The sequence below is a fragment of the Acinetobacter calcoaceticus genome, from assembly GCF_016508255.1.
Taxonomy (GTDB): domain Bacteria; phylum Pseudomonadota; class Gammaproteobacteria; order Pseudomonadales; family Moraxellaceae; genus Acinetobacter; species Acinetobacter calcoaceticus_E.
On the sequence record NZ_JADVKT010000004.1, the window covers coordinates 1 to 230,686 of the forward strand.

The 230,686-nt window shown below is 39.2% G+C and carries 209 protein-coding genes, 8 tRNA genes, 4 pseudogenes and 1 riboswitch (1 of these 222 cut by a window edge); of the genes and pseudogenes, 90 read left to right on the forward strand and 131 right to left on the reverse strand.

Annotation, left to right across the window (positions count from 1 at the left end; all coding sequences use genetic code 11):
- The 4 genes from I5515_RS09385 to I5515_RS09400 all read right to left on the reverse strand — a co-directional run.
- Nucleotides 1-255: aminotransferase class III-fold pyridoxal phosphate-dependent enzyme (locus tag I5515_RS09385; protein WP_199966089.1), on the reverse strand; the 255-nt coding region annotated here is incomplete at its 3' end.
- A gap of 145 nt (nt 256-400) precedes the next feature.
- Entirely contained in the window at nt 401-1,675 is a 1,275-nt protein-coding gene (locus I5515_RS09390) for a Glu/Leu/Phe/Val family dehydrogenase (RefSeq protein ID WP_199966091.1), read from the reverse strand.
- A 1,031-nt stretch (nt 1,676-2,706) separates the two neighbouring features.
- Nucleotides 2,707-4,155, reverse strand: coding sequence for an amino acid permease (locus tag I5515_RS09395; RefSeq protein ID WP_199966093.1), 1,449 nt, complete (start codon nt 4,153-4,155; stop codon nt 2,707-2,709).
- Nucleotides 4,156-4,568: 413 nt separating this feature from the next.
- Complete coding sequence (locus tag I5515_RS09400; RefSeq protein ID WP_199966095.1) at nt 4,569-5,846, reverse strand: hypothetical protein; 1,278 nt, start codon at nt 5,844-5,846, stop codon at nt 4,569-4,571.
- Between the two features lie 126 nt (nt 5,847-5,972).
- On the opposite strand from I5515_RS09400, the gene I5515_RS09405 reads away from it, so the two are divergent.
- Complete coding sequence (locus I5515_RS09405) at nt 5,973-6,761, forward strand: class I SAM-dependent methyltransferase (protein WP_199966097.1); 789 nt, start codon at nt 5,973-5,975, stop codon at nt 6,759-6,761.
- Between the two features lie 27 nt (nt 6,762-6,788).
- Entirely contained in the window at nt 6,789-7,319 is a 531-nt protein-coding gene (locus tag I5515_RS09410; RefSeq protein WP_199966099.1) for a hypothetical protein, read from the forward strand.
- Between the two features lie 47 nt (nt 7,320-7,366).
- Here the strand turns inward: I5515_RS09410 and I5515_RS09415 are convergent, their stop codons facing one another.
- Nucleotides 7,367-7,939, reverse strand: coding sequence for a hypothetical protein (locus I5515_RS09415; protein WP_199966101.1), 573 nt, complete (start codon nt 7,937-7,939; stop codon nt 7,367-7,369).
- A gap of 137 nt (nt 7,940-8,076) precedes the next feature.
- Nucleotides 8,077-8,544 (reverse strand): Holliday junction resolvase-like protein, encoded by a 468-nt coding sequence (locus tag I5515_RS09420; RefSeq protein WP_199966103.1) that lies wholly within the window; start codon nt 8,542-8,544, stop codon nt 8,077-8,079.
- A 160-nt stretch (nt 8,545-8,704) separates the two neighbouring features.
- Here I5515_RS09420 and I5515_RS09425 point away from each other — a divergent pair, with 160 nt between their 5' ends.
- The 4 genes from I5515_RS09425 to yccS all read left to right on the forward strand — a co-directional run bounded on the left by I5515_RS09425 (nt 8,705) and on the right by yccS (nt 13,646).
- Nucleotides 8,705-9,349: a ParA family protein gene (locus tag I5515_RS09425; RefSeq protein WP_199966106.1), complete on the forward strand. Its 645-nt coding sequence runs from the start codon at nt 8,705-8,707 to the stop codon at nt 9,347-9,349.
- A 129-nt stretch (nt 9,350-9,478) separates the two neighbouring features.
- Complete coding sequence (locus I5515_RS09430) at nt 9,479-10,597, forward strand: AI-2E family transporter (protein ID WP_199966108.1); 1,119 nt, start codon at nt 9,479-9,481, stop codon at nt 10,595-10,597.
- Between the two features lie 125 nt (nt 10,598-10,722).
- Nucleotides 10,723-11,292 (forward strand): superoxide dismutase family protein, encoded by a 570-nt coding sequence (gene sodC / locus I5515_RS09435; protein WP_199966672.1) that lies wholly within the window; start codon nt 10,723-10,725, stop codon nt 11,290-11,292.
- Nucleotides 11,293-11,495: 203 nt separating this feature from the next.
- Nucleotides 11,496-13,646 carry a YccS family putative transporter gene (gene yccS / locus I5515_RS09440; RefSeq protein WP_199966110.1) on the forward strand — a complete coding sequence of 717 codons (2,151 nt, stop codon included), beginning with the start codon at nt 11,496-11,498 and terminating at the stop codon, nt 13,644-13,646.
- A gap of 41 nt (nt 13,647-13,687) precedes the next feature.
- Here the strand turns inward: yccS and I5515_RS09445 are convergent, their stop codons facing one another.
- Both I5515_RS09445 and I5515_RS09450 read right to left on the reverse strand, forming a co-directional pair.
- Nucleotides 13,688-14,917, reverse strand: a complete 1,230-nt coding sequence (locus I5515_RS09445; protein WP_199966112.1) for an MFS transporter — start codon at nt 14,915-14,917, stop codon at nt 13,688-13,690.
- Between the two features lie 356 nt (nt 14,918-15,273).
- Nucleotides 15,274-15,639, reverse strand: a complete 366-nt coding sequence (locus I5515_RS09450) for a hypothetical protein (RefSeq protein WP_199966115.1) — start codon at nt 15,637-15,639, stop codon at nt 15,274-15,276.
- Between the two features lie 242 nt (nt 15,640-15,881).
- On the opposite strand from I5515_RS09450, the gene I5515_RS09455 reads away from it, so the two are divergent.
- Together I5515_RS09455 and I5515_RS09460 are read left to right on the forward strand one after the other, a co-directional pair.
- On the forward strand, nt 15,882-16,469 hold the full coding sequence (locus I5515_RS09455) for an NAD(P)H-dependent oxidoreductase (protein ID WP_199966117.1): 588 nt from the start codon (nt 15,882-15,884) through the stop codon (nt 16,467-16,469).
- 13 nt (nt 16,470-16,482) lie between these two features.
- Nucleotides 16,483-16,797, forward strand: a complete 315-nt coding sequence (locus I5515_RS09460; protein ID WP_199966119.1) for a putative quinol monooxygenase — start codon at nt 16,483-16,485, stop codon at nt 16,795-16,797.
- Between the two features lie 46 nt (nt 16,798-16,843).
- Here I5515_RS09460 and I5515_RS09465 read toward each other — a convergent pair whose 3' ends face one another.
- Together I5515_RS09465 and I5515_RS09470 are read right to left on the reverse strand one after the other, a co-directional pair.
- On the reverse strand, nt 16,844-17,212 hold the full coding sequence (locus I5515_RS09465; protein ID WP_042895372.1) for a hypothetical protein: 369 nt from the start codon (nt 17,210-17,212) through the stop codon (nt 16,844-16,846).
- Between the two features lie 94 nt (nt 17,213-17,306).
- Entirely contained in the window at nt 17,307-18,716 is a 1,410-nt protein-coding gene (locus I5515_RS09470; RefSeq protein WP_199966121.1) for an FAD-binding oxidoreductase, read from the reverse strand.
- A 380-nt stretch (nt 18,717-19,096) separates the two neighbouring features.
- Here I5515_RS09470 and serA point away from each other — a divergent pair, with 380 nt between their 5' ends.
- The 3 genes from serA (at nt 19,097) to I5515_RS09485 (ending at nt 22,271) form a co-directional block, all read left to right on the forward strand.
- Entirely contained in the window at nt 19,097-20,329 is a 1,233-nt protein-coding gene (serA, locus tag I5515_RS09475) for a phosphoglycerate dehydrogenase (protein ID WP_199966123.1), read from the forward strand.
- Nucleotides 20,330-20,432: 103 nt separating this feature from the next.
- Nucleotides 20,433-21,317 (forward strand): EamA family transporter, encoded by an 885-nt coding sequence (locus tag I5515_RS09480; RefSeq protein WP_199966125.1) that lies wholly within the window; start codon nt 20,433-20,435, stop codon nt 21,315-21,317.
- A 90-nt stretch (nt 21,318-21,407) separates the two neighbouring features.
- Nucleotides 21,408-22,271 carry an EamA family transporter gene (locus I5515_RS09485; RefSeq protein ID WP_133971535.1) on the forward strand — a complete coding sequence of 288 codons (864 nt, stop codon included), beginning with the start codon at nt 21,408-21,410 and terminating at the stop codon, nt 22,269-22,271.
- A 7-nt stretch (nt 22,272-22,278) separates the two neighbouring features.
- On the opposite strand, the gene I5515_RS09490 is transcribed toward I5515_RS09485, so the two are convergent.
- The 3 genes from I5515_RS09490 to truB all read right to left on the reverse strand — a co-directional run bounded on the left by I5515_RS09490 (nt 22,279) and on the right by truB (nt 24,635).
- Complete coding sequence (locus I5515_RS09490) at nt 22,279-22,722, reverse strand: hemerythrin domain-containing protein (RefSeq protein ID WP_199966127.1); 444 nt, start codon at nt 22,720-22,722, stop codon at nt 22,279-22,281.
- A 211-nt stretch (nt 22,723-22,933) separates the two neighbouring features.
- The gene (locus I5515_RS09495) at nt 22,934-23,710 is read right to left on the reverse strand and encodes a sulfite exporter TauE/SafE family protein (RefSeq protein ID WP_199966129.1); all 777 of its coding nucleotides are present in this window, start codon (nt 23,708-23,710) and stop codon (nt 22,934-22,936) included.
- Nucleotides 23,711-23,729: 19 nt separating this feature from the next.
- The gene (gene truB, locus I5515_RS09500; RefSeq protein WP_199966131.1) at nt 23,730-24,635 is read right to left on the reverse strand and encodes a tRNA pseudouridine(55) synthase TruB; all 906 of its coding nucleotides are present in this window, start codon (nt 24,633-24,635) and stop codon (nt 23,730-23,732) included.
- A 153-nt stretch (nt 24,636-24,788) separates the two neighbouring features.
- Between truB and I5515_RS09505 the strand changes: the two genes are divergently transcribed.
- Both I5515_RS09505 and I5515_RS09510 read left to right on the forward strand, forming a co-directional pair.
- A complete protein-coding gene (locus tag I5515_RS09505) occupies nt 24,789-25,820 on the forward strand; it encodes a lipase secretion chaperone (RefSeq protein WP_199966133.1) in 1,032 nt (343 codons plus the stop codon).
- A 117-nt stretch (nt 25,821-25,937) separates the two neighbouring features.
- Nucleotides 25,938-26,879, forward strand: a complete 942-nt coding sequence (locus tag I5515_RS09510) for a lipase family alpha/beta hydrolase (RefSeq protein WP_199966674.1) — start codon at nt 25,938-25,940, stop codon at nt 26,877-26,879.
- Between the two features lie 52 nt (nt 26,880-26,931).
- Here I5515_RS09510 and rplS read toward each other — a convergent pair whose 3' ends face one another.
- From rplS to ispH, 12 genes and pseudogenes are all read right to left on the reverse strand, one after another.
- Complete coding sequence (rplS, locus tag I5515_RS09515) at nt 26,932-27,300, reverse strand: 50S ribosomal protein L19 (RefSeq protein WP_016140014.1); 369 nt, start codon at nt 27,298-27,300, stop codon at nt 26,932-26,934.
- 219 nt (nt 27,301-27,519) lie between these two features.
- The gene (trmD, locus tag I5515_RS09520; RefSeq protein ID WP_199966135.1) at nt 27,520-28,275 is read right to left on the reverse strand and encodes a tRNA (guanosine(37)-N1)-methyltransferase TrmD; all 756 of its coding nucleotides are present in this window, start codon (nt 28,273-28,275) and stop codon (nt 27,520-27,522) included.
- 42 nt (nt 28,276-28,317) lie between these two features.
- Nucleotides 28,318-28,866, reverse strand: coding sequence for a ribosome maturation factor RimM (gene rimM, locus I5515_RS09525; protein ID WP_009392005.1), 549 nt, complete (start codon nt 28,864-28,866; stop codon nt 28,318-28,320).
- A gap of 20 nt (nt 28,867-28,886) precedes the next feature.
- A complete protein-coding gene (gene rpsP / locus I5515_RS09530) occupies nt 28,887-29,138 on the reverse strand; it encodes a 30S ribosomal protein S16 (protein WP_000260334.1) in 252 nt (83 codons plus the stop codon).
- A gap of 146 nt (nt 29,139-29,284) precedes the next feature.
- On the reverse strand, nt 29,285-29,710 hold the full coding sequence (locus tag I5515_RS09535; protein ID WP_199966137.1) for a type IV pilin protein: 426 nt from the start codon (nt 29,708-29,710) through the stop codon (nt 29,285-29,287).
- The gene (locus I5515_RS09540; protein ID WP_199966139.1) at nt 29,710-30,189 is read right to left on the reverse strand and encodes a type IV pilin protein; all 480 of its coding nucleotides are present in this window, start codon (nt 30,187-30,189) and stop codon (nt 29,710-29,712) included. Before I5515_RS09540 ends, I5515_RS09535 begins: the two co-directional genes overlap by 1 nt.
- Nucleotides 30,190-30,201: 12 nt before the next feature.
- Nucleotides 30,202-33,174 (reverse strand): annotated as a pseudogene (locus tag I5515_RS09545) (PilC/PilY family type IV pilus protein); the annotation flags it as partial.
- 1,205 nt (nt 33,175-34,379) lie between these two features.
- The gene (locus tag I5515_RS09550; protein WP_199966143.1) at nt 34,380-35,195 is read right to left on the reverse strand and encodes a PilX N-terminal domain-containing pilus assembly protein; all 816 of its coding nucleotides are present in this window, start codon (nt 35,193-35,195) and stop codon (nt 34,380-34,382) included.
- Nucleotides 35,192-36,202: a PilW family protein gene (locus I5515_RS09555; protein WP_199966145.1), complete on the reverse strand. Its 1,011-nt coding sequence runs from the start codon at nt 36,200-36,202 to the stop codon at nt 35,192-35,194. Before I5515_RS09555 ends, I5515_RS09550 begins: the two co-directional genes overlap by 4 nt.
- Complete coding sequence (gene pilV, locus I5515_RS09560; protein WP_199966147.1) at nt 36,202-36,753, reverse strand: type IV pilus modification protein PilV; 552 nt, start codon at nt 36,751-36,753, stop codon at nt 36,202-36,204. Before pilV ends, I5515_RS09555 begins: the two co-directional genes overlap by 1 nt.
- Nucleotides 36,738-37,223, reverse strand: a complete 486-nt coding sequence (locus tag I5515_RS09565; protein WP_199966149.1) for a GspH/FimT family pseudopilin — start codon at nt 37,221-37,223, stop codon at nt 36,738-36,740. The genes pilV and I5515_RS09565 overlap by 16 nt, the downstream gene beginning before the upstream one ends.
- Nucleotides 37,224-37,394: 171 nt before the next feature.
- Complete coding sequence (gene ispH / locus I5515_RS09570) at nt 37,395-38,345, reverse strand: 4-hydroxy-3-methylbut-2-enyl diphosphate reductase (protein WP_199966151.1); 951 nt, start codon at nt 38,343-38,345, stop codon at nt 37,395-37,397.
- 122 nt (nt 38,346-38,467) lie between these two features.
- Between ispH and gmk the strand changes: the two genes are divergently transcribed.
- From gmk to bfr, 7 genes and pseudogenes are all read left to right on the forward strand, one after another.
- Nucleotides 38,468-39,097 (forward strand): guanylate kinase, encoded by a 630-nt coding sequence (gene gmk / locus I5515_RS09575; RefSeq protein WP_004789787.1) that lies wholly within the window; start codon nt 38,468-38,470, stop codon nt 39,095-39,097.
- Nucleotides 39,098-39,169: 72 nt separating this feature from the next.
- A complete protein-coding gene (rpoZ, locus tag I5515_RS09580; RefSeq protein WP_002116990.1) occupies nt 39,170-39,448 on the forward strand; it encodes a DNA-directed RNA polymerase subunit omega in 279 nt (92 codons plus the stop codon).
- An 80-nt stretch (nt 39,449-39,528) separates the two neighbouring features.
- Nucleotides 39,529-39,618, forward strand: a pseudogene (locus I5515_RS09585) (hypothetical protein); the annotation flags it as partial.
- Nucleotides 39,619-39,657: 39 nt separating this feature from the next.
- A complete protein-coding gene (locus I5515_RS09590; protein ID WP_199966153.1) occupies nt 39,658-41,763 on the forward strand; it encodes a RelA/SpoT family protein in 2,106 nt (701 codons plus the stop codon).
- Between the two features lie 144 nt (nt 41,764-41,907).
- Nucleotides 41,908-42,291, forward strand: a complete 384-nt coding sequence (locus I5515_RS09595) for a RidA family protein (protein WP_002116996.1) — start codon at nt 41,908-41,910, stop codon at nt 42,289-42,291.
- A 219-nt stretch (nt 42,292-42,510) separates the two neighbouring features.
- On the forward strand, nt 42,511-42,705 hold the full coding sequence (locus I5515_RS09600; RefSeq protein WP_009392016.1) for a bacterioferritin-associated ferredoxin: 195 nt from the start codon (nt 42,511-42,513) through the stop codon (nt 42,703-42,705).
- A gap of 245 nt (nt 42,706-42,950) precedes the next feature.
- Complete coding sequence (bfr, locus tag I5515_RS09605; RefSeq protein WP_199966155.1) at nt 42,951-43,415, forward strand: heteropolymeric bacterioferritin subunit Bfr; 465 nt, start codon at nt 42,951-42,953, stop codon at nt 43,413-43,415.
- 40 nt (nt 43,416-43,455) lie between these two features.
- On the opposite strand, the gene I5515_RS09610 is transcribed toward bfr, so the two are convergent.
- The 16 genes from I5515_RS09610 to I5515_RS09685 all read right to left on the reverse strand — a co-directional run bounded on the left by I5515_RS09610 (nt 43,456) and on the right by I5515_RS09685 (nt 63,721).
- Nucleotides 43,456-45,084, reverse strand: coding sequence for a PglL family O-oligosaccharyltransferase (locus I5515_RS09610; RefSeq protein WP_199966157.1), 1,629 nt, complete (start codon nt 45,082-45,084; stop codon nt 43,456-43,458).
- Between the two features lie 172 nt (nt 45,085-45,256).
- The gene (locus I5515_RS09615) at nt 45,257-45,700 is read right to left on the reverse strand and encodes a pilin (protein WP_199966159.1); all 444 of its coding nucleotides are present in this window, start codon (nt 45,698-45,700) and stop codon (nt 45,257-45,259) included.
- A 349-nt stretch (nt 45,701-46,049) separates the two neighbouring features.
- A complete protein-coding gene (locus I5515_RS09620; protein ID WP_199966161.1) occupies nt 46,050-46,610 on the reverse strand; it encodes a TPM domain-containing protein in 561 nt (186 codons plus the stop codon).
- Nucleotides 46,604-47,686 carry a TPM domain-containing protein gene (locus I5515_RS09625; RefSeq protein ID WP_199966163.1) on the reverse strand — a complete coding sequence of 361 codons (1,083 nt, stop codon included), beginning with the start codon at nt 47,684-47,686 and terminating at the stop codon, nt 46,604-46,606. The genes I5515_RS09620 and I5515_RS09625 overlap by 7 nt, the downstream gene beginning before the upstream one ends.
- A gap of 24 nt (nt 47,687-47,710) precedes the next feature.
- On the reverse strand, nt 47,711-48,301 hold the full coding sequence (locus I5515_RS09630) for a LemA family protein (RefSeq protein ID WP_199966165.1): 591 nt from the start codon (nt 48,299-48,301) through the stop codon (nt 47,711-47,713).
- Nucleotides 48,302-48,431: 130 nt separating this feature from the next.
- The gene (locus tag I5515_RS09635; protein WP_199966167.1) at nt 48,432-49,319 is read right to left on the reverse strand and encodes a metal-dependent hydrolase; all 888 of its coding nucleotides are present in this window, start codon (nt 49,317-49,319) and stop codon (nt 48,432-48,434) included.
- 172 nt (nt 49,320-49,491) lie between these two features.
- Nucleotides 49,492-50,913, reverse strand: a complete 1,422-nt coding sequence (locus tag I5515_RS09640) for a glutamate synthase subunit beta (protein ID WP_199966169.1) — start codon at nt 50,911-50,913, stop codon at nt 49,492-49,494.
- Nucleotides 50,914-50,982: 69 nt separating this feature from the next.
- Nucleotides 50,983-55,458, reverse strand: coding sequence for a glutamate synthase large subunit (gene gltB, locus I5515_RS09645; RefSeq protein ID WP_199966170.1), 4,476 nt, complete (start codon nt 55,456-55,458; stop codon nt 50,983-50,985).
- Nucleotides 55,459-55,919: 461 nt separating this feature from the next.
- On the reverse strand, nt 55,920-56,801 hold the full coding sequence (locus tag I5515_RS09650; RefSeq protein WP_199966172.1) for a hypothetical protein: 882 nt from the start codon (nt 56,799-56,801) through the stop codon (nt 55,920-55,922).
- 16 nt (nt 56,802-56,817) lie between these two features.
- Nucleotides 56,818-57,900, reverse strand: coding sequence for a 3-dehydroquinate synthase (aroB, locus tag I5515_RS09655; RefSeq protein ID WP_199966174.1), 1,083 nt, complete (start codon nt 57,898-57,900; stop codon nt 56,818-56,820).
- Between the two features lie 28 nt (nt 57,901-57,928).
- Nucleotides 57,929-58,498 (reverse strand): shikimate kinase AroK, encoded by a 570-nt coding sequence (gene aroK, locus I5515_RS09660; protein WP_199966176.1) that lies wholly within the window; start codon nt 58,496-58,498, stop codon nt 57,929-57,931.
- Between the two features lie 11 nt (nt 58,499-58,509).
- A complete protein-coding gene (pilQ, locus tag I5515_RS09665) occupies nt 58,510-60,675 on the reverse strand; it encodes a type IV pilus secretin PilQ family protein (RefSeq protein ID WP_199966179.1) in 2,166 nt (721 codons plus the stop codon).
- Between the two features lie 62 nt (nt 60,676-60,737).
- The gene (locus tag I5515_RS09670; protein ID WP_199966181.1) at nt 60,738-61,265 is read right to left on the reverse strand and encodes a pilus assembly protein PilP; all 528 of its coding nucleotides are present in this window, start codon (nt 61,263-61,265) and stop codon (nt 60,738-60,740) included.
- A 10-nt stretch (nt 61,266-61,275) separates the two neighbouring features.
- Nucleotides 61,276-62,025 (reverse strand): type 4a pilus biogenesis protein PilO, encoded by a 750-nt coding sequence (locus tag I5515_RS09675; RefSeq protein ID WP_199966183.1) that lies wholly within the window; start codon nt 62,023-62,025, stop codon nt 61,276-61,278.
- Nucleotides 62,022-62,663, reverse strand: coding sequence for a PilN domain-containing protein (locus I5515_RS09680; protein WP_199966185.1), 642 nt, complete (start codon nt 62,661-62,663; stop codon nt 62,022-62,024). The genes I5515_RS09675 and I5515_RS09680 overlap by 4 nt, the downstream gene beginning before the upstream one ends.
- Nucleotides 62,663-63,721, reverse strand: coding sequence for a pilus assembly protein PilM (locus tag I5515_RS09685; protein ID WP_199966188.1), 1,059 nt, complete (start codon nt 63,719-63,721; stop codon nt 62,663-62,665). The genes I5515_RS09680 and I5515_RS09685 overlap by 1 nt, the downstream gene beginning before the upstream one ends.
- Nucleotides 63,722-63,882: 161 nt before the next feature.
- Here I5515_RS09685 and ponA point away from each other — a divergent pair, with 161 nt between their 5' ends.
- On the forward strand, nt 63,883-66,441 hold the full coding sequence (gene ponA, locus I5515_RS09690; protein WP_199966190.1) for a penicillin-binding protein PBP1a: 2,559 nt from the start codon (nt 63,883-63,885) through the stop codon (nt 66,439-66,441).
- A 93-nt stretch (nt 66,442-66,534) separates the two neighbouring features.
- Here ponA and I5515_RS09695 read toward each other — a convergent pair whose 3' ends face one another.
- From I5515_RS09695 to I5515_RS09730, 8 genes are all read right to left on the reverse strand, one after another.
- Nucleotides 66,535-67,353, reverse strand: coding sequence for a putative RNA methyltransferase (locus I5515_RS09695; protein ID WP_199966192.1), 819 nt, complete (start codon nt 67,351-67,353; stop codon nt 66,535-66,537).
- 52 nt (nt 67,354-67,405) lie between these two features.
- The gene (gene mraY, locus I5515_RS09700) at nt 67,406-68,524 is read right to left on the reverse strand and encodes a phospho-N-acetylmuramoyl-pentapeptide-transferase (RefSeq protein ID WP_199966194.1); all 1,119 of its coding nucleotides are present in this window, start codon (nt 68,522-68,524) and stop codon (nt 67,406-67,408) included.
- A complete protein-coding gene (locus I5515_RS09705) occupies nt 68,525-69,925 on the reverse strand; it encodes a UDP-N-acetylmuramoyl-tripeptide--D-alanyl-D-alanine ligase (protein ID WP_199966196.1) in 1,401 nt (466 codons plus the stop codon). It lies immediately after the preceding gene.
- Nucleotides 69,926-69,933: 8 nt separating this feature from the next.
- A complete protein-coding gene (locus I5515_RS09710; protein WP_199966198.1) occupies nt 69,934-71,433 on the reverse strand; it encodes a UDP-N-acetylmuramoyl-L-alanyl-D-glutamate--2,6-diaminopimelate ligase in 1,500 nt (499 codons plus the stop codon).
- A gap of 3 nt (nt 71,434-71,436) precedes the next feature.
- A complete protein-coding gene (gene ftsI / locus I5515_RS09715; RefSeq protein ID WP_199966200.1) occupies nt 71,437-73,269 on the reverse strand; it encodes a penicillin-binding protein PBP3 in 1,833 nt (610 codons plus the stop codon).
- An 11-nt stretch (nt 73,270-73,280) separates the two neighbouring features.
- The gene (gene ftsL / locus I5515_RS09720) at nt 73,281-73,613 is read right to left on the reverse strand and encodes a cell division protein FtsL (RefSeq protein WP_199966202.1); all 333 of its coding nucleotides are present in this window, start codon (nt 73,611-73,613) and stop codon (nt 73,281-73,283) included.
- Nucleotides 73,613-74,536 carry a 16S rRNA (cytosine(1402)-N(4))-methyltransferase RsmH gene (rsmH, locus tag I5515_RS09725; protein WP_199966204.1) on the reverse strand — a complete coding sequence of 308 codons (924 nt, stop codon included), beginning with the start codon at nt 74,534-74,536 and terminating at the stop codon, nt 73,613-73,615. The genes ftsL and rsmH overlap by 1 nt, the downstream gene beginning before the upstream one ends.
- Nucleotides 74,537-74,767: 231 nt before the next feature.
- The gene (locus I5515_RS09730) at nt 74,768-75,769 is read right to left on the reverse strand and encodes a sulfate ABC transporter substrate-binding protein (protein ID WP_199966206.1); all 1,002 of its coding nucleotides are present in this window, start codon (nt 75,767-75,769) and stop codon (nt 74,768-74,770) included.
- Nucleotides 75,770-76,168: 399 nt separating this feature from the next.
- Between I5515_RS09730 and I5515_RS09735 the strand changes: the two genes are divergently transcribed.
- The 8 genes from I5515_RS09735 (at nt 76,169) to I5515_RS09770 (ending at nt 81,199) form a co-directional block, all read left to right on the forward strand.
- Nucleotides 76,169-76,468, forward strand: a complete 300-nt coding sequence (locus tag I5515_RS09735) for a DUF4179 domain-containing protein (protein ID WP_199966208.1) — start codon at nt 76,169-76,171, stop codon at nt 76,466-76,468.
- Nucleotides 76,469-76,584: 116 nt separating this feature from the next.
- Entirely contained in the window at nt 76,585-78,093 is a 1,509-nt protein-coding gene (gene gltX / locus I5515_RS09740; protein ID WP_199966210.1) for a glutamate--tRNA ligase, read from the forward strand.
- 57 nt (nt 78,094-78,150) lie between these two features.
- A tRNA-Ala gene (locus I5515_RS09745) sits at nt 78,151-78,226 on the forward strand.
- A 25-nt stretch (nt 78,227-78,251) separates the two neighbouring features.
- A tRNA-Glu gene (locus I5515_RS09750) sits at nt 78,252-78,327 on the forward strand.
- A 128-nt stretch (nt 78,328-78,455) separates the two neighbouring features.
- On the forward strand, nt 78,456-79,877 hold the full coding sequence (locus I5515_RS09755; RefSeq protein ID WP_199966212.1) for an amino acid permease: 1,422 nt from the start codon (nt 78,456-78,458) through the stop codon (nt 79,875-79,877).
- Between the two features lie 119 nt (nt 79,878-79,996).
- Nucleotides 79,997-80,896, forward strand: coding sequence for a hypothetical protein (locus I5515_RS09760; protein WP_199966214.1), 900 nt, complete (start codon nt 79,997-79,999; stop codon nt 80,894-80,896).
- A 121-nt stretch (nt 80,897-81,017) separates the two neighbouring features.
- Nucleotides 81,018-81,093, forward strand: a tRNA-Glu gene (locus I5515_RS09765).
- Between the two features lie 30 nt (nt 81,094-81,123).
- Nucleotides 81,124-81,199 (forward strand) — tRNA-Glu (locus I5515_RS09770).
- A gap of 90 nt (nt 81,200-81,289) precedes the next feature.
- On the opposite strand, the gene I5515_RS09775 is transcribed toward I5515_RS09770, so the two are convergent.
- Nucleotides 81,290-82,237: a hypothetical protein gene (locus I5515_RS09775; RefSeq protein ID WP_199966216.1), complete on the reverse strand. Its 948-nt coding sequence runs from the start codon at nt 82,235-82,237 to the stop codon at nt 81,290-81,292.
- A gap of 272 nt (nt 82,238-82,509) precedes the next feature.
- Between I5515_RS09775 and I5515_RS09780 the strand changes: the two genes are divergently transcribed.
- A complete protein-coding gene (locus I5515_RS09780; RefSeq protein WP_199966218.1) occupies nt 82,510-82,848 on the forward strand; it encodes a hypothetical protein in 339 nt (112 codons plus the stop codon).
- A gap of 18 nt (nt 82,849-82,866) precedes the next feature.
- On the opposite strand, the gene I5515_RS09785 is transcribed toward I5515_RS09780, so the two are convergent.
- The 5 genes from I5515_RS09785 to I5515_RS09805 form a co-directional block, all read right to left on the reverse strand.
- Complete coding sequence (locus I5515_RS09785) at nt 82,867-83,823, reverse strand: cation diffusion facilitator family transporter (RefSeq protein ID WP_199966220.1); 957 nt, start codon at nt 83,821-83,823, stop codon at nt 82,867-82,869.
- A gap of 132 nt (nt 83,824-83,955) precedes the next feature.
- Nucleotides 83,956-87,114 carry an efflux RND transporter permease subunit gene (locus I5515_RS09790; protein ID WP_199966222.1) on the reverse strand — a complete coding sequence of 1,053 codons (3,159 nt, stop codon included), beginning with the start codon at nt 87,112-87,114 and terminating at the stop codon, nt 83,956-83,958.
- The gene (locus tag I5515_RS09795) at nt 87,104-88,321 is read right to left on the reverse strand and encodes an efflux RND transporter periplasmic adaptor subunit (protein ID WP_199966224.1); all 1,218 of its coding nucleotides are present in this window, start codon (nt 88,319-88,321) and stop codon (nt 87,104-87,106) included. Before I5515_RS09795 ends, I5515_RS09790 begins: the two co-directional genes overlap by 11 nt.
- A 2-nt stretch (nt 88,322-88,323) precedes the next feature.
- Complete coding sequence (locus I5515_RS09800) at nt 88,324-89,739, reverse strand: TolC family protein (RefSeq protein ID WP_199966226.1); 1,416 nt, start codon at nt 89,737-89,739, stop codon at nt 88,324-88,326.
- Nucleotides 89,740-89,793: 54 nt separating this feature from the next.
- A complete protein-coding gene (locus tag I5515_RS09805) occupies nt 89,794-90,192 on the reverse strand; it encodes a cation efflux protein, CzcI-like (protein WP_199966228.1) in 399 nt (132 codons plus the stop codon).
- A 157-nt stretch (nt 90,193-90,349) separates the two neighbouring features.
- Here I5515_RS09805 and I5515_RS09810 point away from each other — a divergent pair, with 157 nt between their 5' ends.
- Both I5515_RS09810 and I5515_RS09815 read left to right on the forward strand, forming a co-directional pair.
- Nucleotides 90,350-91,042: a hypothetical protein gene (locus I5515_RS09810; RefSeq protein WP_199966230.1), complete on the forward strand. Its 693-nt coding sequence runs from the start codon at nt 90,350-90,352 to the stop codon at nt 91,040-91,042.
- Between the two features lie 340 nt (nt 91,043-91,382).
- Entirely contained in the window at nt 91,383-91,766 is a 384-nt protein-coding gene (locus I5515_RS09815) for a tetratricopeptide repeat protein (RefSeq protein WP_199966232.1), read from the forward strand.
- A gap of 45 nt (nt 91,767-91,811) precedes the next feature.
- Here I5515_RS09815 and ettA read toward each other — a convergent pair whose 3' ends face one another.
- On the reverse strand, nt 91,812-93,473 hold the full coding sequence (gene ettA / locus I5515_RS09820) for an energy-dependent translational throttle protein EttA (protein WP_199966234.1): 1,662 nt from the start codon (nt 93,471-93,473) through the stop codon (nt 91,812-91,814).
- 296 nt (nt 93,474-93,769) lie between these two features.
- Here ettA and I5515_RS09825 point away from each other — a divergent pair, with 296 nt between their 5' ends.
- Nucleotides 93,770-95,047: an O-acetylhomoserine aminocarboxypropyltransferase/cysteine synthase family protein gene (locus tag I5515_RS09825; protein WP_199966236.1), complete on the forward strand. Its 1,278-nt coding sequence runs from the start codon at nt 93,770-93,772 to the stop codon at nt 95,045-95,047.
- A gap of 273 nt (nt 95,048-95,320) precedes the next feature.
- Nucleotides 95,321-96,211 (forward strand): SDR family NAD(P)-dependent oxidoreductase, encoded by an 891-nt coding sequence (locus I5515_RS09830; protein ID WP_199966238.1) that lies wholly within the window; start codon nt 95,321-95,323, stop codon nt 96,209-96,211.
- 71 nt (nt 96,212-96,282) lie between these two features.
- Here the strand turns inward: I5515_RS09830 and I5515_RS09835 are convergent, their stop codons facing one another.
- Both I5515_RS09835 and I5515_RS09840 read right to left on the reverse strand, forming a co-directional pair.
- Complete coding sequence (locus I5515_RS09835) at nt 96,283-98,472, reverse strand: bifunctional SulP family inorganic anion transporter/carbonic anhydrase (RefSeq protein WP_199966241.1); 2,190 nt, start codon at nt 98,470-98,472, stop codon at nt 96,283-96,285.
- A 294-nt stretch (nt 98,473-98,766) separates the two neighbouring features.
- The gene (locus I5515_RS09840; protein WP_199966243.1) at nt 98,767-101,118 is read right to left on the reverse strand and encodes a Tex family protein; all 2,352 of its coding nucleotides are present in this window, start codon (nt 101,116-101,118) and stop codon (nt 98,767-98,769) included.
- Between the two features lie 662 nt (nt 101,119-101,780).
- On the opposite strand from I5515_RS09840, the gene ompR reads away from it, so the two are divergent.
- From ompR to I5515_RS09865, 5 genes and pseudogenes are all read left to right on the forward strand, one after another.
- Complete coding sequence (ompR, locus tag I5515_RS09845) at nt 101,781-102,545, forward strand: two-component system response regulator OmpR (protein WP_000060753.1); 765 nt, start codon at nt 101,781-101,783, stop codon at nt 102,543-102,545.
- A 17-nt stretch (nt 102,546-102,562) separates the two neighbouring features.
- Complete coding sequence (locus I5515_RS09850; protein WP_199966245.1) at nt 102,563-104,020, forward strand: ATP-binding protein; 1,458 nt, start codon at nt 102,563-102,565, stop codon at nt 104,018-104,020.
- A 27-nt stretch (nt 104,021-104,047) separates the two neighbouring features.
- A pseudogene (locus I5515_RS09855) lies at nt 104,048-104,176 on the forward strand (hypothetical protein).
- A 35-nt stretch (nt 104,177-104,211) separates the two neighbouring features.
- Nucleotides 104,212-105,726 (forward strand): acetyl-CoA hydrolase/transferase family protein, encoded by a 1,515-nt coding sequence (locus I5515_RS09860; RefSeq protein ID WP_003653872.1) that lies wholly within the window; start codon nt 104,212-104,214, stop codon nt 105,724-105,726.
- 129 nt (nt 105,727-105,855) lie between these two features.
- Nucleotides 105,856-106,287: a GNAT family acetyltransferase gene (locus I5515_RS09865; protein WP_199966247.1), complete on the forward strand. Its 432-nt coding sequence runs from the start codon at nt 105,856-105,858 to the stop codon at nt 106,285-106,287.
- A gap of 172 nt (nt 106,288-106,459) precedes the next feature.
- On the opposite strand, the gene I5515_RS09870 is transcribed toward I5515_RS09865, so the two are convergent.
- From I5515_RS09870 to I5515_RS09880, 3 genes are all read right to left on the reverse strand, one after another.
- Nucleotides 106,460-106,535: transfer RNA gene (locus I5515_RS09870), tRNA-Phe, on the reverse strand.
- 126 nt (nt 106,536-106,661) lie between these two features.
- Nucleotides 106,662-106,737, reverse strand: a tRNA-Phe gene (locus I5515_RS09875).
- 105 nt (nt 106,738-106,842) lie between these two features.
- Nucleotides 106,843-107,226, reverse strand: coding sequence for a GNAT family N-acetyltransferase (locus tag I5515_RS09880; protein WP_199966249.1), 384 nt, complete (start codon nt 107,224-107,226; stop codon nt 106,843-106,845).
- Nucleotides 107,227-107,328: 102 nt separating this feature from the next.
- Between I5515_RS09880 and hisB the strand changes: the two genes are divergently transcribed.
- The 5 genes from hisB to hisA all read left to right on the forward strand — a co-directional run bounded on the left by hisB (nt 107,329) and on the right by hisA (nt 110,794).
- Entirely contained in the window at nt 107,329-107,922 is a 594-nt protein-coding gene (gene hisB, locus I5515_RS09885) for an imidazoleglycerol-phosphate dehydratase HisB (RefSeq protein WP_002116767.1), read from the forward strand.
- The gene (gene hisH / locus I5515_RS09890) at nt 107,922-108,539 is read left to right on the forward strand and encodes an imidazole glycerol phosphate synthase subunit HisH (RefSeq protein WP_199966251.1); all 618 of its coding nucleotides are present in this window, start codon (nt 107,922-107,924) and stop codon (nt 108,537-108,539) included. Before hisB ends, hisH begins: the two co-directional genes overlap by 1 nt.
- Nucleotides 108,540-108,691: 152 nt before the next feature.
- Nucleotides 108,692-109,240, forward strand: coding sequence for a DUF805 domain-containing protein (locus tag I5515_RS09895; protein WP_199966253.1), 549 nt, complete (start codon nt 108,692-108,694; stop codon nt 109,238-109,240).
- Nucleotides 109,241-109,326: 86 nt separating this feature from the next.
- On the forward strand, nt 109,327-109,968 hold the full coding sequence (locus I5515_RS09900) for a 3'-5' exonuclease (RefSeq protein WP_199966255.1): 642 nt from the start codon (nt 109,327-109,329) through the stop codon (nt 109,966-109,968).
- Between the two features lie 94 nt (nt 109,969-110,062).
- A complete protein-coding gene (hisA, locus tag I5515_RS09905) occupies nt 110,063-110,794 on the forward strand; it encodes a 1-(5-phosphoribosyl)-5-[(5-phosphoribosylamino)methylideneamino]imidazole-4-carboxamide isomerase (RefSeq protein WP_199966257.1) in 732 nt (243 codons plus the stop codon).
- A 69-nt stretch (nt 110,795-110,863) separates the two neighbouring features.
- Here hisA and I5515_RS09910 read toward each other — a convergent pair whose 3' ends face one another.
- Nucleotides 110,864-111,415 carry a helix-turn-helix domain-containing protein gene (locus I5515_RS09910; RefSeq protein WP_199966259.1) on the reverse strand — a complete coding sequence of 184 codons (552 nt, stop codon included), beginning with the start codon at nt 111,413-111,415 and terminating at the stop codon, nt 110,864-110,866.
- A gap of 98 nt (nt 111,416-111,513) precedes the next feature.
- Here I5515_RS09910 and I5515_RS09915 point away from each other — a divergent pair, with 98 nt between their 5' ends.
- The gene (locus I5515_RS09915; protein WP_199966261.1) at nt 111,514-112,416 is read left to right on the forward strand and encodes a DMT family transporter; all 903 of its coding nucleotides are present in this window, start codon (nt 111,514-111,516) and stop codon (nt 112,414-112,416) included.
- Nucleotides 112,417-112,450: 34 nt separating this feature from the next.
- Here the strand turns inward: I5515_RS09915 and I5515_RS09920 are convergent, their stop codons facing one another.
- The 4 genes from I5515_RS09920 to I5515_RS09935 are packed head-to-tail and all read right to left on the reverse strand — an operon-like array spanning nt 112,451 to nt 114,780.
- Nucleotides 112,451-112,756, reverse strand: coding sequence for an antibiotic biosynthesis monooxygenase family protein (locus I5515_RS09920; RefSeq protein ID WP_199966263.1), 306 nt, complete (start codon nt 112,754-112,756; stop codon nt 112,451-112,453).
- Between the two features lie 3 nt (nt 112,757-112,759).
- Nucleotides 112,760-113,152 carry a DUF4870 family protein gene (locus tag I5515_RS09925; RefSeq protein WP_199966265.1) on the reverse strand — a complete coding sequence of 131 codons (393 nt, stop codon included), beginning with the start codon at nt 113,150-113,152 and terminating at the stop codon, nt 112,760-112,762.
- Nucleotides 113,153-113,188: 36 nt separating this feature from the next.
- A complete protein-coding gene (locus I5515_RS09930) occupies nt 113,189-113,818 on the reverse strand; it encodes a DUF1294 domain-containing protein (RefSeq protein WP_199966267.1) in 630 nt (209 codons plus the stop codon).
- Between the two features lie 11 nt (nt 113,819-113,829).
- Nucleotides 113,830-114,780 carry a homoserine kinase gene (locus I5515_RS09935; protein ID WP_199966269.1) on the reverse strand — a complete coding sequence of 317 codons (951 nt, stop codon included), beginning with the start codon at nt 114,778-114,780 and terminating at the stop codon, nt 113,830-113,832.
- 112 nt (nt 114,781-114,892) lie between these two features.
- Between I5515_RS09935 and hisF the strand changes: the two genes are divergently transcribed.
- Entirely contained in the window at nt 114,893-115,651 is a 759-nt protein-coding gene (hisF, locus tag I5515_RS09940; RefSeq protein ID WP_199966271.1) for an imidazole glycerol phosphate synthase subunit HisF, read from the forward strand.
- Between the two features lie 40 nt (nt 115,652-115,691).
- Here the strand turns inward: hisF and I5515_RS09945 are convergent, their stop codons facing one another.
- Nucleotides 115,692-116,330, reverse strand: a complete 639-nt coding sequence (locus tag I5515_RS09945) for a hypothetical protein (RefSeq protein ID WP_199966274.1) — start codon at nt 116,328-116,330, stop codon at nt 115,692-115,694.
- Nucleotides 116,331-116,439: 109 nt separating this feature from the next.
- Between I5515_RS09945 and I5515_RS09950 the strand changes: the two genes are divergently transcribed.
- Together I5515_RS09950 and aqpZ are read left to right on the forward strand one after the other, a co-directional pair.
- Nucleotides 116,440-117,444, forward strand: a complete 1,005-nt coding sequence (locus I5515_RS09950) for an AraC family transcriptional regulator (RefSeq protein ID WP_199966276.1) — start codon at nt 116,440-116,442, stop codon at nt 117,442-117,444.
- A gap of 132 nt (nt 117,445-117,576) precedes the next feature.
- A complete protein-coding gene (gene aqpZ / locus I5515_RS09955) occupies nt 117,577-118,266 on the forward strand; it encodes an aquaporin Z (protein ID WP_199966278.1) in 690 nt (229 codons plus the stop codon).
- 249 nt (nt 118,267-118,515) lie between these two features.
- Here aqpZ and I5515_RS09960 read toward each other — a convergent pair whose 3' ends face one another.
- The 3 genes from I5515_RS09960 to I5515_RS09970 all read right to left on the reverse strand — a co-directional run bounded on the left by I5515_RS09960 (nt 118,516) and on the right by I5515_RS09970 (nt 120,573).
- Nucleotides 118,516-118,758 (reverse strand): hypothetical protein, encoded by a 243-nt coding sequence (locus I5515_RS09960; RefSeq protein WP_003653912.1) that lies wholly within the window; start codon nt 118,756-118,758, stop codon nt 118,516-118,518.
- Nucleotides 118,759-118,803: 45 nt separating this feature from the next.
- A complete protein-coding gene (locus I5515_RS09965; RefSeq protein ID WP_199966280.1) occupies nt 118,804-119,403 on the reverse strand; it encodes a LysE family translocator in 600 nt (199 codons plus the stop codon).
- 87 nt (nt 119,404-119,490) lie between these two features.
- On the reverse strand, nt 119,491-120,573 hold the full coding sequence (locus tag I5515_RS09970) for a DNA/RNA non-specific endonuclease (protein ID WP_199966282.1): 1,083 nt from the start codon (nt 120,571-120,573) through the stop codon (nt 119,491-119,493).
- A gap of 255 nt (nt 120,574-120,828) precedes the next feature.
- On the opposite strand from I5515_RS09970, the gene I5515_RS09975 reads away from it, so the two are divergent.
- Nucleotides 120,829-121,260: a hypothetical protein gene (locus I5515_RS09975; RefSeq protein WP_199966284.1), complete on the forward strand. Its 432-nt coding sequence runs from the start codon at nt 120,829-120,831 to the stop codon at nt 121,258-121,260.
- A 53-nt stretch (nt 121,261-121,313) separates the two neighbouring features.
- Here I5515_RS09975 and I5515_RS09980 read toward each other — a convergent pair whose 3' ends face one another.
- Nucleotides 121,314-123,191 carry a potassium transporter Kup gene (locus tag I5515_RS09980; protein WP_199966286.1) on the reverse strand — a complete coding sequence of 626 codons (1,878 nt, stop codon included), beginning with the start codon at nt 123,189-123,191 and terminating at the stop codon, nt 121,314-121,316.
- A gap of 118 nt (nt 123,192-123,309) precedes the next feature.
- Here I5515_RS09980 and I5515_RS09985 point away from each other — a divergent pair.
- From I5515_RS09985 to elbB, 3 genes are all read left to right on the forward strand, one after another.
- Nucleotides 123,310-123,399 (forward strand) — tRNA-Ser (locus I5515_RS09985).
- A 136-nt stretch (nt 123,400-123,535) separates the two neighbouring features.
- Complete coding sequence (locus I5515_RS09990; RefSeq protein ID WP_199966288.1) at nt 123,536-124,351, forward strand: helix-turn-helix transcriptional regulator; 816 nt, start codon at nt 123,536-123,538, stop codon at nt 124,349-124,351.
- Between the two features lie 90 nt (nt 124,352-124,441).
- A complete protein-coding gene (elbB, locus tag I5515_RS09995; protein ID WP_199966290.1) occupies nt 124,442-125,104 on the forward strand; it encodes an isoprenoid biosynthesis glyoxalase ElbB in 663 nt (220 codons plus the stop codon).
- 46 nt (nt 125,105-125,150) lie between these two features.
- Here the strand turns inward: elbB and I5515_RS10000 are convergent, their stop codons facing one another.
- Together I5515_RS10000 and I5515_RS10005 are read right to left on the reverse strand one after the other, a co-directional pair.
- Entirely contained in the window at nt 125,151-125,492 is a 342-nt protein-coding gene (locus I5515_RS10000) for a DHCW motif cupin fold protein (protein WP_092708278.1), read from the reverse strand.
- A 153-nt stretch (nt 125,493-125,645) separates the two neighbouring features.
- Complete coding sequence (locus I5515_RS10005; protein WP_199966292.1) at nt 125,646-126,203, reverse strand: NAD(P)H-dependent oxidoreductase; 558 nt, start codon at nt 126,201-126,203, stop codon at nt 125,646-125,648.
- 116 nt (nt 126,204-126,319) lie between these two features.
- Here I5515_RS10005 and I5515_RS10010 point away from each other — a divergent pair, with 116 nt between their 5' ends.
- The 4 genes from I5515_RS10010 to I5515_RS10025 are packed head-to-tail and all read left to right on the forward strand — an operon-like array spanning nt 126,320 to nt 128,942.
- Nucleotides 126,320-126,655 (forward strand): winged helix-turn-helix transcriptional regulator, encoded by a 336-nt coding sequence (locus I5515_RS10010; RefSeq protein WP_199966295.1) that lies wholly within the window; start codon nt 126,320-126,322, stop codon nt 126,653-126,655.
- A 26-nt stretch (nt 126,656-126,681) separates the two neighbouring features.
- Nucleotides 126,682-126,900 carry a DUF6500 family protein gene (locus I5515_RS10015; RefSeq protein WP_107973515.1) on the forward strand — a complete coding sequence of 73 codons (219 nt, stop codon included), beginning with the start codon at nt 126,682-126,684 and terminating at the stop codon, nt 126,898-126,900.
- A 55-nt stretch (nt 126,901-126,955) separates the two neighbouring features.
- Nucleotides 126,956-128,203: an AAA family ATPase gene (locus I5515_RS10020; RefSeq protein ID WP_227562682.1), complete on the forward strand. Its 1,248-nt coding sequence runs from the start codon at nt 126,956-126,958 to the stop codon at nt 128,201-128,203.
- Nucleotides 128,196-128,942 (forward strand): hypothetical protein, encoded by a 747-nt coding sequence (locus I5515_RS10025; protein ID WP_199966297.1) that lies wholly within the window; start codon nt 128,196-128,198, stop codon nt 128,940-128,942. Before I5515_RS10020 ends, I5515_RS10025 begins: the two co-directional genes overlap by 8 nt.
- Before the next feature lie 74 nt (nt 128,943-129,016).
- On the opposite strand, the gene I5515_RS10030 is transcribed toward I5515_RS10025, so the two are convergent.
- Nucleotides 129,017-129,568: a TetR/AcrR family transcriptional regulator gene (locus tag I5515_RS10030; protein WP_199966299.1), complete on the reverse strand. Its 552-nt coding sequence runs from the start codon at nt 129,566-129,568 to the stop codon at nt 129,017-129,019.
- A 701-nt stretch (nt 129,569-130,269) separates the two neighbouring features.
- Here I5515_RS10030 and I5515_RS10035 point away from each other — a divergent pair.
- The 3 genes from I5515_RS10035 (at nt 130,270) to I5515_RS10045 (ending at nt 133,212) form a co-directional block, all read left to right on the forward strand.
- Nucleotides 130,270-131,073, forward strand: a complete 804-nt coding sequence (locus I5515_RS10035) for a GNAT family N-acetyltransferase (RefSeq protein ID WP_199966301.1) — start codon at nt 130,270-130,272, stop codon at nt 131,071-131,073.
- 123 nt (nt 131,074-131,196) lie between these two features.
- A complete protein-coding gene (locus tag I5515_RS10040) occupies nt 131,197-132,099 on the forward strand; it encodes a helix-turn-helix domain-containing protein (RefSeq protein WP_016142824.1) in 903 nt (300 codons plus the stop codon).
- A 111-nt stretch (nt 132,100-132,210) separates the two neighbouring features.
- Nucleotides 132,211-133,212: an aldo/keto reductase gene (locus I5515_RS10045; RefSeq protein ID WP_199966303.1), complete on the forward strand. Its 1,002-nt coding sequence runs from the start codon at nt 132,211-132,213 to the stop codon at nt 133,210-133,212.
- Between the two features lie 46 nt (nt 133,213-133,258).
- Here the strand turns inward: I5515_RS10045 and I5515_RS10050 are convergent, their stop codons facing one another.
- The 6 genes from I5515_RS10050 to I5515_RS10075 form a co-directional block, all read right to left on the reverse strand.
- A complete protein-coding gene (locus I5515_RS10050) occupies nt 133,259-133,651 on the reverse strand; it encodes a hypothetical protein (protein WP_199966678.1) in 393 nt (130 codons plus the stop codon).
- A gap of 22 nt (nt 133,652-133,673) precedes the next feature.
- Complete coding sequence (locus I5515_RS10055; protein ID WP_199966305.1) at nt 133,674-134,417, reverse strand: hypothetical protein; 744 nt, start codon at nt 134,415-134,417, stop codon at nt 133,674-133,676.
- Nucleotides 134,418-134,609: 192 nt separating this feature from the next.
- Complete coding sequence (locus tag I5515_RS10060) at nt 134,610-135,806, reverse strand: ATP-grasp domain-containing protein (RefSeq protein ID WP_199966307.1); 1,197 nt, start codon at nt 135,804-135,806, stop codon at nt 134,610-134,612.
- Nucleotides 135,803-137,014: an ATP-grasp domain-containing protein gene (locus I5515_RS10065; RefSeq protein WP_199966309.1), complete on the reverse strand. Its 1,212-nt coding sequence runs from the start codon at nt 137,012-137,014 to the stop codon at nt 135,803-135,805. Before I5515_RS10065 ends, I5515_RS10060 begins: the two co-directional genes overlap by 4 nt.
- Nucleotides 137,015-137,028: 14 nt before the next feature.
- Nucleotides 137,029-137,919, reverse strand: coding sequence for a 2Fe-2S iron-sulfur cluster binding domain-containing protein (locus I5515_RS10070; protein ID WP_199966311.1), 891 nt, complete (start codon nt 137,917-137,919; stop codon nt 137,029-137,031).
- A 15-nt stretch (nt 137,920-137,934) separates the two neighbouring features.
- A complete protein-coding gene (locus I5515_RS10075; protein ID WP_075431135.1) occupies nt 137,935-138,615 on the reverse strand; it encodes a hypothetical protein in 681 nt (226 codons plus the stop codon).
- A gap of 350 nt (nt 138,616-138,965) precedes the next feature.
- Between I5515_RS10075 and I5515_RS10080 the strand changes: the two genes are divergently transcribed.
- Nucleotides 138,966-139,850, forward strand: a complete 885-nt coding sequence (locus I5515_RS10080) for a DMT family transporter (RefSeq protein WP_199966314.1) — start codon at nt 138,966-138,968, stop codon at nt 139,848-139,850.
- Here the strand turns inward: I5515_RS10080 and sxtR are convergent.
- Nucleotides 139,824-140,769 (reverse strand): annotated as a pseudogene (gene sxtR, locus I5515_RS10085) (multidrug efflux pump transcriptional activator SxtR). The gene I5515_RS10080 and the pseudogene sxtR overlap by 27 nt on opposite strands.
- Nucleotides 140,770-140,908: 139 nt before the next feature.
- On the opposite strand from sxtR, the gene sxtP reads away from it, so the two are divergent.
- The 4 genes from sxtP (at nt 140,909) to I5515_RS10105 (ending at nt 143,551) form a co-directional block, all read left to right on the forward strand.
- Nucleotides 140,909-142,153, forward strand: coding sequence for a multidrug efflux MFS transporter SxtP (sxtP, locus tag I5515_RS10090; protein WP_199966318.1), 1,245 nt, complete (start codon nt 140,909-140,911; stop codon nt 142,151-142,153).
- Nucleotides 142,154-142,176: 23 nt separating this feature from the next.
- A complete protein-coding gene (locus I5515_RS10095) occupies nt 142,177-142,503 on the forward strand; it encodes a gamma-glutamylcyclotransferase (protein ID WP_199966320.1) in 327 nt (108 codons plus the stop codon).
- 111 nt (nt 142,504-142,614) lie between these two features.
- A tRNA-Thr gene (locus I5515_RS10100) sits at nt 142,615-142,690 on the forward strand.
- A 483-nt stretch (nt 142,691-143,173) separates the two neighbouring features.
- Complete coding sequence (locus I5515_RS10105) at nt 143,174-143,551, forward strand: hypothetical protein (protein WP_199966322.1); 378 nt, start codon at nt 143,174-143,176, stop codon at nt 143,549-143,551.
- A 229-nt stretch (nt 143,552-143,780) separates the two neighbouring features.
- On the opposite strand, the gene I5515_RS10110 is transcribed toward I5515_RS10105, so the two are convergent.
- The 4 genes from I5515_RS10110 to I5515_RS10125 all read right to left on the reverse strand — a co-directional run bounded on the left by I5515_RS10110 (nt 143,781) and on the right by I5515_RS10125 (nt 147,652).
- The gene (locus I5515_RS10110) at nt 143,781-144,206 is read right to left on the reverse strand and encodes a GFA family protein (RefSeq protein WP_199966324.1); all 426 of its coding nucleotides are present in this window, start codon (nt 144,204-144,206) and stop codon (nt 143,781-143,783) included.
- Nucleotides 144,207-144,214: 8 nt separating this feature from the next.
- On the reverse strand, nt 144,215-145,042 hold the full coding sequence (locus tag I5515_RS10115) for an SAM-dependent methyltransferase (RefSeq protein ID WP_199966326.1): 828 nt from the start codon (nt 145,040-145,042) through the stop codon (nt 144,215-144,217).
- 4 nt (nt 145,043-145,046) lie between these two features.
- Nucleotides 145,047-146,345, reverse strand: coding sequence for an FAD-dependent oxidoreductase (locus I5515_RS10120; protein ID WP_199966328.1), 1,299 nt, complete (start codon nt 146,343-146,345; stop codon nt 145,047-145,049).
- Nucleotides 146,346-146,779: 434 nt separating this feature from the next.
- Nucleotides 146,780-147,652 carry a pirin family protein gene (locus I5515_RS10125; protein ID WP_199966330.1) on the reverse strand — a complete coding sequence of 291 codons (873 nt, stop codon included), beginning with the start codon at nt 147,650-147,652 and terminating at the stop codon, nt 146,780-146,782.
- A gap of 277 nt (nt 147,653-147,929) precedes the next feature.
- On the opposite strand from I5515_RS10125, the gene ycaC reads away from it, so the two are divergent.
- Both ycaC and I5515_RS10135 read left to right on the forward strand, forming a co-directional pair.
- Nucleotides 147,930-148,556: an isochorismate family cysteine hydrolase YcaC gene (ycaC, locus tag I5515_RS10130; RefSeq protein WP_199966332.1), complete on the forward strand. Its 627-nt coding sequence runs from the start codon at nt 147,930-147,932 to the stop codon at nt 148,554-148,556.
- A gap of 20 nt (nt 148,557-148,576) precedes the next feature.
- Nucleotides 148,577-149,551, forward strand: a complete 975-nt coding sequence (locus I5515_RS10135; RefSeq protein ID WP_199966334.1) for a LysR substrate-binding domain-containing protein — start codon at nt 148,577-148,579, stop codon at nt 149,549-149,551.
- Nucleotides 149,552-149,655: 104 nt separating this feature from the next.
- Here I5515_RS10135 and I5515_RS10140 read toward each other — a convergent pair whose 3' ends face one another.
- Nucleotides 149,656-151,104: an NAD-dependent succinate-semialdehyde dehydrogenase gene (locus I5515_RS10140; protein WP_199966337.1), complete on the reverse strand. Its 1,449-nt coding sequence runs from the start codon at nt 151,102-151,104 to the stop codon at nt 149,656-149,658.
- Complete coding sequence (gene gabT / locus I5515_RS10145) at nt 151,101-152,393, reverse strand: 4-aminobutyrate--2-oxoglutarate transaminase (protein ID WP_199966339.1); 1,293 nt, start codon at nt 152,391-152,393, stop codon at nt 151,101-151,103. The genes I5515_RS10140 and gabT overlap by 4 nt, the downstream gene beginning before the upstream one ends.
- Before the next feature lie 155 nt (nt 152,394-152,548).
- Here gabT and I5515_RS10150 point away from each other — a divergent pair, with 155 nt between their 5' ends.
- A complete protein-coding gene (locus I5515_RS10150) occupies nt 152,549-154,048 on the forward strand; it encodes a PLP-dependent aminotransferase family protein (RefSeq protein WP_199966341.1) in 1,500 nt (499 codons plus the stop codon).
- A 69-nt stretch (nt 154,049-154,117) separates the two neighbouring features.
- Here I5515_RS10150 and I5515_RS10155 read toward each other — a convergent pair whose 3' ends face one another.
- Complete coding sequence (locus tag I5515_RS10155) at nt 154,118-155,560, reverse strand: amino acid permease (protein ID WP_199966343.1); 1,443 nt, start codon at nt 155,558-155,560, stop codon at nt 154,118-154,120.
- A 328-nt stretch (nt 155,561-155,888) separates the two neighbouring features.
- Nucleotides 155,889-156,437, reverse strand: a complete 549-nt coding sequence (locus tag I5515_RS10160) for a helix-turn-helix domain-containing protein (protein WP_199966346.1) — start codon at nt 156,435-156,437, stop codon at nt 155,889-155,891.
- Between the two features lie 68 nt (nt 156,438-156,505).
- On the opposite strand from I5515_RS10160, the gene I5515_RS10165 reads away from it, so the two are divergent.
- On the forward strand, nt 156,506-157,201 hold the full coding sequence (locus I5515_RS10165) for an AzlC family ABC transporter permease (RefSeq protein WP_199966349.1): 696 nt from the start codon (nt 156,506-156,508) through the stop codon (nt 157,199-157,201).
- Nucleotides 157,198-157,521: an AzlD domain-containing protein gene (locus I5515_RS10170; RefSeq protein ID WP_199966351.1), complete on the forward strand. Its 324-nt coding sequence runs from the start codon at nt 157,198-157,200 to the stop codon at nt 157,519-157,521. Before I5515_RS10165 ends, I5515_RS10170 begins: the two co-directional genes overlap by 4 nt.
- Before the next feature lie 40 nt (nt 157,522-157,561).
- Here the strand turns inward: I5515_RS10170 and ssb are convergent, their stop codons facing one another.
- The 3 genes from ssb to I5515_RS10185 all read right to left on the reverse strand — a co-directional run bounded on the left by ssb (nt 157,562) and on the right by I5515_RS10185 (nt 160,802).
- A complete protein-coding gene (gene ssb / locus I5515_RS10175; protein WP_004639902.1) occupies nt 157,562-158,155 on the reverse strand; it encodes a single-stranded DNA-binding protein in 594 nt (197 codons plus the stop codon).
- 51 nt (nt 158,156-158,206) lie between these two features.
- The gene (locus tag I5515_RS10180; RefSeq protein WP_199966353.1) at nt 158,207-159,571 is read right to left on the reverse strand and encodes an MFS transporter; all 1,365 of its coding nucleotides are present in this window, start codon (nt 159,569-159,571) and stop codon (nt 158,207-158,209) included.
- 148 nt (nt 159,572-159,719) lie between these two features.
- Entirely contained in the window at nt 159,720-160,802 is a 1,083-nt protein-coding gene (locus tag I5515_RS10185) for a DUF475 domain-containing protein (protein WP_199966355.1), read from the reverse strand.
- A 263-nt stretch (nt 160,803-161,065) separates the two neighbouring features.
- On the opposite strand from I5515_RS10185, the gene tenA reads away from it, so the two are divergent.
- The 3 genes from tenA (at nt 161,066) to I5515_RS10200 (ending at nt 163,088) form a co-directional block, all read left to right on the forward strand.
- Nucleotides 161,066-161,740, forward strand: a complete 675-nt coding sequence (gene tenA / locus I5515_RS10190; RefSeq protein WP_199966357.1) for a thiaminase II — start codon at nt 161,066-161,068, stop codon at nt 161,738-161,740.
- 66 nt (nt 161,741-161,806) lie between these two features.
- Nucleotides 161,807-162,178 (forward strand): MerR family transcriptional regulator, encoded by a 372-nt coding sequence (locus tag I5515_RS10195; protein ID WP_199966359.1) that lies wholly within the window; start codon nt 161,807-161,809, stop codon nt 162,176-162,178.
- 103 nt (nt 162,179-162,281) lie between these two features.
- Complete coding sequence (locus I5515_RS10200; protein WP_199966362.1) at nt 162,282-163,088, forward strand: SDR family NAD(P)-dependent oxidoreductase; 807 nt, start codon at nt 162,282-162,284, stop codon at nt 163,086-163,088.
- A gap of 42 nt (nt 163,089-163,130) precedes the next feature.
- Here I5515_RS10200 and I5515_RS10205 read toward each other — a convergent pair whose 3' ends face one another.
- The 4 genes from I5515_RS10205 to I5515_RS10220 all read right to left on the reverse strand — a co-directional run bounded on the left by I5515_RS10205 (nt 163,131) and on the right by I5515_RS10220 (nt 165,528).
- Entirely contained in the window at nt 163,131-163,472 is a 342-nt protein-coding gene (locus tag I5515_RS10205) for a GlpM family protein (RefSeq protein WP_199966364.1), read from the reverse strand.
- A gap of 52 nt (nt 163,473-163,524) precedes the next feature.
- On the reverse strand, nt 163,525-163,878 hold the full coding sequence (locus tag I5515_RS10210) for a DUF1304 domain-containing protein (protein ID WP_002053763.1): 354 nt from the start codon (nt 163,876-163,878) through the stop codon (nt 163,525-163,527).
- A 66-nt stretch (nt 163,879-163,944) separates the two neighbouring features.
- Nucleotides 163,945-164,922: a zinc-binding dehydrogenase gene (locus I5515_RS10215; RefSeq protein WP_199966366.1), complete on the reverse strand. Its 978-nt coding sequence runs from the start codon at nt 164,920-164,922 to the stop codon at nt 163,945-163,947.
- 3 nt (nt 164,923-164,925) lie between these two features.
- On the reverse strand, nt 164,926-165,528 hold the full coding sequence (locus I5515_RS10220) for a TetR/AcrR family transcriptional regulator (protein ID WP_199966368.1): 603 nt from the start codon (nt 165,526-165,528) through the stop codon (nt 164,926-164,928).
- A gap of 295 nt (nt 165,529-165,823) precedes the next feature.
- On the opposite strand from I5515_RS10220, the gene uvrA reads away from it, so the two are divergent.
- Nucleotides 165,824-168,655, forward strand: coding sequence for an excinuclease ABC subunit UvrA (gene uvrA, locus I5515_RS10225; protein ID WP_199966370.1), 2,832 nt, complete (start codon nt 165,824-165,826; stop codon nt 168,653-168,655).
- Nucleotides 168,656-168,703: 48 nt separating this feature from the next.
- On the opposite strand, the gene I5515_RS10230 is transcribed toward uvrA, so the two are convergent.
- Nucleotides 168,704-169,660, reverse strand: coding sequence for a helix-turn-helix domain-containing protein (locus I5515_RS10230; protein WP_199966373.1), 957 nt, complete (start codon nt 169,658-169,660; stop codon nt 168,704-168,706).
- 253 nt (nt 169,661-169,913) lie between these two features.
- Nucleotides 169,914-171,623, reverse strand: coding sequence for a GGDEF domain-containing protein (locus tag I5515_RS10235; RefSeq protein ID WP_199966375.1), 1,710 nt, complete (start codon nt 171,621-171,623; stop codon nt 169,914-169,916).
- 1,008 nt (nt 171,624-172,631) lie between these two features.
- Here I5515_RS10235 and omp33-36 point away from each other — a divergent pair.
- A complete protein-coding gene (gene omp33-36 / locus I5515_RS10240; RefSeq protein ID WP_199966378.1) occupies nt 172,632-173,534 on the forward strand; it encodes a porin Omp33-36 in 903 nt (300 codons plus the stop codon).
- 58 nt (nt 173,535-173,592) lie between these two features.
- Here omp33-36 and I5515_RS10245 read toward each other — a convergent pair whose 3' ends face one another.
- The 4 genes from I5515_RS10245 to I5515_RS10260 form a co-directional block, all read right to left on the reverse strand.
- A complete protein-coding gene (locus I5515_RS10245) occupies nt 173,593-175,560 on the reverse strand; it encodes a BCCT family transporter (protein WP_199966380.1) in 1,968 nt (655 codons plus the stop codon).
- Between the two features lie 167 nt (nt 175,561-175,727).
- On the reverse strand, nt 175,728-176,420 hold the full coding sequence (locus I5515_RS10250) for an ion channel (RefSeq protein ID WP_199966382.1): 693 nt from the start codon (nt 176,418-176,420) through the stop codon (nt 175,728-175,730).
- A 170-nt stretch (nt 176,421-176,590) separates the two neighbouring features.
- Entirely contained in the window at nt 176,591-178,306 is a 1,716-nt protein-coding gene (locus I5515_RS10255) for a cation acetate symporter (RefSeq protein ID WP_199966383.1), read from the reverse strand.
- Between the two features lies 1 nt (nt 178,307).
- Nucleotides 178,308-178,640 carry a DUF485 domain-containing protein gene (locus I5515_RS10260; RefSeq protein WP_199966384.1) on the reverse strand — a complete coding sequence of 111 codons (333 nt, stop codon included), beginning with the start codon at nt 178,638-178,640 and terminating at the stop codon, nt 178,308-178,310.
- Nucleotides 178,641-178,822: 182 nt separating this feature from the next.
- On the opposite strand from I5515_RS10260, the gene I5515_RS10265 reads away from it, so the two are divergent.
- Together I5515_RS10265 and I5515_RS10270 are read left to right on the forward strand one after the other, a co-directional pair.
- Nucleotides 178,823-182,320 carry a PAS domain-containing hybrid sensor histidine kinase/response regulator gene (locus tag I5515_RS10265; RefSeq protein ID WP_199966385.1) on the forward strand — a complete coding sequence of 1,166 codons (3,498 nt, stop codon included), beginning with the start codon at nt 178,823-178,825 and terminating at the stop codon, nt 182,318-182,320.
- A gap of 388 nt (nt 182,321-182,708) precedes the next feature.
- Nucleotides 182,709-183,476, forward strand: a complete 768-nt coding sequence (locus I5515_RS10270) for a hypothetical protein (RefSeq protein ID WP_013196612.1) — start codon at nt 182,709-182,711, stop codon at nt 183,474-183,476.
- Nucleotides 183,477-183,519: 43 nt separating this feature from the next.
- On the opposite strand, the gene I5515_RS10275 is transcribed toward I5515_RS10270, so the two are convergent.
- Nucleotides 183,520-184,170 (reverse strand): response regulator, encoded by a 651-nt coding sequence (locus I5515_RS10275; protein WP_013196611.1) that lies wholly within the window; start codon nt 184,168-184,170, stop codon nt 183,520-183,522.
- A gap of 376 nt (nt 184,171-184,546) precedes the next feature.
- Between I5515_RS10275 and msuE the strand changes: the two genes are divergently transcribed.
- The gene (gene msuE / locus I5515_RS10280) at nt 184,547-185,284 is read left to right on the forward strand and encodes an FMN reductase (RefSeq protein ID WP_199966387.1); all 738 of its coding nucleotides are present in this window, start codon (nt 184,547-184,549) and stop codon (nt 185,282-185,284) included.
- A 44-nt stretch (nt 185,285-185,328) separates the two neighbouring features.
- Nucleotides 185,329-186,441, forward strand: coding sequence for a dimethylsulfone monooxygenase SfnG (gene sfnG, locus I5515_RS10285; protein WP_199966389.1), 1,113 nt, complete (start codon nt 185,329-185,331; stop codon nt 186,439-186,441).
- 93 nt (nt 186,442-186,534) lie between these two features.
- Here the strand turns inward: sfnG and I5515_RS10290 are convergent, their stop codons facing one another.
- Nucleotides 186,535-186,948, reverse strand: coding sequence for an Lrp/AsnC family transcriptional regulator (locus I5515_RS10290; RefSeq protein ID WP_199966390.1), 414 nt, complete (start codon nt 186,946-186,948; stop codon nt 186,535-186,537).
- Nucleotides 186,949-187,053: 105 nt separating this feature from the next.
- Here I5515_RS10290 and I5515_RS10295 point away from each other — a divergent pair, with 105 nt between their 5' ends.
- The gene (locus I5515_RS10295) at nt 187,054-187,596 is read left to right on the forward strand and encodes a cysteine hydrolase family protein (protein WP_199966391.1); all 543 of its coding nucleotides are present in this window, start codon (nt 187,054-187,056) and stop codon (nt 187,594-187,596) included.
- 44 nt (nt 187,597-187,640) lie between these two features.
- Here I5515_RS10295 and acs read toward each other — a convergent pair whose 3' ends face one another.
- Nucleotides 187,641-189,590, reverse strand: coding sequence for an acetate--CoA ligase (acs, locus tag I5515_RS10300; protein ID WP_199966392.1), 1,950 nt, complete (start codon nt 189,588-189,590; stop codon nt 187,641-187,643).
- 293 nt (nt 189,591-189,883) lie between these two features.
- On the opposite strand from acs, the gene I5515_RS10305 reads away from it, so the two are divergent.
- Both I5515_RS10305 and I5515_RS10310 read left to right on the forward strand, forming a co-directional pair.
- On the forward strand, nt 189,884-190,459 hold the full coding sequence (locus tag I5515_RS10305; protein ID WP_199966393.1) for a DUF805 domain-containing protein: 576 nt from the start codon (nt 189,884-189,886) through the stop codon (nt 190,457-190,459).
- Between the two features lie 113 nt (nt 190,460-190,572).
- Nucleotides 190,573-191,544, forward strand: a complete 972-nt coding sequence (locus tag I5515_RS10310) for a mechanosensitive ion channel family protein (protein ID WP_199966394.1) — start codon at nt 190,573-190,575, stop codon at nt 191,542-191,544.
- Here I5515_RS10310 and I5515_RS10315 read toward each other — a convergent pair.
- The 5 genes from I5515_RS10315 to prfB all read right to left on the reverse strand — a co-directional run bounded on the left by I5515_RS10315 (nt 191,533) and on the right by prfB (nt 196,394).
- Nucleotides 191,533-192,240, reverse strand: a complete 708-nt coding sequence (locus I5515_RS10315) for a 16S rRNA (uracil(1498)-N(3))-methyltransferase (RefSeq protein ID WP_199966395.1) — start codon at nt 192,238-192,240, stop codon at nt 191,533-191,535. The genes I5515_RS10310 and I5515_RS10315 overlap by 12 nt on opposite strands.
- Nucleotides 192,237-193,529, reverse strand: coding sequence for a 3-deoxy-D-manno-octulosonic acid transferase (locus tag I5515_RS10320; RefSeq protein WP_199966396.1), 1,293 nt, complete (start codon nt 193,527-193,529; stop codon nt 192,237-192,239). Before I5515_RS10320 ends, I5515_RS10315 begins: the two co-directional genes overlap by 4 nt.
- Before the next feature lie 157 nt (nt 193,530-193,686).
- A complete protein-coding gene (locus tag I5515_RS10325) occupies nt 193,687-194,745 on the reverse strand; it encodes an alkene reductase (RefSeq protein ID WP_199966397.1) in 1,059 nt (352 codons plus the stop codon).
- Nucleotides 194,746-194,773: 28 nt separating this feature from the next.
- The gene (locus I5515_RS10330) at nt 194,774-195,076 is read right to left on the reverse strand and encodes an ArsR/SmtB family transcription factor (protein ID WP_016139876.1); all 303 of its coding nucleotides are present in this window, start codon (nt 195,074-195,076) and stop codon (nt 194,774-194,776) included.
- 222 nt (nt 195,077-195,298) lie between these two features.
- Nucleotides 195,299-196,394 (reverse strand): peptide chain release factor 2 gene (gene prfB / locus I5515_RS10335; protein ID WP_199966398.1). Its coding sequence is split into 2 segments (ribosomal slippage): nt 195,299-196,321 and nt 196,323-196,394, totalling 1,095 coding nucleotides; the frame shifts between segments, so codons are not numbered across the junction.
- A gap of 394 nt (nt 196,395-196,788) precedes the next feature.
- Between prfB and I5515_RS10340 the strand changes: the two genes are divergently transcribed.
- On the forward strand, nt 196,789-197,556 hold the full coding sequence (locus I5515_RS10340; RefSeq protein WP_199966399.1) for a putative porin: 768 nt from the start codon (nt 196,789-196,791) through the stop codon (nt 197,554-197,556).
- A 50-nt stretch (nt 197,557-197,606) separates the two neighbouring features.
- Here the strand turns inward: I5515_RS10340 and recJ are convergent, their stop codons facing one another.
- The 10 genes from recJ to I5515_RS10390 all read right to left on the reverse strand — a co-directional run bounded on the left by recJ (nt 197,607) and on the right by I5515_RS10390 (nt 211,083).
- Nucleotides 197,607-199,307 (reverse strand): single-stranded-DNA-specific exonuclease RecJ, encoded by a 1,701-nt coding sequence (recJ, locus tag I5515_RS10345; protein ID WP_199966400.1) that lies wholly within the window; start codon nt 199,305-199,307, stop codon nt 197,607-197,609.
- Nucleotides 199,308-199,964 carry a pyridoxamine 5'-phosphate oxidase gene (gene pdxH / locus I5515_RS10350; RefSeq protein WP_199966402.1) on the reverse strand — a complete coding sequence of 219 codons (657 nt, stop codon included), beginning with the start codon at nt 199,962-199,964 and terminating at the stop codon, nt 199,308-199,310.
- A 10-nt stretch (nt 199,965-199,974) separates the two neighbouring features.
- The gene (gene glmM, locus I5515_RS10355) at nt 199,975-201,312 is read right to left on the reverse strand and encodes a phosphoglucosamine mutase (RefSeq protein WP_199966404.1); all 1,338 of its coding nucleotides are present in this window, start codon (nt 201,310-201,312) and stop codon (nt 199,975-199,977) included.
- A 149-nt stretch (nt 201,313-201,461) separates the two neighbouring features.
- On the reverse strand, nt 201,462-202,928 hold the full coding sequence (gene guaB / locus I5515_RS10360) for an IMP dehydrogenase (RefSeq protein ID WP_127493522.1): 1,467 nt from the start codon (nt 202,926-202,928) through the stop codon (nt 201,462-201,464).
- Between the two features lie 203 nt (nt 202,929-203,131).
- Nucleotides 203,132-203,929 (reverse strand): MBL fold metallo-hydrolase, encoded by a 798-nt coding sequence (locus I5515_RS10365; protein WP_199966406.1) that lies wholly within the window; start codon nt 203,927-203,929, stop codon nt 203,132-203,134.
- 270 nt (nt 203,930-204,199) lie between these two features.
- The gene (locus tag I5515_RS10370; protein ID WP_013196598.1) at nt 204,200-204,775 is read right to left on the reverse strand and encodes a TMEM165/GDT1 family protein; all 576 of its coding nucleotides are present in this window, start codon (nt 204,773-204,775) and stop codon (nt 204,200-204,202) included.
- A gap of 15 nt (nt 204,776-204,790) precedes the next feature.
- Nucleotides 204,791-204,976: riboswitch (yybP-ykoY riboswitch) on the reverse strand.
- 36 nt (nt 204,977-205,012) lie between these two features.
- A complete protein-coding gene (locus tag I5515_RS10375) occupies nt 205,013-205,291 on the reverse strand; it encodes a hypothetical protein (protein WP_199966409.1) in 279 nt (92 codons plus the stop codon).
- A gap of 146 nt (nt 205,292-205,437) precedes the next feature.
- The gene (locus tag I5515_RS10380; RefSeq protein ID WP_199966411.1) at nt 205,438-207,420 is read right to left on the reverse strand and encodes a 2-oxo acid dehydrogenase subunit E2; all 1,983 of its coding nucleotides are present in this window, start codon (nt 207,418-207,420) and stop codon (nt 205,438-205,440) included.
- Between the two features lie 2 nt (nt 207,421-207,422).
- Complete coding sequence (gene aceE, locus I5515_RS10385) at nt 207,423-210,140, reverse strand: pyruvate dehydrogenase (acetyl-transferring), homodimeric type (protein WP_199966414.1); 2,718 nt, start codon at nt 210,138-210,140, stop codon at nt 207,423-207,425.
- A 250-nt stretch (nt 210,141-210,390) separates the two neighbouring features.
- The gene (locus tag I5515_RS10390; RefSeq protein ID WP_005300632.1) at nt 210,391-211,083 is read right to left on the reverse strand and encodes a M23 family metallopeptidase; all 693 of its coding nucleotides are present in this window, start codon (nt 211,081-211,083) and stop codon (nt 210,391-210,393) included.
- Between the two features lie 107 nt (nt 211,084-211,190).
- Here I5515_RS10390 and I5515_RS10395 point away from each other — a divergent pair, with 107 nt between their 5' ends.
- Nucleotides 211,191-211,634, forward strand: a complete 444-nt coding sequence (locus I5515_RS10395; protein WP_199966415.1) for a DciA family protein — start codon at nt 211,191-211,193, stop codon at nt 211,632-211,634.
- A 94-nt stretch (nt 211,635-211,728) separates the two neighbouring features.
- Here the strand turns inward: I5515_RS10395 and lpxC are convergent, their stop codons facing one another.
- The 8 genes from lpxC to gshB form a co-directional block, all read right to left on the reverse strand.
- The gene (lpxC, locus tag I5515_RS10400) at nt 211,729-212,631 is read right to left on the reverse strand and encodes a UDP-3-O-acyl-N-acetylglucosamine deacetylase (RefSeq protein WP_199966416.1); all 903 of its coding nucleotides are present in this window, start codon (nt 212,629-212,631) and stop codon (nt 211,729-211,731) included.
- Between the two features lie 109 nt (nt 212,632-212,740).
- Nucleotides 212,741-213,916, reverse strand: coding sequence for a cell division protein FtsZ (gene ftsZ / locus I5515_RS10405; protein WP_003654090.1), 1,176 nt, complete (start codon nt 213,914-213,916; stop codon nt 212,741-212,743).
- A gap of 164 nt (nt 213,917-214,080) precedes the next feature.
- The gene (gene ftsA, locus I5515_RS10410; protein WP_199966417.1) at nt 214,081-215,343 is read right to left on the reverse strand and encodes a cell division protein FtsA; all 1,263 of its coding nucleotides are present in this window, start codon (nt 215,341-215,343) and stop codon (nt 214,081-214,083) included.
- Between the two features lie 60 nt (nt 215,344-215,403).
- Nucleotides 215,404-216,258: a cell division protein FtsQ/DivIB gene (locus tag I5515_RS10415; protein WP_199966418.1), complete on the reverse strand. Its 855-nt coding sequence runs from the start codon at nt 216,256-216,258 to the stop codon at nt 215,404-215,406.
- A gap of 2 nt (nt 216,259-216,260) precedes the next feature.
- On the reverse strand, nt 216,261-217,187 hold the full coding sequence (locus I5515_RS10420; protein WP_005300616.1) for a D-alanine--D-alanine ligase: 927 nt from the start codon (nt 217,185-217,187) through the stop codon (nt 216,261-216,263).
- Nucleotides 217,188-217,225: 38 nt separating this feature from the next.
- A complete protein-coding gene (gene murC, locus I5515_RS10425; RefSeq protein ID WP_199966419.1) occupies nt 217,226-218,674 on the reverse strand; it encodes a UDP-N-acetylmuramate--L-alanine ligase in 1,449 nt (482 codons plus the stop codon).
- Between the two features lie 11 nt (nt 218,675-218,685).
- Nucleotides 218,686-219,783: an undecaprenyldiphospho-muramoylpentapeptide beta-N-acetylglucosaminyltransferase gene (gene murG / locus I5515_RS10430; RefSeq protein WP_199966420.1), complete on the reverse strand. Its 1,098-nt coding sequence runs from the start codon at nt 219,781-219,783 to the stop codon at nt 218,686-218,688.
- Nucleotides 219,784-220,020: 237 nt separating this feature from the next.
- Nucleotides 220,021-220,965 carry a glutathione synthase gene (gene gshB / locus I5515_RS10435; protein WP_199966422.1) on the reverse strand — a complete coding sequence of 315 codons (945 nt, stop codon included), beginning with the start codon at nt 220,963-220,965 and terminating at the stop codon, nt 220,021-220,023.
- Nucleotides 220,966-221,126: 161 nt separating this feature from the next.
- On the opposite strand from gshB, the gene I5515_RS10440 reads away from it, so the two are divergent.
- The 3 genes from I5515_RS10440 to I5515_RS10450 all read left to right on the forward strand — a co-directional run bounded on the left by I5515_RS10440 (nt 221,127) and on the right by I5515_RS10450 (nt 224,373).
- The gene (locus I5515_RS10440) at nt 221,127-221,339 is read left to right on the forward strand and encodes a DUF1737 domain-containing protein (RefSeq protein WP_199966424.1); all 213 of its coding nucleotides are present in this window, start codon (nt 221,127-221,129) and stop codon (nt 221,337-221,339) included.
- Nucleotides 221,340-221,567: 228 nt separating this feature from the next.
- Nucleotides 221,568-223,757: a TonB-dependent receptor gene (locus tag I5515_RS10445; RefSeq protein ID WP_199966427.1), complete on the forward strand. Its 2,190-nt coding sequence runs from the start codon at nt 221,568-221,570 to the stop codon at nt 223,755-223,757.
- 148 nt (nt 223,758-223,905) lie between these two features.
- Nucleotides 223,906-224,373, forward strand: a complete 468-nt coding sequence (locus I5515_RS10450; RefSeq protein ID WP_199966429.1) for a surface-adhesin E family protein — start codon at nt 223,906-223,908, stop codon at nt 224,371-224,373.
- 51 nt (nt 224,374-224,424) lie between these two features.
- Here I5515_RS10450 and pyrE read toward each other — a convergent pair whose 3' ends face one another.
- On the reverse strand, nt 224,425-225,075 hold the full coding sequence (pyrE, locus tag I5515_RS10455; RefSeq protein WP_199966431.1) for an orotate phosphoribosyltransferase: 651 nt from the start codon (nt 225,073-225,075) through the stop codon (nt 224,425-224,427).
- A gap of 38 nt (nt 225,076-225,113) precedes the next feature.
- Between pyrE and I5515_RS10460 the strand changes: the two genes are divergently transcribed.
- Both I5515_RS10460 and I5515_RS10465 read left to right on the forward strand, forming a co-directional pair.
- The gene (locus tag I5515_RS10460; protein WP_199966433.1) at nt 225,114-225,938 is read left to right on the forward strand and encodes an exodeoxyribonuclease III; all 825 of its coding nucleotides are present in this window, start codon (nt 225,114-225,116) and stop codon (nt 225,936-225,938) included.
- Nucleotides 225,939-226,392: 454 nt separating this feature from the next.
- A complete protein-coding gene (locus tag I5515_RS10465) occupies nt 226,393-226,743 on the forward strand; it encodes an arsenate reductase (RefSeq protein ID WP_199966435.1) in 351 nt (116 codons plus the stop codon).
- 38 nt (nt 226,744-226,781) lie between these two features.
- Here the strand turns inward: I5515_RS10465 and I5515_RS10470 are convergent, their stop codons facing one another.
- The gene (locus I5515_RS10470; RefSeq protein ID WP_199966437.1) at nt 226,782-227,219 is read right to left on the reverse strand and encodes a DUF2147 domain-containing protein; all 438 of its coding nucleotides are present in this window, start codon (nt 227,217-227,219) and stop codon (nt 226,782-226,784) included.
- Between the two features lie 152 nt (nt 227,220-227,371).
- On the opposite strand from I5515_RS10470, the gene I5515_RS10475 reads away from it, so the two are divergent.
- On the forward strand, nt 227,372-228,283 hold the full coding sequence (locus tag I5515_RS10475) for an alpha/beta hydrolase (protein WP_199966439.1): 912 nt from the start codon (nt 227,372-227,374) through the stop codon (nt 228,281-228,283).
- A gap of 174 nt (nt 228,284-228,457) precedes the next feature.
- Nucleotides 228,458-229,651 carry a GGDEF domain-containing protein gene (locus I5515_RS10480; RefSeq protein ID WP_199966441.1) on the forward strand — a complete coding sequence of 398 codons (1,194 nt, stop codon included), beginning with the start codon at nt 228,458-228,460 and terminating at the stop codon, nt 229,649-229,651.
- Here I5515_RS10480 and dsbD read toward each other — a convergent pair.
- Nucleotides 229,646-230,686, reverse strand: the 3' portion of a protein-coding gene (gene dsbD / locus I5515_RS10485) for a protein-disulfide reductase DsbD (protein WP_199966443.1). It continues 786 nt past the right edge of the window; the window shows 1,041 of its 1,827 coding nt (coding positions 787-1,827); its start codon lies off the right edge, out of view; the stop codon is at nt 229,646-229,648. The genes I5515_RS10480 and dsbD overlap by 6 nt on opposite strands.

The window sequence follows — 230,686 nt, forward strand, 5'->3', positions numbered from 1 at the left end:
GACTGGTTCATTGGTATAACCATTGCCTACATGCCAAAGTTTTGTTGCTTGTTCTGTTAAAGCATTCACTGCCACTGGATGCGCATGACCTAATGCGTTTACTGCAATCCCGCCTGCAAAATCGATATATTCTTTATTTTCTTGATCCCAAATACGTGAACCTTCGCCACGTACCGGAATGAAATTTGCCGGTGCAAAAACTGGAACCATCCAGTCATTAAAGTTGCTTCGAGTTACAGAAATTGGCTGTTCCATGCTTACCTCAGTATCTATTTAATTTATTTAATCTGTCTTACTGTCTTTAATTTAATTAACTCAGAAAAAGGGACTGAACAAATAAACCCTATAACATCCTTTATATTTGCTCAGACCACTTTTTCTAAAAGGTAATTTCCGCAGATTAGCCTGGGAAAATACCGCGTTCTTTACGAGCTTTTAAAATACGCTCACATGCCAAAATGTAAGCTGCTGTACGTAAAGTACAAGCATTGCTGTTCGCTGTATTCCAAACGTCATCCATAGCCTGAACCATCAATTTGTCTAAACGCTCATTGATTTCTTCTTCAGTCCAGAAGTAGCTCGCCATGTCTTGAACCCATTCGAAGTAACTTACAGTTACACCGCCTGCGTTACATACAACGTCAGGTACCACAACAATGCCACGCTCAACTAACACGTCTTCAGCTTTAGGATAAGTCGGGCCGTTTGCGCCTTCTAAAATCAACTTAGCTTTAAGTTTTTGAGCACGGTCAACAGTGATTTGACCTTCCAATGCAGCAGGAACAATAATGTCAACTTCTGCTGTCCAGAAATCTTCATCAGCAATTGATTGAGCGCCAGCGAAGCCACCAATACCGCCTTGATTTGCATTTACGTGATCACGTAATGCTTCAAGATCGATACCATCAGCATTGAAAATAGTGCCTGTATGGTCTTGAACATGCGTAACTTTCGCTTTTGATTCAACAAACAAGAAAGCAGCTTCACTACCTACGTTACCAAAACCTTGAATAGCGATTTTCGCGCCTTCAATTGGTAAATTGATTTTTGCAGCTACTTCACGACCTGTAACAAATACACCACGACCAGTCGCTTTTACACGACCTAAAGAACCGCCCAAGTGAACTGGTTTACCAGTTACAACACCAGTTACTGTGTAACCTTGGCTCGTAGAATAAGTATCCATCATCCAACCCATAATATTGGCATTTGTACCAACGTCTGGAGCAGGAATATCTTTTTGAGGCCCGATAATGTGACCAATTTCAGTCGTGTAACGACGAGTCAAACGCTCTAATTCACGATTTGACAATTTACGCGGATCAACACGGATACCACCTTTCGCACCGCCAAATGGCAAGTTTAAAACAGCAGTTTTAATTGTCATCCATGCAGACAACGCCATAACTTCGTTCAAATCAACATTTGGATGGTAACGAACACCGCCTTTACCAGGACCACGAGACAAGTTGTGTTGTACACGGTAGCCTTCAAAGTGCTGGATAGAACCGTCGTCCATTACAATTGGCACGTCTACAATAAGCGCACGTTTTGGACGTTTTAAAGTGTCGATAAACTCTGCCAAGTGGTCTAAGTACGGAGCAACACGGTCAATTTGTGCCAAGTAAGTTTGCCATGCATCGCTATGTTCATTAACGTATGAAAGATCTGCCATCTTTTTTCCTATATACCTTCATAGACTCAGAATTGATAAATCTGCAGTCTTTATTATTTAGCAACTAAGACATTGAAATAACAATGCTTTAGTTTATTTACTAAATCTTTTGCCCTTCTAAAGCATCAGACTTTTTAAATTCCATTTGTTGATACTAAAAGTATGATCTACTTTTAGATATCGATATCTTTTACAAGTTTTCTTTTGTCTAAATTGCTTTTATAAAGATAGCTTTATAAAAGCAAAAACTAACCGCAACCAACTAAAACCAGCCGGCTGAAATATGAATACAAAAGAAGTGACATAACCGTTTGGGAGTTAAAAAGAACTATGATTTACAAAAATCATGAGTCCATAAAATTATTTTTGACTAATCGATAGATCCCTCCATTAGTCTTTTTAAAAATAAACTTTGTTCAATAATCCTACAGATTAATTATTTCCACACATACCGCTTAAAATTAAGCCGAAACATAGATATAAAATCTTCCGACAAATATAGCATAGAGCACGCTCATTTAGAACATTTTAAAATAAATAAGCAGAGAAAAAATAATCAAATCGCGTCGTCTTTTATAATAAAAAAACAACAAATATTAAAAAACACTTAACTCTAATAAAAAAAAATTATAGAAAATAAACATTCATAAATATAAAAAATGTAAATATTTTTTGTTTTATATAACAGCAATTTAACAAATCTACTCTTTTAAAAAACTACCAAAAAAATATATCTTCTCCACAATAAATCCATATTATCACTATTCTAACTCCCCACTCTAAAAAACTAAAAACACCTGTTTATTAAATAACAAGGCTAAACATAGACTTAATCAAATATTTATAATAAATAAATATTAATAAAAAACCGACAAACGGTGAATTTTTAAAACAACATTTGTTTCCATGATTAAAAACAAAAAAACATTTTTAAAAAAAATATATATAATTCGTCCATTTTAACTTCCTACAGAGCATAAAAAAGGCCCCAAATGGGACCTTTAGACTGTGCTTGCTAAGATATACGATGCTTAACTCTGTACCACATCACTCTGTACTACATCTTTCTTATGATAAAAAATGAAGTAACTCGCATAACATAAAAGAATAAAAACAACACAACAGATAAAGCCGACTTGCATCGAAGGGTCAACCACCATACTAATACATGTAATAGTACAGAACAGACCGCCCACAATCGGAGTCAACGGAAACAAAGGAGCTGCGAAACGTAAATCTTTTGCTGTTTTACCAGATTTATACCACTGTCTACGGAAATTGAATTGAGATACGCAAATTGCAATCCACACAACCACCATGGTAAACGCGGCAACACCCAATAAATTTTTAAAGATTGTCTCAGGGGCAAACTGCTCTGAAAGCAACCCAGGTATTGCACCAAACATCGTCACAATAATAGCAACGATTGGCGTTCCTGAAGGAGTAAGCTTTGAAAATATTTTTGGTAACTGATTTTTTACTGAAAGTGACCACATCATACGTGAAGCGGCAAATAAACCAGAATTAGCAGCTGACAGTAAAGCCGTAATGATTACAAAGCGAATAATGTCTTCTGCATAAGGAATACCAATGTAATTAAACACAGTCACAAAGGGGCTATTACTTACTTCATTTGCATTCAAACCTGCAAGCTCGAATGGCAATAATGAAGTAATCACAACAATTGTACCAACAAAGAAAATTAATAGACGCCAAATGGCTGCATTAATCGCCTTTGGGACGGTCTTTTCAGGATTTTCAGTCTCACCAGCCGCCACCCCAATTAACTCTGTACCCGAAAATGCAAAATTAACGATCAGCATAGTTGCAAAAATTGGAAATAAACCGTGAGGAAACCAACCTTCTGCTGTCAAATTACTAAATAATGGTGCCGTCTCATGTCCGTGGTAAGGGATAAAACCAAAAATTGCCAACAAACCCAAACCAATAAAACAGATAATCGTAACAACTTTGACAAGTGCCAACCAAAATTCAGACTCAGCAAACAATCGTGTTGAACTAACATTCAAGAAAAAAACTAAGGCACCAAAACACAGAGTCCACGCCCAAACAGAGGTCGTTGGAAACCACTCACGAACCAATAAAGCCGCAGCTGTAAACTCTGTTCCTAGAGTCGCAGTCCAAGTTAGCCAATAGAGCCAAGTAATCATATAGCCTGTGCCTGGACCAATATAACGCCGAGCATACTCACCGAATGACCCTGATTCCGGTACATGTACCGCAAGCTCACCAAGACATAACATCACGGTATAGGCAATTAAACCGCCTAAAAAATAAGAAATAATCGCGCCAATCGGGCCAGCCTGGGAAATTACATCACCCGACCCTAAAAAAAGACCTGTTCCTATGGCACCGCCAAGGGAGATCATCACCAAATGCCGAGTACTCATTGCTCGTTTCAAAGGTGCAGAACTTCCATGTTGCGATGCATCATTATTCCGATAATTTAATGATTGCATATAAAAAACTGTAACGACAATTTAGTAAAAAATCATTTTAGGATAAAAAAATAAATATGCAATTATCTTTAGATAGTGTACTTATTTTAAGCACACCTTTTCTTTATAAATAAAATAATCAATAAAAACAAAATATTATAAAAAAACAGGGTTATGCATGTATTTTAATTAACCTTATAATATTTCTATAATTTATACATAAGTAAAACCCATTTATTTTTAAACATACTATTTATACTCGAAACTGGTTATATCAACTTTTAATACGCTAAATACCTACATAACAAACACACCATTTATTTAAATAATGATTTTTAATTTAATATATAAATAAATTTATGAAAAAATATTTTTTAAGCAAAAAATAAAGCTCAAACCTAAAGATTTGAGCTTTATTTAACCACTACAAAGTTTTAATAGCTGATTGAGATCAGTTGCTCAGTTGGCTGGATTGAACCTTCTATAAATTCACACGTCCCTTGTTCATCACAAGATAAATTTAATTGTTTATAGCTGATTGCAAAAAAGTCGGAATATTTTTTGATTACAAATGGACTCATATCAGAGGTTAAAGGATCTTCACGCTTGAACAATTTAATGACTTTGCGATCATTCATCCCTAACAAATAAGTTTCATTATTTAATTTAATGTGCACTACACCTGTGTGTTCAGCCACAATTGGAATTAAATAAGACTTACTTGCTAATAGAACATCTAGAGCGTAATTCTCAAACTTTGAATTAATGAGGTTGAATACCAAAATTAAGTCAAAGTTATTCTGCAAACCTAATTTATAGTGTGCATCTTGCTGAGTTTGCTGGACTTTGATACCTAGTTTTTGAAAATCCTGCTCAGTTGCTTGCTTTGTTTTGATAAGGCTACGGGTAATAGCTTGCTTGAGGGGGTTATCAAAATAACGCTCATCTAACTGAAAATCATTTTGACGCAATATTTTTAATAACATGCTGTCATGATGCAAAAGCACATGCGCCAGCACATTACGGAAATAAAACTTACTTTGTTTTTTAACCTTACGAACGTGTTGATAAAAATACGTTTCATCAAATTCATGTTCAATAAAATCATGTAAGAGACTAGAACTTGCCAATACAGATAAGGCTTCATGTCCAGTAAATGGCAAATGAATCGTATGTATATGAGGTACTAACTCTTTTATTTTTAAATAATGTTCCCGATCAATTGCAAAGTACGGATCATAGACAGCAATATATTCACGCTGTGAACTTACATCTTCTGGCTGTATATGCATATCCTGATTTGCGACTGCATCGAAAAATTCCGCATAACGACGGTCTTCAACCTGATCAGGATCAATTGAATATTGAGGCACAAATGCAATCACACGATTCATATTCAATAAATTGGAATATTTAATCGCCGCATAGCCGCCCATTGAACCACCATAACCGACAATATTCTTAAAACGCTGAAGAATAGGCGCAATAGCCTGTGCCAGCTCAACCATGCTAGCTTTAGGAAACCATGATTTTTGTTTTGGCATAATCCCAATAACATTGTATTGGTATTTAATTAGGGACTTTTCAGCATTGATAGATAAGCCACTCGCTCGGGTAATCAAATCGCCAAAAGAGAGAACCAATGTATTAGAATCGCCTGGTAAAAAAATGGCTCTAATGTGTTCGTCTTCAAAAATAATTTGCTTATCCATGCTCACACCGAAAGAAAATTTACTCCCACATACAATGTCAAAATGAAACAAAATAGGTGTTTTGCCAATTTATGATTGCGGAGTATCTTATTTTATAGATGCCAGTCAGATTAAAAAGCGCAAAATATGACACAATCCTTACATCCTGCCGCTCAAAAAGGCTTCAGTTCAGCTGCTGAACTTTATCAGCAAGTTAGACCTAATTATCCCGCAGAAATAGTGAGTTGGCTGCAAGATTCCCTCCAAATACAAGAAAACTCTACTGTTATTGATCTTGGCTCCGGTACTGGCAAATTCTTACCTTACCTAAAACAAACCCATGCAGACATTATCGCAGTCGAGCCAATTGGCGAGATGTTACAGCAGCTTCAACACGTTTATCCTGATATCAAAATATTACAGGCTTTTAGTGACTCAATTCCAATTAAGGATCATACAATTGATGCCATTGTCTGCGCGCAATCTTTTCACTGGTTTGACAACATGGCAACCCTAACAGAAATGTATAGAGTGTTAAAACCACAAGGGCATTTGGGACTAGTTTGGAACCAACGAGATGAGCGTACAGATTGGGTTAAGGCTTTAGCTGATTTCTTAGTTCCATTTGAAGGTGACACCCCCCGCTATCATAGTGGAAAGTGGAAGCGCGTTTTTGAGCAACAAGATTTGTTTGTATTTGATCGCCTGCAAACATTTACTCAATCACAACGTGGTAGTGTCGAACAAGTCGTGAGTAAACGATTACTTTCAACGAGTTTTATTGCAGCAATGCCTGAAAAAGATCAATTACAACTCAAAGCACAATTTGAAAAAATTGTTTATGATTTTACTGGGCTTAACCCTCAAGATCAGATTGATTTTCCATATATCACATTTGCATATCACTTTCAGAAAAGTACGTTATCCGTTAGATAATAGTGAAAATAGGTTTGGTTGAAAGTTATGAATAGAAAAACACCTCCAGTCATATTAATGACTTTACTTTGCTCTAGCCTGCTTCTTTCGGCTTGTAAAAAAGCAGATGAACCAGCAAAAACTCAGCAACAGGCGACAACTCCAACAGATCAAGTGTTAGAGAAACTCAATGAAAGACCAGTCAAAACATTTCCAGCCACTGCTGATGATGAACATGATATTTCTATATTAGAAGATTATGACCGTCGCTTTACAGAAATGAGTGATGAGATGGAAAATGAGTTAGCAAAAATGCATGAAGCTGGAACACTCACCACTGAGTTTGAGCAGCAGCGTACACTCGATAATGTTCGTTCTGCTTTAACCATGCTAAAAAATTTAGATTTAAAAACTGAACAAGGCCGCTATATTCAAGGTTTACTTTATCAATATTGGGAAAACCAAGAAAAACATTATTCTGATAAACAAGTGAATAAAGCTGACCGAGTCAATGAACTAGCAGACTATTTACAAGCACAAAATCAATTAAAGTACTGGAAAGCATCTCAGCCTCATTAATAATGCTCCATATAAAAAAGCCTTCATCTAAGTGAAGGCTTTTTTGATTATATATTTTGTTTTTCAACCCAATGAATAGCTTGCACACGGAACAATTCACATGCGCCATCGCCAGTATCAGTTCGAGTAAGCGAAGATTTCCAGACTAAGTTTTTATCTTTAATCTCGACGAGATCACCTTTTAGATAGACTAGATCCCCTCGTTTAACCTGTTTAATCTGCTGAGCAATTTCTGGATTTGCAGGAATGATATGCATATTTGATACCATCTGCATCGCTTGATCTGCCGGCACTGGAAGTTTGCTCATTTTCCAGTTCAAATAGCGATCATATTGTTTAACTGAGATCGTACGAGCAATATCTGGTTTTGCAAAGAGTCCCCAACTAACTGCATAATCAATCGGGGAAAATTTAGCTTGCTCATCATTTTGATAAGTTTTTGAACCTAAAATTCTAAAATTGCCTTGAAATGGCTGCAATACAGAAATCGACTGATCTTTCTCAATAGGTAACAAACCATTCGCAATATTATATTCACCAGAAGTAGATGCCGTCGAAGCAAAAGCTGAGCTGATACATAAAGAGGCCAACAAACCTATCATTACATGTTGTTTTTTCATCGCTTTATACCTCAAATATTGCTAGATCAAATCGAATAGATCCTCATTTTATCTTAGTATTAAGCCATGAAAAAAATATCGGATTTTAGTAACAATACAGATCAATTTCGTCTATTTTTGTGCACTCAAAATTAAAGCTAATCGTCAAAATTAATTCTTAAAGTTTCAAAACGAACCTTCCCCTGTTGAACAGCTTGTGCAATTGCTTGTTGCCCTTTCGTTAGTCTTGCGCCACCACTTTTTACATCTAATAAAATAATATTAATGTCTTCAGCCGTTCCATCGCCATCTCGAAAGTCGGTGTATCCATCAAAAATGACATAATCGACCGGATCACCTAAAAATTTTGCATCGCTAGGCAAGTACTGAAATTCAGGCAAAACTGGAGCAAATTGTTCGGCCATTTTTCCTTTTAATACCGCGCGACTCGTATTGACACTCCTCTTTTGTGCTTGGGTAAGCGCTTGTTGGTGCTCCAATTCAAGTTCAGTAATATATTGCTCGTATTCAGCCTTAATTCGACCGTTACGAGTATTTGATAAAATCAGGGTAGTGATAATAATTCCAATACCAGCACCAATAAGCATGGCAAGCCATACGGACATAAATTTTCCTTAACAAGTACAAATCAACATTACAGAGCTCTAATCATATCTAAAATGACGAAACAGCTTAAACTTTTGTCAAAGGTGATCATCTACTTCTCATAAAAAGATGCTAAGGTATAAAACATAAACAAATGTGCTGCTGAAAATAATTGGATTTATGAAAACGATACTTATTGCAAATCAGAAGGGCGGATGCGGAAAAACTATGACGGCCATTACGTTGGCAACGGCATTGGCACAAAAAGGATATAAAGTAGCTTTAGCAGATTCGGACAACCAAAAATCAGCTTTACAATGGTTAAAACAACGCCCTGATACAGTCGCTGCGATTCAAAGCCTAGACTGGCGCCAAGAAAAGTCGATTGGTGATGCGCCGAAACATCTGGATTATTTAATTATTGATGCTCCGGGTGCACTTTCAGGTGAGCATGCTGAACAACTCATTAGCGAAGCACATGCCATCATTACACCGCTTCAACCTTCATTTTTCGATATTGATAGCACTCGTCGCTTTTTAAAGCATTTACAAGATATTAAGCGTATTCGTAAAGGTAAAGTTCAGATTTTACTTTTGGCTAATCGTGTAAAACCTAATAGTGCTAGTTCAAAAGATATTCAACAATTTTTTGAAAAAATTGAACAAGAACCTGTGGCGTGGATTGCGGAACGTAGCGCTTACGGTAGCTTAGCTATGCAAGGTTTAAGCATTTTTGATAAACCACAAAAAAACTTTATTACTATTCAAAATCAATGGCAACCTGTACTCAATAAATTGGTTGAAGATAAGACCGAGTGGTTCTAATTTTATTTTGACCTATATAAATAAAAGTCGGGTGTAAACTTTTTTGCACTCCGGCCTTAAAATTTGCCTCAGATTATTTTTCAGTTAAGATGACTTTATTCTATTTAGAAAATTAGAGAAATATTTTTCGTGCATCCATACGCTCCTAATTTACAGCGCGTTTTACTTTTTGGGCTGTTTTTTATTTTGATCTTTTTAGGATTTGATATCCTAAAATATTTTATTGTACCTGTACTTTGGGCTGCCATCATTGCTTATATGACTTGGCCTATTTATTTAAGGATTCAACGTTTTGTTGGTGAAACCCGCCACACTTTAAACGCCACTCTCATGATTAGCCTAGTCATTTTAGTTGTTGGTGTGCCTTTTACATGTGCTATTTTTATTTTGCAACATGAAGGCCGTAATCTATATTTTGACTTACAACGACAGGTTTTTTCAGGGAATTTAAGTGTTCCTGACTTCATACGTGATCTTCCTTTTATTGGAAAAGAAATTTCCCGCACACTCAATGAAATAAATACCGACCCCAACAGCACCATTCAAAATATGGCAGCTTGGATTCAGAGCCATTTAAGTTATGGCCGAGTATTGCTCAATGAAATTAGTAAAAATATTGTCAAACTTGGCTTTGCTGTTTTCACCTTGTTTTTCTTCTATCGCGATGGGCAAATGATCTTAAATCAGGTCAGCAAAGCGTTAGAAATGGTTATAGGACCTCGAATTCACCATTACCTTGATACCATTTCTGAAACTACTCGTGCTGTAGTCTACGGAGTAGGTTTAACAGCAATTGCCCAAGCCGTCTTAGCTGGATTAAGTTATTTAGTGGCAGGCGTACCAAACCCAATGGTACTTACTATTGCTACGTTCTTATTAGCCCTCATCCCTTTTGGCACCCCAATTTCCTATTTAGGAGTTGGCTTATGGTTGTTCTCTCAAGGACAAACCATGGAAGCAATTGGTGTGAGTGTTTGGGGGGTAGCGATTGTTAGTAGCTCAGATAATGTGATTCGACCACTTGTGATTTCTGGTGCCACTAAAATTCCATTCTTATTAATTATGTTTGGTGTGTTAGGTGGTATTGCGAGCTTCGGATTGGTGGGCTTATTTATTGGACCTGTAATTCTGGCTATTTTACTAGCAATTTGGCGTGAATGGTTACATGAAACCATTGATCCTGAACCTATGCCAAAAACGACTATGATTTATGATTCTGAGAGTGAATCTTCAGATTATAAAGATTGATATATTTATTTAATTTAAAAATGTTTCTAGATACAAAGTAACTATTTAAATTAACTTGTAGGCTAGACCTTCGTTTGTTTGAATCAAACCATCATATATATTTATAAGGACATCCAATCATGCAGATGTTTAATAAAATTGGCGCAGTCTTTGCGCTTACAACTCTTTTTACGGTTGGCTGTAGTTCAGTCACAAAAACTGTATCTGATACAGCTCAAGCATTAACCACAACGCATACGAAAAAAGTGGTCGATGTAAATGAAGTAACAGCCACTGGTATTGGTAAAAAACTAGGTACGATTAGCTTTCAAGATAGTGACAAAGGCTTAATTATTACTCCAGCTTTAGCTGATTTACCAAGTGGTACGCGCGGTTTTCATATTCATGAAAATGCCTCTTGCGCACCTGCTGAGAAAGATGGAAAACCTGGTGCTGCTTTAGCTGCTGGTAATCACTACAATCCGAACAAAGCCCCTCATCATGGCACTCCAACAACTGGTCACTTAGGTGATTTACCTGCTTTAGTGGTCGATAATAATGGTGTTGCAACGACTTCCGTGATTGCACCTCGACTAAAACTTGCTGATATTCAAGGTCGAGCTATCATGATTCATGCAGGCGGCGATAATTATTCAGACTCGCCTCTTCCTCTCGGCGGTGGCGGAGCACGAATTGCATGTGGTGTGATTAAATAATTTATGTCTTTTTCAAATTGTGGGTATCTAAAAAGATATCCACAATTTTGTTAATTTATTGATCGTTACAACTTGATTTAAGCCTAATAAAATCTTAAAAAGTGACTGACTTTTGTAGATAAAAAGAATAATATTTTTGAAGTAATAAAAATTTAAAGTTACATACTGCTTTCTCACGTATTCTCTAATTTAGAACAAAAGCCGTGAACTATCTGACCCAAATATTTAATAGTTTTAAGACGAACTCAATTTTAATTTATTGCCTGCAAATTTTGATTGTACTCACAGGCACAACTTTAGGTTTACGTTGGCTAGGACATAACGAACTCATCGTTCCTGTGACTTTAGGAGCAATTGCAGCCGCGTTAACTGACTTTGATGATCGCTTAAGTATTCGATTACGTAACTTGGTTTACGTCTGTCTCCTTTTTTTTACAGTCAGCAGTATCCTTGGCTTTTTAGCTCCCTACAAAATTTTCTTTATTTTATATCTTTCTCTTTCTAGTGCTTTTTTCATTTTATTAGGGGCTCTAGGGCAACGTTATGCCACAATTTCATTTGGCACTATTTTGCTTTCCATTTATAGCATGTTCGGTTTAGGTGAATATGCTCATTGGTATCAACAACCTACCTATTTTGTTTACGGCGCTTTGTGGTACGGTTTCACTTCTATTTTATTTTTTATTATTAAACCGACACTTCCCTTACAAGATAAGCTCTCACAAATTTTTAAAGAAATCTCTGCTCTACTGCAAGCAAAGGCACGTTTGTTCGATCCCGATAATAAAGAGAACGTGGAACAGCTTTTATATGAATTGTCCTTACAAAACACGCAAGTTGCTCAAAGTCTTAATCAGATACGCAGTTCCCTGCTCACTCGACTCAAGGCTTCACGCGTCAGTAATAAAAGTATCTATTGGCTAAACCTGTATTTTTTTGCGCGGGACATTCACGAACAAGCAACTTCTAATTATTTACATTACGAACATATTCAACAGAACTTTAGCCGTAGTGATTTGATTTTCCGTTTCCAGAAAAATCTACGCCTACAGGCGCAAGCGTGCCAAGATCTGGCCCAGTGTATTTTACATAATCGACCATCTCAACCTTCGCAAGAAAGTCAGACCGTCTTAAACCATTTAGAAAGTTCTTTGAAGGACTGGATACAGCAGCATCCTCAAAATTTTGAAGTTAAAAATTTAAGACTTATTTTTGATAATTTAAAAGGAATGCATGAACAGTTTGAACAACTCCAATATTCACAGCCCTTCCCTGAAAATAATAACCAAACAAGACAAGAACACTTAAATTTACTTGATGATGACATTCAAGGGTTTTCAGATCTAATCTTGAAGCTTCGGCAACAGCTTACGCCACAATCAGCCTTGTTTAGACATGCCATACGAATTGCCGTCGTTTTTGCCGCAGGTTATGCCATTTCATTATTACCATTTGCTCAGCATGGCTATTGGATTTTACTGACCAGTTTATTTGTCTGTCAGATTACTTATTTTGCGACAAAAAGCCGCCTTAAACTAAGAACAATTGGCACCCTACTCGGTGTTTTATTAGGAATACCCATTTTATATTTTGTACCGAGTATTGAGGGTCAGCTCGTCATTACGATTATTTGCGGAGTCTGCTTTTTCTACTTACGGCAAAAGAAATATGCTTTGGCTACGCTCATGGCAACCTTAATGGTGCTATTAATTTTTAACTTAAAAGGTGCGGGCTATAGCATTATTTTACCCCGCCTGATAGATACGCTATTAGGCTGTTTTATTGCATGGCTTGCCGTAAATTTTATATGGCCAGATTGGAACTTCCGCAACATTCCCAACAATATTAAGAAAAGTAGCAAAGCGACTCTAGATTATTTCAATGTGATTGTTGAGCAATATCAATATGGCAAAAATCAGGATATAGAATATCGTCGTATTCGTCGTGCCGCCCATAATGCTCAAATCGAGCTATCTAATATGATCTCAAGCTTAAGTGCGGAACCCAACCCGAACCCCCAACTCATTCATTACGCTTTTCGTTATTTAGTTTATAGCCACAGCCAGCTGAGCTATGTGGCAGCCTTAGGTAGCCAACGGCAAAAAATTGATGAAGAGCAAGTTTTGCAATTATTACTACACTGCCAACAAATTCTGAGTCAGAGCGTACTTGAGCAAACCCTCCCCGATCACACACTTATTTCTGAAATATTAAAAAAAATTCAAGACTTAACCACTCAGGAACAACTATCCGAGAAATATACATTGGTCTTGAAACAAATCAGCTTATTATTAGAAACATTACCAGAGCTGCTAATGCTTAAAGACAAACTTTTAGAGCAAGAAATTACCTAATATTAAAAAAATACCGGAATATAAATTCCGGTATTTTTTATTTAGTTGCTACCTTGGTGCAGCCTCTCTTGCATTTCCTGCTTTAAAGCACTTCGTGGTTGACTAAACCAAAGAGCAATAAAGGTAAATGCAGATAATACAAAAGCCCACAAATGAAATTGTGTGTAGAGGTAACGCACCAGCTCAATCATTGCAAAAAAACTCATCATCAATAGCATTGAAACTGCTGCCGCAACAGTTCCTTTTGATACTTCAGATGACATGAGTGCAAAACGATACAAGACTGAAAAGCTAATTCCTTCACCAAAACAGATGAGTGTCATGCCTGTAAGTAAACAAGGAATTAAATAGGTTTGCCAAACTACACCTAATATTAAAATAAGTGTACCGATAAGCATAATCGGTAGACCAATCAGGATAGTTTTACCCAAAGCTAGACGGTCAATAATTTTAATTAAAACAATGTTTCCGACAATCAGACCTAAAAATACTGGAAATTGAGCCAAGCCATATTGCACACTCGTCAGCTTCAATTCATCTACCAAAATAATTGGAGATAGAGCAATCCAGAGCATTAAAGGCATGCCGACCAACGGTAAAGCAAGACTTAAGCCTAAAAAACGGCTGTTGGTGAACACCTTTTTAAAATCATCAAAAAGATAGCTAAAGGGTTGCCGAGTTACACTGGCCTGCTGACTTGGCATCTGTTTTTTCAAACCTATCCAACTCAGTAATGCCAATACAGCGATAGCTACAAAGCCCCAATGCCAAGACACATAATCAATTAGAAATGCTCCTAATACAGGTCCGAGCAAAGGTGCAAGCAACGAAATATTTGCCATGAGTGCCATGACTTTAATTGCATCACGCTCAGCAAAGCTCTCTTGAATGGCGGCATAACCCACTGCTGAAATTACAGTTAAGCCAATTCCCTGCAAAAATCTTAATGCCAGAAATTGTTCTATTTGCCGCGTTAGTAAAATTAAAAAGCAGCATAGAGCAAAGAATAAAACGCCTGCCAACAATACTTTTTTTCGACCTAAACGATCTGATAAAGGCCCCAGTAACCATGCAACCGAGGCGCCTCCTAATAAATAAAATGACATTGAAGATGGTGCCCAAGTCGCACTTACACCAAAATCCTCAGTAATTGCCAACATGGCTGGCTGAATTAAGTCATTACCAATATAAACCGCAAATTCAAATAGCACTAAGGCCAACGGAAACATCAACGTTGTACGGTTCAACGTTGCCGTCTGAATATTTTTCATGAGTTGTACACTTCAAAATAGCAGCCAATATGTCTTAGCAACCACACATTGATAAATGTAGTCCTGACATGACAGTATGGTCACTCAATCTTTAGTTAAGTTTTATATGCCGTGAGAGTGCATGTTTAGAATGTGAAACACCGTATTCACAAGGTGTCTAAGAAAAGAATATATATGACTTAAGATTCGGTAATTTTTACCATTTGGCATAACTACCGAGCGCAACAATATCACTTTTTAAATTGATCATCAATCGGACAATTTCAAGAAGTTTAAATCTTATATTTTTTATTCACACCCATTTTTTTATTGTGAATAACCTTGAAGTTATCCACATATATAATAAAAACGAGTCGTTATGGGCATGGATTAACTTGAAAGTCAGTTGTTTCTTGACCTTGGGCACATTGATAACTTTGCTTTTTATTTACGATTTTCCAGACTTGCTGGTCTCGCTTTAATAAATATTCTGTACGGACTTTTGTTATTGCATCTTCGCTAGGTTCTGTCTGTAAAATAGTGACCTGAGCATTAGAGGGATCATCAGCAGCATTCATTTGCTGTGAAATATCTAAATTGTTTGCATTATTTAAAAGATCTGGTTGATCAAGTAATACTGCTTGTATCGGGCTATCAGCAAGTTGAGCAGAAGAATTTTTAGCTGGTACACAAGCCGTAAGCGTTACTAGGCTAAAAGCAATCAGCAAACTCATTTTTCTCATACGCGATCTCTTAGATTTACTCAAATTTAATGCTAAAGACTACACATAATTTTGTCCGTTCAACATTGTAAATGTGCTTATAAATATAAAGCTTTTCTTCAGATCAAATAACTCAAAATGAGGTAGCAAATCAATATTATTGATTTTTAGTCAATAATATTTTTCAAATTAATGCATTTTTCTGTAAGAGTAAATTCCTTAGAGTACACACCAGATTTAGGAATTTAATTAGAGTGACTCCCATGAGTAATATTTTAGTGATTAATGGTGCCAAACAATTTGCCCATTCAAATGGTGAATTAAATGACACATTAACCACACTTGCAACGAACCACCTCAAAGAACTTGGACATGACGTCCAAGTGACCCGTGCCGATAGCGATTACGATGCAGAAAATGAAGTTGAAAAATTCTTATGGGCTGACGTAGTGATTTACCAAATGCCAGGTTGGTGGATGGGTGCACCTTGGACTGTAAAAAAATATATTGATGATGTATTTACTGTGGGCCATGGCTCACTTTATGCAAATGATGGTCGTAGTCGTTCAGATGCCTCAAAAAAATATGGTTCAGGTGGTCTAATTCATGACAAAAAATATATGCTGTCATTGACTTGGAATGCCCCGATGGAAGCATTTGATGATGCAGATCAATTTTTCCACGGCGTGGGTGTAGATGGTGTTTATTTACCCTTTCACAAAGCAAACCAATTTTTGGGCATGAGTACATTACCAACGTTTATTGTTAATGACGTGATTAAAATGCCTGACGTTAATAGTTATGTTGAAGAATATAAAGCACACTTAAATACTGTATTTGCAGCAGCCTAATAAGGAGAAATCCATGCTTACCATTATTGCGGAAATTCGAACCAAATCAGCTGGACAGCATCGTCAAAACGTACTGGATGCTTTTCAAAAAATTATTCCAACTGTTTTAGCAGAAGATGGTTGTGATGGTTATGAACCTTTAATTGATCATATATCGGATGCCAGCTTTCAAACTAAAGAGCCTGACACAATTGTGATGTTAGAAAAATGGGAAAGTGTTGCTCATCTTGAAGCGCACTTAGCTACACCTCATATGCAAGCGCATCATGAAGCCGTTAAAGATGATGTCATTGATGTCAAAATTAAAATTTTAGAAAGCGGCGTATAATTTAGCCCATAAAAAAAGACGATATATTTATCGTCTTTTTTTGTTTTTAAGAACAAAGCTGGGTTTGGAATCCTCTTGAACCTTTGCCTCTCGCACACTGATAGCTTTTTTGCTTATTCTGCAACTGCCACTTTTCATCCACTAATTTAAATGCATATTCTGTTCGAATGGCCGAGACAGAATCATCCATTAAACCGGTTTGAATGACAGTAATACGAGAAACGGTTGGAGACTCTACTCGGTTGAACACTTGCTGAACTGAGGTGTTATTGTGCTCTTTTGCAATCTCTGGTTGAGCTTTAAGTACTTGTTGCATCGGAGTTTCCGAACCTACAAAAGGAATTAACTTACTGGTCGTCGCACACCCAGTAAAAAGTCCAGCGCAGAGCGCTGAAATTAAAAATAAACGTTGCATTTTTATCACCAAAAACAAAAGGCATAGCTTTATGATGCTATGCCTTTGTTGGTTACTCTGTAGAAACTATGTAGTTCTACAAAAGAAGCCTTATTTAAAGATCAAATAATTTACCCGGGTTCATTAAACCATTCGGGTCAAATACTTTCTTCAAAGCTTTCATATATTCAATTTCTTCAGCTGAACGTGAATATTCCAAATATGGCTTTTTCGTCATGCCCACACCATGCTCAGCAGAGATAGAACCATCGTATTTTTTCACGGTATCAAACACATACTTATTGACGACCTGACACTTCGCAAAGAACTCATCTTTGGTTAAGTTTTCAGGTTTTAAAATATTTAAGTGCAAGTTACCGTCACCAATATGACCGAACCAGCAAATTTCAAAGTCAGGATAGTTTTCTTGAACAATCGCATCAATCTCACGAATAAATGCAGGTACGTGAGTAATTAATACTGAAATATCGTTTTTGTATGGAGTGAAAGGCGCGATTGATTCAGAAATATCTTCGCGTAAACGCCACAAGCTTTCTACTTGGTCAAGGCTTTGGCTCATTACGCCATCAAATACCCAACCTTGCTCCATACAATGTTCAAAAATTTCCATCGCTTTATCGATAATCGGCTCATATGGTGCTTCAAATTCAAGCAATACATAGAACGGACATTCAGTTTCAAATGGACGTTGTACATGACCATTATTTAAAACTTTTTGCATTGCAAGTTCACCGAAGAACTCAAATGCAGTTAAATCGATATCTTTTTGGAAAGCATGTAATACAGGCATTACTGCATCAAAATCAGGAACACCTAAAACTAAAACTTGTAAGTTTTGTGGTTGACGCTCAAGTTTAATTTCTGCTTCAGTCACTAAACCTAATGTACCTTCACCACCAATAAACAAATGCTGTAATGCATAACCAGTTGCATTTTTAACCATGCCTTTGTTTAAACGTAAAATATCACCTTTACCAGTCACTACGGTTAAACCAAGCACCCAGTTACGTGTCATGCCGTATTTAATTACTTTAATACCACCGGCATTGGTTCCGATATTTCCGCCAATCTGGCTAGAGCCCGCAGACGCGAAGTCAACCGGATAATACATACCTTGCTCGGTCGCGTAATTTTGCAATTGTTCAGTCACAACACCAGCTTGCACTCGAACCATACGATCTGCAGGGAAGAACTCAAGAATCTGGTTCATCTTGTCCATGCTAATGACAATTTCACCATTGGTTGCTACGGCACCAGCAGAGAGACCAGTACGGCCACCTGAAGGGGTGATAGCAATATTAAATTGATTCGCAAGCTTCACAACAGCTTGAACTTGCTCAGTAGTCGATGGAAAAACGATGACCGATGGGTTCGGATTAAAATGCTTAGTATGATCTTTACCCCAGTTTTCAAGACTGTCAGCATCGATTTTAATACGGTTTTCACCGACGATTGCTGTTAATTGGGTAAGTAACTCAGGTGTTAAAGCGACTGGAGCATTCATCGTTTGCAGACCTAGCAAGAAGTAAACTGTGGTGGGACTATGACCTCATATTTCTCAAGGTTTTCACCTGAGCAAAGTCATAATGTTCAAGGAACAGCTATATTCTACATGCAACAGCTCAAGCGATAAAGTTCAGAATAGAGATACTGTCACTACAAAACATGTTTAACCCGACTAAATAGAGATTTATAAAGGTTCAGAATCACAATCTCTCTTAAGTTAGCTAACAAACATATTTTTGAAGGATCGACAAGCTATAAACAGAAGTGATTAGACATAGATAAAATTGCCATAAAGCAATGGCACAAACGAAATATCTATAGCACCGCCCATTATGTTATTATAGCGCCACCAAATTTGGCCTTTGTAGCGGAGCCGTAATGAGCCAACATCTTTCACTACCTAAAGATAAAATCCGTTTCCTTTTGTTAGAAGGCGTTCACCAAAACGCAGTCGATACTTTAAACGCTGCGGGTTATACCAACATTGACTATCGTAAAACTGCTCTTGAAGGCGAAGCGCTAAAAGAGGCTGTTAAAGATGCTCACTTTATTGGTATTCGTTCGCGTACCCAATTGACTGAAGAAGTTTTCGAAGCTGCAAATAAATTGATCGCTGTAGGTTGTTTCTGTATTGGAACAAACCAAGTTGATCTTAAAGCAGCGATGGCACGTGGTATTCCTGTATTTAACGCACCGTATTCAAATACGCGTTCGGTTGCAGAGCTTGTACTTGCTGAAACGATTCTTCTTCTTCGCCGTGTTCCTGAAAAGTCAGCGGCTTGTCATCGTGGTGGTTGGGACAAATCTGCTAACGGTTCTTTTGAAACTCGTGGCAAAACTTTAGGTATTGTGGGTTACGGTTCCATCGGTTCTCAGCTTTCTGTACTTGCTGAAAGCTTAGGTATGCATGTGATTTATTACGATGCCGTAACTAAATTACCAATGGGCAATGCTCGCCAAGTTGGTTCGTTAGACGAACTCTTAGCGACTGCTGATGTAGTGACTTTACATGTGCCAGATGTTCCATCTACGCGTAACTTCTTCACTAAAGAACAATTTGCAAAAATGAAAGAAGGTGCAATCTTCTTAAATGCTGCACGTGGTACATGTGTAGTAATTGAAGATTTAGCTGATGCAATCAAATCTGGCCATATTGCTGGCGCAGCAGTTGACGTATTCCCGAAAGAACCAAAAGCAAATGGTGAAGAATTCCAGTCTCCACTTCGTGGTTTAGACAATGTGATTTTGACCCCGCATGTTGGTGGTTCAACCATGGAAGCGCAAGCAAACATCGGTTTAGAAGTTGCAGAGAAATTTGTTGCTTACTCTGACAAAGGTATGACGCTTTCTGCGGTGAACTTCCCAGAAATCGCATTACCATTGACTGCTGGTCAACACCGTTTATTGCACATTCACAAAAACGTGCCGGGTGTACTATCTAAAATTAACAACTTGTTCGCTGAACAAGGTATCAACATTTCTGGTCAATCACTTATGACTAAAGGTGACATCGGTTACCTCGTAATGGACGTTGATGCTTCTGCTTCTCACGAAGCTTTAGATATGTTGCATGAAGTTGAAGGTACAATTCGCGTGCGCGTATTGTTCTAATCTAATACGAACTGTAAATTTAAAAGCCACAGCATTGTCTGTGGCTTTTTTATGGGCATTTACATTATCATGTGAAAAGTATACCAATCGATCAAATAATAAAATGTCCAGTTCTAACCAGAAATCTCAGCTACATGCTTTGGGCTTTCTTATTCTCGCTATGCTGAGCGTACAAAGCAGTGCATCTTTAGCCAAAATTCTGTTTCAGAACTTTCCTGTCCTTACCGTTTCTGCAATGCGCTTATGCTTAGGTGCAATTATTCTTGCCTTTATTTTTAAAATTTGGCGGATCAATTATAGTCAGGTCCGCTGGAAAGCTATTTTAGCTTATGGTTTTGCTCTTGCAGGAATGAATGCACTTTTTTACCTATCAATTGAACGATTACCCATTGGGATTGCAGTTGCTTTTGAATTTATTGGCCCTTTAAGTGTAGCCCTATATCACGCACGTCAAAAATATGATTTTGTGTGGGTCAGTTTAGCGATTATTGGCCTCGTTTTACTTTTCCCTTTTAATCAGGCTCATAGTCTGGATTGGATCGGAGTATTATTTGCGGTTAGTGCTGGCGCATGTTGGGCACTTTATATTATTGCTGGTCAAAAACCTTCAGGTATCTCAGGCAATCACACTGTGTGTTTAGGAATGAGTGTGGGCGCATGCATATTATTACCCATTACTTTTTTCTCAGACTCAATAGGGCAAGTTATAGAGCTCCCCTATCTTTTCTATTTTATTGGCTTAGCAATTTTAGCCAGCGCATTACCCTTCTCTTTAGAAATGCTAGCCCTACGTAATTTAACACCCTTAAGTTTCGGAACGCTAATGAGCTTAGAACCCGCAGTTGCTGCACTTTCTGGTTTTATCTTTTTAGGTGAATATTTGTTATGGAATCAATGGCTGGCACTCGCAACAATTATTGTAGCTTCCGTCGGTTGTACCATAACCACCCAAAAAGCACGCAAGGAACGTGAAAAAGCAGTAGGTTGATGCAATTAAATTAGCAAGTAGAAACACGCTATTCGTTATAATTGAGCAATATATTTATTAAATATCAAATGAGGCCTTAGGGTATTGTCCATGCAGAATCTTCCCATCATTGCTGTGCTATATATGATTCTGTCGATGGTTTCATATCAAATCAGTGCTTCATTTGCTAAGCAGCTCATTGCAATATTAGACCCTCTTACCGTTACAGTTTTAAGGCTGAGTTTTGCAACGGTTATTGTCGCCATCATGTTCCGCTCGTGGAAAATCTGGTCGCGCTTACCCTATTTAAAATGGCGTGATTTGCTCATGTACTGCGCCTCTTTGGGCCTAATGAATATTTTATTTTATACGTCGCTCGGAAAGTTACCTCAAGGCATTGCAGTGGGCTTAGAATTTATTGGCCCATTAGGTCTTGCTCTACTTTCTATTAAACAAAAGAGTGACTATATTTGGGTAGCATTTGCGATGTTAGGTATTGCACTGATGGTGCCTTGGCAAGACCCAACGCAGCACCACTTTTCATATGTGGGTGCTGCATGTGCACTAGGTGCTGGATTTTGCTGGGCCTTCTACATTTATTTTGGTCAGAAAGTTGTGACCCAAAATATAGGTATGCATGCTTTAACCATCGGAATTGGATTATCTGCACTGACCTTACTACCGATTGGCATCTGGCATAATGCTCCTGCATTACTTGAGACACAGTACTGGGGTAAAGCATTGCTTATTGCTATTTTAGCAACCGCTATTCCATACGCACTTGATTTAATGGCACTCAAACAACTCAATAAATTAACTTACGGTACCCTAACGAGTTTAGCGCCAGCATTGGCAGCATTAACGGGTTTCTTATTACTTCACGAAGAAATCAGCATGCTGCAATGGGTGGCTTTAGCTTGTGTAATGCTAGCGTCGATTGGAGTTACTTTAAGAAGTACTAAAAAAGTAGCGTAGTTAAATACTATTGCTGCTTTTTATACTTTTTATATTCCTTTAAATATTTATTACCAAGCGTTTCTTTTTCACTGTCTTTAAGAATTTTTCCCGCTTGTTGGAAAAATTTATGCTCTTCTTCTTTTAAATGATGATGGACTTTTTCACTCAACTGTTTAGCAGTTGCTAACCAGCTCGGGCTACTCATATCCGTTTTCTCAAGTTGTTCAACCAACTCATCCATTTCATGATGTTCAGCTAAAGCATGTCTCGTAATATCTAAACCGACATCATCAAACATTAAAGGGATATATAAATAACGGTCTTCGGCAACCGAGTGGGCATAAAGTTCATTTTTCAATACATCAAATAATTCTTTTCGTTCTTCGGTTAAACCATGGGTTTGGACTAATTTTTCAGAAAGGTTGCGTTGATTTTCATGGCTTTCTCTTAATGCTTCGAAAATATTCATTCTCTTCCTCATTTTTAGCTAAAAAATCTTTTTTATTTCAAGGCTTATCATACGTTGAAATTTATGTTGTTTACGTAGCTTAAAATGAGACTATTTTTTACACAGTTTTCTTTCTAGTAAATTTCTGTAATGATTTTTATATTTCTAATTTTAAATGATACATAAAAGTATGAATTGCTATTTAACATCAATTCATACTTTCAATACTATTTTAGCCAGTAACAAACATCTGATAGCCCAAACGGCAAATCAAAATACTCACCAAAATTAAAAAGATAATACGGACAAAACCACTACCGTATTTTAGCGCAGTTCTTACACCCACAATAGAACCCAACACATTCGCAACAGCCATCATTAAACCAATATGCAAAATAGCGTGACCTGTCGGAATTAAAAAACTCAGAGCAGCTAAATTCGTCATAAAATTACCGATTTTTGACAAAGCTGAAGCATGTAAAAAATCGACTTGTAAAAAACGAATAAAGAAAAAGATAAAGAAACTACCCGTACCCGGGCCGAAAATACCGTCATAGAAACCGATTGCTAAACTACCAATGCCAGCTAAAACTAGCATTTTATTGGTAATTTTTTGCTCAGTATGGACTTGTCCAAAGTTCTTTTTTACTAAGGTATAGATGGCAATTACGATCAGCATTACGAATACGAAAGGACGTAATACAGATTGAGGAATAAGTGATAAACAAGCAGCACCAGCAAAAGAGCTAATTAGCGCACAAATAGCAATGACTGCTAAAAGTTTCCATTGCAACTTCACTCTTTTTGCAAATGTATAAGCCGCCGACGCCGTACCAAAAATGGATGAGACTTTATTGGTACCAATAACCGTAGCAGTCGACATGTTAGGAAAAGTGCTCATGATCCCCGGAATCTGGATGAGTCCACCGCCGCCCACAGCAGCATCAATTGCTCCCGCAGTAAACGCAAAAAAGATCAAACTAAGGATAACATCCCATTCCATGCCCATGCTCTATACTCTACATCTACTACAAATTTAAGATACGCTTAGGTACCAACCGTTTTTTATCGGTAATCTCGGCTAAGCCTAAACAGCGCTCACCCGAAAAAACCAAAACTTCTGCTTCTGCAGAATGCTCAATATTGCTTTCTAAACCGTTGCAAAAATACTTTTCGCGCCCTTCAGGCACCTGAATTTTTAAGAAATGATCAACTGGAGCATAAACTGGAAGTAGCAATGCTTCTCTTTGCTCTTCGGTTAAGCTTTCTAAATATTCAATGGTATAACTCGGAATAAGCTCAAAATGTCCTGTTTGAGTCCGATTTAGCATGGTTAAATGCCCACCACAGCCAAGTGCCTCACCAATATCTTCCCCCAATACACGAATATATGTTCCTTTAGAACACGTTACATCCAGAGTGAGACTATTTTCAGTAAACTCAATTAACTCTAAGGCATAAATCGTGATTGGACGCGCTTCACGCTCAATCTCGATACCTTTTCGGGCAAGCTCATATAACGGCCTACCTTCTTTTTTCAAAGCCGAATACATAGGTGGAATTTGTTGAATATCACCTCTAAATTTTTCTAAGCTTTGTTCAATCAGCTCTTGGCTCAGAACAGGAACAGGGCGTTCTTGTAAAATCTCCCCCTCCACATCACCTGTCGTGGTGGTTTGTCCTAATCGAACAGTGGTTTGGTAGCGCTTTGTTGAGTCAAGCAAATAATGTGAGAACTTGGTAGCCTCTCCTAAACAAATAGGAAGCAACCCAGTCGCCAATGGGTCTAAAGCTCCTGTATGACCTGCTTTTTGGGCGCGATATAACCAACGCACTTTTTGCAAAGCCGCATTTGAACTGAGCCCTAATGGTTTATTTAATAGAAATACACCACTAATATGGCGACGAGAAATTTTTTGATTTTTTGTCGTCATTTTTATTGGAACACAAAGCTAGAAAAAAGTGCCGACATGTTAGCAAATTCGGCATGATATTTTCATAATATTTAGATGCCTTTTCACTTATTTTATGGCACATTAATGATCGAGTAAAAAAACAACAAATTAAAACTTAAGGAAGATATCTTTATGCAAGGGATGCAGAAGAAGGTATTGTGGTGTGTGCTCGGATTTTTTATTTTGAGTCTCATTGCATGTGTATATTGGTTAAGTCCTGACTCAAAAAATACATCAGCTCAGATAAGTGAAAGTAAAACTCAAAACTTAGCATCAGCTCCTCATGCAGATCATTTACTGCTAAATGAAGATGCATACCATAGTAAAAGTCAGCAAGATACAGAAGTTAACTGCCAGCTAAAAATTGATGGTTCCCAACATTTGGTCGTGAATAGTCAAACTCGTGACTGCTTTGAATATTTTATTACCCAATATGGCGAAAATGATTTAGAACAAATCAAAAATCACTTTGGGAAATTTATTCAAGGACAATATTTAGAACCAGCTCGCTCGCAGATTCTGGACTTATGGAGCCGTTATTTAAAATATCGCGAACAGCTTGCTCAAATCCAAGCGCCTTCGGCTAAACAACAAGATAAAAACTATTTTCAAAAGATCTTTAATTCAATTCAAGATATAAGAAAACGTTTCTTTTCTACCACCGAAATTGAAGGACTCTTCTCGAGCGAAGACATCTATCAGAACTATACGCTAGATCGAATGCAGATACTTGAGAATTCCTCTTTAAGCGAAATTGAAAAAGCACGAAAGCTTAAAGAGCGTTTTGAAGAACTTCCAGCAGACTGGCAACAAAATCTACAAGAACTCTCCAAACTTGATGATTTACATACGCTCACCAAACAAATTAAAGCACGCAATGGTTCAGCAGAAGAACTTCGGCAAATGCGCACAGCACTTGTTGGAGCCGAGGCGACTCAAAGATTAGAAACTTTAGATACACAACGGAATGCTTGGCAGCAAAGAGTCACAAATTACCTCGATGGTCGAGATCAAATTATTAAAAGTAATATGACTGATAGCGCCAAAAATCAAGCTATTCAAGAGTTACGCCAACAACAATTCAATTCATCACAAGAACAACTAAGACTTCGAACTTTTGAAACGGTCCATGATCAGGGAGGTGCACTGCCATTTAATTATTAAGCCTTTCCTTTTTAGGGAAATGGCTAAACATTCACTAGCAGTAAGAAGCTGCTTTTCATACAAAATAAAAATAGTGAGTAAAAAATGAAAAGGAAGTTAATGTTTTTCTGCGCTGCAATGCTCTCAGGACTGAGTATTTCAGCAGCCCATGCAACAAATGCTGAACAAGTGAAAAGCTCGTTCGTATATTCATCTTACGCTCAAACAAAATACCCACTGGTTTTTAACCACGGTATGGCTGGCTTTAGCCGAGTTGGAACAGATACACTTGGTCTCGATTATTGGTACCAAATTCTTCCTGATCTTGCTCGTAATGGAGGAAATGTCTGGGCAACAAGAGTCTCACCATTTAATTCAACAGAAGTGCGTGGAGAACAACTTGCTCAGCAAGTAGAAGAAATTATTGCCATTACAGGTAAACCCAAAGTCAACTTAATCGGTCATAGCCATGGGGGCCCAACAATTCGCTATGTGGCCGGTATCATGCCAGAAAAAGTTGCCTCACTCACCACGATTGGTGCACCTCATAAGGGATCACCAATGGCAGATGTCATTCTGAATGTTGAGGGTACTCCTCTTTCAGGCTTGGCAACATTAGTAAACTGGTTTTCAGCAGCAATTACTTGGGCGGAACGTTTAGACCCCGCAAGCTATCCACATGACTCTTTAGCAGGCGCACATAGCTTATCGACGCAAGGTTCATCTCAATTTAATGCTCAATTCCCCATGGGCATACCAACGACTTCTTGTGGTGAGGGAGCATATCAAGAGAAAGGTATTTATATGTATTCTTTCTCTGGAAATAAAGCTCTGACTAATCCATTAGACCCATTTGATATTGCCCTTACAGGCAGTAGTTTAGTGGTAGATCCACTTGGTGATAATGATGGACTAGTTTCCCGATGCAGCGCCAAATTTGGTAAAACAATTCGTGATGATTACAACTGGAATCATTTAGATGAAGTGAACCAAGTACTCGGGATACGTTCTATTTTTGCTTCAGATCCTGTCTCGGTTTATCGTCAACATGCAAACCGTTTGAAACTACAAGGACTATAATTTTTAAACAAAAAAATGCGCCAAAAGGCGCATTTTTTTACTCGGTATAAGCTTACGCTTTACGAGCTGGTAATTTTTCACGAATACGTGCAGCTTTACCAGACAAGTCACGGAGGTAGTAAAGTTTAGCACGACGAACGTCACCACGACGTTTCACTTCGATTTTAGCAACAACTGGTGAGTGAGTTTGGAATACACGCTCAACACCAACACCGCTAGAAATTTTACGAACTGTAAATGCAGAGTTTAAACCACGATTTTTCTTCGCGATTACAACACCTTCAAATGCCTGAAGACGCTCACGCTCACCTTCTTTTACTTTAACTTGGACAATAACAGTGTCACCAGGAGCAAAAGCAGGGATATCAGTTTTTAACTGTGCATTTTCAATAATTTGAACTAAAGGATGTTTACCACTCATTGTGGGAATCTCCAATATGTGCGGAGTCAGAAGAGGTCTGAGGTTCCGCTGGGGATAGAGGCTAAAGCGCATATCAACCCGTTTATCTTTCCCTTTACGACAAAACGTCGATAAAGAGCCTTAGAATATACATAAAACTATTCATTAAATAGAATCATGCTTTAACTCGAAGCATTGCTTCTCGTCTTGTTGCAGAACTTTCGTTCCTGAGAATAGCGATTAAGAATTACCACCATGCCCTTGCGTATCTTTTAGCCATTTTTTCTGCTGCTTATTCAACTCTACTTTTTCAGCCAACTCTGGTCGACGTTCTAAAGTTCGTTGATACCGCTGCAAAAAGCGCCACTTTTCGATATTGCCATGATGTCCAGATTTTAAAACCTCTGGCACATCCAGCCCCTCAAAATGGTCTGGCTTTGTATATTGCGGACAATCTAAAAGACCATCAACAAAAGAATCTTGTACTGCTGACTGTTCATCTGACATTACATTCGGCAAACGACGAATAATACTGTCAAGTAACACCATAGCGGGCAGTTCACCACCTGATAAAACGTAATCACCAATTGACCATTCCTGATCAACATAATGCTGGATCAAACGTTCATCCACTCCCTCATAACGTCCACACAGTACAATTAAGCCGTCGTAATCAACAAACTGCTGTACTGCCTGTTCATTTAAAGTTTTGCCTTGTGGAGACATATACACCACAGGAACATGAACATGTCCTGCTTGTGAGGCAAGCTGTTTGGCATGCGCAATTGCTTTCGCCAAAGGCTCAGCCATCATTACCATCCCAGGGCCACCACCAAATGGACGTTCATCCACTCTTCTGTAGTTTCCCTCAGCAAAATCACGAGGATTAATACAAGTAACTTGTACAATATCTCGTTTTGCCGCACGTCCGCTGATGCCGTAGGCTGTAATCGCTTCAAACATTTCAGGAAAAAGCGTAATGACTGCAAAAAACATCACAGACTCCTCTATTTTCCTGCTGTATTAATCCTAAAAGGATTAATAATCTACGCCCCAATTGACGTAAATACGACCAGCTTCAAGATCAACACGTTGTACTACATCTTTATGCCAAGGAATCATGCGTTCTTCTGAATCAATGCTGTCAGGGGTAGCATGTACCACCATCACATCATTAGCTCCAGTTTCAAACAACTCATGAATTTTACCTAAGTTTACTTCCTGTTCTTCATCATCCAGACCAAACACTGTTAAGCCTTTTAAATCTGACCAGTAGTACTCATCTACATCTGCTTTTGGCAGTTGAGACTTAGCAATCCAGATATTAGCGCCAACCAAGTTTTCTGCCCCAGTGCGATCACTCACACCTTTCAAAGCAACAACTAGGCCTTTGCCATGTGGTTTCCAACGTTTTACATCTATTGTCTGCCAACCGGCCTTGGTCTCAATGTACCAAGGCAGGTAGTCAAACATATTGCTCATAGGTTCTGTATTTGAATACACCCAGAGCCACCCATTCAATCCATAAGCTGAACGTAACTGTCCAATCTGAATACGATCTTCGGGAACATTCTGTGTTGATGTCATGGGCTACCTACTACAAAAAATTATGCAGTAGCTTTTTTAGCTTGAGCAGCTAAAGAAGCAACACGTTCAGAAGGTTGAGCACCTTGAGAAACCCAGTGAGCAAAACGGTCTGCATCTAAACGAAGTTTTTCTGCTTGACCTTGTGCAGTCGGGTTAAAGAAACCGATACGCTCGATAAAACGACCATCACGTGCATTGCGGCTATCAGTCACAACGATTTGATAGAATGGACGTTTTTTTGCGCCGCCACGTGCTAAACGAATAACAACCATGATAAAAGCCTTATAATTCTTACGGATTATCCCTGCGCCGACCATCGGCAACACTTCAAACCCCTTTCATAGAGGGCAACATTCTACGTGATTTTTACCCTGAAAGAAAGATTAAATTTTGAGTTATCCGCAGTTTTGAATTTAAATTACTCTGTCCAACTTGATGAAGCAGATAACGCACAAACTGTAGCACCTTTTGCCCAAAACTTTTGCCCTTGATCATTTAAGCAAATAATGCCATCGCCCGATTGAGAGCTAGTAGAAATTGGGGTTGCAGTAAGCACCCAAGTTGAATCATTCAAAGTAGTAAAAGCCAAACTATATAAAGCTTGTCCTTGCATGGGACTCACATTAGAACCATATATCGTCTCTATGGTTGCACTCGAGGAATAACGGTTATCGACCATTCTTTGAGATTCTAAAGTTTGTGCAATATTCATCATTTCAGATTGAACAGCTGTACGATGCCCTTTACGTAAATATTGTAAATATGAAGGGGTAGCTATCGCTGCTAAAATTGCAACAATCGCTACCACAATCATTAATTCAATCAATGTAAAACCACTCTTCACTACCAACTCTCACTATTTGCTTCACATGTATTACATGTAGTTGTTCCACCACAATCATTATCTACAGCGCTAGCCGTTAAACTTTGGCAACGCAAACCTGAGTTTTTAGCAATAAAATTAAAATTTCTCGAATCTGTAGTCGTTGCCCTAATCACCCATGTCTGTCCATTTGCAGCAGAATCAGTTAATAGACTACCAGTAGTTGTATCATCAGTGATTTGAATCGTATAACCACCTCGGGCTAGCGTTACAGAGGTTGTAGTAAAACCTCTGTAAGTAAAATTTCTAGACTTATGTTGCTCCAATCGTTCAGCTAATTTCAAAATTTCACTCTTCGCAGCAGAGGCTGTAGCCCTCCGGGTATAGCTTTGATATGAAGGAATGGCAATAGAAGCAAAAATAGCTACGATAACAAGGACGACCATAAGTTCAATCAGAGTAACACCCTGATTGAATTTCGGATTATAGTATTTACTCATAAATCATCCTTTCTAGCGATAACGCTCATACCAACGCACAGGCACCAAATGACTTGTACATTGCCACTGCCCTGTTCCTTGTTGGTTACCGGATAACTTTAACTTTCCACAACTGTTCTGCGGCGCAGGATTATCATCAGTCGGTACAAATCCAATATTACGAATGCCTGAACCAATTAGATTCAAGTTCTTACCTGCTGCATCAATCTGAAAACCACTTGGATTTTCCTTAGTCTGATTAATCGATCCATCTGCATTAAGACATGCCCCAAATGGTAAACAGTAAGTTTGGCGATCTGTTTCACCCACTACACGTGGCAAACAAGGATCTGACGCAACAATACCTGTTCCTTGAGGATCATATACAGGAACAATTAAATTGCCCGTAATTGCCATTGGTTCTTCAAATGCTTTAAGTCCCCCTTTAACACGGAAACTATTATCTGCTTTTTCAGTACCATTGCTTGTACTTGAAAGCGATCGATACCAACCTCCCTGACCTGTGCCTGTACTTGGAAAGAAAATTTGCCCTACACTAGTTTCACCTGTTCTTAATATTTGTGGATTTTTTCGAAGATTTAAGCGAATAAGGTCCTTAGTTTCAAGCTGACTATCACTTAACGACATTAAATTCTTCTTGATAAAGTCTCTATCAATAATTCCATATACATTATTTACAGGCCGACCACTGAGTGCCGTACTAGGAGACATACCTTCCCGCCCAATAATTGGATAAACATCAAGCGGTGTACTCCGATCACCAGAAGACATCCCAACCGTAATAAATGAGCGACTGCCATAATCATGGATTGTTACTGTAGGCGGCTCATAAAAACGAGGGGCATTTCCACCTGTGTAATCATTTCCACTATCATTTGTTGTATCATTTGTTGCTAGATTTGCCAAGCGAACTACTCGTATGCCAAAACTACTATAAGTCGAATTAGTCTGTGTCTGATTATTATTCAGATCTACACGGAAGATTTGTCCACCTAAATCGCCAAAATACAAATGGTCTACTAAGCCATCCCCATCTCGGTCCAAAGTACTAATACGACTAACAATACTATGCTTCATATTAGCATTATCATTACTTGAGCCTGTATCACTGGTCCACCATAAACGCTCTCCAGTTTTGGCATCTATAATATAGACAGCATTACCTTTTGCTTTTCCATTGGTAAAGCATGAGTCGCTCAACGTAATATTTGGTTTTTCATAGCATTGATCATAACCACCACCAACAATCATGACGCGTCTAATAACACCGTTATAACGAATATTTGCAAGCACCGGCTTAGACCAACTTTGTCCCATACGGCTATAGTCAGCTTGGTCTGCACCTATTCTGAACATTAATTGTGGGGAAGTAGGATTTAATACATTTAATCCATAATAGCTGCTTCCACCCATCCGCATTCCGCCATAAATATTCATTTGCTTAGCGGTCACTTTAGATACTGCCGTGCTACCAGAACCTGTAGTGGTAATGTTGTATGCAGGATCTGACACCCATGCGCCATCCATACCTTGAGCAGGAGCTGTTGAATCACTTTGACCAACCACTAAAGCTTTAGAAGCTATTGAATCATTTAATATATCGGCTGGTATAAATACCATTTGCTCGACCCCAGAAGAGGCATCAACGATATGCAATCCTCCCTCCATACTTCCGTAAAGAATAGATTGATCACGTGTGGTAGTTAAATTCCCATTTTGATCTAAAGTTCCGCTATAAGTAAGTTGTACTGGAAAAGAATGAATACTTCCGCCCATCGATAAATAAGGAGCATTTGATGTAGTTAATGAACTTGGTAGAGCTGTCGCTGTAATATCTGTCGGATAACCCAAGTAATTTAATAATTTTAATTTCAAGCTCACAGGAAATGCCTTCAAAACATCCTGTCCCGTAGATGTATCAAATTTTCCTAGAACATAACTTGCAGTATTAACTGCTGTATCAAAAGGATTTGTATTTACAGTAGGTGCAGCAGGAATTTTCAATAAATTCGTATTTGTAGTAGATATTTTAGTTAGACTACCATCTGTGGCCACTGTAGAAACATCAGTAAATAGATTTCGGATTTTACTTTTTCCTGCATAATAATATTTAGTAATATTACCTTGAGCATTTACTTGTTCTGTCTGACCTAAAGCTGGTAAGGGTACATTGCTATAGGTACCTCCTAAGAAAACTTTTCCACCATCATTATAACTAGAGCTATTCCAATAATCTTTTGTGCCACTACGGAATGCTCCATTTGCATCATAGACCAGCCCGCCAGAGTTTGCTTCAAAAGCACCAGCATTTGAACCAGATAAAACCACATGATATTTTTTTAAGTTACCACGCCAAGTGAGGTAAGCATTAGCTGGATCTGGCTCAAAAGCCCGTAAATAACCATATTCCTGTAGATTTTTAGGATTTAATGCATCATAAGGTACAGAAATCGCGCCAGTAGTGAGCGGTTCTAAAGGAACCTTGCCTAAGTTATTAATAAATGCAATAACGCTATCGGTTACCCCTTGCGCACTTTGAGTAGGGAAAAAACCACCATTGCCATAACCTGGAGCAGATACTGCGTTCGCTCCCTGAGTCGGAGAGCATGCATCATCACCGTTTCTATCTATTTGAGTACGGGAACTCATCTTACATGCGTTCTTCGCATCTGTAGTGCTCAAGGCATTTAATGCTGAACCGAAACCAACAAAAGCAGTTTGTATAGATACATTGGCTGGGTTTGTAGCATTATTAGGATCACTTTGAATCACCCCGCCATTAAACAAGGCTTTAGCAAAGTTACTCATATAATCCCAGTTGGTCCCACCGCTCAGGCCACCACTATTACTAAACGAGCCAAGATTCAATGCAGAGGCTAGAACGGAAGAGTTCACATTATTCGTCGGCTCACCGTCAGAAAGAATATAAACCCCTTGACCATCACAACTTTGACGCTGACTAGCAAGAGGTAATGGCGACTTATAAGTAGTATAGTTAGTATTTGGATCTTTTGAGCTCTGCACAGAACTATTAAAACCACTATAACTATTTGTACCTAAAATTGTTTGTGTCTGATAAACACAACTACCTGTGACAGCATTAACTGTACATTGTGTATCATAGGTAGCCGTTGTTGGATTAGTAATTGAAGCAGCACTCCACGTGGTACAACCACTAGAGTTATATGCAGTACAACTTTGATAATTAGGTACTGTGCCTACTACGTTAGTTTGGGTATATGTAGATTTATAATAATAGGTAGTTGTCCACAAAAATGTTTTATAATAATAAGTCGTGTAAGTCGTTACATTTCCGTTTACCGAGCTTGTAACGTTAGTAGTATAACCGGATAAAGTAGATTGGCTTGGGATTGTTGTTGGGGTATATGTACACTTTGTATAATCTGTTGAACCAGCAGCCGAAGCATTACCACAACTATTATAAACAGTCTGTGAAGTCTGGGTGACAGTTGGATAATATTTAAAATACATCGCTACGTTTACTGTAGTCGAACTTAATGTTCGTGTACCCATTAAATAAGCTGCTGCCTCAGCAAAAGCATTCGCTGTAGGGGTACCACCACTTGCTTCTAATCCAGCTACAGCATTTTTTAATGCAACTCGTTGAGCAGATCCGACAATACCCAAATTTGCTGCTGGAACTAAAATTTCACCACTATTATTATCTCCAGTAGTTCCACTGCTATATGTAGAGAAATGTCCCAATCCAACACTTACATTATTAAATATAGGGTTATTATTTTCTAAAAAAGAAAACATACCATCTTTTAAACGCGTTAATCGTTCATAACAGCGATAACTGTTATCTGCTTGTTTCTCACATCCAGTTGTTGAATTAGTTACTTTGCTATTAGTAGTATTTGAGGAAACTCCACAATAATAACGTCGATAACTAGGCGTGGTTGTTGAATTCACATAAGTTGGTGAACAATTTGTAATCCCATAATCATCATAAATACCAAAACCAGACTGGATGATATGCCCCATTGATCCAGAAGTATCTAGCATCATGACAATCGTTTTTTTACCGGCTGTAGGAGAGGCATAAATTTGTAAATCACTTGCCAGCACTACAGAACTCGTCATGAGCCATGTAAATGTTATTAAACTTGAATAAATGGCATACCATAATTTATTTGGTTTAAAATCTAATTTCATGATATTCCCCATTATGAACCTGGCGCCATGGTTTCGGTAAGCTTATTGGTATAATTAAATTCTTGAACTTGAGTACTAAAAGGTACGTTATGGTTTGCTAAACAATCAGCTAACGTCTGCTTACTTACTAAGGCACTGTCAAAGTTATCACTGATTTTGGCACCGCTTGTGCTCAGACAATCTGCTTGTAAAGTTTGCATTGAAGTAGAAGCGTACGCAGGTAAAAAAGAAGTTGTAACAACTCTAATGCGCTGTGTAGAAAGCATACTCTTTGGTAATGCTGTACCCTCAGATGCGTTTGTTCCACGTGCTAAATTTGAACCTGGAATATCATTAATCGCATCTGTTGGAATACTTACAGCAATTTGAGTAACAATAGCTTGGCGATTACTTCCATAATCAGTAGTAAGATCACAAAAACCAGCTATTCCCCCATCCTCTACCACCGCATTATTAGCTGATCCAGCTCGTAATAAACTTGCATCTCGAGTTTGAGCAAAACTTACTGTAGTAGAAACTGGCTTATAGCAAAAATTATATTCCGACCCAGGATGGCTTTCATTTTCTTTGAGCGCAGCTCCCACTACATTAGTAATATTGGTGAGTGTTGATGGGTCCATCTGCGTAATAAGTTGTATGGGAGCATCAGACGATTGAAAGTTTAACTGACCAATTTGACTATTGGTTGCAACCTTCAAAGAAACAATAGCCACTCTTATGGCTAAGACCCCAACAGAAATAACAATTAATAAAATAATAAGCACAACAATAAGTGTTGCACCTCTTTCATGATGCTGAACTATATATTTTTTTCTCAAATGGGTCATAGTTTTTCCCCCATTGCATTACGTAGAGCAATTGTTGTGCTATAAACACGTCGCAAAAATCGCGTACTCGTATCTGTGGCATGCACTGTTTGATCTAACATTACAAATTTTTGGTTAGGATCAATGGCTTTGTTCTGGGCATTATTTGTAGAACGTGCCAACACAGAAAGTTGTATAGACAAAATACGTGGAGGCAATTGAGCTGGAGAAGCAGCACGTGCAGCTTGTGCAGCAACCCGATATTGAGGAATAGTGTAATAAGCAAAGTTACCAGCTGTGTCTTTTGCACCTAATAAAACATGAAAATAGTCAATACGAGGCAATATGATTTGACCCGCATCCCCAAACTTTTCAACCGATGTTGGTTGGGCTGTAGGTAGATCAGAAGGTTTATTTGCATCACATGCCAGTGCATAATCTTGTTGAGAACTACCATTATTATCAAGACGTAAAAAATAGCGTTCTACCACAAGATCTCCTGCCAAAACATTTACACCTTCGCAATTTGTCATATTAGAAGGTGCAATAAATTGAATAGTGAGCTGATCACTTTGTACAGTAGCATTTGAACTATTCTGTATATTTGAGAGACCTTTCCATTGATTATTAGCAGTACTTACCGTATCGCCTGCTCCACGACTTAACAAGGCATCTGCAATATACGTATTACTTCCTGTATCAGTTAATATAGTAGGCACAAAATTTATATTGTTATTGTTGGTGGCCGTAGAACCAGTTAATATCACGCCTCCCCAAGGAGTAGTATCATCTAACTGAGGGTTTACGACGTTTCCATAATTTACAAGTCTTATATCACGTGCAATATAATCCAAACCAAAAACACCACTATCTTGTATTTCAGCATTCGCTTTCTGCAACCGACTTGATAAAATCCCACCAATAAACAATTGGGTAGCGGCTGCAACTAAAATCAAACCTAAAGCCAAAGCCACCATAAGTTCGATTAAAGTAAAACCGTGCTGCTTTACTAAAAATGATCGAGCCATCAATATGCCTCCATCATTAAACATTTAGAATTAGAAACATAAATACCGCTACTAGATATGCAATTTGATACATCTACAGTTGATGCGCTCCCACTTGTACTCATTACAGGTAAAGTTTTTCCCCAAAAAGCGAAAAGGCACTGTCTCTGTAAAGTCATAGTTGAAGTAACCCCAGGACAACTTGTCATTGTAATTTTGATACCTAGTTGATCTGCAATTCTCGCTGTTTGGTATGCATCAAATTGAGCAAGTTGCGAAGGAGTACAAGCCGTGTTGAAGCAGGAAGCAGGAGCAACTGTCGTAGATGAAAAATTACTATAACTACGAACAAAAGCCGGATATTGGCCAGATTGAACACTATTTACACGAATATTTTCGGCTAACCCTCTCATGATTATCATCGCCTGAGATTTAGTTAATGCCTCTGAAGATGCATCCATAGCCTTAAGTTGAAGCGCTACGTAACCTAAAACTCCTATTGCAAGCAAAATCAAAGCGACTAAAACCTCTATTAGTCCAACCCCTGCTTGCGCTTTTAGTTTGGTGGGCATGGTGTCTCCTCAGCTTTAAAAATTAATGTGCCAAGCTTTGTTAGAATAAGAACCTTCTTTTTATTTATTTTTGAATTACAAATAGATATCAGTGTATCTTGGGTGATATTGCTTACCACTCCATTTAGATTAAACGTTAATGTAGTGGTAGCTAAAGAGCTTTGCGTACTATCAGCGGCTATATTTTTTAGTGTAAGAGTATTATTAGAAGTAGCTTGCCAATTTAATGCAGTGGTCGTGTTGGAAGCCGTTGAATTCAAATTAACTGAAACATTCTGACGATTAAGTATTGCTTGGCTTTTCGCTTCCGACAAAGTATTGATTAGGCCTCGTTGATTTTCATCTAGTCGTTTGCTTTCTAATAAATTCGACATAGACGGCGCAGCCATCATCGCAATAATCGCCATTACTGCAATCGTCACCATAAGTTCAACCAAGGTGAACCCTTCTTGCGGAATAACTCCCCTCATCCCCCGAACCCCAAATAAACTTAAGAATTTTTTATTTATTATTTAAATTTTACGGTTTAGATTTACAAAAAAAATACAAAGCAGATAAAGGGTATAAAAAAACAGATAATCGTCACATCAACAATTATCTGTTTTACTATTTTAAAATCAATATGTTAAATAAGTCACACTTTATGCTTGAGTCACATGAATACGTAATTCTTTAGGAAGACTAAAGGTTATGTTCTCTTCACGCCCATCTAATTCTTTAGGTGCTTGCGCGCCCCAGTCTTGTAAACGTTGAATCACTTGCTTAATTAGAATTTCTGGTGCTGAAGCACCCGCTGTCACACCAATTTTGCAAGTATCATTGAACCATGACTGCTCTAGCTGATCCGCATTATCTACAAGATAAGCTGCTTTACCCATACGTTCTGCAAGCTCGCGTAAACGATTTGAATTTGATGAGTTAGGTGAACCTACAACCAATACCACATCACATTTTTCAGCCAAGTCACGTACCGCATCTTGTCTATTTTGAGTTGCATAGCAAATATCATCTTTACGCGGCCCCTGAATATGAGGAAATTTCGCACGCAAGGCATCAATAACTTTAGCTGTATCATCAATAGATAAAGTTGTTTGAGTTACAAATGCAAGTTTTTCAGGATGCCTTACTGCAAGCGCAGCCACATCAGCTTCATCTTCAACCAGATAAATGTCACCACCTTTCAATTTGTCATATTGGCCCATTGTTCCTTCAACTTCAGGGTGTCCTTCATGACCAATTAAAATTGCTTCTGTTCCTTCGCGGGCATATTTGGTTACTTCAATATGAACTTTGGTAACCAAGGGACAAGTCGCATCAAAAACTTTTAAGCCACGACGCTCGGCTTCTTGCTGAACAGCTTTTGAAACACCGTGCGCACTAAAAATCACAATTGAGTCATCTGGAACCTGATCTAGTTCATCAACAAAAACCGCCCCTCTTTGACGCAAATCATCTACAACAAATTTATTGTGTACAACTTCATGACGCACATAAATAGGAGGATTAAAACATTCTAAAGCCCGATTGACGATTGCTATGGCTCGATCAACACCGGCACAAAAACCACGCGGATTAGCTAACACAATTTCCATAACAGCCTCAAAATTAATAGAACAGGGGAATTTCTCTTGAATATTTGCAATTAAAACTATTCAGTTTAAACGCACGGTACACTACAATAGCGAAGATATTTTATCATATCAGGAAAAATATCATGTCGGGTCTATTGTTTGTCGTTTCTGCTGCATCAGGAACGGGCAAAACATCTTTGGTGAAAGCCCTGCTTGACCGTGTGAGCAATTTACATGTTTCAGTCTCACATACCACCCGAGGTCAACGTCCCGGTGAGTTAGATGGTGTTCACTATCACTTCACTACAAAAGATGAATTTCTAGACCAAGTCAACCATGACGGTTTTATTGAATACGCTGAAGTATTTGGTAATTACTATGGCACTTCTCAAGCAACTGTAAAACAACAGTTAGCTCAAGGACACGATGTTCTACTTGAAATTGATTGGCAAGGTGCAGAGCAAGTACGCAAACTTTTTCCTGAATCCAAGCAAATATTTATTTTACCGCCAACACAGTTTGACCTTCGTCAGCGTTTATCTAACCGTGGTACAGACTCAGTTGAAGTCATTGAACATCGTTTAAGCTGTGCAGTTGAAGATATGCAGCATTACACGAACTTTGATTACATCATTATTAATGATGACTTTAATAAAGCCTTACATGAGATTGAAGCTGTGATTACAGCAAATCGTCTAGTGCTATCTCAGCAAGCGAAACGTTATCAAACATTAATTCAAGACTTGATTACTCCTCAACCAAAACAGGAATAACTTGAGTCTAGATCGAAAGCCTTTTATACTGTTTAGTCTGTTCAAATTCACCATTCCAAAACGAGAACTTTTATGGCACGCGTCACCGTTGAAGATTGTTTAGATCATGTAGACAACCGTTTTGAGCTTGTGCTCGTTGCAAGTAAACGTGCTCGTCAATTGGCACGTCAAGGCATGGAGCCAACTGTAGAATGGGATAACGACAAACCGACTGTAGTTTCTTTGCGCGAAATCGCGGCAGGGCACGTTACGAAAGAAATTCTTAAACAACGTGAACAAGATTATCAAACTTCTAGTCTTGATCTTGCTCTTTCTACAAACAGCTTGAATTTAGAAGGTTTTTCTTTCTAATTAATTCTGTTTCATAAAAAAACCATCGTTTTTCTGCGGTGGTTTTTTATTTGGCTTTGTCTTGTATTTAAAGATATTGAAAAAAGCAATTATTTTCATTGAAAAAAAAATACACTTTTTCAAATGAAAAAATTGACAAGTTCCGCAATATGCTTTTCATTAAGAAGTAGATAGATTTAGTTTTTCAGCATTAGGAAAAAGGGTGATTTATGCCAGGCGAAGAGGTCAGCCAAGCCAAGCAACAGCTTAAATTGATTATCGACCCTTACTTATCGGTAAGTGAGGTCGAGAAAGTGCTTGCTGCCTGTGATTTTGCCGATCTAGCGCATACTGGCATTACACGTAAAAGTGGTGAACCCTACATTCTGCATCCAATTGCTGTGAGCTGCATTCTTGCAAACATGCGTTTAGATGCTGAAACCTTAATGGCAGCACTTTTGCACGATGTTATTGAAGACACTCAATATACAAAAGAAGATATTACTGAAAAGTTCGGTCTGACAGTTGCCGAGCTGGTTGATGGTGTAACCAAACTTAGCCAATCAAGTGATAAAGAATATAACAAAGCCGCCTCATTCCGAAAAATCTTGCAAGCGACCCTACAGGACCCACGTGTCATTATTATTAAATTAGCCGATCGCTATCATAATATGACAACTCTAGGTGCTTTACGTCCAGATAAACGTGCCCGCATTGCTCAAGAAACTTTTGATATATTCGTGCCTATGGCAAGATTAGTCGGCATGAATGAAATGGGCGATAATCTAGAAAATCTTTGTTATCAAAACCTTGATCTTGATATGTTTGATAATGTGCAAAATGCACTACGTCTAACCAAACCAGAGCGATGTAAATACCAAAGTATCTGGGAACAAAACCTCGCTGAACTTCTTCATAATTATCACATTCAAGGCCGCATTAAAAAGAAAAATAATAATATCGAATTATTACGCCATTTCGTTAAAAATGAGATGGATTTACAAGAGCTTACCCATAGTCATGCTTTTGAAATCGTTTTACAAACAATTGCCGACTGTGACCGTCTAGTTGAAGCTTTAAGAGAAAACTTTCAGGTTATTCAATATCAGGACCATATCCGCCGTCCGTTACCTGGGGGCAACCAATCTTTACTGATTAAACTTAAAGGCGAGAAAACCACACTCTCTCTTACCATTCAAACCGAGCTTATGCGTAAAGCTGCCCGTTTTGGAGTGGTGCTTGGTGAAAATGCACCACAAACTTGTCGCTCAGCCATTCAGGCCTCTATGCAAAATCTGAATACGCTTATCGATGGAGAATGTGCAAAAACAACCTTTAATGATTTATTAGACTACTTACATCAAGAAAAAATCTGGGTTTACACACCCCATGGTCAACTCCATGAGTTACCACAAGGCGCTACCGTAGTTGATTTTGCTTATTCAGCCAGTTTATTTTTAGGTAACCATGCCGTTGGTGCAAAGGTAGATGGCGAGATTAAACCACTGTCGACACCATTAATCAGCGGTCAGGTGATCGAAGTTATTACAGATGTTTTAGCAACACCAAATCCAGACTGGTTAAGTTTTATTAATACCCAAAAAGCTCGCCGCGCATTACAGCATGTTCTTAAAGACCAAGATATTGAAGAACAGCGCTTAGTCGGTGCACAAGCACTTTCTCGAGCACTGAAACTCTTTAATCGTTCAATCAACGACCTTTCTGAAGCTGACTGGTTAGATTTACTTCAATGGCGCCATATCGATAATAAAAATACATTGTTTGAACAAATTGCGGTTGGTGACTTACTTCCTCAACTCGTAGCTAATCACCTATTTGCTCATGACAAATATCCACAAGTGGAAAATTCAGATCGACTCATTCAAAGTACTGAAGGTATCGATGTTAAATATGCGCATTGCTGTAATCCAGTTTTAGGTGACCCAATTCAAGGACATTTAACACGTCGTGGGCTAATTGTGCATCGCATACGCTGTCATAACTTGCTACATGAACAACATCTACATCCTGAAAATATTATGCCGCTTCAATGGAAAGCAGATGACGTAGATGATGTACGTTTTACCGCCTACCTCGCTATAGATATGGCAATGAATGATGAGCAGGTATCAGACCTGATCTATCAATGTCGTAAAAATAATGCAGGGGTAGAAATGGTTCACTCAAATGAGCAAAGAACTTTTGTTAATATTGTGGTGAACAACCGTAAACATATTGCAAAAGTCATCCGTGACTTACGTATGCATTATGGTTTCCCTCGTATTGAGCGTTTAGATGCGCCTAATCCACAAATGGAAATTTCAAAAGTAAGCTAAGTCTTTACAAGGACTATTGGTCAGATTTATGTTTCTTTAACAAAATCAAACTTTCCAAATCCACTTAATCACTTAAATCGATGATACTTTTGTCCAAAGCTATCATCGATTATGATGAAATGAGATTTAATCAAGGAGAACCAAATGTCCCGCCAAGTGATTCATACTGAAAATGCCCCTGCTGCTATCGGCACATACTCTCAAGCTATTTTAGTAGATAATACGTTATATCTTTCAGGACAAATTGGTTTAGATCCATACAGCATGGAGCTTGTAGAAGGTATCGAAGCTCAAATTCGCCGTGTATTTGATAATTTGAAAGCGGTTTGTGAAGCTGCTGGCGGATCACTCGCAGACATTGCCAAGCTCAATATTTTTCTAACTGATTTATCAAATTTCCAACTTGTAAACCAAATTATGGGTGAATATTTTGCTCAACCGTACCCTGCACGTGCAGCTCTTGGTGTAGCAAGCCTACCAAAAGGTGCATTAGTTGAAATGGATGGAATTGTAATTATTAATCAATAAGATACAAAATATCAAACACCAAAAATTAAAAAATATTTAGCTCTAAATTAGGCACCACCCTTGCATAAAATCTGAACATCACTCAGATTTCCGCTCAGGTGGTCTTTTTTTATCCAAAATCCCAATAATAATAAATGAGATTTTAAATGAATTTCATTGACAAACGATAATAATTATCAATAATATCAATTATCGCATTTATATTTGGGGATCACTCCCATGTACGTTTGCTTGTGTCGTGGCATTACCGATCAAGATATTAAAGACGCTGTTGAAAATGGCGCTGAAAGCTATCGCGAAATCCGTGATTTGCTTGATCTTGGTACTTGCTGCGGACGCTGTGCACCAGAAGCACGTGCTATTATTAGTGAAGAATTAGCAGAAATCGCTGCTCGTATTTCTGTAGCTGCGTAAAAGAATTATAAGCATTTAACAATATTTATTAGCTCCTCCACCGCTTTTTGCGGAACCTTAATAGTTCCCCATTCAAGCGGTTTTTTTTGGCTGGAAACTCTCCTTTACCAATATTGTGTTGTTTTTGATTGCGATTTTCATTTGCTGTTCTATAAATTACTCGCCATATCCATGATTGTTCACTAAAATGGTTTTATAGATTGTCTTAATTGAATTAAGGCAGAAATTGTTTTGGAGTAGTTACAATGAAAGGCAATCGTGATGTCATTAATCAGCTTAACCAAGTGCTGTATCATCATTTAACAGCAATTAATCAATACTTTTTACATTCACGCATGTTTAATGATTGGGGAATTGAGCAGCTTGGTTCTGCGGAATATAAAGAATCAATTCGTCAAATGAAGCATGCAGACAAAATTATTGAGCGTATTTTATTTTTGGAAGGCTTACCTAATCTTCAACACTTAGGCAAACTTTATATCGGCCAACACACAGAAGAAGTTCTTCACTGCGACATTCGTAAAGTGAAAGAAAATATCGAGGCAATTCAAAAAACAATTGCACTCGCTGAAACAGAACAAGACTATGTGACTCGTGATCTTGTTCAAGAGATTTTAGAAAAAGAAGAAGAATATTGGGACTGGTTAGATACTCAAATTGATCTTATAGGTAGCGTTGGTATTGAAAATTACATCCAGAGTCAAATGTAATTTCTCATAAAAAAATCCCCTTGAGTACAAGGGGATTTTTTTATTTATTTTTTAATAATTGCGGCAGTGTTATTTGCTGCCCATAAAGATGCTGCAAAATAAATATTTGCTGTTCTGCCTGCTCTACTTTTCCGTTATACGCAAGTAGTTGAGCATATTTACGTAAATTATATGGCGTCGCTTTGTTCTTCACAAAATTCCCCCATTGAGCTAATTCTGTTTCAGGCAAAGTTATTTCTGGACTAAGCTCAATCCACTTTAAACGCTGTTCAAACTGCGTTAAAACAAAAATCTGGTTACTTCCCATAAGCTCAGCATTTGGCTGCTTATTTTTAAATAGCAAGTTACTATTCATGACATAGAGATTGTAGTCGCGCCAAATCGCAACAATCAGAACTAAACTGATTCCCCAAATGAGGCGAAGAAGCTGTTTACTCAGTACAACGCCTTTTATCATTGGAGTTTGTGCTTGAATGACACCTAATAAAAAACCGCAGGTCAGCAAGAAATAAGCATAGCGCTCAGGAAACTCTAACATTGCATGAATAAGTACTGTACAGACCATCATTATTGCAATAATTGAAATCGTTTCTTTCGCTCGTTGATTTAACCAAAGCAACCAACATGTGAAATAAGCAATAATAAATAAACCAACTGGAATACCATTCCAAATAATAAGGTCTAATAACACATTATGAGCACTAGTCGTCCACTCTGTAGTGGGAAAAAGAGTATAAGCTGATATTTGAGCAACACTGGTTTGATTCCAGCCATACCCCAACCAAGGATGTTGCTGTACAGCAAGTAACATTTGTGTCCAGATATTAAAACGCAAATAACCTGAACTTGCCCGTTCAGCTAAGCTACTTGCCTGAGTTATATCGGTATTCGACCATGCTTCAATTAGGTTTGTTGCAAAGGGTAGAATCACACCTGCAATCACAAAAAAACCAATACACCATAAAAGACTTTGAATAAACCCAAAACGTTTTTGCTGTTTAAATTGCTTAACAACCCAATAAATAAATAAAAATGGGAAAACAATCCATGATGTACGTGATTGACTCAATGCAATCGTAAATAAAATAATTAGTGCCGAAGGCAAGAGTAACCAAACTGCAGCCTTATTCTTTTCATATAAATACAAACAACCTAACAATCCAACAATTAAGAAGGTTGCCATATTGTTGGGTTGACCGAAGTTACCGTATGGACGGTTACCAATCAAATGAAGCATATGAACAAAATGTGAGTCAACATTTAGCCACTGGCAAATTGCAATGAAGCTAGTGGCAACTGAGACAACAATGACTAGTAAGCTAAAACCAGAAAAGATTTGATCTCTCTTTTGTTGATCTAAAGACAAGTTATAACCAGCCAAGACCATAAACCAAAAACCTAACAAGTAAAATGAACTCAATAAGGCTGTGCTCAGATCAAAAACTAAACCCAAACCCCACTGTACTATTGGAATTAAAGTAAACGGTAGCAACAAGAGTTGTGCTCTAGGAATTTTAATATTTTGCTGAATTAGAGCAGCTAATACGCATAACCCTGCCCCAAAAGTACTCACTTCACTCGAGAACATGACCCAAGGGCTATAGTGAAATGGTGATAGCCACGCAAAACCTAACAGAATTGCTGCGAGGAATAGGAAGAATACTTGCATATTGACAGGTTACAGGCCAAAAACTTGAGGGAATTATACAGATAACTTAGTCAACTGAATCTAAAGTTCTAATTAATTATTGTTGATCACAATTGCTTTATACATAAAAAAACGCATCCCTAAAGATGCATTTTTTTAAAATAATTATAAATATTTTCAAATATTTATATTGTTATTTAAAAGACTGCGGTAAATAATCAGCTAGAGTAGTATCAGTTACTGTAACAGTTGATGGCTTAATTACACCATTTTCAGTTACAGACATACCAATTATTTTGGTTTTTAATTTATCTGATACATCAGTAGTCTTAAATGTATAACTAACACCACAACCACTACCACCCGCAGTTGCATCTGCTGTAATAGTTGCAGTTCCATACTTTCCAGTGATTGAATCAGCGGCAGCAGCAGCGGCGGCGCCAGAAGCAAAACAAGTGCCTGATTGCAAATTAGTAGCAATTGTTGTTTTTAAACCATCTGCTAATGTAAAGGCTTCAGAAGCTTGTGATTTAGCAATATAGCTTTGGTATGCAGGAATCGCAATTGCCGCCAAAATACCAATAATCGCAACCACGATCATGAGTTCAATTAATGTAAAACCTTTTTGTGCATTCATAGCCTTTTCCCCAAAGATTGTATGTATGTTTTTATATAAGCCTTTTCAGCTATCAACTATATAGCAGCAACCATGCCAACTTTTATTTTACTTATAAAACAAAAACTTATATTAATTTTTCAATTTAATAAATATAGAATCACTGTAAATAACTGACAAAAATTGTCACATAAATTTTCACTATAACGCATCACATATCAAAAAAAATAAACCAAACTTATCAAACTTTATATTTGTTTTTGTGAACAAATTCTCTTTAAAAATAAATAAATAGGTGACATTTTTTGTCAACCACCTTTAAAAATAAAAAGTTAAAAAACTATGAGATATAAATGTTTTAGAACACAACTCAATTAATGATAATCGGGGCATTTCCCAATTCATTGGATTGATCTGGCATGTTTTCGTCATAAAATCCTGACAACACCTCTCCAATTTGCTGCACACCAATCACTACAGCTTGCTGATATTGTTTTTGTTTAAGTTGTTGAACAATAGACTCACAAATCTGCTGCCAGACCTGATCATTGGTCGCATTTCTAATACCACGGTCAAATATAATTTCTACATTACGTTCACATAAATTTAGGTATAACAATACACCGCTATTTAATTCAGTATCCCAAACGCCTAACTCTGCAAATAACTGCTGTGCTCTTAAACGTGTGTTTTGTCTATAGGCTTGTGAACATGGAATATGGCCTTCAATTACAACCTGTATCTCGCCAACATGTCCATGTTCTGCTTGCTGTACAGCATCGGCAATAATTTGCTTATCTTGTTTTGAAAAATAACGACTACTGGCTGGGAAATAACATAAATGCTTAAACCAACGTTTTAGACTTGGCTCTACAGATTCCTCAATTTTTGGCTGAGTAATAATTTGTGTTGTTTCTGATGTTGTTACCATGAGCCTGAAGCACCTCCACCACCAAAACGACCTCCACCACCGCCATAGCCTCCGCCACCACTGCCGAAGCCTCCTCCACGTCCACCACCGCCAGAACCACTCAGAATGGCCTGTAAAATAAGTTGGGCAATAGAAGTAATGAGTAAAAAGAAGATTCCAAAACCAAGTAATAAGCTAGTCACTAGACCTGCGCCATTTACAAAACCTGCTACCGCAGCAGCAACACCAGCAGTAGATGCGCTAAGAGGTCGTCCCACAATAAATGAACCCACAATTCCAGCAACAAGAATAAATAGAGCCATTGTCAGGGTTGTCTGTTTAGCTTGTTGCTCTTCCGCAGCTTGATGTTGGCGTTCTTTTAAATCTTGAGCAGCTTGCTGAGCGACTTCTGGGTCAAGATTTAGAATCCTTCCAATTTCATCAAGACCTGCATTTAAACCTTGTGCATATTGGGCTTGTTTAAAATAAGGTGTAATTTGGTTTCGAATAATCCGACTTGCGACAATATCAGGCAATACGCCTTCTAAACCATATCCAGTTAAAATTTGTATACGGCGGTCATTTACCGCAACTGCAATGAGTAATCCGTTGTCACGTTTAGCTGAACCTAATTGCCACTGCTCACCCACTCGTAATGCATAATCAAAAATATCTTCTTGACCCGTAGTTGGGACAATAACGACACCAATTTGCGCTTTACCTTGTTGGTATAAACTTAGAATTTTTTGGTCGAGCTGCTGTTTCTCAGCCTCACTTAAAATGTTAGCTTGATCAATAACAGGCTGGTTTAAAGTCGGCAAACCACGAATTGATTCACCATCTGCCATATCGTTAGAGACTTTAGGCGAGGCTGCAACACTTGAAGCAGCTTGTTCACTCGATTTAGACGCAGTGGCTTGATTTTGCTGTTTTTGAATGATTTTGCCCGCTACTACTGCATCGGTCTCATCAGTAGCAGTTGCAATATTACTTTCACTCCATGCCGTATTCTGAAAAAGAACACCACAACAGAGCAAAATTAAGGTCGTAATAAAGACCTTAATTTGCTTAGACTGAAGCAATATAATATTTCTCATACAGCACTCCTTTGATTTATAAAATTAATCAAAAGAAACTTTTGGAGCCTGTTGTGCAGAAGCTTCTGCAGAGAAATTGGCTTTAGGATGCATACCAATTACTTTTGCGGTCACTGCTTGCGGGAACTGGCGTACATATCCGTTGTAATCTTGCACTGTTGTAATATAACGATTACGTGCAACTGCGATACGGTTTTCTGTACCCTCAAGCTGAACTTGTAATTCCTGGAATTGAGTATTGGCTTTCAAATCTGGGTAGTTTTCAGACACAGCAATAAGTCGAGATAATGCCCCTGTTAATTGACTTTGAGCCTGTTGATATTTCTCAAGTAAAGCTGGGTTTTCTAAAACTTCTTTATCAACTTTTAAACCTGCAACATTAGAGCGTGCCTGTGTTACTTCGGTTAATACTTGCTCTTCATGTTTAGCATAACCTTTTACTACATTGACAAGGTTTGGCACCAAATCTGAACGACGTTGATATTGGTTTTGTACTTCAGACCATGCTGCTGTTACAGCCTCATCTTTTACTTGTAGAGTGTTATAGCCACATCCCGAAAACAGTAAGGTGCTGGCAAGTGTTGTTGCGATCGCTAATTGTTTCAACGTTTTCATCGTCACATTATCCTCAAGTTTTTCTTTATATTTTTGACCTCTTTACTCGATTGTATGATGAATTTGGCATTATTGTGTTGGTTTTATTTTATTGATTTTTAAAAACCGGATTTTTAAATTCGGTTTTCTATTAACTTAATCTTTGATCTTTTTCTTGTTGAAAACTTGCCATTTGATATTCTTCTGCTAAAGAACTTTTCCAGTAATCGACCATCTTGTCGTAATCTTTTTGACTAGGATGAAAATCTTTTTTGTAATAGGTAAAGTATTCAGGAGCCAGCTGAATAAGCATTTTGGCAAGTAAATATACGCCAAAAATGTTTCCACCTATTTTAGGTAAGCTCTTCCATTTATCTTGCCAAAATAATCGTGTCGTCCCATAAAAAGCAAGGCTTGCAAAGCCTGTGGTAACACTACGCATGAGCAAACGGCGTATACGGTCATCGCCATATACGTGTTGATAGACATCAAATGCAACTGAACGATGTTCAATTTCTTCAATCGCGTGCCAGACCCAAAGTTTTAAAGCATCTTGATCCAAGGTCTTTAGTAATTCGGGATGCTGTAAAATATATCCTCCAAGTAAAGCTGTAAAATGCTCAAATGCGCAGGTCAGAGCTAGCTGTAACTTAGGAGAAATTGTTCTTAAATATTTATCACGCTCATCTAACCAGTCTTGAAAGCGATCCAGATTGTAATCATCACTACGCCAAGCTTCATTAAACTCACCATGCGCTTTCGAGTGCATTGCCTCTTGTCCAATAAAAGCTGCTATTTGTGCCTGTAATTGAGGGTCAGAAACTTTATCACGCACATTACGTACGCTATTTACAAAAAACTGCTCTCCTACAGGAAATGTTGAAGAAAGTGCAGTTAAAAAATGGGACATTAAAGGCGAATTCGCAAAATAGTACCGCTTAATCGCTGTTGGATTAAATTCAAGGCGGCGCACTGTGATACCCAACGCTTTTCGACGATTTAAATATGATTTTTCTGTCGTCATACCTGCGATGTTCATATTCAACACCTATTGTATTGAAGAAGGAAGCTTTGAGTATGTCGTGCACTTACACAGCTAAAAAGGGCAAAAAAGCTTATTGTATTTGCCAAAAACGTCAAAGTGACCAGCGGTAAAAAATAAAGCCTGCATATCGCAGGCTTTATCAAAAACTTAAGAAGTGATTTTTAGATTAAACACCGAGGTAATCTAAAATACCTTCAGCAGCTTGGCGACCTTCCCAAATCGCAGTTACGACAAGATCTGAACCCCGTACCATATCACCGCCAGCAAAGATTTTTGGGTTTGATGTCTGGAATTTAAATTCTTGCTGTTCAGCTGCTACAACACGGCCCGAACCATCAAGATTAATATTCACATTACCAAACCAGTCAGCCGGACTTGGGCGAAAACCGAATGCAAGTAAAACCGCATCGGCTGGTAGTACTTCTTCAGAACCCGGAACTGGTTCAGGACTACGACGGCCACGACTATCTGGCGCACCCATTTGTGTTGTTACCACTTTTACGCCTGTCACTTTGCCATTTTCGCCAACAATTTCGATCGGTTGACGATTGAACAAGAATTTCACACCTTCTTCATAGGCATTTTTTACTTCACGTGCAGATCCTGGCATGTTGCTTTCATCGCGGCGGTATGCACATGTTACATCATGAGCGCCTTGACGTAATGAAGTACGGTTACAGTCCATTGCGGTATCACCACCACCAAGTACAATCACCTTTTTGCCATCTAAGCTGATGTACTCACTTGGATCTTTTTCCCAACCTTGGCAACGGTTCACGTTAGAGATTAGGAAATCAAGAGCATCATAAACACCTGTAAGATCTTCACCTGGGAAACCACCCTTCATGTAGGTATAAGTTCCCATACCCATGAACACCGCATCATATTCTGCAAGTAATTCATCAATGGTTACATCGGTGCCAATTTCAGTATTTAAACGGAATTCGATGCCCATACCTGTGAAAATTTCACGGCGGCGTTTCATTACATCTTTTTCCATTTTAAATTCTGGAATACCGAATGTAAGTAAACCACCAATTTCAGGGCGCTTGTCAAATACAACTGGTTTAACACCACCGCGAGCTAAAATATCCGCACAACCTAAACCTGCTGGACCAGCACCGATAATTGCAACTTTTTTGCCAGTCCATTTTACGCCTGACATATCTGGACGCCAGCCTAAAGCAAAGGCCGTGTCGTTAATATATTTTTCAGCATTACCAATGGTCACTGCACCAAATCCATCGTTTAGGGTACATGCACCTTCACATAAACGGTCTTGCGGACATACGCGGCCACATACCTCAGGTAATGTATTCGTTTGATGACAAAGCTCAGCAGCTTGGAAAATTTGGCCTTCAGCGATGAGTTTTAGCCAGTTTGGAATGTAGTTATGTACAGGACACTTCCATTCGCAATATGGGTTACCACAACCTAAACAACGGTGAGTCTGATTAGTAACAGTTTCCGATGTAAAAGGCTTATAAATTTCCACAAATTCTGCTTTGCGGACAGTAATATCTTTTTTCTCTGGATCTTGGCGTGCTACATCCAGAAATTGAAAGTCATTATTTAGGCGTTCTGCCATGTCTCTCTCCGTGGGTAGGCGCGGTTTTTACTGTTGTCCGCACCTGCCTATGTCGTTGCAGTCGTGGAATTATTGTGGATCAGCTTGTGTTGTTTTCAAAAGCGTTTGTAAATTAGCAGCCTTTGGTTTCACAAGCCAGAATTTACGGCTGTAGAAATCGAACTCATTGCGGATCTTATAAGCCCAGGCACTACCTGTTTCTTTAATATGCTCATCGATAATACGCAACAAGAACTCTTTATGATCTTCCATAGATTCTGTTGAAATACGATTTAAATCAATCAATTCGTGGTTGTAGTAATCTACGAAGTCATTATCAAGGTCAAGTACATAAGCAAAACCACCGGTCATGCCCGCACCAAAGTTATGGCCTACTTTCCCAAGCACAGTCACAACACCACCTGTCATATATTCACAGCAGTGATCGCCAGCACCTTCAATTACAGCAAATGCACCAGAGTTACGAACTGCAAAACGCTCACCCGCTGTACCAGCTGCAAAAAGCTTACCGCCAGTTGCACCATACAAACAGGTATTACCAATAATTGCTGTATTTTGCGTTTGGAAAGGTGAACCTTTTGGTGGGAAAATCGAGATACGACCACCTGCCATACCTTTACCCACGTAGTCGTTTGCATCACCTTCAAGACGGATGTGCAAACCACCAGCATTCCATACACCAAGTGACTGACCCGCTGTACCCTTCAAGTTCATAACGACTGGGTGTACTTCCATACCTAAGTTGCCATAGCGGCGAGCAATTTCACCTGACACACGAGCACCGATCGAACGGTCACAGTTCACGACATTAAAGTTGAACTGACCACCTGCACTTGATTCAATTGCAGGAAGCATTTCGGCAACCATTTTCTCCGCCAATACACCTTTATCAAATGGTGCATTACCTTGTACTTCACAGTACTGCGCTTTACCGTCAGCAGATGGATGAGAAGTTAACAATGCACTTAAATCAAGATGAGCATGTTTTTCAGTTTCACCCGGTAATACTTCAAGTAAATCAACACGACCGATTAAGTCTTTCAATGAAGAGACACCTAATGCTGCTAACCATTCACGCGTTTCTTCCGCAATAAAGTGGAAGAAGTTGATGAGCATTTCTGGCTCGCCAATATAGTGCTCTTGACGTAAATGATCTTGTTGAGTTGCAACACCGGTTGCACAGTTGTTCAAGTGACAAATACGGAGGTATTTACAACCTAAAGCAATCATTGGTGTCGAACCGAAACCAAAGCTCTCAGCACCCAAAATTGCTGCCTTTATCACATCAAGACCAGTTTTTAAACCACCATCAGTTTGTACGCGTACTTTTCCACGTAAGTCATTTACGCGAAGTGCTTGATGCGCCTCACTTAAACCCAACTCCCATGGAGAACCCGCATGGTGAATTGATGAAAGTGGAGATGCCGCAGTACCACCGTCATAACCAGAAATGGTAATAAAGTCTGCATATGCCTTCGCAACACCAGCAGCAATCGTACCTACACCCGGCTCAGATACCAGTTTTACAGATACCATTGCTTGCGGATTAACTTGTTTCAAGTCAAAAATTAACTGAGATAAATCTTCAATTGAGTAAATATCGTGGTGCGGTGGAGGTGAAATTAGTGTTACGCCTGGTACTGAGTAACGTAAACGTGCAATTAAACCATTTACTTTACCGCCCGGTAATTGACCGCCTTCACCTGGTTTTGCACCCTGAGCAACTTTAATTTGCAATACTTCAGCAGAAGTTAAGTATGCAGGGGTTACACCAAAACGACCTGATGCGATCTGTTTGATTTTCGAGTTACGAATTGTGCCGTAACGAACAGGATCCTCACCACCCTCACCAGAGTTTGAGCGACCGCCAATCGTATTCATCGCAATTGCAATTGCTTCATGTGCTTCTGGAGAAAGTGCACCTAAAGACATGCCTGCCGAGTCAAAACGAGGCAAAATGTCTTCAACTGATTCAACTTGCTCAACTGGAATCGGATTCGTTGTTTTTAACTTAAATAAGTCACGAATAGTCGCCACTGGACGATTATTAACTAGTTCAGCATATTCTTTAAAGTGTTCGTATTTACCAGAGCGAACCGCTTTGTGTAATGAGTTAATCACATCTGGGTTGAACGCGTGATACTCTTTATCAAATACGAATTTAAGCAGGCCACCTTGATCAATTGGTTTACGATTTGACCACGCTGTAGCAGCTAATTTTTTCTGGTCTTTTTCAAGATCAGCAAATGTTGCACCCTGAATACGACTTGGAACACCCAAGAAGCACTGATCTACAACTTCAGATGATAAGCCCACTGCTTCAAAAAGCTGACCGCCACGATACGAAGCAACTGTAGAGATACCCATTTTTGAAAGAACTTTTAATAAGCCTTTCTCAATACCTTTACGGAAGTTCGCTTGAGCCTGAATTGGATCACCTAACAGCTCACCTTTAGCAATCAAATCATTAATCACGTCATATGCAAGGTATGGATAAATTGCTGTTGCACCAAAACCAAGTAATACCGCAAATTGGTGAGGATCACGTGCAAAACCAGTTTCAACCATGATGTTTGCATCAGTACGTAAACCAGTTTTAATGAGGAAATGGTGTACCGCCCCTGTTGCAAGTGCTGCATTTGCAGGTAAGAAACCTTGGCGAATATTTTTGTCAGTTAAAACAATTAGGGTTTTACCATCACGAACAGCTTGTGCCGCTTCTTCACAAATGCGTGTAATCGCAGCTTGCAAACCTTCTTCTTCGGCATAGTTCAAATTGATGTCAACAGACTCATAGCCAGCACGATCAATAGTACGAATTTGCTGTATTTTTGAGTTAGACAGAACAGGACTCGAAATAATGAGTCGATCTGCGTGCTCTGGCCCTTGCTCAAATACATTCTGCTCACGACCCAAACAGGTTTCGAGCGACATTACAATCGATTCACGTAACGGATCAATTGGAGGATTTGTTACTTGCGCAAATTGTTGACGGAAATAATCTGTCACATGGCGTACTTGACGAGACAATACAGCCATTGGCGTATCATCACCCATTGAACCTACAGCTTCCTGACCACTTTCAGCAATTGGACGCAACAACTGATCGCGCTCTTCAAATGTCACCATAAACATTTTTTGAGCTGCTTTTAAAGCATCGCCAGTTAAACCTTGATCAACTAATTGTTCTTCAAGCTCAGGATTAGCATTTAAGCGAATTGCATGGTCACGCAACCATTCACGGTACGGACGCATGTTTTTAAGATGTGTATTTACATCTTTTGTATCAAGTACTTTGCCAGTTAAAGTATCAACTACTAAAATTTGGCCAGGACCTACGCGACCTTTAGAAATCACATCTTCAGGTTCATAACCCCAAACACCAATTTCAGATGCCAAAGTAATGTAATCATTTTTAGTAATGACCCAACGTGCAGGACGTAAACCATTACGGTCAAGCATACAAATCGCATGACGACCATCTTGAATAACCAATCCCGCAGGACCATCCCAAGCTTCCATATGCTTAGAGTTAAACTCATAGAATGCACGTAAATCTGCATCTAAAGTTTCAACGTTCTGCCAAGCTGGCGGCACGAGCATACGCAATGCACGGAATAAATCCATACCACCACCGACCAAGATTTCAAGCATATTATCTAAACTTGAAGAGTCTGAACCGGTACGGTTCACAATCGGGTTAAGCTCAGTTAAGCCCGGTAACAATGGATTTTCAAATTTAGGCGTACGTGCTAATGACCAATTACGGTTTGCTGTAATGGTGTTAATTTCACCATTATGCGCAAGATAACGGAAAGGCTGAGCCAGAGGCCAACGCGGTAAAGTGTTGGTCGAGAAACGTTGATGGAACACGACAATATGTGATTTTAAACGTTCGTCTGCCAAGTCTGTATAGAACTCAGCAATCGCCGCAGGCATCATCAAGCCTTTATAGGTAATCACTGTAGAACAAAGCGTAGTCACATAGAATAACGGGTCTTTTTGTAATTGTTGTTCCGCACGGCGACGCGCCAAAAATAACTTACGGTTAAATTCAACTTCGGTTACACCCATTGGACAGTTCACAATGACCTGTTCAAAAGCAGGTAAAGATTGAAGTGCAATTTCACCTAGTGCATCGTTATTTGTAGGGACAACACGCCAAGCCAGTACGCGTAAGCCTTCTGCTTCAATTTCTTTATTTAAAATATTTTTAGAATGTTGCGCTAATGCCGGATCAATATTTAGAAATACAGTACCCACAGCAAAAACTTCACTAAGTGTAATATCACTTAGTTTTTTTGCTTCATCACGGAAAAATTGCTTTGGCATCGCCAATAATAAGCCGCAACCATCTCCCGTCTTGCCATCTGCGGCAATACCACCACGGTGCGTCATGCAACTTAAACTGTGAATCGCGGTTTCTACTAGATGATGACTTGATTCACCCTTCATATGGGCAATCAGTCCAAAACCACAGTTATCCTTAAACTCATCAGGTTGATATAAACCTTGAGCGGGAGCTACAGTATTAGGCGATGGCATGTGCATAGCGTACCCTTCTTTCAATAAGGCTCTTTCGAGCGTCAAACAAACAACTTATTTCTGCGATATTGCCTATAGACGATAGTTAGCTCAATGTTTCGCAAAAAAAAATTTTGGGCTGATAAGCCAATATACGCTGTTCCATAAATGCGTACACTGGTTTTTGCTAGAAAAATGTTTTGACTTATTTCGCACTCTTTTAAAGCAGTTTGACCCCACGACTCTGCATAGAATTTACTCTTTAGAGCGCCAAAATAGATAGCAGTACATTAATAAGCACAAGAATAAAGCAAAAACTATGCCAATATGATTTTAACAACTTAAGTGTCTATATTTATTAAAAATAAATCAGTTTTATTCAGGTTATCATTTTAATAAATGACCAAATATGCACCACACTTGGTCAAAAAGTATATATCTCTTTTATTGTTGCACTATATTTGTGCAAATTATTCTTATTGTTAATTTCCTTTTGTGCCCTCATTTGTTGCATTTTTTGAAGAGACTTCAGTTGCACGATTTTGTTGAGACTTTTTAGCAGGATCGACAGCAGAATTCGACTGATTTACATCTACAACATTCCCCTCAGCATCTCGGCGAATAATGGTTGTCCGAGTTGTAGAGTTCGTTGCTGGCGCAGCCACTTTAGGTTGCGTACTTACATCCCCATTCAGACCTCCACTCATGAGCAAAGACTCATCAATTTTAGGCAATGCCGCTGGGCGTAAACGCACTTCATAAGTTTGGCTAATCCCACCTTTCATTTCATCTGCACCCAAGTCGTTGACTAGTGGTACATACGTCGAAAATTGTTGGGGTTGCGGTTTAATAGATTCAGGCAAATCAAGATTCAGTTGTGTTAATTGCTGAATTACATCTTCAGAACGTTTGAATACACCGTATGTCAAAACATATTGTTCAGATTGCTTATCACCACTTAATCGGAAGTAAATAAATTTATTTCGGTCTGAACGACTTTTTAAAAAGTTTTTAACAATATCTTCATCAGATGCACGGAACAGTTCAAGCGTCCATTGTTTCTTATTTTCATTAATAAATTTTGTACCGCGGAACTCGGCCTCATGCTGACCCGATACAACAGTCCGGGTAGTTAAATCAAGAGGCCTAACTTCATCAGCTAAAGCCCCTAAGTTAGCTGTTGTTGCCACTTTTTCTGGCTGAATTTGCACTGGTGTTTCTGAATCGGCTGATTTTTCAACTTCGACAAGCTTCTTACTATCAGTTATTACCCAAAAAAGAAAAGCCAGAAACAAGCAGACGATACCACCCACCAACCAGATATATTGCTGAACATTCTGCCAAAGTGTACGTGATACAGTCATGTGTTACCTTAATTTATTATCCGTGTTGATTTGCCAAAATAGCTTTTTTCATGAGTTCAACATCAAAGTCTTTAGTAATTACCGCTTGCCCAAGTTGCTTTAACAACACTAAGCGTAATTGACCATTGAGAACTTTTTTATCATGTGCCATATATCCAAGGAATTCATCCAATGGAATTTTTGGACATGATATCGGCAAATTAGCGCGTTGAATAATTTTTTTTGTACGTTCTACATCATCGCTTGAAATCCAGCCTAAACGCTGTGATAAATCAGCTGCCATGACCATGCCAGTAGCTACTGCTTCGCCATGCAACCAAGTGCCATAACCCAGATAAGATTCAATAGCATGACCAAACGTATGACCTAGGTTGAGTAACGCTCTCTCGCCTTGCTCTTTTTCATCGCTTGCAACAATACGAGCTTTATGAGCGCATGAACGATAAACAGCTTCTGCTAAAAGATTAGCATCCCGTCCAATCAATCCATCCATATTTTGCTCTAACCAAACTAGAAAATCAGCATCACCCAACAAAGCATATTTAATAACTTCTGATAATCCAGCAGACAACTCTCGATCAGGCAAAGTATCGAGTTGAGCCATATCGGCCAAAACAACTTGAGGTTGTTGAAATGCGCCAAGCATGTTTTTACCCAGTGGATGATTAATTCCTGTTTTACCACCTACACTTGAATCTACCTGCGAAAGAAGTGTAGTAGGAACCTGAACAAAATATACACCACGTTGAAAACATGCTGAGGCAAAACCAGCCATATCACCAATAACACCACCGCCTAAAGCTAAAACCGTACAGTCTCGGTTAAAACCAGCTTCAAGTAATGCATCAAAAATTAAATTTAAATGTTGAATATCTTTATATTTTTCACCATCAGGCAAAATACAAGTAGCTATCGTTTTACCCAAACTTTTTAACGCGTCTTGATAGTTAGACAAATATAAAGGAGCAACCGTTTCGTTACTCACAATCATGACCTGTTGACCACGAAGATAAGGCTCAAGCAACTGCTTAGGATCAAGTTGACTGCCAATAAAAATAGGGTAACGGCGTTCGCCTAATTCAACATGTAAAGTTTGCATGAGTTTATTAAACCACGAGTAAGTTTGGCTATTTTAGCGTGTTAGACAAAATAAGTTGCAAAATCTTTTGAGCAAGATCGCGTGCAGCACCCTGATTCGTTTCAATCGTGTAATGAGCAACTTCACGATATAAAGGATCACGTATTTTTAACAAATCTCGTAATTTTTGTTCAGGATTTTCAACTTGCAATAGAGGTCTGTTTTTATCGCGATAAGTTCGTTGTAATTGTAGTTCCACGGGAGTGTAAAGATAAACAACAATACCGCGCTGCTTTAGAAACTCACGATTAGGTGCTTGAGTAATCGCACCGCCTCCTGTTGCTAAAACCAAAGCCTTACGAGAAGTCAACTCATTCAACACGATGGTTTCGCGAGTACGAAATCCGAATTCCCCTTCTTTTTCAAAAATCCAAGGAATAGTAGCGCCTGTTTTGCGTTCAATTTCGTGATCACTATCTAGAAATTCACGCCCTAATAGTTCGGCTAAATGACGTCCAACGGTTGTTTTTCCTGCCCCCATGGGCCCTACCAAATAAATATTTGGCAGGGTTTCAAACGCTTTGCTTGGCAAGGCGCCACCTATTTCAATTGCTTTCATTAAAAAATATATTAATGATTTCTCACCAAAGTGTCATTAACAATTCGTGGCGTAACGAAAATCAGTAACTCTTGTTTATCATCAGATTTCACATCTTTTCTGAATAAATGCCCAAGTACAGGAATATCACCAAAGAAAGGAACCTTGGTTTGTGAGTTAGATGTGGTCTGCTCAAATACCCCTCCTAAAATGACCGTTTCACCGTTATTAACCAATACATTGGTGTTAATCTGATTTTTATTTAAAATTAACTCACCATTAGGAGCAGCACCAGCAACGGAATCTTTTGAAATATCTAATTTCATTTGAATTTTACCGTCAGGTGTAATGCTTGGAGTAACATCCAGACTTAAAAGTGCATCTTTAAAAGAAGTTGTAGCAGTTGAACCAGCAGCAGAGTTCGTTGTGGATTGATATGGAACTTGTTGACCTGTTGCAACTTTCGCTGGTTGTTTATCTGCTGTCATCACCTTAGGCGTAGAAATAACCTCACCATAGCCATCGGCTTGTAATGCGGAAAGTTCAAGATCAAGCATAAAATCAGACATGCTAATTAAACCAAAGGCGATACTTCCAGCTGGATTGGTTACCCCTAAATCGACATTTAAGTTATCTGGACGTTCAATCGTATATTTATAACCACCCGTTGTACTGTCTTTTTCTGGCTTTCTTAAATTCCATAAGGTTGTTTCACTACCACCAACCAGCAAATTATTATTATTGGTAATCCCTTGGGATAATATCCCCCATTTAACACCAAGTTCTTTGGTGAAAGATGTAGATGCTCTAACAATACGCGCCTCAACCATGACCTGCTTAACTTGTACATCCAGTAAATCAATCATTTTACGAATTTGATCAATCGACTGAGCTGTATCATTAATAATTAAAGTATTGGTGCGATCATCTTGCGTAATAGTTCCACGTGGACTCAATAAACTTCCTACGTTATTTCCTAAACTATCAACACCCGTATTTAAATTAGTAGATGTAGAATTTCCACCATCAGATGTGCGCTGCACACCATTGCTGTTATTTGAACCCTTTGTAACCAAGCTCATAATATCTTGAGCTCGTGCATATTTAAGTTGAATATACTCAGTCTGTAGCGGGGCTAGCTTGACACTCTGTGCCACAGCTTTTGCTTCTTCTTCTTCAGCCTTGATCAACTCTGTAACAGGAGCAATCCAAATAACATTACCATTTCTGCGTTTATCCAGATTTTTGGTCTTTAAAATAATATCAAGTGCCTGATCCCACGGAACATCTTTTAAGCGTAAAGTGATATTACCCTGAACACTATCGGCAGCGACCATATTAATGCCAGTAAAATCTGCAAGTAACTGTAGAACTCTACGAACTTCAATATCCTGAAAATCGAGAGAAAGTTTATTACCAGAGTACTTAGGCGTCTTATATAAAGAAGTTACATTTTTGTCCTGAGGACGCTTTAAGCTAATGGTGAGTTTATTTTCCGCCTGATAGGCCATGTATTCATAGCTACCAGTGGATTGGATCGTAATGACACCATTGCCTTTTTCATTATAAGATTCGATGGTAGAAACAGGAGTCGCAAAGTCGTTCACATTTAAACGTTTAGCTAAATGTGTTGGAATTTTAGAACCAAGCGTTCTTACTACAACTTTACTGCCTTGCTGTTGAACATCAACAGGGGTATTACTTCCCAATAAATCAATAACAATTAGTCCTTCACCTTGACCACCACGCTGAAAGCCAATATTGGAAACACCTTGTGGTTGTATCGTACTTGCTGGCAAAGGTTTAATAGCAGCTTGAGCTGAATTAATCTTTAAAATAAAAGTATTGCCTTCAATGCGCGTTGTAAATGCACCTGCATCTTTTAAATTTACAGTTAAACGTGAACGCTGATCATCAGAACTTACATCGACCGAGGTCGCTTCATTTGTACCAATTGCTACTTTTGACTGTGTTAAAGTCTGCTGAGCTTTATTAAAATCTAAAATCAAACGTGAAGGATTTTCAAGTTGATATGCCTGTGGTTGCGGTGGCAAACCATTAAACATAACTCTAATTTCTGTACCCTGACCTGCAATTTGTGTCGGTACAATATTGGTCATGCTGACCTGTGCAGATGCAACCTGCATAAGTGCAATGGTTACAGCCCCCATAGAAAACTGACGGAATACGTGATTCATTGTCTAACCATCCCCAATTAAATAATCTTTAAAAATACTTTTTCTTTGTTATTCCCTAAATTTTAGGGTGCGGGCCCAATTAACACTAAGGTTCTTGGTCTCTCCACATAGCCTTCGCGTCCATCAGGGACAATTTCTACCAGATCAATCTGGGTTGGACCAATATGCGTAATACGCCCTTGATTCATCCCGATATAGTTGCCTACCTGTACTCGCTCAATTTGGTGATCAGGTGTCTGAATAAGAGCAAGCACTTGCCCACGGTTGTTACGTATGCTTCCTTTCATGTTTAAGGATTCTAATGCATAACTTTCTAGAGGCTGAGGCGCACGTGAGAAATTCGGATATACCCGTTTTCCTGCCATAATTTTGAGTTCAGCAGCTAGTGAGCTTGGTAAAAATGGACTCTTTAGCTGATGAGCCGCATAATTAAATTGTGGCACAGGTGTGAAAACAGGCGATGGATCTATCGACTGTGGCGGCTGATTACGTATATTTGCCATTTGCTGATTTACAGCGTCAATTCTCGAGTCGCATCCGACTAAAACTAAACATGCCAAAATAGAAAAAGAAATTTGCTTAAGTTTCATTGTAATGCTCCTATTTCGACTGTGTATTAGCAGTAGAAGAAACAGGTGCTACCGAAGCAGGAGCTTTTTTCTCTGGATGTTCAGCATTTTCTACGGCGCCCATATAACGATAAGTTTTTGCTTTAATAGAATAATTAAGCACAGGAATATCTGATTTACTATCTTTGACTGGTGCAGCTTCGACAACAAAGTCATGCATAGTCACAATACGTGGTAATGCTGCGATACTACTGACAAAAGCACCAAAAGCGTGATAATCACCAGTTGCTTCCATCGTAATCGGTTGTTCAATAAAAATTTCCTGCTTTACTTCATCTTCTAAACGGATATTTTTAAACTTCAGACCAGAATTTACCCCGGTTAAGTTGATATCTTCAACCAAGCTTGGAATTTCGGTTTCTTTTGGCAATTGCTCTAATTGTTGATTAAAGTTTGCTTGCATATCTTGAAGTTGAAGCTGATATTGCTGCAAATTACGTAATTTTGAATCTTTTTCTCGAAACTCATTCAACAAATTACTTTCTTGTGCCTGTGCATTATCAATTGCTTGTAGCTTTGGCTGAATAACAACAAAATATCCCAAAGCCAACACAGCAAAGAAAATGAAAATCCAGCAAGTAATTTTCACAGATAATGGCCAGCTACCATAACTGTTCATATCTAGTGTGTTAAATTGCTGAAGAAATTTCTCTAAAGTGATCTTTTTTTTCTTAGATGGAGCTTGTTCTAACGACAACTCATGAAGTTCTTCTGGACTCATTTAACCGCCCTCTTATTCGTACTTACAGACGTATTGGCGGTATCATCTGTTGTTGTCACCCCCACTTCGCCCAAATCAACAGTCACAACAAAACTGCCGTAGCTATCCTCCACTCTAGGGAGCAGCGAACTCGCAGTCTTATCTTTTTTCTCTTCGGTGACCAAGAAAGAGTTCATAAAAGCGTTGCGATACCATGGTGATGCTTCGAGCTTACGTAATAATTCTGCAACTGTATTTGGACTTTCCGCTTTACCTTCAATGGTAAATTTATCCCCAGTTCGACTAAATTTAGTCAAATACATCGCTGCAGGAGTTACACGTACCAATTCATCCACCAAACGCACGACAACTGGACGCTGGCTTTGTAAGCCCTGAATGAGCTTCATACGCTCGATAATGGCATCACGCTGTTCTTGCAAGCCATTTAAAGTTTTAAGTTGTTGATCTAGATTCTGATTTGTACTGCTGATGAGTTGATTCGCTTGTTCTTGATCATTTAATTTTTGATTCAAATAAAACCACCCGGAAAATACAGTGGTGATTCCAAGAACAACTACCCCAAAACATAAAATAATAAATTGTTTTTTACGTTGCTCCCTAAGCCCATCACGCCAAGGGAGTAAATTAATTGTTGCCATTAATCAAAACTCCTTAAAGCCAAGCCACATGCCACCATTAATGATGAAGCATCATTTTCAATTCTTTGAACATCGACTTGAGGAGAAAAACCCATTTGTAAAAATGGATTGGCAATGGTGACACGGTAACCAAGTTTTTGCTGCAATAACTTGGCAAGCCCAGGAATATTGGCATTCCCACCAGCGAGTAGAATGTGGTCTATTTCATTAAATTGTGATGAAGAGAAGAAAAATTGTAGAGATCTGGCCGCTTGCTGCACTACAGCATCTAAAAATGGCTCTAAGACTTCAATATCATAATCATCTGGCAAAGAGCGCTCTTTTTTAGCCCGCCCCGCTTCTTCTAAGGACAAGCCATAACGACTTTGAATTTCCAAAGTAAGTTGTTTACCACCAAAGACTTGTTCACGGGTATAAATGATTTTGCCATTTTGCATGACCGATAACGTCGTCATGGTATGGCCTATATCTAAAATACCAATGGTATTTGCACCCATTGGTAAGCTATCAGCAAACACACTAAAAGCGCGCTCAACAGCATAACTTTCCACATCAGCAAGCTTAGGTGTTAAGTCCACCAGCTCCAGCACTTCTACTCGTGTTTCAACATTTTCTGTTCTTGTTGCAACTAAAAGTACATTCACACGGTTTGGATTAGGCAGTCGATCTGGTAAAACCTCAAAATCGAGGCTCACTTCATCCAAAGGGAACGGTATGTACTGCTCCGCATCTAATCGAATCTGAACCTCTCGCTCATCATCATTCATATCTGCATCCATTTCGATGGTTTTATGAATAACCGTCGATGTTGGAACAGCAATTGCAGCGTTACTGGTTTGGGGATTTGCTAAATTCATCGCCCGCTCCAAAGCTTCTGCTACTGCTTCTGGATTTAAGATATTTTTTTCAACTACACTGTTTTCAGGTAAAGGCATCAAAGCATAGCTTTCTACCCAATATTTACCGTTCTTGACAGAGAGCTCCAACAACTTAACAGAAGTCGAACTAATATCGACGCCCATTAACCCCTTATTAGGTTTACGATATAACCTGAGCACACTATTGTCCTATTATTTTTTTATCCCCAAAAAAAATTACAAACCAATAATCTAGGTCTTTATTTTTACACGGATACAATATCTCATCTAACAATCCGCATGTCTAAAGGCTATACTGACCACAATTAGTTTGTATTCGATCTTATTAAAGCTTACTTATCATGAAAAAGCTATCCAGTTTGGGCTTCGTGCGTCCAATTTTTTTGATCATTATTATTATCTTAGTCTCACTTCCGATGGGCTTTTATGGCATGTATCTCTATATTGCCCCATCGCTCCCTGAAATGAGTTCACTAAAAAAAGCTCCGCTTTTAAAACCACTACAGGTCTACACATCAGATAATCAACTGATTGCCGAGTATGGTGGTAAGCTTTCTATTCCAGTTGAATACAAACAAATTCCACCTGCTTTTATTCATGCATTTTTAGCAGCAGAAGATTCTTCTTTCTTTGAACATAGCGGGATCAGCTTTAAAGGTTTAGGGCGTGCTTTAAGTGAAAGTGTCACCGGTTCTGATGTGCAAACTGGTGGTTCAACCATTACCATGCAGGTTGCCAAGAACTATTATTTGAGTCCAGAAAGAACGTTAAAACGTAAAATAACCGAGATCTTTTTGGCTCGAAAAATTGAGCAAAATTTATCTAAAGAAGAAATTCTCAGTCTTTATGTGAATAAAATTTTCTTAGGGAAAAATGCCTACGGTATCGCCGCGGCTTCAAAAATTTATTACAACAAAAGTATTAATGATCTAAGTATTGCTCAAATGGCAATGATCGCCGGCTTACCAAAAGCTCCATCTAAATACAATCCAGTAGTTAACCCTGAGCGTGCCCTTGAACGTCGTAACTGGATTTTAGGCCGCATGTTACAACTGGGCTATATTTCTCAAGCAGAATATCAAAAAGGTGTTGCAGAGCCGATCAATTTGAACATGCCCAATCGCGACCTAAATAACATTCATCCATATGCGGGTGAAATGGTTCGCTCGGAGCTTGTAAAACATTTTGGCGAACAAGCCATTGATTCTGGCTATAAAGTCTATACAACTATAAATGCTAAACGCCAAGCGATTGCAGAGAAATCTGTGCAAGATGGTCTTGAAGCTTATGACCGTCGTCATGGTTGGCGTGGTGCAGAAGCACACGATAAACCTTTAAGTGAATTTAGAGCATATGCCAACACCTACCCTGCACAAGTCAGTAAGGTAAATAGCAGCTCTTTTGAAGCTTTAATGCAAGATGGTACAACAGTTACTGTGCAGTGGTCTGGTATGTCATGGGCTCGCCCCTATCGCAATGCGAATAGTGTAGGTGGCGCTCCTTCCCGCGCATCTCAAATTGTTCAAGTTAAAGACATTGTCCGCTTACGCCCAAATGATGCTAAAACCGCATGGTCTTTAGTTCAGGTTCCCAAAGTTCAAGGTCAATTAATCGCAGTTAATCCTAATGATGGTTCAATTGAAGCAATTGTAGGTGGCTATAATTTCTATCAATCGAAATTTAACCGTGCTTTGCAAGGCTGGCGCCAACCTGGTTCCACGATTAAACCTTTTGTCTATGCATTGGCACTAGAACGCGGTATGACACCTTACAGCATGGTGAACGATAGTCCTATCACGATTGGCAAATGGACACCGAAGAACTCTGATGGCCGTTACTTAGGTATGATTCCATTGCGCCGTGCTTTGTATTTGTCTCGAAATACGGTATCAGTACGTCTTTTACAGACTGTGGGAATTGAACGTACTCGCCAATTATTCATGGATTTTGGTTTACAAGAAGATCAAATTCCGCGTAACTACACCATTGCATTAGGTACACCTCAAGTATTACCAATTCAAATGGCAACGGGTTATGCCACATTCGCAAATGGTGGTTACCGTGTTCAACCACATTTTATTCAGCGTATTGAAGATGCATATGGCAAAGTAATTTACGAAGCTAAACCAGAATATGCATGTATTCCATGTATTAATGCTCCTGAGACAACCCAAGATGCACAGGCAATTACACCAGATGATCAAGTTGTCGAAGTCACGAATAAAGAGTTAGAGCAGAAAGATAAGGCAGCCAAACAGCTTAACCTTAAACAGACAGATAAGAACAACAGTCAATATCGCCAAGCTCAGCGTATTTTAAAATCAAGCTCTGCTTATGATATGGCGAACATCTTACGTGATGTAATTGAGCATGGTACAGGTCGTGCTGCGCTTAAAATTGGCCGTAGTGATTTAGGTGGTAAAACAGGTACAACTAACGACGCAAAAGATGCATGGTTTGCAGGCTTCAATGGTAAGTTAGTTGCAATTACTTGGGTCGGTTTCGACCAACCAACTACATTGGGTCGCCGCGAGTATGGTGGTATTGCAGCATTACCAATCTGGATTAACTTTATGGATCAATCCCTTAAAGGTACTCCAGCTGCTTGGGTTAGCTTAGAAAAAGATGCACAAGCCCCTATTTCTCGTGACAAAAAAGCGGGCGTTACTGAAGTAGGCGATAAGAAAACATATCGTGCAGCTCCACCATTAGCGCGTCCACTATATCGTCCTGCACCGCCACAACCGAAAGCCAACACCAACAATGACTTTGCCGATTTACCGGGTGAAGAAATTGTTATTCCATCAAAAGCTACGCCTCCTGCGATGAAACCTTCACAGGGAGCAGCACCGAAGCGTGAGAAAGACGAATTAGAAAATCTGATTAATCAGATTGAATAGCAAAAAAGAAGCCATCATCAGATGGCTTCTTTTTTACGCTCTTAAAATAGATCGTTAGATGGCTTCTTTTTTTGCGCTTTTAAAAATAGACTATTAGCTAGCTTCTTTATTACGCTTCTGAAAGACATAGATTTGAAAAGATGCCGTTACTTCTAATTGCGACTGCTGCTCTAACTGTAAACGACGCTCGGGAGAAGCTTTATAAGCATAAGGCGTCATAGCAATCAGATTTTTTAAGGCCTGTTGATCAAGAACAAACGGCGCATCAATAATTTGCTCTTGCTTTAGCTCAAACAAATCTTGCAACTGCTCTACAAACTTTTCTGGTGTATGAGGGTTAACCTGCTCAAATAAAGCCTCACGCATTGCATATAAATGTTCAGATGCAGGTGTGACAACAATTAAATATCCATCATTTTTTAAAACACGTGCAATTTCTGATTGTGGAATTGGACTAAACAAACTGGTACATGCATCCATGCTTTGATTGAGCACAGGTAAAGTCGCCCCAGTTCCCACGACCCAAGTCACTTTGGCATTGAGCTTTGCGGCACGTTGCACCGCATTTTTTGCGATATCAACACCAACACATTGCTCCACCACTTGTTGCATGGCACTAGTGTAGTAGCCCTCACCACACCCAATATCAAGTACGGTTTTTACATCTAGTTGTTTTAATAAAGCGACGACAGCATGTTGTAAAGGTTGATAATACCCAGCTTGTAAAAAAGCTCGTCGTGCATCGACCGAATCTGGCGTATCTCCAGGGTTTTTACTATGCTTATGTTGCACAACATGTAAATTCACATAACCTTGTTTAGCGACATCATAACTATGCCCTTGTCCACATCGCCAAGTTCTTTGATTTAAATCCAAGGACTGATGACACACAGGACACATCAATACGCTCATGTTTTTCTCTCAATAAAAAAGCCGGCAATGCCGGCTCTTGTTAAAACCTTTCTTAACGCAATTTTAAAGTCATTAGACCTAAAACTACTAATATAATTGTAATAATCCAAAAACGAATCACAACTTGGGTTTCTTTCCAGCCCTGCTTTTCATAGTGATGGTGCAATGGCGCCATTAAGAACACGCGCTTATTACGCATCCTTAGCGATCCAATTTGCAAGAAGACAGATACTGCCTCCATTACAAACACCCCGCCCATAATCGCAAATACGATTTCTTGGCGTACCATGACAGCAATTGTTCCAAGCATAGCACCTAAAGCTAAAGCACCAACATCACCCATAAAGATTTGCGCTGGGTGTGCGTTATACCAAAGGAATGCCAAACCTGCACCAATCATGGCAGAACAGATTACAACAAGCTCAGAGGTATATTTCACATAGGGAATATGTAAATAGTTAGCAAAACGAATATCACCTGACAAATAAGCAAATACACCTAAGCCAGTAGCCACCATCACAACAGGCATGATTGCCAAACCATCTAAACCATCAGTTAAGTTAACTGCGTTAGAGGCACCATTAATCACCAGATAGGTAAATACAATAAATGCCAAGCCTAAAGGTACAATAGAAAGTGGAATTGAAAGATTCTTAAAGAAAGGAATCAATAAATCCAGCATATTTGCTGTGTGTTCTGCATTCGATTGATCACTTGCAATTAAATATAGCGCGATGCCAGCACCGAGTGATGCAATAGAAGTCCAAAAGAATTTCTTACGGGCAGGTAAACCAGCATTGTCTTTATAGCGAATTTTAATCCAGTCATCTGCCCAGCCAACTGCACCAAACACGACCATTACACCAAGCACAATCCAGACATAAGGGTTAGATAAATCAGCCCAGAGTAAAGTACTAATACCAATTGAAAGCAGAATTAAAATCCCGCCCATGGTTGGTGTACCCATCTTCTTAGCATGATTTTCAGGAGCAAATGAACTTACTGCCTGACCGTATTTTAACGCTTGTAATTTACGAATCATGATCGGTCCAAGGACCAAACCAATGGTCAGTGATGTTAATACACTGAGTAAAGAACGTAATGTTAAATAACGAACGACCTGAAACGAACTGTGATAGCCCGCAAGGTGTTCAAACAACCATAACAGCATTTAAAGTTTCTCCATCAAATCAGCCATCAACGTTTCCATATGAGTAAAGCGAGAACCTTTAAATAGGAAACTCATGGACTGGGGTTGATGTGTTTGGATTAGATTGATTAGAAATGGAAGCGCCTCAGCTTGTGTCTGAAATGCTTTCACTTTATTAGAATGAGAGTCTGCACCCTCGAGAGCGGCTGAAGCAAATTGTCCAACTGCAATAATATGATCTAGAGGAAGCTCGGCAAGATCATGGCCTAAATCATGATGTTCTTGCCAACTGCCATCTCCCAACTCACCAATATCACCCATTACCATCACTTTTATGCCTTGTTGCTGCAACAATACTTGTGCAGCAGCACGCATAGAATTCGGATTGGCGTTGTAAGTATCATCAATAAATAAGTAAGGAGATTTTTGAATAAAGTTCAAACGGCCTTTAGCACCCTGAGCTTGCTCCAAGCCTTGAACAATATCTTCAAGTCCAATACCAAGCGCCAAGGCAAAGGCTACAGCCGCAGTGGCATTTTGCACATTATGCTCACCTGCAAAAGGGAGTTTAACGGCACTAATTCCTTGCGGCGTATGTAGGGTAAAATTTGTGGATTGAGGCAATAACTCAATATCTGTTGCATAAATATCGCCCCCTAGACCAAATGTAGAAATGCGATGTGCTTGCGCAGCTTTATGAATTTCAGCAGTAAAGTCATCTTGTTGTGGAACGATTGCAACGCCATTTGGCAAAATATGACGATAAATTTCTGATTTAGCGCGGTAAATACCTTCACGTCCACCAAACTCGCCCAAATGAGCTGTCCCAATATTTAAAATGCCTGCAACATGCGGCTGAACTAATTTAGAAGTGTAATCAATTTCACCCTGATGACTTGCACCCAGCTCCATTACAGCAAACTGATGTTCTTTTCTCAGCTCAAGCAGCATCATGGGCACACCAAGGTCATTATTTAGATTGCCACGGGTGATTAATGTCGGCGCTAAGCGCGATAATATACTTCCCAACATTTCTTTAGTTGTGGTTTTACCACTACTGCCTGTTAAAGCAATTACTTTTAATTGCGTGTTTTGCTCACGACGATAAGCTCCAAGGTGCCCCAGAGCCAAGCGAGTGTCGGCAACAACCAATTGTGCAATATCTACATTTAAAGGGCGTTCAACAATTGCGATTTGACAACCATTCGCTGCAACCTGAGCTACAAAGTCGTGCGCATCAAAACGCTCACCCTTAAGTGCTAAAAAAACATCCCCAGTTTCTGCATGACGAGAGTCTGTCAAAATACGTTTAATTTCAGTTTGAGGTATCTGGTCTTTATGCCAGTAGCCTTGTGTTGCCTGTTGTAATTGTTGAGTTGTCCACGGTTCCAAAGGCACGGTACTGGTGGTTGAAGTATGCATAATTTGTCCTATTGTGCAGGGTAAGCAGCGTGTACAGTATGAGGTTGTGCAGCAATTGCTGATTGTACTTCAACAACATCATCAAACCAGTGACGCACACCATTAATTTCTTGATAGTTTTCATGGCCTTTACCAGCAATAACGACTATATCACCAGCTTGAGCTTGCTGTGCAACAAACTTAATTGCTTCACGGCGGTCATGAATTTCCTGCATGCGATGCCCAGAGAAATCAATTCCTTGCTTCATATCAGCAAAAATTTGTTCAGGGTCTTCTGTTCTTGGATTATCCGAAGTCAAAATAATCGGATTCGCCCCATCCAAAGCTGCTTGCGTCATCAAAGGACGTTTACCACGGTCGCGGTCCCCACCACATCCGAAAACGGCCCAAAGTTGATTCGAAACATGACGTTTTAATGTTTTAAGCACTTGAATTAAGGCATCTGGTGTATGTGCATAATCAACAACAAATAAACGTTCACCATCACGAATGACCTGCATTCGTCCTGGAGCCCCAATCAAGTGAGGGACAAAAGCGACTAATGCTTCTAAATCAAAACCTGCTTGCTCAGCAGCAATAAGTGCTGCAATCAGGTTTTCAACATTGAAATGTCCCAATAATGGACTTTGAACAGCAAAAGAACCTTGCTGGCAAACTAAATTAAAAGTCGCCCCTGCTAAACTGTAACTTAGGTCACTAATATAATAATCCGCTGTATTTTGAGTAAGCGAATACGTCAGAATCTTTGGCTGAGCAGGATTTTGCTTTGCTGCATTTATCATGAGAGCTGCATGCTCATCATCAAGATTAATAACAGCCACTTTTAAAGAATTGAAGCGAAATAAAAGAGCCTTTGCTTCTGCATAAGCTTCTAAAGTGCCATGATAATCCAGATGGTCACGACTCAAATTGCTATAAACGGCAATCTCAATAGCACAACCATTTAAACGCCCCTGCTCTAAACCATGTGAGCTTGCTTCCAAAGACGCAAAAGTTGCGCCTTGTTTAGCATAATCATGCAACGCATTTTGTAGTTGTAAAGCATCAAGCGTAGTATGAGTTGATGGCGTTAAGTCAGGCAAAATCCCATTGCCTGTTGTACCCATAACGGCGCAGCGCTGTTGTTGTGAACTAATTAATTCAGCAACCAAACGTGAAATTGTCGTTTTACCATTTGTACCAGTCACGGCAATAATACGTACTGGTGTAACAGGGTCTATATGCTGTAAATAACGTTCTTGCCATTCACCCATACGCTGACGTACATCAGGACATACCCACTCATTATGCACACCCAATTCAGTTTCACTAATAATAGCAAGTGCACCATTGGCTAAAGCTGACTCAGCAAATATACGCGTTTTTTCAGGTTGGCTATAACTGGTCAAAGCAATAAAGATTTGGCCTGACTCAACCTTACGACTGTCCAAACTAAAGCCATGAAAAGACTGCTTAGACCACTGTGCATCAATCTCGACTAGATTAATTTCTTGAAAAGAAACAGACATAGCTTACCTGCGAATAGGGTTTACTGAAGTATCAAGGGGTTTATCAAGCGGCACATTCATTAAACGCAATGATTCTTGCATAATACGTGCAAAAACAGGTGCCGCAACCAAACCACCGTAATAACGGCCTTGTGGATTTTCAACAACCACAATCACAGCTAAACGAGGATCACTAATTGGCGCTACACCGGCAAATAAAGCACGGTATTCATTATTAGAATAGCCTTTACGGTCCGCACGAAGTTTATGAGCTGTACCTGTTTTACCGCCAACACGATAACCTGGAATATTAGCTTGCTTCGCAGTACCACCAGGCATAGTCACCTGCTCTAGCATGAGCAAAACCTGATCTGCAATTTTCGGAGCAAGAACTGGTTCACCCTTAGGTGCCTGATCAAGCTTATGCAAGCTTAAAGGCATTTTCACCCCATGATTTGCAAGCATTGCATAGCCTTGCGCCAACTGAAGAATAGTCGCATTCAGACCATAACCATAGGCCATGGTTCCAATTTGGGAAGAGTTTAATTTACTTACTGGAAGCACTAAACCTGAGCTTTCACCAGGGAACTTCACCGCAGAACGCTTACCAAAACCAGCACGATTAAAGAAGCTTGGTAGTGTTTCTTTTGGAAGTGACAATGCAATTTTTGCAGAACCCACGTTTGAAGACTTGATAATCACGCCACTTACAGTTAAAGCACCATAATTATGCGTATCACGAATCGTATGCCAACCTAAACGCATTGAGCCTGGAGAGGTGTTTACAATAGTATTAGGCGTATATTGCCCAGTTTCTAAAGCAGAAGAAATTGTAAATGGTTTCATGGTTGAACCTGGTTCGAACATATCAATCGCACCGCGGTTACGCATGGCATCTTTATTAGATAGCCCATTTTTATCATTCGGGTTATATGACGGCCAACTGGTCATTGCCAGAATTTCACCAGTCTTAACATCTACAGCAATTGCTGTTGCCGAACGAGCATTATTTGCAACACCGGCTGCGGTCAACTCTCTATACATAATGTATTGCAAACGAGAGTCGATACTTAAAGTGATGTTTTCGCCCGGTTCACCCTCACGAATAACCTCGGAAACTTTCAAACGGTTTCCGCGCTTATCACGAATAACTTTTTGCTCACCATCCACACCGGATAGCTGTTTATTGAGCTGCATTTCCAAGCCTTCAATCCCTTGGCCTTCACTATTGGTTAAACCAATAATCTGGGCATTTGGCTGTGGCTGAGGATAATAACGCTTATACGTTTTCTCGGCATATACCCCTTGAAAGTTCCCCTTCGTAATGAGGTCTGCCTGTTGCGGTGGTATTTCTTTCTTCAAAACCAGATAACGAGAACGTGGTCGCGCATTCATCTGTTTTTTAAGATCGGCACGATCTAAGCCAACGACATCTGCCAACTCATCAAGATTCAAATTTTTATCAGGTAATTGTCGTTTTAATTTACGATTATTCGGATCTTTCTTTAATTCCGCTGTAATTTGGTCATATAAGTGCTTGGTATCGAAATAATCACGTGGATCCATGACGATTTTCATGATCGGTGTACTAATTGCCAAAGGCACTCCATGGCGATCACTAATCACACCACGCATGGCTTCCACACGCTCAGTACGCAAAATATTGGCATTAGCCTTGTTTTGTAAAAAATCCTTATTAATTACTTGTACATAAAATGCACGCGCAATTAATACAACAAAACAGAGTAGCACTACTGCCCAGAGCAGATAAAACCGCCACATATCAAAAGCAAGAGTTGGTTTTTCCGAAATAGACTGCTGTTTTTTCCGTGTTTGTTTTGTTCGCTTATCTACCATACAGCAAGGCCTTACTTATTTTGCTCTGAGGTCATTGGTAAAGAAATTACCACCGTTTCTGCAGCCGGTGGAGAAAACATCCGTAGCTGAGTTACAGCACGCGTACCAATCTGTGCCGTTGCACCAAAGGTTTGTTGCTCAATGAGCAAACGTCCCCATTCAGCATTGAGATCATCACGTTCACGCATATAAGAGCTAAGCTCTCTATAATCATGACGATATTCAAATACTTGAAATACCACCATCATGGCACTCATAAAAACGAGCGCCACTAAGACTGTATACACCACAACTTTTTTCACCACTTTGTTTTCTGTGGTTGCGATTTCATCACTGCTTTTCATTACGCGCCTTTTTCTTCCAAGCGTTCAGCAACCCGAAGCCATGCACTACGTGACCGAGGGTTCGCTTTTACTTCTTCTTCACTCGCACGAACCCGTGAAATTTTCTTTAATCTTCTTGTATCTACGCGCTGCTCAGGCATTCCCCAACCGAAATCTTCTGCCAACGTAGATTCTTTTTGAATAAACTGCTTAATCAGTCGGTCTTCAAGGGAATGGAAACTAATAACAGACAAACGTCCTTCCGGTTTTAGTAAGTCTACAGCTTGCGGCAAAAACACTTCAATATCTTCTAGCTCTTTATTAATAGCAATCCGAATTGCCTGAAATGTACGTGTCGCTGGATGTTTATGTTTTTCCCATTTTGGATGGGCGGTTTTAACAACTTCTGCCAATTGAGCGGTTGTATCTAGTTTTCCAGCTAGTTTAATGGCTTTAGCAATACGTCGACTATAACGCTCTTCACCATATTGATAAATAATATTTGCTAATTGTTCTTCTTCAATTTTAAGTAACCACTCAGCCGCAGTTAAACCTTTAGAATTATCCATTCGCATGTCCAACGGACCATCTTGCATGAAACTAAAACCACGCTCAGCCTGATCAAGTTGAGGAGATGAAACCCCTAGATCAGCCATAATACCATCAACGCTCATCACGCCAATTTCCTGCATCTTCTCTTTGATATCAGCAAAACTGGCATGAATGATGGTAAATCTTGGATCTTCTTGTGCCAAGGCAGCAGCAACTTCCAATGCTTGAGGGTCTTTATCAAATGCATAGACTCGTGCATTTTCATCAAGTTTAGAGAGCAAAAAACGTGTATGCCCACCTCTTCCGAAGGTTGCATCGATATACACCCCTGTTGTGCGATCTGCCAATAAGCTCTCAACGGTCTCAAAAAGTAAGACAGAAATATGCGACATAGGTGTTAAATCATTGCGTAAAAATGTAACTGCACATTATCACCTTGTTTACGACCAACGCCAAACGGCTTTTTGTAGGAAAATATTAATTTTTCATAGATAAAACCGTTTTGTTAGCATTTTTTAAGCAAAATAAGAAAGCAAGCCAACCTTTTCAAGTTAGCTTGCTTCTTTATTAAGATTTTTCTTTTAAGTTTTCTTTGCGAATTATTGTTTTCTAGGTAATTTTATTTATTGCTTTCCATCATAAATTTGATCAAAGATCGCCCCATTAGCAAAGTGAGTTTTTTGAGCTTTAGCCCAACCGCCAAAAACATCATTAATAGTAAATAATTTAATTTTTGGGAATTGCGCTGCATATTTAGCAGCCACTTGCGCATTACGCGGTCGGAAATAATGTTTAGCAGCCAACTCTTGACCTAAAGGTGAATATAAAAAGTTTAGATAGCCTTTTGCTAAAGTTCGGTTGCCATCTTTATCTACGGTTTTATCTACAATCGCGACAGACGGCTCTGCCAAAATTGAAATTGATGGGTAAACAATTTCATACTTATCTTTATCAGGTCCTTTAGTCGCCAATAAAGCTTCATTTTCCCAAGACAATAAAACGTCCCCAATTCCACGTTCTGCAAATGTTGTTAACGAACCACGTGCTCCCGAATCAAGTACTTTTACATTGTGATAAAGTTTTTTAACTAACTCACGTGCTTTAACATCATTTCCGCCTGGTTGTTTTAAGGCATAACCCCATGCAGACAAATAAATCCAACGAGGTGCACCACCTGTTTTAGGATTAGGCGTAATAATTTCAACACCTGGTTTTGTTAAATCATTCCAGTCGCGTATATTTTTCGGATTACCTTTTCTTACTAGAAATACAACAGTAGAAGTATAAGGCGCAGAATTATTCGGAAATTCTTTTTGCCAATTCGGTTTGATAAAACCCGCTTTCACGATCTCATCAATATCATTAGCTAATGCTAACGTTACAACATCAGCTTCTAGACCAGTGGCTACTGCCCGAGCTTGTTTACCTGATCCACCATGTGACTGTTTAAAGTCAACATCCTGTCCTGTACGCTGTTTCCAGAATTTACCAAAAGCCTGATTATATTCTTGATAAAATTCTCGGGTCGGATCATAAGAAACATTTAAAAAAGAGGTCGCGGCCTGAGCTGCTGTTACCGCCATGCCTAAATACACAGCTATGGCCATTATTGATATTTTTTTCATTTACAAAATCCATCATTAGTTTTAGTTTTACTATATTTTTAATTTTATAATTTACAATCAATTACTTATATTAATATATTTTTTATTAATCTCTTTAAAATATATAGATTAAGATGTCTAAATGATTTTATTTTTGAAAAATTTTGTAATTATTCTTACAACTTAATGAGGGCCTTCACTTTATCTACACATTAATTTGTTAAATAATGAAGCGTAAAGGATACATATGGTCTACATTTGAGTCGACCAGATTAAAATATAGGTAAATTTTGTAAAAAGTGTGACACAGTTCCACTTTTTTATTAAGATTTATGTTTAAATCGTAGCATTACCGTAATTTTACATTTTGTTAAACTCAAAAAATAGATGAAATGTAATGAACAGAGGGGATGATTAATAATGAAAATTCATTATGGAAAAGCGTTAAGCTTAAGTTTGGTGCTAGGTTTAGCATCACAGTTTTCTGCTGCTGCAGCACTAAAAGATACTCCAAACAAAAGTGGATCAGATAAGCAGACTTCACTTATTGAAAAAGCTTTAGACCAACAGAAACGTAATCTCGTTGTATTACCTTCTACAGATGATGAGCTTAAAGTACTCAATACTATTCGCGTTACACCGACTCAAAATTTTCTCGCTGCTCAGCATGAGCGTTTTTCACGTTTTGTTCAGGCAATCTTTCAGCCGCATACTTCTTAAAACCTGAAACACCCCCTCTTCGTTTCAGCTTTAGCCCAGTCTGATGTTAAATAAAACGTCAGAATACTGGGCTTTTTCGTTATAATAGTTTCAATTTTTATTTTGACCCATTACCTATGAAAGTTCGTACTCGTATTGCACCTTCCCCTACCGGTTTTCCTCATGTCGGCACTGCCTACATCGCCTTATTTAATATGTGTTTTGCGAAACAGCATGGCGGAGAATTTATTTTAAGGATTGAAGATACAGACCAGCTTCGCTCTACACCAGAGTCTGAAAAAATGATTTTAGATTCATTGCGTTGGTTAGGTCTAAATTGGTCTGAAGGTCCAGATGTAGGCGGTCCTCATGCACCATATCGCCAATCTGAACGTATGGGAATTTATAAGCAATATGCATTAGAACTTGTTGAAAAAGGTCATGCTTTTTATTGTTTTGCTACAGCAGAAGAACTAGACCAGATGCGTGCGGAACAACAAGCACGTGGTGAAACACCAAAATATGACGGTCGTGGGTTAAAACTTTCTCAAGAAGAAGTGACACGTCGCTTAGAAGCGGGTGAACCGCATGTTATCCGCATGAAAGTACCTGAAGAAGGTATTTGTAAATTTAATGACTTATTACGTGGGGAAGTTGAAATTCCTTGGGCACAAGTCGACATGCAAGTTCTTCTTAAAAATGATGGCCTACCAACTTATCATTTAGCCAATGTTGTCGATGACCATTTAATGGAAATCACTCATGTATTGCGCGGTGAAGAATGGCTTCCATCTGCACCAAAACATCAGTTGCTTTACCAATATTTCGGTTGGGAAATGCCAACGCTCTGCCATATGCCGTTATTACGTAATCCAGATAAATCGAAATTATCTAAACGTAAGAACCCAACATCAATTAACTATTACCGTGATATCGGCGTTTTACCAGAAGCCTTATTAAACTATTTAGGCCGTATGGGTTGGTCAATGCCGGACGAAAAAGAAGTGTTCACGCTACAAGACATGATGGATAACTTTGATATTCAACGTGTATCACTAGGCGGACCAATTTTTGATGTTGAAAAACTGAACTGGCTTAACGGTCAGTGGATCAAAGGTTTAACCCCAGGCCAATTGTTAGACCGTTTACTCACATGGAAAAGTGATCGAAGCACTTTAGAAGATATTGCAGCTGCCATTCAACCACGAATTAATTTACTCTCAGAAGCAGTGAATTGGGCTGGTTTCTATTTTAACCATATGCCACAAATTACCGCAGAAATGTTTGAAAGTAAAAAGTTGACCCAAGAACAAGTTCGTCAAAGTTTACAATTTGCAATTTGGCGTCTTGAAGGCCAATTCACTTGGAACAATGACACTGTTAGCCAAACTCTAATGGATCTTGCGAACCAGATGGAGATTAAATTACGCGATTTCATGCCAGCGTTCTTTATCGCAATTGCGGGTTCAACCAGCTCAACACCTGTAATGCAGTCAATGGTTACTCTTGGGCCTGATTTAACTTTCGCTCGTTTACGTCGCGCTCTAGAAGTGGTGGGTGGACCAAGCAAGAAAGAAGTTAAAATTTGGGAAAAACTCAATGAGAGCTTAAAATTGCCGAAAAATGAAGCAACTAGCGAAGCTTAATTCATTTTTTTATTGACGTGTGAGCGCATTAACCCTAATATTGCGCTCACACAAACTGGGGTCATAGCTCAGTTGGTAGAGCGCTACAATGGCATTGTAGAGGTCAGCGGTTCGATCCCGCTTGACTCCACCACGCTCCTTTGTGTTTGCCTCATCAAGTCCCTATCGTCTAGAGGCCTAGGACATCGCCCTTTCACGGCGGTAACCGGGGTTCGAATCCCCGTAGGGACGCCATATTCTGCTTTAAAAATTATAAAAAGACGCTATCGTCACCTTACTGTTTATTCTTTATCTCTTTCTAGATTGCACATTTGTCTATTTTATCTAAAATAGCGTCTTTCTTAATTCTCTCAATGTGTAATATGCAGCCATCTGACAATCAACTAGATGCTCATCAGCATCAGAACAGTACTGCACCTTTAAAAAGAGCCATGAGTACTCGCCATCTTGTTATGCTATCACTAGGCGGGGCAATCGGAACTGGTTTATTTTTAGGTTCAGGGGAAGTCATTTCACAAACTGGAGCTATTGGCGCAATTATTGCCTATATTCTTGGTGGCGCGATTGCGTATATGGTCATGCTCTGCCTAGGAGAGCTTGCTGTACACATGCCTGTTTCAGGTTCTTTTGGTGCCTATGCCAAAAAATATATTAGCCCTAGTACAGGCTATATGATTTCTTGGATGTACTGGCTGACTTGGACTGCAACGCTTGGAACTGAATTCACAGCTGCGGCATTACTCATGCAGGAATGGTTCCCACATATTTCAATGTGGATCTGGACAATTGTTTTTGCAATCACTATTTTTGGCTTAAATATTAGTTCAACTCGCATTTTTGCTGAGTCTGAGTTTTGGCTAGCTCTTATTAAAGTTATTACCGTTATTGCTTTTATTGTGCTCGGCCTATTAGCAATTTTTGGTTTAATTCCTTTTCATGGTAGCCAAACTGCACCGCTATTTAGCAATCTTACAGCTCAAGGCTGGTTTCCACACGGTTTAATTCCTATTTTTACCACCATGCTCATTGTTAACTTTGCTTTCTCAGGCACAGAATTAATTGGCGTAGCAGCAGGTGAAACCAAAGATCCAGCTCAAAATGTACCCAAAGCAATTAATGCGGCGATTTGGCGTCTTCTTATTTTCTTTGTCGGCACCATTATTGTTATTAGCGCTTTACTTCCCTTCCAGCTTGCAGGTTTAAGCAGTGAAAGCGTGAGTAGCAGTCCTTTCGTTACCGTATTTAATTATATTGGCATTCCGTATGCAGATGACATTATCCGGTTTGTAATTATTACAGCTTTGCTTTCAGCAGCAAACTCAGGACTTTACGCCGCTTCACGTATGATGTGGTCACTGTCAGAACAAAAATTATTACCTAGCGTATTTGCGACTCTTTCAAAAAGCGGAACACCTATTGTTGCCCTAGTTGTAACAATGTTTGGAGCAATTCCAGGTTTGTTATCCGAGCAATTTGCACCAGAGACTATTTTTAAAAATCTACTCGGTGTCGCTGCTTTTACCATGGTTATTGTCTGGATGAGCATCTGTTTAAGTCAATTTAATTTCCGTCGCCAATGGTACAAATCTGGTCATACAGTTAAAGACTTACAATACGCTGCTCCGTTATTCCCTATCGTCCCGATTTTAGGTTTTATTTTCTGCTTTATTACTTGTTTGAGTATGGCAGCAGACCCTGAAATGCGTGCTGGTTTTGTGGGCTGCCTTATTTTTACAGCTTTATGTTATATCAGCTATTTTATTTTTTACCGCAATAAAGCCTAAACCACTCTAATTGGATTAAAGTGTAGCAAAAAGCTACACTTTTTTTTGTCTACATACTGGTTTTATATATCGTGTCGTTGTAGATTAAAATTTATATTAAAAACAATTCCTTGTATAGAATGAAAATTATACTTATCCATGGGATGAATCAACAGAATTACACAGCACATAGCTTGAAAGAGCATTGGTTAAAAGTATTTAAACTTGGCCTAAAACAAATGCCTTGCAAAGTTAACGTGCGCGATCTTCATATTCATATGCCATTTTATGGCGATCTGATGACTAAATATCAGTTAAGCAATCAATTAAACCCCAACACTTTATTACCTAAATCATTTTTAAATAATTATTTACCTATTCACTTACATCACAATCATCCTCCAGCTAAAGAACACACGCCATTTGTCCCATTACTGCTACCAGCAACTGATCCCGCTGAGAAAAGTTTTTCAGAACGACTCTATCTGACTTCTCAGCTCGTAAAAGACCGAGTACTCAAAGAGTTGGTTGTTCTTTTAAATAACTTCCCTAAATTGCATGAAAGCTTGATACAACAGTTTCTGATTGAAACTTATATGTACTTATCTAATCCTGAATTTATGCAAGAAGTGAATGAGCGGATTTTAAAGAAAATGCGAGAAGAGGAAGAGTATATTGTCGTTGCACACTCTCTCGGCTCAGTTATTGCCTTTAACCTACTTTCAAACCCAGCACATCGATTTTCAGTTAAACGATTTATAACATTAGCTTCTCCTCTATCCTTTCGGGTTATTCAGACTAAGCTTCCGAGCCCAATTGTCAGGCCACCCTGTATTCACGGCGAATGGTTTAATTTTTATTCTCAAGATGATTTTCTGACCGCATTTCCATTATGTGAAGCTCCTTTTAACTTTGATCCACCTATTATTAATCAGAAAATTTTCACCTTCGCCAACCAGCCACATGAGATTTTAGGATATTTACAACATCCCTCCGTGATAAAGGCAATTATTGAACCTTTTCAAAAAAATGAGGGCTAAATGTATATATTTTCTACAATTTGAGTCATTTTTAATCACTTGATTGTTTTTTTTAATATTTATTCAGAAAACTATTTGACACTTTTATTAAATCGACCTAATATACGCCCACCTCTGAAACGTCCCTATCGTCTAGAGGCCTAGGACATCGCCCTTTCACGGCGGTAACCGGGGTTCGAATCCCCGTAGGGACGCCAGTAATTTTTTCAGATGTATGCCTCACATATGTCCCTATCGTCTAGAGGCCTAGGACATCGCCCTTTCACGGCGGTAACCGGGGTTCGAATCCCCGTAGGGACGCCAAATTCTAAAAAGCCACTGCATAATGTCAGTGGCTTTTTTCTTGCCTAAAAAAAGAAAAGCCAATCAATGACTAGCTCTTCCGATATTCTATTAGCTCGCAATTCCCACTTGTACTTCAAGACGACCAGACTGTACCCGTAATCCTCTAATTTCAAATTGATCTACCAATTGCTGGACCAGCTCTCGGCTTTCTCTCAAAATATTTAAACCCGGTAAAATACTGAAATCAGTCAAACTCAAAAGCTTTTCAACCATCCATGAACGGTTATTAATAAAGTCAATAAATCCTGCTTGCTCTAGGTCAATAAACCACATACGGTGGCCATCGCGTTGGATGCCCGGAATATCACCTATCAAGTGATTAATGAGTGATGGAATCGGCAACATATTCACCACTTCAAAACCAACACGACCAATACGGCGCACGGCCCAATTTGACAGCGTTCCTCCATGCCGAATCTGGACATCGAGACTTTCATCCATTTGACGTAGGCGTAAAAACTTTTCCTGCCCAATACGACATTCCAACACTTTAAAATCTAAACTTAAACGATACATGAAACGATGATAATGCCCATCGATCTCGACTTGAAAACTGTCATTACCACATTTAATTTTAATATCATCAATTTCAGAACGGTCTATGCGTTTACGAATTTGATTGTTTAATAGCATTTCCGGCAAATACAGCGTTAAAGTGCTCTTCCCCAAAAATGTACGCGCCATTATCAAGGCGACTTGACGAGCAGTTTCACTAGTTTCAGACACCATATCTCTTACAGTGCCTGCCGCCAGATTAGTCATTCCAATAACGCCACGTCTGGTGTGGGTAGTCACTTGGTCAAGCGCATCTAATGCAGCATCAGCGACCTCTGCAATATTACGTGTCGTATCACTGGCGAATCCAACCGCATCGTGGGCATGTTGCAATGTCTTATGCAGTAATCGACGAGATAATGACGGTTTTGCGGTATCTGGGGTGGCTACAACCGATGCTGTCGTTGTAGGCTTCGACTCATTGTCATCTTGTTGACCCAAGTCCCTCTCCTTTTTATATTTATTCCACGTCCTATTTACGAGTATTTAAGCTCATTTATAGTGCTAATTACACTTCATTTTTCTGTAGATTAGCATGCTCTACAATATTATTTTAATTTTTATGTGTACGAATAAATCATCTGTTTTTTGTATTTCCTTGTTTATTCAAAATTAATTTTTTGCTAGTCCAACGCACTTCATCGATATTTTACAAATTTTTTTCTTTTTCGACATTTCCGTTAGAATAGATTCAAACTGAATGTGGAGTTCCTATGCAATATCGTTGCCCTCAATGTCAAAGTGTTAAAATTATGCCTGTAAGCCAAGGCATTAACAGCGCAAAACCAGCAGTTCCTAAAAGTCTGGTTATCTTAATTCCTGCAATTTTTATACTTTTACTCTTAGTTGTTATTAGCATTTTTATGTGGATTTTTGGCAATGGTGCAGGTAGCTCTCTTCAAATTGCAACAGTAGTTGTTTTTGTTGTAACTGTAGGGGCCGGTTTTATGTTCTGGCGTGATTTGCCAGACTTTAAATTATCTATGCAAGCGTTTATGCAGTCACAAAAACATTGGAAATGTCGTGACTGCAATCATGAATGGGAAATTTAAAAAAGTATTCACATCAGCTTAATGCTGATGTGAATGTTCTTGATCATTATCGTTATGCTCATGTGAAGCATGTTGAGCAATATGCTTACAATTGATCTCTGCATCGTCTTCAATTTGTAATGTCACTTCGCCAATACCATGTTCATGAGAAAGCATTTCAACAGCATCTTGATAGAGCTTGGCACGATCCGCTTGCGGCGCAAATAAGTGCACTGTTAAATGGATGTTTTTAGAAGTAATTGCCCATACTTTGAGTTGGTGAATACTCTCTACACCATTTAAAGAAAGTAAATCTGCACGTAACTTCTCAATATCTACTTCTTCTGGCACACCTTCGAGCAAAATATTAATGCTCTGTTTAAGCAAAATCCATGTTCTTGGTAACACCCAAAAGCCAATCAGTACCGCAATAATCGTATCCACCCAGTACCAGTTGGTGAAGTAAATGATGAGTGCACCAATAATAACGCCTACCGAGCCTAAAGCATCACTCAATACTTCTAGATAAGCACCTTTCACATTTAGACTGTTATTGGCACTCGACATTAGAATTTTCATTGAAATGAGGTTAATCACCAAACCAATCGTCGCCACAATGAGCATTCCCATGCTTTGAATTTCAGGTGGCTTAGAGAAGCGGATATAGGCTTCATATAAAATATAAACTGCCACCACAAAAAGCATGAGTGCATTAAATAAAGCAGCCAGAATTTCAAAGCGCTGATAGCCAAAAGTACGTTTATTATCAGCGGGACGTTTGGAAATTTGGATGGCAACCAAAGCAATTGCCAAAGCAGCGGCATCTGTAAACATATGCGCAGCATCAGAGAGCAATGCCAAACTTTGCGTGATTAAACCTGCAATGACCTCAACAATTAAAAACGTTGCAGTAAGAAATAGGGCAATTGTTAATTTCTTAGCATTACCTTCAGTCACAACTGCATGACTATGATCATGACCATGTTGTCCACCCATTTTGCGGACTCCTTATTATTTATCTTTATGGTGAGGTAAAAGTAATGATAAAGACATTATTACTTTTACCTCTTTCAAACACTTTTTTGACTTAGATTCTGCAATCAAAAAAGATATCTCAAATCGATGACATTATGAATGCTCAACCCTTTGTGCTTTGCTTTCATTCATCCATCGATAAATAACAGGTAATAAAACCAGCGTTAATATTGTAGATGAAATAATGCCACCAATTACTACAGTTGCCAAAGGCCGCTGAACTTCTGCACCAGTTCCAGTTGCCAAAGCCATTGGAATAAACCCAAGTGAAGCGACACAAGCCGTCATTAATACAGGTCTTAAGCGCAAGATCGCCCCATTCCATGTTGCAGTTTGAATATCAAATTTTTCTCTAAGCTCTTTAATAAAGCTCAGCATCACCAGACCATTCAAAACAGCGACACCTGACAAGGCAATAAACCCGACACCCGCAGACATCGAAAGCGGAATATCTCTTAGCCAAAGTGCAATAAGGCCACCCGATAATGCAAACGGTACGCCGCTAAACACTAACAGACTTTCCTTAACATTATGGAATACAGCCATGAGTAAAATGAAAATCATAGCAAGCGCTAATGGAACAACAATTTTCATTCGTGCAGCAGCCGAAGCTAGATTTTCAAACTGACCGCCATATTCCAACCAATAACCTGCTGGTAGTTGTTCTTTTGCCAGAGTCGTTCTTAACTCTTGAACAAATGATCCTAAATCACGGCCTTCTACGTTAGCGGTAATAATGACACGGCGCTTACCATTTTCACGTCCAACCTGATTTAAGCCTGAAGTACGATCAACTTTAGCCACATCTTGAAGCTGGATAAGACCGCCATTAGGTAGCTGAATCGGAAGTTGGGCTAAGTTTTGGATGGTACGCTGCTGGTCTTCTAAACGAATTTCAAAATCGAATCGTCTATCGCCTTGTAAAATCTGCCCTACATTTTGTCCACCGACACTTGCCGCCACAATATCTTGAATGGCTTTGGCAGATAATCCATATTGTGCGGCCAAAGGACGATTAATTTCGACACTCAACACAGGTAACCCACTGGTTTGCTCCACCTTAACAGCGGTAGCACCAGAAATCGTTTGTATTTTTTTGGCAAATGCCTGAGCTTGTTCATTGAGTACTTGCATATCATCGCCAAAGATCTTGACACCAATATCACTACGAACACCTGAAATCAGCTCATTAAAACGTAGTTCAATCGGTTGAGAAAACTCACTATTATTGCCGGGTAATGTCGCCAAGAAAGCTTGCATACGCGAACGTAGCTCATCTAACGTTTCTTTAGAGTTTGGCCATTGATCATGCGGTTTAAGTAAAATGACCGCATCAGAGATATTAGGTGGCATAACATCAGTTGCAACCTCAGCAGTTCCTGTTCGTGCAAAAACGGCCTTCACCTCTGGAAAGTTTTTCAAAATGAGCTTTTCGGTATTTTCCTGCATTCGCAGTGATTGCTCGAGTCCTGTACTAGGTGAACGCATTTGCTGTAAGGCGAAATCCCCTTCACTTAACTGAGGAGCAAATTCACTGCCCATTTGGGTAGCCAACACACCTGTAAGTACTAAAATACTTAATGCAAAACTAACAATCACAATCTTAAGTTGATAAGCCTGATCAAGAATATCTTGATATTTCTGCTTTAAAAGCAACATCCAACGTGTTTCTTTTTCTTTCACTTCACCCGTAACAAAAAGAGCAACTGCCGCGGGTACAAATGTCACAGAAAGAATCATCGCACCCAATAACGCCATGACTACCGTCATTGCCATTGGATGGAACATTTTGGCTTCAACGCCAGATAAGGCAAAAATAGGTAAATAGACCACTAAAATAATCATTTGCCCAAAAATAAGCGGTCGACGAGCTTGTTTTGCTGCAAGAAAAACATCTTTGAATCGCTCAGCTCGTGTAAGGGGTCGATGTAAAGCATGCTGTGCTTCTGCTAGACGTCGAATACAGTTCTCTACAATAACAACTGCACCATCTACAATAATCCCGAAATCAAGCGCTCCTAGGCTCATTAGGTTGGCACTAATGTTTTGCTCAGCCATCCCTGTGAGGGTAAATAGCATTGAAAGTGGAATAACACAGGCTGTAATTAAAGCGGCTCGGAAATTTCCTAGAAATATAAACAAAATCACAATAACCAGAATTGCACCTTCAACAAGGTTCTTCTGTACTGTAGCAATTGCTTTATTCACTAGAATCGTTCGATCATAAACCGTTTCTATTTCTACGCCTTTAGGTAAAGTGGATTGAATTTCCTTAATTTTGGTATCGACCGCCTGAGCAACTGTACGGCTGTTTTCTCCCATCATCATCATGGCAATGCCAAGAACAGTTTCTTCACCATTGTAGGTTGCAGCACCTGTTCTTAAATCATGCCCAATAGAGACATTCGCAACATCTGCCACCCGAATTGGTAAACCATTTTTAGTGCTTACAGTAATGTTTTGAATATCCTCAACACTACTTAGCATGCCCGGAACACGAACGGTGAGTTGCTCTCCGTTTTCTTCAATAAAACCTGCACCACGATTTTCATTGTTTTCTTGCAGAGCAGTCTGGAATTCATTAATTGAAATTTGCAGCTGCTGCAAACGTTTTAAATCAGGCGATACAATATAAGTTTTATTGTAGCCACCAATACTGTTAATTTCGGCTACGCCTTTCACCCGCTGTAATTGAGGACGTACAATCCAGTCCTGAATTTCACGTAAATCCATGGCTGTATAGGCCGTACCATCTGCTTTTTTAGCATCTGATTTTGCTTTTACTACCCATTGGTAAATTTCACCTAATCCTGTTGAAACAGGCGACATGACTGGATCAACTGCTTGTGGTAGCTGACCATTCGCCTCTTGTAAACGCTGGTTAATGAGTTGTCTTGCCCAATAAATATCTGTTCCATCTTTAAAAATGATGGTGACTTGGGAAAGCCCATAACGGGAAATTGAGCGAGTCTGTTCCAGATTAGGAATTCCAGCCATCGCATTTTCAATAGGATAGGTAATCCGCTGTTCGACCTCTAAAGCGGTATATCCATTGGCTTGAGTATTAATCTGGACCTGAGCATTGGTAATATCTGGAACCGCATCAATAGGAAGCTTTTGATAACTCCAGATTCCGACTCCAATCCACGTCAGTACAAATAACATAACCCAAATGGCATTTTGAATAGCAAACTGAATAATTCGATCAAACAGTCCTTCTGGTTTGGGCAGCTCAGGTTTATTAATGTCCATGCTCCGCCTCTCCTTTTTCCAGTTCGGATTTCAGTAAGAAGCTACCTTCGGCAACATAGCGCTGGCTTGAATTAATCCCTTTCACAACTTCGACCCATTGACCATCTTTAGAACGTTGCCCCAACTGCACAGCGACAGGTTTAAACTCAAAGCCTGTTTTCACCATTTTTGGAGTAAAGATAACGTCTTTACCTTCGACTTGTTGAATCGCCCGAGCTTTTACACGTGTCACTTTTTGTGTTGAGCCTGAATTTAGCTCAACGTTAACCATTAAGTTTGGACGCAATTCACTGCTATTTGCCAAGACTTTCGCACGCACCTGTAAACGCCCTGTTTGAGCATCGGCCTCAGTTGTTAAACTTTGAACCTGAGCAGTAAATACATTTCCAGTTTGCAAAGATTTAAATTCAATTTGCTGATTTGGCTGTAAATTCATATTTGTGGTACTTGGTAAAATAAACTCAAGCCACAACTGATCAAGCTGATTAATAATAAAAAGCTGATCTGCTAACTGTACGTTTTCACCCACCACAATATCTTTATTACTCACCATGCCAGCAATTGGAGCTGTTAAGGTGTAGCGTCCTCCAGAGCCTGAACCCGCCCCAAATGCACTTAAACGCGAGCGAGCTGCCTTTACTTGAATTTGGGCTTGTTGATAGGCGTTATAAGCTTTTTGATAATCTTGTTTAGCAGAAATGCCTTGCGACCATAAGCTACGCTCGCGTTCATAGTCCTGACGCGCTAAATCAAGATTAGACTGGGCAATTTGCAAATTCGCTTGTTGATCGACTAGATCGGGAACCAATAAGCTTGCGAGAGCCTGACCTTTTTTAACCTGTTGTCCCAATTCAACATATACCGCTTCTACACGACCACTAAAACTTGGTGAGACATGAGCTTGACGGTCTGTATTTACAACGAGTTTCGCCGGATACGTTTGAAGTTGTGGAACTTCACCTAACTCAGCTTGTTCAATTTTTAAATTTTGTTCCTGCATTTGCTGAGCCGTGAGTAACAGTGGTTTTTCACCCTCATCATGACCCTTTTCGTCCTTTTCCTCTGCATGCTCGTGGCCTTCTGATGCTTCAGAAGAATTAGATTTACTTTTTGAATTTAAAACCAGCAGGCCAATTAATATTGCCGTGATTGCAGCAATTACTCCCACCCAAAGCCACTGAGAATTTTTCTTTAAATTTACCGACATTTTTATTCTCCTGCCTGAGTTGGGAATGCTTGGCTTTGTTGCCAAGCACGTTGATTGAGTTGCATTAAGGCATCTTTGGCTATGATCTGTTCTGGTTCTAACCCGAGACGCAAACTTTGAATTTCAATTGAATTTTGCCAAGCCTGTTTTAATAGCTCGACTTTACGTAAGCGCACGTCTTGCAATTGCATGGTGGCTTGCTGAACATCGGTAACGGCGAACTTACCTAAACGAAAACCTTGCAATGTTTTTTGCTGAACTTGAATAGCAAGAGGAACTTGCTGATCATTCAGTTGTTTAAACTGGATATGTAAACCTTTTAACTCAGACATTAATGTTTCAATATCAACCTGATTCTGCTGTCGATAGAAACTTTGCTGGCGTTGAGATAACTCTTGTTTGGCCTGAGCAATCTTGATTCCATATTGCTGGCGATTAAAAAGATTTAAAGGAATTTCTACGCCTAAACGAATTTGGTTATCTGTACTCTGTTCTGGCGAACGTTTATTATTAACACCCAAAGTTACAGTAGGTTGCGGTCTGGCTTTTGCTTTAAGCTGTTGAATAGTGGCTTGCTGCGCAAGAGCATCTAACTGGAAAGAACGCTCTAATAAATTATTTTGCGCATCTTGCCGTGGTTCTACATTCGCTGCCAACGCCCATAACTGATTTGGACTTTGGAATAGCTGAAACTGACTTGAACCACCACCCCATAAATTCACCAGTTGCTGTTTCGCAACTTGTAGTTTTAAATCGACTTGTTGATATAAACGCTGATTTTCCAAGTGAGACATCCGCACTCGATCTACATCGACTTGCGCAATACTGCCTGCTTGATAACGCTTTTCCGATGCCAATAAATTTTCTTGGCTGACGGATAGCTGCTCTCCAATAAGAGACTTTTCAAGCTCAAGTAATGCAACTTGTGACCAGAAATATTTAACAATTAATCCAAGCTCAGCTTGATAACGCTGCTCAGCCAAATCAATTTTTGATATCTCAACTTTTGCCAAGTTTTGTGCGGCTTTGCGCTGTCCAAAAATATCCAACGGCTGAGAAATGCCAATAGCGAGCTCTTTGTCTTGATCACTCTGGAAGCCTGTTTGCTCAATAGAAAGGCTTGGGTTAGCCCATAGACGACTTTGTTTTAAATTATTCTCAGCCATTTGCTGCTGTGCTTGCCAAACACCTTGCTGACTTTGATATTTTTGTACCTGCTCTAACGCTTGGACAAAAGTAAACGCTGCTTTTTGCCCATAACTCGCTTGAAAGTTATCGGATTGAGCCATCGCTTGTTGTTCAGTCAATAGCATCGCTACAGATAGGCTTGAGATCGTTACAATCTTTTTTAACGTTATCTTAACGTTACTCTCTAAATGAGATGTAGAACTCACTCGATTTGAAAAAATAGAAGACATGTTTTTGCCCCGCAATAGATAAGAGATGCGGTGGGCTTGTTTTGGCTACCCCACCTATAGCGGGGTTAAAACAGGAGGAGGTTTTAAAGCAGTAAGATGGGGCGACTGGTAAGAATTAGACCAATGATAAATTTGTGAGAGTTCCTGCACATGGACTACAGGCGCTTCAACTTGTTTTGCAACTTCATTCATCACGATATGAAAACATGTTGGTAAGTGGTCGTGATGATCTTGCAAACTTAAAGGCGCTTTATGAGAAGTGTTTCCGACATCGTTCTGATCAGTATGAGCTTCATGTGAAGATTGATAAACATTCAAAGCCGCATGATGCCCAAAATGATGCAATGCTTTTTCCTGATTTTCATGCGCGCAAAATGCTGCTGCCACATTCCATAAACTTTGGAAAATGAGCAAACTAAACAAGACGGACATAAAAATTGCGGAACGTGGCAAAAGCGCACCATTAAACTAAAAAGTTGAACAAAGCCACTATAACAGGCACTAGGCATGTAATAAAATTACAAAACCTCATTTCATAAATCCCCATCTTTTAATTTAGAACTTATCTCACGTTAGACGAGACAAAAATAATTTCTTTTGAGTAATCATTATGTACAAGCTTTTTTCTGCATCTATATTAACAATTTGTCTTGGCTTAACGGGCTGCGCAACCAATATGTTGTCTACCGCTTTACCAAATGAAACAACTGAAATTAAAACCACGGTTTTAAAAACCGATCAAATTATTGCCTTAGGTCAAGCAGTTAAAAATGAGCAAGAACAAGGTTTTGTATTTGTTGGTCAAGACTATAACTATTTGATGACAGACGGCAGCTCAAACCTTCTAAATATTATCAAAAGCATTCCAGCAGAACAGAGAACAATCAAGATACCATCACCTCTTATCCTTGAGATGGATGATTCCACTCATTTCCATGGAGAAATAACGATTCGTTATAATATCCCTACATCTAAAATAGATGAAAAGCAAAAGGAACTTTTAAAGACCTTAGGTTTTAAAAATCAATTCATGGCGATGGAAAATCAACAGCAAGTTTTTTATCCTTTCACCATAATCCGCTTTAAAGGAAAAATTTATCAAAAAGCAGATAATCAAAAAATTCAACAACAACTCCTCATTCCTTACTCGATCGCGTTACAACAAAAAGATGAAATAAAAAAGAAACATCCGTTTAAACGTGTAACACGTATGGCCTTATATCCTTTAGCAATGACTTTTGACATTATTATGGTAGCGCCATCATTAATATGGTCAGATTTGCATGGTGACTTTAATAAATAGAATCCTTTATTCTTAAAATGAAAAACCAGCCCTTAGGCTGGTTTTGTTTAAAAAAATTTCTTTTGTTTGATATTTATAAATTTTCTCAATTTCTTACTTTAAATAAAAACTATTTTCTAATTTTCAAAAACTCTCGTTTGACCAAGGAAAACCTCTATTTTTAGAGTAATTTCACTTAGCATAAAAACAGCTGTAACTTTTATGTAAGCTAAAACCTCATCTCTTTTCATCCAAATGCGCTATATCACAATTACAAAAAAAAACATAAGATTTCAATATAAGGGACTAGCTTTAAAGTGTGAGTCAATTCAATCAAATTGAGGAACAAGGGAGAACTATCATGAATATGAAATCAATCAAGCATGGGCTTAATCACTTGTTTGCTTTTGAACACTTACATGCCGATATGCATTCGCAAGCGGTGGATGAAATTGAACAAGGCATACGTTTTGAAGAGTTAGCCGTACAAGATCATGAACGTATGCAAAACTGGTTAGATGTAACCCCTAATGACCGCAATGCAATGTGGTGCTACCTCCGTGCGGCTCTAAGAGGTAATGCTAATGCTTCATTTAAACTCGGTATTGGATATCTAAATGGTCAATTTGGCCTAGATAAAAATTATAGTGAAGCTGAAAAATGGCTAAAAAAAGCAGCCAGTCAAGGCCACCCCGATGCAGAGCGTTGCCTACAAGAAGCTTTTAGTAAATTAGCTTTCTCATAAAACAAAAAAAACCAGCCCTTAGGCTGGTTTTTCAATTAACAGAGATTAACCGCTAATTTTTTTGTATTTCGTACGTTTTTGAACAGCGTCATCACCTAAACGCGACTGGCGATATGCTTCGTATTCTGCATAGTTACCTGCGTAGAATTCTGGCTGTTCATTTTCAAATGACAAGATATGTGTCGCAATACGGTCAAGGAACCAACGGTCATGCGATACCACCATTACAGTACCTGGGAATACAAGAATTGCATCCTCAAGCGCACGTAAAGTTTCAATATCCAAGTCGTTCGATGGCTCATCGAGTAAGATTACGTTTGCGCCTAACTGTAAGATCTTCGCTAGTTGTAAACGGTTACGCTCACCACCAGACAATTCACCTACACGTTTTTGCTGATCTTGACCTTTAAAGTTAAAACGGCCGATATAAGCACGTGACGCGATTTCGTAATCACCGATTTTTAAGATATCTAAACCGCCAGAAACTTCTTCCCAAACAGTTTTATTATTATCTAGAGTGTCACGAATCTGACCAACATAAGCAACTTTAACTGACTCACCTAAGGTCACAGTACCTGTATCAGGTTGCTGTTCGCCTGTCATCATACGGAATAAAGTCGTTTTACCTGCACCGTTTGGACCAACGATACCAACAATCGCTGTTGGCGGAACAGTAAAGCTTAAGTTTTCGTACAGTAAGCGGCCGTCAAATGATTTACTAATACCTTCCACTTCCACAACTTTGTTACCCAAACGTGGGCCAGGTGGAATATAGATTTCAGATGTTTCATTACGTTGCTGGAATTCTTTAGAGTTAAGCTCTTCAAAACGTTCCATACGCGCTTTATTTTTCTTTTGCTGACCTTTCGCATTTGAACGAACCCATTCAAGTTCTTTTTTCAATGCTTTAGCAAAAGATTCTTCTTGTTTATTTTCTTGCTCTAAACGCGCATTCTTTTGTTCTAACCAAGAAGAATAGTTACCTTGATAAGGAATACCCATTCCACGGTCAAGTTCAAGAATCCACTCAGCCACGTTATCTAAGAAATAACGGTCATGCGTAATCGCAACGATAGTGCCAGGGAAATCTTTCAAGAAACGTTCTAACCAAGTTACAGATTCTGCATCCAAATGGTTCGTCGGTTCGTCCAGAAGTAACATATCTGGTTTCGAGAGCAATAAACGGCAAAGTGCAACACGACGACGCTCACCACCAGAAAGTAATGTTACGTCTGCATCCCAAGCTGGAAGATTCAATGCATCCGCAGCAATTTCAAGCTGGTTGTTTAGGTTATGTGCATCCCAAGCATGGATAATTGATTCTAATTTTTCCTGCTCTTTTGCAAGTGCATCAAAATCTGCATCTGGATCTGCATATTCTGCAAAAACTTGATCAAGACGTTCTAATGCATCCAAAGCTTCACGCACGCCATCTTCAACGTTACCACGAACGTCTTTAGTCGGATCAAGCGGTGGTTCTTGCTCTAAATAGCCGATTTTAATTCCAGGTTGTGCACGAGCCTCACCAGAGAAATCTTTATCTACGCCAGCCATAATACGAAGCAAGGTAGATTTACCTGCACCGTTCAAACCGAGCACACCAATTTTGGCACCCGGGAAAAATGATAAAGAGATGTCTTTTAAGATTTCGCGCTTTGGCGGAACCATTTTAGACACTCGGTTCATCGTATAAATATATTGGGCCACGCAGGACTCCTCAATTGAAAAACCAGTACATCGCAATAAGCGATAAATAATCGCGCGTATTATACGCTGAAAACCTCATTGACTTGAAGTTATGATTTCCATCGTACGGATTTATCAAACAATTTTCTTTTTCAATAAGTTGCAAAATGTTTATGTATAAGATTTATACAGCATTTCAGCGTATATTTTTCTATCTTTATTCCTAAAATTGGAAAACAAACCAGAATTTCTGCAATTTTCTCTGTTAGTTTTAGGCTAGACTCGCTCAATATTTAACTCACGAAGATGAAGTAATCATGACTTATAAAGATGAAACCTTAGCAATTCACGCAGGCTATTCACCAGAGGCAACCACTAAAGCTGTTGCAGTTCCTATTTATCAAACCACTTCTTATGCATTTGATAATACACAACACGGTGCTGACCTCTTCGATTTAAAAGTTCAGGGTAATATCTATACCCGTATTATGAACCCGACCACTGCTGTACTTGAGCAACGCCTTGCCGCGCTAGAAGGCGGAATTGGCGCTTTAGCGTTGGCTTCTGGTATGGCTGCAATTACCTATGCCATTCAGACGATTACTGAAGCAGGAGACAATATTGCTTCTGTCTCAACTTTATATGGCGGAACATATAACTTATTTGCCCATACCTTGCCAAAACAAGGTATTGAGGTTCGATTTTTTGATTACCAAAAGCCTGAAAGCTTACGTAATTTAATTGATGATAAAACTAAGCTCGTTTTTGTTGAGTCGATTGGAAACCCACTTGGAAATATTATTGATCTAGAAGCAATTTCAAAAATTGCACATGAATATGGGGTTCCAGTAATTGTAGACAATACCGTTGCCACCCCTGCTTTATTAAAACCATTTGAATATGGTGCCGATATCGTCATTCATTCTCTTACAAAATATATCGGTGGTCATGGCAATAGTATTGGAGGGGCAATTGTAGATAGCGGTAAATTCCCTTGGGGTAAATATTCGGAGCGCTTTAAAGTTTTGAACACACCAGACCCAAGTTATCACGGGGTTAATTATGTCGAAGCTTTAGGTGAAGCTGCTTATATTGCCCGCGCACGCGTAGTTCCTTTACGTAATACAGGTGCGGCAATTAGCCCTTTAAGTGTTTTCTTGATTTTACAGGGTTTAGAAACTCTAAACCTCCGTATGGAACGCCATACTGAAAATGCCCAGAAAATTGCGGAATATTTGCAAAATCATCCGAAAGTAAAATGGGTCAACTACGCAGGTTTAAAAGATCATGTACAGCACCAACTTGCTCAAAAATATGTAAAAGGCAAACCTTCCGCAATTTTATCTTTTGGTGTGCAAGATGGTCTTGAAGGTGGTACTCGTTTCATCGATGCACTTCAGCTATTTACTCGCCTCGTAAATATTGGTGATGCAAAAAGTTTGGCTTGCCACCCTGCCACGACAACTCACCGCCAGCTCAATGAACAAGAACTTAAAGCTGCGGGTGTGAGTAAAGATATGGTTCGTCTTTCGATTGGAATTGAGCATATAGATGACTTAATTGCTGATTTAGAACAAGCTCTTTCAACTGTATAATTTTCAAACTATTTTACAAGCCTCTGGAAATAGAGGCTTTTTTATTTTTTACGCATTCTACAACTGAAAGCAATTAATGGATTAAGATACTATTTTAGAGTTTTTACTCTAAATAAATTGTTAAATTTCATATATTTACAGACTAGACAATTTTTAAACATCTATTAAGATAAGAGCAATATTTATGAGTTCATCCGGATGAACCTACGGTTGTAAAAAATAAAAATTACATACCGGAATAAATAGTCCCTGCCCCTACTTAGGTAAAATGCTGTGAATAAAAAATTAGAAGCTCTGTTCCAGGAAAAGGTACAAGATAAAGTCATTTTAGTGACAGGCGCCTCAAGCGGAATCGGTTTAACCATTTCAAACAAACTTGCTGATGCTGGTGCTCATGTCTTACTAGTTGCTCGTACTCAAGAAACTTTGGAAGAAGTAAAAGCAGATATTGAAAGTCGTGGCGGTAAGGCATCAATTTTCCCATGTGATCTCAATGACATGGACATGATTGATCAAGTATCTAAAGAAATTTTAGCTACTGTTGATCATATTGATATTTTAATTAATAACGCAGGTCGTTCTATTCGCCGTGCCGTAAATGAGTCTTATGATCGTTTCCATGACTTTGAACGCACGATGCAATTAAATTATTTTGGCGCTGTGCGCTTAGTTCTCAATATTTTACCTCATATGATTCAGCGTAAAGACGGGCAAATTATTAATATTAGCTCGATTGGTGTGTTAGCAAATGCGACTCGCTTTTCTGCCTATGTTGCGTCTAAAGCAGCTCTTGATGCATTTAGCCGCTGTTTATCTGCCGAAGTTCATGCCCACAAAATTGCAATTACTTCAATTTATATGCCATTGGTTCGTACCCCAATGATTGCACCCACTAAAATTTATAAATATGTACCAACCCTTTCACCTGAGCAGGCTGCTGACTTAATTGCTTATGCAATTGTAAAACGTCCAAAACGTATGGCAACCAACTTGGGACGTTTAGCTTCAATGACTTATTCGGTTGCACCAGGCATCAACAATATGTTTATGTCGATTGGTTTCCGTTTATTCCCAAGCTCTGATGCTGCAAAAGGTGAAAAAACTGAAAAACTAAACTGGGCACAAAAAGCATATGCACGAATCTTCCCAGGCGAACACTGGTAATTTTTGGTTAAAAACATAATTTAGAATTTAAAAAGCGCCTCAAGTAAGGCGCTTTTTTTTAACTGGAAATATTACCCATCAAGAAACTGAACGTGCCCTGTTTTTACATCGTAAATTGCACCTACAATTGTAATATCGCCTCGCTCAACCATATCTTTGAGCACATTGCTATTGTTAATAATGTATTGAATATTGTAGTGAACATTCATAGCCGTCACTTGATTAATAAAGGCTTTGCTTAGTTCACGCGGTTTCATAATGTCATACACACTATCAACCGAATGCATTAACGGACCAAGCACATATTGAATATGTGGCATTTCCTTCACATCAGATACTTGCTTTTGCTCTAGGCGCAACTGACATGCACTCGTCACCGCACCGCAATCGGTATGCCCTAAAACCACAATCACTTTAGAGCCTTTAGCCTGACAAGCAAACTCAAGAGAACCCAATACTTTTTGCCCAGCAATATTACCTGCAATTCGTAAGCTAAACAGATCACCAATACCGACATCAAAAATCATTTCTGTAGGTGCACGTGAGTCCATACAACCAAGGACTGCAGCTATCGGATGTTGTCCTTCATCTGCGGTAACTCGAATTTGTCGATAAATGTCTCGCTGTAAACGTTCATTTTTTACAAAGCGTTCATTCCCTTCTTTAAGTAAGTTTACGACCTGTTGAGGACTCAGCTTTTGTTGCAAATCATGTGTACTAATATCAATATCAAGTACTGCATCATCCACGTCTTGATAGTGCTGCTTAAACCCGACCAGTTTAAGGTTTACCTCGCGTTTAATGGCAGTTTCATTTTGATAATCTTGAATAACTTGATAGATATCAGGATCAATCGAATCACATTGAGTTGCATCAATAATGAGTTGCTGATGTTTGTGCACATGTTCCAACGCAGAAATAAGTGCAGAGCGGTTAAGAAAGGTGACTTGTGATGGGAGTTCAATACGAGTAACTATGCCGTGTAAGCGTTTCTCTCTATAAACACGAATACCTTTATTAAAGTTCCCATAGAGAATAAAAGCACTACTGGTGAAAAGACCAATTAAAATTCCCATTAGAAGATCGGTTAGCAAAATTGCAAACAGAGTAATAATAAAAGGTAAAAACTGCTTCCAACCCTTTTGATAAAGCTGCTTGAATAATTTTGGATGGGTAAGCTTAAAGCCTGTCACGATTAAGATTGCAGCCAATACAGATAAAGGAATCATGTTCATTAATGGTACAAAGAACAAAACCGCTAACAGCAACAATACGCCATGAAAAATGGTAGAGCATTTACTACGCGCACCTGTATTTGCATTCACCGAACTACGCACAATGACGGAAGTCACAGGCATTCCACCAATTAAGCCAGAAATGATGTTACCTGTACCTTGAGCCCAGAGTTCACGGTTAGGAGGAGAAGAGCGTTTTTGAGGATCGATTTTATCTGCCGCTTCCAGATTCAATAATGTTTCTAAAGATGCCACCACAGCAAGAGTAATTGCCCCTGTGTAAATCATAGGCTCAGCTAAATAGCTAAAATCAGGAAAAATTAATACTTCTTCGGGGGCTTTTAATATATTCGGCAATTGAATGAGGTTATCAATTTGCACTGCCCATGGAGAGCCCATACTCACCAGAACAAAATTTAAAACTGCTGCAAGCACAACTGCTATCAAAGCCGAAGGTAAAGCTAGTTTTTTGAGTGGACTGCTATCCCACGCTAAAATTAAGAATAAACTGAGCAAACCAATAAGTGCAGCTCCCCCATCAAATCGTTGAAGGAATGCATCGGGCGTTGAAGTCCAAACCTGTTTCCATGAAAAATCAGAAAGGCCGAACAGATAAGGTAATTGGGTCGCAATCAGAATGACACCAATAGCCGCCAATAATCCCAAAATGACATTATTTGGAATAAAGTTTGCAAAAAAACCTAATTTGAATAATCCAAATAGGATTTGTAGAACACCGGCAAAAATAATACATAATAAAAAGGCGGCATAATTGCCGCCTAGTTGTTCTAACTGCACAAGAATGACAGCAGTCAACCCTGCTGCTGGTCCTGCTACACTGATATGGGAACCACTCAGTAAGCCAACAATAATACCTCCAACAATACCAGCAATAATGCCAGAGATAATGGGAGCTCCTGAGGCTAAAGCGATACCCAAACATAGCGGTAATGCCACAAGAAATACGACAACACCAGACAGGAGGTCTTTTAAATAAAATCTATTTTTCAGGTTTAAAACCGACATAAAACAACCATTTATAATATAAAGAAATAAGCAAAGTTGTACTATTAATGCCTGAAAGTGATTAAATGCTTCAAGGCTGGATTGATGGTGTCGGACAACTGGATCTCATTAAAGTTGAGTTATGCTATAACGTTGTATAGTTGATTGTAGATTTAACAACGTTTTTGTTGATCTTAAGATTCACCTCATCTTTACCACTTCAATTTTTTATTATCTGCTTTATCTAACTGCTAAAAATAATACTTAACCAATAAAAAGGCCTCCGATTGGAGGCCTTTTTATCAATTAAAATTCTTATTTAGAACCTTTAATCCCTGCTTGTAGCAACAATGCACCAAAACCACCAATTTTTTGCTCTTGTGGTTTCTCTTGCTTGGTGCGCTGAGGACGTTCAGCTTGATCTTTACGTGGCTGTTGTGGACGCTTACCTTGTGGCTTACGTTCAGAACGTTGTTCGTTATTTTGCTCACGACGTGGTGGACGCTGCGCTTTAACAGGCGCAGAACCTTCAGCACGCATGCTTAAGTTCACACGGTTACGTTCAACATCAACCTGCATCACGCGTACTTGTACGATCTGGCCCGGTTTTACAACTTTATGCGGATCAGATACAAACTCATTTGCAAGTTCAGAAATATGAACTAAGCCATCCTGATGCACACCAATATCAACAAAGGCACCAAAGTTTGTGACATTAGTAATCACACCTTCAAGCTGCATACCTTCTGTCAATTGACCAACTTCAGTAATATCTTCACGGAATTTAGCAGTACGGAACTCTGGACGTGGATCACGACCCGGTTTTTCAAGTTCAGCTAAAACGTCTTGAATTGTTGGCAAACCAAATTTGTCATCAACAAATTCATCAGCTTTTACTTGACGAATGATTTCAGTATTACCGATGATGTCTTTAACAGTTGTTGCTTTTGCTGCAACAATTTTCTCAACAAGACCATAACTTTCAGGGTGAACTGAAGAAGCATCTAAAGGTTCAGAACCATTTTGAATACGTAAGAAACCAGCCGCTTGTTCAAAAGTACGATCACCTAAACGCGGTACGCTTTTCAACGCTTGACGGTTGTCAAAACGACCATGCTCTTTGCGGTATTCAACAATCTGTTGAGCAATTGCTTTGTTTAAACCTGCAATATAAGCCAAGATTGCTGGCGAAGCGGTATTTACATCAACGCCTACAGCATTCACACAGTCTTCTACCACTGCATCAAGTGTTTTTGCCAAACCAGTCTGGTTCACATCGTGTTGATATTGGCCCACACCAATTGATTTCGGATCAATCTTAACAAGTTCAGCAAGTGGATCTTGTAAACGGCGAGCAATAGATACTGCGCCACGAATTGAAACGTCAAGCTCTGGCAGTTCTGCCGACGCCAGTTCACTTGCAGAATAAACAGATGCACCCGCTTCACTTACAGTGATTCGTGTTAAATTCAGATCAGTATTCGCAGCCATCATTTCAGCTACAACAGCTTCTGTTTCACGGCTAGCTGTACCATTGCCAATTGCAATCAGCTCTACATTATATTCACGGCATAGACGTGCAAGTTCAGCAATTGAGCCTTCTTTATCTTCTTTTGGAGCAAATGGATAAATCGTGCTGTGAGCAAGTACATCACCTGCATCACTGATTACTGCTAATTTCACGCCAGTACGGATACCAGGGTCAACACCCAAAGTCGTACGACTACCAGCTGGCGCTGACAATAATAAATGACGAAGGTTTTCAGCAAATACCTGCATTGCTTCTGCTTCAGCAGTAAGACGTTTTTCAGTCAGCAATGAATGTTCGATTTGAGGACGAATCTTGCCTAACCAAAATAATTTTGCAGTTTGCTTTAAGAAATCCTGACGTGCTTGAGGTTGAACTTGCTCAAGGTTGTATTCAGTTTCGATACGCGCCAATGGTGCATCATCTTCACCATCTACTTTCAAACCCAGTACGTTTTCTTGACGACCACGTAACATCGCCAATAAACGATGAGAAGGTAGTTTGTTTAGACCTTCAGAGAATTCAAAGTAATCACGGAATTTTTTACCAACTTCTTTCTTTTCTTCAGATGCAACTGCACTTTTTAAAACCGCAGTTTTTGCAAAAGTTGTTTTTAATTCTGTAGTAAGTGAAATATTTTGTGCCCAGTCATCAATCAGAATATGCTGAATCGCATCTAATTGACTTTCAACATCTGGATAATCTTCATGACTGAAACCAGCCAATGCTTCCGTCGGGTCAACTTGTTCTGCAATAATTTTTTCAGCAATTGGTCCTAAACCTGCTTCTTTTGCTTTAAAAGATTTACTCGTACGCTTAGGGCGATACGGTGCATAAATTTCTTCTAAAGCATTTTTTGTTTCGGCTGCATTCACCCGCGCCAACAAGTCATCATTCAATTTATTCTGTTCTTGCAATGACTGAATGACTTTTTCACGGCGCTCATATAAATCACGTAAATACGCTAAACGAGTATCTAATTGGCGTAACTGCGTATCATCTAAACCTTGTGTTACTTCTTTACGGTAACGGGCAATAAATGGAACACTGGCACCTTCATCAATTAAGCGGATGGCAGCTTCTACTTGGTTTGGACGTACGGCAAGCTCACTTGCCAACTGCTGAACTAAGTCAGTCATCGTGTTTGATCCCACAAGGATAAAGTTTAAAAGCACTGATTATAAAGACCAAGCCCATAAAATCCACACTTGTTTGCGTATTCAAAACGTTTTTTTGTATTGACTCTGAATATTTATGCTTTTTAAGGCGAGCAGAGCACATAAAAACAAGCATTTAAGTCTAAAAAATTTTAAGCTAGCTCCTCTCGTTACTTTTTATTAAAGTGATAAATGCACCACTTATGTCATCAAGATGACAAAATTTTATTATAATTTATGAGAAAATGATCATATTGATACATGCCTCAAAAGATAAAAATATAGAGATTCAACAAAATTTTATTTGTCCAATCTTTTATCGAACCCGACTATCTGCTTACTGTAACAATTAAAAGCTTTATAATTACTCTTTCACACCCTCCCCAATAACCTATTTGAAACAATTAGTTATTACTATTTAAAAAGATATCAAAGATTTAAGTATTTGTTTTTTTAGATCAGTCTTTGCTAAATTATGGGCTTAAGATGTTGTTTTTTGGTTTCAAACTACCTTGAAAATTGTAATTTTGAGCAAATTGATACATAGTCTTAACAAGAACATCAGCATTATACTGAGGGCTTGTTGGCAATAAGCCTCACCGACCCAATAATATATAAATTATGACTTTAAAAGGGAGTACATCATGAGTTTAGTTGTACCTGCTGAACATCCTGAAACCGTACACAACGAAACGGATCGTGTCGAACGTATTTTAGTGGTCGATGACGATGTGCGTTTACGTACCCTCTTGCAACGTTTTTTGGAAGATAAAGGCTTTGTTGTAAAAACTGCCCACGATGCTTCGCAAATGGACCGTCTATTACAACGTGAGCTATTTTCACTTATCGTACTTGACTTTATGTTGCCAGTTGAAGATGGCTTGAGTATTTGCCGTCGTTTACGCCAATCAAATATTGATACGCCAATCATCATGTTAACAGCACGTGGTAGCGATTCAGACCGTATTGCAGGTCTTGAAGCTGGCGCTGATGATTACTTGCCAAAACCATTTAATCCGAATGAACTTTTAGCCCGTATCCGTGCTGTATTGCGTCGCCAAGTTCGTGAAGTTCCAGGTGCTCCAAGCCAACAAGTTGAAGTGGTTAGCTTTGGTCCATGGTCTTTAGACTTGTCTACCCGCACACTGACACGTGAAGGACAAATCGTTACCTTAACGACTGGCGAATTTGCGGTATTAAAAGCATTGGTACAACACCCACGTGAACCATTAACACGCGATAAACTCATGAATTTGGCTCGTGGTCGTGAATGGGGTGCAATGGAACGTTCAATTGACGTTCAAGTATCTCGCTTACGTCGTTTAATTGAAGATAATCCTGCACGCGCACGTTATATCCAAACTGTATGGGGCGTGGGTTATGTATTTGTTCCAGATGGTGCGGAATAAGCTTGAGATAAAATAGAGTGAGTTTAGAACCAATCGCGCCACAAAACTTTACTGATTACGTTACCTACTCTGAACGGAAACGAACTCGGTGGGAACGTTTTCTCGACAAAATTAAGCCACGCTCTGCTGCCATGCGTACCACCATTCTGGTACTGCTGGTAGTATTTTTTAGCTTATTTATGTCGTTATGGTTCTTTTGGCGCACTCTTTATTTACCTGAGATTCAACAACATGCCCGTTATCTTGCGGTTGAACTTGAACTCGTCAACAATCCAGACATACGGATTTTTCATCGAGACAGTCAAGTAGATGTAGATGAGTGGTTACGTAAGCGTGTAGGTATTGAATACATTACCAACCCGACAGAATATCCAAGTGTCCGCGATAAAGTTATTGCTGAGATTTTTACCAATCAGGTCGAACAAAAACTGGCTAATGAGATTGGCGCTAAGGATGTTACGGTTTACTTCCAGTTTAAACCTAGCCCACGTATCTGGATTCAAACCCCTGAAATGCACGGAAACTGGGTTCGTGAGCCTTTAAAAACTTATGCAAACTATAGCCCTGAGCTATTAATTGGCTGGGTCGTTGGTGTTCCATTAGTGTCGGCTATCATTATTTTGATTTTGGTCAGACAAATGAACCGCCCTCTGCGTCGTTTGCAAAATGCTGCCAATGAATATAGTAAGTCAGGAACAGCACCTTATTTAGATACCAATCACGGCCCTTTAGAAATTAGGCAAGTGAATCAAGCCTTTAACCGTATGGTCTATACGCTTGATCAAACTGAGCGTGAACGACGTATTATGTTGGCTGGCATTTCACATGATTTGCGAACTCCTCTAACACGCATTCGTTTAACAGCAGAAATGTTACCTGATGAGTTCTTACGTGAAGGTCTAGTCTATGACGTAGATGATATGGACGCAATTCTGAATCAGTTTATTTCATATATGCGTGATGGCTCAGATGAGGAACTGCGAGACACCAATATCAATATGCTTTTGCAAGAGCTCGTTGTCCAGTTTAAGCCACTTGACATTCACTTCGAGATGCAGGATGTGCCCATTATTCCGGCACGTAGCTTGTCTTTAAAAAGACTTATTGCCAACCTGATTAATAATGCAAAACGCTATGGTGCCGAACCCATAGAACTCAGTGCAAAAGTTGAAAATGAACATATTTTAATTACCGTTGCCGATCATGGTGAAGGTATTCCGCCAGATCAAATTGAAGAGTTAATGCAACCGTTTGTCCGCGGAGACTCAGCAAGAACGATTCAAGGTAGTGGACTTGGACTTGCCATTGTCAAACGTATTGTCGATATTCACCAAGGTGAAATCCAGATTCATAACCGTGAACAAGGCGGTTTAGAAGTTATTGTTTCTTTACCCCTCCCCAAACCAATTCCTGAAGAAAACAACTCGATCAATCCATTAGGAAAAATAAAACAAACTTTGAGTGAGCGCTTTTAATTTAACCAGTTAGTGATTAAAAGCCTCATTTTAAAGACAAATAAAATAATTAAAAATCAATAAAATAAAAACCATAAATATAATTTATACCACCATTTATTTACAAAATTAGACCTTAGCCTAACACCTATGCACTTTTCAATTTTTCATAGCTAAAATCCCCTATGTTTTGACAATTTTGAGGATGTCCAATGTCTTTAAGTCGTATTCGCCTAGCTTCTCTTCATGACAAGGTCATCAGTGCTGAACAGGCTGCGCAGTTCATCGAAGATGGAATGACCGTAGGTATGAGTGGTTTTACTCGTGCTGGTGAAGCTAAAGCCGTTCCACAAGCACTTGTAGAACTTGCAAAGAAAAATCCGTTAAAAATTACATTAATTACGGGTGCTAGCTTAGGTAATGACTTAGACAAACAACTCACGGAAGCAGGTGTTTTATCTCGTCGTATGCCATTCCAAGTGGACAACACTTTACGTCGTGCCATTAACAATGGCGAAGTTATGTTTATTGACCAGCATTTGTCTGAAACTGTTGAACAAATGCGTAATCAACAGCTTAAACGTCCAGATGTTGCAGTAATCGAAGCGATTGCGATTACTGAAGACGGCGGCATTATTCCAACCACCTCAGTTGGTAACTCTGCAAGCTTTGCTATTTTTGCCGAGAAAGTAATTGTTGAAATCAACACATCTTTAAGCGAAAGCTTTGAAGGTTTGCACGACATCTATATTCCAACCTATCGTCCAACACGTACTCCAATTCCATTAACTAAAGTGGATGAGCGTATTGGTACATCAGCTATTCAAATCGATCCAGCAAAGATTGTTGGCATTGTATTTAACGATACGCATGACTCACCATCAACAGTAACTCCGCCAGATGATGAAACTCAAGGTATTGCAAATCACCTGATCGCCTTCTTTAACAAAGAAGTTGCAGAAGGTCGTTTACCGAAAAGCCTTGGCCCATTACAAGCAGGTATCGGTTCTATTGCCAATGCTGTATTAACTGGCTTAAAAGATTCTGACTTTGAAGACCTCATCATGTACTCAGAAGTACTACAAGACTGTACTTTTGAATTAATTGATGCAGGCAAAATGAAATTTGCTTCTGGCAGCTCAATTACGCTTTCTGCAAAATGTGGAGAGAAAGTTTTTGGCAATATCGAAGCTTACAAAGACAAATTAGTGCTCCGTCCACAAGAAATTTCTAACCACCCTGAACTGGTTCGCCGTTTAGGTATTATCGGCATTAACACTGCGCTTGAGTTTGATATTTACGGTAACGTGAACTCGACTCATGTATGCGGTACTAAAATGATGAACGGTATTGGTGGTTCAGGTGACTTCGCTCGTAATGCTCACTTGGCTATCTTTGTGACTAAATCAATTGCTAAAGGCGGCGATATCTCTTCTATCGTGCCAATGGTGAGCCATGTTGACCACAGTGAACATGATGTTGATATTTTAGTGACAGAGCAAGGCTTAGCAGACCTACGCGGTTTAGCGCCTCGTGAACGCGCTCGCGTTGTTATCGACAATTGTGTACACCCACTTTACCGTGATGCATTAAATGACTACTTTGATCGCGCATGTGCTAAAGGTGGACATACCCCTCATTTACTTCGTGAGGCGTTGTCTTGGCATGCAAACTTCGAAGAAACAGGTCAAATGCTTCAAGCAGCACCAGTTGCAAAATCAGCTTAAATAACTGGTTTCATTCAAGCACTCCTACGGGGGTGCTTTTTTATTTGTTTAAATTATTAATAAATACTGCTCAAGCCCGAATTTTTATTTTATCTTTTGAGCACATCAAAACAAAAAGTAGAAATCTATATGTTTATTATTCGTCAATTTACAAATGCCGATCTGGAAGATGTCGTCATTTTATGGGAAAGCTGTGGCCTGACTCGCCCTTGGAATAATCCTGAAACTGATATTTTCAGAAAAGTCTCACAACAAGATGATTTATTTTTGGTTGCTATTAAAGATGAGCAACTCATTGGCACGCTTATGGGCGGCTATGACGGTCATAGAGGCTGGATTAATTATTTAGCTGTTCATCCTCACCAACAACGCTTAGGAATCGCTACAGCGCTCGTTCAGCAGCTAGAAAAGCGACTGATTGCTCGAGGCTGCCCAAAACTTCAATTATTGGTACGTAAAGATAATTTGAATGTACTCAATTTTTATGAACAGCTCGGCTATGACGAAGTCGAAGCGGTGTGCCTAGGGAAACGACTCATTCGTGATAACTCACCTGACTAGAATGCTCTTCTTAAGTTTGACCCTATTTAAAATAGTCATTTGAGCTTGGGGATAAATGACAGGCCTTGTGGATAAATCTCATTTTACCCACAAGCAGGAAAATTATGTATTTAGATAAAAACGATACGCATGAAAAAAGCCCCATACAAAATGTATGGGGCTTTTTCGAATATGGTGGCGAGACCCAGGATCGAACTGGGGACACACGGATTTTCAATCCGTTGCTCTACCTACTGAGCTATCACGCCAATGGCCTGTATTAAGCCGTATCTCAGAACAATAGTCAACAATTATCCTGAGTTTTTGATTTAAATGAGTATTTTTTATACTTAAAAAAAATCCCTGATGGGATCAGGGATTGAAAACACAAATAATGGTGGCGAGACCCAGGATCGAACTGGGGACACACGGATTTTCAATCCGTTGCTCTACCTACTGAGCTATCACGCCGAAGTGGGCGTATTAAACAATGTTTATATGATCACGTCAAGCAACTTCCGTGTTTTTTGTAACAAGTGATTATTTTTAAATCACCACCACATACAGACTGGACTTTTAATGCTGTAATTTACCAATATGCGCCAAACAGCGATGAATCGCACCACAGCCAGGTTCAAAAATTTTAACGCCCTTTGATTCTTCTAGACGACAAGCTTCTTCAACCAATCGCTCTGCTACCCCACGTCCACGGTTAGCAGGATGCACAACGATGTATTCAAGAACCTTGCTTTCACCTTGTCCTGAGGACCAGATTGCCCCTATAATTTTGGTGTTAAATTCGGCAGTGTATAGCGTGGTATACTGCTGTAAATCTTGTTCAAGTTGTTCAATCGCATCGTGCCCGTCACCAAATTCCGGACTTGTATCATACAGTCGCTCAAGCTGATCGCGAATCTCTGAATTATCTAGAGAACTATAAGCATGTACGGTAATAGGCATTGATTAACCCTCCTGAGCAAACTATGATGCTGTCACGAATTCGTCACAGCGAAATTATCGTTACATCCAATCATTTTTGACGTTTTTTTGAGGAACGTGTCCATGACGCAACGTATCAGTGAAGTGGTTAGAAATACCAATGAAACCAAAATTCGAGTTCGATTAAATCTCGACGGTACTGGTCAAGGCACACTAAACACTGGAGTTCCATTTTTAGACCATATGATTGATCAAATCAAGCGACATGGCTTATTTGATATCGATATTCATTGTGATGGAGACCTCGAGATTGATGATCACCACACCGTAGAAGACTGTGGAATCACACTTGGACAAGCTTTTGCACAAGCTTTAGGCGATAAAAAAGGTTTAAAACGCTATGGTCATTTTTATGCGCCATTAGACGAAGCTTTGTCTCGCGTTGTTGTAGATTTATCTGGTCGCCCAGGTTTATTTATGGATATTCCATTTACTCGTGCGCGCATCGGTACATTTGATGTCGATTTATTTTCTGAGTTTTTCCAAGGTTTCGTGAACCATGCGCTTATGACCTTACACATTGATAATTTGAAAGGCAAAAATAGCCACCATCAAATTGAAAGTGTATTTAAAGCGCTAGCTCGTGCTTTACGTATGGCATGTGAGGTTGATCCACGTGCAGAAAACACGATCGCATCGACAAAAGGTAGCCTCTAATGACACGTATTGCGTTGCTTGATTATGGCATGGGTAATCTACACTCAGCTGCTAAAGCACTTGAGCATGTAGGCGCAAAAGTCGATGTGACGAATGATCCAAAACTCATTGCACAAGCTGACAAAATTGTTTTTCCGGGCGTTGGTGCAATGCGTGACTGTATGCAAGGCATGCGTGAAGCAGGTATTGATGAAGTCGTACGCAAAGCTGCTTTTAATAAACCTGTTCTTGCGATTTGCGTAGGCATGCAGGCATTGCTACAAAGCTCTGAAGAAAATGGCGGTGTAGACGCATTAGGCATTTTTGAAGGAGTTGTCAAACACTTCCCTCAAATGGAAGGTTTGAAAGTGCCGCACATGGGCTGGAACCAAGTTCACCAAATGGACCCAAGTCATCCAATGTGGAACAACATTGAACAAGACGCTCGTTTTTACTTTGTGCATAGCTATTATGTCGAACCTAAAGATGAAAACCTTGTAGCTGCAACATGTGAATATGGTGTGAATTTCTGCACAGCCATTCACAAAGATAATTTATTCGCGACTCAATTCCACCCAGAGAAAAGTCATACTGCAGGTTTACAGTTACTTAAAAACTTTGTGGAATGGAATATTTAATTTCACTAAAGCTTTAAACAGATCAGGTCAATATAGCCTGATCTTTTTTTTTATTTATAATAACAACCAATCATTTATAGAATGATATTTTATTCAACAAAATATTGAATATTTATACTTTTAAATAAAACCAAATGATCAGGATAAACACAATGAATTCACCTTTTGAAAATCAACCTATTCAGCAGGATTCGCCCTTTAAAGCAAGTGGTCGTTTCGGACGACTCTCATATGCTGCTTGGACTTTCTTATTTACGTTAGTCCTCGTTATTGCCATTTTGCTTATTACTTTTACTTTTGGACTTACACAAAATGAGGGCACCCCAGGCTTTACTACGCCCGGCATAATCTCTCTCGTCATCATTTATATCGTCGGTATTTATATCAGCTTCGTTTTCGCCATTCGCCGTTTACATGACCGTAATAATACAGGATGGCTATCTTTACTCATGTTAGTACCAGTCGTAAATATTGGCTTTGCTATTTATTTATTCTGTGTAAAAGGTACTGAAGGTACTAATAATTATGGCCCAAAACGCCCAACCCTTGGCTGGGAGCGTGTTTTAGGCTGGATTTATATTGTGATTATTCCACTCGCATTTGTTTTCGGAGTTATTGTTGCAATGATGGTTCCGAGTTATCAAAGTTATATCGAAAGAAGTGAAAGTATTGAAATTGGCACACCGTCTCAGTCTCAATAATTATTAAAGACATTCATAAAGCCTAGTCCTCTAGGCTTTATTCATATATAAAGCTAATAGCTCAATTCATTTGTACGCTGTTAAACATGTCCGAAGCCTCTCCCCTCCTTGATAAAGCCTCTATTCAGCAGCTTCCTCTTTTTGAGAATCTTACACACCAAAATATTGTGGTGATTGAAAATAGCGAGCAATGTAAAAGTATTGAAGAAGAATTAAAAAATGCTGAAATTTTGGGCTTTGATTCCGAATCAAAACCCACTTTTCGGGTAGGCGAAGTCTCAACTGGTCCACATCTAATTCAGCTTGCTATGGAACACAAAGCATATTTATTTCATGTAAATTCATCGACTTTAAAATTTTTACAACCCATTTTGTCTAACCCTCAGCAAATTAAAGTCGGCTTTGGCCTTAAAAATGATAAGCATATTTTTCATAAAAAAGGCATTGAGCTAGAAAGTTGTGTCGACCTAGCCAAAGGCTTTAGTCACTTTGGTTTTACACAGCAAATGGGGATACAAAAAGCGGTTGCACTGTTATTTGGGCAATATCTTTCAAAATCAAAGAAAATTGGTACATCAAATTGGGCACGAAAACCGCTTACGTCACAGCAAATAAGTTACGCCGCTGCTGATGCTTATGCAGCCCTATTGGTATTTGAAGAGCTTAGAAAACAAAAATTATTACCGGCTCACATTTCACAAACGATTCAAACCGCACTTCAAGCGTAAAGTTATAAAAGTCTTTTCTAAGGCTTAGCGATTGATCAATACTTTGCTAAGATGTGCACAATTTCATAATCATGATGAAGCAAGGAGCGGAAGCATGCTAATCATTCCTGCAATTGACCTGAAAGATGGTAAATGTGTGCGTTTAAAACAAGGGCGTATGGAAGACGATACTGTTTTCTCTGACGATCCAGTTGCAACTGCCCAGCATTGGGTAAATGAAGGCGCACGACGTTTGCATTTGGTCGATTTGAATGGCGCTTTCGCAGGCACTCCAATTCATAAACCTGTTGTTGAAGCAATTGCTAAAGCTCAACCAGAGCTACCGATTCAAATTGGCGGTGGTATCCGCTCATTAGAAACAATCGAGCACTATTTAGAAGCTGGTGTGACTTTTGTCATTATCGGTACTAAAGCCGTTCAAGAGCCTGAATTTGTAGAAGAAGCATGCAAACGCTTTGCAGGTCATATCATTGTTGGTATTGATGCTATAAATGGTATGGTTGCAACTGATGGCTGGGCTAATGTTACTGACGTTAAAGCAACTGATTTAGCAAAACGCTTTGCAGATGCGGGCGTGTCTAGCATTGTTTATACAGACATTGCTCGTGATGGCATGATGCAAGGTGTAAATGTTGAGCAAACTGTAAACTTGGCTCAATACTCAGGCTTACCAGTGATTGCTTCTGGTGGTGTAACAAATCTTGATGATGTACGTAACTTAATAGGCAAACCAGGCATTTTAGGTGCAATCACAGGCCGTGCAATTTATGAAGGTACGCTTAATCTTCGTGAAGCTCAGCTTTTGTTAGATGAAAACCGTCTTTAATTTTTAAGATGTAAAAAAAGAGCCGCTTTAGGCTCTTTTTTATTGCTGATATGAAATATATATTCTAAATCAATACACCACATTACGAATAAATTTAAGCACCTGTTTACCACTATTAACATAAGTGTAAGTTACTGAACTGGCATATATAAATGAAGAACCAGCAGTAATAGTTTTTGAGCTATCTGCAAATTGGATGGTCAACTCACCTTCTAATACATAAATAAGCTCTTGCCATCCTTCTGGGTCTGCTTCAGCAATATAAGACTCCCCTACTGCCAATGACCATGTCCAAAGCTCAACTTGGCTATGGGATGGAACCGAAGCCAGTAAGGTTGCTTTGCTTTCTTCCTTTTCGCCTTGCCAAGCAAGTACATTCACCAAGGCTTGTTCTTTATGCTCAGGTGCACTCACAATCGTTCTAAAGTCTACTCCCAGCACGATCGCAATCGCATCGAGTTTAGCCAAGCTTATATTGACCTGCCCTGTTTCTAAAGCAGCAATGGTTCGTCTACTCACCCCTGCCTGATCGGCCAAGTCCTGTTGGCTTAAACCACGCTCATCTCTTAATGAACGGATATTTGTGCCGACATGCTGTAAAACGGTACTCGACTGGCTCATAAAATAGGTTAGTAAAGAAAATATGAGCAATATATTGCACAAAACAGAAGAATAGCGCAATATGTGCAGTATATTGCACAATTCCTAATGATTTGAGTATGTCACCAATTTCTCTGAGTTCAAGTAAAGCCCCACAGCTAGCACTCGTTTTGATTACGATGATTTGGGGTGGAACATTTCTTACAGTGCAATATGCACTGAACTTTTCTTCGCCTATGTTTTTTGTGGGTTGTCGCTTTGCCGTGGCGGCTTTAACCTTATTACTTGTTTCATTAAAAAGTATGAAGGGTGTTACTTTAAAAGATTTAGGTGCTGGCATCGCAATTGGCTTAGTTATTGTGGGAGGCTATGGAACTCAAACAGTTGGCCTGCAAACAATCCCAAGTAGTGAGTCGGCTTTTTTAACATCACTTTATGTCCCGCTTGTTCCTATTTTAATGTGGCTCATATTTAGAAAAGTTCCACACATTATGACTTGGGTTGGAGCCGCTCTTGCTTTTACTGGTCTTGTTTTATTAACAGGTAATGGTTTTGAAAAAATCTCTTTGAGTTTTGGACAGCTTGTAACCGTACTGGGATCATTGGCGATTGCTTTAGAAATTATTTTTATTAGTTACTTTGCTGGAAAAGTAAATTTACGTCGCGTCACAGTCATTCAACTCGGGGTAGCCTCTCTGGTTTCTTTTGCCATTATGCCTGTGGTGGGTGAACATACGATTCCAGCATTTTCATGGCCGCTTGCACTCCTTGCTGTTGCATTAGGTTTAGCCAGTGCGCTGATACAATTTGTGATGAACTGGGCTCAACGTATGGTTGACCCTTCGCGTGCTGCAATTATTTATGCAGGAGAACCTGTTTGGGCAGGCATTATTGGTCGAATTGCGGGTGAGCGTTTACCAGTTATTGCTCTTTTGGGTGGAGCATTAGTCGTATTAGGTGTTTTGGTCAGCGAGTTAAAACTTAAGTTGCCAGTTAAAAAAATTAAAAGAATTCCAGAATAAAAAAAGAGAGCTTAACGCTCTCTTTTTTTATTCATTATTTTTTCTTCAATAACATACAGGGCTCGTAGTACTCAACCATCGGCATTGGATCATAGAATGGATGGAGCAAAGTCTTCCATTCCTGATAAGCTTCAGACTTTCTAAATCCTTCTGTATGATTTTCAATCTTATCCCAGAAAATCATTAAAATATAACGATGAGGGTCAGTTACATGTCTAATGAGTTGGACAGCATTGAAACCTTCCATTGGATAAATAATATGTTTAGCTTGCTCGAAGGCCTCAAGAAATGCTTCACTTTGCCCAGACTTTACACTCAAATATACATGTTCAATAATCATGATTTATTGATACATCGGGCGGTTATCATTTAACGCAATCAAGCCACGAATTGCACGGTATACAATCCAGATCCATGCAGCTGTCACTACACCCACGCAGAATACAGTCGATGAGATTGCAACACCCGCAAATAGATCGGTATTCTCACCTGTAAAGAACAAGAAAATAAATGGCAGGAAGGCGATAATATTCCAAGCCAGATACCACCAAAATGTTCTGATCTGCCATGTAAAGTGGCTTGCAAAAATTGAGCCTTGTACATCAGAGCGCTTTACATAGTTGATAATCAAAGCAATAACTGCAAGTAAGCCGCCTGTAAAAATGGCAACAATATAAAGTATGTATAAAATCAGTGTTAAAGTACGATTTGGATCTTGGTCTATAGAACTATTCATTTTTATACCTCTTAGGTTTAATAAAACAATTTACTTTTATGAGCCACGCAATACATTTAAGGGAGAAATTAGCCACAAAATCAAAAGTAAATGAAGGAATATGGTACAAAAATAAATCTTCCGGAATGGTTGTTTTTGTGTTTTATGTCTCAATTTTTGTTGTGCCCACCATGCTGCAGGCCATCCCCCTAAAAAGCTGACAATATGCAAGGTTTGCTCAGGAACACGACGATTACCCAATTGTGCAGCTTCTTTATCTTGTGAATAAAGCCAGTAACTCAACACATTCATCATTAAAACAAACAACAAAGTATAGGCTGGTAAAGTATGGATAAAACTCATAATGCCCATTAAAACAAAATAAAATACGATCCCCATTTGCATTGCAGACCATGGACGGGCTTGAAAAGAAGATTGTATCTTTGCAGGCTTTAAAGATTTGCTGGTTTGAGATGCTTTTAGATAGGTCACCTGCTGGGCACGGAAACGACCTTGTTCATCAAGAATAATCAAATATTCCAGTGCACAACCAATAATGGGCCGAGGTCCGGGGCGTGCAAAATCTTTGATATGCAAAAAGACTCGTTCTTTTTCAGCATCATCTGGCTGAATAAAGCCATATCCTTTTTCGTCGAACCATTCGACTAGTCGCCCCTGATCTCGCATCTTAATTCCTTTTATCCTTTCACATGGCTCAAACGGTCTTGCATCATTGCTCGCATTTCTTGCGGGTCTTTTTGCAAGATGTCATCACCTGTACGTCCTTCTTCTTTATTTTTTTGAGCAACTTGCAAACGCATTGACCAAAAACGGCAAGCCGCCATTGCTAAGAATACATCCAAACATTCAAGTTCATCTGAAGTAAGCGCACGAACTTTTTGATAACTCTCTAAATAAGCTGCTACTTTATCTGAGTTTAAATGTGCTTCTGGATATTCGGTACAAAAATCATTGATGGTAATTGCAATATCAAACAACAATTCGTCTTGATTTAACTCGTAAAAATCTAAAATACCTTGTAATTGCTCACCATCAAACAAAGTATTGTCACGGAACAAATCTGAGTGAATAAAACCTGTTGGTCGATTTGAGTACTGCGCTGTTTTCGCATTAAATGCTTGATAGACCTGCTCAAGTAAATTTTGGTCATCTTGAGTCATGTTTGGTTTAAGCTGCTCTGCAACGCCTGTCCAGTACTGATGATCACGTCGATATTCACGCTCAAGCGGAAAATCTTGTAAAGCCACATGCAACTTCGCTTGTGCGTCTGCAATCGCAGCAACTTGAGCAACTGTTGTTTGCATGGGATGGTGCCCCATTAAACGTGGTGCAATCTGTGCAGGCTTTTCTGCAATAACGTGAACCGCTTGTCCGCTATGTTTTAGCGGTACAGCGACGGGTACGTCATGCGTCCCCAATTGTTCAAGAACAGGAATGAGTTCGCCTGCCCCTTTTGCATCTAACTCTTCAAATACAGTGAGTACATACTGCTTGCGGTTTACATCAACCAAAAAATAATTGGTGTTTTGAATACCTCCCTGAATTGGGTTCAGCTCCAACACCTCTAATCCATAAGGTGCAGCAAAGGCGCGAACTTCATCTAAACTCAACGGGGTATAAACCGACATGGAAAACCTGCAAAAAACATCTGTGAAGTTTGATAGAATACCTCTTCCCTCCATGAAGGTGTAGCGCCTGTGTAGGAACTTTCACCAACGGCGATTATTTTTGGAAAAAGCTATGCTTGCTAAACGTATTATTCCTTGCCTAGACGTTGATAACGGACGCGTAGTTAAAGGCGTTCAATTCCTCGATATTCGTGATGCTGGCGACCCTGTTGAAGTGGCACGTCGCTATAACGAACAAGGTGCAGATGAAATTACCTTTTTAGATATTACCGCTACACATCATGGACGCGATACCACTTACCGTACTGTTGAACGTATGGCCGAGACTGTATTTGTGCCATTAACTGTTGGTGGGGGCGTACGTAAAGTTGAAGATATTCGTGCCTTATTAAATGCAGGTGCAGATAAAGTCAGCATTAACTCAGCAGCCGTATTTAATCCTGAATTTGTTCAAGAAGCTTCACAGCACTTTGGCGCACAATGTATTGTGGTTGCAATTGATGCCAAAAAAACTGGCGAAAATAAATGGGAAATCTTTACTCACGGTGGCCGTAAACCAACGGGTATTGATGCCATTGAGTGGGCTGTAAAAATGGCTGACTTTGGCGCGGGTGAGTTACTCATTACCAGTATGGATGCCGATGGTACGAAAGCCGGTTACGATATTGCCTTAATGCGTGCTATTAATGACCGCGTTACCATTCCAACCATTGCCTCTGGTGGCGTAGGTAACTTACAACACCTAGCAGACGGAATTTTACAAGGCGGTGCCGATGCAGTATTGGCAGCAAGTATTTTCCACTTTGGCCAATATACAATTCCACAAGCTAAACAATATTTAGCTGAACAAGGCATCGAAATGCGCTTGTAAACTTATAAATATAATAAGGGGCTATATTGCCCCTTTATTTTTATGCTGCGCCATCTACTTCTTTCACATCACTGGTAAGTTCAGGTTTTTCTTTTTTCTCGACCCACTTTGCAGGAAAGATTTTTTCGACAGCTTGTGTTAACGATCGAGCAAGAACTACAGGTAACTTTATCCCTGAAGGGTTTTGTTCTTTTAAATCTACCGAAGAAACCACACGTGTTCCCATCACATAATCAAACCAAGGCTTAGTCACACACCAATTGGCATCTTGATTAGAATTCATGTGGTGGTCGTAATGCCACGGAATTTTACGCTTTGCCCAGTCAGGCTCTAAATGTGCACGGCGGTGAATATAGTAATAATTTCCTGCACTGTACCAAGCTGAAAGTGCCATGCCTTTTGAAAACGGATAAAAAATTGCGCTTGAAACAGTTGCCACGACTGCAAGTGAAATTAACTCATTTTTAGTCCGCCAGTTTCGAACACCTTCCACATAGCAATCATCATGAAATTGTTGTTTGCGTACTTCACGATGGTGTGCCCAATGTGACTCCATACTTCTAGGCACTGGGCTATAACGTGGTTGCCCCGAACGGTGTACACCATGCAAAATATATTTATGTGCCACCCATTCAAATGCATTCGCAACTGCAATTCCGACAATAAACCCTTTTAACATCACCTGACTCCTTTTTCTTTTTATTCAGAATATAAAATTCGCTATGCTATGTATTGACCAGAATTTATGGTTTCATTGACAAATTACGACAAGAAAGAGGTGGTCACGGATGCCACAACTAAAAAATTATACGGGTTCGGTGTATGGAGGGCTGGGACACCTATTAAAAGCTTACTGCGAAGCAAATGGGTTAGCTATTCCTGAACAATTAGAGCAAATTCAAAATCTGGAACGCTTTGACTATGTCATTTGGCGTGATTTATTAGAAGTTATTTATAAGCTAGACCCAAAGCCCGCGTTAGGGCTAGAAATTGCCAAATACGTACAGCCCAAACACTTAGGCATTATTGCCTACCTTGCTTTATCTTGCGATAACCTAGGCGAAGCCCTAATTCGCTATCATGATTTTCACCGTCTGATTTATGACGGAAGTCCTTTAGTGGTTGAACTACAAGGGAAATATGCTTCTATTCGCTGGGAAGCCACAGAGCTGCACCCGACACAGCTTACCGATGAAATCGCCATTGCGCTGGTTATTCAATTTTTACGACTTTTTATGTCTCATGAAGATGTGCATTTACATGAGGTACGTTTCTTAAATACCGCCTCTAAAAATATTAGAGTTTATGAGCAATACTTTCAGTGCCCTGTACGCTTTAGCCAGCCCCGTACAGAATTACTCATTCCAATTACTGAAATTAATAAACCCCTGAGCAGTGCTGACCACACTCTACAACAATTATTGGTGAAGCAAGCACAAGCACTTTTAGAACAATTACCAAATTCGACACAACTTGATCAGCGCTTACAGCACTCGATTTTAACCGGACTACAAAAGAATCACTATCAAATTGAATATATTGCCGCTCAGTTAGATCTTTCGGTTCGACAACTTCAGCGCCACTTACAACAACAAAATACCACCTTTCAGGAACGCGTCCAGCAAATCAGGTTTATGCTGGCAACTGAATATCTAAAAGACCCGCATTTGAGCCTACAAGAAATTGCGCTTTTACTCTGTTATTCAGAACAAAGTGCTTTTCAAAGAGCATTTAAGCATTGGACTGATCAAACGCCACAACAATGGAGAGAGCAATTTTTAAACAAAAAATAACCTACCAAAACTTACAATTCTTTTCTTGATTAAAACAACACTGAAAACAAAAATTTCATATAGTCACATGCTTAAAATTTATGTGATGTAATTCACATTAATTAAAATAGATTAAATAGATGAGTAATCATAATGAATAAATATTTTGCTGAATTTCTAGGTACGTTTTGGCTAGTCTTTGGTGGTTGTGGTAGCGCAGTATTAGCCGCAGCTTTCCCAGAACTTGGTATTGGCTTTGCAGGTGTAGCCCTTGCCTTTGGTTTAACCGTACTGACTGGTGCTTATGCTCTAGGGCATATCTCTGGTGGACATTTTAACCCCGCGGTAAGTGTCGGCCTTTGGGTCGGTGGCCGTTTTGATGTTAAAGATTTAATTCCTTATATTGTTGCACAGGTGGTCGGTGCAACTGCTGCTGCATTTGTTCTCTACATTATTGCTCAAGGCCAAGCTGGCTTTACTGGTGTTGGTGGCTTTGCTTCAAATGGTTTCGGTGATTTATCGCCAAACAAATTTGGCTTAGGTTCTGCTTTCATTATTGAAGTGGTACTTACTGCTTTCTTCTTAATCGTTATTCTAGGGGCGACTGACCGCCGTGCACCTGCTGGTTTTGCACCTATTGCGATTGGTCTTGCATTAACACTTATTCACTTAATCAGTATTCCAGTAACCAATACTTCTGTGAACCCTGCACGTAGTACAGGTGTAGCGTTCTTTGCTCAAACTGGTGCTTTAAGTCAGTTGTGGTTATTCTGGGTAGCTCCAATTTTAGGTGCTGTGATTGGTGCGATTGTTTATAAGGTAGTTGCTGGAGAGAAGGATTAACACGACGGAGTTCTACTTCGTAAAATCGAATGTAATCAGCTAATTCTCATTACTTTTGTTTCGGCAAAAGTAACCAAAACCATTGCCATTCACAAAACCTGTTCTCTGGGATCATTTAGCTGATCCCACACAGTAACAATCCTGATCTTAAAATGGGCAGGTTGTGAATGGCTTTATCACGAATCAAATTTCACGAATTATTCAATAACCATAGAACTTTGATCAAATCAGACTCTATTAATGAATCATTTACAAAAACGGATTATTAATTTCTTTTTCAGCTGGACGTTCAATTTTCTCAGGTAACTCTTCTTTTTCCAAAGCCGCAACCACATCGTTTAAAAAGCTCTGTAAAGCCTTTGCCTGTTCTAGTCCAACTTTATCTTTAGTGATTTGCAAATTGCCATAAATGCTCACGCAGTCAACATCATTTTCTAATGTTAAATCTTCAATTGAAGAAGACTCTGTACCCTTTTCAAATGGTTTAAACATAAGTGTGGTCTCGTTGTTATATCTACACAGTGTAATACGACCAATTTAAAGAAAATCGATCAAAATTAAAAGTGCCGATAAAATTAAAAAAGCACCCATCAAGATATTAAAATATTTCAATCGGTTACCTTGATTGAGGACTACTGAAAATTTATCGCCGCACAGCCCCCAAAAGAACAAACACGCATAGCAAGTGAAAAAATAAATAACGATAAAGATCGGCAAAGACTGAGGGTTTTCTATGCTTGTAAACATGGTAATGCCAGACACACAGGCCAACCACGCTTTCGGATTGAGCCACTGCAAGAAGAAACCATCTTTAAAATTTGGAATAAGAATATGGTCTACGGGAGCACTTGAAATAGAAATATTAGCGGCAGAAAGAATAATTTTTATACCGATATAACAAACAAATAGCGTTCCACAAATCGCAAGAATTTTTAAGACAACAGGAAACTGAGTTAATAAACTTTGCAGCCCAAATGCCATAAAAATCAAGAGTAAAGTAAAACCGATAGTCGCACCTGAAATGTAAGGAAGCGACCTTTTTAAACCGTGATTTAAGCTGGTCGATAAAATTACGGTATTTACTGGACCAGGGGTAATAGACATTGCAAATGAAAAAAGGAACATCGAAGCAAACATTGTTATTGTCCTTATTGAAATAAAACAGACAGATCTGTCTGTTTTATTGTATCTGTTTAGAACTTCATAACAATACCAACAAGCGCCTTATTTTATCATTTGCAAGAAATAGTTCACCAATGCCTCTATCAGTTGTTTGACAATGGCCTTTCTGGTTTCTTCATCAATGCTTGGAACTTTTGCTTCCATCGATTCAGAAGACGTACCTTTTTGCTTTTTAAACTGATCTTGTAACGCGTGGATCTGATCCGTACTTAAGTCTTTTTCACACTGGCTTTCTCCATCCCAATGCAAATAGTCTAGCTTCTGATTTGGTTTAACTTGGCTAGATGTTAACGGTAAGCGATAAACATTGCGTTTTTGTTGTTCGGTAAGTTGAGGAAATAAATTAATTCCTAGCTTTTCTTCAAGATAGCAAACACTCACCACTTTAACCTGCTGAGAGTTATTATTCGGCGCATAGTAAGCGCCAATTGCACCTGTTTTAGGATAGTAAACTGCCTTATACACTGCAGTTGGAATGATGACCCCGCTCCCAATAGTCTTGAGTCGTTGACCTTCAAATATTGGCCCCGTCACGATATAAGCATCTTGCTTTTGCTTAGTGACGACTGCACGCGTAGCATCTTCAAGCTTACGCCAAACTTCCTGATTATTTTTAGGTGCCTGTGGAACCATATTACTTAATGAGAAACTATCAAACTGAGAGTCCTTATTAGGCATGTCACCATTGGGTGACATATGTCCACGGTCATAACCTGATCCACGATAATCGCGTAAAAGTGACCGATGACGCTCAGGAACGCGAGTTTCTTCGTGGAAATTATCTTCACGTTTAATTTTAGTACTTAAACGTTCTGGACTTAGATGTTCAGCTGACCATAACGGCGTTTTAGACATACCTGAGTACAAAACATTGAAGCCATTAAAGCACAGCGGATAACTATCTTTTTTTAGACTGTCTTTATTTAAAGCTGGCGGAACTTCACGGTAAAACTGATTTAGACAAGTCGAGTTAGTACTTAAAGGCGAAAACCACTGTGAAATTTTTTCACCGCCAAACGCGAAGGCAAAACTTCCTGCTGCCACTCCGGCAAGTACAATCTTGCCCAAATGCTCACTTAAAGAAAAACCATCAAAGATGCCTGTACTACTTTTTTTACTTGCCATATTTCTATCAATACCACGATCCACACGCAGCTTAACAATCCTAATTTTTTAAGTATATCTCTTATCTTTCAAATGGTTAAAACATGGTCATCTTTTTTGTAACTCCATTTCCCGTTACGTAACAATCTGTTGGAATTATGAGAGGCTTTGGCTATTGAATTAGGCCAATTGCGTATCTTTCGTTGAAAAGCACTGATTGCCTATGACATGGTTAGCTCCACAAATTTGGATAAAAATATAATCGGAGTCCACTTAATGATCCATTCAAAGATTATTGGTATTGGCGTAATCACGGGATTGTGTAGCATGGCAGCTTTGGCTGAACCAGCAGTCCAACCAGGAGATACTTTAGAAAGTTTGTCTAAAGTGAAAGTTACTACAACGGTAAATGGCCAACCTGGTTCTATTAGCGATTTAGTCAATAGCGGACAAGTACAACAAGTTTCTGCTTCCCCGACAAATGCAGCGCCTACAGGTGCTCCTATTCCGGCAGACGTTCCACCAGCACCTCCAGCAGGCGGTGAAATGGCGCCACCAGCAGCCCCAATTGATGCGGTGCCACCTGCACATAATCAGGCATCTCCAGCGCCACAAGATCAAAATACTCCGGCAGATCCAAGTCAGTCGGCAGACCCAATGGCAAAAGATGGTGCATTGCCAGCCGATGCGCCTATGCAAGCTCAATAATTAGAGCAAAAAAAACCAAGACAAATGTCTTGGTTTTTTTATACATCAAATTTTTATATTTCGATTTGACTACCTAACTCAACCACACGGTTGGTTGGAATTTGGTAGAAGTCACTCACAGGGCTAGTATTACGCTGCATAGAGATAAATAATTTTTCTCTCCATGGCGACATACCATCACCCACCGAGTGAACAATACGGTCTCTGGAAATAAAGAAGCTGATATGCATTAAGTCATATTGAAGACCTAACTGCTCATAGGCCTGTATAAGCGCTTTTGGTACATTCATTTCATCTTTAAAGCCGTAGAAAATTTTAATGCGGTAGAAGTGTTCAGCTAACGCTTCTGTCGAAATACGTTCTTCTGCTGCAACAAATGGAACATCTTCAATAACTACAGTCACTAAAATATTACGCTGATGTAGTACTTTGTTGTGCTTGATGTTGTGCAGCATGGCATGTGGTACAACATTTGGTGTACCTGTCATAAAGACAGCGTCACCCGGTACCCAATGCACACTATTGCCAATACTTTTTACGAACAAATCTAACGATAACGTATCATGTTCAAGTTTAGCAAAGGTGAGTTCACGACCACGTTTCCATGTCATTAAGATAGTGACTGCAATACCACCAATTAATAATGGTACCCAACCACCCGATAACACTTTAAGCGAAGTCGCTGCAACTAAAACCGATTCTAAAATGAAGAATGGAATAATCAGTAACACCACTTTTGGCCAGCTCCATTTCCACGCCGAGTAGATAAAGATGGAAACCAAAATGGTGTCACAGAGCATGGTTAAGGTGACCGCGAGACCATACGCACTTGCCAAGTTTGAGCTGGTTTTGAAAATCAAAATTAAGATAATAATTGCGATTAAAAGTAGCCAGTTCAAGAAAGGAACATAAATCTGGCCTTCTTCTGACTCAGAGGTATGTTTAATACTTAAACGTGGTAAATAGCCCAATTGAATCGCTTGGCGCGCAAGCGAAAACACCCCAGAAATTACGGCTTGAGAGGCAATCACAGTTGCCATGGTCGCCATAATAATCATTGGGTAAAGTGCCCACTGTGGAACCAATAAATAGAACGGGTTTTGAATTGCAGCTGGGTCTCTTAACAGTAATGCACCCTGCCCTGCGTAGTTTAAAACCAAGCACGGTAACACCACACAGAACCATGCGAGACGAATTGGAACTGGTCCAAAATGCCCCATATCGGCATAAAGTGCTTCACCACCCGTCACTGTTAAAACGACAGCACCCATAACGAAAAAGGTCATTACAGGTTGGTGATAGATAAACTGAATCGCCCAATGCGGACTAAACATGCCCAATACCACAGGGGTTTGAATGACACTATGAAGACCTAATAATCCTAATGATATGAACCACACCATCGTAATCGGGCCAAAAAACTTACCTACAAAGGCTGTACCGTGTTTTTGTACCAAGAACAACGCGATGATAATGGTAATCGCAATTGGCATGATGAACGGGTCAAACACATTGGTTGCAATAGACAAGCCTTCGACTGCCGAAAGTACTGAAATGGCTGGGGTAATAATACCGTCACCAAAAAACAGCGATGCCCCAATAAAACCAATGGCAATCATGTAGATTTTTTTGTTGTCGGCAATTTTGGCTTTACGTAAGTTCAATGCGAGTAAGGCCATGATTCCGCCTTCGCCATTGTTGTCTGCACGCATCACGATTGCGACATACTTGATGCTAATAATCAGCATTAAGCACCAAAAAATAATGGATAAAATTCCTAATACGTTTTCAGGCTGAATTCCCAACCCGTGCGCGGCATGAAAGGACTCTTTCAAGGCATAAAGAGGACTTGTTCCGATATCCCCAAAGACCACTCCAAGAGCTGCCAATGCCGTGGCAGACAAAGTCGCTTTTTTAGCCGTATTTTGCATTGTGTAATTAAACCAACATGATTTTTAGCGCAATCTTATCACCTCTATTATTTTTTTTCTGTAATGCTCGTCTTAAATCTTGGCAGAACCTGATTTTTTAGTTACTATCGCACGCCTTGGTGAGGTGTCCGAGTGGCTTAAGGAGCACGCCTGGAAAGTGTGTATACGTTTGCGCGTATCGAGGGTTCGAATCCCTCTCTCACCGCCAGAATTCAAATTTAAAGAAGCTTAAACTTAATCGGTTTAGGCTTTTTTATTAGCCAAATATTAAAAAACAGCCTTGAAAAAACTGCTAACTTTCTCATCTTATTTAAGCCATAGATTAAATTAAAAATCTCAACTCAATGAAAAATATCATTTCTTTAGCTAAAAACAGCGTTCTCAACCATAGCAACTTAAACCTACCTTTCTCTATTTATTCAGCTTATAAAGAACAAAAAATTAGAAATGTTCCAATTACGAAACCGTTACTCATCACTATTTTAAGTGGCATTAAAGAGTTAGGAAGAACTGAAGAAAATGTTGTATGTGGAACTGGTTCTTTTATATTTTTATCAAATAACGCCAGCATTGATATGCGCAATATTCCAAATCAAGAAGAATATTTCGCGCTCCTTATCGAGTTTGACTTCGATGACTTTAAAGAGCTTCCTAATTCTTCAAGAACTCCTAAAAAATTTGTACAAGGCCACCTCACTCCTTTACTCGAAAATGCACTTTCTCAATTTATAGATTTATCTCTCATTGCCCCACCTTCTGTTTTTAAATTTAGAAGAAGAGAACTTTTAGAGCTTATTTACCATTCTGGTTACACCGACATCTCTAGTTTGAATATGACTCCAAGTTTGAGTGAAAAACTTCAGGCATTAATTTCTGATCATTTATCAGTGGAACTCACAGCTGAATTTATCGCTGCTCAACTTTTTATGAGTTCATCGACGCTAAGAAGAAAACTAAAAAGTGAGGGAAATAGCATTCAAGATATTCGTAATAGAGTACGACTAGGTCATGGACTGCATCTTATTCAAACCACTAACACCAGTATTGGAAATATTGCTTTTGAATGTGGCTATCAATCTCAATCAAGATTTACTGAACAATTTAAAAATTTGTTTGGAATTACGCCTCGTGAGCTACGCAAAACTAAAATGCTCAGTTAAGGCGAATTTATGGCAAATCTGCGTATAAAAATTTTTTAGAAGAAAACTTAAGATCTTTTACACATTTAAAAAAGGTTCTTAAGAAAGTAAATGAAAAAAGTAGCAGTAATTTTATCGGGTTGTGGTTACTTAGATGGTTCTGAAATTAGAGAATCCGTTTTAACCCTGTTAGCTCTAGATAAAGCAAATATTGAATATCAAATTTTTGCACCTGATGAGCCTTTGTTTCATGTCATCGACCATGTAAGCGGCGAAATAAACATGACTGAGCGGAGAAATATTTTACAAGAAGCAGGACGAATTGCCCGAGGTGAAATTTCCTCAATCGATCAACTTAATGAAAATGAATTTGATGGCCTTCTTCTTCCGGGTGGATTCGGAGTCGCCAAAAATTTATCAACTTTTGCCTTTAAAGGAGCAGAAGCAAGAGTACATTCTACAGTTGCCTCAATTCTAAAAACGTTTCATCAAAGTAAAAAACCGATCGGGGCAATTTGCATATCCCCTGCACTATTAGCACTTACTTTTGGAGACTTACACCCAACTATCACTTTGGGGGCTGACGTTAACACTGCTAAAGAAATTGAAAAAACGGGGTCGATTCACCATGTTTGTCAAACCTCAGACTGCGTGATAGATAAGCAAAACTTATTTGTTACCACACCTGCCTATATGGATGTTCAAGCCCATTTACAAGATATCTATGCAGGGATTACAAGCTTGGTTGATGCCATGACAGCTTTAGTAAATTAAGGTGTTTGATGGGGATAGAGATTGCTATCCCTCTATTTTATTGAATCTAATCAACGATAAGTAACTTCGCACCATTCAGGCTAAAAGATTGATGCGGCTCCGAATTATCGCCGACTTGATAACTCATGCCTGAAGTTAAAGTAAATGTTCGGCCATCCTTCAATCTACTTTCTAACTCACCTTCTAGGCAAAATAAGATATGTCCTTTTTCACACCAATGGTCTGCTAAATAATTGGCCGAGTACTCTACAAGTCTTACTCTAATTTTATTATTTTCTTCACCAAAAAATTGAGTTTTCCAATAAGCTTTTCCTGTTTCACCACTATATTCAGTAACTTCGATTTCTTCCCAATTTGTAATTTGAAATGGAAAAGGCGCGATATTCATTTTTTATTCCATAGAATGTGTGGTTGTATTCTCAAGTTATAGACAAAATTGATTTTTGCAAACTGTTTATTAAGACAATCATAAAGATAACAAAATTATTTTTCACTTTGAAAAGACCCAAACCTCAAGTTTAGGCCTTTCCCATCTTTAAACTCAGTTAGACAACGCTAATAATTTCTGAACATATTGAATCGCATTATTGTCTATGTCTTGATGAGTCGGAATAACATCGTCTTCTGAAGGGTTCGTGTCTAAACCATAAAATGCATGGAGTGGTTGATAAACTGCCCCAACATATAAAGCCGTTAGCTCAAATGGAACAAAAATCTTGTCTAAAGAAATTTGATATTCGCCACTTTCTGAATAAATTTTTTCTTCACCACCCGCAGACACAGCCAGCATAAACTTTTTATTTTTTAGCTTGTCGCCTGTCGAACCATAGGCCCAACCATAGGCCAAAACTTCATCTAGCCATTGTTTTAATAACGGCGGGCAGTTAAACCAATACACTGGAAATTGAAATATTAAATTTTCGTGTTCTTCTACAAGCGCTTGTTCTTTGGCGACATCAATCACCCCGTCTGGATAAGCTTGATAAATTTGATGAACCGTAAATTGATCTGGATGTTTTTCTAGTTCCTCAATCCATCTTTTATTTACAACAGATTGGTCTATGTGAGGATGGGTAACGATTACTAATGTCTTTTTCATTATGAGAACACTCTTATCGGAAAGTAGATAAATCGATTATAGAAGTGTGCTTTCCAAAATATAAGTACGGTAATTTATGTTATATACTATACCAAAAGATAGTGTAGATTTTAAAAATGGATGACTGCATTCCAACTTATACGCCATTAGAAGATACGGGTTTTGGGTACACCCTTTCTTTGATTAATGGCAAATATAAGATGATTATTATGTATTGGCTTTATGGAAAAACGGTCATGCGTTTTAACGAGCTTCAGCGCTGCATTGGAATTATTTCTTTTAGAACGCTTAGCAATACGCTTAAAGAATTGGAAAAAGACGGACTGATTATTCGTAAGGAATATCCTCAAATTCCGCCAAAAGTTGAATATCGCCTTTCAGAAAGAGGACAGTCTTTAATTCCTTTGTTAGATATGATGTGTGAATGGGGCGAGCGTAATAAGCCATCTTAGTTTTATGACTTGAAGTGATACTAAATATGAGAAATGAGTTAAGAGAAATTTTTATTAAGGGATGCGACGATAAGATTGAAAAAAAGGGAGACAATGTCGGTCTATCTTTCTACGCTTTTTTTAAAAATAAGAATGATAACCCTGAGTTACTGATGGAAGCAGCCCATTGGTGGATTATGGAGCATAAGCTAGATCACTTCGAGAAAGCCGTTAAGATTAAACAATTGGTTTTGAGTGAGCGATAGAAATTAAAAATTTATTTGATTAAAATATATTTTTCACTCAACAATCTTTAATATAATGTCAAATTACATTTCTTTATTTTATGCTGAGAATTTTAGACAGTTTTCAAAAGTAACCGTAAAATTCAAAAAAGGTTTTAATATCTTAACAGGACCCAATGGGTGTGGAAAAACATCTATTTTGATGGGTATAGCATATTGCTTTAACTCTAATGATTTTTCTCATACTCGCTTTAATAATGATAGTTGCTTTTGGGTTGATTGGAATCATGATGAATCAATTATTAGAACAGGCTTAGGAAAAAATAGTTTTCCAAATCAAGCAACATATCGAAATAGCCAACCTAATATGTATAATCCTCCAGCGAACGATTTATATTTAAATGAAAATCTAAATACATATCAGTTTAAAAATAAATATTTTTCGGATTTTCCACTTTATATTGGAATTTCAAGAGAAATAAAATACGTCCAGATAAATGGAATGCAAAGAGAAGGAGATCCTAGAGAACAGCAAGAATCCATTTCTAATTCAAACTTAAACTCAGGATACAATAAAGTTTCTATAAAACAATGGCTTATAAATAGATATTTTATAATAGAGAAAGACTGGGCCGCAGAGTACAAAGAAAACTGGCTTCATTTACAAGAATCTTTACCTTTAATTGCTCCATTCAATAGTGATTTTAAATATACAAATACAAAAGCCGATCTAGAACCTATGTTCTCTCTATATGGAAAAGAGTGCTACTTAGAAGAACTCTCAGCTGGATTTCAGGCTATTTTCTCTATCATTATTAATATTATTCAGTGGATTGAGGCTAAACAACCTGAAGGTCATAGAAGTATAAAAGAAGCTTCTGGTACAGTCTTAATAGATGAATTAGATTTACATCTCCATCCTGAATGGCAACTTTCTTTACGCAAAGGTCTTACTACAATTTTTCCAAATCTTCAGTTCATAGTAACAACTCATTCTCCTCATTTATTGGCATCTGCAGAAAGTAATGAAATAATTATCATGCAACGGATAGAAGAAATAGAAGAATATTATTTTGAGCCTACAAAGAAAAAATTTTCTGGTTGGAATACCGATCAGATTTTAGAAGATGTAATGGGGGTTGAGAGCTTACAGAATAAAGATTATGCTTCTCTTATCAATACTATACTGAATGCATATGATGAAAAAAATTTAGAGGCGTTCAAGTCAAACCTTAATTTATTAGAAGAAATATCACATAAAAATGATTCAATTTTACAAGTATTTAAAATCAAACTAGCTTCTTTGGAGTTAGAAAATGATTAAACTTAAAAGACCTATAGAAAAACCAGAAATATTAATTAGAAATGCTGATGCATGGACTAAAGGCTTAATGGATTTAATCATAAAATATGGTGAGTATGAGAAAATACCAGATAAGGAAAAAAAATCTGCTGTTTCTTTTTATCGGCATGACGATATAAAAAAGTCACTTTTTATAAGTTCTTCTCGAAAATGCGCCTTTTGTGAGACATTTCCAGAAGATTCAGGCTATATTGAAGTTGAACACTTTCATCCAAAAGCTAAATATCCTGATAAAACATTTGAATGGGAAAATTTCTTACCTTGTTGTCGGACTTGTAATGGTAATAAAGGAGATCATGATACTGTTTCGGAGCCAATATTAAATCCCTTTGACATTGAACCAGATCAATATTTAGAAGTAGATTTTTTGAAGTTAAAAGCTAAAGATGATAATAAAATTGCTAAATCTACTTTGAAAGTTTGTGGCCTTAATAGTACACGCTTATATCGACCTAGAAGTGAAATTTGTAAAACATTTTCTCAGTATGAAGATGAACTAGAAAACCATCTTGAGGAATATGAAGATTTAAAAACTTCTATAAAGAAACAGAATAAACTAAAGCGAATTCAAGAATCAATTGAAGTAATTGAAACGCTAAAACGCCCAGATTCTGCACATTCTTTTTTCTGTACATTTTTAATTGAACGAAGCAGTACTTTTAAGAAAGCAAAACAACTTACTAATACTTTAAGTGAATAATTATAATTAATAGATAGGTATCATAATGGCACCTATCTATTAGAAAGCCCAACTTCCGTCGAGCCTTCCCTCCATCAAACCCGACTTAAAAAGTAGTCGAGCAATACATCTCTTTCATCTGTGCTATCAGCCCCTAAAAGCTGAACCATCGCGCCATCAATCACAAATAAAAACATGTGCGCATCTTCAACTGTAGCAGTCTCTTTTACAGTTAAAAGTAGTTTATGAATTTCTTTAATAAACCAGTTTCGGTATTCAATAACGAGTTTATAAGCCGCAGGATAAAGTTTTTCAATTTCAAAAATGGCTTTAAATGGCAAACGATAAAAGCCCTCTAAATTTGCATGTAAAAGGTAAATTTTCTTGAGCTTATCGAATGCCATGAGTTCGCGGTACGAATGAATAATTGAAAACACCTCATGTTTTAAGGCATCTATTTGAAAAGTTAAGCTCATCTGAATGAGCCTTTCTTTAGAGTGAAAATAGTTATAAAAAGTGGCTTTGGGAATTTTGGCTTCCTCAATAATTCGGTCTACCCCGACTTTGTGAAACCCATATTGGGTAAATAAATCTTTTGCTGTGTGGAGCACGCGTAGTGCTCTAAATGAAGCTTCTAAATTTTTCATGTATTTCGCTTAAAATAATTTTTTGTTGTATGTGAATGAGATAGAAATGCTGTCGCTCTTAAATTGAGCGCTAAAAACAGGCATGCAAAAGCCGCACAAAAATGGCGTGCTCGCCTATCTCGGGTTTTATTGTTGCTATGATTTTTTAGTCGTAATGACCTATGGCTTAAAACCTAGAGTCGGTTAAACCGTTTTAAAGACCAGTTGGGTATAGATGTAAAGATTTTGGCAAAGGTTGCCAATGAGAGAGACGAAATAGTACGCATGTGCGAACTCCTATATGCATAAAATTTCTGCCAATCTCTGCTAAAAGATGGTGGCAGAACGAAAGGGGGTTAGCAGACTGGGCATATAGAACCAGCACACCCGAAGGTGTCCCCCTTCCGCCCTGCCATAACGTCGGGGGGGAACGGTGGTTTTAACACACAGATCTTCCCCTCAGAAGGAGCAAATCTGATGTGCTATATGCATCGGTCTGCTAAAACCGACTGGCAATGTGGCCAGCAGGCAAAGGATAATCCGCGAGTTTTTGAGTGTCAATGCAAGGTTGAATAGAAATTGGTTAAATAATTTTTGTTTTCATTCAATTAGATATTTAAGCTAAACAGTCATTCAACTTAAATTTAAAAATATCATGATAATAGTAAAAATGTAGGATAGTGAATTATGATTGAGTTCATGATTTGAATAGGTAATTAATAATGATAATAAAGGGACCTCCCACCAGTTCAGAAGAATATCAACTTATCTTTCAATGGCTTGATGAAAGATTTTATTATTCTATTGGGGCGATGGCCTTTCTTGCTCAAACACAAGCTATCGATGCCGACTGGCAACTCTTACGGTTATATCACCCACATAACGCCGAACAGCTATTAGGCGTCGCGGTCATCCTTGCTGGCGGCACCTGCTTCTGGGTTCCATCAGAGGCATCTTCATCTGGGACATTGCTCTGCACTTCAATTTTGCAGCTTCAACCGCGTCGGATTGTAACCACCGCAATCGGGCGTGATTTATTGCATGCTGAGATCAAGCAAAAAGGACGCATTTTACGAGAATATGATCAATGGATCATGGTTTGCTCACGCCAATTTTCTGAAGCTCAAGGCCGCTTGGCTGAACTCTCGGACATTGCCCGTCTTAATGAATATCAACATCAATACAATGAAGAGCGCTCTGTGAATGAAATTCCTGACTGGGAATCTCTGATTCAGCAAGAAAAAATTATTGTGCTTGAAGCAGGCGACCAAATCGTTTCAATTGTGCGTTTAGGGATAGAAACTGATCGGCTCGTTTCTATTGGCGGTACATACACTTTCCCTGCTTATCGTCGAAAAGGTTTTGCCGAGCGCGTCTTACAATTCGCGGTCAATCGAATCGTTGCAACTGGACGGATTGCCCACTTAATTGTCGACATTGATAACATCCCAGCGGTTCCCCTTTATCGGGAAATGGGCTTCGAATGCGTAGAGTCTTCTTACATTGCTTACCCAGAGTATTTATAAAAAATTATTCATTTTCAAAACTGCTTAAATGAACCGATTGATCCCGCTATAAATAAAAGCTACAGTAAATAAAGTTTGAATTTTATAACTTTAAATAAATTGATGGCTCACGCAGGCAAAGACATGGAAACCATACATGATTTTTATCGCCGCTTTTCTTTAACCAGAGATAGCGATTACTCGGTTCCATCGACTTCGTTTGGACATTTTAACGTGTTCCAACGCGATGCCTGCTCGTTTCTCACACCTTATAGCCGCCGCGATTATTATAAAATTTCACTGGTTTTAGGCACAGGTGATCTTCACTACGCCAACCGCTGGATTCGGGTAGATCGCCCTGCTTTGCTGTTTTCAAACCCAATGGTTCCCTATGCATGGGAAATTAATTCGCCCGAACAAGCAGGCTGGTTTTGTCTATTTACCGAAGAGTTTGTAAACCAAGAATCAAGACAAAGCTTTTTAAAAGACTCGCCACTGTTTAAAGTCGACGGCGACCCGTTATATTTTTTAAACGACCAACAAGTTGAAGAAATTTCATTTATTTTCAAAAAGATGATGAATGAAATAAATTCAGACTACATTCATAAATACAACGTTTTAAGAAACTATTTGCACCTGATTGTGCATGAAGCCATGAAGATGCAACCGACCCAACAGTTTGAAAAACATAGCAATGCTGCGGTTCGGATTTGCCATTTATTCTTTGAATTATTAGAGCGCCAGTTTCCAATCGACTCGCCCCATTTTCAGCTTAAACTCAAAACTGCAAATGACTATGCCTATGGTTTGTCGGTGCATGTGAACCATTTAAACCGAGCTGTAAAAGAAGCTACAGGCAAAACCACGTCTGAGCATATTAGCTCGCGCATTACGCAAGAAGCCAAAGCGCTGTTGCAACACACCAGTTGGAATATTTCCGAAATTGCCTATAGCTTAGGCTTTGAATATTCAGCGTATTTCACCAATTTCTTTAAGAAAAATACGGGATTCTCACCTAAAAAGTTCCGCGAAGACTGCGTGGCCTAAAAACAGATTGTTTGAATTTTATAATTATTGGTTTGAATGTTATACGTCAGTTTGAGCCAAAGCATTTTATAGTTTTTCTACTCAAGTGATTTTGCAAAAAGAGTGTGAAAAATGAAATATAGAACTTTAGGACAAACAGGCGAAAAAGTATCAGCACTTGGTTTAGGTTGCATGGGAATGAGCTTTGCCTATGGTGCCTCAGACGACACACAAAGCATTGCCACTCTAGAAAAGGCATTAGACCTCGGCATTAACTTTTGGGATACTGCCGACATGTACGGCAACGGCGCAAACGAAGTTTTGCTCTCAAAAGTTTTAGAAAAACACCGCGACAAAGTATTTTTGGCGACCAAATTTGGCTTTCGCTATAAAGAAGATAACCTCAACCCACAAAACTCTTTAGAGTCTTATATCGACGGTTCTCCAGAATGGATTAAAGTTGCGGTCGAAAACAGTTTAAAACGCTTAAATACAGACGTGATTGATTTGTATTATGCACACCGCATCGACCCAAACATTCCAGTTGAAGACACCATTGGTGCCATGGCTGACTTGGTCCAACAAGGTAAAGTTCGTTATTTAGGACTCAGTGAAGCTTCGGCTGAAACCATTCGTAAAGCACATGCAATTCACCCGATTGCAGCGGTTCAACATGAATATTCACTGTTAACTCGTGATTTTGAGCAAACTCATTTACAAACTATTCGTGAGTTAGGCATTAGCCTTGTGCCGTATTCACCGCTTTCGCGCGGTTTAATTACCAACACGCTTGATGTTAGCAACCTAGACGAAAATGATTTCCGTCGCCAGTTACCACGCTATCAAGGCGACAACTGGAAAAATAACCAAAGCTTGGCGCAAGCATTTAGCGAATTTGCCCAAAGCAAAAACGCGACAGCGGCTCAACTGGCTTTGGCTTGGATTTTGGCACAAGGTGAAGACATTATTCCAATTCCCGGTACGCGTAAAATCGAGCGACTTGTGGAAAATGCTGGCGCTGTAGACCTTGATTTAACAGCGGCAGATTTGGCAGAAATCGACGCAATTATTGCGAGATATCCAAACATGGGCGCACGCTATAACGCTGAGCAACTTGCTGCGGTAAACCATTAAAATATGAGCTATAAAAAAGTCCGACTTAGTGTCGGACTTTTTTTATTTAGTCTTTGCTATAACTGCCCTGCTGGCGTCCATCGTTCCAAGTTACGTCTAACGATTTTTCAGAAATAGTCAGGCTTTCAGGAAAAATACTTAAATCCTTTTTAAATTTAGAGTCAGGTTTTAAACCAATACAGTTTCCATTTTTCCACCATGTCCCTTCGGCATATTGGTCTAAAGCGCCATAAGCTAACATCCATTTAAACTTGCCGTCTGGCTGAAGTAAAAGTTCCGAACCGACTTCCATCACACCATTTAAATAATAGTGCCCACTCCAAGCCTGATCGACTTGCTGGAATTTCACCTCTTTACATGTGCTGGTTGGCTCTGCATAAATTTGAGAAGAAATCGCAATCGTCGAAAGTAATAGCAACCGTGCAAATGTATTCATTATTTAATTCCCTATATTTTTAGTGTTATTTTCCAGACTCAACTTTTAAATAAGTTCCGTCTGCATACACGTTGTGTCCAAAGCCACAACCCGAATCGCCACTGTCTTGTTTTGCCTGAATGTAGTTTCCTAATTTTGCATTGGTTTTAAAATCAAGCTGAATACGGCAGTCTTGATCTTTATAGACGATTTGCTTTTTATTGCTCGGCATTGTGGTGCCAAACTCACCCATGTTCGGACCGTAAATTAAGCTTCTAAGGCCCATATATAAGCCAGCATAGCTGATTGCATATTGCCCCTTCTCACGGCTTACCGTGATGTGATCCCATTCGCCAAAACCTGAGTAACGCACATATTCACCAGACAAGTCATTTGATGCTTTAGGTTTTGGTAATTGCTTAAGGTTAAATTGGCTAGATTTTGATTTTTCATCGAGCATAAACCACGATCTTGCCCAAAGTGGCTGACCCAGTTTTGCATAGGCTAGGCCCACATTATTGTTAGCAACTTCAACATCTCGGTCAGTAAATTTAACCGTGGTTTCATCTGCATTGGCTTTACAAAACGCTGTCCAAGAGGCTTGATTCTGGAAATTTTCTAGCGCTTTTTTATATTGTTTTTGGTCGTAGTTTTTCTTACCTAAACTCGCGTATTGCTTCACTTTATTACAGCTTTGCTGTAGCTCTTGTGCAAAAGAAAATTCTGCATGCGTAACCGACAACGCCGAAAGTGTGAGAACCGCGCAACCTGAAATAATAGATTTAATCATTTTTAAAATTCTTTAATAATTAACTAATTATATAATATGAGCTAGTTCTATAAATCACAATTCTCTGCAACAAAAGTCCATTAGAATGGCTTATTAAAATGTATGTCCATGATTCATTTATCAATGCATATAAAAAGGCCTGAACATTTAAGCTCAAGCCTTTTTGATTTTTAGAGTTTAGCCAAATCTCAACTAAGAAGACTCACTTAGACTCAAGTTAGAATGATGATTTTGACAAATTGCGCTTTGTAAAATCTTCATACTATTTTTAATCGCATCTTCGACCTGTATTTGACTCTCTCCCATGAAATGAATTTTTGCAGGGATATTTTCATAACTAAAATTGTTATGGTCGCCACTTTCCTGAATTAGTTGATAGGTAATTGTTTCATGATCTAATTCTTTAATCCCATTAAACACAAAGCCTGAACTATATGGGTTAGGCATCATCAAAAAGCCTGTAATTTTGGTGTTCACTGGTTCTAGTGGAAGCTTCATGGCCGCCTTAATCCACATTTCGTACAAGTCGACTGACTCATTGCGTAATGTAATGAACGGAATTTCCCCGCCACCGACTCGCCCACCAACCTCTAAAAAGACCAGCTCACCTTTAGACTCAATAAATTCGAGATGAATCGCCTGATCTTTTAATTTTAAGAATTTACATACGTCTAAAGTAAATCTTTCTACTTTTTGAATAAACTCTGAATTATCAATCGTGACTGAGCCTAATGGCGCACCGTTTCTAAAGTCTAAACAAGTATTAATGTATTTTGAGACTTTAAAGTAAGGCATTTTATTGTCAGAAATAATCGCATCAACGTGATAGATATCTCCCTCAATAAACTCCTCGACTTCGTAGCCCGCATATGAAGATAAACGAGGAATATCAGCCAGCTCACTCATTTTGATCACACCTTCAGAAGCTGCACCTACCTGAGGTTTCAAAATAATTGCTGAACCACTGTCTATCAGAAACTTTTCAATATCTTGGTATGAAGACACTTCTGCATATTTTGGATAACGGACAGTAGAATGCGCTAAAGCATCCTTCATTTTTTTCTTGTTACGACACAACAAATTGTCTTCAACCGTTGCACCCACAATATTCAATTCAGTTCGAATGCGAGCGGCAGCATCGAGGTCATATTCCGAGATGGCAATAACGTAATCAATTGGCTTTTTTTCATAGATTTTTACTGCTTCTTTTAAAACGTCTTCTTCATTTAAACGTTCTAAACCCGCTATGTAGTAACAGTTTGAAGAAGTGATATAGCGCATCGTCTCTGTTAATGAAATATAAGACACATGGACAGCGTCGTGATCTATATATTTATTATAATCAGATAGTTCATCGTCATATCTATTGATGATTAATACATGTTTCATATGACTTTCACCTGTTCATGTATATGTTTGACGAAACTACGGATTTTATTTTCGCTTTCAGAACGCAGGATGATGTAGCCTAATCTTGAGGTCCAATCATGATTACAAGCGAGTTCATCGTCTGCTTCATAATAGAAGTGATGATGCACACATTCAGGTGCTTCTAATACTTTATCTAAACCACTAAAACCTTTGAAAAGACGGTGGTTGCCTTGGGGAATAAAAGCGATTGCAGAGACCAGATTTGTTTCTATAGAAGGTAAATAAGGAAGATCGAGATATTCACTCAATACGGCTTGAGCAAGGTCAAAATTAGTCGCGATTTTAATTAACTCAACAATGTTATCACCCGGTAGCCGTGCTGCCAGCTCAATAGCGATTGGTTTTTCTTGAGGAGTCACTCTAAATTCTAAGTGGAAAGGACCAATATTTAACTCTAATGCTCTAATGACTTTTTCTGCATAGCCAAAAATATTTGCAGAAAATTGGTCGTCATATTTATTTCCCACAATATGTCCAATTTCGACAAAATAAGGTTCTGGCCCCAATAATTTTTCTGTAATTGAAGCAAAGGTTATCTTTCCATCTGTGTGAACAATTCCTTCAACACTGTATTCTTTACCTACAATATATTCTTCAACAATCAAATCACCACTGGCAAAGAAACCAATATCATTTGGTTTAGATGTCCAGATCTCTTCAACTGTTTTTAATAGCTCCTCAAGATCAGCGACTTTTTTAACAGACATACTGCCAGCCATATCGACTGGTTTAACTACGGCTGGAAATTTAAAGTCTTGAGGCAAACTCATCGGTTTACCATGTGAAATCAAAGCATATTTAATATCGCTTAAGCCCGACTTGGTGAGCTTGTCACGAAATTTAAATTTATTTCGAACAGTTTGAGCCGCCATATATTCAAGCGAATTTTTAGCATATGAATTACCAAGCTGTGCAGCCATAGGCACCGCATATTCAACACCCGGCAAGATGGCTTTTACTGTTTTTAATTCGACAATTTTAGATAGTTGACTATGAAAATCACTGGTATCTATTTTTATTATTTGTTTTGCTTTTTGACGCATTGTTCCATCAATGCTGCACTCTCCTTCGTCAGTAGAAAAAACATATAAATCTATACCTAGTTCTTGGGCTGCGTTTAAATAAGTGACACCTGAAGAAATAGGTTCTATAACTACTACAGTCATTGTTACAGTCTCCGTTAGGGACCAAAACTTTCTAACTCACAAAGAGGTTGATTTAAAATTTTATTAATTATCGATGTAGAACCGACACCCACAGTTAACTCATGAGCATCTAAATAATTTGAAAAATCAAATCCATTATTAATCCACGTACAAAACGGGATATTTATAATATTAACCTCAGCTTTAACTTGCTCTCGAAAAATATTTAAACAATATTTATGATAATCACTTAAATCGAATCGATTAATTGCATATATATTTACTTTAGAAACTGGATACTTTTTTATAATATCGAGTCCACGAGTAAGTGCAGCTCCCATACCGCTACCACCACTGACAATATTAATTTTAGACATTGTCTTGTCGTATTCGGGTTCTATATGATTAATCAAGTTGTATTCTAATTGATCACCAATAGCTAAGTTTTTAAATAAGTTAGAAAATATTCCATTTGGTCTTAATTTTATGTGCAAAACAAAAAAGTCATAATTTTTCACATCAAGTGAAACTACAGAATAGCTTCTGATGAAAGACTCTGAAGGATGTTTTATATTCACAATTGCTTTAGAACTAAAAAAGGTTTTCTTAATCTTAAATTTAAGTTCGACAATATTTTCAGAAAGAAAATTTCTACTGATGAGTTGAGCTAAACTAAAATTATTGACTAAAGGTATTAGCTCTACATCGCTATTGGCATAGCTAATACAAGGTAAAAACTCTTGCCCTATTGCAACTTGATTGCCGGATTCATATACGTTTCCCATTTTGAGCTTACATCGACAAACCCGGCACACACCTTTTAAACAGCCTTTTATCATTGTGCTATCAGGCACTGCATGAATAAGAGGCTGCTCAGAATCAGCAATGAAAATATGCTCTTTAATGCGAATATTCACCATTGGCATATTCTCATTCCATTGCTATGAAAGCGTTTCAGCACGTACAGCCTGAAAATATTCACCCACCATTGGAACAAAACTATTGATATGTTTGATGGCAAGATCAAAGTCTTCTTGTGTCTTAATTACAGAAGAAAGCATATCTGTCATCATGCCGCTATGGTCTTCAGCTTCATCAAATGCAACATGTGAAGCAGCGCCCGATACAGCCTGATTCCCCATATGAACACCCGCTTTTTGGGTAATAAAATTATTGAATTTGTCGCCATAATATTCAAGGAACCAGTCCCAAACGACTGCTGGCAATGCACCAAATTTCTCTACACAAAAGTTTAAATACCCCATCAGTTTCCATGTTTCAGGAAATGCATTTTTTGAAATAATCTGATCTGAAGAATAGCCGTATTTAGTCAAATCCTGACCAAACATTTCATCGTGTCCAAATTCATCATATAAATAATATGAAAGCTGTTTTGCAGCAGATATATTATTAATTGCCGCAACGCGCACAGCATTTGCATCTAACTCATTATTCATATGAATGCGAATAACACACTCTAAAATATGACGTTTATAATAATTTTCATCGAACCAGTCTTCATTATGAAATTTATGCATAATTTCATCTTTTTTAAACTCGCTATGCATAGCATGATCAACTGCACTTTCTAATTTTTTCAAACTTTCCTGTGAAAAAAACACGAGTTATCTCCATTATATTTAAATTATTATCTAAGCATTAAATACTTATTTAGTTAAAATTAAGATTGTTATTAATTAAACTTAAAACAATCAAATATTATGTTTAAATATATTTTATAAAATGTCAACAAAATCTTATTTATTAGAATTTCTAATTAAAATTAAATAAACAAAATTAATTAACAATCCAGCAACAAATATTTTTCAACAAATGGATTAATTCAAATTAATATCCATCACCAACAAAATATAGATAACTGATACTTCATGGAAAGAAGGAATCTAACAAGGTTATATTGCAAGAAACAATGTAGAATCCTTGTGGCTAAAAATTTGGAAGAATTATAAGAGTGAATAATTTAATTATCGGAACTTTATTTGCACTTTGTGCTGCTGCACTCAATGCATCTATTGGCGTGATTAGTAAATTGCTAATGCATAGTGGTTTAAGCCCACAAGACATTGCCTTTTTAAAAACAATTATCGCCTTTTTCTTTTTAAGTGTTCTTTTATTTAAAGTACCTGTCGGCCAAAAGATTGCTTTTATTAGCAGCACTCCGAGCAAACTCAGTGTTTTTACTCAAATTGCTATATGTGCCTTTTTAGGAATATTTTCGCTATTCTTTTTCGAAACGATTGCCTACAACCATGGTGCTGCGGCCAATGTAGTTGTGGTTTTGATGGCTTCGGCTGCCATTTCTGCACTGTTTTTTGGTAGATTCGTCTTAAAAGAAAGTGTCTATATACATTCTATTTTTGGAACGTTACTGGCCATTTTAGGAATTTCTGTTATTTCTTGGAAAGGCGAAAATAGTATATTAATGCTCATCAATGCTTCAATTGCGGGTATTGGATATGGCCTATTTTCAGTTTTAATTAAAAAATTCAAATTAAATGGCGGTTTATTCCTGACCAAGTATTTATTACTTTTTGGTAGCGTTTATCTTGCTGTTCCCTTCTTCATCAACTTTCATAGCATTACTTTTAATACCAATATTATTTTAGGTTTAATTGGCTTGGCAGTTCTGCCTACCATTTTGGGCTTTTACTGTACAACCAAAGCTTTAACATATTTACCTGCGGCAAAGGTCCAAGTGACCGAACTTTCTGAGCCAATTTTTGCAGCATTGATGGCTTGGGTTTTCATTCATGAACAACCGACCTTATCGTTTTTATATGGTGCGATTTTCATTATTGCAGGCATCGTTTTAATTAACAAAGCGCCTAAAGCATAAACCAATTTCATTGATATTCATCTGCATGGTGGCAAGCCACTTGCACCACACTTGCAAAATTAATCGCCATTTGTGAAGGGGCATGTTTTTTATAAGCAAGCCCTAAACCCACCGTAGGTACTGGTGCTTGCAAAGAGCGATAAGCCACGCCCTGTATTTGCAATTGTTTGGTTGACTCTGGAACCAGAGAGACCCCTAAATTTGCAGATACCAACGATAAAATTGACACAATTTGCGGGGCATTTTGTCCAATTTTAGGTTCAAAGCCACGCTCATGGCACGCTTGTTTAATCGCATCGAAAAGCCCTGCGCTAATGGAAGGTGGCGAAACAATAAAATCAAGCTCTCGTAGAGCAGCTAAATCAATTTCTTGTGATGAATCGTCTAGATTAAAAGACTCTGAAGGCAAAGCGGCAATGAGTGGCTCAGCTAATAATTCTTGAATAATTAAGCTATCTGGAACGTGGCGTGGGGAGCGAATAATCGCAACATCTAAACGGTCTTCAAGTAGTAAATCGATGAGGAGCAAGGTATTCGCTTCTTCAAGCTTAAGATTCACTTTAGGATATTGCTGCTGAAAATAGCGAACACATTTAGGAATTAAAGGGTTCAACATTGAAGTGCCTGTAAAACCTAAACGCAATTGGCCAACTTCGCCATTTGCCACTTGTTTAACGAGGTTCGCTGCATCTTCTACACGCTGCTGTACAGGCTGTATCGCATTTAAAAAGGCAAGCCCAGCTTCGGTCAGTTCCACCCCGTGCGGAGAACGAATAAATAAATCTGCACCTAGCTCTTCTTCTAAGTCCCGTATTTGCATGCTTAAAGGCGGCTGACTCATGTTTAAACGATGCGCAGCTCGAGTAAAGTTTTTCTCTTCGGCTACTGCTAAAAAGTAGCGTATATGTCTTAGTTCCATAGTTATATATAAAACATATCATGACCCATTGTTAAATATATTAGAAAAATACCTTCTAAATTGCTAATTTTAATTTATCGAATTTTCTCGATGCAGTATGCCCTAAGGCGCTGCACCCTCTTTCTGTCATGGTCATGATATGAGTTCTTCATCTACACCCAGTACCTTAAGCACTGAGGCGACTTCTGTTCTTTCCCGCGAGTGGATTCACAAAGGTACGAAAGCCTATAAACACGCAGGATTTGCTTTATTCTTGGTAGGCTTTGCCAGTTTCTCTCTGATTTATTGCGTACAGCCGCTGTTGCCCGCATTTAGCCAAAGCTTCCAAATTAGCCCCGCGAGCAGCTCTTTAGCTTTGTCGCTAACGACTGCCTTTTTAGCTATTTCGATTGTGCTATCAAGCGCATTTTCACAAGCGATTGGTCGCCGTGGTGTCATCTTCAGCTCAATGCTGTGTGCAGCTATTCTTAATATTGTCGCTATGTTTACGCCCAACTGGCACAGTTTACTCATAGCACGTGCACTAGAAGGTCTCTTGCTCGGTGGTGTACCGGCCGTAACGATGGCTTGGATTGCTGAAGAAATTGCACCCGAACACTTGGGTAAAACCATGGGTTTATATATTGCGGGTACAGCCTTTGGTGGAATGATGGGCCGTGTTGGCATGGGTATTTTGATTGAATATTTTTCTTGGCGCACAGCTTTAGGCTTACTCGGGGCAATCTGTTTTATTTGCTCGATTGCCTTTTTAAATCTACTTCCCGCTTCGCGTAATTTTGTACAAAAAAAAGGATTGAATTTAGGGTTTCACATGCAAATGTGGCGTGCTCATTTAAGTAATTTAAAATTGCTTCGCCTGTTTATTATTGGTTTCTTACTTACGAGTGTCTTTGTTACTCTATTTAACTACGCCACTTTCCGTTTAAGTGGGGCACCTTACTCACTGAGTCAAACTCAAATTAGCCTTATTTTCTTGTCGTATAGCTTCGGTATGGTGTCTTCATCGTTAGCAGGTACGCTAGCCGAACGCTTTGGTAAAAAAACAATGATGATGAGTGGTTTTGCCTTAATGATTATAGGCAGCCTCATGACACTGCTCACCTCTCTTTTCGGCATTATTATCGGTATTGCATTTATTACCACGGGTTTCTTTATTACACACTCGCTCACCAGTAGTTCAGTGGGTGCTGAAAGCAAACAAGCTAAAGCCCACGCCAGTTCGCTCTACTTACTCTTTTATTATATGGGCTCGAGCATTATTGGCTCGGCAGGCGGTTGGTTCTGGCTACACGGTGGATGGAATGCGATTGTAGGCTTAACTGTTGTACTGTCGTTACTTGGAATATTTTTAGTGGTGTATACCTCACACGCGAAAACTCATTAATTTGTAAGTTAAAGGAAAACTATATGTCGAGTTTATTTGTTTATGGCACTTTAGGGCCTGGCCGTCCTAATGCACATATACTTGAAAATATTGGCGGGCAATGGGCAGAAGGTTGGGTAAATGGAACCTTACATAATGAAGGTTGGGGAGCTGATTTAGGCTATCCGGCAATTGTGCTCGACAATAGTGCCAATCAAGTCCAAGGTTTTGTTTTTAGCTCGGAGCATTTAGACACAAACTGGAAATTACTTGATGATTTTGAAGGTGCTGAATATGAAAGAGTACCTGTTCAGGTCACTTTAAATAGTGGCGAACGTGTTGATTCTTATATTTATGTGTTGAAGGCTTAAGCCATTTCTAAAGCTCAAGCGCTTAAGCATTTAAAAATTGATAGAAAAAATTTAAGTGGTCATTTTTTGGCTTGTATTTTTTTTAAGAAACTGTAGAATTCATTCCACGTCGCCGACATAGCTCAGTTGGTAGAGCAACTGACTTGTAATCAGTAGGTCCACAGTTCGAATCCGTGTGTCGGCACCATCATTAAACCTCATGAATATTTGATTTATGGGGTTTTTTGTTGCCTGTAGGTTTTGCAATACTCAAAAATTTATAGTTATTACCAAAAGAATAAAGTGCAAATCTATTACTATTAGACTAAACATCTCAAATTATTTTTCATATTAATGTAATTCAGTAACCATTTTTTGACGCAGACATAAGTTTAGGCAAAATATATTAATCATATTTTTAAGAATAATACTTTCAACAAACGTCCCTTATCACAGACTTTGTTTTTGTAAAATTCGATAAAAATTTATTATAAACCTGAGCTTCAAAATAACTTTCTAAAACAAATTTATTCATTTAAAGCCAAAAAATTATGCTTCTAATTTATTAAAAAAATAGGTTTAAAAATAAAAAATATCAAAAAGATATGATTATAATGCGCCACCAAATAAGGTCATGTTAATAAGACCTATTTATAAACTTTAATTCATTATGATACCAACAAGGAAAAATATGAAACTTCGTTTTATTTTACCTACTTTATTTCTAGCTTTACCTTTAACCATACATGCTCAAGATACTGCATCTCAAATGCAAACCACTGCAAATCCTCCCATTTGCTTAATTGAGGGTACCCCTTCAGCAGAACACTATAAATTAATCAAACGTGTAAAAGTCGCAAAGGGAACCTATGGTGGTTTTGAAGAAATAAAACCTAAATTAGCGATTGTTGCCCGTAAATATGGGGCAGATGTGGTGATTAATTATCATCAAAGCCAAAGATTTGGATTCTGGCCATGGCGTATTGTTCGTCCGGTACTTACAGGAACTGCAGTGAAATGGAATACGCCTGTTGATTGTGCTGCCTTAGGTGGAAAACAAATTTATTAATACAAAATGAAAAAAGCCCAACATCCTGTTGGGCTTTTTTCGTATTTCGTTACTAGGTACACTTCCTGTAATACCTCACGTCCTGATGCTTAAACTTATTATTGTTGTTTTACGTTTCGGAACTTCCTGTTCCCTAATAAGTTCATCATAGGTAATTTTTGAAGTCATAAAAAGAAGTCATTTTCCCGAATGCATGTAAGAAAAGGCTTACGAGCTTGTCAGAATACTTCTACCCTTCTTTTTTCTTCTCTATCATTTTTTCAAAATGTCGAAGGTTTGGGTTTAGCGTATCCCAAGCATAGGCTTGGCTCACGAAAACTTCGGCTCTAGGCTGATATAAGCTCGGGTCATCAAGTGTGCCTGCACGTATTGAAATCATTTCAGGCGCTATTTCAGGCAAGCCAAAAAGCTGAGAACCGCAAGTTGGGCAAAAGGCCCTTTTAATAGATCGACCCGAAGACCCCAAAGTCTCAAAATATTTAAGCTCGCCACTTACTTTCAATTCAGACTGATGAAAAAAAGCAATTGGCGCATACGCCGAGCCCGTCGCCTTCTGGCAATCTCGACAGTGACAATTAAAACTGTAACGCGGGTCTGCTTCGCTTTGGTAGCTCACAGCTCCACACAAACATGATCCTTGATATTTGGCTGACATGGTTCATCCTATTTTTTTATTGCTGTTATTTGAATATAACGTACATATCCATTTTGATAGAGTTGTCGGCATAACTTTGCAGTCATTTGAATTTTAAAATTTGCCAACCCTCGGCTTTGATTTCGCTCTTGTTGATTTTGAATATACTGTGAAAAACCTAATAATACTTGTTCTGATAAATCTTCAATTTGAATATCAACAAAACCTTGTTGCTCTAATGTCTTTCTTAGCATTCTCTCATTGGGTACAGCATCCCAAGCAACGTCTGCCGCTTTAAGCAGATAACGATGTTTTTGTTCTTGTAACACGGTCATGTTTTGACATGTGTCAGCACGCATTAAGTAGTGAAAACCTAATCGTGCATTTGAATTTAAAACTGGAGTGACCGAATCAAGAAATGAATTTAAATGACTGTGATAAGCCGCATCGATACACAACACAACATCGAAGCATTTTTTAAATTCAAATTGTTTTAAATTTAAAAATGAACCCGCGTAAATCTGACTTATTTCTGGAATAAGTTTTTGAATTTTATTAACACAGTCTACTTGCAAGTCGACTGCACTAAGGCTTTTGGGCTGATAGTGTTGTAACCAGTGCAATAAACTTGCACCTTGCCCGCAGCCTAAATCTAATAGATGATCTTTTGAATTTAAATTGACGGCTTGTGCCAAATGGTCGGCCAATTGGCTACAAGCTTCACGGTAGTTTTGGGTATTTTTCCAAAACCCCAAATTTGTCCAAGCAAGCTCTCCATCATCCCCCAAATTTGATGCATCAATTGCATATTTATGAGGGATTAGACTCGAGAGTATTGCCCGAACTTTTTTTTTCACAATTTTAGTAGCCGAGTTCAGGGGCAACTTCAACCTGAGGTTTTAAACCTACAAATGGTAAAGGCGCACCTAAAATTTCAGCGATATGCATCGCAGAAGTGACTGCTGACTCTAAAATTGGCAAGCCATCACACGACCATGAACCACAGTAGAATACTTTACGGTTTAAATCTAAATGACGTTGTTGCAATTGTTTATTTAAAGCAATCGTTTTTGAGTCTACAACCGCACGCGTTAATGTCACTTTTGAAATGATTTTTTTAGGGTCAATGTCAGTCACTGGGCGCCAAGTCTGGAATACCGGATTTTTACCCACAAGTGTTGGTTCAACCGCATTCATCCACACTGTGAATTGTTGACGCGTAAATTTACGATCCATCATGTAGCTAAGCACTGACCAGTCTTTACGGCGTGGTGGCATGACTGTCGCATCTGTATGAATCACAAGATCGCCTTGCTCAAAGCGGAATTGCTTAAGCAAATTCATATCTTCTGCAAATTGTTCAGGGTTTAAAAACTCATCGATTTTAGATGTTGGCGTTGCAACAATCACACGGTCAAATAAGTTTTGTTCACCTTGGCTGTTTTCAACCAGTACTTTTTCGCCTTGTAATTCAACTTTCTTAATTGCCGATCCGCTATGGATATCGATATCTTTAATCAAGCTATCTACAAATGCTGGCGTTCCGCCTTTCATGCGTAACAACATGTCGCCATCGGTCAAATGACGTAAAAACTCGAGTAGGTTTTTCGCAGGCCAATCGCCAATTGTTTTTGGGTTACACGTACAAATGGTATATAAAACCGGCATTACTACACCATGCCAGAATACTTCTTCTATATCGTTCTGATTAATAAATTCAGCGAGAGTAATATCTTGATTTTTAGATTTAAAGAACTGATGAATCGCAGTTTTTAATTGCAACATCCCTTTCACAAGACGCCAGCCATATTGCTGGATGCCTTTACGGTTATTGATAATCGGGAAATTACCAATACGGCTACGAGATGTGGTTAACCATGTTTCAGTACGATCTTCAAATAACCAGCTACATGACATATAAGTACGAACTGGAAAGGTTTTAATACCTAAATGAGCAGCGAGGCTGAGTGTGTTTTTCCATAAATGAGGATTCATCACACGTAGCGGTGCATCAATAATTCCACCATCGAACTCAATGCTATGGCTATCCATTCCCCGGCCAGGAAGTGCTTCAAATATCGTGATCGTATGCCCTGCATCTTTCAGAATTCTTGCTGCCGCAAGACCTGCCATTCCACTGCCAATAATTGCGATATTCAAAATGATGTCCCATTCTTTGAGAGTTTTTTTGATTATCACTCATACCCTAAAAAAACACCGTATTAAAAACTACCAGATTTTTATTTTTTACATGAATTTATACACAAAATGTTTAACTGCCGAAAAGGCTAATTTTTTATATTTTTTTACAAAAATATACAACCATATAAAAATTCATATTTTTTATAAATTTAAAAAAAATCTTTTAAATAAAATAAGATAATTTAACTATATCTATATCATTTGTTTTACAACTATCTTTTTTTGAGATATCATTAGGCCACAATAATGAGAAGCAAATCACATAAAACAATGCAGCAACAACAATGCCAACCATCATAAAAACAGAACCTTTACAGCGAAAAAGCCCGCTATTCACACTTGATAGCGGGCTTTTTATTACTTCAAATGACGTAAAATAAGACGTAGAAGATCTATCCTTCTTGCATGATGGAACCGAATTTTCCACGATTAAAATCATCAATCGCTTCCATAATCTCAGCTTTGGTATTCATTACGAATGGACCATAGCCTTCAATCGGTTCATTAAGTGGCTGACCTGTTAGCACCAAGAATTTAGTGTCTTCTTCTGCATTCAGACTAAACTCAACACCCTCACGAGATAAAATCGCAACTGTTTTACCTTCAAGACGATTTGAGTCATTCACCACAACAGCACCATCTAACACCACAACCAATGTCGTATGACCTTCAGGCACATAAAGGGTATGTTTTTGGCCTTTAACCAATTTACCATCCCATACATTTAACGGACTAAATGTAGTTGCTGCGCCTTGTGAATCTGCATATTCACCAGCAATAACACGCAAATGGCTACCATGCTCGTCTAGTGCAATATCTGGAATATTTTTAGCTTCAATCGCTTGGTATTTTCCAGGTGTCATTTTTGAATGAGCAGGTAAATTTACCCACAATTGCACCATTTCAAAAAGGCCGCCATGCTCTGCAAATTCAGGAGAATGGAACTCTTCATGTAACACGCCTGCACCCGCAGTCATCCATTGTACATCACCTGTTTTAATGGTTCCTCCGCCACCGCTTGAGTCTTTATGAGTTACTTCACCTTCATAAGCAATCGTTACAGTTTCGAAGCCACGATGAGGATGTGAGCCTACACCTTGCTGTTCAGTGGTTGGTGAGAAAGTATAAGGCGCTGCATAATCGAGTAACAAAAATGGGCTTAGGGTTTGGCCTAAACGGTCATAAGAGAACAGGTTATATACAGGGAAACCATCACCCACCCAATGCATGTGGTTATTTTGATATGCACCAAGAAATTTCTTCATCTGATCTCTCCTATATATGTAGGATTTTCTTGAACTGAGATTGATTTTACGCCTCAATAATTGCAGTTTATAGATCAGGATTAGCAACACATTATTTCATCTATGAGACAATCCAACTTTTTTAGAACATGTCTCGGCTATCGTCCTATTTTTAAAATTCTTAATCCTATTTTTTAGACTTAAACACGACAACAAACTCAACTAGCATAATTTTAGGCAATGACAACCTACTTAATAATTTTTCATTATTCATTTTGATAACAGAGGAAATAAAAAAATGGCTCAAGATTACGTGCGCTTAGACAAGGATAATGCTGCGGTTCTTTTAGTTGACCATCAAGCAGGTTTACTTTCTTTAGTTCGAGATATCGATCCTGATAAATTTAAAAATAATGTATTGGCACTTGCAGATGCTGCGAAATATTTTAATTTGCCTACTATTCTTACCACGAGTTTCGAAAATGGCCCGAATGGTCCATTAATTCCTGAATTAAAAGAATTATTCCCAGAAGCGCCTTTTATTCCACGTCCTGGTCAAATTAACGCATGGGATAATGAAGACTTTGTAAAAGCGGTTAAGGCGACAGGTAAAAAACAATTGATTATTGCTGGTGTAGTCACTGAAGTTTGTGTGGCATTTCCTGCTTTATCTGCACTTGCAGAAGATTTTGAGGTGTTTGTGATTACCGATGCTTCTGGTACTTTCAATGAATTAACACGTGATGCTGCTTGGGACCGTATGTCGAGAGCAGGTGCTCAGCTTATGACTTGGTTCGGTATGGCATGTGAGTTACACCGCGACTGGCGTAATGATGTGGAAGGTCTAGGTGCACTCTTCTCAAATCATATTCCTGATTATCGCAACCTCATGACCAGCTACAGCTTTAATACATCACAGAAATAATTAGAGTTGCCAAGATTAGAGTGCTTAAGCGCTCTAATCTTAAATTTAAATGGATTGATCGGACATTGATAAGCTCTTTTGATGATTTTTATTATTTCTATTTGGTCGTAAAACACGGCGGCTTTAGTGCGGCCAGTGAAGCTGAGAATATTAGTAAATCTAAGCTCAGCCGACGCATTATTGACCTTGAAAATAAATTTAACGTTAGCCTAATTCAAAGAACAACCCGCCATTTTAAAGTGACCGATTTAGGCCAAGAGTTTTATGAGGAATGCTGCAAAGTCATTGCTCAAGTTGAATGTGCAGAAAACGTTTTGTTGAAGCAAAAAAGTGAACCCCAAGGGTTGGTGAAAATAAGCTGCCCACCACTCATGATGCATTTTCAAATTAGAAAAATTTTAAATCAGTTTTTAAAAACCTACCCTAAAGTTGAGATTGCGCTCGAGCTAACGAGCCGTCGAGTTGATATTTTGCATGATGATATCGACCTCGCGATTCGTACCAATTTCGAACCGAATGAAGACTCGAATTTAATTGTTCGTGATGTGATTAAAACCGATCATTGTCTGGTTGCCTCACCTGAATTGCTTCAAGGTCGCACTATTGAACATTATTCAGAGCTACAAGACTTTCCAAGTATTAGCTTAGGCACTCAAAAGCAAAATTATATTTGGCATTTATGCAATATTCGTAACGGCGAATCGGTTGATGTACCTTATCAACCACGAATCAAAAGCAATGACTTGGCAGGTGTCTACTATGCTGTGATGGATGGTTTAGGCATTGCCGATCTTCCCTTTTTAACTGTCGAATCTGAAATTCGTAAAGGCACTCTTATTCATATTCTTCCTGACTGGAAATCAAATATTGGCATGCTACAACTGGTTTATGTGTCTCGAAAAGGCCAACGTCTGGTGGTCGAAAAACTCATTGAAACCCTGATTGAAGAACTCAGGCGTTTACCAGAAAGCCATGAAGGATATCTGTCGACTTAAATAAAAAAACCGGTCATGAATGGGCATGACCGGTTTTTGTGAAACATCACATACAGCATAACTGCATGTTTTCGTTCAGAACAAAGCGAACTCGCTTTTATTCCTTACTCAGACAAGTCTACGCAGAGGTATTTCATTTCGACATATTCTTCGATGCCGAATTTTGAACCTTCACGGCCTAGACCTGATTGTTTTACGCCACCAAACGGAGCAACTTCATTTGAAATTGCGCCTGTGTTAATGCCGACCATACCGTACTCAAGTGCTTCACCCACTCGCCATTGACGCGCTGTGCTTTGAGTAAATAAATAAGCAGCTAAACCAAATTCGGTATCGTTCGCCATTGCCACTGCTTCATCTTCAGTTTTAAAGCGGAACAGTGGTGCAAGCGGACCAAAAGTTTCTTCTTTAGACACTTTCATGTCTTGCGTTACACCAGTCAAAACTGTCGGTTCAAAGAATGTACCGCCAAGTGCTGAGCGTTGACCACCAATACGAACGGTTGCACCTTTCTCTGTTGCATCTGCAATATGAGACTGAACTTTTGCAATCGCATCTTCATCAATTAAAGGCCCTTGAGTTGAACCTTCCTGACGACCATCACCAACTTTCAGTTTAGATACTGCTTCAACCAACCGGTCTGCCAATGCATCATAAATACCGTCTTGAACATAAATACGGTTAGCACAAACACAGGTTTGACCGCTGTTGCGATATTTACTTGCCATAATGCCCTGAACAGCTTGTTCAAGGTTGGCATCGTCAAACACCACAACTGGTGCATTACCACCGAGTTCAAGTGAAAGCTTTTTAATAGTTGGCGCACATTGTTGCATTAAGATACGGCCAACTTGGGTTGAACCTGTGAAGCTTAACTTACGAACAATATCGCTTTCGCATAGGGTTTTACCGACTTCAACCGCATCACCACTAATATTAATTAAAACATCGGCTGGTAAACCTGCCTGTAATGCCAATACTTCAAGTGCATAAGCTGTTAACGGCGTTTGCTCTGCTGGCTTAACCAACATTGAACAACCCGCAGCAATTGCAGGACCCGCTTTACGCGTGATCATCGCAGCTGGAAAGTTCCACGGTGTGATTGCAGCAGTTACACCAATCGCTTGTTTAATCACGAGCAAACGTTGGTTTGGCAAAGTAGGTGTTAAGACTTCACCATCAACACGGCGAGCTTGCTCAGCAAACCAGCGTATGAATGATGCTGCATAACCAATTTCACCACGTGCTTCTGCCAAGGGTTTACCTTGCTCAGCCGTTAAAATCTGTGCCAGGTTTTCTTTGTGCTCAAGCATGAGGTTGTACCATGCCAATAACACATCAGCACGAGCCAAGGCAGTTTGCTTTTTCCAAGCAGCCTGCGCTTTTGCCGAACGATTAATTGCAGCTTCAACCCCTGCGCGGTCATAGGTTTTTACCCATGCCAAAGCTTCGCCCGTAGCAGCATCATTAACCTCGATATAATCATTTGAAGCAGGTGCTTCTAACGCAATATCAGGATGTTTTAATAAATACTGCAAAGTATTTTGACTCATGCAGATTGCTCCGTTGCTTTTGCACTCCCTGCTTTGAGTGTTGCAAAACCTTGTTTCAAGATATCAAGACCTTGACAGAATTGTTCAGCAGGAATGGTTAATGGATATAAGAAACGAATTACATTACCGTATTTACCACAAGTAAGAAGTAACAGCCCATTTTCCATTGCATAGTTTTGTACAACTTTTGCTTGTTCAGCAGTTTCAAGTTCTACCGCAACCATTGAACCCAATGCACGAATATCAGTAACTACATCACCTGTTGCTTGTTGAATATCTTTAAGTGCAACAACCAACTCAGCACCTAGTTCATTTGCACGGTCGCATAGGTTTTCTTCTTCAATTACATCAATAACAGCGTGCGCAGCAGCAACAGCAATTGGGCTACCCGCGTAAGTACCGCCTAGTCCACCTGGGTTTGGTGCATCCATCACTTCTGCACGGCCAACAACACCTGAAATTGGGAAGCCGCCGCCCAAGCTTTTCGCCATCGTAATTAAGTCTGCTTTAGTCTCGTAATAATTCATTGCAAACAATTTACCAGTACGGGCAAAACCTGATTGCACTTCGTCAGCAACCAATAAAATACCGTGCTTGTCGCAAATTGCGCGTAAACGTTTTAAGAACTCAGCTGGCACAACATTGAAACCGCCTTCACCTTGTACTGGCTCAAGCACAATTGCTGCAACATCATGCGGTGCAATATCTTCACTGAAAATATCTTCAACACTTTCAATTGCTGCGTCTACTGAAATACCTTTAGCAGGCACAGGATAACGCGCGTGGAATACACCCGCTGGCATCACACCGAAATCACGTTTGTAAGGAGCGGTTTTACCTGTCATTGCCATGGTCATGAATGAACGACCGTGGAAACCATTACCAAAAGTGATAATGCCGTGACGACCTGTATAACAACGAGCAATCTTCACTGCATTTTCAACAGCTTCTGCACCTGTTGTGAAAAACGCTGATTTAGCAGGACCAGCAATTGGTGCGCGCTCATTAATACGCTCAGCTAAAGCTACATAGCTTTCATACGGTGTTACTTGATAGGCAGTATGCGTAAATTTAGTGAGTTGCTCAGTCACCGCTGCAATGACTTTAGGGTGGCGATGGCCTGTATTTAAAACCGCGATACCACCAGCAAAGTCGATAAATTGGTTGCCTTCCTTGTCCCAAAGCGTCGCGTTTTCAGCTTTTTCAGCATACCACTGGCACATCACGCCTACACCGCGTGGAGTTGCTTGCTGTTTACGTGCGTTAAGTGCAGAATGTTGATTATCCATTTGATTCCCTCATATTTTCATCATCAGTTGCAGCTTTGGTTTTTGCATCCCGTGCTTAATTTTCAGGGTGCTTTACAACGACTGCCTATGTATGTAATTTCGCTCGTCTGACGGCAACTGACGAGAGCCACTTTTTAACTGTAGGAGAGAGCCAATTGCGTAGTTTACTTGGAGATCATTTGCTGCAACGACTCCAACAGGATACTGAAGGGAAACTACATCAACGTTTGTTCCGTTGTCTGCGTGGTGCCATTATTGATGGCGTCGTTCAGCCTAAAACACGCTTGCCCGCTTCCCGTGACTTAGCCAGTGAAATTCATGTTTCGAGAAATACGGTGCTCACTGCCTACGAACAGCTACAGGCCGAAGGCTATTTAGAAGCCCGTACGGGACATGGCACATGGGTTGCCGAGAAACTACCAGAGAGTTTTTTAAATACACAAAATAAGAAAAAAGCAGTTTCAAGTCCGAAAGTTCAAAACTCTTATGCGCTCTCAAATCGTGGTTCAAACTTATTAGGCTATGCCGCAGCATCTCCGCATCAATGGGGAGCTTTCGTGCCGGGAGCGCCCGATGTGACTGAGTTTCCACATCATATTTTTAGCCGTATTCAAGCAAAATTAAGCCGTGAGCCTGACATTAACCGCCTGATCTATAGCAACGCGGGCGGATGTATTGAGCTTCGAAGTGCATTGGCAGATTACTTACGGGTTGCACGCTCAGTTCAATGTGATGCTGACCAGATAATTATTACCGAAGGTATTCATCAAGCGATTGATTTAGTCTCACGTGCGCTTAGTGATATTGGTGACCGGATCTGGATTGAAGATCCCGGCTATTGGGGAATGCGTAATACTTTACGTATTAATGGCGTTGATATTCAACCCATGCCAGTCGATGCAGAAGGCATTATTCCCGAAGAAAATCCGGTTAAACCACCTAAATTAATTTTTGTCACGCCTTCACACCAATATCCACTGGGTTCACATTTAAGCCTAGATCGCCGACGCAAATTGATTGAGATTGCCCGTCAGCACAATAGCTGGATTGTAGAAGATGATTACGACAGTGAGTTCCGTTTCTCAGGCCAACCGTATCCGTCTTTACAAGGTTTAGAAAATGATGCGCCTGTTTTATATATGGGCACGTTTAGTAAAACCATTTATCCGTCTTTAAGAATTGGTTATTTGGTGGTACCAAAACCGCTCTTTTCACCCCTACGCATTGTGGCAGCCGAACTCTATCGTGGCGGACATTTACTTGAGCAAAAAGCCCTAGCCGAATTTATTCGTGAAGGTCATTACGAAGCTCATATTCGTCGTATGCGTTTACTTTATGGCAAGAGACGCGATTACTTAGTCAGTCTGATTAAACGCTATCTTGGCCCTGAATTTATTCACGAATATGATGAAGCAGCTGGATTACACCTAGTTTTAAAATTACCGAACTCTTGCGATGATGTTGCGATTGCAGCAACCGCACTTGAACGTGGTGTTAAAGTTCGCCCGCTTTCACAGTACTACATGCAGTCGCATGCACATGCAGAGCGTGGCTTGCTTATGGGGTTTGCTTGTGTGAATGAAAAAGACATGGTGATGGCTTTTGGTGTCTTACTCCAATGCTTACGTGAAGCAGGCGTACAAACACTGAGTTGATTCTTTTTTCTGTCCTGAATGAATAAAAAAAGAGCCTCACAATGAGACTCTTTTTTTATTCTGAAAATACTAAACTAAATTTTCTTCTTGAGTATGAGTAAGATGGGTTGTTCTACGCTCTTTACCCCACCCCAGTTTTTCCGACAATAAGCCAAAGAATACAATAATGCCGAACAATGCTGTGGTGTAAATCACTTCTTTAAAGTATGTGCCTTCAATCAACATGGTAAGAATTGCACCAATAATTGCAAAGATCACCACATAAGTTAAGTAAGGGAACATCCACATTTTAAAGTCAATTTTCACACCTTCAGCTTCAAGCTTCTTGCGCATACGAAGCTGAGAATAAGCAATGGTTAAGTACACATACAGTGTTGCTGCACCCGTGGTTAGCATGAAAAAGTCATAAACATCCATGCTCTTTGTTGCAGTTAAAACGACAGCAATTACAGAGAAGAAGCATGACACAATCACGCCCACCCACGGGCTGCTTTTGCTGTTTACAGAGCCAAAGCTTTTCGGTGCATCACCGCGTTTAGCTAACGAAAATAACATACGTGAACACGTGTAAAGTGCTGAGTTAAAGCAACTACATACCGATGTTAATACCACAAAATTCACAATGTGACGTGCCCCCGGAATCCCGAGTGCCGACAGAGTCACGCTATAGGTTCCCCAAGTCGAATCTTTCAAAAGTTCATTGTTGTGAGGAATTAAACATACCGCGACAAACATTGAACCCACATAGAATAAAATAATTCGCCAAACAACCGAGTTCGATGCTTTACGAATTTCTTTAGATGGATTTGCCGATTCTGCCGCCGCTACAGTCACAATTTCAGCACCAATATAGGCAAACATTACCCCAAGTAAGGCGGTAATGACGGATGACCCTCCATTTGGCATAAAGCCTTGAGAGGTTAGATTACTAATACCAGAAGCAGCCGGATTTCCCCAAGGCCACAAATGCATAATTGCCAAACTACCAATCACAAGGAAAATAACAATCGCGATGACTTTAATGAGTGCAAACCAGAACTCAAATTCACCATAGTTTTTCACGTTCTGTAAATTGACTGTGACTAATGCGCCAATCACCACAACCATATAGGCCCAGATCGGTATGAAGGGAAACCAATTATTTAAAATTTTACCTGCCACATAGGCTTCCCAGCCCATGAGCATTGCCAGAGTACACCAGTACAACCAGCCAATTGAAAAACCGGCCCAACGACCAATCGCACGGTCAGCGTAAGTTGAGAAAGAGCCACTATCAGGATTTAAAACGGCCATCTCGCCTAACATACGCATGATGAACCAAACGAGTAGACCACCCAAAGCATAAGTTAGAAAAACTACAGGTCCTGTATTATAAATAATACTGCCCGAGCCTACGAATAAAGAGCCACCAATTACCCCTGCAATCGAGATCATCGTCAGGTGGCGTGATTTGAGTCCATGTTTTAAACTTTGGGAGTGATTGGCTTCAGAACCATTTTGATGAGCTGCCATATCATTTTCCTTAATATATGGAGGATATCGGCTAGTCTCGGAAAACCTCCGAAGCCAAAAAATATCCCCTAAAAATTTAGCCGTTCTGCCCAATTCCTAAAACAGAAAAATCACTGAGCTTATCCGGCGCTTCCGTATGCATACTTCCAATGGCTTTAATTTGTCGTTTCGGCACTCAAGAAACGAGAGCCATTTTTGTAATAAAGGAGAGAGCCAATTGCAAAATTTATACGCAAAATTGGCCCCAATGATTTTAGTTTTGATAGTTTTTAATGTAGGAAAAAGCGAGTAAATCTTAACCCGCAAAGAGATTATTCTTTTAGTCTGTTTAGTTTTGTTCAGAAATTAACAACGCCTTTGTCCCTTTTTCCAAGGCTCTAAATATATGTTTCTGATCGGCAGGATAGCAAATATAGTCTCCAGCACCGAGCTCAACTGCATCATCAATGAGTCCTACTAAAGCCTTACCTTCGACCACAATAATATGCTCAACAGAGCCAACTGGATGCGGTTCTGAAAGGCGATCTTCGCCCGGCTCAACAATCAGTAAATAAACATCACGGCGTGCATGGGGTGGACAAGTCGCCAATAAAATTGCTTTGTAGTTGGCAATCTCAGAACTCACTGTTGGCCCATCACCACAGCGAATGACTTGTACCTGATTGCTCGGTTCTTCCATTAAACGGGCAAATGGAATATTCAGCGCAACACAAAGTGCCCATAAAGTTTCAATGCTTGGGTTACCTTGCCCTGCCTCTAATTGTGAAAGTGTAGATTTGGCAACGCCTGCACGACGAGCAACCTCTGCCAAAGAAAGCCCTGCTCTTTGACGTTCACGATTTAAACCTTTGGCAATAATTTCAATTGGCTGAGACATTCACCGCATCCGTTCTATAAAAAAAACGATCGTTCGTTTTGACAAAACAATCAGACTTATTCATTATAATGGAAAATCGTTTGTTATATCATACTATGTCCACATACGCTCTCATTAAGAAACTTAGTAAAGACACCACCCGCTCGATTTTCTTTGTGTGTCTAGCAACCAGTGTTGTTGGTATGTCTTTAGGTTCACTCGCTGCAAGCTATGGCTTAGCACTGTGGATCCCGCTTTGTCTATCTGTATTTGTGCTCGCAGGAACTGCCGAATTTATTTTTATAGGTTTTTTAGCAGTTGGTGGTAGCCCAATTGCTGCTGCGATTGCAGGACTACTCGTCAACTTAAGACACTTACCTTTTGGGATTGCGGTCAATGAACTAATCAGAGGTAAATTCTCTCGATATTTCGGTGCTCATATCATGAACGATGAAAGCGTTTTGTTTGGTATGGCACAGCCCGATTTCGAGACAAAAAAAGCCGCTTACTGGCTATGTGGTATATGCATTATGCTGAGTTGGCCACTTGGTGTCACGGCTGGTTATTTTATTGGAAGTGCCATTCCAGACCCAAAAAAATTTGGTCTAGATGCCATTTTTCCTGCCATTTTAATTGCACTTACTTTTAATGCTTTAAAGAATAAATCTACTCGAAAAGCTGCATTTGCCGGATCAACTTTGGCACTGATTACCACACCCTTTTTGGCCTCAGGACTTCCAATTTTAATTTCTCTTTTTGGCTTAATATTTGGGAGAAAGAAATGAATCAACAATTGCTTATTATTTTGGGCATAGGCTTGCTAGCACTTGGAACATATGGGATTCGTTTTGCTGGTTTTCACTTAGGTGCCAAGTTTACTTTTTCTGAAAAATACCAAGTTTTACTGTCAAACGGCGCAACCGTTTTGCTGTGTGCTATTGCGGTCACGACGACCTTTTTTGAAGGCCAACATTTCGCAGGTTTCGCGCGTATATTCGGCGTTGGGTTGGCACTTTTATTAGTTTGGAAAAAAGTGCCTCTGTTGTTGGTGATTTGCTTAGCAGCCGCTGGTACGGCACTTGTACGTTTGCTTGGAATTGAGTAATAAAAAAGGCGAGATAAACTCGCCTTTTTTAAAATTTTGTTTAGAACGGTAAATCGTCGTCTAAATCTGCTGGTGCAGATGCAGGCTGTTGTGGTGCTTTAGGAGCAAAGCCACCACCTTGCGGGCTGTTACCACCATTACCAAAACCAGCTGGGTTGCTGCCATAGCCGCCACCACTATTTTGGTTATAACCACCGCCTTGGTTATTATTATTTTGATAACCATTACCACCTTGTTGAGGTGCGTTAAAACGTGGTTGATTAAAATCATTACCACCAGCGAACCCTTGTTCACCTTGTTGACGACCATCTAACATTTGCATCTGTTCGCCACGAATTTCTGTTGTATAGCGCTCTTGACCATTTTGATCAGTCCACTGACGCGTACGTAATGAACCTTCAATATAAACCTTAGAACCTTTACGTAAAAACTGCTGAGCAATTTCCCCTAAACGGTTATGCAAAACAATACGGTGCCATTCAGTTTGTTCTTTACGCTCACCTGAAGTTTTATCGGTCCAAGCTTCACTTGTCGCGATTGAAAACTGAGTCAGCGAGCCCCCATTTGGAAAAGTTTTTGTTTCAGGATCACGACCCAAAGTACCAACCAAAATAACCTTATTTACACCACGCATTAGCTGTCTTCATCCTATTCATTTCTATGTTTTACTTTATAAGAGTTATGCTTAAATGGCTACCTCTTTACCAAACAACTGCGTTAAATCACGTCGTGCAGTATCATCTAGAGACTGTTTATCGACTTTAATATAAGCAACTTGCTGGTCAGGCATCACCACAACTTCTTCAATACCACGAATTGCCAATAGCTGTGTGGTCCACTCATTCACCTGTTGCACTTGCGGTAATGGCAACACAATAGATGACAAATACCGCGGCTGAGCTAAACCAAAACTAATTAGCAACCATATTATAGCAATCCCTGTTAAGACACTCCATCCCATCGCAGTATTATGTAACATCAATAGTTGCCCACCAAGTGTGCCCCCAAAAAAAGCACCTAAAAACTGACTACTGGCATTTACACCCATCGCAGTCGCTTTTGACTGGATTGGCGCACATTTTGATAACCATGATGGCAATAAGGCCTCCATCACATTAAACGCAATGAAGAAAATCCCTAGGCCTGCGAGTAATACATATTTTGATTGATAACCAAATATGAGCAGCAATAAACCTGCAATAATGCCTGTAATTGCGGTTAAGAAAATGCCTCGCATTTTGCGATATTTTTCAGCAATGATAATGCTTGGAAATGCAAAAAACAGACTAATCACCAAGAGTGGCAAATACACCAGACCATGACTGGCTAAAGGAATATGCGCAAACTCGATGAGCTGTGAAGGCACATAAATAAACATGGCTGTCAGCAGTAAATGTAATGAAAACACCGAAACATGCAAACGGTTTAAGTCACCCATTTGAATAACTTGCTTAAGCTGTGCCATGTAACCTTGCTGATAATTACGATGATGGCGAGTCACTTTAGGAACAAGCAATAACATCAAAATCGCGATTAAGCCCATAATGGTCGTGACAAAGAATAAGCCAGAAATCCCAACAAGGCTTGTGAGCCAAGGCCCTAGACTAAAAGCCACGACAAAAGACAAACCAATACTCATACCCATCGCGGCCATGGCTTTAGTACGTTGTTCTTCGCGAGTGACATCGGCTAGAAGCGCCATAACAACTGCTGAAACAGCACCTGCACCCGCAATCGCACGACCAATAATCACACCATAAATCGTGTCAGATAAACCAGCAATTGCACCGCCAAGAGCAAAGAGTAATAAGCCAAGCACCACGAGAGGTTTACGGCTAAAGCGGTCAGCAAGCAGGCTAAATGGAATTTGTAAAATTGCCTGACTTAAGCCATAGACACCTACAGCCAAACCAATCAGTGCTGGAGTCGCATATTGATATGACTGTCCGACTACAGAAAAGACAGGAATAATCATGAACAGACCCAACATGCGTAGTGCAAAAATACTACTTAAGGCAAAAGTTGAGCGACGTTCCAAAGCATTCATCATATCAATACACGTTTATCAAACTAGGCAAATTATAAGCCGATTCGTTTCCAAAAATACGGGACACATTATTTAAATTAACGATTTCCAGCTTAAAAAAATAAAGAGGCATTTAGCCTCTTTATTTTAAATAACTTTACTGAAAATTAGCTTAAGGCGACTGTTGTTCGCGCTTCGTATATTGAATTGAAGCGATTACAGCCCAAACAATAAAGGCAACTCCAATTAAACCTGTTACCACTTCTGGTACATGAACACCCGTACCGCTTGCAATCATAATGAATGCTAAAGCACCAATAGCATAATGTGCGCCATGTTCTAAAAATATATAAGCGTCTAATGTGCCTTTTTCAACAAGATAAACAGTCATTGAACGGACAAAAATAGCACCAATTGCAAGACCCAACATAATCACAACAACGTCGCTGGTAATCGCAAATGCGCCAATCACACCGTCAAAACTAAAAGATGCATCTAATACTTCAAGATATAAGAAACCACCAATACCCGCTTTAACCACACCAGAAGCTGCGCCTGATGAGTCGTGCATTACAGCATTACCATTGTCATCAATTTCAGGCTCACCACCTAACAGGTGACTTAATACTTCAACCCCAATATAAACCACAATGCCCCAAATACCAGCCATGGTTACTGCTAAACGTTGGTGGTCATCTACATAAGCTGCCATCACAATTAAAGCAATTAAAGCAAGAAATACAGACATTGCCGGTACACTAGCTAAACTTGAAAGTTTAGATTCAAGCCATCTAAACCAATGGGTTTCTTTTTCATCATCAAAGAAGAAGTTTAAGAAAACCAATAATAGGAATGTTCCACCAAAAGCTGAAATTTCAGCATGGTGTGCCATTAAACGCTCAGAATAAGTTTTCGGATCATTGAGTGCCAATTTTGCCACTTCAATAACCCCCATATCGGCGGTCACTGCAACAATCACGACAGGGAAAATCAGACGCATACCAAAAACGGCGATTAAAATACCTACCGTTAAAAAGATCATTTTCCAGAACGGATCCCAATTACGTAGAACCGATGCATTCACGACAGCATTGTCAAAAGATAAAGAGACCTCCATTACAGCTAAAATGGCTGTAATTGTTAAAGCTTTAAGCATGGTAGACACGCCAGCTTCAGGTCCATGGGTAAAACCCCAATACGCAGATAGTGCTAAACACACCACCGTAAAAAATATCGAAAATCGGAAATGCTTCATGGATCTGACCTATACCAAGAATTAAATTTAATCTTTCTTTAAAAACGCGGTTATTATATCGATAATTAACCATAAAACGATGTTGTTTTGTGCTGTTATTCCCTTTACTTTATCTCTATGTTTAATAAAGAAATTTACAATATTTAATTAACTTGTTAATCACATTAAATATTTTCTTTCGATATATCTATCATTATTATTTTTGTATTTTAAAATTGATTTAAAATCTAGTTCAGCTGTCTTATTTTAAATGGAATGATTTTATGCTTTTTTCTCAAGAACTCTGGCAACGTAATTTAAATTTATATCAAAAAATTCTCGACCTGCCTTTTAATCAGGAACTTGCTAGTGGAACTTTAGATAAAGAAGCATTTTGTCATTATGTGATTCAGGATGCCCAATATTTAGTGGCCTATGGTCGTGTATTAGCAGTTGCAGCAGCAAAGGCTTTTGATGCTGACGATATTATGCAATTTTCAGATGCAGCTAAAATTGCAATTGTGGTTGAACGCAGCTTGCATGATGACTTCATGAAAAATTTTGGTGTCACCAAAGAAGAGTTTCAAAACACGCCATTAACTTTGGCTGGTCATCACTACACTTCATTTTTAACAGCAACGGCTTGGTCAGAAAGTTACCCTGTTGTGCTTGCAGCACTTTTACCGTGCTTCTGGATTTATGCCGAAGTTGGTAAAGATATTGTGAACAAATCTGTTCCCAATAACCCTTACCAAGCATGGGTGGACACCTATGCAGGCGAAGAGTTTCATACAGCCGTTCGTAATGTAATTGCGACCGTTGATAAAGTTGCCGCACGTTGTGATGCAGACACTTTAGAAAAAATGCATGCTGCTTACACCATGGGTGCAAAACTTGAGTGGTTATTTTGGGATAGCGCCTACCACCAAAGACAATGGCTAGGTTTAGACCATATTTAAAACTTCAAGAGAATCGGTCAGATGGTTCAATACGCTGATCGATTTTTCATAAAATGCGAGATAGATATGTATATTGGCGAATTAGCATCTTTAACTGGAGCCACTCCTAAAGCCATTCGGCATTATGAGAAATTAGGCTTGCTCCCCGTAGCAAAAAGAAAAGGAAATTATCGTATTTATGAAGCGATTGATGTTCAATCAGTCAAAATGATTCGCCTTGCGCAAGCTGTTGGGTTTAGCCTTTCCGAGCTTTATGACTTGTCAGCTTTAAAATATAAAAATAATCGCTTTCCTGTAGAAGTTGCACAGCAACTTATTCAAAAAAAGAATCAACAAATTATTGAGCAAAAGAAAGCGTTAAATCGTTTACAAGAAGATCTAAAGCAACTGGAAGATGAGATTACTCATACTTATATGACCAATAAGATTTCTGCCTAAAAAAACTGGTTAAAATCTGCAAATAGCTTTCAAAAAGAGTGCTTGACTCTGCCCTTAGGGTAAAGGTTTATCGTAATGACTTCTTTTATTACGGACCAATAAAATGAGCGCTCATCTTTCTTCATTTAAAAATTTAACGGCATTAATTACAGGTGCATCTTCTGGAATAGGCAAAGCCTATGCTCAAAAACTAGCATCTTTAGGAATTCATTTAATTTTAACAGCACGCTCTGAGCAGAAACTAAATGATTTAGCCGCTGAACTTAGAAAAAAATATAACGTGAATGTTGAGGTTATTGTTTTAGATTTAGCTCAACCCAATTCAGCTCAAAGCTTATTTGATGAAGTACAAGCTAGAAAATTATCAGTAGAGATTTTAATTAACAATGCAGGATTTGGAAAATGGACTAAATTTCTAGATCAATCTGTATCTACCTATCAAGAAATGATCACGCTTAATATCAGTAGCGTAACGTCTTTATGTTATTTATTTCTGCCACAGATGCTTGCGAACAAAAAAGGCATCATGATTAATATTTCATCTACAGGCGCCTTCCAACCCCTCCCTTATATTGCCGTATATGGCGCAAGTAAATCGTACGTATTGCAATTTACTGAAGCGCTTGCGGGAGAATATAGCTCTTCGGGTGTTAAATTTCTGGCAGTTTGTCCAGGCAATACGGAAACCAATTTTACCCAAGTTGCAAATGCCGACACCAGCGGTATGAAAAGCTCTACAGTTGATGACGTTGTATCTGCAACGGTTGCAGCATTAGATAAAAATAAACCAACGATTGTTGTAGGTTGTAGCAACTATTTAACGTCTCAATTGCCTCGAATTCTTTCCCGCAAAAAGATGATTAATCTAGTTGAAGGTATGCTCAAAACCCGTGTTTCTGAGCAGTCATAAATATAGCCCAATTTAAAAGATTAAGAGGTTTCTCTTAATCTTTTAATGCTGAAAGAATTGCCAGCCATAAATCAAACCTGCCGCGGCCACAACCCAACACAGTGTTGCCAGTCCTAGACATGACCACATCGACATACGCGTTGCCAGCACATAGACTGCAACTAAATAAATAGCATAGGGAATAAGTGACCATAGACCAAATAGAGCTGTTTTCTGTAAAGCCGCAGCACCTTTTTGCTGATAAACAATCACATGAGCAATCAAGGCGAATGTAGGAAAAAGCGGGACTAAACCTGCAATATAAAATGCCTTACTTTTCGATAAAATCGAAATGATGAGAACAACCCCAGCCCCCAACATACATTTTAAAAATAACGCCCACATACACTGATCCTATCTGCTTATTTCCATTTCAAAACGCTGTATTTTGCGCTTTTTAAAGAAAATTAACAGCGACTAAAGCAATCAATGCTGGAACTGCCTGAATATAAATAATCTTTTTGCTGGCAGTCAGACCACCATAAATACCTGCAATGAGTACACAGCCTAAAAAGAAATTGGCGATTGATGTCGCAAATGGAGCATCTGCCAATAAAGACCAGAATAACCCCGCCGCTAAAAAGCCATTATAAAGCCCCTGATTTTGTGCCATCACTTTGGTGAGTTTTGCTTTTTCTGCATTATTTCCAAAGGCTTTCATGCCATAAGGCTTGTCCCACAAAAACATCTCGAGCACTAAAATATAGACATGCAATATGGCGATAAGCGCAATGAAGATTTGTCCGATCATACGATTTTCCTTTTTATTTTAAAGATATAAAAAAAGATCAGTCTCTCGACTGATCTTGTTCTGTTTTTATGGCTTTAGCAATACTTTACCTTGGCGAGCACCTTGGGTTGCTCTTTGGGCAGCTGTTTTAATCTCATCAAAACTAAATACACCTTCTACAGGCAAGATTAATTTTTTCTGAGTCGCTAGCGTTAATAACTCAACAATCAGTTCTTTTTTACGTTCTGCTGGCATTTCTTTGTTGACCACACTTGCCCAGAAACCTTTTACCGTAGCTTGTTTGAAAATAAGATCGCCCGATGAAATCTGCATCGTTTCACCAGTCATACTGCCAAACGAAACAAGCAGGCTATTTTCACTAAGTAGATTCAGCATTTCACCACTTGCGCTGCCACCAATCGAGTCCACGCCAGCAATTAAAGGTTGGTCACCATGAATCTGCTTAACTTGCTCTTTCCAGTTAGGCTGATCAGTCGCAACAACATGTTGAATGCCCAATGCTTGCATTTCTGCAATTGCATCACTACGACGAACCAAGTTAATTACAGGTAGGCCACGTGCCTGCGCAATCATGGCAACCGTTTTACCTACTGCACCATTCGCTGTGTTTTGAATTAACCATTGACCCGGTTGAACATTTACAAAGTCCAATAGCATTAACGCACTAATTGGCATACCAATCAGCTGTGCTGCTGTTTCATCATCAATTTCATTATTTAAAGGAATAAGCCCCTGAGCTGGTGCAATAAAGTATTCAGCCCAACTACCATGCACAGCTGCAACTGCAATACGTTGCCCTAGTTGTACATGACTAACGCCTTCGCCCAACGCATCTACAATACCAACGCCTTCACTACCACCAATCGCAGGTAAAGTAGGCTTATAGCCATAACTTCCCCGCACCGTCCAAACATCATGATTATGAATTGGTGACATAATCATTTTAATACGCACTTCGCCCGCTTTTGGTTCTGGCTTTGGCATATCCGCCTGCTCTAAAACGTCTACAGGCTCACCAAAATTACGATGGATAATACTTCGCATGTTTTATTCCTCTGTCGGTTTTAACAGCTGTTGGGTAGTTTCTAAAGCTAAATGTAAAGGTGCTTTGTCTTGAGACAATTTTGTGAGTAAAGCCGCACCTAACCATAACTGATACATCACTTGTGCAGTTTTTAAAGGGTCAATATGTTTTGGAATTGATCCTTCTTGTTGCCCTTCTTTAAGCAACAAAGCTAAACGCTGCGTTAATTTGTGCACACCCTCATTGAGAATTTGGCGCATATCTTCCGATAGATCGGAAACCTCGGCTGCCAGTTTCACAATCAGGCAGTTTTCAGCCCAGCTACCATGCACAGGATCATCAATCCATGCCTGCCATAGGGCCATTAAACGGGCATGTGCACTTTGCTCGCTGTGCTGCCAGAGTTGTTCTACACGGACTTTATAATTAGCCATGTACTGTTCTAACAATGCACAGCCAAATGCCTCTTTCGAAGCAAAGTAGTGATAGAACGAACCTTTAGGTACGTCACAAGCCTTTAAAATTTCTTGTAAACCAACACCGACAAATCCTTTGTGTAATACCAGTTCAAAACTGGTATCCAAAATATGTTGTCGGGTAGTTTCACTTTTATTTAATCGTTTCATGCAATCACTATAAACAACTATTAGACCAGTCGTCTAGTAAAATTATGTTGCTAGTTAAATTTTGTTTAGAGTAGAAATCTAGAATGAGGAATGTTAAAAATACAACCTGCTTAATTAAACAAATTTTGTCGATTGTCGTTTAACCGTCACAATTTGTCGCTTTAAATCATTTTGTACCACTTGAACAATTTTAAATCGTTATCATATATAGGGTCTGTTGTTTATAACCAGTCACACTGCACGCGGCTGATCAATCAACACCTAAATTTTCATCAATATATAATTGAGATGTTTTATGAGCCAAAGTCATATCCGTATTCGAGGCGCACGTACCCATAATTTAAAAAATGTGTCTCTCGATATTCCACGCGATAAGTTTGTGGTAATTACGGGGTTATCAGGTTCAGGAAAATCTTCTCTTGCCTTCGATACCCTCTACGCCGAAGGACAACGCCGTTACGTAGAATCACTTTCGGCCTATGCCCGTCAGTTTTTATCGCAAATGGAAAAACCTGAAGTCGACTCGATCGAAGGTCTGTCTCCAGCCATTGCAATTGAACAAAAATCTACGAGTCATAACCCACGTTCAACAGTCGGTACCATTACCGAAATTTACGATTACCTGCGCTTACTCTATGCGCGTGTTGGTACGCCGTATTGTCCTGAACATGACTTACCCATGGTCGCACAAACGATTTCTGAAATGGTTGATGCGGTAAAAACACTTGAGGAAGGCACAGCACTCATGTTGCTTGCTCCAGTGGTTCGTGAGCGTAAAGGTGAATACACCAATCTGTTCGAACAATTACAAGGGCAAGGTTTTGTTCGTGCTCGTGTCGATGGCGAAATTATCGATATTGATACGCCACCAGAACTCGACAAAAAGAAAAAGCACACCATCGAAGTTGTCGTTGACCGCTTTAAAGTGCGTGAAGACTTAGGTAACCGTATTGCTGAATCATTTGAAACTGCTCTACGTTTAGGCGGTGATATTGCCGTTTTGTCATGGATGAATGGCGAACATCCAGACCGCGTTTTTTCTGCAAAGCACTCATGTCCTGAATGTGATCGTGCTGTAGCAGAACTTGAGCCACGTTTATTTTCATTTAACAACCCGTTCGGTGCCTGCCCTGTTTGTGATGGCTTAGGTACACGCAGTCACTTTAGTTCTGAAAAACTGATTCCAAACCCTGATCTTGCCATTAGTGAAGGCGCTATTCGTGGTTGGGATCGTCAGCGTCCATATTACTATTCAATGCTGCAAAAAGTTGCCGACCATTTTGGTTTCCAACTTGATACGCCTTGGAATCAGTTAGATAAAGATACTCAAAAGAAATTTTTACAAGGTACAGGCAAAGAAAAAGTCGATTTAAGCTATATCGATGAACGCGGTCGTAAACATACACGCGTGCAACCTTTTGAAGGAATTTTGCCGCACCTTGAACGTCGGTATCGTGAAACTGAAAGTAACTACGTGCGTGATGATTTAGCCCAATATCTATCTAATGCAGCGTGTGATGCATGTGATGGTTCACGTTTAAATGAAATTTCACGCAATGTTAAAATTTTAGATAAAACCATCGCCCAAATCACTAAAATGTCGATTGGTGATGCTGAACAGTATTATCAAAACGTACAACTTGAAGGTGCCAAAGGTGAAATTGCCGATAAAATCTTTAAAGAGATTCGTGAGCGTTTACATTTCTTGGTGAGTGTTGGTCTGAACTATTTGAGCCTAGCTCGTTCTGCCGAAACCTTATCGGGTGGTGAAGCACAACGTATCCGCTTGGCCTCACAAATTGGTGCAGGTTTAATGGGCGTAATGTATGTCCTTGATGAACCATCGATTGGTCTGCACCAACGCGATAATGATCGTCTACTGCAAACCCTGATTCGCTTACGTGATTTAGGCAACACGGTATTAGTCGTTGAACACGATGAAGATGCAATTCGTGCAGCCGACCATATTATTGATATTGGTCCGGGAGCTGGGATCCATGGTGGTGTGATTATTGCCGAAGGAACTTATGATGAATTAGCTAACCATGCTGACTCACTCACAGGCCAGTACCTTTCAGGCAAACGCAAAATTGAAATACCAAAACAACGGACTCAATCACCACGCCCAGATGAATTCATCAAACTATCTGGTGCAAGTGGTCATAACCTTAAAAACGTCGACTTAAAGATTCCGCTCGGCATTATGACCTGTGTAACTGGTGTTTCAGGTTCAGGTAAATCAACACTGATTAACCGTACTCTGCTTCCATTGGCAGCGACACAACTCAATGGCGCAACGACCTTAACAGCAGAAAAGTTTGACTCAATTGATGGTCTTCAACACCTTGATAAAGTCGTTGATATTGACCAAAGCCCAATTGGTCGTACGCCACGTTCTAACCCTGCAACTTACACAGGATTATTTACACCAATCCGTGAGTTATTTGCCCAAACACCTGAGGCGAAAGCTCGTGGCTATAGCGCAGGACGTTTCTCGTTTAACGTGAAAGGCGGACGCTGTGAAGCGTGTGAAGGCGACGGCATGATTAAAGTCGCTATGCACTTCTTGCCCGATATGTATGTGCCTTGCGATGCATGTCATGGCAAACGCTACAACCGTGAAACGCTTGAAGTTGGCTATAAAGGTAAAAATATTTCTGACGTTTTAGAAATGACTGTTGAAGATGCAGCCGAGTTCTTTAATGCAATTCCAGTGATTTTCCGCCGCCTAGAAACTTTAACGCAGGTTGGCTTAGGCTATATTCGTTTAGGTCAGGCAGCAACTACTCTCTCTGGGGGTGAAGCACAGCGTGTGAAACTCGCACGTGAGTTAGCGAAACGCGACACTGGTAAAACCTTATATATCTTGGATGAACCAACCACGGGTCTACATTTCCATGATATTGCTAAGTTACTCGACATTTTGCATGAGCTACGCAACAAGGGTAATACCATTGTGGTGATTGAGCACAACCTTGATGTGATTAAAACAGCCGACTGGGTTGTGGACTTAGGCCCTGAAGGTGGTTCAGGCGGTGGGATGATCATTGCCGAAGGCACACCTGAACAAGTGGCTGAAGTTGAGATTTCCCATACTGGTCGTTTCTTAAAACCGATGCTTAAATAAAGTTTAATTAAATTAGGCTAGAAGATTAAATGACCTCTAGCCTGATTATTATTCACCCAATTCTTCTTCTAAACTCTCTAAACGGCCATAATTAAATTTATGTGCGGGAATAAAAATATAATCTAATTCTGAAGTATTTATAAAAATTGACCTATGATACCCCTCTGTAGGTAAATAGATAATTTCGTCTGCATCTTCTGGATCTATTTCAAGACAGGAAAAAGCCTCATACAACTTTCGATCCTCAAACATCGGCTCTCTTCTTATTTTTCCATTAGCAAATTGCCATTGAATTTCTGTGGCTCTGGCATACAATTTTTTTAATTGTTTAGATGCATCTCTTTTAACCTTTTCCCTATCTTCCTTCTTTATATGATCTTGTTCAATTAATGCATCTAATTCCTCTTCGGTTAAAAGTATTTTCTTTACATAGTTTTTTACTTTTTCTTCACTTATTAGATCTGTTACATGCTCTAAACACTCTATATTCTCTATAACCAGCCACTCCTCATCTTCAATTCTATCCAATCCTAACCAATCTTTATATTTTTCAGGCCCAAAAGTATCAAATGCTTCACTTGAGAGATAAACATCTTGTATTGAAGCTCGACGAATAAAAGCGATTCTATTATCTAGAGATTCAACAGCTATAAAGTCGCCTTTACCATGTAATCGATAATGTAGTCTAGATCTTTCAGCCTCAGTAATTGGGAATAAAAGTCCTTTTCCAGATCTGAAATGAAATGCTATTTCTCCAAAATATGTATTTTCATCACTAATCTCATCATGAATTCCTAAATTATCAAAAGGTCGAGGATTACCAAGTATTTCATCTACAGTTGAATTTAGAATTTTCGCTAATTTTGCTTGCTTACTCTTAGGAATAGAGGCAGCTCCAGACTCCCAACGTTGATAATTAGGCTGGCTAATTCCCATAGCTTCTGCAACTGCATTTTGAGTCATCATTCTTGCCAATCGAACTTTTTTTAGAGCTGATAATTTCATTACTAAAATTTATACGTATAACTTATACAAAAAGGTATACTCTATTTAAAACCATGTCAACTCACAGAAAACCAAGTTAAAAATTCAACACTAAGAATAAATAGAATAGCCCATAAGACAAAATCAATAAAAAACAAAACAATTAATTGAAAATATTATTAAAAAAAGAGCACTTGGAACTTTAATGGTAAGGTAAAAAATCTGCATACAAAAAGAAGTTTTATGAATTCTTCTATGAAATAATATTAAAATCTTACCCCTCAACCACATTTCGGCCTCGCGCCTTAGCTCTTAATAAAAAGCGATCAGCTTTCTCTAATAGTTCCATCCAGCTTGCTGCTCCAATTGCAAAACCAATACTGACCGACACATGTAGCTTTTCAGTTGTATTAGGCAACTCAATTTGAGCACGTGAAATAGCGATGCGGATTTTCTCTGCGATTAAACGTGCATCTTCAAATTGAATCTGCTCAAGCAATATTAAAAATTCATCTCCGCCATAACGAACAATTAAATCTGAACTTCGGATATTTTGCTTCAATTGCTCGGCAATACTAACAATGACCTGATCACCTACAATATGCCCATATTGATCATTCACCTGTTTAAAGCGATCAATGTCGATAATCATTAAACATGTTTGCGTAAATTTTTGAGGGTAACTTTCAACAATTTTTAAATATTCAGATAAAGCTAGGCGGTTGGACACACCCGTTAAAGGGTCTGTATTGGCAATATTCTTTAATTGAAATTCAAAAGCATCACGTTGTTGCAACATACGCTGTAATCGATCAATGGCCTCAAATAGAGAGAAAAACTCACCTTTTTTTGTAATATTAACCTCATCAACACAATGATCGGAATGATGAGATAAGTCTAAAATTAAAGTCCTCGCTTTTATTAACGGGGAAAACACTCTTCTTTGCGCATAATTAAGCGTAAGTAACGCTGTAGCCAAAGAAATTAAAGAAATTAATAAAGTTAAAAGAAAACCATTTCGAGCAATTACATTTTCTTGAGTTGCAATCACCACACTTTCATTAAGGATATATGTTTGTAGATCGACTACAGTCGTAAATTTCCCCACAATTGCTTCGGTTAACTGAGTACCATTTAAAAAATATGGTTCACCTTTTTGGCTTTCGTCCAAAAGCCTTTCCACAATTGGAATGCCCTTGTCTATAAACTCTAATTTCACACGTGAATATAAGTGTTGGTATTCCGGAGTTTTAGCCTGTTCCGGCTGTAAGGTATCTACCAAAACCCATAAATATCTAGCTTGATGTTGAGTTTGCAGAGAACGTGCACGGTTATTACTTGGAATCTCTTCGTTAAAACTTACAGGAGCAATAATATTAGATGCCATCCGCCCTGCCTGATCTCGCATATCGGTCAGAACGATAATGAGCGTAAAGTAATTAGAAATACGGCTGTCTTTACTTTTTAATTGCAGCATAAGTTTTTGCAGTATTTCCCTACAATTATCCCATGCCCCAAACATCCCTAAAATAGCATTATCCATTTGGATAGAAGTTCTTGCTCCAGATGGAGTTTCACCATAATAATCAACTACATTACGGGCTTGTCTAAGATTTTCTTTCAAATTGTTTTGCAGATCATTTGCTAATGAAACATAACCTGCTTCTTTTAAGATAAGAATGCTTGTATCAATTTGCGTATCAACAATTAAACGAAATTTTTTTAATTCTTGCTGATTCTTTAATAAATCATCAGGACTACTCGACATCATTTTGTTGGCGGGAGCACGCTCCTTAGAAATTTTATAAGCAATATCAGCCACGGCTCTTAAACTTTTTATTTCGGCTAAGGCTTGTCTAGTTTTTATATAATCCTGATAGCTTCCCACAATAAGCGGTATTGCCATGAATAATAAGGACAAAATAATAACCAGCATAAAAAAGAACAGTCGATTACTAATATGCTCTGAACGTAATCCAGACATTTCTAGCTGATACTCCGTAAATGTCCTGCCATTTTTACTACTATATAAATTAGGCTTAAATCCATCCTAGCATTTTAATAACTAGAATTTCATCAATAAAACCTTCATTTCTCTTTTAATAATTATAGGGTTCCTACATTTTAGTAAGCTTAAATAATAAACGATATCGAAAAATTAAATGGCTTTTATAAAAAAACTCTGTTTTACAGATTAAAAAAATTTAGTAATGATAATAAAACGAATTTAGTTATCCTCTTGGATGCACTTCTCCCAGCATCCACTGCCCAGCTTTAAGCTGGGTTCTTTTTAATCTATTATTTTCCAGTAAATTTCATATAACTTTTCTTATAATTTTAAGATTTTCTTATAGATAAAAAAAAGCTCAACCTTGGGGAAAGCTGAGCTCGTAAAATCTGATGTGCTACACACATCGTATCTGGGCAAGCACTTTAAATCCTAAAAACGTTAGGTAGTGAACTTTGCAATTGAATTATGTGACTTATCTCTACTTTTGTAAAGTCGATTAAATTAATCAGAATTAAAAATTTAATCGATTTTTCAACTTAAAATAGAGATTTCTTTTATCTTATTCACTTATATAATAATTAAAAATAGTTAAATTTTTTAGCTAAACTAATCTAAATATTGTTAACTATTCCTCAAAATATTACAAATCCGACAAGAAAATGGTGTTTTTTTACTCACATTGTAAACAATATTATACTTTAATGAACGTTAAAAACGATTGTCATAATCATTTTTTCCAATTATAATTGTAATCACTTTTAAACATTTGCCTAGTAATTCCCTATGAAATATAATTATTAGCCTATTGTAAATGTTCATTTTTTTATCAGGTTGACAATTTATTTTTTATTTGATTACTTTTTAATCAATTTTAACATAAATGCCAAATATCTTTAACATTCCTTTTTTTCATTATTGACTTCATAAATTGTTACAATACAATGACCCCAGCTTTATCTCTTGTTATTGCTGGAAATGATTATGAAAAAACTTGGTTTAGCCACTGCTGTATTATTAGCCATGACCGGTGCTCATGCTTATCAATTTGAAGTTCAAGGTCAATCTGAATATGTTGACACAACTGCAAACGATAAAAACTACACTGGTGACGTTGCTGGTACATTCTATTTAAAAAATGTTGATACCGCTAAAGGTCCTTTAGCTGAAGCAGCTTTCTTAAACCAAGCATCTAGCGTGTCTTTAGGTTATAGCTATCAACAATATGACCAAAACAACGGTTTAAACTACCGTGTAGGTACATACGGCGTTAAAGGTGAGGCGTACATTCCAACTCCTTACGTTCCTGCATACGCTAGCGCAACTTATAACCACACTGACGTTGACGGTAAAAACGCAATTTCACGTGATGACCAAGGCGACCGTTATGCGCTAGAAGTTGGTGCAATGTTGTTACCTAACTTCTTGATGGCTGTTGGTTATACAAATGTTGCTAACCAATTCGCTTTAGATAACTTCGGTATCATCAGCAACGGTATCTACTCTGCTGTTAACCAAACTGCTGCGATCCAAAACGACCAAGATGCTGTTACAGCACGTGCTAAATATGTAGGTCCAATCGATGGAACTAACATGGCAATTGGTTTTGAAGCTGCTGGTGCTTTCGGTCAAGAAAACCAATACGGTTTAAAAACTGACCTTTACTTAACTCCTAAGTTAAGCGTTGGTGCTGCATTCATCGGTAACGACGGCGTAGCAAACATCAAAGGCAATGACCTTGGTGAATTCCGTCAAGCTTGGGGCGGTAACGTAAACTACTTCATTACTCCAGCTCTTGCTGTTGGTGCGTCTTACATGAAAGCTGACGTTAAAAAGTCTAGCTACGACACACAAACTATCGGCTTAAATGCTAAATTCCGTTTCTAATCTAATTTAGAAATTGAATTAAAAAAAAGGACTCAGTTGAGTCCTTTTTTTATAGCTATTAACTACGTACGACATTTAAGAAATATAAGTGACGTTCGTACTGATCAATAATGTCTTGAATTAAATCTTCTTGCGTCCAATCCATTACATCATAGTTCTGGCCGCCCTCTCTTAAGAAGACCTCAGCTTGAAAATATTGCCCATCTTCAGCTTCCATACGTCCAATTAAAAAACTTGGCGGCACTGTTTCACGTGGAACAACTTTATAAATAAAATTAATTTCATTGTGATGGTCTACTCTAAGCTGCATACCATCTTCAAGTTGGCTAATTGAAACTTCTAAATGACGCCGTCTCAATTCATGTTGAATATTTTCAAATGCACGACCCACTTGCTTTTCAATATATTCACGTACTTCTTCTTCATTATGAGGATAGTGCATGATTAATCCCAAACGCTGTTGCCAGCTTCGTGGATTATGAATGGCACGTGGTGTAATCCGTGCTTCCTGAATGGATGTCATTTTCGTAACATCAAGATGTAAGGCTTTTATTAGCCCCCAACTCATTAAGAGCATAACCACAGTAAACGGTAATGCACTCATAATGATAGAAGCTTGAAGTGCAGCCAAGCCGCCGACTAGCAATAAAATAATTGCGAGTACAGCCATGAGTACTGTCCAGAACAAACGCTGCCAAGTCGGTGAATTTTCAGTTTTCGCAGTTAAGTAGTCAGTCACTAAAGCACCTGAATCGGCAGAAGTCACAAAAAATAAAACCACTAAAACAGTTGCCAAGACATTCATAACCCCAGACCATGGTAAATGACCCAAAAATTCAAATAATGCAACTGATGAATCTTGCTGAACAGCCTGAATTAACGTCGTTTGATGTTCATGAATAATGCTAAATAACGCAGCATTTCCTAAAAAGCCCATCCAAATAATGGTAAAGCCTGTCGGTATGAGTAAAACCCCAACAATAAATTCTCGAATGGTACGGCCACGTGAAACTCTGGCAATAAACATTCCCACAAATGGCGACCAAGAAATCCACCAAGCCCAGTACAAAATTGTCCAACCACCAATCCATCCATTCGGCTGATAGGCATATAAATTGAATGTCATGGTAAAAAGGTTAGAGATATATTGCCCAGTGTTTTGAATAGTCGTTTGAAGTAAATAAATACTCGGACCAGCAATAAAAACAAATACTAATAATATTAAAGCTAAGACTAAGTTTAATTCCGATAAACGTTTTACCCCTTTATCAAGACCTAAAAATACGGATAAAGAAGCTAAAATGCTCACAAAAATAATGAGTAGAATTTGAATATGAGTACTTTGCTCTATACCAAATAAATAATGCAGACCGGAGTTGATCTGGGTTACCCCAAAGCCAAGTGATGTCGCGACACCAAATACAGTTCCAATCGTTGCGAAAATATCGATACTATCGCCCCATGGACCATAAATCTTTTTCCCGATAAGAGGATAAAGTGCAGAGCGAGTCTTCAAAGGTAAATTATGTCTATAGGCAAAGTAAGCCAAAGCCAACCCAACTACAGCGTAAATTGCCCAAGCATGTAACCCCCAATGGAAAAAGGTTACTCTTAGTGCTTGCTGTGCTGCATCAATGGTTTGGGCCTCACCACTTGGTGGGGTAACGTAATGCATGACAGGTTCTGCAACGCCGAAAAACATTAACCCAATCCCCATGCCTGCGGTAAACAGCATGGCAAACCAAGACCCATTATTATAATCAGGCTGACTATGATCAGGCCCTAATTTAATGCGTCCAATCGATGAACAGGCGATATAAATCAACAAGATCAGAAAGAAGGCAACAGATAAAACATAGAACCAGCTAAATGAATCAGTGATCCATTGTTTCAATTGTTGCGTTAAAAGTTCAAAAGAACTCGGAGCGATCACAACCACTGCTAAAAACAAAGCAATAATAATGACCGTACCAAAAAATACGTTAGGATTAACGTTTGCGAACCAACTAGATTGTTTGGAAGGCATAAATCCTCCATGTTATTTTAATGACGAGTGACAGGCTTAAATGCCAATAAGATATTCATAGAATGAACAAAGCTAGGGCTTTCAATAGAGAAAGCCGATAACACTCTAAATAAACTTAAAGAATATTGCAGTTACAAAGGTGTAAATAAATTAAAACACCTCCTACATTATTTATCTGAATTTTTTTTAGGGAGGTGGGTAATATATTGTAAAGCAATTAATCGGGTCACGATTAAAGCTAAGTACATGACTCCACAAAACATTTGAAGCATGGCCAAAACGCGCGCTGGTGGAGTGATAGGCATTAGATCGGATAGACCTGTAGCCGACTGCAAGCTAAAGCTTAGGAAGAGTAAATCTAGCCACGTTTGTAAGGGATGAGGATTATTTAGATTTTGAAAACTATAAGGGAAAATGAGCTGGCAAATGCTGTATAAAAAAGCAAAACCCCATGCAATAAGCGTAAAGACTGCCGCTGCTGCAAATAATTCATCTTTTGTTAAATATCGGTCAGCAAACATATAACAAAATAGACCATAAGCTGCCGAAAAATAGGCCAGAGCTTCACAGCTATAAGCAAATAGCTGAATATATAAATTGCTATAACCCAATACAATAAATACTGATGACAGAATTGCACCACTCACAAATGTTAAGCCTAAAAAAGTAAACATGGGAGTCTGGCGAATAACTTTTGCAATCAACAATAAAGCAAGGACACCTAGTACCCATGTTAATGTTCTATAAGCCTCATTATTAAAGGTAAGCATAGCCAGAATAAGTAAAATGAATTGCACAAACAGCAACCATGCTGAAGGCAACAATCGAAAGCTCGCCCAGAACTCGATAATAGATCGCATTTAATTATTTTCCATTTTTTCTTTATGTTTTGAATTATAGGAAATCATACTGTACAAAAAATAGGATAAACAAGTTGTTCTTTATTAAGGAGCTTCTTTTCAATAAGTCATACGAGAAAACAAAAAAAGCCCCGTAGGGCTTTTTAAAGAATTAGCTAACAATATTAGTCTTAGTGATCCGATGCACCAGATGCACCAATACCTGTCATTGAACGAACATATTGAGCATCGAAAGCAGCACGCTCTTTTTTAGCACGTGCAGAGTTATCAGTCACTGAGAATAACCAGCAGCAAAGGAACGACAATGGCATAGCAAATAATGCAGGACCGTTGAATGGATTAATTGGGGTATCAGAGATTTTTAAAGTATCGACCCAAACTGCTTTAGACAGAATAATGAGTACTACTGCTGTTACCAGACCAACTACCCCACCAATGACTGCACCGCGTGTTGTTAAACCTTTCCAGAACATTGAAAGAACAAGAACAGGGAAGTTTGCACAACAAGCTACAGAGAACGCTAAGCCCACCATGAATGCTACGTTTTGCTTTTCAAACAAAATACCCAAAATCATGGCAAAAACGGCTAAACCAAGTGTCGCAATTTTTGACATACGAAGCTCTGAAGCTGGCGTAGTTTGACCTTTCTTAAATACGTTAGCATATAAGTCGTGTGAGATTGCAGACGCGCCTGAAAGTGTTAAACCAGCAACCACAGCAAGAATCGTTGCGAATGCAACAGCCGAAATAAAGCCCATGAAGAGGTCACCGCCTAATGCATCACTTAAATGCACGGCTGCCATGTTGTTACCGCCAATAAGCTCAAGCTTGCCTGTGACAGCCATTTTTGCAACATCAAGGAATTGCGGGTTGTTTGATACGAAAAGAATCGCACCGAAACCAATAATGAAAGTTAAAAGGTAGAAGTAACCAATAAAACCTGTTGCAACCACAACCGATTTACGTGCTTCTTTTGCATCTTTTACAGTGAAGAAACGCATAAGAATGTGTGGCAGACCTGCTGTACCAAACATCAATGCCAAACCAAGAGACAAAGCATCAATTGGGTTTGCTGCAAGTTTACCTGGCCCCATAATTTTTGAAGCATCAGCCAAGCTTATATCATGCACTTTACTAAAAACTTCAATTGATTGGCTAAACATGTTGCTGAAGCTGAAACCAACTGCTTTCATCACCATGAATGCCATGAAGGTTGCCCCACTGAGCAACATGACCGCTTTAATAATTTGTACCCATGTCGTTGCCAACATGCCACCGAAAATGACGTAAGCCATCATCAATAGACCAACAATGACTACAGCAATATTGTAGTTCAAACCAAATAGTAATTTGATGAGCTGACCCGCACCTACCATTTGAGCAATCAAATAGAATGCCACAACAACAAGTGAACTGATCGCAGCTAAAGTACGTACCGGTTTTTCTTCAAGACGGAATGAAACTACATCTGAAAGGTTATATTTACCAAGGTTACGCAAACGTTCTGCTACTAAAAATAAAACGATTGGCCAACCTACCATGAACCCGAGAGAATATAACAAGCCGTCAAAACCCGAGCTAAACACCATTGCAGAAATACCGAGGAATGATGCTGCTGACATAAAGTCACCCGCAATTGCCAGACCATTCTGGAAACCGCTGATTCCACCACCTGCTGTATAGAAATCTTGTGTTGACTGGGTTTGCTTTGCAGCCCACTTCGTAATGAACAAAGTGAAACCAACAAAAATGACAAACATAATAATGGCATGCCAGTTGGTTGCTTGTTGTTGGGCTTCACCCAGATCTGGACTCGCCATAGCCACTGTTGAATATAGCGATGCTGCTGCCAATAAAGCTTTCGCCTTTAATGAATTCCATTTCATATTAGTGTAGTCCTTTCTCATGCGTGATGGCTTCAACTTCCTTCAACGCTTCTTCACTCAACTGGTCAAGGGTACTATTGGCGATAAAAGAATACACAGCACACAGTAGGAAAGATAAAACAATAATTCCTAAACCTAGCGGGATTCCCCATGTCGTTACGCCACCACTAAATGAACTCATCAAAAATTCTTTGTTGTAGCCTACAAGCAGCATAAAACCTACATAAAGAATTAACATAATGATTGTTAGCGTCCAACTTAATGCACTTTTTTTCTTGACCATCTTTTGAAACTTTGGATTGCGTAGAATCTGCTCTACTTGGTTCTGATCCATAACCAAACTCCTTACCCTGTGTCCAGCCTTGGCCACTTTTTTAATAGTAGTTTCTCACTGTTAAAGTTAGCAAAATTCTGTGTAATTCGTAACTTAGACTTTGGTCGTTAAAATTTAATCAATTTATAGCTTTGTTTCTGCTTGGGGTATGATAGGCATAAGGTTTTAATCATGTAGGTCATATGAACAGCTGGCTGATTATCGGGGTACTCACCCTCTATATCGCACTCTTATTTATTTGTGCTTTTTTTGGTGAAAAGCATGCCAGCCGTTTAAGTACACGTGGCCGCATGTTCTTGTTCAGTTTGACCTTGGGTGTTTATTGCTCATCTTGGACATTTTACGGTGCAACCGGAGCTGCCGTCCGAGAAGGTGTAATTTTCCTACCTATTTACTTAGGTCCCCTCTTATTTGTCTGGTTTGGCTATGACATCTGGCGGCGTTTAGGCAGAGTACGTCAACATCACGCAATCTCATCAATTGCTGACTTCGTTGCTGCTCGTTATGGTAAAAGCGGGGTGTTGGCTTCACTGGTTACCATTTTGGCAGTGATTGCGATTATCCCCTACCTCGCCCTACAGTTACGTGCAATTGCCTTAAGTACCTCAGTCATTTTAGAACAGAATGCTCATATCCATACCACTACCAATAGTGTTTTGCTTTTAACGAGTGTACTCGCAATTTTGGCCATGATTTTTGGTACAAGACAAATCGCAAATACCGAGCAACATGGCGGTCTGATGTTAGCCGTCGCATTTGAATCTTTTGTAAAATTATTCGCACTTATTTGTGTCGCTTTATTTTTTATTTTTGAAGCGCCTGCCAACTTAGTACAAGTCTCGGCCGATGTGAATCAAACTTTTCAGGAAGTTCAATTGTTTGGAGTACCTGAAACATTCTGGATTCAGACGCTGTTAGCAGGTTTAGCAATTATCTGCTTGCCACGTCAGTTTCATGTAGCGGTTGTCGAATTACGTGACGAAAAACATATTCGTGGAGCACGCAAATGGTTTGCGGCTTACCTCATTCTCACGATCTTAGCCATTATTCCAATCGCAAGCTGGGCTTTGCATGCTGCACCAAAGTTTCTGACTGTACCTGATGTTGCAGTACTCTCATTACCATTGAGTTATAACCAAGAGTGGCTTGCCTTACTGGCCTTTTTAGGCGGATTTTCAGCTTCGACAGGTATGTTACTGGTTTCGTCAGTTGCCCTGTCTATCATGCTGAGTAATGACTTGATTATGCCTGCCCTCTGGCGCTTTAAATTACTTTCACGACACGATAAACATCTGCCTAAAGTTCTTAAATTTAGCCGTCGTATCAGTATTGTCGCAGTCATGCTACTTGGTTTTTTATTCTTCCATTTCTTTAATGATATTAACCAACTTTCCGTATTTGGGTTATTGGCTTTTAGTGCTGTTGCTCAGTTTGCTCCTGCCCTCATTGGCGGATTGTATTGGCGTGGTGGAAGTCGCCAAGGTGTTTATGCAGGCCTCATCGTTGGATTTTTGATGTGGAGCTACACTTTACTCATCCCAACTATTTTACGGAGTTTGCCAGAGTCTTATCAGGAAACCGCTCAAAGTATTTTACTTTTCGGCCCTTTAGGAATAAATGCGCTGCGCCCAGAGTCATTATTTGGTTTTGAATCATTTGCTCCACTCACACACGGTGTAATCTGGTCACTTGGTTTAAATATTCTTTTGTATATCTGGATTTCTAAACTTTACCGTCCAAGTGTGGCAGAACAAATTCAGGCTGAAAGTTTCTTCTATTACGAAACAAAACCGCTACCTTCGCCGCATACATCTACCGATTTAACGTATTTACCCCATGACGCAGCACGTTTGAAAGTGGGTGATTTATTTGCTTTAGCTAAAAGAATTACTGGTGAACAGCCAACAACTCAAGCCTTCGAAAACTTTTGTGAACAAAACCATTTAACGCTTAATCAAAATAGCATTGCAAATGGCATGTGGTGGCGGTTCACCGAGCAATATCTCGCGGGCATTATTGGTGCAGCCTCTGCACGTACGTTGCTGACTACAGCTATGATCAATAATGGTCTGGCTTTAGGTCAAGTGGCCAATATTTTAGACCAAGCTTCACAATGGCAACGTTTCAATCAAAACTTGCTTATGACCATGATTGACCACATGACTCAAGGGGTGAGTGTAGTTGATAAAAACATGTGTCTGGTCGCTTGGAACAACCAATATTTAAAACTGTTTGGTTACCCCAAAGACTTGGTGTACGTCGGCTGTCCAATTGCAGACTTAATTCGTTATAACGCTGAACGCGGTGAATGTGGCCCTGGTTCAGTCGAAGAGCATGTACGCAAACGTTTGCACTGGATGAAAGTTGGAAGTGCTCATGAATTTGAACGAATCCGTAAAGATGGTCGGGTAATTCAAATGCGCGGTAATCCTATTTCAGGTGGAGGCTTTGTGACAACATTCGCCGACATTACTCCTTTCCGTACAAATGAGGCAATACTCGAAGCCCGTGTAAAAAACAGAACCCAGCAGCTTGCCGATGCATTAACCGAACAGCAACTTGCACGTGAACAAGCCGATATGGCGAATATGTCGAAAAGCCGCTTTATCGCTGCGGCAAGCCATGACTTATTACAACCAATGCATGCCGCTCGTCTCTTTAGTACTGTGCTTGAACAAAGCATTGCAACAGAAGAAGACCGTCAAACGTTACAACAACTTGACCGCGCTCTATATGGTGCAGAAAGTATGCTGTCTGCCCTACTCGATATTGCTCGCTTAGAAGGCGGTAGCATACAGCCAAAAAGACAGCCTTATCCTTTACACGATTTACTCAGCGATCTTGAACTACAATTTAAATCGATTGCCGCTCAGCGAAATATTTCACTCAAAGTTCACGATGTATCGTTCTGGATTGACACAGATCCACAGTGGATTCGACGTATTATTCAGAACTTTGTGAGTAATGCTTTGCGCTATACAGCGAAAGGTCGAGTGATTGTGGGTGTTCTACGCTCGGCGCAAAAGTCGGGCTACATCCGTATTGGCGTGTGGGATACAGGCCCCGGAATTGCAGAAGAACAGCGAATCAAACTATTCCAAGAGTTTGAACGCTGTGGACATTTATCACCTTGGGGTGAGCAAGGCTTAGGCTTGGGACTTGCTATTGTGCAGCGTATGACAAGTTTATTGAATTATCCGGTTCATGTCTACTCAGAACTCGGCAAAGGCTCTTGTTTCATGATTGAGGTTCCTGTGGTTGAGGCTCCCAAATTGATCACCCCAACCGTACAGACAGTACCGTTAAAAACTAAAGCCTATCGGATTTTATGTTTAGACAACGATGAAACTATTTTAGAGGGTATGAGTAGTTTACTCGGTCGATGGGGTTATCAGGTGTTTAAAGCCACTGAACCAGAACAAGCGCTTGAGATTATTCAAAAGGAAAATATTCAGGTCTGGCTCATCGACCAACACTTGAATAATAACCAAATCGGCGTCGATTTTATTTTGCAAAATCGACAACATGATGTTCCGGTTGCGCTCATTACAGCTGACTCTCATCCAGAGTTACCTCAACAATTGAAAGAACTGAATGTTGTTTTACTTAAAAAACCGCTTAAACCAGCTTCATTAAGAGCATGGTTATCGGGACTCAAAATTGCAAACACAGTTGACTAACTATTTTTCTTTCCCAAGCCATTTATAGGCTTGGGAGATATCTTTGGCAAAAGTTATAGGTTAAATTTAAGCTAATAGGCAGAACTGCTCAAAAAGTCTACTTTTGTTTATTAAATAATTGGCCAAACTTTCCAATAGCCCTTTTTCTATGGCAAAGCCCATCTTTTTTGTAAGTGAACACTTGTATACTTAGTTACAATTTAATAAATATTTGTTTTTTAAAATTATTATCTAATCAAAACCACCATATACGACTTTAGTCGTATTCTACTTGCATTCTTGATGACACATAACTATTCCAAACGCATTTGATAAATGTATAACCATTTTTTAACCAATTTCTATATTAAGCGCCCCTGCTCACGAATTAATGCAAAGGACAATTGCCATGAATATTTCTGATAATAGCCCACAAAACCAACTCTCATCTCAACAGTTTTATCGTCAATACAGTGCCAATGCTTTACTTCCTGAACTAGATTGGCAAAGTATTTTTCCCAACAGCAAACTGAATGAAGCCCATATCAAAGCGTTAAATACGATTTATCAAAGCGCAGTCCCTCTCGCACTTAATGTATTTCATGATCTAAATTTTGATGTGTTTGCACCTGCGGCTTATCATCCTCAAGGATTAGGCTTATTTGATAAATTGGCACAACAAGAAGAAAACTTCTTAAAAGTGCTTAGCGCTGAAAGTGAAAATCTTGATCACGATACACGTCATCAAATTTGGAGCATGTTGCTTCGCGGTGGAGCTGTACTGGTTTTCAAAGCTTGGCTTGGCCATGTCAAACTTGGCGAAAATCAGCTAGATATGACTCAGTTTGATGAGCTTTCTGACTTACTCTTTATTAAAACTCATCCAGATCAACTTGCTGAACGACTACATGTCGATGAAAAAGCAAAACTCGACCATATCTTCTTAATGTATGGCAATGATATTTTCCTTGATCGCTTCAATAGCCTAGAAACAGCTGCACTTTTTGTAGATTTAGGCGTTTATGATGCAGCGTTTTTAAGCTTGCGTGATGACCGCGTGGCTGAATATTTAAAAATGAAAGGTTATGTGACTCAAGATCAAATTGATGATTTGCAATGTGCACTCAATCCTTTGTACTGCGACAGCCTAACACCAAAGCAAGATTGCCTTGCTTAAGTGGAACACATAAAAAAGACCTCAACTGAGGTCTTTTTTATTTTTAGATCTTCTTATCTTCAATATTTAATGCGCTAATGGCCAATACGGCTTGTGTACGGTTTTGCACACCTAATTTTCTAAAGATAGCTGTCACATGTGCTTTAATCGTTGCTTCCGAAACATCGAGTTCGTAAGCAATCTGTTTATTTAGCAAACCTTCAGCAACCATCATCAAAACACGGAATTGCTGTGGTGTTAAAGATTGAATACGTTCAGCTAAAGCAGTTTCATCTGCCGCTCTCGGATCAAGATTAAGGTTAGGTGGCAAATTAGGTGGTAACCAGATTTCACCCTCTAAAACTTGACGAATCGCTTCACCAATATGGCTTGGATGAGCAGATTTAGGAATATAACCCATCGCGCCATGTGCAATCGCACGCTGAATAATTGAAGTTTCTTCATGTGCAGAAACCACAATAATTGGAATAGCTGGATACTGTGCTCGTACATAGACTAGAGCAGAAAAGCCTGAAGCACCCGGTAAATTTAAATCGAGTAATACTAGATCAGGTTCTGCCCCATTTTCCAAACGCTCATAAAACTCATCAACCGAAGCTGTTTCATGAATTTGTGCCTGTGGCAGGCTATAACGTACTGCTTGAATTAAAGCATGACGAAACAAAGGATGATCATCAACGATTAAAATATTCATAAGCGATTAAAGTAATCTTGAGCATAATTATGGCCTATTGTAACCCTACTATTTAGATGAAAGATACGTTCATCTTATCCATTTTTATGCAAAATGATGATAAATGCAGAACTTAGCTAAAATTTTCAGATGTTTTTTAACATTTAATCAAAATTAATCTGTTTTTTATATAAGCTTACTTTTTATTATAAAAAATATATCATCAATAATTATATAAAATAAAAACAGCAACTTAATAGATAAATAAAGTATAAAAATCCACTATTTATCTTTTATATTTAAAACTGATAAGGTTGACCAATTTCGTTATTTTACAGTTCGCCGTCGTTGTTGATTAATAAGTCCAATCCCTTGTTTTAGGCTTAGGAACCAAATTATGACTGGTATCACATCACCAAAACCTTTGAATATTGTTGCTGTTTCTGGTGGCTTAAATACCCCATCTAAAACGGAAAGTCTGGTTCAAGCCATTCTTGATGAGTTATCCGAAGCAACCGACATTAAAGTTCATTTTATTAAATTAAGCGAAATTGGGCCTTTATTAGGCGGTGCATTTTATCGCAACCAACTTCCACAGCGTGTACAAGATGATCTTGCAGCAGTTGAAGCAGCAGATGCCCTCATTGTAGGTACACCAGTTTACCGTGCATCTTTTACGGGTCTTTTCAAACATTTCTTCGATTTTGTTGAACAAACTGCATTGGTCGATGTGCCTGTACTTTTAGCAGCATCAGGCGGTAGTGATCGTCATGCACTGGTACTTGAACATCAACTTCGTCCATTGTTCAGCTTCTTCCAAGCACAAACTTTACCAATCGGCGTATATGCAACTGATCGTGACTTTACCCCTGAATATACGGTGAAAAGCGAGCAATTATCAGATCGTATTACATTAGCAGTAGCACGTGCATTGCCAATTTTAGAATGGGCACCAGCGAAAGGTGAACGTGCTGAAGTAATCAAATCTAAGACTCAGCAAGCAAATCAAGAACTAGGGATTAATAAACAGATTGAGCAAGAAGAAGTTTTACCTTCAGCAGCGGTACCCAATCTGGATGCAGCAGAATCTCGCTTGCATCATAAGACTGGCAAATCATTAACGCATGTTGCCTAACCGCAATATGCCTAAATAAAAATAACGAATTGGGAGAACGCACCATGACGCAATTACAACAACCGATTAAATTTGCTTATTGGGTACCAAATGTGAGCGGTGGCCTTGTTGTAAGTAACATCGAACAGCGTACAGACTGGAGTTATGACTACAACATTCGACTTGCACAAGCTGCCGAAAACAATGGTTTTGAATATGCGCTTACCCAAATTCGTTTTACGGCGGGCTATGGGGCAGAAAACCAGCATGAATCAGTAAGTTTCAGTCATGCATTACTTGCAAAGACTGAAAAACTTAAGGTCATTGCTGCTATTCTGCCCGGCCCATGGAAACCGGCACTCGCTGCTAAGCAACTTGCAACAATTGATTATTTAACTGAAGGCCGTATAGCCATTAATGTAGTCAGTGGTTGGTTTAGAGGAGAGTTTGATGCGATTGGTGAAGAGTGGCCAGAACATGATCAGCGCTACGTCCGCTCTGAAGAATTTATTCGTACGTTAAAAGGAATCTGGACCACCGATAACTATAGTTTCGATGGTAAATACTATCAATTCCAAAACTACACACTTAAGCCAAAACCTCTGCAAAAACCTTATATTGAAGTATTTCAAGGCGGAAGCTCACGTGCTGCACGTGACATGGCTTCTCGTGTTTCCGACTGGTATTTTACAAATGGTAATACTGTCGAAGAAATTCAAAAACAAGTCGAAGATGTCCGCACTAAAGCAAAAGCCAATAACCACCATGTCAAAATTGGGGTGAATGCCTTCATTATTGCCAGAGATACCGAAGAAGAAGCAAAAGCGGTACTCCAAGAAATTATTGATAAAGCCAACACGGAAGCAGTAAATGCATTTGGCGATGCAACACGTGAAGCAGGTGCAGCTTCACCAGAGCAACAAGGTAACTGGGCGAAATCAAGTTTTGAAGATCTAGTGCAATATAACGATGGTTTTAAAACTAATTTAATTGGTACACCCCAGCAAATTGCTGAACGTATTGTGGCGCTTAAAGATGTAGGCGTTGATTTGATTCTTTCTGGATTCTTACATTTCATTGAAGAGGTAGAATATTTTGGGGAAAAAGTTCTACCACTCGTTCGCCAATTAGAACTTCAACAAGAAAAGGAGATAGAAATTCAAGCCAAATCAGCCTAAAAAACTTCAGTTAAAGCAGCGCAAGACAATAAAAACAATAAATTAAAAATAAAGACTTATTGGCTCCAAGACTCGGCTTGGAGCCTTTATTTTTTAGGATTTCTCAACTTCTCGAATTACTGTTTCAACCGAATAGCGGCACCATTTTGAAAGTTTTTCGATAAATTCATTTAATGCTGTGGGTTCAAAATGGCTTACGATCATATAACACGCTTTTCCCATGACCTTAAAGCATTCATCAATTTGTTCATATTGCTTGACTAAATTTTCAATTTCTTCAAATGCGCGTTGTTCATTTAAATGCAAATGAATAAATTGTTTATGGCTGTATTGCACAGCAATCGTGTAATTTTTAATGACACCCGCATCCATTAACTGAGCAATTCGAGCGCCTACCGCCTGCCCTGTTCGATGAACACGCTGTCCAATTTCTTTATTTGTCAGACGGGAATCTTGCTTGAGTAATGCAATAATTTTTAGATCAATCGGGTCTAATTCAATATTCATTTTTCATGGCGAAAGAAAATGGGCGGTAATGCTTTCATCTGACTATAGCCGATTTTGCAAGCAGAGAATAATCTTGTTTCATCTCATATCAACAAGAGTGATCTCATGAAACAAGCACTATTAATTATCGATGTCCAAAATGATTATTTTAAAAATGGCAAAATGGAATTGGTTGGGCCAGATCAAGCGCTAGAAAAAATAAAACAGCTCGAACAATATTTTAGCGAGAAAAACTTGCCAATTATTTATGTACAACATATTAATCCACCGCAAGCCAGCTTCTTCCAAGAAAATACAGATGGGGTTTTGCTTCATCCTGAACTCAACGCTCATAATGAGTCATTGATCGTGACAAAGCATTATCCAAACAGTTTTTTAGAAACCAATTTAGATGAACTTTTAAAAACACATCAAATTGAGCAACTCGTGATTACAGGCATGATGACTCATATGTGTATTGATTCAGGCACACGTGCAGCCAAAGAGCTTGGCTATCAACCCATTTTAATTGCAGATGCTACTGCAACTCGTGATTTAAGCTATGGTGGAAAGACTGCAAAAGCTGAAGAAGTGCAAACTGCTTTTTTAACTGCGCTGAGTACGTTTGCAAATGTACAAAATACTGCTGACTTTTTAGAAAACTCTTAATAAGGTTCAATAAAAAAGCCCCGATTGGAGCTTTTTCTTAGATATTAGTTTTGCTTGTCGGGATAGACCGTGGCAATTAACTGATCTACTACAGCAGGTTCAGCCAAAGTAGATGTATCACCTAAACTATCAAGCTCGTTTGCCGCAATCTTTCTTAAAATACGGCGCATAATTTTACCCGAACGCGTTTTAGGTAGTGCTGGCGCCCAATGTAGTGCATCAGGTGAAGCCACTGGTCCAAGTACTTTACGTACCCAGTTAATTAACTCTTTACGCAGCTCTTCCGACTCTGGTACGCCCGCTTGTAAGGTCACAAAAGTACAAATACCCTGCCCTTTAATATCATGTGGCATTCCCACTACCGCAGCTTCTGCCACGGCTTCATGCGACACTAGTGCACTTTCAATTTCAGCAGTACCTAGACGGTGTCCAGAAACGTTTAATACATCGTCCACACGGCCTGTGATCCAGTAATAGCCATCTTCATCACGACGAACACCATCACCTGTAAAATATGTATTTTTAAAGGTCGAGAAATAGGCCTCAATAAAGCGCTCAGGGTCACCCCAAATGGTACGCATCTGACCTGGCCATGAATCTTTAATTACAAGGTTACCTTCAGCCGCACCTTCTAACTCATTGCCCTCACCATCTACAATAGCGGGTTGAATACCAAATAACGGACGTGTTGCCGAACCGGGTTTTAAAGCTGTTGCACCCGGCAATGGAGCAATCAAAATACCTCCTGTTTCGGTTTGCCACCACGTATCAACAATCGGGCAGCGACCTTCACCAACCACGTTGTAGTACCAGTTCCAAGCCTCAGGGTTAATAGGTTCACCAACTGAACCAAGTAAACGTAAGCTGCTACGGTTACTTTCACGTACATACGAATCGCCTTCTCGCATCATGGCGCGAATCGCAGTTGGAGCCGTATATAAAATAGAGACTTTGTGCTTATCGACCACATGACCAAGACGTGCCCATGTTGGGTATTGAGGCACGCCCTCAAACATTAAGGTCGTGGTTCCATTTGCGAGTGGTCCATAAATGAGATAACTATGTCCGGTAATCCAGCCTACATCAGCCGTACACCAATACACATCATCCTGTTTTAAATCAAAAACCTCTTTAAAGGTACTGGCCACATAAACCAGATAACCACCAGTAGTATGCAAGACACCTTTCGGTTTACCAGTCGATCCAGATGTATAGAGAATAAATAAAGGGTCTTCTGCCTTCATAGGCTCTGGAGGGCAGTTCGCATCAACCTCCATAATAATGAGGTGATACCACAAATCACGACCCGGCTTCATTTCAATCGGGTTCGCATTACGGTAAACCACGACTACATTTTCAACACACTCTGTACCTGGCAACTCTAGAGCCAAATCGACATTTTCTTTAAGTGGCAATAGTTTTCCAGCACGTAGACTTGAGTCTGCGGTAATCACAAGTTTTGCTTGGCTATCTTCAATACGGCTTGCTAAGGAGTCTGGTGAGAACCCACCAAATACCACACAGTGAACTGCACCAATCCGAGTACAGGCCAACATGGCAATTGCAGCCTCAGTCACCATTGGCATATACAGCACAACACGGTCACCTTTACCAATGCCATATTTCTTTAAAACATTGGCAAAGCGACAAACTTCATCGTGTAATTCTTTATAAGAAACGATTTTATGGCGAGAAGGATGGTCGCCTTCCCAAATAATTGCAGGTTTATGAGGATGTTCTTTAAGATGCCTATCTAGGCAGTTTGCTGATACGTTCAACTCACCATCAGCAAACCATTCAATTTTGAAATTGTCTTTGTCAAAACTGGTATTTTTAACTTGGGTAAATGGCTTTATCCAATCGACAATTTTAGCTTGCTCTGCCCAGAATTCATCTGGGTGCTCGATAGAGTGTTGATAACGTTTAAAGTAGTCTGCTTCAACAGTACGAGCTGTTTTTTTAAATTCCTCTGGTACTGGATAGATCTCATTCATACGCAACTTCCTTGATCTTGTGCATCCCATCTCGAGACTGTGGCTATTATTTTAGTGGATCTTATTTGCATGCCTTTGCAGTATGATGACTCTTTCAAAATCCAAACAATGCGACTTTGGTCATATATTAACCACTTACTCAAGCATACGAAATTGTGAATATTTTTATAAAATTAAGTTGATTTAAAACATTTGTCTATAGCTTTTACTTTTATAATTTTTTCAAGATTTGATGGTTTTGATCATCAACAAAGATTATTTTTCTCTCATACGCAACACAGGAATAAAATAATATGTTTGCCCAAACGACCTCCTCACGCCCACCACAGCTCCCTTTTAAAGATAGTCCTTTTTCAATTCATGGGCGCTTTAATCGCATGAGCTATTTAGGTGGATATGGACTGATTTATTTAGTCACCCTCGTGGGTTATCTTATTTTGGCCTCATTCCTTGGAAATTTTCAGCTTTCAAGTAATCTGTTCAATTTTGAATTTTATAGCTCTCTTTCTGGCCTCAGTGCCTTAGTGGTCTGGGCTTTTTCGCTGTTCTTAATTTATTTAAATATTGTTCTCGTTGTGCGACGTCTGCACGATTTAAATAAAAGTGGTTGGATGGGATTGTTACTTTTCATTCCAGTTGTTCAGTTCTTTTTTATGATTTATTTACTGCTTGCCTCAGGTACAGCAGGTCCAAATGAGTATGGTCCTGTTCGACCTTCAACGTTTATAGAAAAACTCATGGCTTGGCTGATCTTAGTGGCTATTTTAATTAGCCTCATTTCAACAGCAGGTATTTTTTATTACTTCTCAGGTACCGATAGCCTAGAAACACCGACACAAATCTTACAAAAAGGAACGGAATACTTTTAATTAAAAAACACTTTATTATTTAGATGAACTCATTATAGTAGGCGCACATTTTATCTCCTACTATGATGGAAGCTGAAAACAGCTTTCATGAATTTATTCAATCGAGACTTGTCGTGGCTGATGAACAAAAATCCTTAACGGATGTTGCAAAAAATACAGGCGAACTTTTGCAAGAAGCGGGTACTAAAACTACTCAAACAGTTTTAGCACATACCGAGAAATATCATGATGCCTATACCACTATCGACAAAATTGTAGATAGTTTCTGGGAACGTGTGCCTTATATCTGTATTGCGATCACTGTTTTTATTATTTTTTGGCTATTGACCAAATTATTTAAGTTCTTTGTTCGCAAGACTTTAGAAAATCGCTCGTATACTCGCCAAAATTTAGTGCTTGTTTTAAACCGTGTCGGTAGTACAACAATTTTATTCTTTGGTTTCTTAATTGCTTTAGTTATCTCGATTCCAGGGTTTACACCAGGGCAGTTAATGAGTGCACTGGGTATCGGTTCGGTCGCAATTGGTTTTGCATTTAAAGATATCTTTCAGAACTTACTGTCAGGCATCTTAATTTTATTAAGCGAACCTTTCCGTATTGGTGATTCGATTGTTGTTAATTCGCTTGAAGGAACTGTTGAAGACATTCAGATTCGTGCAACGTTCTTACGCTCACCAGATGGTCGCCGCATTGTTATTCCAAACGCGACTGTGTATACGAGTGCTTTAACGGTAAATACAGCGTACCAACAACGACGCTGCGAGTTTGTAGTCGGAATTGGTTATGATGACGATGAGCAAAAAGCAAAAAAAATCATTTTAGATATTCTCAATAATGACCGAAATGTCCTCAGTCAGCCTTCTTTCTCTGTCAATGTAACAGCTTTAGCAGATTTCTCGGTTAACCTTACCGTACGCTGGTGGATTGATACAACTGAAACTGATATTTCATCATCTACGAGCGCCATTCAAACGCAAGTAAAACAAGCTTTCAATACCAACGGTATTAATATTCCTTACCCAATTCAGGAATTAAAAATGGCTGTAAATCATTTACCCTTGAGTACAGACAACTCAAATAAATAAACGCCCTAAAATATAAGAAATTGACGTTTCTGTTCTTAAAATACGGTTGCCTAAGCTCACAGCTTGGCAGCCGTTTTTTGTGAGTAAATCAATTTCATAAGGAATAAATCCACCTTCGGGACCCACGATTACACTACAAGCATGGCCAATACTATTTGGCATACTCTGCTCAGCATAAGGATGAGCTACATAGGCAGGAGTTTCTTTTGAAATTAAGCTTGGCAAAACATCTTCAACAAAAGGTTTAAAACGTTTATACATTTGAATTTCAGGAACAACAGTGTCACCTGCTTGCTCAAGGCCTAAAGTCACATAATTGTCGATTTGTTGCAAAAATGGAGTTTGCCAATAGCTTTTATCTACGCGGTAACTATGAATCAGACTAATCTTTTGAACACCTAAAGTCACACTATCCATAATTAAGCGGCGTAAAACTTTTGGCCTTGGTAAAGCCACAATTAAATGAACTGGATTTTTTGCAGGTACAGCCTCTTCACTAATAGGACGTATACAAACTTCTTGTTCGTTAATCGAAATAATTTCAGTGGTATAACGTGCACCGTTGCGAATGCCAACTTTCAGATTTTGGCCGACCGTGACATCAAGATGATCACGTAAATGCTGTAATTGGCGCTTTGAACGAATTGACCATGTATCTGACTGGATATCTTCTGGTTCTAATAGAACGATATTCATGATTTGTCGGCCAAATACCGGTTAATTACTCCAATATGTTTTTGCAATGAACCTTGATTCCGCTGTAAGACTTTATGCGCTTGCTCTACCACCTGTTGGGTCTGTTCAGGCTCAGCTAAACAAGCCATCCAGATTGCTACAACCTGTTCTGCATTTTGAGCAATCAATACACCATTTTCATCAATGAACTCATCGACAATGGTTTGGAAGTTAAAGTAGCGGGGTCCAATCACTGTTGGAACATTTAAAACCATAGGCTCTAAAATATTATGCCCACCACCTGGCTCATTTAAAGAACCACCTACAAAACATACCTGACTCAAGGCGTACCACAACCAAAGCTCACCCATACTATCGGCTAGATAAACCTGTGTACTCGTATGAATACTTTGGTTCAAACTTCTACGATGAGTAATTAAATCTAGGTTTTGGCAAATTTCAAATACTTCATCAAAACGTTCAGGATGTCGAGGTACAACAATACAAACCAGCTCGGGGTTCGACTTTAAATAAGGTTGAAGTACCTGCAAAATTTGTTGTTCTTCAGGTGCATGTGTACTGGCAATTGTCAGGACTTTACGCTGCTCCAAATACCATAGCTGGTGTAACTTTGCAGCCTGATTTAAAAATGCTTCTGGTGCATGAATATCAAATTTAATATTTCCCACTACCTGACTTTTTTGCTGATCTAAGCCAAGTTCTACATAACGCTGACGGGTTGCATTATCTTGTGCCAAAACCCAATCGATTTTTCCCAGCATTCCTGCTGTTAATCCCGTAACCCGACCATAACCTTTAGCAGATTTTTCAGATAACCGGGCATTTAACAATAAGCACGGTACATGTTGTAGCTTGGCTTGATCGATTAAATTTGGCCAAAGTTCTGTTTCAACCAATGCTAAAAGTTTTGGCTGATACAACTCAAAAAATTGTTTTAAAAGATGCTTTTGGTCAACAGGCAAATAAACTGCTTGAAACAAGTCTAAATAAGGCGCTTTTAGAAATAATGATTTAGCGCGTGCCTGACCTGTTTTAGTCGTATTGGTAACCAAAACAGGTTGTCCGAGCTTAAGATAATGCTCGATTAAAGGCTGTGCGGCATTGGTTTCTCCAACCGAAACAGCATGGAACCAGATTACTCTCACATTTTTCGGAGATTCAAACGGTCCAAATCTTTCAAGACATTCCTGATTATATAATTCCTGGCTTTCTGCACGTTTTTTTATCCGCCAGTGGTAAAAAGGTTTTAATAAATGGAGTGCGGTGTTGTACCAAAATGGGGTCGCCAAGCGGGTTGCCTCAAATAGTCAAAATTTCAAACTGGGGGAAAATATAACATAGATAAAAAAAATGGCAGAGTTTCGATACCTAAACTCTACCATTACAAAAAAAGCGATCTACTGAGTCCATAAACAAACTAGATCAGTAAATAATCATTTAAAAAATTTACGAAGCTTCTAGCGTTGGATAGTCAGTATAACCTTCAGCACCTTTCGCATATAAAGTCGTTGGTTGAAGTTCATTTAAAGGTAAGTCTTGCTCTAAACGCTGTAACAGGTCCGGATTTGCAATATATGCCTTACCAAAAGATACTGCATCAGCTTCACCATCACGCAAGATACGTTTTGCTGACTCTGGTGTTAAATTCTCGTTGGCAATCCATACACCATTAAATTTTTCACGAAGTTTTGGACTAATGCTGTCAGCCGCTTCATATTCACGAGAGAAAATGAAAGCAACATTACGTTGGTTAAGTTCTTCAACCACATAACCAAAAGTTGCTAACGGGTTTTCATCTCCCATATCGTGCGAGTCGCCACGCGGTGCAATATGTACACCTACTCGGCCAGCGCCCCATACTTCAATAAAGGCATCAACAACTTCTAATAACAAGCGAGCACGGTTTTCAACAGGACCACCATATTGGTCATCACGCTGGTTAGTATTACTTTGAAGGAACTGGTCAATTAAATAACCATTTGCTGCATGTAATTCAACGCCATCAAAACCAGCTGCTTTAGCTAATTCTGCTGAATGTTTATATTGAGCTACAACCTCTTTAATTTCTTCTAGAGAAAGTGCACGCGGCTTCACATACGGACGCTTAGGACGCAATAGGCTCACTTCACCAGCTGGCTGAATCGCACTCGGTGCAACAGGAATATCGCCGTCTAAAAGCTCAGGATGCGAAATACGACCCACATGCCAGAGTTGAGCTACAATTTTTGAACCTTGAGCATGAACTGCCTCAATAATTTTATTCCAAGCTTGCGCCTGCTCTTGTGACCATAATCCCGGGGTTTCTGCATAACCCACAGTTTTTGAACCAATCACTGTTGCTTCAGTCAAAATAAGACCAGCATTTGCACGCTGTTGATAATATTCAACCATTAAATCATTCGGTACTCGGCTTTCACCACTACGCGCACGCGTTAATGGAGCCATCACCAATCGATTTTTAATTTCAAAATCACCAACCGTTAAAGGAGTATTGAGTTCAGCCATAATCGCCTCGACTTACACATTAAATAATTTAAAGTGTTTGTTTTAAATGTTCGATATATTGCTGAATCAAAGCTTCGTTACGTGAAAAATAAGACCATTGACCATATTTTTGGACCTGAATGAGGCCCGCCTGTTGTAACACAGACAAATGATTAGACATCGTAGACTGAGCTACTTTACCCAACCGTTCAATATGACCTGCACAAACACCCTTCTCAAAACTACCACCGCACTCTTCAACAGGTAAATAATGGTCAGGTTCTTTTAACCATTGCAAAATTTGCCGGCGCAGAGGATTGGAAAGGGCTTTGCTAATTGCATCAATATCCATAGGCTCAACACGTCTTTTTAAACGAACAAAGCTTTGTTCAGCATTTCAAAAACATCATATCGCATTTTTGCGATATTCATATCTATTTTTTCCGATATTCATATCGCATTTTTTCGATCAACATTTAAATACTGAACTGCTTTGCCGTTTTAATCACTAAGAATCCAAGAGTCCTACATATTCATAGAGGAATTGTATTTAAACTAAAAGTTCAACAGACTCTTATAAACCTTGTTTTAAACTCGCCTCAATAAAGCGATCAAGGTCACCATCAAGAACAGCACCTGTATTAGAGTTTTCAACACCCGTACGTAAATCTTTAATACGTGAATCATCTAATACATACGAACGAATTTGACTTCCCCAACCAATATCAGACTTCGAGTCTTCTAGCGCTTGAGCTGCTTCATTACGTTTTTGCATTTCCAATTCATACAATTTTGCACGTAACTGTTTCCATGCGTGGTCACGGTTAGCATGCTGCGAACGCTGGTTCTGACACGCCACCACAATACCTGTTGGAGTGTGCGTCAAACGAACTGCCGAATCGGTTTTGTTAATATGCTGACCACCTGCACCTGATGCACGGTAAGTATCAGTACGAACATCGGAAGGATTGATATCAATTTCAATATTGTCATCAACCTCTGGTGAAATAAATACTGCAGAGAATGAAGTATGACGACGGTTACCACTATCAAATGGTGATTTACGAACTAAACGGTGTACACCAGATTCCGTACGTAACCAACCATACGCATATTCACCTTCAACACGAATCGTTGCAGATTTAATGCCAGCCACATCACCGTCAGATACTTCCATGAGCTCGGCTTTAAAGCCATGACGTTCAATCCAGCGCATATACATACGTAATAGCATAGATGCCCAGTCTTGTGCTTCTGTACCACCCGAACCTGATTGAATCTCGACATAGCAAGGATTTGGGTCCATCGGATTGCTAAACATACGACGGAATTCAAGTTTCGCCAATTCATCTTCAGCTGAACCGAGTTCGGCTTGTACATCTTCAAGCAAGCTTTCATCATCAGCTTCTACAGCCAAATCCAACATTGCTTTTGCATCTTCAAGCTGTGTTGCCAAACCATCTAATACATTAATAACGTTCTCTAGTTCGCCCTTTTCTTTTGCCATTGCCTGAGCACGACTTTGATCACTCCAGATCGCAGGGTCTTCTAACTCACGTAAAACTTCTTCTAAACGTTCTTTCTTTAGATCGTAGTCAAAGATACCCCCGTAGTGTTTGGCTACGATCAGTTAAGTCTTTCAATTGGTTTAGATAAGGATTAATTTCCACGCGAGTGTTCCCATAAAAACAGATAAACAGTCAATTATTTTACCATAGCTATGGGTTATCTTCGAAGCAGCTTTCTATCTCTCGTTATATTTTAAATACGATAATTTTTAAGTTTTCTTCAGTTCATTTTAAGTTTAACCAGTAACATCCTCATACAAAATTGGGTATTTTTACAGCATTTCTTATGATCTACACAAAATATCCTTAATTTTAATAAAATAAAACATTCTATTTTTATATATTAAAATCAAATATTTAAGTTGAATACAATTACAAAAAAAGCACATAGTTACAGTATGGTTACTTGTGCAAGATTGACGCTATCTGATTTTCCTCTAGACTAAAAGTTGTAACAAAACATTTATAAAATCGCTTTTTAGAGGGGAGAGATTCCATGAAAAAACTAGCAATTGCATCAGCTCTTTTATCTACACTCGCAGTAAGTGGTGTAGCAAACGCTTACCAAGCTGAAGTTGGTGGTTCTTACAATTATCTTGATCCAGACAACGGCAGTAGCGTAAGTAAATTCGGTGTTGACGGGACTTATTACTTTAATCCTGTTCAAACTCGTAACGCTCCACTTGCTGAAGCGGCATTCTTGAGCCGTGCAAGTAATGTTAACGCCCTTATCAACTATGGCGATAACAGCGGTACCAAAGACACTCAGTATGGCGTAGGCGTAGAATACTATGTTCCTAACACTGATTTCTACCTTAGCGGTGATGTAGGTAGAAACGAGCGTAAAATTGACAACATAAATTACGACCAGAAAGTTACGACTTATGCTGCTGAAGTAGGTTATTTACCAGCTCCTGGTTTATTGCTTGCGCTAGGTGTTAAAGGCTACGACGAAAAAGACGGTAAAGACGGCGCTGATCCAACAGTTCGTGCTAAATACGTTACTCAAGTAGGCCAACATGACGTAAACCTTGAAGCATTCGGTGCGTTTGGTGATCTTGACGAATATAAAGTTCGTGGTGACTACTACATCGATAAAACTTTAAGTCTTGGTGTGGATTACTACAACAATGACTTAACTGATAAAGATGAATTTGGTATCAATGCTAAAAAATTCTTAAATCAACAAGTAAGCGTTGAAGGTCGTATTGGATTCGGTGACAACGACAACACTTATGGTGTTCGTGCAGCATACCGCTTCTAATCTCACCTAAAAGTTTATAAAAAAATCCGCTCAATTGAGCGGATTTTTTTTTATTGGTCTAAATGCACAATGCGTAATTGCAAATTTACATTGCCATTAAACGCATTACGATCAATCTCATAGACCAGATGAACCTCATCTCGCATAGGATTAAAGTCAAAGCGCCCCGCTGCATTAAAAGCAATCGCATCAAAAGTATATTGATCAAGGGCTAATCTAAGTTTTAGATGTGTTTCTTTCAGCCAGCGATAATCAACCACTTTAAAATACCCTTCAAACTGGGGAAAAGGGAATTTTTGTCCCCATGGTCCTAGCTGCTCTATCCAGTCCAATGTGTCTAGTTGCAAAGCCGAAGCTGGTAATTCTCCATCCGTCCATAGTGTCGCTTGAAACAGGGATTCTTCCATGGCTACAACACAGGCAGTAAAGATAGTTTTAAAAGCATCAAAATTTTCTTTACGTATCGTTAAACCTGCCGCTGCCGCATGTCCACCAAAATGGCTCACCAATTCGGGATGTTGTTCAGCAACCTGTTCAATCATATCTCGAATATGCACGCCATCAATTGAACGCGCAGACCCTTTAATATGAATACCATCTTCATCTGGTGCAAAAACTATTGTTGGTCGATGGAACTGTTCTTTTAAACGCCCTGCCACAATCCCAATCACGCCTTGATGCCAGCTCTCTTCAAAGAGTACAAGAGCTTGTGGAATATCTTCTTGTGAGAGTTGCAAGCTGTCTAAAGCAGATAAAGCTTGTTGCTTCATCTCCCCTTCAATTTGCCGCCGCTCTATATTTAACTGATTTAATTGTTGAGCAATCGGGTAAGCCGTTTCCATAGAGTCTGCTAATAAACATTCAATACCGATTCGCATGCTCTCCATACGCCCAGCAGCATTAATACGCGGACCTAAAACAAAACCTAGGTCTTGTGCACGCAAAGACGATGCTTCTCGACCAGCAATATCCAATAAAGCCAATATTCCAACACGACATTGATGTTGCTGAATGCGCTTCACGCCTGCATCCACTAAAATGCGGTTGTTATAATCCAATACAGCAACATCCGCATAAGTTCCCAAAGCGACTAAATCTAGATATTGAGTGACTTTACTTGTGCTTTTACCTTGTCTGCTACGTAAACTTGCCAAATTAGCCAGTACATAAAAAGCAACACCAACACCAGCCAGCGCTTTGCTTGGGAAATTACAACCTAACTGATTTGGGTTAACCACCGCTTCTGCTGGAGGTGTTTCTTTAGTTGTTAAATGATGATCTGTAATAATGACCTTCAGCCCCAAAGCATGGGCTGTATCAACCCCAGCATGGCTGGAAATTCCATTATCTACCGTAATTAATAGATCGGGTTGATAAGTTTGATGAGCAAGCTCTGCAATCGCAGGAGTAAGCCCATAACCGTATTTAAAACGATCTGGAACCAGATAGTCGACTTGTGCTCCCATATCCCTGAGTGCTAAAACCATTAAAGCTGTGCTGGTTGCACCATCTGCATCATAATCACCGACAATAACAATTTTTTTTTGCTCATCAATGGCTTGATCTATTAATGCTACAGCGGTTTCTATACCTTTTAGCTCTGGAGCAAGCAAATTTTTAAGTTTTAGCTCTAGTTCTTGTTCCGATTGCACTCCACGTCTTGCCAAAATTTCGGCAATAAACGGAGGCACGCCCTGAAACTGTTCAGGGCGTGTCAATAAAGGTCTTTGTTTGATTTGTATTTTTGTCATTTAAGGCATCAGCCGGTGCAACATCCATTGACCGTCGATTTTTTCATAACTCAAGCGGTCATGTAAACGATTTGGTCGCCCTTGCCAGAATTCATAATAATCTGGTTGCAGACGATAGCCTCCCCAGAACTCTGGTTTATCAAGCACTTCACGACTTTCGACTTGCTGTTGTAAATCTTGAAAACGTTGCTGCAATAGCTCTCGATTCTCAATTTTACCGCTTTGTGGTGTACTGATATGCGCTGCAATCTGGCTATCACGTGGACGCTTAAGATAGTAATCTGTAGATTCCTGTTCAGGAATTTTGACTACATGGCCACCAACTCTCACCTGACGCTCTAGACTTGGCCAGTAAAATAGTAATTCGGCATAAGGGTTTTCTGCTAAATCTATCCCTTTCTGACTGTCATAGTTAGTATAAAAATCATACCCAGCTTCTGTAGCACCACGTAACAAAACCGTTCGAACATGTGGGCGGCCACGAGCACTTGCTGTTGCTAATGACATTGCATAGGGTTCATGCAAATTGGCTGCTAAAGCATGGTTAAACCAACCGAGAAACTGCTGATGAGGGTTTAATTCAACCTGCCCCTCATGCAACTCCCCTTGCTCATAGCTTAAGCGTAATTCACTTAAATCTTTAATGACATCACTCATGTCATTCACCTTATGCGACTTGTGCTTGTGAGCGAACAGCATCAGCTAAATGCTGAGCTAAAGCATTCACTTCTTGCTCATCATCACCTTCAACCATGACACGAATCATAGGCTCTGTTCCTGACTTACGAATTAAGAGACGCCCTCGGCCTTTAAGCTGTGCTTCTGCTTTATCAAATTCAGTAACCAATGCCGGAATAGAATATGGGTCAATCATCTGTTCTAAACGCACATTTAAAAGAACTTGCGGGAATAATTTAAAGTCCTGAACTAATTCATGAAGCGCTTTATTTTGCTCAACCATTACCGTTAATACTTGCAATGCCGCAATAATGGCATCACCTGTCGTACTCTTGTCTAAAGTGAGAATATGACCAGAAGGTTCACCACCTGTCACCCAACCATTTTCCTCTAAAGCCTGTAATACATAGCGGTCACCGACTTTTGCACGAACAAAACCAACATTTGCTTTTTCAAGTGCAATTTCAAGTGCCATATTACTCATGACAGTGCCAACAACACCCACAGGTTTTTTCTGAGCTTGGGTCGCTAAAATATATAAGATATGGTCACCGTCAATTAAGTTACCAAACTTATCGACCATCACCACACGGTCAGCATCGCCATCAAAAGCAATCCCTAAGTCTGCCTTGTGCTCAACCACTGCTTTTTGTAAGTGCTCAGGATGAGTTGAACCACAGTTTTCATTAATATTTAAACCATCTGGCTCATTATATAAGGCAATCACTTTAGCGCCTAGTTCACGAAAAACTGAAGGCCCAACGCTATAGGCTGCACCATGAGCACAATCCACAACAATTTTTAAATTATTTAAATCAAAATGATATGGGAATGTAGATTTACAAAATTCGATATAGCGGCCGTTCGCATCATTTACACGAACACTTTTACCCAAGTTGGCGGTGTCTTCAATCAATAAATCTTTTTCTAGTTCTTGATTAATAGCTTCTTGTAAGGAATCTGGTAATTTTTTACCTTCACTTGAGAAGAATTTAATCCCATTATCAAAATATGGGTTATGTGATGCAGAAATAACGATGCCAGCATAGGCATGTAAAGCACGTGTAAGGTGTGCAATTGCTGGCGTAGGTAATGGACCAAGCAAGTGAACATATACGCCAGCAGCGTTCAATCCCGCCTGCAAAGCAGCCTCTAAAATATAGCCAGATAAACGAGTGTCTTTTCCTAATACAACAAGCGGTTTATTTTTTGGACTCGTTCGTTTTAATACCTTCCCTGCAGCAAAGCCTAATTTTAAAGCAAACTCTGGCGTAATAGGCGTTTGCCCAAATTTTCCACGAATACCATCTGTTCCAAAATAACTCATAACTTATCTCATTTTTACGCCACTCCAGCGGTGGCTCATTTCATATATGGCCATTCCGCCATATTTCTTTTCGTTAGATTTACTTTACACCAAAAACAAAAAGCCGTCAGTGTAATGACGGCTTTCTTCATTGTTTCGGTTACCAAAATCTAACCAACACGATAGTTTGGAGCTTCTTTAGTAATCGTTACATCATGAACATGCGACTCAGACATACCTGCTGAAGTAATTTTCACAAATTTCGCATTTTGACGAAGATCTTCAATCACCGATGAACCGGTATAACCCATCGATGAACGTAAACCACCCATCATTTGATGAACGATGTTACCCATTGGACCTTTATATGGAACACGGCCTTCGATTCCTTCTGGTACTAACTTTTCAGCACCTGCTTTCGAATCTTGGAAATAACGGTCTGCAGAACCTGTTGCTCCCGCCATTGCGCCTAATGAACCCATACCACGATATGCTTTGTAGTAACGACCTTGGAAAAATTCAACCTCGCCAGGCGCTTCTTCAGTACCAGCAAGTAATGAACCCACCATGATTGTACTTGCACCCGCACCGATCGCTTTTGCCATATCGCCAGAGAAACGAATACCGCCATCTGCAATTAAAGGAATTTGATCTTTCAATGCGTTAGCAACGCTGTCAATCGCAGAAATCTGTGGCATACCAATACCTGCCACAATACGAGTTGTACAGATAGAACCAGGACCAATACCGACTTTAACTGCATCAGCACCTGCGTCTAATAATGCTAATGCAGCATCACCAGTTGCGATGTTTCCGCCAATCACTTGTACTTGAGGGAAGTTTTGTTTCACCCAACGTACACGTTCAATTACACCAGCTGAATGACCATGTGCTGTATCAACAACAATTACGTCAACACCAGCTTCAACCAATGCTTCCACACGACTTGGTGTATCAGCACCTGTACCTACCGCAGCACCAACACGTAAACGACCAAGATCATCTTTACAACTGTTTGGATAACTCTCAGCTTTACGGAAGTCAGTCACTGTAATTAAGCCTTTAAGTTCGTTGTTTTCGCCAACGACCAAGACTTTTTCAATACGGTGTTTTTGTAATAATGCTTGAATATTTTCTTTAGACTCGCCTTCACGCACAGTCACCAAACGATCTTGGCCTGTCATGATGTTGCTAACTGGTTGCTCTAAATTGGTTTCAAAACGCGTATCACGGCCTGTTACAATACCAACAACCTTGCCGTCTTTAACAACAGGTACACCGCTAATGTTATTAGCCGTGGTAATTGCAATCAGTTCACGTACTGTAGTTTCAGGCGTTACAGTGATAGGGTCTTTCACCATACCCGCTTCGAATTTCTTCACACGGCGTACTTCTGCAGCTTGAGCAGCAATATCCATGTTTTTGTGCAAAATCCCGATACCACCATTTTGTGACATTGCAATCGCCATACGTGACTCAGTCACTGTATCCATTGCTGCTGAAACTAATGGGATATTTAAATGAATGCCGCGAGTTAAACGTGTCTTTAAAGAGACATCTTTTGGGAGAACAGTAGAGTAGGCAGGAAGTAATAAGACATCATCGAAGGTTAGCGCTTCTTGAACGATGGTCAGCATAACAATCTCACTGGTAAATTCCGTGAGCTATTATAAACAAATTTCAATGCAATTTTCATATTATCTTTGCCTTTTTCAGCAATACATATCGGCCTGTTCTAAATAATTTCCACTTAATTATACTTTTAGCTCTATTTTTTAGCTCTTATCTTTTTATAACCCAGAACTTCGTCTGGGTTAATTATTAGAAATAATATTTAGATTTATGCAGGACAACTAAAAATTTGTTCTGACATTAAATCGACACCGCAAGCTAAAGTTTCAATCCAGTCTAGAAACTGATTAATCATTTCTTTACCCATAAACGGACTGCCATGCTGCGGAACGATCATTTCAATATCCATCTGCCGGACCATATTAACCCATAAACGGATGACCTTATTGGAACACATATAGCGTTGGTGAAAAGCCTTCATTTTCATCACATGCGTATCGAAATCTTTTAGCGCCTCACTTGCATCTTCAACAATCGAAGCTCCCATATCACCAGAAAATAGAATTTTAGCGATGGGATCATAAAACTGAAAATTGCCCACAGAATGTAGAAAATGGGCTGGAATTACTACTAACTTCGATTCTCCAAGCTGAATCACTTGACCTTGGTCTGGCAGTTCAATCAGGCGATCTTCCCAATTGCCTTTCATGCGTTCACTCATGAATGATGAATTTAGGTGCGGTAAAAATCGTGCCCATAATTTTGAAGCGACGACTTTAGCATCGGTATAGACCAACCAGCGCGGCATTGAAGTAATAATATCTGGATCCTGATGAGAAGCCATCACGTAGTCCAGATTTTTCAAGCGCGTATATTTATTGAGTTCCATCGTCAGTGGAACATAGGTTAAATCACCACCTGGATCTATCACAGCAGCGCGTTCATGATCAATAATTAAAAACTGATTAGCTTGTATGCCTTCCCCTTTGACCAAACTCGTAAAACTAATACACTTATGAATACCATTATCAAATAATATCTGCGATGTTGTTTTTTCAAACCCCATACAATTCCCCAAAAAAACTTTAAATATTAGATATTTTTATATCCATAATAAAATAAAGGGATTCAACAATTCTTGCAATGAATTGCTTTATTTTCCTCATAATATTTTAAAATAACTTTGGCTTTTCTTATGTTAGAAATGAATCATTAATAAATTTGGTAGCTCTCAACAGCTCATACTCAATTAACTTTACCGTGAAATTTAACTATTAAAATAACCTACAAAAAACACACTCGAATTGAGTGCGTTTTGATACGAGTTTAAAATTATTTAGAAAAAATAATGCTGCACTAAAGTAGAAATACCAACAATTAAGAAAATAGCAGCACCAATTTTATGAATGAGTGAGATAGATAAACGTTCAGCTAATTTATTACCAATAAATACAGCTGGTGCATTAGCAATCATCATACCTAACGTTGTACCTAGCATAACCCAGAAAATACTGTCGTAACGTGCAGCCAAGGCTACTGTTGCGATTTGCGTTTTGTCACCAATTTCTGCTAAGAAAAACAAGATAAAGGTTGCACCAAAAACACCAAATTTTTGCCACCTGTTAATGCTATCAGTTTCATCATCTAACTTATCTGGAATAAGCATCCAGAACGCCATACCAATAAAACCACCTGCAAGTACCCAAACTAAGATTTCAGGACTCAAGACGGTTGTAATCCACTGTCCAAGCACAGCAGAGATACCATGGTTAATTAGAGTTGCTAAAAGAATTGCAATGAGAATAGGGATTGGCTTGCGGAAACGTGCAGACAGTAGAAGGGCCAACAATTGAGTTTTATCGCCCATTTCAGCTAGGGCAACGATCGAGGTAGAAATCAGAAATTCTTGCATGTCGTTTCTCTGGCTAGCATAAATGCCCATGACCTACCTCTCCTGCTAGCCAAATATCTGCAGAGTGGTAAATCAAAGGTCTTGCCAACTCGGAAACGATGAGACGTTTAAGCTATGATGACCACGTTCTGTTGAACAATTATGTTGATCATCACCTATTCATTCAGAAATGAATAGCGGCTACTCCCCAATGAAGTATGGGTTTATTATATTCAAGTAGTGCTATTTTTCAAACATTCAAATAAAAAAATTTATCCATACCCAGACTAACAATCGGCCTAAGCCCAATAGTATGGCTAAACAAATACTTAAGTTAATAAACCCAAAATTGTTAATGCCCGATACATGTTGTGATTGAAATTCAAATGGTAAAATAAGCGTTGCTACAAATACTTCTAAACCCATTGCAACGTAAGTCATCCACTCCCAAGGGAAATGTAAAATACTGACCCACAACCCTATCAATAAAAATGCAACCAACAGAATCGGCAACATGATTTTAAAAAAACCCACCATTTATTATTTCTCCCTTATCTCATAACGAGAAATTTCTCCTCTCTCGATTACTCCCTATTAATCTTTAGATTAACCTAAAACTAATTAAATGAAATATCAAAATAAAACCCCGCCGAAGCGAGGTTTTAATTATTCATTTCAAAATATTAGATTAATAAAGTACGAATATCTTTAAGAAGTTTCGTAAGTTTATTGGTAAAGCGAGCAGCGTCTGCACCATTAATTACACGGTGGTCATAAGACAATGACAACGGCAACATTAAGCGTGGGTCAAAGTCTTTACCATTCCAAACAGGCTGCATCGTTGCTGGTGAAATACCTAAAATTGCAACTTGCGGCCAGTTCACAAGTGGTGTAAATGCTGTACCACCTATTGCGCCTAAACTTGAAATGGTGAAATTCGCACCTTGCAAGTCTTTCGGTGTTAATTTCTTATCACGTGCTTTTTGACCTAACACGCCCAATTCAACTGCAATTTGCTTAATTGATTTTTGGTCTGGGTTACGAAGTACTGGTACTGTCAAACCATCTGGTGTTGCAACAGCAATACCCATATGGATTTCATTGCGCAAGAGCACTGATTTACCATCATCAGATAGATGACCTGCAAACTCACGCTCTTCTTTCAACAAATACGCAACCGCTTTAATAATGAATGCCATAATCGTCAGGCTGACACCTTCTTTTTTGAAGTTGCCTTTCAGCTCATTACGCCAATCTTCTAACTCAGTAATGTCAGCCAAATCAAACTGGGTGACTTGCGGAATAAAGTTGTTCAACGACAATTGCGGTACAGACACTTGCTGTAAGCGCGTCATTGGCTTCACTTCACCACCACCAAAAGCAGTAAAGTCAGGCAGTGAAGGCAATCCAGCAGGAGCCGCCGTAGCTTGAGCAACTGGTGCTGCTTGTGGTGCAGTTAAACGAGTCTTCACATAAGCAAAGATATCTTCTTTAATAACACGGCCATGCTCACCAGAAGTTTTAACTTGCGATAAAACCACACCAAGTTCACGAGCTAGCTTACGAACAGCTGGTCCTGCATAAACTTTAGCGTTTTCGGCTTCTTGCTCTTTGGTTAATTTATCATTACCAGAAACTGGAGCAGATACAGCCTGAGTCGGAGCAGGAGCTGCCGCTTTAGGTGCTGCTGCCTGTGGAGCTGGAGCTACCTCTGCTTTTGCCGCTGGCGCAGCAGCAGGTGCTTGGCCTTCAGCTTCAATTGTTGCAAGTAAAACACCTTGTGAAACCTGTTGGCCTGCTTGTAGGTGAATTGCTTTTACAACACCTGCAACAGTACTTGGAACTTCAACAGTTGCTTTATCAGACTCAACAACAACAAGACTTTGGTCAACATCAACTTTATCGCCAACTTGTACCAAGATTTCAGCAACAACTGCTTTATCTACGCCTAAATCAGGAACGTTAATATCAATTGGTCCAGATTGCATAGCAGCCGCAGCTACAGTTTCTTGTTGAACTGGTGCAGGTGCTGCAACCGGAGCTGCTGTAGAAGCTGGAGCTTCAACTGGCGCACTTGATGCAGATGTTGTTTTCACTTTAATGAGCACAACACCTTCTTTAACTGTATCGCCTTCTTTAACTTGAATGCTTTCTACAGTACCAGCAACACTGCTTGGTACTTCTACAGTTGCTTTGTCAGATTCAACCACAACGATGCTTTGTTCAACATCGATTTGCTCGCCAACTTTTACTAAAATTTCACCCACTAGTGCTTTTTCAACACCAATGTCAGGAACTTGAACTTCAACGATTTGGCTCGTGGTTGCCGCTGCTGGTTGCGCAGCAGTTGAAGCCTGTTGTACCGCTGCCGGCGCTGCTGATTGTTCAGCTGCTGGCGCAGGCTTTGCAACTTCTTCTGCTTGAGCTACAGGTGCAGCACCCTCAGCTTCAAGTTCAAACAATACCGTACCTTCAGTTACGCTATCGCCTTCTTTGATTAAGATGCTTTTTACTACACCTGCTGAAGTGCTAGGCACTTCAACAGAGGCTTTATCTGACTCAAGCAAAACAAGGCTGTCATTTTCAGCAATGCTATCACCAACTTTTACCAAAATTTCAGCAACAATTGCTTTATCTACGCCAATATCAGGGGTCTTAATTTGCATGCTTAGTTCCCCTCACCTGTTTGCGCTTCATGGTATTCAGCAACTGCTTGAACTTCTGGATGTGCTTGTGGAGCCCATGCCACTGGACGGTCAGTATCTAACTCAAAGTTAGAAATCGCATCTTTAACTAAACGCGCGTCTACTTCACCTTCGTCAGCTAATTTTTTCAAAGTAGCAACAACGATATGTGCAGCATCAACACCAAAGAAACTACGCAAGTTAGCACGTGTATCTGAGCGACCATAACCATCTGTACCCAACGCAACAAATGGACGACCATCTGGAAGATAAGCACGGATTTGTTCGCTATACGCACGCATATGGTCTGTTGCTGAAACAACAATACCTTCTGTACCGCGTAATTGTTTAGATACCCAAGACTCTTTCACTTCTTCAGTAAGCGGGTGTAAACGGTTGTATTCTTCACATGCCATACCATCACGCGACAACTCATTGAAGCTTGTTACACTCCAAACGTTTGAATGGATTTGGTATTCATCACGTAAGATTTTCGCAGCTTTGATCACTTCACGAAGAATTACACCTGAACCAAGTAACTGGACAGTTGCTTTTTCATCTTTTTCGAATAAGTACATACCACGTTTAATGCCTTCCTCAGCGCCTTCAGGCATTGCAGGATGCTCGTAGTTTTCGTTCATTACAGTTAAGTAATAGAATATACGCTCTTGGTTCACATACATACGTTGTAAACCGTCATGAACGATGACAGCTAATTCGTAACCGAAACATGGATCATAAGATACACAGTTTGGAATAGTGTTTGCCAAGATGTGCGAATGGCCGTCTTGGTGCTGTAAGCCTTCACCGTTCAATGTAGTACGACCAGCAGTAGCACCCAACAAGAAGCCTTGAGCTTGTGCATCACCCGCAGCCCACGCAATGTCACCAATACGTTGGAAACCAAACATTGAGTAGTACATGTACATTGGAATCATTGGCAAATTATTGGTTGAATAACTTGTTGCCAACGCAGCCCATGCGCTCATCGCACCAGCTTCGTTAATCCCTTCTTGAAGCATGTGACCGTCACTTGCTTCACGGTAATGCATTAACTGTTCTTGGTCTTCTGGGGTATATTTTTGACCGTGAGCGGCATAAATACCAAGCTGACGGAACATACCTTCTAGACCAAAAGTACGCGCTTCATCTGGAACGATTGGCACTACGCGGTCTTTAATTGCTTTTTCTTTAAGTAAGGCAGCAATTAAACGAACCATAACCATAGTCGTAGATTGTTCTTTACCACCTGAACCATTTAATACTGCATCAAATACAGATAATTCAGGAATCGCTAAAATTTCACTCTCTTTACGACGTGCAGGTAGGTAACCACCTAACGCTTCACGACGCGCCTTCATATACTTCATTTCTGGAGAGTTTTCACTTGGGCGATAGAATGGAAGCTCTTCTAACTTATCATCTGTAAATGGCAGGTTGAAACGGTCACGTACATATTTTAAAGAATCGATCTGCATTTTTTTGATTTGGTGAGTTTTATTCACCGCTTCAATTTCTTCAGACAAACCATAACCTTTAACAGTTTTCGCAAGAATAACTGTTGGTTGACCTTTGGCTGTCATTGCTTCTGCATAGGCAGCAAAAACTTTGTACGGATCATGACCACCACGGTTAAGATTATCGATGTCTTCATCGCTTAAATCTTTTACAAGCTCCGCAGCTTCTGGGTACTTGCCAAAGAATTTCTCACGTGTATATGCACCACCTTTCACTTGATAGCGCTGGTATTCGCCATCAACTGTTTCTTCCATTACCGCTTTTAAAGCGCCTGTGCTGTCTTTTGCAAGTAGTGGATCCCAATGACGACCCCATACTACTTTAATAACACGCCAGCCCGCACCACGGAATAAAGATTCTAATTCTTGAATGATTTTACCGTTACCACGTACAGGGCCATCTAGACGCTGTAAGTTACAGTTAACAACCCAAATGAGGTTATCAAGTTTTTCACGACCAGCAAGTGAAATTGCACCAGTACTTTCTGGCTCATCCATCTCGCCATCGCCAAGATATGCCCAGACTTTACGATTTTCTTCTTTGATCAAGCCACGATTCATCAAATATTTTTGAATGTGCGCTTGATAAATTGACATGATTGGACCAAGACCCATTGATACAGTTGGGAATTGCCAATAGTCCGGCATTAAATATGGATGTGGATAGCTTGGTAAACCGTTACCACCAACTTCACGGCGGAAATTACTTAACTGTTCTTCAGTCAAACGCCCTTCAAGGAATGAACGAGCATAAATACCAGGAGCACAGTGCCCTTGGTAATAAATCATATCGCCGCCAAAGTTATCGCTGTTTGCACGGAAGAAATGGTTAAAACCTACGTCATATAATGTTGCACTTGATGCGAAGCTCGCCAAGTGTCCACCTAAATCATCACCTGTTTTATTCGCACGAAGTACCATTGCTAAGGCATTCCAACGAATCAATGCACGAATACGGCGTTCCATATCTTGGTCGCCTGGCATTGCAGGTTGTTCTTCAACAGAAATTGTATTTAAGTAAGGTGTATTGAGACGTTGAATTGGAACATGCTTAGCAATTGCTTGTTGGTAAAGTTTTTCCAATAAGAATGCCGCGCGCTCAGTTCCCATATGTTGTAAAACTGAATCGAATGCATCTTGCCACTCTTGGGTTTCTTGTGCATCGGAGTCACCGTAAAACGCCATAATTCACCTGTTCCTTGTTCTTTAATCTACTTTGTATTTTTACCACGTTTTACCCCTCTCTAGTTATTGCCACGGGTGAATGTGAGGGGGGCCTATTATTTTCTGAATGAATAGTCATTGACCGAGCATTAAACAAAATAACAAAAAAACGCCAATAATGGCGTTTTTTTATACAATCTTTACGTTAAAAAAGGTTTAAGCTAATTTCAGATTCATAAATTTAATAACCCTCACCTTTTCCACTATGCTTTTAAGGAAGCATCGCCAAGTAAGTTGTTGGGTTCTTACGTTGACCATCTTTTACTACTTCATAGTGCAAATGTGGACCAGTACAGCGACCAGTACACCCTACATTGGCAATATGTTCACCTGCCGACACTTGATCGCCGACACGTACCATTAAACGCGAAGCATGAGCATAGCGTGTTAAGTAACCATTACCATGGTTAATTTCAACATATTGACCATAGCCCGTGCCCCAACCAGATTTAGTTACAATACCTGGGCCTGTCGCATAGATTGGTGTGCCACTTGGAGCAGCCATATCCAATCCACCATGATGTTCGGCACGACCACTCATTGTACGACCACCAAAGTTCGAAGAAACCCGTACAGTATCAGGAAGAGGATGGGAAACTAACCAAGAGTAAGCATTTGAAGAAGAGGCATTAAAAGAGTTCTTTGCGCTCGTATTGCCATATTTTTTTGCGAGCGACTCATTGTTGAGTTCAACCGTTTTTTGGCGTAAGGTCACTGAAACTTTCGCACTCGCCGGAAGATCTAAATCATCAGGATGGGTATATGAACCTTGCGATAATGTTTTTGATAGTTGTTCCAATCGATCTGAATCAGTAGATTGGTTAATTGTTTGATAATCTGCAAAAGCAACTGATGCTGCCGAAGCGGCAAGTGAAAACGCTAATAAAATACGACGCGTGTGCATAAAAACCTCTTGAAACTGTTCTTACTCAAGTTCCTTATGATCTCTTCCTTGATATCAATTGAAATGAACGCTTAAGATAAAGACAAGAATCTATCCGAGAATGACCCATGTCTAAACCCGATAACGTTTTTCAACAAACCGGAAAACACATAAAAACAGGAAACCTTACGTTTCTAACAACGCAAGTCGCGCAATGGCAAAGACTTACGAAAATTATCCAACCCTTATTGCCCCAACCGGAACAATGGCAAGTCGTGTGTTATCAAAATGGTTCTTTAATTATTACTGGTGAAAATCAGGCGATGATTAGTCAACTCAGTTATTTACAGAACCAATATGTATCTAAATTATCTCAACTTGAAGGATTAAAAGACTTACAGAGAATTCAGGTTCGCTTGAGAAATAAAAACATTCCAAATGCACCCTCATCTGAGCCATCTAAACCCATCCCCCCGGAAACACAAGAAATGTTACGTAGTGCAGCCGACTTTGTGAGCGACCCTAAGCTTAGCCAAGCTTTACTACGTTTGGCAAGCAATAAAAAATTATGAGCTATATCTTCACTAGAAAGTTTAGTCATATTTGTGTGACAAAATTCACACTTTAAAATGTTACACTATAACATGGTTAAATAAAGACAATGACTTATGTCACACTGACATATGGAATTGGACATTCGTTCTCGTCATTAAATGTTACAATTTCATAATTACTTGGATCGCTTTGAACATTGCGTAACAACTGATTATTTAAAGCATGTCCTGATTTATAGCCATCGAATTTGGCAATAATTTGATGACCAAGCAAATACAAATCACCTACTGCATCTAAAATCTTATGTCTCACAAATTCATCGGCGAAACGTAAGCCTTCTTCGTTAACCACGCCTGTATCATCAACACCAATCGCATTATCTAAACTTGCACCTAAAGCTAAGTTATTTGCTTTGAGATAATCCAAATCTTTCATAAAACCAAAAGTACGAGCTTCACTGACTTCATATACAAAAGTTTCAGTGGAAAAGTCGATAGTCGCAGATTGGTATTCTTTAGCAAATGCCGGGTGGTCAAAATCAATCGTAAAATTTAACTGAAAACCATTATGTGGATTAAAAATTGCCCGTTTATCATCTATTAATGCTTCAACTGGTTTTAATATTCTTATAAATTTTTTCGGTGCATCCTGTTCACGTAATCCACCTTGCATTAAGAGGTAAATAAATGGACCGGCACTTCCATCCATAATTGGAACTTCAGATGCAGATACCTCAACAATGAGATTATCGATTCCTAGACCCGCAATTGCACTCATTACATGCTCAATCGTTCCAACTTTTATCTCTCCAATGACTAAATTGGAGCACATAAAAGCTTCTTGAATTAACAAAGCATTTGCATGGATTTCCACAGGCGGGTTTAAATCGATACGACGAAATACAATACCCCCATCCACGGTATGTGGAATGAAATTGATCATCACTTTTTGACCGCTATGAAGACCTATTCCACTCGCTTTTACCACACGACTGAGAGTACGTTGTTTCACCATGCTTTGTAACTTCTTTTTTAAAACCGCTATACGTTAGCATATTTAGTCATTGATCAAAAACAAAAAAAGGCAGTGTTTAAACACTGCCTTTTTTAAATCTAATAACATTTTACTTACGTTGCTGATTTTTCAAGTAATCTTGAATACTCATTGGAGAAGAGCGCGGAGAAGAACTTGCTGTACTACTCACTTCATTGTCTGCATTTTGACGCTTATTAATTGCAGGAACGTCATCTTCATCAACAGATTGAGCTGATTGAGTCGATGCGTGGCTTACAGTATTACGTTTTCTCGGTTCTGCATCTGCTGCATTACGTGTTAAACCAGTTGCAATCACTGTTACACGTAATTCATCACGCGCATCTGGATCAAATACCGTACCGTAGAAGATTTCACCTTCATCAAGGTCAACAATCTGGTTCACAACATCAGTGATAATTTCAGTTTCGCGTAAAGTAATATCATCACCACCAGTAATGTTAATCAACACACCTTTAGCATTAATAATATTTACGTTATCAAGCAATGGACTGCGAATAGCCTGTTCAGCCGCTTGACGTGCACGGTCTTCACCACGACCTAAACCAGCACCCATCATTGCATAACCACGTGTACTCATTGCAGTTTTTAAATCGGCGAAGTCAAGGTTAATGTGACCACGATTTACAACAAGGTCAAAGATACTACGTACAGCATTTAACAATACATCATCAGCTTTTTTATAAGCATCTTTCATTGAAATATCGCCATATACGCTAAGTAAGCGTTGGTTAGGGATAATAATCAATGAATCAACATGTGCTTCAAGTGCTTCAATACCGCGTTCAGCAGACTTTAAACGGCGACGACCTTCAAAATTAAATGGGGTTGTCACAACACCAACAGTCAAAATACCCATTTCTTTGGCAACTTCAGCCACAACAGGTGCCGCACCAGTACCCGTACCACCACCCATACCAGCGGTAACGAACACCATATCCGTACCTTCAAGATGGTGACGAATAATTTCACGGCTTTCTTCTGCTGCTACTTGTCCTACTTCAGGGTTAGCACCAGCACCTAGACCACGTGTACTTTGCTCGCCTAACTGAATTTTGAAAGGTGCATTCATACAGTCAAGTGCTTGTTTGTCTGTATTGGCACAAACGAATTTAACACCTTGAATATCAGACTGCACCATATGTTGAACGGCATTACCGCCACCACCACCTACACCAAATACAGTGAAACGGGCTTGACCGTTGCCATCGTTTAGTTCATCTTCTATAAATTCAAATGAGGCCATGACCTTTAGGGTTCCTAATACATTATGGCAGTCACTTCAGCCCGTATACTGCCTTGATTTTCAAAAATAACTAATTTTAAGAATGCTGTGCAATACAAACCTTGTCAAGTACAGTGGTTTTCTCTTACAACTTCCTAACAATTCTACCAATAAATCCATACATCCTAAAAAATGGCTTTTAGCTTGCTATTAAATGCATTCCAGCCATTTACCATTCGCTCCCATACCGAACGGTCATTTGCCTCTTCAGGCTCTTCAACAGCTTCTTGCAACTCACTTTGGCTAAACATGAGCAAACCAGCTGCTGTTGCATACATCGAACGACGTAATGCTGCCTGATGCTGATCATCAGCATAAACCTGTAACGGAGGATTACCCAAATGTGCAGATACTCCCAGCATACGACGAGCCAAACTCACCATACCTTCGATTTGACAAGCATCCCCTGTCAACACTACACCATGGTATAAACCATGAATTGCACCACTATGTTCGAGTTCATCGCGAATCTGGCTAAAGATCTCTTCATAACGGGCAATAATAATTTCTGACAGCTCAATTCGACTAATGGTTTGAGGACCATCAATTCCTTCTACCTGAATCATGTGATCTGGCTTAACAGCACTTAAATCAACACAACCATGCAGAATTTTAATGCGTTCAGCTTCTTCTGTCGTAGTTTGCAATACAGCAGCAATATCACGCGTAACGTGTTCACCACCGCGCTGCAATGTACGCGCCAGAGCCAAACGTCCATCCAGATAAACTGCAAGATTAGTAATGCCTGCGCCTATATCAACCAGACAAACCCCATATTCTTTTTCATCTTTAAGCAAGCTTGCCTCGGCGGTTGCCAGACAAGATACCACCATTTTTTCAACCCCGATATTTGCACCTTTCATGGCGCGATCAAGGTTTTGCATAGTCGCTATAGGCATCATCATTAACTGATAATGTCCCGTCATACTATGGGCAGTCATGTTAATCGGATTCTGCACCCATTCAGCAGAATCACCCAATTCAAAGCCTAAAGGCACTGCACTTGCTAAATAGTAATCAGAAGTCACATGACTTGCTTTTGCCAATTCTAACGCGCGCACGACTTCATTTGTTGTAATAACATGTGCTGGATTACCTACTGGTGTGCGTCCAGAAGCATAAAAACTTTGCAACTCGGTACTCGGAATCGATACCCATGCGCTATGAATGCGACATTCGGCCATATTTTCCGCTTCAGCAACAGCATTTTTAATCGCAGCGATGACTTTATCGAGGCTTACGATTTTTCCTTTATTCATGCCTCGATTGCGAGCAGTTGCCATACCGATAACTTGAATGTTATCCGGCGCATGAATTTTTCCAATCAAAACTGAAACTTTATGTGTCCCAATGTCAATCGCAACAACTGAGGGAACAGCTTCACTCATCACTCATACCATTTCTTTGTTGTTTAATACCAGGCAAATTGCCTATTTTAAAGCCACGTATTATGGCTTTGCTTGTGTTCCACCTGCAATGCTTGTGTCATCAATCGTTACAACAAACTGACCATTCACAATTTTAGGTGGTGTTGCGTTCTTCCATTGAATAGATAATCCATTACGATATCGCAAATCAATGGCTGAGATTTTCGACCATACCGGTTTTAAGTCAGATTGTGCCAGATGACTTAAACGTTGCAACTTATTCATTGTTTGATCTTGGTCAACAATAATTCGCAAACCTGTATCAAACTGCATAAACCAAGTCATTCGCTCCGTCAGATATAACTCTTTTAAGCGCAAATTGACAGGATGGAATAATTGATTAATTTCATTATAGCGTCGCATCATCATTTTCGACTGGCTTACCGGACCATGGAGTAACGGAAGCTCAGGATGAATTGTCGGCTCTGCCTCACTAAATACATCGCCTCCATCGCTTAACAAGCGACCTGTTCCCCAACGGGCGATGGCATGTCGAGGCATGACACGAACACGAATACCATTGGGCCAAGCACGAGATACAACAACTCGGTCTACCCACGAAATTTCTAATGTTTTATCACGAATCTGTTCTAAATCAGATGTGAAATAATTTGCTTTTATAATTGGAGCAACATGCTGCATCACTTGTTGAGTTTCAACTGAAGACGTTGACCCCACAACCTCTAGCTTTGCAACTGTTGCATCTGTAATAACTTTATATAGCCCATAGATTCCGACTGCCAGCACTACAAAAGCAATAACCAACAGCACCCATCCACCAGCATTTGCAAGCTTCTGCTTACGTGTAGGCGGTTTATCATGAATAGAGGTGATGGCCGCACGTTTACGGCGCATGGAAGCCGGAAGTTGTGCCATATTTAAGCCGTACCTTCCAATGTTTGCTCAAGAATAGCAACACACAATTCATCAAAACTATAGCCAACAGCTTTAGCAGCTTTTGGAACTAAAGAGTGGCTGGTCATACCTGGCACAGTGTTTACTTCTAAAAGCCAGAAATTACCCTGCTCATCCTGCATTGCATCAATACGGCCCCAGCTTTCTGCACCAACTGCCTGAAAAGCACGCAAGCACAATGCTTGCAGGTTTTTCTCTTCTGTCTCACTTAGACCACAAGGAATACCATACTCTACATCATTACGTTGATATTTCGCTTCGTAATCATAAAAGGCAACATCAGCTGGTGGCTGTAAACGAATAACGGGTAAAGGCTGTCCATTCAAGAATGAAATTGTGAATTCACGGCCTGTAATCCACTTTTCTGCCATCACAACAGCATCGTGCTGAGTCGCCTTTTCAATTGCAGCAGCAAAGTCTTCTGCTTTCTCAACCTTACTCATGCCCACACTTGAGCCTTCATGTACAGGTTTGATAATCACAGGTAGGCCTAACTCAGCAATAACCGCATCTAAATCTGTCTCTTTAGTAATAATGCGATATGGCGCTGTAGGTAAATCACTACCTTGCCAGATTTGCTTGGTTTTGACTTTATCCATGCCAATAGCAGAACCTTGTACACCTGTTCCGGTATAAGGCAGATTTAACCATTCAAGTACACCTTGAATCTGGCCATCTTCACCACCACGACCATGCAATACAATAAATGCACGATCATAATTTACAAGTTCAGTCACACTGCGGTCTTGGGGATCAAATGCTTCAGCCTGAACACCCGAACGTAACAAAGCATCCAGAACTGCCTGACCACTATCTAAAGACACAGCACGCTCAGCCGATTTCCCACCAAACAACACAGCAACTTTGCCGAATTTTGTAGCATTTGACACGTTTAAATCCTTAACCCGATAATTTAATACTTTTTTGTTTATTTCACATACAAATGGTGTTGTGCAAGTTCTACTGAAATTGCTCCCACGTTACCCGCACCTTGCGTTAATAACAAGTCATTTGGTTGTAACACATTTTGCATGATGTTTTGCAAATTACCTTCAACCGGATCGATCAAAATCGGTTCCACCTGTCCACGTAAACGAATACTACGCGCCAAAGTACGGCTGTCTGCACCTACAATAGGCTTTTCACCGGCAGGATAAACTTCCAATAATAATAATTGATCAACTTGAGAGAGCACTTCAATAAAGTCATCAAAACAATCGCGGGTACGAGAGTAACGGTGTGGCTGGAAAAGCATAACCAAACGACGATCTGGATGACTCTGACGAGCAGCTTTAATGGTTGCTTCTACTTCTTTCGGATGGTGTCCATAGTCATCAACTAATTTAACGTTACCATCAGCAAGTTCAAATTCACCTTGTACTTGGAAGCGACGGCCAACACCACTAAATCCTGCCAAAGCACGGCTAATTGCATCATCAGAAACACCTTCATCAGTCGCAACACCAATAGCTGCCAAAGCATTCAAAATATTATGCATGCCCGGTTGATTAATCGTTAAACGCAGTGGTTCACGACCTTTACGTAATACGGTGAAGTGTGAACGCATACCATCTTGTTCAACATCAATTGCGCGAATGTCGTTGTCTTCATTAAAACCATAGGTAATGACTGGACGGCCTACACGTGGCAGAATTTCACGAATGTTCGCATCATCACCACAAACTACTGCCAAACCATAGAACGGTAAGTTATGAAGGAACTGTACAAACGTATCTTTTAATTTATCAAAGCTACCTTCATAGGTATCCATATGGTCAGCATCAATGTTCGTTACAATGGCTGCCATAGGTTGTAAATAAAGGAAAGATGCATCTGATTCATCGGCTTCAGCAACGATAAAACGACTTTCACCTAACGCAGCATTTACGCCTGTACTGTTAAGTAAACCACCGATTACATAAGTTGGATCAAGATTTTCTTCAGCCAACATGGTCGTTAATAGACTAGTAGTAGTCGTTTTACCATGTGTACCAGCCACAGCAATACCATGACGGTAACGCATCAGCTCACCTAGCATTTCTGCGCGGCGTACGATTGGAGTACGTTGTTCAATCGCTGCTTTAATTTCCGGATTTTCTGGATCAATGGCTGTAGAAACGACAAGCACATTGGCATTTTTAATATTTTCTGCTTGATGGCCGATATAAACCTTGATGCCATTTTGCTCTAATTGTTCTGTAGTTTTAGATGCTTTAATGTCTGAACCGGAAATTTTATAACCTTGGTTACCCAATACCTCTGCAATACCACACATCCCAGCACCACCGATCCCCACAAAATGGATGTGTTTGATACGGCGCATTTCAGGCACTTTAATCAGTTTTTTTGCTTGGTTTGCAGGTGTTGATGGAGACATAGTAAATCCGATTACATTTTTTGGATAAGATCAACCACATGCTGAGTCGCATCTGGTTGGGCATGTTGACGCGCTTTCACTGCCATTTCAGTAAGTAATTGGCGGTTCATCAGCGAAGTAAACAATTCATTTAAAACATCTGGTGTCATGGTCGATTGCTGACAAATTTTTGCAGCACCGACATCGGCCAGAAATTTGGCATTTGCAGTTTGATGGTCATCAACTGCTATAGGAAGTGGTACAAAAACCGCAGCCACACCTGCTGTTGCAACTTCTGTTACTGTTAGTGCCCCAGCTCGGCAAATAATTAAATCTGCCTCACTATAAGCCTTTGCCATATCTTCAATAAACGGCAAAACCTGCACAGTTAGATTGGCTGGTGCATCTGCATAAAGTGCTTGAGTTGCCTCAACTTGTTGCTGACCACACTGGTGAAAAATATTGAGTGGAATTTGTAATTGTTTTAATGCTGGAGGTAAACGTTCATTGAGTGCTTTAGCACCTAATGACCCTCCAACAATGAGAATATTTAAAGGTTGTTCCGCTTGTTCCCGCTCATCATAGCGCCACTTTGGGCTTAAAATATCTGTGATTTCACGACGTACAGGATTTCCTGTGGTCACTACTTTACCACCAGCAGGAAAAGTATTTGGAAATGCTTCACAGACTACTTTAGCAACACGAGACAACTGCGCATTGGTAAACCCGGCAACTGCATTTTGCTCATGAATAAGCACAGGAATGCCTAACAGTCGTGCTGCTAGACCACCTGGTCCCGCTACATAACCACCAAAGCCTGCAACTGCATCAACTTTAAGCTGTTTCATATAGCGCATAGCACTAAAAGTGGCTTTTAAAATTTTAAAAGGTGCGGCCAGTTTACGAATTACACCGTTTCCGCGAACACCTTGGATATCAATTTGATATATTGGAATATTTTGATTTTTTAATAATCGATTTTCCATACCTGTTGGCGTGGCTAACCATGAAACTTGGCAACCTTGTTGTTGAAGTTGTTTAGCTACGGCGAGGGCTGGAAAAACATGTCCACCTGTACCGGCAGCCATCATCATGACATGTTTAGGTTTGCTTTGCTGTGAATCGGTCACGGTCTAATTCTTCAACTTAAAAAACAATGGAAATTGTCATCTATTTTTGTAGCCGTTTATTTTAATCCTAAAGCTTCATTAACGAAAAGCTAATTTCACTCGTTTATAACAGAAAGATGTGCTTTTTTGAAAATATGCCTACAAAGCTGTGGTATATTTAGTATTGTTATTTTATTAATTCATATATTTTCAGGTGATTTCCTACATTTACTTTAGAAAACCACCCGAAATAAATAATTAAGCTGAACGTCCAGCTTCTAATACATCAAATAGATCGTCGGCAATTGAAGTACCAAATTGAGCATCAATTTCACGAATACAGGTTGGGCTGGTGACATTAATTTCAGTAACATAATTACCAATTACATCTAGGCCAACAAAAATCAATCCTTTCTCGCGCAAGAAAGGCCCAATTTTAGCCGCAATGAGCTTATCGTTTTCAGTTAATGGACGCGCTTGACCTAAACCACCCGCAGCCAAATTACCACGGACTTCACCGTTTTGTGGAATACGTGCCAGACAGTAAGGAATAGGCTCGCCATTCACCATTAAAATACGTTTATCCCCTTCTACAATTTCAGGAATATAACGCTGTGCCATAATTGGACGATTGCCTAATTCTGTGAGCATTTCTAGAGTAGAACCAATATTTACGCCATCTTGGTATAAACGAAAAATCCCCATGCCCCCCATGCCATCAAGCGGCTTAACAATGACATCACCATGTTCTTTAATAAATTCGCGAATTAAACTTTGCTGTGATGTCACAAGTGTAGGCACTTGTAGCTCTGGGAACTGCGTTGCAAAGAGTTTTTCGTTGCAATCACGCAATGATTGAGGATTATTAATAATCCATGAACCTTCACGCTCAGCTTGCTCAAGCACGTAAGTCGTGTAAACGAAATTCATATCAAAAGGTGGGTCTTTACGCATAAGCACTACATCATAAGTAGCGATAGATTCTTTTTTCTTTTCACCTAACTCATAGTAATGGTTGTAATCTTCAAACACTTCTAAAGGTGAGATAAGACCGTAAGCTTTACCTTGATCGATATATAAATCTTGCTGTAATGCATAACCCAATTCATGTCCACGACGGCTCGCCGCCCACAACATTGCCATGGTTGAATCCTTTTTCAAATTTACGGTTTCAATCGGATCCATGACGACAAGTACACGCATGCTCAAGCTCTTCTTAAAATTTAAATTAACATGAGTATAGCTGAGATTTTTCACTGGTTTTTCTTAATTTCGGTAAATCGTTATCTGTTATTCCGTTATCTATAATTAAAATAAATTCAGTTAAACTATCGTCATAAATCACTATTTTTTTAAGGTTTAGAATGAAGCTTTATCGCTATTTAACTGGCCCCGACGACTCAGCTTTTTGTGCTCGTGTAACTAAAGCACTCAATCATGGCTGGGAATTATATGAAGCACCAACTATGACTTTTAATGGTACGCATGTCATTGTTGGACAAGCAATTTGTAAAACAATTGATGAGAATTATGATCCAGAAATAGATATTTTAGATATTCTCAAGAATAATGCTTAATCCCAATATCTTTTTTTAATCCAATAAATATATCTTTAAGTCATATTGATAACTCAAGCTAATCAATTGTCATCTGCATTAGCTTGCACTATCACCACAATCCCTTAAAAATAAATCTTTTAAAAAATCACCCTATCAATTTTAGAGACGATAGTTCTTTTATTCTAAATAGATAAATGATTATAATTATCATTTATACTTTTATTTTTGTTAATTGATTTTATTTTTATGTTAAGAATTTCTATATCATCTCCCCAAATTAAGCGTCTTTTCCCGCTGAGCTTACTCAGTTTAATGATCTTGAATATTCAAGGTGCCTACGCAGAAGAGTTGACTGACTCATCATCAAAAGTTGCAGCCACCATGCCCACCATAAAAATTGAAGCCATGAGTGAGCTTGACCCCATTAAAAGCTACATTGACTATGACAAAGCCAATGTCACCCGCAATGGTTTAGATAAAAAAGATATTCCTCAAACCATTGATACCATTGATGTTCAGAAATATAAAATTTATGGATCAAATGACCTAAGCGTTATGCTGCAAGGTACACCCGGGGTATCAACCAGTTATGATATGCGTGGTGATGGAATTACTATTCGTGGTTTTGGAGCGGATACAGGCGATATTTACCGCGATGGTATACGTGAAAGTGGGCAAGTACGCCGTAGTACAGCCAATATTGAGCGTATTGAAATTTTAAAAGGCCCTGCTTCTGTTTTATATGGTCGTAGTGCTGGTGGTGGGGTTGTGAATATGGTGAGTAAGTTTGCCAATTTTGACTCTAAAAGTTCAGTTGGTGCGTATGCTGGTTCTTACGATAACTACGGAACAACTGCTGACATCAACCAAGTCATTAATGACAATTTAGCAGTTCGTTTGACCGGAGAATATGGCGAGTCAGGGAGCTTCCGCTCTGGTATTGAAAATAAAATTGAAATGTTTTCACCAAGCTTTACCTATAAAAATGATGATGAAACGCTGACTTGGACCACACAATATACCTATGACAAATTAGGTCGTGTGCCTGACCGCGGACCAACACGGGATAACTTGCCTGCGGGAACTTCAATTAAAATGGGATTTGCCCAAGACGGCGATTATGTTGATGATATTTTGCAAGTAGTGCGTACCGACATAAATTATCAATATGCCCCTGACTGGAACTTTCACTGGGCAGCAAGTTACCGACAAGCGGAGCAAAACTTTGATCACTTTTATTTTGGAACTTATTGTGGGTTAGATGGAATAGATTTAAAAGGTAAAGCATGCACCACTAAAAAAGGCTACATCAACCAAATTTACTACTGGCAACAAACCAGCAATAAGACCACGACCAATACCTTTGATATTAAGGGCAAGTTCAAAACAGGCCAATTTGAACACCAAATTATGATGGGTACAGACTGGACCTATGAACAACGCGAGCCACGCTTAGCAAATAAAGCTCAAAATGGTTCTATTTACGGCTACGTTAATCCATTCACAAGTGAACGTGAATACAGCCGCGGCAATGGCCCACTATCGATTAGTCAGCATAACTATAATGAAGGCACAACTTATGGTGTATTCATTCAAGATTTAATTGGTCTAAATGATCAACTTAAACTCATGATGGGCCTACGCTACGATTACTTCGACTTTTCAACCACCAACAAACTGACTAGTGAACATCGCAATGTAAAAGACAGCAGCTTTAGTCCAAATGTTGGTTTGGTATGGCAACCACTTCCTGAACATAGTTTTTACACTTCTTATTCTAAGAGCTTTGCACCGTTTGGTGGACAAATGGGTGTTAACCAAGTTACAGGCAGCACCGACGTCGCAAAAATGGATAAAGAGCCTCAATATAACGAGCAATACGAAGTCGGGGTAAAAAGTGAATGGTTAGATAATCGCTTAAACACTCAATTTTCTGTCTTTGATATTCGTAAAAATAATATTCGCTATAAACCGAACCCAGACAGTGAACCAGATGTGTGGGCAACTGCGGGACAGCATCAATCTCGTGGTCTTGAATTTAGTTTTATTGGCCGTGTACTTGATAATGTCTTTGTTCGCGGTGGTTATGGCTACACAGATGCGAAAGTAAAAGAAGATAAACAAAAGCCTGAACAAGAAGGTAACTATTTAGCAAATACATCTAAAAACACAGGTAATTTATTTGTTCGTTATTTACCAACCGAGCAGTGGTATACCGAGGTGGGTGTGACCTATGTAGGGTCTTATTATCCAAACATTAATAATCAAGTAAAAATGGAAGGCTTTAACCGTGTTGATGCGGCGATTGGTTATAGTGCAGACCCTTGGAATGTCACACTTGCGGTGAATAATTTAACCAATAAAGAGTACTGGCGTTCAGACAGCATGCCAGGCACGCCACGTAATGTGTTATTGCGTTTGAATTATCAATTCTAAATAAAAATATTAAAAAGGCATCCCCCTATTTAGAGGTATGCCTTTTGTTTTTAATAATAAAAGAGACAAGTTTTTTATCTTCAATAAATAAAATATTTAATTTTTAGATTATACTTTTCTCATTAAAGATACCAATTAAATAAACAATATGAATAAACAGTTTATTTTAACTTTTTTATTATTTTTTTTATCACTATCAACAGAGGCAAAAATCATTACTCTTTCAATTGATACATATCAAGACTTATCAAAACAACAGCAAAATAGTATTAAAGACAACCTCAACAAAGGATGGATCAGTTATGCTAGAGATGATACAAAAATTCATTATTTGAGTTATCAACTAATTAAATCTATTTCAGACTCCGTCGTAATAGCTCCAGTTAAAACCACACCAGTCAATCTAGGAAATTTAAATTCTTTAGAGTTATGGCAATTTGACTGCAAAAATAAAAAAATGATGTTGTTGTCCGAAGCGACTTATTCAATTACGAATTCTGAAATATTTTCAATACAAGAAGTAGAATTTCCACAAGAAGTACCAGCTATTCCTAATTCTATTGCAAATAGAATTCTAGAAATGGCATGTGTTCTAAACTACATAAAAAATCATTAGGCATAAAAGGAAGGAGAGTTCAAGTGCCCCTTCCTTTTATATTATGGAAAATTAAATACCATATTTCTCGCGATAAGCTTGCATATTTGCTAAAGCTTCTTTCTCGCCTTTTGCATCTAAATAATCCATTAAATCTTTCATAGTAATGAGTGCATGCACAGGAATTTCTAATTCTTTTTGAACTTCTTGAATTGCAGAAAGCTCACCTTGACCACGTTCTTGACGATCGAGTGCAACTAAAACACCAGCGATGGTTGCACCCGCATTTTTCAAAATCATGACCACTTCACGAATAGCAGTTCCTGCGGTAATAACGTCATCAATAATCCAGACTTTTTTACCTTCAACCGCAGCACCCACTAAAACACCGCCTTCACCATGATCTTTCGCTTCTTTACGGTTAAAGCCCCATGGCACGCTTTTGTTATGTACTTGAGACAAAGCAACAGCAGTCGCAGCTACAAATGGAATACCTTTGTAAGCAGGTCCAAAAATTACATCTACATTTTCACATTGTGTTAATTTATCTGCATAGCCTTGTGCTAAAAGAGATAAAGCTTCACCATCGTTGAGTAGGCCTGCATTAAAAAAATAAGGACTCACACGCCCTGATTTTAAAGTAAACTCACCAAATTTAAGCACACCGCGTGATAATGCGAGTTCGATAAATGCTTGCGGGTTAAATGACACAGGCGTTGTCATGAGGTGCTCCAAATTCACAATTGAGGTTAAATTTTCGCATGATACCAAAGGATCAGTATCCAAGTGATGTAAAAATTCTTCGAGTCGTTTCCATTAACGTAAATGGCTTGCGTTCTTCAGTGACGAAAGGCTTACTTGAATGGTTAGAACAATCAGATGCCGATGTCGTATGCATGCAGGAAAGCCGCATTACCCATGAACAATGGACTGAAAAATTTAGACCCGAAGGATGGCATACCCATCTCTTTCCAGCAGAGCGTGCAGGTTACGCAGGAACTGCCATATATAGCCGCTTACCCTTCGTCTCTGTTAAAGATGGTTTAGGGTTTGAGTTGGCTGACAGTCAGGGCCGCTTTATTTCTGCTGAATTCGATTTAGGTTTGTCACATCCGGTACATATTGCGTCATTATACTTACCTTCAGGCTCAAGTGGTGAAGAAGCGCAAGCGCGTAAAGATTTATTTTTAGGTGAATACGCGAAAATCTTAAAACAATGGCGTGATGAAAATAAGTCAGTCATCATTTGTGGTGACTACAACATTGTTCATAAACGCATTGATATTAAAAACTGGTCAGGTAATCAAAAATCATCTGGCTGTTTACCACATGAACGTGCATGGCTTGACCATATTTATGATGAACTTGGCTATGTTGATACATTCCGTGTAGTTCGCACAGAAGCAGAACTTTATTCATGGTGGTCAAATCGCGGCCAAGCTCGTGCAAAAAATGTAGGCTGGCGTATTGACTACCATGCATGCTCTCCAGACTGGAAAGCGCGTACAACAAATGCTTGGGTCTTTAAAGATCAATGGTTTAGCGACCATGCACCCGTTATCATCGACTATAAAATTCAAGAATAAGTGAACACTCGTTCACTTACATTGTCGTTTTCGCTTACAGCATCTGTCGTTTTTGAGTATTTTTCTTACACAGCTTTAACGGCATTATAGCTCCACGGCACAGGGAAGCAGTCAGGATGACGCAAAAGGATAGGACGCCGTAGGAAGATAAAATAAACTTAGATTAAGTTTATTTGCAAGGATGTGACATTGGACGTTGAAATGAGACCCGCATGATCAGGATGATTAAATGCGGGTTTTCTCTTTTCTATCTTTTATTTTTTGCGCTAAGTTCTTTTAGTTTTAACTTCTTCTTATTGAGTTCATTATCGCCTTGTCTTATGACAATAACATGACACTTCTCATTCGATTAATCATTATTTTTCATTTGTTTTAAAAGTATCTGTATAAAGTAGTGCTCTCATGCATTTTGAGTTAGGCTGTGTGTTCTCTCTTTTTGACATGGTCCGATAAAATGTTAAAAATTTACGGAATTAAAAACTGTAACTCAATGAAAAAAGCATTTGATGCATTGCAAGCTAAAGCGCTTAACTATGATTTTCATGATTATAAAAAACAAGGGATTGATGCAGATACTTTAAAAATCTGGTTAAAAGAAATTGGGCAAGATACTGTTCTCAACAAAAAAGGGACGACTTGGCGTAAACTCTCAGAAGAAGAACAAAATCGCGCATTAAGCAGTGAAGACAACCTTATTGAAGCACTCATTGCTCAACCAAGTCTAATTAAAAGACCAGTTTTACAAACCTCACAAGGTTTCATTGTCGGTTTTGATGAAGCGATATATCAAAATATCCAAGCGTAAAAAAACGAGCCATTTGGCTCGTTTTTTTAATAAGGCTTTTAGTTAGCACGAATCCACGTTTGGTTACGACCAAGTGCAGAGACACCAATATAGCCACGCAATTTAAGCTTCTTACCGCCATCTGTTAACTCACCTTTCAATTTGTAAGTTTTGCCAGATTTTGGATCTAAAATCGTACCGTTTTCATAACTATTGCCACCTACATTTTTCAAATTATGTACAATGGTGACACCTTTAAGCGGTTTGTTTTTGTACGGACCTTCACATTTTGTACAAGCGTTTTCTTCGCCTGGCGTCAAAATGTTTTGAATGGCAGCAGTTAAGGTTCCATCCTTCTGTTCCGTAAATTTAACTACGGCTTTTGGCTTATTGGTCTGATCATCAATTGTTTTCCATACCGTTCCATTGAGTGAATCAGCCGCATTGGCAAATGCAGCCATACCAATGAGTCCTAAAGCTAAAGCAATCTTTTTCATTTTTGTAATATCCTTGGGTCTTTCAAGATTTTTAGTATTCAGAAGTCGCAAAGATATTGCAATTTTTGAATGTGACTGTTTCGTGTAACCTTGTAATCTTGCAAAATAAAATTTACAAGAAAACAAGAAACTAGCATAAAAATGGATGCTGTATGAATATATCAAATGTTTGGAAATATTACTTTACAGAAACTTTTCTTAAAACAACAATTCGCAAGCCAAGTCAGCTAAATTTGCCAGCTACTGCCTTACGTCCCGTTCTAGATCAGATGTGTCGTGCTTTTCCACGACAAAAAAATGTTACTGTTCGCCCGATTCGCCTAGCAGGCATTAAAGGTGAAGAAATTAAACCGCAAGATTCAGCCACTCAACTGATTTTTCACATTCACGGTGGTGCTTTTTTTCTTGGCAGTGTTAAAACCCATCATGCCTTTATGACGGATTTAGCTGCTCGCACCCAAATGCAGATTATTCATGTGGACTATCCACTTGCGCCTGAACATCCATACCCTGAGGCCACCGAAGCTCTATATGACATCTATCAATCTTTAGTAGTACAAGGTATTCAACCTAAAGATATTATTTTGTCAGGTGATTCATGCGGAGCAAATTTAGCACTGGCACTTTGTTTACGCTTAAAAGAACAACCCGAACTCATGCCGAGTGGTCTTATTTTATTATCACCATTTCTGGATTTAACGCTAACCAGCGAGTCTCTCAGATATAACAAAAAACATGATGCCTTATTGTCTATCGAAGCTCTTCAAACAGGAACCCAATACTATATAGGTAATCAAATTGCAGCTGATGACCCACGTGTTTCCCCTATTTTCGATGACTTGCATGGCCTACCACCAACCTTGGTTCAAGTGGGTTCCAAAGAAATATTATTAGACGATGCCAAGCGGTTTAGAGAAAAAGCTGAAGAAGCTGGCGTTAAAGTTCAATTCAAACTTTATACAGGCATGTGGCATAACTTCCAGATGTTTAATGCATGGTTTGATGAAGCCAAACAAGCATTGGCAGATATTGCTGAATTTGCTCACGAACTAGATAAAACTTAATTTATCTATAAATGATGTGAATAGGCCTCAAAACTTTTCACATCATTTACTTTATAAAAAGTCATCATGTATAAATTGAAAATCATGTTATGTTTAAAACATAAATTATTTAAACAATCCAATTTTAGGATGGTCCAACAAAGAGGCATCTATATTTAGGAGGCCTTACTTATTATGAAAAGTCGTTTCATCACTCATCCAATACATAGAATAAAACAGGTGATAATCGATTTCATCTACAATAATCACATCATCAACTGGACGCCACTACAAAAAAGTGCACTGATGCTTACACTTGCCTGTGCAATGAATTTCAGTTGGATTTTATGGAAAGGTTATATTCTAATTACCCCTAGTGTCTGGCAATGGACACATTTACCTTTAGTTGAGTCGCAAATCTGGCTCAATTTATTAACCTTATTTTTATTGGCTCTTTTGATTATCCCCTGCTATCGTTATAAAAATGATGAATGGGCTCAACGAATTATTCCTTTAGTGAGCGTGCAATTTTTTACGCTCATGCTATGCCACGATGGATATTTAATTGGCAGCATTAGCCCCGCCACTATGGTCGGTTATGTCGGCACGATTGGGGTAGGTCTGGTGTTATTTGACCGAAAAATTGTTTATAGCGCCCTTATACCTGCAACAATTATTTTAATCGTATGTACTTATTTGAGTATGAAAGGTGTTGTACCTTACGCACCCTTATTTAATCTGATTGCCATGCAACGTGCTCAAACCAATCCTTTTTGGTTAGGAAGCATGGCTTTTTTTATTATGCCCATTTTATTGGCATGTTTTATTTTATTTGAAATATTACTCACCCAATGGCGTCAGCGTGAAACTTATATTCAACGTTTAAGCCAACTTGATCCATTAACTAACGTATTAAATAGACGTAGTTTAAATACGCATTTAGAGTCGCTACACCAACAGCAATTTGATTATGCAGTAGTACTTCTTGATATCGATCATTTTAAAAAAATTAATGATATATATGGCCATCACCAAGGTGATCAGGTCTTAATTGAAATTGCTCAATGTCTTTCCGAGAACTTGCGTAGTGAGGATATTATTGGTCGATTTGGTGGAGAGGAATTTATTTTATTACTTCCCCACACCGATATCATTCAAGCAGAAAAAATTGCTGAGCGCTGTCGCCATGCTTTGCAAGAATTGCCTGTTTGTAGTGCTCAAAATAGTCCCATTCATATTAGTGCAAGTTTTGGAATAAGCAGTTCAGCTTTTGCACAAGATCCTTATCTCGTTATTCGGCAGGCTGACCAAGCTCTCTACGCGGTGAAAGCTTCAGGTCGTAATCAGGTACGTACATTTCATCAGACTGAAGCTATTGATACTTTATGATTGTTTTAGTTTTGCCAAACTCGCGAGTTGTTGCAAAAGTTCTTGCTGACTAAAAGCACCTGTTAAGCGTAAAGCACGAATTTCTTTTTGCTCGGGGCTTAAAAATAAATAGGTCGGTGGTCCTAAAATATTCCATTGCTTGAGTAGCGCTTCATGTGACTGGTCATAATGACTCAAATCAAGCTTAATTAAATAGTAAGGTGCAAGAGCAGACTGAACCTCGGGTGCTTTTAAAATACGGTGCTCAATCGGTTGGCAAGCAACACACCAATCTGCATAGACATCAACCACAATAGCCCGATCAGTAGGCGCTGCTGCTAAAATCTTTTGGAAGTCTGCCGCGCTAGTCGCAACATGCCACTCGGCCATATGGTCAGAACTTTGCAAAGTTCGATTTTGAATATGCTGATATTGGTTATAGGCTACAAAAGGGGTAACGATTAATAATAAGATCGCATAGAGCCACTGTAGCTGCCCTTTTTTCCAGAAAAACTGATAAACAGCATAGGCTATAAAAGCGAGGCCTAGTACTAAACTAAGTACTTGCATGCCCCAATCTGGCAATAAAGGACGAATAAAGTAGAGGCTTAAACCCAACATCAAAAAAGCAAAAATCACTTTAATCTGATGCATCCAGTCGCCCGCTTTAGGCAAGAATTTTGCCCCTAAAATACTTGCCAGCAGTAGCGGAATTCCCATTCCAAAACCTAGGCAGAATAAAAGCAAAGCGCCTTGCCATTGGTTTTGTGTTTGAGAAATAAATAATAAAGTTCCAGCGAGAGGTGCAGTCATACAAGGACCGACCAAGAGTGCAGAAACCACACCCATGACTCCCGCACCGACTAAAGTGCCACCTTGTTGCATTGACTGAATACGGTCAAGTCTGTTTAACCACGTTTGCGGTAAACGAAGTTCAAATAAGCCAAATAGGTTCAGAGCAAAGATAATAAACAACAAACTAAAAGCAATTAAAGTCGCAGGCTGTTGTAACCAGCGCTGAAAATTTAAACCTGCCGAAGAAGCAATTAAACCTAA

Coding starts and splice junctions, on each gene's coding strand:
- I5515_RS09390 (WP_199966091.1), bottom strand. CDS start 1,675: ATGGCAGATCTTTCATACGTTAATGAACATAGCGATGCATGGCAAACT.
- I5515_RS09395 (WP_199966093.1), bottom strand. CDS start 4,155: ATGCAATCATTAAATTATCGGAATAATGATGCATCGCAACATGGAAGT.
- I5515_RS09400 (WP_199966095.1), bottom strand. CDS start 5,846: ATGGATAAGCAAATTATTTTTGAAGACGAACACATTAGAGCCATTTTT.
- I5515_RS09405 (WP_199966097.1), top strand. CDS start 5,973: ATGACACAATCCTTACATCCTGCCGCTCAAAAAGGCTTCAGTTCAGCT.
- I5515_RS09410 (WP_199966099.1), top strand. CDS start 6,789: ATGAATAGAAAAACACCTCCAGTCATATTAATGACTTTACTTTGCTCT.
- I5515_RS09415 (WP_199966101.1), bottom strand. CDS start 7,939: ATGAAAAAACAACATGTAATGATAGGTTTGTTGGCCTCTTTATGTATC.
- I5515_RS09420 (WP_199966103.1), bottom strand. CDS start 8,544: ATGTCCGTATGGCTTGCCATGCTTATTGGTGCTGGTATTGGAATTATT.
- I5515_RS09425 (WP_199966106.1), top strand. CDS start 8,705: ATGAAAACGATACTTATTGCAAATCAGAAGGGCGGATGCGGAAAAACT.
- sodC (WP_199966672.1), top strand. CDS start 10,723: ATGTTTAATAAAATTGGCGCAGTCTTTGCGCTTACAACTCTTTTTACG.
- I5515_RS09445 (WP_199966112.1), bottom strand. CDS start 14,917: ATGAAAAATATTCAGACGGCAACGTTGAACCGTACAACGTTGATGTTT.
- I5515_RS09450 (WP_199966115.1), bottom strand. CDS start 15,639: ATGAGAAAAATGAGTTTGCTGATTGCTTTTAGCCTAGTAACGCTTACG.
- I5515_RS09455 (WP_199966117.1), top strand. CDS start 15,882: ATGAGTAATATTTTAGTGATTAATGGTGCCAAACAATTTGCCCATTCA.
- I5515_RS09460 (WP_199966119.1), top strand. CDS start 16,483: ATGCTTACCATTATTGCGGAAATTCGAACCAAATCAGCTGGACAGCAT.
- I5515_RS09465 (WP_042895372.1), bottom strand. CDS start 17,212: ATGCAACGTTTATTTTTAATTTCAGCGCTCTGCGCTGGACTTTTTACT.
- I5515_RS09470 (WP_199966121.1), bottom strand. CDS start 18,716: ATGAATGCTCCAGTCGCTTTAACACCTGAGTTACTTACCCAATTAACA.
- serA (WP_199966123.1), top strand. CDS start 19,097: ATGAGCCAACATCTTTCACTACCTAAAGATAAAATCCGTTTCCTTTTG.
- I5515_RS09480 (WP_199966125.1), top strand. CDS start 20,433: ATGTCCAGTTCTAACCAGAAATCTCAGCTACATGCTTTGGGCTTTCTT.
- I5515_RS09485 (WP_133971535.1), top strand. CDS start 21,408: ATGCAGAATCTTCCCATCATTGCTGTGCTATATATGATTCTGTCGATG.
- I5515_RS09490 (WP_199966127.1), bottom strand. CDS start 22,722: ATGAATATTTTCGAAGCATTAAGAGAAAGCCATGAAAATCAACGCAAC.
- I5515_RS09495 (WP_199966129.1), bottom strand. CDS start 23,710: ATGGGCATGGAATGGGATGTTATCCTTAGTTTGATCTTTTTTGCGTTT.
- truB (WP_199966131.1), bottom strand. CDS start 24,635: ATGACGACAAAAAATCAAAAAATTTCTCGTCGCCATATTAGTGGTGTA.
- I5515_RS09505 (WP_199966133.1), top strand. CDS start 24,789: ATGCAAGGGATGCAGAAGAAGGTATTGTGGTGTGTGCTCGGATTTTTT.
- I5515_RS09510 (WP_199966674.1), top strand. CDS start 25,938: ATGCTCTCAGGACTGAGTATTTCAGCAGCCCATGCAACAAATGCTGAA.
- rplS (WP_016140014.1), bottom strand. CDS start 27,300: ATGAGTGGTAAACATCCTTTAGTTCAAATTATTGAAAATGCACAGTTA.
- trmD (WP_199966135.1), bottom strand. CDS start 28,275: ATGTTTTTTGCAGTCATTACGCTTTTTCCTGAAATGTTTGAAGCGATT.
- rimM (WP_009392005.1), bottom strand. CDS start 28,866: ATGACATCAACACAGAATGTTCCCGAAGATCGTATTCAGATTGGACAG.
- rpsP (WP_000260334.1), bottom strand. CDS start 29,138: ATGGTTGTTATTCGTTTAGCACGTGGCGGCGCAAAAAAACGTCCATTC.
- I5515_RS09540 (WP_199966139.1), bottom strand. CDS start 30,189: ATGAGTAAATACTATAATCCGAAATTCAATCAGGGTGTTACTCTGATT.
- I5515_RS09550 (WP_199966143.1), bottom strand. CDS start 35,195: ATGACCCATTTGAGAAAAAAATATATAGTTCAGCATCATGAAAGAGGT.
- I5515_RS09555 (WP_199966145.1), bottom strand. CDS start 36,202: ATGGCTCGATCATTTTTAGTAAAGCAGCACGGTTTTACTTTAATCGAA.
- pilV (WP_199966147.1), bottom strand. CDS start 36,753: ATGCCCACCAAACTAAAAGCGCAAGCAGGGGTTGGACTAATAGAGGTT.
- I5515_RS09565 (WP_199966149.1), bottom strand. CDS start 37,223: ATGAGGGGAGTTATTCCGCAAGAAGGGTTCACCTTGGTTGAACTTATG.
- ispH (WP_199966151.1), bottom strand. CDS start 38,345: ATGGAAATTGTGTTAGCTAATCCGCGTGGTTTTTGTGCCGGTGTTGAT.
- gmk (WP_004789787.1), top strand. CDS start 38,468: ATGTCGGGTCTATTGTTTGTCGTTTCTGCTGCATCAGGAACGGGCAAA.
- rpoZ (WP_002116990.1), top strand. CDS start 39,170: ATGGCACGCGTCACCGTTGAAGATTGTTTAGATCATGTAGACAACCGT.
- I5515_RS09590 (WP_199966153.1), top strand. CDS start 39,658: ATGCCAGGCGAAGAGGTCAGCCAAGCCAAGCAACAGCTTAAATTGATT.
- I5515_RS09595 (WP_002116996.1), top strand. CDS start 41,908: ATGTCCCGCCAAGTGATTCATACTGAAAATGCCCCTGCTGCTATCGGC.
- I5515_RS09600 (WP_009392016.1), top strand. CDS start 42,511: ATGTACGTTTGCTTGTGTCGTGGCATTACCGATCAAGATATTAAAGAC.
- bfr (WP_199966155.1), top strand. CDS start 42,951: ATGAAAGGCAATCGTGATGTCATTAATCAGCTTAACCAAGTGCTGTAT.
- I5515_RS09610 (WP_199966157.1), bottom strand. CDS start 45,084: ATGCAAGTATTCTTCCTATTCCTCGCAGCAATTCTGTTAGGTTTTGCG.
- I5515_RS09615 (WP_199966159.1), bottom strand. CDS start 45,700: ATGAATGCACAAAAAGGTTTTACATTAATTGAACTCATGATCGTGGTT.
- I5515_RS09620 (WP_199966161.1), bottom strand. CDS start 46,610: ATGGTAACAACATCAGAAACAACACAAATTATTACTCAGCCAAAAATT.
- I5515_RS09625 (WP_199966163.1), bottom strand. CDS start 47,686: ATGAGAAATATTATATTGCTTCAGTCTAAGCAAATTAAGGTCTTTATT.
- I5515_RS09630 (WP_199966165.1), bottom strand. CDS start 48,301: ATGAAAACGTTGAAACAATTAGCGATCGCAACAACACTTGCCAGCACC.
- I5515_RS09635 (WP_199966167.1), bottom strand. CDS start 49,319: ATGAACATCGCAGGTATGACGACAGAAAAATCATATTTAAATCGTCGA.
- I5515_RS09640 (WP_199966169.1), bottom strand. CDS start 50,913: ATGGCAGAACGCCTAAATAATGACTTTCAATTTCTGGATGTAGCACGC.
- gltB (WP_199966170.1), bottom strand. CDS start 55,458: ATGCCATCGCCTAATACTGTAGCTCCCGCTCAAGGTTTATATCAACCT.
- I5515_RS09650 (WP_199966172.1), bottom strand. CDS start 56,801: ATGACTGTATCACGTACACTTTGGCAGAATGTTCAGCAATATATCTGG.
- aroB (WP_199966174.1), bottom strand. CDS start 57,900: ATGCAAACTTTACATGTTGAATTAGGCGAACGCCGTTACCCTATTTTT.
- aroK (WP_199966176.1), bottom strand. CDS start 58,498: ATGAAAGCAATTGAAATAGGTGGCGCCTTGCCAAGCAAAGCGTTTGAA.
- pilQ (WP_199966179.1), bottom strand. CDS start 60,675: ATGAATCACGTATTCCGTCAGTTTTCTATGGGGGCTGTAACCATTGCA.
- I5515_RS09670 (WP_199966181.1), bottom strand. CDS start 61,265: ATGAAACTTAAGCAAATTTCTTTTTCTATTTTGGCATGTTTAGTTTTA.
- I5515_RS09675 (WP_199966183.1), bottom strand. CDS start 62,025: ATGAGTCCAGAAGAACTTCATGAGTTGTCGTTAGAACAAGCTCCATCT.
- I5515_RS09680 (WP_199966185.1), bottom strand. CDS start 62,663: ATGGCAACAATTAATTTACTCCCTTGGCGTGATGGGCTTAGGGAGCAA.
- ponA (WP_199966190.1), top strand. CDS start 63,883: ATGAAAAAGCTATCCAGTTTGGGCTTCGTGCGTCCAATTTTTTTGATC.
- I5515_RS09695 (WP_199966192.1), bottom strand. CDS start 67,353: ATGAGCGTATTGATGTGTCCTGTGTGTCATCAGTCCTTGGATTTAAAT.
- mraY (WP_199966194.1), bottom strand. CDS start 68,524: ATGCTGTTATGGTTGTTTGAACACCTTGCGGGCTATCACAGTTCGTTT.
- I5515_RS09705 (WP_199966196.1), bottom strand. CDS start 69,925: ATGCATACTTCAACCACCAGTACCGTGCCTTTGGAACCGTGGACAACT.
- I5515_RS09710 (WP_199966198.1), bottom strand. CDS start 71,433: ATGTCTGTTTCTTTTCAAGAAATTAATCTAGTCGAGATTGATGCACAG.
- ftsI (WP_199966200.1), bottom strand. CDS start 73,269: ATGGTAGATAAGCGAACAAAACAAACACGGAAAAAACAGCAGTCTATT.
- ftsL (WP_199966202.1), bottom strand. CDS start 73,613: ATGAAAAGCAGTGATGAAATCGCAACCACAGAAAACAAAGTGGTGAAA.
- rsmH (WP_199966204.1), bottom strand. CDS start 74,536: ATGTCGCATATTTCTGTCTTACTTTTTGAGACCGTTGAGAGCTTATTG.
- I5515_RS09730 (WP_199966206.1), bottom strand. CDS start 75,769: ATGAAAAAAATATCAATAATGGCCATAGCTGTGTATTTAGGCATGGCG.
- I5515_RS09735 (WP_199966208.1), top strand. CDS start 76,169: ATGAAAATTCATTATGGAAAAGCGTTAAGCTTAAGTTTGGTGCTAGGT.
- gltX (WP_199966210.1), top strand. CDS start 76,585: ATGAAAGTTCGTACTCGTATTGCACCTTCCCCTACCGGTTTTCCTCAT.
- I5515_RS09755 (WP_199966212.1), top strand. CDS start 78,456: ATGCAGCCATCTGACAATCAACTAGATGCTCATCAGCATCAGAACAGT.
- I5515_RS09760 (WP_199966214.1), top strand. CDS start 79,997: ATGAAAATTATACTTATCCATGGGATGAATCAACAGAATTACACAGCA.
- I5515_RS09780 (WP_199966218.1), top strand. CDS start 82,510: ATGCAATATCGTTGCCCTCAATGTCAAAGTGTTAAAATTATGCCTGTA.
- I5515_RS09785 (WP_199966220.1), bottom strand. CDS start 83,823: ATGGGTGGACAACATGGTCATGATCATAGTCATGCAGTTGTGACTGAA.
- I5515_RS09790 (WP_199966222.1), bottom strand. CDS start 87,114: ATGGACATTAATAAACCTGAGCTGCCCAAACCAGAAGGACTGTTTGAT.
- I5515_RS09795 (WP_199966224.1), bottom strand. CDS start 88,321: ATGTCGGTAAATTTAAAGAAAAATTCTCAGTGGCTTTGGGTGGGAGTA.
- I5515_RS09800 (WP_199966226.1), bottom strand. CDS start 89,739: ATGTCTTCTATTTTTTCAAATCGAGTGAGTTCTACATCTCATTTAGAG.
- I5515_RS09810 (WP_199966230.1), top strand. CDS start 90,350: ATGTACAAGCTTTTTTCTGCATCTATATTAACAATTTGTCTTGGCTTA.
- I5515_RS09815 (WP_199966232.1), top strand. CDS start 91,383: ATGAATATGAAATCAATCAAGCATGGGCTTAATCACTTGTTTGCTTTT.
- I5515_RS09825 (WP_199966236.1), top strand. CDS start 93,770: ATGACTTATAAAGATGAAACCTTAGCAATTCACGCAGGCTATTCACCA.
- I5515_RS09835 (WP_199966241.1), bottom strand. CDS start 98,472: ATGTCGGTTTTAAACCTGAAAAATAGATTTTATTTAAAAGACCTCCTG.
- I5515_RS09840 (WP_199966243.1), bottom strand. CDS start 101,118: ATGACTGACTTAGTTCAGCAGTTGGCAAGTGAGCTTGCCGTACGTCCA.
- ompR (WP_000060753.1), top strand. CDS start 101,781: ATGAGTTTAGTTGTACCTGCTGAACATCCTGAAACCGTACACAACGAA.
- I5515_RS09860 (WP_003653872.1), top strand. CDS start 104,212: ATGTCTTTAAGTCGTATTCGCCTAGCTTCTCTTCATGACAAGGTCATC.
- I5515_RS09865 (WP_199966247.1), top strand. CDS start 105,856: ATGTTTATTATTCGTCAATTTACAAATGCCGATCTGGAAGATGTCGTC.
- I5515_RS09880 (WP_199966249.1), bottom strand. CDS start 107,226: ATGCCTATTACCGTACATGCTTATAGTTCTCTAGATAATTCAGAGATT.
- hisB (WP_002116767.1), top strand. CDS start 107,329: ATGACGCAACGTATCAGTGAAGTGGTTAGAAATACCAATGAAACCAAA.
- hisH (WP_199966251.1), top strand. CDS start 107,922: ATGACACGTATTGCGTTGCTTGATTATGGCATGGGTAATCTACACTCA.
- I5515_RS09895 (WP_199966253.1), top strand. CDS start 108,692: ATGAATTCACCTTTTGAAAATCAACCTATTCAGCAGGATTCGCCCTTT.
- I5515_RS09900 (WP_199966255.1), top strand. CDS start 109,327: ATGTCCGAAGCCTCTCCCCTCCTTGATAAAGCCTCTATTCAGCAGCTT.
- hisA (WP_199966257.1), top strand. CDS start 110,063: ATGCTAATCATTCCTGCAATTGACCTGAAAGATGGTAAATGTGTGCGT.
- I5515_RS09910 (WP_199966259.1), bottom strand. CDS start 111,415: ATGAGCCAGTCGAGTACCGTTTTACAGCATGTCGGCACAAATATCCGT.
- I5515_RS09915 (WP_199966261.1), top strand. CDS start 111,514: ATGTCACCAATTTCTCTGAGTTCAAGTAAAGCCCCACAGCTAGCACTC.
- I5515_RS09920 (WP_199966263.1), bottom strand. CDS start 112,756: ATGATTATTGAACATGTATATTTGAGTGTAAAGTCTGGGCAAAGTGAA.
- I5515_RS09925 (WP_199966265.1), bottom strand. CDS start 113,152: ATGAATAGTTCTATAGACCAAGATCCAAATCGTACTTTAACACTGATT.
- I5515_RS09930 (WP_199966267.1), bottom strand. CDS start 113,818: ATGCGAGATCAGGGGCGACTAGTCGAATGGTTCGACGAAAAAGGATAT.
- I5515_RS09935 (WP_199966269.1), bottom strand. CDS start 114,780: ATGTCGGTTTATACCCCGTTGAGTTTAGATGAAGTTCGCGCCTTTGCT.
- hisF (WP_199966271.1), top strand. CDS start 114,893: ATGCTTGCTAAACGTATTATTCCTTGCCTAGACGTTGATAACGGACGC.
- I5515_RS09945 (WP_199966274.1), bottom strand. CDS start 116,330: ATGTTAAAAGGGTTTATTGTCGGAATTGCAGTTGCGAATGCATTTGAA.
- I5515_RS09950 (WP_199966276.1), top strand. CDS start 116,440: ATGCCACAACTAAAAAATTATACGGGTTCGGTGTATGGAGGGCTGGGA.
- aqpZ (WP_199966278.1), top strand. CDS start 117,577: ATGAATAAATATTTTGCTGAATTTCTAGGTACGTTTTGGCTAGTCTTT.
- I5515_RS09960 (WP_003653912.1), bottom strand. CDS start 118,758: ATGTTTAAACCATTTGAAAAGGGTACAGAGTCTTCTTCAATTGAAGAT.
- I5515_RS09965 (WP_199966280.1), bottom strand. CDS start 119,403: ATGTTTGCTTCGATGTTCCTTTTTTCATTTGCAATGTCTATTACCCCT.
- I5515_RS09970 (WP_199966282.1), bottom strand. CDS start 120,573: ATGGCAAGTAAAAAAAGTAGTACAGGCATCTTTGATGGTTTTTCTTTA.
- I5515_RS09975 (WP_199966284.1), top strand. CDS start 120,829: ATGATCCATTCAAAGATTATTGGTATTGGCGTAATCACGGGATTGTGT.
- I5515_RS09980 (WP_199966286.1), bottom strand. CDS start 123,191: ATGCAAAATACGGCTAAAAAAGCGACTTTGTCTGCCACGGCATTGGCA.
- I5515_RS09990 (WP_199966288.1), top strand. CDS start 123,536: ATGAAAAATATCATTTCTTTAGCTAAAAACAGCGTTCTCAACCATAGC.
- elbB (WP_199966290.1), top strand. CDS start 124,442: ATGAAAAAAGTAGCAGTAATTTTATCGGGTTGTGGTTACTTAGATGGT.
- I5515_RS10000 (WP_092708278.1), bottom strand. CDS start 125,492: ATGAATATCGCGCCTTTTCCATTTCAAATTACAAATTGGGAAGAAATC.
- I5515_RS10005 (WP_199966292.1), bottom strand. CDS start 126,203: ATGAAAAAGACATTAGTAATCGTTACCCATCCTCACATAGACCAATCT.
- I5515_RS10010 (WP_199966295.1), top strand. CDS start 126,320: ATGGATGACTGCATTCCAACTTATACGCCATTAGAAGATACGGGTTTT.
- I5515_RS10015 (WP_107973515.1), top strand. CDS start 126,682: ATGAGAAATGAGTTAAGAGAAATTTTTATTAAGGGATGCGACGATAAG.
- I5515_RS10020 (WP_227562682.1), top strand. CDS start 126,956: ATGTCAAATTACATTTCTTTATTTTATGCTGAGAATTTTAGACAGTTT.
- I5515_RS10025 (WP_199966297.1), top strand. CDS start 128,196: ATGATTAAACTTAAAAGACCTATAGAAAAACCAGAAATATTAATTAGA.
- I5515_RS10030 (WP_199966299.1), bottom strand. CDS start 129,568: ATGAAAAATTTAGAAGCTTCATTTAGAGCACTACGCGTGCTCCACACA.
- I5515_RS10035 (WP_199966301.1), top strand. CDS start 130,270: ATGATAATAAAGGGACCTCCCACCAGTTCAGAAGAATATCAACTTATC.
- I5515_RS10040 (WP_016142824.1), top strand. CDS start 131,197: ATGGAAACCATACATGATTTTTATCGCCGCTTTTCTTTAACCAGAGAT.
- I5515_RS10045 (WP_199966303.1), top strand. CDS start 132,211: ATGAAATATAGAACTTTAGGACAAACAGGCGAAAAAGTATCAGCACTT.
- I5515_RS10055 (WP_199966305.1), bottom strand. CDS start 134,417: ATGATTAAATCTATTATTTCAGGTTGCGCGGTTCTCACACTTTCGGCG.
- I5515_RS10060 (WP_199966307.1), bottom strand. CDS start 135,806: ATGAAACATGTATTAATCATCAATAGATATGACGATGAACTATCTGAT.
- I5515_RS10065 (WP_199966309.1), bottom strand. CDS start 137,014: ATGACTGTAGTAGTTATAGAACCTATTTCTTCAGGTGTCACTTATTTA.
- I5515_RS10070 (WP_199966311.1), bottom strand. CDS start 137,919: ATGCCAATGGTGAATATTCGCATTAAAGAGCATATTTTCATTGCTGAT.
- sxtP (WP_199966318.1), top strand. CDS start 140,909: ATGAGTTCTTCATCTACACCCAGTACCTTAAGCACTGAGGCGACTTCT.
- I5515_RS10095 (WP_199966320.1), top strand. CDS start 142,177: ATGTCGAGTTTATTTGTTTATGGCACTTTAGGGCCTGGCCGTCCTAAT.
- I5515_RS10105 (WP_199966322.1), top strand. CDS start 143,174: ATGAAACTTCGTTTTATTTTACCTACTTTATTTCTAGCTTTACCTTTA.
- I5515_RS10110 (WP_199966324.1), bottom strand. CDS start 144,206: ATGTCAGCCAAATATCAAGGATCATGTTTGTGTGGAGCTGTGAGCTAC.
- I5515_RS10125 (WP_199966330.1), bottom strand. CDS start 147,652: ATGAAGAAATTTCTTGGTGCATATCAAAATAACCACATGCATTGGGTG.
- ycaC (WP_199966332.1), top strand. CDS start 147,930: ATGGCTCAAGATTACGTGCGCTTAGACAAGGATAATGCTGCGGTTCTT.
- I5515_RS10140 (WP_199966337.1), bottom strand. CDS start 151,104: ATGAGTCAAAATACTTTGCAGTATTTATTAAAACATCCTGATATTGCG.
- gabT (WP_199966339.1), bottom strand. CDS start 152,393: ATGGATAATCAACATTCTGCACTTAACGCACGTAAACAGCAAGCAACT.
- I5515_RS10155 (WP_199966343.1), bottom strand. CDS start 155,560: ATGGCAGCTCATCAAAATGGTTCTGAAGCCAATCACTCCCAAAGTTTA.
- I5515_RS10160 (WP_199966346.1), bottom strand. CDS start 156,437: ATGTCTCAGCCAATTGAAATTATTGCCAAAGGTTTAAATCGTGAACGT.
- I5515_RS10165 (WP_199966349.1), top strand. CDS start 156,506: ATGGAAAATCGTTTGTTATATCATACTATGTCCACATACGCTCTCATT.
- I5515_RS10170 (WP_199966351.1), top strand. CDS start 157,198: ATGAATCAACAATTGCTTATTATTTTGGGCATAGGCTTGCTAGCACTT.
- ssb (WP_004639902.1), bottom strand. CDS start 158,155: ATGCGTGGTGTAAATAAGGTTATTTTGGTTGGTACTTTGGGTCGTGAT.
- I5515_RS10180 (WP_199966353.1), bottom strand. CDS start 159,571: ATGATGAATGCTTTGGAACGTCGCTCAACTTTTGCCTTAAGTAGTATT.
- I5515_RS10185 (WP_199966355.1), bottom strand. CDS start 160,802: ATGAAGCATTTCCGATTTTCGATATTTTTTACGGTGGTGTGTTTAGCA.
- tenA (WP_199966357.1), top strand. CDS start 161,066: ATGCTTTTTTCTCAAGAACTCTGGCAACGTAATTTAAATTTATATCAA.
- I5515_RS10195 (WP_199966359.1), top strand. CDS start 161,807: ATGTATATTGGCGAATTAGCATCTTTAACTGGAGCCACTCCTAAAGCC.
- I5515_RS10200 (WP_199966362.1), top strand. CDS start 162,282: ATGAGCGCTCATCTTTCTTCATTTAAAAATTTAACGGCATTAATTACA.
- I5515_RS10205 (WP_199966364.1), bottom strand. CDS start 163,472: ATGTGGGCGTTATTTTTAAAATGTATGTTGGGGGCTGGGGTTGTTCTC.
- I5515_RS10210 (WP_002053763.1), bottom strand. CDS start 163,878: ATGATCGGACAAATCTTCATTGCGCTTATCGCCATATTGCATGTCTAT.
- I5515_RS10215 (WP_199966366.1), bottom strand. CDS start 164,922: ATGCGAAGTATTATCCATCGTAATTTTGGTGAGCCTGTAGACGTTTTA.
- I5515_RS10220 (WP_199966368.1), bottom strand. CDS start 165,528: ATGAAACGATTAAATAAAAGTGAAACTACCCGACAACATATTTTGGAT.
- uvrA (WP_199966370.1), top strand. CDS start 165,824: ATGAGCCAAAGTCATATCCGTATTCGAGGCGCACGTACCCATAATTTA.
- I5515_RS10230 (WP_199966373.1), bottom strand. CDS start 169,660: ATGAAATTATCAGCTCTAAAAAAAGTTCGATTGGCAAGAATGATGACT.
- I5515_RS10235 (WP_199966375.1), bottom strand. CDS start 171,623: ATGTCTGGATTACGTTCAGAGCATATTAGTAATCGACTGTTCTTTTTT.
- omp33-36 (WP_199966378.1), top strand. CDS start 172,632: ATGAAAAAACTTGGTTTAGCCACTGCTGTATTATTAGCCATGACCGGT.
- I5515_RS10245 (WP_199966380.1), bottom strand. CDS start 175,560: ATGCCTTCCAAACAATCTAGTTGGTTCGCAAACGTTAATCCTAACGTA.
- I5515_RS10250 (WP_199966382.1), bottom strand. CDS start 176,420: ATGCGATCTATTATCGAGTTCTGGGCGAGCTTTCGATTGTTGCCTTCA.
- I5515_RS10255 (WP_199966383.1), bottom strand. CDS start 178,306: ATGAAATGGAATTCATTAAAGGCGAAAGCTTTATTGGCAGCAGCATCG.
- I5515_RS10260 (WP_199966384.1), bottom strand. CDS start 178,640: ATGGATCAGAACCAAGTAGAGCAGATTCTACGCAATCCAAAGTTTCAA.
- I5515_RS10265 (WP_199966385.1), top strand. CDS start 178,823: ATGAACAGCTGGCTGATTATCGGGGTACTCACCCTCTATATCGCACTC.
- I5515_RS10270 (WP_013196612.1), top strand. CDS start 182,709: ATGAATATTTCTGATAATAGCCCACAAAACCAACTCTCATCTCAACAG.
- I5515_RS10275 (WP_013196611.1), bottom strand. CDS start 184,170: ATGAATATTTTAATCGTTGATGATCATCCTTTGTTTCGTCATGCTTTA.
- msuE (WP_199966387.1), top strand. CDS start 184,547: ATGACTGGTATCACATCACCAAAACCTTTGAATATTGTTGCTGTTTCT.
- sfnG (WP_199966389.1), top strand. CDS start 185,329: ATGACGCAATTACAACAACCGATTAAATTTGCTTATTGGGTACCAAAT.
- I5515_RS10290 (WP_199966390.1), bottom strand. CDS start 186,948: ATGAATATTGAATTAGACCCGATTGATCTAAAAATTATTGCATTACTC.
- I5515_RS10295 (WP_199966391.1), top strand. CDS start 187,054: ATGAAACAAGCACTATTAATTATCGATGTCCAAAATGATTATTTTAAA.
- acs (WP_199966392.1), bottom strand. CDS start 189,590: ATGAATGAGATCTATCCAGTACCAGAGGAATTTAAAAAAACAGCTCGT.
- I5515_RS10305 (WP_199966393.1), top strand. CDS start 189,884: ATGTTTGCCCAAACGACCTCCTCACGCCCACCACAGCTCCCTTTTAAA.
- I5515_RS10315 (WP_199966395.1), bottom strand. CDS start 192,240: ATGAATATCGTTCTATTAGAACCAGAAGATATCCAGTCAGATACATGG.
- I5515_RS10325 (WP_199966397.1), bottom strand. CDS start 194,745: ATGGCTGAACTCAATACTCCTTTAACGGTTGGTGATTTTGAAATTAAA.
- I5515_RS10330 (WP_016139876.1), bottom strand. CDS start 195,076: ATGGATATTGATGCAATTAGCAAAGCCCTTTCCAATCCTCTGCGCCGG.
- I5515_RS10340 (WP_199966399.1), top strand. CDS start 196,789: ATGAAAAAACTAGCAATTGCATCAGCTCTTTTATCTACACTCGCAGTA.
- recJ (WP_199966400.1), bottom strand. CDS start 199,307: ATGACAAAAATACAAATCAAACAAAGACCTTTATTGACACGCCCTGAA.
- pdxH (WP_199966402.1), bottom strand. CDS start 199,964: ATGAGTGATGTCATTAAAGATTTAAGTGAATTACGCTTAAGCTATGAG.
- glmM (WP_199966404.1), bottom strand. CDS start 201,312: ATGAGTTATTTTGGAACAGATGGTATTCGTGGAAAATTTGGGCAAACG.
- guaB (WP_127493522.1), bottom strand. CDS start 202,928: ATGCTGACCATCGTTCAAGAAGCGCTAACCTTCGATGATGTCTTATTA.
- I5515_RS10365 (WP_199966406.1), bottom strand. CDS start 203,929: ATGGGGTTTGAAAAAACAACATCGCAGATATTATTTGATAATGGTATT.
- I5515_RS10370 (WP_013196598.1), bottom strand. CDS start 204,775: ATGCAAGAATTTCTGATTTCTACCTCGATCGTTGCCCTAGCTGAAATG.
- I5515_RS10375 (WP_199966409.1), bottom strand. CDS start 205,291: ATGGTGGGTTTTTTTAAAATCATGTTGCCGATTCTGTTGGTTGCATTT.
- I5515_RS10380 (WP_199966411.1), bottom strand. CDS start 207,420: ATGCAAATTAAGACCCCTGATATTGGCGTAGATAAAGCAATTGTTGCT.
- aceE (WP_199966414.1), bottom strand. CDS start 210,140: ATGGCGTTTTACGGTGACTCCGATGCACAAGAAACCCAAGAGTGGCAA.
- I5515_RS10390 (WP_005300632.1), bottom strand. CDS start 211,083: ATGCACACGCGTCGTATTTTATTAGCGTTTTCACTTGCCGCTTCGGCA.
- I5515_RS10395 (WP_199966415.1), top strand. CDS start 211,191: ATGTCTAAACCCGATAACGTTTTTCAACAAACCGGAAAACACATAAAA.
- lpxC (WP_199966416.1), bottom strand. CDS start 212,631: ATGGTGAAACAACGTACTCTCAGTCGTGTGGTAAAAGCGAGTGGAATA.
- ftsZ (WP_003654090.1), bottom strand. CDS start 213,916: ATGGCCTCATTTGAATTTATAGAAGATGAACTAAACGATGGCAACGGT.
- ftsA (WP_199966417.1), bottom strand. CDS start 215,343: ATGAGTGAAGCTGTTCCCTCAGTTGTTGCGATTGACATTGGGACACAT.
- I5515_RS10415 (WP_199966418.1), bottom strand. CDS start 216,258: ATGGCACAACTTCCGGCTTCCATGCGCCGTAAACGTGCGGCCATCACC.
- murC (WP_199966419.1), bottom strand. CDS start 218,674: ATGTCTCCATCAACACCTGCAAACCAAGCAAAAAAACTGATTAAAGTG.
- gshB (WP_199966422.1), bottom strand. CDS start 220,965: ATGCGTGTACTTGTCGTCATGGATCCGATTGAAACCGTAAATTTGAAA.
- I5515_RS10440 (WP_199966424.1), top strand. CDS start 221,127: ATGAAGCTTTATCGCTATTTAACTGGCCCCGACGACTCAGCTTTTTGT.
- I5515_RS10445 (WP_199966427.1), top strand. CDS start 221,568: ATGTTAAGAATTTCTATATCATCTCCCCAAATTAAGCGTCTTTTCCCG.
- I5515_RS10450 (WP_199966429.1), top strand. CDS start 223,906: ATGAATAAACAGTTTATTTTAACTTTTTTATTATTTTTTTTATCACTA.
- pyrE (WP_199966431.1), bottom strand. CDS start 225,075: ATGACAACGCCTGTGTCATTTAACCCGCAAGCATTTATCGAACTCGCA.
- I5515_RS10460 (WP_199966433.1), top strand. CDS start 225,114: ATGATACCAAAGGATCAGTATCCAAGTGATGTAAAAATTCTTCGAGTC.
- I5515_RS10465 (WP_199966435.1), top strand. CDS start 226,393: ATGTTAAAAATTTACGGAATTAAAAACTGTAACTCAATGAAAAAAGCA.
- I5515_RS10470 (WP_199966437.1), bottom strand. CDS start 227,219: ATGAAAAAGATTGCTTTAGCTTTAGGACTCATTGGTATGGCTGCATTT.
- I5515_RS10475 (WP_199966439.1), top strand. CDS start 227,372: ATGAATATATCAAATGTTTGGAAATATTACTTTACAGAAACTTTTCTT.
- I5515_RS10480 (WP_199966441.1), top strand. CDS start 228,458: ATGAAAAGTCGTTTCATCACTCATCCAATACATAGAATAAAACAGGTG.